Source organism: Amycolatopsis sp. PS_44_ISF1 (assembly GCF_032335455.1).
Taxonomy (GTDB): Bacteria; Actinomycetota; Actinomycetes; order Mycobacteriales; family Pseudonocardiaceae; genus Amycolatopsis.
This window is the reverse complement of the sequence record NZ_JANUXO010000002.1, coordinates 2,178,168-2,407,354: the sequence shown is the minus strand read 5'-3', so window position 1 is coordinate 2,407,354 and position 229,187 is coordinate 2,178,168. Positions and strand designations below refer to the sequence as shown.

Below are 229,187 nucleotides of genomic sequence, written 5' to 3'. Positions count from 1 at the left end.
CTCGTGGGTGGCGTCGCGCCCGAGCTGCTGGTGCAGGTCGCGCTTGATCCGGGCGAGCTTGTTGACCTGCTCGACCAGGTGGACCGGGAGCCGGATGGTGCGGCCCTGGTCGGCCATCCCCCGGGTGATGGCCTGGCGGATCCACCAGGTGGCGTAGGTGGAGAACTTGAACCCCTTGGAGTAGTCGAACTTCTCCACCGCTCGGATCAGGCCCAGGTTCCCCTCCTGGATCAGGTCCAGCAGCGGCATGCCCCGGCCGGTGTAGCGCTTGGCCAGGGAGACCACCAGGCGGAGGTTGGCCTCCAGCAGGTGGTTCTTGGCCACGTGGCCGTCGCGGACCAGGGCGTTGAGCTCGGTGCGGCGCCGGGGGGTGAGGTTCTCCCCGGTTTCGGCCATGTGCTGGGCGAACACCCCGGCCTCGATGCGCTTGGCCAGCTCGACCTCGTCGGACGCGCTGAGCAGGGCGGTCTTGCCGATGCCGTTGAGGTACACGCGCACCAGGTCGGCGGCCGGGCTCTGCGCGTCGAGGTCTTCTGCGGTGAGCGTCCCCACACCCGCCGGCGGCTCCTCGACGTAGGGTCGTGAAGGAATCCCGCGCTCGCGAATCCCGCGCGCCTCGCGTTCGAGAGTCTGGACTGACATTCTGCCTCCCCGGTCACGGGCTGAACGTGTCTTGCCGGTGTTGCCCCGCGGTGACGGGCCCTGTGGAAACCTGCGACCGCGGTCCCAGCCGGCTTGGCTGGTCATCGATCCCAACGCTCCGGGTACCCGAAACGTTCCCGGCTGGTACAGGGAAGACGGCGGGGGCGGGCGTGCGGTTGCTCCACCAAAACTGAGCTTTTCCTGAGAAGCACGCCGTGGCCGGGGAATCGTGAGGATCGTCGCTCGCGGGCACTCGGGTCCGCTCAGGCGCCGGGGCGGCGCGGCCCGTGTGGTCTAGACCTCTACGAGAAGGGTGAACGGGCCGTCGTTCACGCTCTCCACCGCCATCATCGCCCCGAACCGGCCGGTCGCCACTGTCGCCCCGCGCGCCCGCAGCTCGTCGATCACGGCCTCCACCAGCGGTTCGGCCACTTCGGGCCGCGCCGCCGCGGCCCACGACGGGCGGCGGCCTTTGCGGGTGTCGCCGTACAACGTGAACTGGGAGACGACGAGCAGCGGCGCGCCCGCGGTGGCGCACGACTGCTCGTCGCGCAGGATGCGCAGCTCGTGCAGCTTCCGGGCCATGACCGCGGCTTTCACCCGATCGTCGGAAGCGTGAATTCCCAGCAGCACCAACAGTCCTGGCTCTTCGATGGCGCCGGTCACACTTCCGTCCACCGTCACGCTCGCCCGGGTGACGCGGGCCGCGACCGCCTTCATGACGCAGGTCTCACTGACCGGTGGGCACGAGCATCCCGTGCCGCACCAGTTCGCGGACCACGGGCAGCGCCGCGGCGGCCAGCTCGCCGGCGTCGAGGCCCTGCGCCGCGGCCAGGAGCTCGATCAGGTCCTCCAGCGGCAGCGCGCCCTGACAGCCCGCCAGCAGCCGGGTGGCGAGCTCGTCGACCTCGTGCTGCCACCCGGGCCCGTCGGTCCGGTGCAGGCGCCGCACGGTGGTCTCCCAGCCTTCGGGCCCGGGGGAGTCGACGCGTTCCAGCAGCACCGTTTCCGGCACGCGGAAGGCCACGTCCATCAGCCCGTCGCCGTGGCCGCGGAGCCACTCCACGCGATCGAGCCAGTTCGCGGCCTCCGGGCCCAGCGGGTCGTCGTAGGCCTGGCGCAGGTCCTCGCAGACGACGGCCGGGGTCTTCCCGCCCGCGCGGCGCAGCGTGACGAACCCGAAGCCGATGCCCCGCACGTCGTTTTCGGTGAACCAGTCGAGCCAGACCGCGGCCTTGGCCCGGCCTTCCGGCGAGCGCGGGTCGATGCCCTCGTCACGCAGCCAGGTGCCCACGTACAGCGCGGGGTCGGCGACGTCGCGCTGCACGAACCAGGCGTCGGTCTCCGCGGGCAGCCAGCGGGCGACCCGGTCCGCCCAGTCCTCGCGGCCGGTGTGCAGCCAGGAGGCCAGCAGCTGGCCGACGCCGCCGTCGTTGAGCAGTCCCGGCAGCTGGCGCACCACGAGCGCGCTGGCGTCGTCGCCGGCCAGGCCGGAGTCGCGGTAGGTGTAGTCGACCCGCGGCGGCCCGACGACGAACGGCGGGTTGCACACGATCTGGTCGAACCGCCGCCGCGCCACCGGCGCGAACCATTCGCCGCGCAGCAGCTCCACGTCCAGCCGGTTGAGCCGGAACGTGCCCGCGGCCAGCGCGAGCGCTCGCGCGGAGACGTCGGTGGCGGTGACCCGCCGGGCGTGGCGGGTGGCGTGCAGGGCCTGGACGCCGTTGCCGGTGCCCACGTCGAGCAGGCTGCCCACCGGGCGGCGGCTGGTCGCGCGGACGAGGCTCAGCGAGGCGTGCCCGACGCCGAGCACGTGGTCCCCGGGCACGGTGTGGCCCAGCAGGTCGGCGTCGAGGTCCGAGACCACCCACCAGGAGCCCTCGTCGTCGCCGTGCGGGCGGATGTCCAGGGCGGCCCGGTACCCGCCGTCCTCGGCCTTCAGCACCCCGGCGGCCACCGCGGCTTCCACCGAAAGCGGGGCGAACGCCGTCTCGGCCGGCTGCTCGGGCTCGGTCAGCCCGAGCAGGAACAGCCGGATGAACGTGCCCAGCTCGCCGGCGTCGAGGCTGGCGCGGCGGGCGGGCTCGGGCTCGCCGCGGCCGAGCGCGGAGTGCGCCGCCCCGCCGAGCGCGGCCACCACGCCGTCGGTGTCGTAGGCGGCGCGGAGGAACGCCTCGCGCAGCCGGGCGCAGACGTCGTCGGACAGGTCGGGCTGAGACGGGTTCGTGCTCACGGTGGGTAAGCCTGCCACGATGGCCGTTGTGACCTACGAACGTGTCCTCGCTCCGCTCGACTCGGCGCTGCCCGGGCTGGAAGCGCTGTATCTGGACTTCCACCGCCATCCCGAGCTGGCCTACGCCGAGACGCGCACCGCGGCCGAGCTGGCGCGCCGGCTCACCGAAGACGGGTTCGAGGTGCACACCGGCATCGGCCGCACCGGCGTGGCCGGTGTGCTGCGCAACGGCGAAGGGCCCACCGTGCTGCTGCGCGCCGACATGGACGCGCTGCCGGTCGAGGAGCGGACCGGCCTGCCGTACGCGAGCACCGCCCGCGGCGTCGACGCCGAAGGCCGCGAAGTGCCGGTGATGCACGCGTGCGGTCACGACATGCACGTCACCTGGCTCTCCGGCGCCGCGAGCCTGCTCAGTGCCGCCCGAGAGCACTGGTCCGGCACGCTGGTGGCCGTGTTCCAGCCGGGCGAGGAGGCCGGGGCCGGGGCGCTGCGGATGCTCGGCGACGGGCTGTTCGACCTGGTGGGCGCGCCCGACTTCGTCTTCGGCCAGCACCTCGCGCCCGCCCCCGCGGGCTGGGTGCTGACCCGGCCGGGCGTGCTGATGGCGGCGTCGGACTCGCTGCGGGTCACCCTGCACGGCCGCGGCGGTCACGGCTCGCGCCCGGAGACCACCGTCGACCCGGCCGTGCTGGCCGCCTCGGTGGTGCTGAAGCTGCAGACGATCGTCTCCCGCGAGACCGCGGCCACCGAGCCCGCCGTGGTCACCGTCGGCTCGATGCACGTGGGCACCACGGACAACGTGATCGCCGACGACGCGGTGCTGGAGGTGAACACCCGGGCCTTCGACGAAGCGGGGCTCCTGCGGCTGCGCGCGGCGATCGGGCGGATCGCCCAGGGGGAGGCCGCCACCGCGGGCGCGCCGGAGCCGGCGGAGGTCGAATTGCTCCGCTCGTACCCGGTGACGGACAACGACGCAGCCCTCAACGGCGAGCTGGCCGAAGCGTTCCTCGCGCACTTCGGCCCCGAGGCCACCCTGCCGGCGCCGCTGGTCACCGGCAGTGAGGACTTCGGCGAGTTCGGCCGCGCGGCCGGCGCGCCCTCGGTGTTCTGGCTGGTCGGCGGGCACGACCCGGAGGAGGTGATCACCGCGATGACCGAAGGGCGCTTCGAACGCGACATCCCGTCGAACCACTCACCGCGGTTCGCGCCGGTGCTGCACCCGACCCTGCGGGCGGGGGTGGAGACGCTGGTGATCGCCGCGTTGTCCCGGATGGCCCACCCGGGTGTCCGATGAGCCGCGCGAGTGGCAGCATGGACGGCGGAGGTGGTGCTGTGAACGAGCCCGCCCACGGCCCGGATCCCCGTCCCGCCCCGGTGCTGATCACCGGGGCCGCCCCGTCCTACGACGACCAGCTCGCGGCGCGCAAGCGCAAGTACGTCGTGATGATGCTGTGCCGCATCCCCTGCCTGGTGCTGGCCGGGCTGACCTACCACACCTGGTGGCTGGCCATCACCTTCCTGGTCATCTCGGTGCCGCTGCCCTGGGTCGCGGTGCTGATCGCCAACGACCGCCCGCCGCGCAAGTCCGAGGACGCCAACCGCTACCAGCGGGAGGCCAAGCAGCTCGACCACCGCGAGCACCCGGTCATCGAGGGCTGAGCCCCGGACCGCCGCGGGTGCTCACGGCTGGGGCCCGACCCGGCCGACGGCGCGCGCGCCCAGCCTCGTGCCGGCCCGCAGGACCTCCACTGTGGACTTCCCGGCCAGCCAGGCGGTGAGCACCCCGGCGTCGAACGCGTCGCCCGCGCCGGTGGAGTCGACGCAGTCCGCCTCGACGGCGGGCACGGTGGTCACGCCCTGGGCGTCGACCCAGCTCGCGCCGTCCAGCCCGGCGGTGACGACCACGGCGCCGACCGGGCCGAGCAGCTCCTCGGCCGAGGCCGGGTCGGCCGAGCCGGTCAGCGCGACCAGCTCTTCGGTGTTCGGCATCAGCAGGTCGGTGCCGGCCACGTCGCGGAGGAACGCGGCGGCGTCGTGGATGTGCGCCGCCGCCTGCGGGTCGACCGAGGTGCTCAGCCCGGCCGCCTTCGCCGCCGCCAGCGCGGCCAGCCCGGCCGGGCGCGAAGACGGGTCCAGCAGCACGTAACCGGACAGGTGCAGGTGCCCCGCACCGGCCAGCGCCCCGGGCGTGACGTCGACGGGCTGGAAGCGCTTGTTCGCCCCGCGGTCGGCGAGCATGCTGCGCTGTCCGGTGCCGTCCACCAGCACCACCACGCAGCAGGTCGGCGCCACGGGGTCGACGGCGAACGCGCAGCGCACCCCGGCCGCCTCCAGCTCGGCGCGGATCAGCCGGCCGCCGGAGTCGTCGCCGATGCGCGCGACCAGGGTGGTGTCCACGCCGAGGGAACGCAGCCACAGCGCGGTGTTCGCGCCCGCGCCGCCACCGGTGAAGCGGATCTCGGCGCGCGCGTCCCCGCCGTGGGGGAGGGCCTCGTCGTGCCGGGCGACCACGTCCAGGCCGGCGTCGCCGACCACCACGATGCCGGTCATGCCAGCGCCACCGCGACCTCCGCGGCCAGCGCGGCGTTGGCGAGCACCAGCGCCTCGTTGGCGTCGATGCTCACGCCGCCGCTCGCGGTGTGGAAGTGCTCCAGCAGCACCGGGGTCACCGCCGCGCCGCGGACGTCGTTGTCCCGCAACAGCTCCATCCCCTCGGCGAGGAGCCGGTCGTGCCGGTCGCGGTCCATTTCGGACGGAGCCGGGACGGGGTTGGCCAGCAGCACGCCGGAAGGGGCGTACGCGCGGTGCGCGGCGATCACCGCGGCGGCCTGCTGCGCGTCGTCCACCCGCCAGCCGACCGGGTGCCCGGAGGAACGCAGGTAGAACGCCGGGAAGTCGTCGGTGCGGTAGCCCAGCACCGGCACCGAGTTCGTCTCCAGCACCTCCAGCGTCGCGGCGATGTCCAGCACCGACTTCACCCCGGAGCAGACGACCACGGTCGGCACCCGGGCCAGCACGCCGAGGTCGGCCGAGACGTCCCAGGTCCGCCCGGCGCCGAGGTGCACCCCGCCGAGCCCGCCGGTGGCGAACACGCCGATCCCGGCCGCGGCGGCCAGCGCCGATGTGGCCGCGACGGTGGTCGCCCCCGAGCGGCCGAGCCCGACGGCCGGTCCGAGGTCCCGCAGCGACAGCTTGTCCAGGCCGGCGCCGGGCGCGCAGACCCGCTCGAGCTCGGCGGGGGTCAGGCCGACGGCCGGGCGGCCGTCCAGCACGGCGATGGTCGCCGGCACGGCGCCGCCCGCGCGCACCACCTGCTCGAGCCGGTGGGCGACGTCGAGGTTGCGCCCGTGCGGCAGCCCGTGCGACAGGATCGTGCTCTCGAGCGCGACGACGGGGTGGCCGTCGCGCAGCGCCGAGGCGACCTCCGGGTGGAGGGACAGTTGCGTAGTCACGAACGGACATCCTCGGTGATCCGCGCCGGCGGGCCGGGCCCGGGGTCGGCGGGCGGTGATTCCGGCCGCCGGAGCGCTGAGGCATGATGGACGGGTGAGCACCGAGACGCTGACGAAGCCGGAGACCGACAGTTCCGAGTCGACCGACGACGACTCCCCGAAGATGTTCCACTACGTGCGCAAGAACAAGATCGCCGAGAGCGCGGTCATGGGCACGCACGTGGTGGCGCTCTGCGGCGAGGTCTTCCCGGTCACCAAGTCGCCGAAGCCGGGTTCCCCGGTCTGCCCGGCCTGCGAGGAGGTCTACAAGGGTCTCCGCCCGGGCCAGGACTAGCGGCTCCGGCTCCCCGGGGGCGGGCCCCGCGCGGGCCCGCCGTCCCGTCCTGCCCCCGGGCCGGTCCGGGTACGCGGGGGTAAGTTCGGGCGGACAAAAATGAAAATCTTTCACCCGGTAGCGGTGCGACCGGGGAGGAACTGGTAGACCGGCCCTCCGGCCAGTCCCCCTCCTCCCCGACGGAGTCCGCATGCGCAAAACCGGGATCGTTCTCGCCCTCGCCGCCCTGCTCGCCGCCGTGGTACCCGGGACGGCCGGCGCCGTCACCGGCTGGACCACGACCGGCTCCGACCGGGCCCGCCCGCTGGACGAGAGCCAGGGGCTGGCGACCGTCGTCCGCCCGTCCGGCACCACCATCCGCTACACCGGCATCGGCACGGTGCCGGCCGACCTCGCCGCGCAGGGCTGGAGCCACGTCGGCGACCCCGGTTCGGCGCAGGGCTGGTACGTCGAGCCCTACCAGCGCGACGACCGCGGCGCGAAGCTCTTCCGCGTGCAGGCCCCGGACGGCACCTGGGCCGACTACCGGCACGAACTGGAGCCGTGGGAGGCGAACAACAACTCGTTCGCCGCGGTCTCGCCCGACGCCCGCTGGCTGGTGGCCGGCGAGTACGGCACCATGGACCGGCTCCTGGTGCACCCGATGCCCGGCGTCGCGTTCACCGACCCGGGCCGCAACCTGCCCTACGCCTCCGCCGTCCGGCTCGACCACCAGGTCCGCGACGTGCAGGGCTGCGACTTCGTCACCGCCACCCGGCTGGTGTGCTCCTCCGACGACCCGGACGGCAGCCTGTTCGGCACGATCAAGCCGCTGCTGCAGGTCGACCTGGCCGGCCCGCTGTCCGGCGCCGACGTGACCGGGCACGTGACCTCACTGGGCCGGCTGCCGCTGGAGAGCGGCTGCAGCGGCGGCTTCGAGGTCGAGGGCATCGACTTCGACGAGCGGGACGGCACCCTGCGGGTCGTGGTGATGTCGCCGGGCGTGTGCGTCGCGATCGACAGCAAGACCTGGCGCTTCCACCAGTGACCGCTCGCGGGGGTTCGGGCCGGTTCCCGCCGGGCTGAACCCTCACGAGGTGCGCGTGTCGTCCTTTTCGGCCGCGGGCCCGGTTTCCGGCACGGAGTCGACGGCCTGGCCCGAGGGGGTGTCCGGCGTCCCGTCCTCCCGAGACCGGGACTCCCCGGCCTCGGCAGGGCGGGGCCGCCGCAGCGGGATCGTGCCGCGGTCCCAGAGCTTGTGGCCCTCCTCGGCCCGCAGCCGCTCGTTGGCCCGCTCCATCTCCAGCCGCCGCCAGCGCCGCCGCTGCCGCCGCGTCGCCCGGGCCGGCCACAGCTCCTGGATGGCGCTGTTGAAGTACGCGCCGCCGACCACCGCGAGCCCGATGAAGAACATCAGCAGCAGGAACGCGATCGGCGCGGCCAGCGCGCCGTAGGTGTAGCCGGTCTTGGTGATCCAGTTCAGGTAGATGCGCAGCCCGACGCTGGAGAGCAGGAAGATCACCATGGCCAGCACCGCGCCCGGCAGCCCGCGGTGCCAGGGCAGCCGCCGCGGCAGCGAAAGCTTGTACAGCGTGGTCAGCGCCAGCACGATCATCACGCCGAGCACCGGGAAGTACAGCGTGCCGACCCAGTCCGCCACGGTCGGCCGCCAGTCCACCGGGAAGAACTCCGGCAGCAGGTCCGGGCCGATCGCCAGCAGCGGCAGCCCGACCACCAGGACGACCAGCGCGCACAGGTAGAGCAGCAGCGCGAAGATCCGCTGCCAGACCTCGTTGCGCACGCCGTACTGGTCGTGGGCCACGGTGATCGCGTCGACGAACGAGGACATCGCCGACGAACCCGCCCACAGCGAGATGAGGAAGCCGACCGAGACGATCTCGCCCTTGCCCACGGTGAGGATGCTGTTCACCGTCGGCTCGATGATCTCCTGCACCGCGTTGGCGCTGAAGATGGTGTGGCAGAAGGTGATGATCCGGTCGTGCACGGCCGTGACCACGCCCTGGCCGAACCACTCGCCGATGAAGCCGAGGCTGCCCAGCAGCCCGAGCAGCAGCGGCGGCAGCGACAGCGTCTGCCAGAACGCGGCCTCGGCGGCTTCGGAGAAGATGTTGTTGTCCCACGCCTTGGCGAGGGTGCGCGTGAGCAGGCGCCACGGCCCCTTGCGCGCTGTCTTCGCTTCGGTCGCCGACCCGGCGTCCGGCTTCACCTCACCCATGGTGGGTCCCAGCATGGTCCATTCGCGCGAATTTGGCTCGTCACCGGTGGGGTCCCCGGGCGTGTCGGGTGACTTCGGCCGTGGCGTGCCGGGCGCGGAGGGAGGTGGAAGGTAGGCTCACGGGAGTGCCCTCACCGCAGTCGCCGGCGTCGAAGCCGGTACCACAGTGGGGGTTCTCGCATGTCTTCTCGCATGTCACAGCCGGTCCGAGCAGGGGGTGAGCCGAGTTTGTCCGAGACGACCCAGCGGGTCCTCGGGGCGCCGCCCGCCGAGGCGGACTCCACCGCCCGCCCGCTGCGGGCCTGGCAGCGCCGCGCGCTGACGAAGTACCTGACCAAGCGGCCGAAGGACTTCCTGGCGGTCGCGACGCCGGGCGCGGGCAAGACGGTCTTCGGCCTGCGGATCGCGGCCGAACTGCTGTCGGACCGCACCGTCGAGGCGGTCACCATCGTCACGCCCACCGAGCACCTGAAGCACCAGTGGGCGGCCGCCGCGGCGGCGGCGGGCATCGCCATCGACTCGAACTTCCGCAACACCACCGGCGTCACCTCGCCGGACTACCAGGGCGTCGCGATCACCTACGCGCAGATCGCCGCGCACCCCACGCTGCACCGGGTGCGCACGGAGAACCGCAAGACGCTGGTCATCCTCGACGAGATCCACCACGGCGGCGACGCGAAGTCGTGGGGCGACGCGGTGCGCGAGGCGTTCACGCCGGCGGTGCGCCGGCTGGCGCTGACCGGGACCCCGTTCCGGTCCGACGACTCGGCCATCCCGTTCGTCACCTACGAGCCCGACGAGGGCGGCTTCCAACGCAGCCGCGCCGACCACTCCTATGGCTACGCCGACGCGCTGGCCGACGGCGTGGTCCGGCCCGTGGTCTTCCTCGCCTACTCCGGCGAAGCCTCCTGGCGCACCAGCGCGGGGGAGGAGTTCACCGCGCGGCTGGGCGAGCCGCTCACCGCGGAGCAGAACGCGCGGGCCTGGCGCACGGCGCTCGACCCGTCGGGCGAGTGGATCCCCTCGGTGCTGCACGCGGCCGACACCCGGCTCTCGCAGCTGCGCGCCCAGGGCATCCCGGACGCGGGCGGCCTGGTCATCGCCACCGACCAGGAGTCGGCGCGGGCGTACGCGAAGATCCTGGAGCGGATGTCCGGCGAGCTGCCGACCGTGGTGCTCTCGGACGATCCCAAGGCCTCCGGGCGGATCAAGGAGTTCTCCGAGTCGAACGAGCGCTGGCTGGTGGCGGTCCGGATGGTGTCCGAGGGCGTCGACGTGCCGCGGCTGGCCGTCGGCGTGTACGCCACCAGCGCGTCGACCCCGCTGTTCTTCGCCCAGGCCATCGGCCGGTACGTGCGGGCCCGCAAGGCCGGCGAGACGGCCAGCGTCTTCCTGCCCAGCGTCCCGGTGCTGCTGGAACTGGCGAGCGAGCTGGAGGCCCAGCGCGACCACGTGCTCGGCAAGCCGCACCGCGAGCAGGAGGGCTGGGACGACGAGCTGCTCGCCCAGGCCAACCGGACCGAGGACGAGCCGGGCGAGGAGGAGAAGGCGTTCACCTCGCTGGGGGCTTCGGCCGAGCTCGATCAGGTGATCTACGACGGCAACTCGTTCGGGACCGCGGTGTTCTCCGGCTCCGACGAGGAGCAGGAGTACCTCGGCCTGCCCGGGCTGCTGGAGCCCGACCAGGTCCGCGCCCTGCTGCGCCGGCGGCAGGAGGAGCAGCTCTCCGACGAGAAGCGGCGCAAGCCCAAGGAGGCCGAGCCGGCGGCGGCCCCGGCGCGGCCGCAGTCGGTCGGTGAGCGGATCGGCACGCTGCGCAAAGAGCTGAACGCTCTGGTCGGCATGTACCACCACCGCACGAAGAAGCCGCACGGCGCGATCCACAACGAGCTGCGCCGGGTGTGCGGCGGCCCGCCCACGGCCATGGCGACCATGGAGCAGCTCGAAGAACGGATCGTCACGCTCCGCTCCTGGTAGCGGTAGCGGCTCGGAACCCGCTGGGCCCGGCTGTCACTCTGCGCGCCGAGGCGGCGCTGGGCCGTTCGAGTCGCCCGGGATTCCGGTCGTCACGCTCCGCTCCGGGTCGGTCCGCCACGGCCGGTCCCGCCGGATCGCGCTCATCACGCTCCGCTTCCGGTGGAACTGGTCCGCCCGGGTGGGCCAGGTCCGGTGGCCGCGCCGCGGCGATGACCCTCCGTCCTGGCGGGACGCCTGGCTCCGGGACGATGCCGTCCGGCCGCCCGGAACGGACCGGGTACGCACCCGGTGGTTTTTTCCATGATCACTGCGCGTGTCCCCGAGTAACGACCGGTGCCTCTTCCGGTGGTCACGCTGAGTGTGTGCCGACCATCACTCCGTCAGGCGATTTACTCTTTCCGGACGGTAACCGGGCCATGTTGCCGAACCGTGTCCAATTGGTGTCATTTAATCGATCCAGCTATCTTCCGCGAAGTCGCTCAGCGGCATATGTTGTCGGCCACAACATATGCGCGTCGGTGCGCCGGGACCTCCGGATCACCGCCCGCGAGCATGATCCGGAAGGAACGAGGATGCGCAGCAGAACCCTTACCCTCCTTGCCGCCACGGTGAGCACCGGCCTGGTGCTGACCGCCTGCGGGGCCAACTCCAACTCCGGGGGCTCTGGGGACAGCTCCTCGTCGGCCTCCGCCCCGGCGGGCGGCGGCGCCAACGGCAAGGTCGGCGTGATCCTCCCGGAGACCGCCACCTCCGCCCGGTGGGAGGCCTTCGACAAGCCGATGCTCCAGAGCGCGCTCCAGGCGCAGGGCTTCTCGGCCGACATCCAGAACGCCCAGGGCGACAACCAGAAGTTCTCCACCCTGGCCGACGGCTTCATCAGCCAGGGCGTCAAGGTCCTGATCATCGCCCCGTCCGACCCGGCGGTCGGCGCGGCCATCGAGGCCAAGGCGAAGACCGCGGGCATCCCGGTCATCGACTACGACCGCCCGAGCCTCGGCGGCTCGGCCGACTACTACGTCTCGTTCGACAACGAGAAGGTCGGCGAGATCCAGGCCCAGGGCCTGGTCGATGCGCTCAAGGGCAAGCAGGGCGCCAACATCGTGCAGATCGAGGGCGCGCCGACGGACAACAACGCCACCCTGTTCGGCGACGGCCACGACAAGATCCTCAAGCCGCTCTACGACTCGCACGCGTTGAACCTGGTGCGCAAGCAGGCCATCAACGACTGGGACGCGGCGCTCGGCGGCACCACCTTCGAGCAGATCTTCACCGGCGCCGGCGGCAAGGTCGACGGGGTCGTGGCGGCGAACGACGAGCTCGCCGGCGCGGTCATCACCGTGCTGAAGAAGAACGGCCTCAACGGCAAGGTCCCGGTCACCGGCCAGGACTCCACCGCGGCCGGCCTGCAGGCCATCCTGCGCGGCGACCAGACGCTGACCATCTTCAAGCCGATCAAGGAAGAGGCCGAGAACACCGCGAAGCTGGCCGCGGCGCTGGCCAAGGGCGACAAGGCCGGGGCCGACGCGATCGCCACGGGCAAGCTGCACGACCCGAAGAACAACCGTGACCTCAAGTCGGTGCTGCTCGACCCGCGCCTGATCACGGTGAACAACGTCAAGGACGTCGTCACCCAGGGCTACGTCAAGGCGTCGGACCTGTGCACCGGTGACCTCGCCGCCAAGTGCACCCAGTACGGCATCTCCTGAGCTGACTGAGTAGCACACCCCCTTACCGCCGGGCCGGGACGCGTACCCCGACGACGCGTCCCGGCCCGGTACCCACGCGAGAGATATGCGAATCCCATGAGCGAGCCCATTCTCGACATCAAAGGCCTGAACAAGAGCTTCGGCCCGGTCCACGTCCTGCACGACGTGGACTTCGCCGTGCGGGCGGGCGAGGTGACCGCGCTGGTCGGTGACAACGGCGCCGGCAAGTCGACGCTCGTCAAGTGCGTCGCCGGCATCCACCCCTACGACACGGGCACCGTGCTGTTCAACGGCGAGCCCGTGCACATCCGGGGCCCCAAGGACGCCGGCGAACTCGGCATCGAGGTCGTCTACCAGGACCTCGCGCTGGCCGACAACCTCGACATCGTGCAGAACATGTTCCTCGGCCGCGAGCGCGGCAGCCGCTGGCTGCTCGACGAGGCCAGCATGGAGAAGGCCGCGCGCGAGACGCTGGCCTCCCTCTCGGTGCGGACCGTGAAGTCCGTGCGCACCCCCGTGTCCTCGCTCTCCGGCGGCCAGCGCCAGACCGTCGCCATCGCGAAGTCGGTGCTGTGGAACAGCAAGGTCGTGATCCTGGACGAGCCGACCGCCGCGCTCGGCGTCGCGCAGACCCGGCAGGTGCTGGACCTGGTCCGCCGCCTGGCCGAGCAGGGCCTCGGAGTGGTGCTGATCAGCCACAACATGGCCGACGTGTTCGAGGTCGCCGACCGCATCGACGTGCTGTACCTGGGCCGCCTGGTGGCGGAGGTGCAGACCAAGGACGTCACCCACGGCCAGGTCGTCGAACTCATCACCGCGGGCCGTTCGGGCGACCTCGGCCTGGCCCGCCCCGAAGCCGCCGCGCTGTGAGCAACGAGAAAGAACCGGAAATGACTGAGACCCCTGCCAAGGCCGCGCAGCCGGACGCTTCGTCGAACGCGATCGCCGACTTCGGCATCGACACCACGTCGATGTCCACCGGCGAGGCGATCAAGGACTACTTCGCGCGGATGAAGGACGGCCAGCTCGGGTCGATCCCGGCCGTGCTCGGCGTGATCGTGCTGGCCATCCTGTTCAGCGCCCTCTCGGGCGACTTCTTCACCCTGCGCAACATCGCGAACCTGCTGGCGCAGGGCGCGGGCCAGACCATCATCGCGATGGGCATCGTGTTCGTGCTGCTGCTGGGCGAGATCGACCTCTCCGCCGGCACCGCGTCGGGCCTGTGCGCCGCGCTGATGGCGCTGCACTACGTCAAGAACGGCAACCTGCTGGGCTCCATGGGCACCGGGGTGTTCATCACCTTCCTGGTGGTGCTCGCGATCGCCGTGGCGCTGGCGCTGCTGCAGCGCATCTGGGCGGGCGCGGCGATCTCGCTGGTGGGCATCGTGGTGATCGCGATCGGCGTGCCGGTGAACCCGTGGCTGGAAATGCTGATCGCGGTCTGCGTCGGCACCGCCATCGGCTGCATCACCGGCTTCCTGGTGTCGAAGATCGGCATGCCGTCCTTCGTCGTGACGCTGGCGCTGTTCATCGTCTGGCAGGGCGTGATCCTGCAGTTCATCGGTGAAGGCGGCACGCTGCCGATCAGCACCGACGAGACGCTGAACGCGGTGGCGAACGGCAACCTCTCGGTCGTGGGCAGCTGGATCCTGTTCGTCCTCGCAGCCGGTGGTTACGCGCTCATCGCGCTCGGCCAGCACTTCTCCCGCCGCAAGCGCGGCCTGGTGGTCCAGCCGACGCCGATCGTGCTGTTCAAGGTCGGCGTGGTCGCGGTGCTCGCGGCGGTGGCGACCGCGCTGCTGTCGGTCAACCGCTCGTCGAGCAACCTCGTGGTGATCGAGGGGGTGCCGTACGTGGTCCCGATCGTGCTGGTGCTGCTGTTCGCGGGCACCTACGTGCTCAACCGCACCCGCTACGGCCGGCACATCTACGCGGTCGGCGGCAACAAGGAAGCCGCGCGCCGCGCCGGCATCAACGTGCCGAAGCTGCGCACCAGCGTGTTCGTGATCAGCTCGACCTTCGCCGCGATCGGCGCGATCGTGTACTCGTCGAAGATCGGCGCGGTCAACCCGCAGTCCGGTGGCCTCAACACGCTGCTGTTCGCGGTGGGCGCGGCGGTCATCGGCGGCACCTCGCTGTTCGGCGGCAAGGGCCGGATGATCGACGCGGTGATCGGTGGCGCGGTGCTGGCCATCGTGACCAACGGCCTCGGCCTGCTCCAGCAGTCCTCCGCCGTGGTCAACATCGTCACCGGCCTGGTGCTGATGCTGGCGGCTTCGGTGGACGCGCTCTCGCGGCGCCGAGCGGCTGCGTCGGCCCGCTGACCCGTGATGGGACGATCAGGCCGGTGAGCAACTCACCTGTCGCACGACCCGACGAGGTGCGCCGGCACAACCGCACGACGCTGCTCCGCCTGCTGCACGTCAGCGGACCGAGCACGCGGGCGGTGCTGGCCACCGAGCTGGGGCTCAACCGCAGCACGATCAAGACGCTCGTCGACGGCCTCGCGGAAGCGGGCGTCGTCGAGGAGCGGGTGCCGAGGCCGGGACGGGGGGCGGGCCGCCCCTCGCTCCTGGTCCTGCCCCAGCCGCACGCGGCGGTGGTGCTCGCGGTCGACCTCCAGGTCGAGCACGTGGCCATCGCCCTGGTCGGGCTGGGCGGGCAGATCCTCGGCCGCAACAGCTGGAACCTGCACGGCCGCACCCGCACCCCGGACGAGGTGATCACGCACGTGATCGAGTCGGCGGCGGTGCTGGCCGGCGACCTCGGCGTGGAGCCGGTGGCGGCCGGGGTGTCCGTGCCCGGGGTGGTGCGCCGCGCCGACGGTTACGTGCACGAGGCCCCCAACCTCCGCTGGACCGACGTCGCCCTCGGCGACCGGCTGACCGCCGTGCTGCGGATCCCGATCCTGGTCGGCAACGACGCGGAGCTGGGCGCGGTGGCCGAGCACCTGCGCGGCGCGGCCCGCGGCTCGTCCGACGCCGTGTACGTCTCCGCGGACGTGGGCGTGGGCGGCGGTGTGATCTCGCAGGGCTCGTCGCTGCGGGGCGGGGCGGGGTACGTCGGGGAGATCGGCCACATGGTCGTCCGCCCGGGCGGACGACCCTGCTACTGCGGCAGCAGCGGCTGCTGGGAGACCGAGATCGGCGAGGCCGCGCTGTGCCGGGCGCTGGGCCTGCCGGAGGTGAGCACCCGCGGGTCCATCCTGGTCGAGCTGCGGGAGCTGGCCCGCAAACCGGAAGAAGCGGCGTCACGGCTCGGGGAGTTCGCCGAGTGGCTGACCCTGGGCCTGGTCAACGTGGTCAACCTGCTGGGCCCGCAGCTGGTCGTGCTGGGCGACCTGCTCACGGTGCTGCCGGAGCCGGTGGTCCAGTCGGTGGCCGAGGAGGTCGGCCGGCGCAGCCTGGTCAGCCGCGCGGTGGGCGGCACCCGGATCCTCAGCTCGGCCCTCGGCGCGGACGGCAAGCTGCTGGGCGCGGCCGAGGTGGCGTTCGAAGTGGTCCTGGACACGTTCTGAGCCGCTCCGGTGGGCCGCTCCGGTCCGGGAGATCGCGGGCGAAGGACCCCGGAACGCCGGAAGCGGCAGGCACATCGGGTGCCTGCCGCTTCCGGTCGAGTTCCTTGGGGACCCCTACTTCTGGATCTCCGCGGCCAGCTCCTTGAGCTTGGCCTCGTGCTCACGGGCGTGGTGCCCGCAGAAGAGCAGTTCTCCTCCGGAGTTGAGCACCGCGCGTACTTGAGCCGCGGCCCCGCACCGGTCGCAACGGTCGAGGGCGGTCAATTCGGGGCGGGTGAGCGTGGGTGATGTCATGGGGGTCTCCCTCCGTCCCGGTACCGGTCACCCGGTACCTAGATCCAGCTACGCCCACTTCGGGACTGACGCCTTCGGCGGGATCGCCTCCGGCTCCGCGGTGTTCGTGCTTCCACTCTTGCAGACGTTCGGCGCCCCGCAAGTGTTCCCGCACCGGTGGGACCTGTGTCACGCCGAATTACCCCGGTTGTCGTAATGGTTTCCCGAGGAGTAGGACAGACCTACCGCGGAACCCCTGTTTTCCCAGCTCAGGATCGGTTCAGGGGTGGTCGCACGCCGTCTCATCGACCGGTCCGGCGCGGTCGCGGCACCGATCTTGTTCGTTCTCAGCGGAATCTTCAGGTGTGCCGGTGCAGCCATCGCGATCGGTCTTTTCGGGCACGCCACCCTTCGCCGTGAAGGTTCGCCTTCGGGTCGGGGTGCTCTCGACCGTGGTGCCGCTCGCGTTCGGCCGGCTCACGCGGCGACGCGTCGGCCGGGCCGGCTTCACCGTGCTGTTCGCCTTGGCGCCGGGGATACTGGCCCGGTCCCGGGAGGTGTGAATGACCAAGGCGGCGTCCGCAGTGGCCGATGAGCTGGCCGATGAGCTGGCCGCGGCCGGGGTGGCGGGGGTGCACCTGGCCTGGGCCGACAACAACGGGATCCCGCGCTCCCGCATCGTGCCGGTCGGCGGGCTCGCCGGCGCTGCGGTGAAGGGGGTCGGCGCGACTTCGCTGTTCGCGGTCTTCGACAGCCACGACGCCATCACCTACGGGCACGCGGGCCTCGCGACGCCGTCGGGCGACATCCGGCTGGTGCCGGTGCTGGAGCGGGTCCGGCGGCTGTCCGGGCAGCCCGCGCTGGCCTGGGCGCCGGCCCGGCAGCTCGCGGCCGACGGCTCGCCGTGGCCGTACTGCCAGCGCACGGTGCTCGAACGCGCCCTCGCCGAGGCCGGGCGTCGCGGGCTGGAGTTCCGGGCCGGCTACGAGCTGGAGTTCACCGTCGCGCCCGCCGACCGGCCCGGCTCGCCCGGGCACCCGGGCCCGGCCTACAGCCCGCACGCGCTGGTCGGCCTGGACGGGATCGTTTCCGCGCTACTGACCGGCTTCGCCGCGAACGGCCTGGAGATCGGCCAGCTGCACGCCGAGTACGGCGCGTCGCAGCTGGAGCTTTCCCTGGCCGCCACCGACCCGCTGTCCGCGGCCGACGACCAGCTGCTCGCCCGCCAGACCATCCACGCCGCCGCCCACGCCCACGGGCTGGCGGTGAGTTTCGCGCCGCTGGTGGGCCTCGGCGCGGCCGGCAACGGCTGGCACCTGCACACGTCGGTGTCACGCCAGGGCCGCAACCTGCTGTCCGGCGAGGGGCGGCCGAGCGGCGAAGGGGCCGCATACGTCGGCGGGCTGCTGAGGGACCTGCCGGCGCTCACCGCGGTCACGGCACCCAGCGTGCCCTCGACGCTGCGGCTGCGGCCGGGGTTCTTCGCCGGTGCGTACTCGTTCTGGGGAGTCGAGAACCGCGAAGCGCCACTTCGGTACGTACCGGGTTCGAAGCTGCTGGGGCCGGACCACGCGAACGTCGAGCTGAAGACGTCCGACGCCTCGGCGAACCCGTACCTGGCGCTGGCCGTGGTGCTCGCCGCCGGAATGGCCGGGATCGAGGACGGCGCGGAGCTGCCTGAGCCGATCGGGCAGGATCCGGGCGGCTGGACCGAGGAGGAGCGCGCGGCCCGGGGGGTGGCCCTGCTGCCCGCGAGCCCGCAGGAGCAGGACGCGGCGCTGCTCGCGTCGCCCCGGGTGTCGGGCGCGCTCGGCGAAGAGCTGCTCGGGGCGTTTCGCGCGGTGCGTGCGTCCGACGCGCAGTGGGCAGCGGAACGCAGTCTCGAAGAGATCGTCGACGCGCATCGGTGGCGGTACTGAGCGCGATGTCCTTTAGCCACACCGGCCTGTCCGGGGCGCCGGGACGAGCCGCCGCAGCGGGCCCGGCTCGATTACCTGGACACCGGTGTCCCTCCATTGTGGACGAATACCGTGACCGCCGGGGTCAGCCGGCTCGTTCGCCGTCCGGGGCCAGCCGGGAGTGCTTGCGGCCGTAGCTGAAGTAGATCACCAGCCCCAGGCCCAGCCAGACCGCGAACCGGATCCAGGTGAGCACGTCGAGGTTCAGCATCAGGTAGAAGCAGGCCACCGCCGCGACGATCGGCAGCACCGGGGAGAACGGCACGGTGAACGGCCGCTTCAGGTCCGGCCGGCGCTTGCGCAGCAGCGGTACGGCCACCGCGACGATGATCATCGCGGACAGGGCGCCGATGCTGACCATGTCGGCCAGCGCGGAGATCGGCACGAAGGCGGCCAGCCCGGCGATCAGCACGGCCCCGGCGATGGTCATCCGGTGCGGGGTGCCCCAGCGCGGGTGCGGCCGGCCGATCGCCGGGGGCAGCAGCCCGTCGCGGCCCATGGCGAAGCCGATCCGGCCGATGGTCACCAGCTCCACCATCATCACCGAGGTCAGCCCGGTCACGGCGCCGAGCGAGATCAGCGCGCCCACCCAGTGCTGGCCGACGCGGTCGAAGGCGTCCGCGAGCGGGGCGCCGGTGTCGATTTCGGTGAACGGGATCATCCCGGTCAGCACGATCGAGACGCCGATGTAGAGCACCGCGCACACGGCGAGCGCGCCGAGGATGCCGACCCGCAGGTCCTTGCGCGGGTTGATGGTCTCCTCGCCCAGGTTGGCCAGCGCTTCGAACCCGGTGTAGGCGAAGAACACCACGGCCGCGGCGGTGACCATGCCCGCCACTCCGTACATGCTCTGCTCCAGCCCCAGTGCGGCCTGGACCACCGGCTGGTGCAGCGAACCCGTGCCCTCGGCCGCGGGCTGCGCGGGCGGGATGAACGGGGTCAGGTTGGCGCGGTCGACGAAGAACGCGCCGACCGCCAGGATCAGCACGCACACCGCGACCTTGACCACCACCAGCAGGTTGGTCAGCCAGGCCGACTCCTTGATCCCCCGCACCGCGACCACGGTCAGCACGGCGATGATCAGCACGGCGCCGACGTTGACCTTCGCGTCCTCGCCGAACCAGGCCGGCGAGAGCCCGAGCAGGTTCGCCAGGTAGCCGGACCAGCCGCGGGAGACCACGGCCGCGCCGAGCGCGAATTCCAGCAGCAGGTCCCAGCCGATGATCCAGGCGAACACCTCCCCGAGCGTGGCGAAGGCGTAGGTGTAGGCGCTGCCCGCGGTCGGGACGCTGGAGGCCAGTTCGGCGTAGCACAGCGCCGCGAGCCCGGCGACCACCGCGCCGAGCACGAACGACAGCGTGACCGACGGCCCGGCGTGCGTCTTGGCCTCCACGCCCGCCAGGGTGAAGATGCCGGTGCCGATGATGATGCCGACGCCGAACCCGATCAGGTCGCGTCCCCGCAGCCGCCGCTTCAGCTCGCCCGAGTCCTGCCGCTTGAGGACCTCGTCGACGTCCAGAGTTCTGCGCACACCCATGGGGGCACGGTAGAAGCTCGGGGGCGCTCCCGCAGATCGGCCCGGCCGGCGGGAAAAACCGGCTTCACCGCCCGGCCGGGACCGCCCCCGCAACCGGTCCGAACGGCGGCGCATCGAGGATGCGCTGCGGCAGTGCGGAGGGCCACGCCGCGCACCGCGGCTGTGCGGAGCTGCGGATCGGTGCCTGCTGGTCCCCGGGCCGGGAGCACCCGCCCGTGGCTCACGCGCTTGCGGCCCGGCTGCGCCCGCGCGCACCTGGCAGGATGCCCCGGTGGACTTCCACCCGAAAGACCGGCCTGAGCACGCGTTCCAGCGATCGCTGACCGCGGATGAGGTCGAGCTGCTCTGCCACCGCGCCTTCGGGACGGGGACCGAGGTGCGGTCGGCCACGGAACTCGGGCTCGGCTCGTACAACACGGTCTACCGCGTGGAGCTGGACTCGGGCCCGGTCATCCTGCGCGTGGCGCCGGAACCCGCGCGGCAGACGCGGACCGAGCGGCAGTTCCTGCGCAACGAGTACTTCGCCGCGCCGTACTTCGCGCCCATCGCCCCCCTGCTGCCGCGCACGCTGGCCGCGGACTTCACCCACCAGGCGATCGGGCGGGATCACGTGTTCCAGGCCGTGCTCGCCGGACGGCCCGCTCCCGAGGTGCTGCCGACGCACGAGCGGTCCGCGCACGGGCGGTACTTCCGGCAGCTGGGCACGATCACCCGCGCGATCCACGATGTCCGGGGCCCCGGGTTCGGCGTCGTCTCGGGCCCGCACTTTGCGCGGTGGAGCGAAGCGCTCGTCGCGTACTTCGCGGACAACGCGGCCGACGTCGAAGACCTTGGCCTCGACGCGTCGGACCTTCGTGAGGTCGCCGAACACGCGCAACGCGACGCGGATGTGCTCGACGAGATCACCGAACCCCGCCTGCTGCACGGAGACCTGTGGCACATCAACGTGATGGTGGCCCCGGACCTCACCGTCACCGGGGTCTTCGACCACGACCGAAGCTGGTGGGGCGACCCCGCGGCGGACTGGACGATCCGCGTGGCGTCCGCGAAGCCCGGCACGGAGCGCGACGCCTTCTGGGACACCTACGGCCGGACGGCCGACTCCCCGCAATCCCGCCGGCGCGCCCTGTACTACCGCGCCCGCCACGTCGGCGCCGTCCGGCTGGAACGCCACCGCTTCGGCCAGGACGAACGGCTGGCGGAATCCTTCCTGGAACTGGCCGGGGTCCTGGCCGAGCTGCGGCGGCGCTGACGGCGGGCCCAGCTCGGCGGAGGCCCTACGAAGAGGGGTCCGACCCCCGCAGCGCCGCCCACCAGAAGCCGAACGCCGCCACGAGCACGGTGATCACCAGCCAGCCGCCGAAGCCGCTGCCGTCGACCAGGGCCCAGAAGACGCCGACCACCGGGGCGACCGCCAGCACCGGCAGGTCCGCGCGGAACTGCCGGGCCATCGACACCGGTCGCGCCGCCGCCGCTTCGCGTTCGGCATCGGGGGCGACCGGGTTGTCCGTGCGCCGGCCACGCGGTTCGGAAGAACGCACCGCGCCGGACGGGTACAGCAGCTCACCCACGCCGCCAGGCCCGTCAGCGCCGCTGATCCGGATCGCCACGTGCCGATCCCGCAACACGTCCCCGAGCACCTCGACCTTCGCCGGCGACGGCAGGCCGATCAGGCTGGGGGAGAAGTACACCGGGATCCACCGCGGCGTGGCCGTCTCGGTCTCGATCCACGAGCGGGCCAGCAGCCCGCGCTGCACCTTCACCCGCCGCACCGGCAGGCCCGCCCGGGCCTGGCCGCGAGCGGGCCGCAGGAACCGCGTCAGCAGCACGAAGACGTCGAAACCGAGCACCGCCACCGCCGCGACCACGGTCACCGTGGCGTAGGTGGACGCGCGGTCGGCCGTGACCAGGGGAGTCGCGCCGCGGGTGACCGCGTGGGTGGGGTGCGCGGGGTCGTAGACCACCGGGACCTGCGAGCCGGCCCGGGGGAGCGAACCGTCCAGGCCGATGCCGGCGGTCACGTCGGCGCCGCCGGGACCGGGGAAGCGCACGGTCACCGAGTCCTCGCCGGCGCGGACCACGGTGCCGGTGGTCTGCGTGCGCACGCCCCGCAGCTCGGCTTCGGCGTTCGAGAACTCCAGCAGCTGCAGCACGAACACCGCGGCGCACGCCAGCAGCGCCACCCCGCTGGTCAGCAGGAGGTGGCGCACCGGCCGCGTTCGGAGCAACTCTCGCACACCCATCACCTTAACCGTCTGAAAAGGACTGTCACGCAGAAGAGCGGCGCAGGCCACAGGGCCCGCGCCGCTCTCCCGGGAAGAGCTACCGCGCTACTTCACGAAACCCATCTTCGTGTAGTCGTACGGGGTGTTGGCGTAACCCGGCGAACCGAGGTTGGCCACGGTCTTGCGGGCGACGAACGCGCCGGGCGACTGGAAGATCGGGAGCTGGTGGCCCAGGGCCCAGATCTCCTTGTCGGCCGCGTTGATGTCGGCGGCCCGCTTGGTGTCGTCCAGCTCCTGGGCCGCGGTGTCGAGCAGCTGGTTCAGCTTGTCGTCACCGATGCGGCCGTAGTTCTGGCCGACGTTCTTCGGGTCCAGGTAGTAGATGGCCTTGCTGCCGCCGATCGGGAACGAGTTCGAGATCCAGCGGAAGTAGGTGATGTCGAAGTTGCCCACGTTCACGAAGTTCTTGAAGAACTCGGTGGTCGGCACGGCCTGGATGTCGAGGTTCACGCCGATCGCCTTCAGCTGCGACTGCAGGATCTGGCTGGTCTGCTGGCTGATCGGGGTGCCCGACGGGATGACCAGGCGGAGCTTGAGCTGCTTGCCGTCCTGGGCGCGGAAGTCACCGGACTGCTTCCAGCCGAGCTGGTCGAGCGCGGACTTGGCGGCGTCGGTGTTGAACTTGTTGTCGCCGGAGTTGTCCGCGTAGTACTGGGAGCCCTTGAGGAACAGGTGGTTGCCCAGCGGCGTGGTGTCCTTCTGCATCTGCCCCAGGATCGACTTGCTGATCCCGACGGTGTCGATGCCCTTGATGATCGCCAGCCGCAGGTCCTTGTCGGCCAGGATCGAGCCCTGCGCACCGTTGAAGGTGATGTGCGAGTAGTCCGGGTAGGTGGACTGGCGCACGACCGCGTTCGCGTCGGCCTGCGCCCGCTTGAACGTGTTGATGTCGTTGTTGATCGCGTAGTAGTCGATCTGGCCGTTGGCGAAGGCGTCCGGCTGCGCGGAGCGGTCCACGACCTTGTAGGTCACGGTGTCCAGCTTCGGCTTGTCGCCCCACCAGCTCGGGTCACGCTCGAGCACCACGGTCTTGGCCGTCTGGTCGATGGTCTTGACCTTGAACGGACCCGCGGTGATGGCCGGGGTGGCCGCCCAGCCCTTGTTGAAGGTGTTCGGGTCGGAGTTCAGCTCCTTGGGGTACAGCGGGCTGAACAGCGCCTTCCACTCGGCGAACTTCTTCGCGAAGGTGACCTTCACGTCGAGGTCGTCGGTGCCCTTCTCGACCTTGGCGATGTCCTCGTACCCGGTCGCGCCGGAGATCTGGTAGGCCGCGTCCTTGCCGGAGACCGCCTTGGCCTGCGCGGCGAAGTCCTCCCAGGAGAACTGCCGGCCGTTGCTCCACTTGGCCTGCGGGTTGATCTTGTACTCGATCACCTGCGGGTCGGTGCTGATCACCTCGGCCGAGGTCAGGTAGGCCTTGTTCAGCCCGACGCTGGCGTCGGCGTTCTGCGGGAACGGGTACGGGAAGATGGCGCCGAACATGCTCGCGCCGTCCAGGACCGTGCCGTCGATCTCGTTGTAGTTCCAGTTGTCCGGCAGCTGGTCGACCGCCCACTGGAGGTTGCCGCCGTCTTTGAGCTGGTCGACCGGCATCGCGTTGATGTCGGAGGTCTTCACCCCATTGCTGCCGGCGTCCTGGAGACCGCTGTTCCCGCCGCTGCTGCCACTGCCGCAGGCGGACAGGATCAGCGCCAGGGCGGCAACGGGTGCCACGAGCGCGGCCATACTCCGTCGCTTCATCATTACCTCTCTTTTCCCTGTGTTGCCAACGGATGTGTGGCTACACGACTTCGCGGGTCTGGGCGTAGTGGCAGGCGACGTCGTGGTCGGCGGCGTGGGACTCCCGCAGCGGCTCGACGTCGATGCACTTGCGTTGGTCCGGTTCGGGCAGGTGCGCGAACACGAAGCAGCGCGTGCGGAACCGGCAGCCGGACGGCGGGTTCGCCGGGCTGGGCAGGTCGCCGGTCAGGATGATCCGGCTCCGCTCGCGCTCCTTGACCGGGTCCGGGACCGGGATCGCGGACAGCAGGGCCTGGGTGTACGGGTGCTGCGGCGCGTCGAACACCGTCTGCACGTCGCCGATCTCGACGATCTTGCCGAGGTACATCACGGCCACCCGGTCGGCGATGTGCCGGACCACCGACAGGTCGTGCGCCACGAACAGGTAGGACAGGCCGAGCTTGGCCTTCAGCTCGTCGAGCAGGTTGATCACGCCCGCCTGGATCGACACGTCGAGCGCCGAAACCGGCTCGTCCAGCACGATCAGCTTGGGCTCCAGCGCGAGCGCCCGGGCGATGCCGATGCGCTGGCGCTGCCCGCCGGAGAACTCGGCCGGGTAGCGGTCGCGGTGCTCCGGGCGCAGCCCGACCAGCCCGAGCAGCTCGGGGATGCGCTGGTCGATGCGCTCCTTGTCGTACCCGTGCACGGCCATCGGCTCGGCGATGATGTCGCCGATCGGCAGTCGCGGGTCCAGCGCCGCCATCGGGTCCTGGAACACCACCTGCAGGTCGCGCCGGATGTTCTTGCGGTCCTTGCCGGCCAGCTTCGCGACGTCCTTGCCGAGCACCGCCACCGAACCGCCGGAAGGGGAGGCCAGCTCGAGGATCTCCATCAGCGTGGTCGACTTGCCGCAGCCGGACTCGCCGACCAGGCCCAGGGTCTCGCCCTCGACGATGTCGAAGCTCACCCCGTCGACCGCGCGGACGGTGCCGACCGTGCGCTTGAGGATCGTGCCCTTGCTGACCGGGTAGTGCTTGACCAGCTCCCGCACGTCGAGCACGGTCGTGCGCTCGGCCCGCGGCCGGGCCGCCACCGGGGGCGCCCCGATCACCTCGGCGCCGTAGACCTCGGCCGCGTCGGCTTCGGGCCGGGCCAGTTCTTCGGTGCGGATGCAGGCGGCCCGGTGCGTGGTGTCCACCGGCGCGTTCGGGTTGCCCGGCGTGATCGTGAACAGCTCCGGCTCGGCTTCGCGGCAGGCGTCGATGGCCAGCGGGCAGCGCGGCGCGAACGGGCAGCCGGACGGCAGGTCCACCAGCGACGGGGGCTGGCCCTCGATCGGCACCAGCGGCTGCTTCTCCCGCGCGTCCACCCGCGGGATCGAGCCGAGCAGGCCCAGGGTGTAGGGCATCCGCGGCTGGGCGTAGATCGTCTCCACCGGGCCCTGCTCGACCGCGCGCCCGGCGTACATCACCATCAGCCGGTCGGCGAACCCGGCGACCACGCCGAGGTCGTGGGTGATGATCACGATGCCCGCGCCGGTGACCTCCTGCGCGGTCTTGAGCACCTCCAGCACCTGGGCCTGCACCGTCACGTCGAGCGCGGTGGTCGGCTCGTCGGCGATGATCAGGTCCGGGTCGTTGGCGATGGCGATGGCGATCACCGCGCGCTGGCGCATCCCGCCGGAGAACTCGTGCGGGAACGCCTTCGCGCGCTGGGCCGCGTTCGGGATGCCGACCAGGTCGAGCAGCTCCACGGCCCGGTTGTTGGCCTGCTGCTTGCTGATCCGGCCCTTGCCGTGCACCAGCAGGGCCTCGGCGATCTGCGCGCCGACGGTGTACACCGGGGTCAGCGCCGAAAGCGGGTCCTGGAAGACCATGGAGATCTTCTCGCCGCGGATCTTCGACAGGTCGGTGTCGGACTGGCCGATCAGCTCCCGGTCCTGGAACCGGATCGACCCGGACACCCGGGCCTGCGGGGGCAGCAGGCCCATCACGGCCAGCGAGGACACCGACTTGCCGGAGCCGGACTCGCCGACGATGCCCAGCACCTCACCGGCGGCGACCTGGTAGGACAGTCCGCGCACGGCGGTCACGCGACCGGACTCGGACGGGAACGAGACCTCGAGGTTCGCCACCTCGAGCACCGTGCCGGTCGGCTTCTCGGTCTCCGCGCCCAGGGCGAGTGCGGCGCTCATGCGTTGGCTCCAGCGGTGGTCGACGAAGTGGGGGAGGAGGTCTTCGCGGCGTTCTCCTTGACGCGCTTGCGCTCCTTGCGCCGCGACCGGCTCGACGACGGGTCCAGTGCGTCCCGCAGCCCGTCGCCGGCGAAGTTCACCGCGAGCACGGTGACCACCAGGAAGCCGGCCGGGATGTAGAACAGCCAGGGGAAGGTGCGCACCGCGTCGGAGCCCGCCGAGATCAGCGTGCCGAGCGAGACGTCCGGCGACTGCACGCCGAAGCCGAAGAACGACAGGGAGGTCTCGGTGATGATCGCGACGCCGACGTTGATCGTGGCGTCGATGATCAGCAGCGAGGCCATGTTGGGCACGATGTGCTTGGCGATGATCCGCCAGGCCGGCTGGCCCATGAACTTCGCGGCCTTGACGAACTCGCGCTCGCGCAGGGTCAGCGTCATGCCGCGCACGATGCGGGCGGTGATCATCCACTGGAACAGCGCGATCAGGCCGACCAGGATCAGCCAGGTCTTGCCGCGGAAGGCGGGCGAGAGGATCGAGATGATCAGGAACGGCGGCAGGATCAGCAGCAGGTCGACGACCCACATGGAGATCCGGTCGGTCCAGCCGCCGAAGTAGCCCGCGGCCGCGCCGACGATCGAGGCGACGCCGGTGGAGAACAACGCGGCCAGCAGGCCGATGGTCAGCGACTTCTGCAGCCCGCGCAGGGTCTGGGCGAACATGTCGCCGCCGATCTGGTTGGTGCCGAACCAGTGGTTGCCGTCCGGCGGCATCAGCGTCGCGTAGCTGTCGAGCTGGTCGTAGGCCCAGGGCGAGTACCAGGTGTAGGTGAAGGCCAGGACGTAGAACAGCACGATCACCGCGAGCGCGACGACCGCGAGCTTGTTGCGCAGGAAGCGGCGCAGCACGAGCTTGCCGCGGCTGGAGGACTTGGCGTCGGACTCGGTGTTCGGGTCGGTCGCCAGCACGGACGAGTCGACCAGGTCGGCCTCGTTGACCGGAGCGCTCATCAGATCCTCACCCTCGGGTCGAGCACGGCGTAGAGCACATCGGACAGCCACCCGGCGAACAGCACGCAGATGGCGATGAACAGGGTCACGGTGGCCACGATGTTGGTGTCCTGCTTCTGGATCCCCGTGACCAGCCAGTCGCCCATGCCGTACCAGCCGAAGATCCGCTCGGTGAAGATGCCGCCGGTGACCAGCAGCCCGAAACCGAACGCGAACAGCGTCGCCATGGGGATCAGCGCGGTGCGCAGTCCGTGCTTGAACAGCGCGCGCCGCCGGGTCAGCCCCTTGGCCTGCGCGGTGCGGAGGAAGTCGGAGCCCAGCACGTCGAGCATCGCCGAGCGCTGGTACCGGCTGTAGTAGGCCACCTGCGTGAGCACGATGGTCAGGGTCGGCACGATCAGGTGCTGCAGCCGGTCGAGCAGCACGTCGCCGAAGCCGCCGGTGACGTTGCCGGTCTCGCCCTGCACGATGAAGAACTGGTAGCCGTCGAGCAGGTTGTCGTTGACCGACTGCGCGCCCGCCTTGAGGATCGCGGCGATGACGAACACCGGGGTGGAGAGCACCACGAACGAGAACGTGGTGGCGATGTAGTCGCTGATCTTGTACTGCCGGATCGCGCTGACCACGCCGACCAGCACGCCGACGATGATGCCGATCGTGATGCCCAGCAGGAACAGCCGGAGGCTCACCCCGACGCGGCGGAACAACTCGTCGGTGATCGCCTGGTCGGCGACGGTCCGGCCGAAGTTGCCCTGGAACACGCCGGTGAGCCAGGTGACGAACCGCTCGGGGATCGGCTGGTTCAGGTAGAGCTCGGCCGCCTTGGCGTCGATCGTCGCCTGGGGCGCGGGGGGATTGCGCAGCTTGAGCGCGTCGAGCGGGCTGAACGCCAGCGACGCGAGGGAGAAGGCCGCGAAGGTGGCGACCAGGCACAGCGCCACGTAGTTGACCAGGCGGCGGAGGAGGAAGCCGATCACGGAGTCCTCGATTCATCGGAGGCGGAGGATCGGCTCCGCGCCGTCGGCCATGCCGGTTTTCCGCCCCATTGAGTTTTCATCGAAACCACTAGCCCGGTGCTGCCTTCCGAATGCGGACGCTCGTTGTCGGCGCAGCATAAACCGAACCGGGTACTTCTTTCTCCGCTCCCAGGCAACCAAACAATCACGATTTTCGGCGACCGGGGTGTGAACATCCGACTTTCGGGCGTGGTGAGACCGGGTTTGCCGAGGTAATCAATAGGCGGGGTTCGTAGCGGTGGGTACCGTGCCGGATACCGGCGATGACGCCGGTGAAATGTTTCGGATTGGCCCGGGAATGTTTCCGGAACGAACCGGAACGATGAAACGGACATATGGGACACCTGAACGGGTGCGGAGCCGGCCCCGGAACCGTCCACAATGGCTGGTCACGACGAAGAACCCCGCCACCGCGAGCGGTGACGGGGTTCCCGGTGCCGGAAGGGCCGGCCCGGCTCAGTCCAGGTAGTCGCGCAGCACCTGCGACCGCGACGGGTGCCGCAGCTTCGACATCGTCTTCGACTCGATCTGGCGGATGCGCTCCCGCGTGACGCCGTAGACCTGGCCGATCTCGTCCAGCGTGCGCGGCTGGCCGTCGGTGAGGCCGAACCGCAGCCGCACCACCCCCGCCTCGCGCTCGGACAGCGTCTGCAGCACCGATTGGAGCTGGTCCTGCAACAGCGTGAACGACACCGCGTCGACCGCCACGACGGCTTCGGAGTCTTCGATGAAGTCACCGAGCTGCGAATCGCCCTCGTCGCCGATGGTCTGGTCCAGCGAGATCGGCTCCCGCGCGTACTGCTGGATCTCCAGGACCTTCTCCGGGGAGATGTCCATTTCCTTGGCGAGCTCTTCGGGCGTGGGCTCGCGGCCGAGGTCCTGCAGGAGTTCGCGCTGTATCCGGCCGAGCTTGTTGATGACCTCGACCATGTGCACCGGGATGCGGATGGTGCGGGCCTGGTCGGCCATCGCCCGGGTGATCGCCTGGCGGATCCACCAGGTGGCGTAGGTGGAGAACTTGTAACCCTTGGTGTAGTCGAACTTCTCCACCGCGCGGATCAGGCCGAGGTTGCCCTCCTGGATCAGGTCCAGGAACGCCATGCCCCGGCCGGTGTAGCGCTTGGCCAGCGAGACCACGAGCCGGAGGTTGGCCTCCAGGAGGTGGTTCTTGGCCCGCTCCCCGTCGCGCACGATCCACTTGAGGTCGCGGCGCATCTGGGTGACGAGCTTTTCGCCCTCCTCCTCGGCGTTGCGCACGCGCTCGGCGGCGTAGAGACCGGCCTCGATCCGCTTGGCCAGCTCCACCTCCTCCTCGGCGTTGAGCAGCGCGACCTTGCCGATCTGCTTGAGGTAGGCGCGGACGGAGTCGGCCGAGGCGGTGAGCTCGGCGTCCTTGCGCGCCTGGCGCAGCGCCTCGGACTCCTCCTCGTCCCAGACGAAGTCCGGGTTGTCGGAGGAGGACTTGGGGCCCTTTTCGGCGGCGGCGTTGCGGCGGCGCTGCGCCGGCGTCTCCGCCTCCTCCTCGTCGTCGTCCTCGTCGTCGGTGGCGGCCTCGTCGGTGACCGTCTCGTCGACCACGTCGACCTCGACCTCTTCGAGGTCCGACAGGTCCGGTGTCTCGAGTTCGGCTTCGTCGAGCTCGACCGGGCCGTCCGGGTCCCCGTCCTCGGGCTTGGCGCCCTTCTTGGCCGGCGCCTTCTTCGCCGGGGCCTTCTTCGCGGCGGTCTTGCGCGCCGCGGGCTTCGCCGCGCCGGTGGCTGCCTCGTCGGCCGGCTCGCCGGCTGCGGTCGCTGTCTTCGTCCCGCTTCGGGTTGCGGTTCTTGCGGCTGCCACTTACGCCCTTTCGCAGCGGTCGATCATGACGAGCCGAGGTGTCGCCACCTCGGCTGCCTCACATTCGGGGAACACGCCTCGGCCTGCGGTTTTACGCCCCGCAGCCGTGGGCCGTGTTCCATTGTAACGACGGCCGGGCAGTGCGTCGCGAAGCGATCACCCTCCGACCTCCCGGACGGTTCCCGTGCGTGACCCCCCGGTGACCCAGGGAAGCCGTGCGCCCGGTCCGCCGGTCAGTGCCCGAGGCCCTCCACGGCGGCGGCCGCGGCCCCCACGATGCCCGCGTTGTTCTGCAGCGAGGCCACCACGACGGGGGTGCGGAGGTCGAGCAGCGGCACCCACTTCTCCGCCTTCTTGCTGACCCCGCCGCCGACGATGAACAGGTCCGGCCAGATCAGGTTCTCCAGCACGCCCAGGTAGCGGTGCACCCGCTTGGCCCACTGCGGGTAGCTCAGCCCCTCGTTGTCCTTCACCGAGGCCGCCGCGCGCTTCTCCGCGTCGTGCCCGTCGACCTCGAGGTGGCCGAACTCGGTGTTCGGCACGAGCCGCCCGTCGTGGAACACGGCGCTGCCGATCCCGGTGCCGAAGGTGAGCAGCGCGGTCACGCCGGTGCGGGCCGCCGGGTCGCCGAAGCGGATCTCGGCCATGCCGGCCGCGTCCGCGTCGTTGAGCATGGCCACGTTTTCGACGTCGAGCCCGAGCCGCTTGGCGAACAGCGCGTCCGCGTCGATGCCGATCCACTTGTGGTCGATGTTCGCCGCGGTGTGCGCGATGCCCTTCTTGACCACGGCGGGCAGGGTCACGCCGACCGGGCCGTCCCAGCCGGCCGCGTGCACGATCTCCGCGACCACGTCGGCCACCGCGTCCGGGGTCGACGGCTGCGGCGTGTCGATCCGGTGCCGCTCGCCGACGAGCTCCCCCCGCTCCAAATCGACCAGCGCGCCCTTGATCCCGCTGCCGCCGATGTCGATTCCGAAACCTCGGGTCGCCGTCACTGACGTGGTCCCTTCTCGCACGATTCAGAAGTCTGCTGCGGAGACTTTAACCGGATGTGGTGACATGTCGGACGTGGGCGTTGACGAGACGGTGCTGAAAAGCGTGGCCGAGCAGGTCGCGGCCGAGGCCGCGGAGCTGGTGCGGGCGGCGTGGGCCGCGATGCGGGCCGGCGGCCGGGTGCGGGTGGACACGAAGTCGGCGGACACCGACGTGGTCACCGCGGTGGACCGGGAGTCGGAGGAACTGGTGCGCACGCGGCTCGCGCGGCTGCGGCCGGGGGAGCCGGTGCTCGGCGAGGAGGGCGGCGGCTCGGCGGCGGCCGGCGGGGTCACGTGGGTGGTCGACCCGATCGACGGCACGGTCAACTTCCTCTACGGGCTGCCCTCGTTCGCGGTCTCGGTGGCCGCGCAGGTCGACGGGGAGTCGGTCGCGGGCGCGGTCGTCGAGCCGGTCAGCGGGCGGCGCTGGACGGCGGCGCGCGGCCAGGGTGCGTGGCTGGACGGGCAACGGCTGTCGGCGTCCACGCCGGCGCGGTTGGACCTTTCGCTCGTCGCCACCGGCTTCGCCTACGACGCCGGACGCCGGGTGCGTCAGGGGCGCTTCGCGGCCGAACTGGTGAGCCGGGTGCGAGACCTGCGCCGCAACGGCGCGGCGTCGCTGGAGCTGTGCGCCGTGGGCGCGGGCTGGCTCGACGCGTACGTCGAGCACGGCCTGCACCGCTGGGATTGGGCCGCGGGCGCCCTGGTGGCTTCGGAGGCGGGCGCGACGGTGCTCCTGCCGGGTTCGGCCCCGGATCTCGGCGACGACGTCACGTACGCCGCTTCACCGGCCATCGCCGCACAACTGCGCGAGACGCTCGTCGAGTGCGGAGCGGCCTCAGTCTGAGACGGGAACGGGCGCTCTAGCAGGTGACGTCGCGGGCCCCGGCCAGCAGCGTCTGGTCGATCACCGGCGTGCCCGGCCCGGTCGACTGCTCGCTGCTGCCGCCGCCCTGGTGCGCCTGGGACCAGTCGGTGAGCTGCTTGAGCACCTGAAGGGCCTCGGCGCGCGGACGGACGTCGTCGAAGCGGGTGCCGGTGCTCAGGTCGACGCTGGCGTCCTTGCGGTTGTCGCGCACCAGTTCCGCGCACGGCATGACCAGGCTGACCGTGCGGGCCGCGGTCGCGCCGTTCTCGCCGAACCGGATCTGGCCGCGGCACTTCGCGTCGCCCCGGGGGTAGGCCGGGTCGTTGCCCGGGTCGCCGACGGCGGTGAAGCCGAGGCTGCGCAGCGTGGTGGTGGCGATGCCGCCCTGGCCGCGCGTGCTGCTGGCGTTGAGCACCTTGAGCTGCACCTTGTCCGGCGGCACGGGGGAGCGGTCGTCGAGCCCGTTGTGCGGCACGGTGGTGAAGGTGGTGCCCGGCGGGGGCGTGGCCGCGGGGGTGCAGAGCACCGCCTCGTCGACGTCGCTGCGGCCGACCACGGCGTTCACCCAGACGAAGACCGCGCCCAGCGCGAGCACCCCGATCACGATCAGCGCGGGCAGCGGCCGGTGCTTGCGATAGGGCCGCGGCGCACCACGCTCCCCCGAGCCGTTCCCCGACGCCACCTGCCCCGTCCCTTCCCGAACGCGGGAACCCCGTTCCGGCCCGCCGCGAAACCACCGGCGCCGCCGGTGCCCCGGGACGCCGCGCCCGGTCCGCGGCACCCCGATCGGCGTAACCGACGGCGCGCCCCACGGACCCCTTCGTAGCCGGAGAGCCTAGGCGTTGCGCACCACGGCCGGTGGTGCGGGTCACCGTCCCCGGATCCACGTCGCGGCCCGGATCGGCGCCGCCGGTCCCCGTCCGGCGATCGCACCACGCCGACCTCCGCCGGAGCAAGCGGACCCGGCCTCCGGGTGATCCTCGCGACCAGGGCGCAACCCGAACGGATGAGGGGCGTCTCACCTGCGGGTTCCCCCTGTCGGGTGACGAATTCCGGGCAACCCGTGACTCGGTGCGGAGCGGCTTGACCGGTGAGCTACCCTTCGCGGGCTCCGGCCGCAGGAAGAGCGCGGGAAAGCTGAGACCGCGGTCACTGCGGAGGCCGGGCACAAACAGGGGCGCTGGAACGTTGACCAGCGGCACGGCGGGTTCGAAGGACAACACCTGAGGGCTCGGGAGAACACGACAAGCTGATTCGCAGGGGTGAGGGACACATGGCTACCGACTACGACGCTCCGCGCCGCAGCGAAGCCGACGAGCTGGCCGAAGACTCGTTGGAGGAACTGAAGGCCCGGCGCAACGAGAACCAGTCCGGCGTCGTCGACGTCGACGAGGACGCGAACGCCGAGAACTTCGAGCTTCCCGGCGCGGACCTCTCCGGGCTCTCCGGTGAGGACATGACCGTGAAGGTGGTGCCGAAGCAGGCGGACGAGTTCACCTGCTCGGTCTGCTTCCTGGTGCACCACCGCAGCCGGCTGGCCGAGGAGAGCGGCGGACGGCTGATCTGCCGCGACTGCGCCTGATCCGCGAGGGGCCGGCGGTGCTCAAGCCCGGGCCAGGCGGGGCTTGAGCCGGACCGGCACCGGAGTTTCCGGGCAGCACGGTCGGTTTCCGGACAGTGCAGTTTCTCCGGGAAGCACAGTTTCTCCGGACAGCACAGTTCTTCCGGAGAGCACCAGTTTCCGGGGAGCACGGCGGGGTGCACGGGGTTTTCAGGGAACACCCGCAGGTGCGGCGGGCGGGGAAGCTCGGGCGCGAGCTGGGCCAAGGGGGCCGGTCTTCCGGGACCGGCCCCCTTCCGCGTGTCCGGGAAGCGCCCGGGAAAAGCTTCAGGCGCGGGCGCGCAGCAGTTCGGCCACGCGCTCCGGGCGCCGGGTGCTGAACAGCCAGTACGGCGTCGGGTCGTCCGGGTCGGTCAGCTCCACCCGCACGGCCGGGCCGACCCAGCCGCGGTGCAGCACGAATGCGGCGGGGTCGCCGTCGCGGCCCATCGCGGCGCGCTTGGCCGCGGTCTCCAGCACCTCGACCGGTCCGGCGAAGCGCAGGGGTAGGTGGGCGTCGCCCACCCACAGCTCCGGCTCCTCGCCCCCGGTCACCCGCACGCGCGAACGGCCCAGCGAGAGCAGCAGCGCGGCCATCACCGGCACGGCGACGGCCAGCGGGATCCACAGCGGGATCGACGGGTAGCCCAGGTGGATCTCCACGCCGAGCAGGATCGCGCCCAGCATCGGCAGGGGCCAGCCCCACCACGGCACGTACAGCCGTTCGGAGTGCTTGATGCCGCTCGTCACGGCGGTGTTCCCGGTGTCGCCCACCCGGCCAGGGTAGTCTCGCCGCCCGTGTCCAGCGTTCAGGTACTCCTTTCCCGGCTCGACCCCGGCGTCCCGCTGCCGGCCTACGCGCGGCCCGGTGACGCGGGGGCCGACCTCGTCAGCACTTCGGACCTCGTCCTCGGCCCCGGTGAGCGCGCGGTGGTCGGCACCGGCGTCGCGATCGCGCTCCCCCCGGGCTACGCGGGGTTCGTCCACCCGCGCTCCGGGCTCGCCGCGCGGGTCGGGCTGTCGGTGGTGAACACCCCCGGCACGATCGACTGCGGCTACCGCGGTGAGATCCGCGTCTGCCTCATCAACCATGATCTGCGGGAGGCGGTGGTGCTCGCCCGCGGCGACCGGATCGCGCAGCTGGTCGTCCAGCGGGTGGAGCGCGCCGAATTCGTCGAGGTGGCCGAGCTCGGGGAGACCGAGCGCGGGGCCGGTGGCTACGGATCGACCGGCGGACACGCCACACTGGTGCCAGGCGGTCCCGGCACGGAACCGGGCGCCGGGGAAGGAACGGAGAACTAGTGGGGATTTTCGGACGCAAGCGCGGGTCCGGGGCCGAGGGGCCGGCCGAGCCCGGCGCCGGCGAGGCCAATGCCGGTAAGAGCGGCGCCGGTGAGAGCGGTGTCGCCGGCGAACCGGAAGATCAGCTGTCGGACACGGCCGACGGCCCGTTCGACGTCGCCGACGCCGAGGACGACGGCATCCCCCGGATCGACCTCGGCTCGGTCAAGGTGCCGGTGCCGGACGGCTCGCAGGTGCAGGTCGAGATGGACCCCGACGCCGGGGGCGTGCGCGCGGTGCACGTCGTCACCGAGCAGGGCCAGGTCACGGTCAGCGCGTACGCCGCGCCGCGCACCGGCGGGCTGTGGCGCGAGGTCGGCGCCGAGCTGGCCGACCAGCTTCGCGCCGACGGGGCCAAGGTGAACCTCGGCCGGGGCGAGTGGGGCCTGGAGCTCTCCGCCATCGTCGGCGACGTCGCGCTGCGGTTCGTCGGCGTCGACGGCCCGCGCTGGATGCTGCGCGGGGTCATCGCGGGCCCGCAGTCGCAGTCGGCGCAGGCCCCGGAGGTGCTGCGGGCGATCGTCCGTCACACGATCGTGGATCGCGGCACCTCGCCGATGCCGGTCCGCACGCCGCTCACCATCACGCTGCCGGAGGCCGTGGCCCAGCACATCGCCCAGCAGCAGGGCTGAACTCGAGCCGCCCCCGGCCTCTGGCCCCCGGTCCGCGTCGCCCGCGGCCCGGGGGCCAGAGGGCTTACCGGGCCAGGAAGTCAGGGGTCGCGGACAGGCTCACGAGGCGGTCGTGGCGCGCAGGTAGGCGAGCACGGTCGCGCGGCCCAGCGACTCCCGGTCGGCGCCGAGCGCGGCGAGGCTCGTCTCCCCGACGGTCGCGCGGGGGAGGGCACCGGCCCACTCGCGGGCGACGTCCGCCGGGTGGATCGGGTCGTCGGCGCACATGCCGATCCCGGCCGGCCCGGACAGCCCGCGCAGTTCGGCCGGCGTCGGGGCCGGCCGGGTGGCCGCGGCGCGCAAGCCGTCCGCCAGCCCGTCGCCGTGACGCCGCCAGGACCGGCGGAGTTCCGCGGCGAGCCACGGCGGGCTGCCGGCCTCGGCCTGCGCCAGCGCCGCCGCCACCCCGGAAGCGGCCACGAAGTCCGCTGAGAGCTTCGCGGCCAGTGACGCGGGTGCCTGGCCCGGTTCGCCGTTCCAGGCCGGGAGCGCGGCCAGCAGGCCCCCGCAGCGGCCCGGGTGGGCCACGGCCCACTCCGCGGACAGGTGCGCGCCGAACGAGATGCCGCCCACCAGCAACGTGCCGTGCCGGTCGGCCAGCCGGTCCAGCTCGGCCAGGAAGCATTCGGCCGTCGCCGCTCCGGGTACCGGCGGCACGGCGATCAGCGGGATGCCCAGCGCGGCCAGCGGGCCGGCGAACACGGACCGGACGAACACCTCGTCGGAGCCGGTTCCGGGCAGCAGTACGGCGGGCGGGTGCCGGATAACGGACGTCACGTTGCGATCTTGGCGCAAACCGGTTCCCCTGGTGGGGACCGCAGCTACGCTGGACACGCACGGGCCGTTGTGAAACCGGGGCCCCGGAGCACAGGAGCACACCATGTCCGCCAAAGACGGCGGCTACTTCAGCCGGTTGGTTCGCAAGCTGACCACCGACGTCGAAGACCTCGACGCCGACGACCTGTCCGAGTCGTCCCGGGCGGGCGGGGCGCAGCGGGCGTGCGACTGCCGGTCCGGGGAAGAGGTCACCGTGCTCGGCCGGCTGCGCAGCGTGGAGCTGTGCCCCACCGACGAAGCCGCCACGCTGGAGGCGGAGCTGTTCGACGGAACGCAGGGCGTGACGCTAATCTGGCTGGGCCGACGCCGGATCGCCGGTATCGAGCCGGGGCGGACCATCAAGGTCCGTGGCCGGATGGCCGAGCGCGCGGGCCAGAAGGTGCTGTACAACCCGTACTACGAACTCCAGAGCCCGGTGAGTTGATCAGCTGTCGTGACTGAGTCCCCCGCCCCCCGCGATGACGAGCACGTGCCCGAAGGCGGGGACGAGGAGAAGCCGCAGCCGACCCTGCTGGAGCAGATGGGCGGGGTGTCCGGCCTGGTCTACTCCTCGCTGCCGGTGATCGTGTTCGTGCTGGTGAACTCGATCTTCGGGCTGACCGCGGCGATCTGGGGCTCGATCGGCAGCGCGGTGGCCATCACCGTGTTGCGGCTGGTCCGCAAGGAGCCGCTGCAGCCCGCGATCTCCGGGTTCTTCGGTGTGGCCATCGCCGCCTTCATCGCCTTCCGCACCGGCTCGGCCAAGGGGTTCTTCCTCTTCGGCATCTGGGCCAGCCTGATCTACTGCGCTGTCTTCGTGATCTCGATCGTGGTCCGCTGGCCGCTGGCCGGCCTGGTCTGGAACGCGCTCAACGGCACCGGCCAGGCCTGGCGCAAGGACAAGTACTCGCGCTACGGCTACGACATCGCCACCTTCGTCATGGCGCTGATCTTCGCCGCCCGGTTCGTGGTGCAGCGCTGGCTCTACCAGAGCGACTACACCGGCTGGCTGGCCTTCGCCAAGATCGCCATGGGCTACCCGCTCTACGCGCTCGGCCTGCTCGTGGTGGTCTGGGCGGTCCGCCGCTCGGACAAGCGCCTCAAGGCCCTCGCCGAGGCGGAGCCGAAACCGGAAACCGACGCCGAGGCCGAAGCCCGGTTGCGTGAGAAGTACGCGCAGACCCCGACCCCCGAGGCCTGAGTCTCCCTCCGGCCACGCCACGGCGCCCCCCGCGGAAGTTCGCGAGGGGCGCCGTGGTGCGATCGGGGGCGCGTCAGTAGCCGAGCGCCGAGCGGATCTCCGGCTCCACGTCGGAGGTGGCCACGAACAGCAGCTCGTCGCCCGGCTCCAGCGGATCCTCCGGCTGCGGGACGATCACCCGGTCGCCGCGCAGGATGGTCACCAGGGCGGCGTCGCGCGGCAGGTCCAGTTCGCTGACCGGCTTGCCGGCCAGCGGGGTCTCCTCCGGCAGGGTCAGCTCGACCAGGTTGGCCTGGCTCTGGCGGAAGGTCATCAGCCGCACCAGGTCGCCGACGCTGACCGCCTCCTCGACCATCGCCGCGAGCATCCGCGGGGTGGACACGGCGACGTCGACGCCCCAGGCCTCGGTGAACAGCCATTCGTTGGCCGGGTTGTTCACCCGGGCCACCACCCGCCGCACGGCGAACTCGGTCTTGGCCAGCAGCGAGACCACCAGGTTGGCCTTGTCGTCGCCGGTGGCGGCGATCACCACGTCGCACTGCTCGATCCCGGACTCCTCCAGGATCGACACCTCGCACGCGTCGCCGAGCACCCAGTCGGCCCGCTCGACCGTGCCCGGGTCGAACTGGTCGGCCTGGCGCTCGATCAGCATCACCTGGTGCCGCCCGTCGATCAGCTCCACGGCGATCGAGCGCCCCACCGCGCCCGCACCGGCGATCGCGACCCGCATCAGTTCTCCTCTTCCGGAGCGCGGGCGGCCACGCTCGACACTTCGCTGACGGTGCCCGAGCGCGCCGCGACCCAGACGACGTCGTCGGCCTGCACCATGGTCTTGCTGTCCGGCAGCACCCCGGTGCCGAACCGCATGATGAACGCGACCCGGGCGCCGGTCACCTCCTGCAGGCTCTGCACGCTGTGCCCGGCCCAGTCCTCGTGCAGCGGCAGCGGCAGCAGCGCGACGTTGCCGGTCGGGTCGCGCCACGCGGAGGCGACGCCGTCGGGCAGCAGGGTGCGCAGGAACCGGTCGGTCGTCCACGGCACGGTCGCGACCGTCGGGATGCCCAGGCGCTCGTACACGGCGGCCCGCTTGTGGTCGTAGATCCGCGCCACCACGTGCTCGACGCCGAAGTTCTCCCGCGCGACCCGCGCGGAGATGATGTTGGAGTTGTCCCCGCTGGACACCGCCGCGAACGCGCCGGCCCGCTCGATGCCGGCCTCGATCAGCACCTGCCGGTCGAACCCGACGCCGAGCACCTGCCGCCCGTGGAAGTCGCTGCCCAGCCGCCGGAACGACTGCTGGTTCTTGTCGATGACGGCCACTTCGTGGCCGAGACGCTCCAGCGCCGCGGCCAGGGACACGCCGACCCGGCCGCATCCCATGATCACCACGTGCACGCGCTGCCTCCTCAGGGGGGCGGGATGACCCGTCCGTAGCTACCCTCCATGACCAGCGCCGAACCTACCCTGTGGGGGGACGGTTACTCTCTCGTGGTGTCGAAGTTCCCGACCGTGGTGAAGAGGCTGGTCCTCGGGCGTCCGTTCCGCAGTGACCGGCTCGCCCACACGCTGCTGCCCAAGCGCATCGCGCTACCGATCTTCGCCTCCGACGCGCTCTCGAGCGTGGCCTACGCGCCGGAGGAGATCTTCCTGACCCTGAGCGTCGCCGGGCTGTCCGCCTACGCCTTCGCGCCGTGGATCGGCGTCGCTGTGGCGCTGGTCATGCTCGTGGTGGTCGCCTCCTACCGGCAGAACGTGCACGCCTATCCCAGCGGGGGTGGCGACTACGAGGTGGCCGGCACCAACCTGGGCGGCAAGTTCGGCCTGACCGTGGCCAGCGCGCTGCTGGTCGACTACATCCTCACCGTCGCGGTGTCCACCTCCTCCGGGGTCGCGAACATCGGCTCCGCCGTCCCGTGGGTGGCCCAGCACAAGGTGATCGCCTCGGTGGTGATCGTCGCCGTGCTGAGCGCGCTGAACCTGCGCGGGGTGCGCGAATCGGGCAAAGCGTTCGCCATCCCGACCTACGGCTTCATCGCCGGCATCATGATCATGGTGGTGTGGGGCCTGATCGAGGCCGCCACCGGCACGGACATGCGCGCGGAGAGCGCCGGGTTCCAGCTGCACTCCGAAGGCAGCTGGACCGGGTTCGCGTTCGTCTTCCTGATCCTGCGCTCGTTCTCCTCCGGCGCCGCGGCGCTGACCGGGGTCGAGGCGATCAGCAACGGCGTGCCCGCCTTCCGCAAGCCGAAGTCCAGGAACGCGGCCACCACGCTGCTGCTCATGGGCGTGCTCGCGGTGACCATGCTGGTCGGCATCATCACCCTGGCCATCATCACGAAGGTGAACTTCGCGGAGGACCCGGCCACGCAGCTGTCCGGGGCGGGCCCGGACTACCAGCAGAAGACGATCGTGGCGCAGATCGCGCAGGCGGTGTTCGCCGGCTTCCCGCCGGCGTTCTACTACATCTCCTTCTCCACCGGCATCATCCTGCTGCTGGCGGCCAACACGGCGTTCAACGGCTTCCCGGTGCTGGGCTCGATCCTGGCCCAGGACCGCTACCTGCCGCGGCAGCTGCACACCCGCGGCGACCGGCTGGCCTTCTCCAACGGCATCCTGTTCCTCGCGGCCTTCGCACTGATCCTGATCATCGCGTTCGACGCGGAGGTCACCCGGCTGATCCAGCTGTACATCGTCGGGGTGTTCGTCTCGTTCACGGTCAGCCAGGCGGGGATGATCCGGCACTGGAACCGGTTGCTGGCCAAGGAGACCGACCCCGCGGCGCGGCGGCGGATGCGGCGCTCGCAGACGGTGAACGCGGTCGGCCTGACCATGACCGGCGTGGTGCTGGTCATCGTGCTGATCACCAAGTTCCTGCTCGGCGCGTGGATCGCGATCGCCGCCATGGTGGCGATCTTCGTGCTGATGACGGCGATTCGGAAGCACTACGACCGGGTGGCCGAGGAGCTCAGGGAGATGGGCGAGGCGCCGACCGTGCTGCCCTCGCGCAACCACGCCATCGTGCTGGTCTCCAAGCTGCACCGGCCGACGCTGCGCGCGCTGGCCTACGCCAAGGCCATGCGCCCGGACGTGCTCGAAGCCGTGACGGTGAACGTCGACGACCTGGACACGCGCCGGCTCACCGCCGAGTGGGACGCGCACAAGTTCAAGGTGCCGCTGAAGGTCGTGGAATCGCCCTACCGCGAGATCACGAAGCCGGTGCTGGACTACGTCAAGCGCGTGCGCGGCGACAACCCGCGCCACGTGGTCACCGTGTTCATCCCCGAGTACGTGGTCGGGCACTGGTGGGAGCAGGTGCTGCACAACCAGAGCGCGCTGCGGCTCAAGGGCCGGCTGCTGTTCCAGTCCGGGGTGATCGTGGCCAGCGTGCCCTGGCAGCTGGAGTCCTCGGCCAAGGCGGCCGCCCGCGTCCGGCGGGCCCGCCCGGCGGCCGGCTACGTCCGGCGTGGCTTCAACCCGGCCGCGGCCCGGGCCGCGGCCAAGCCCGCCCCGGCCCCCGTGGACCCACCCAAGGAACCGGCCGAATGACGGGCAACTGGCTCGGCCGCACCCTCGAGCTCGAGATCGGGCCGGTCGCGCACGGCGGGCACTGCGTGTCCCGGGTGGACGGACGGGTGGTGTTCGTCCGGCACGGACTGCCGGGCGAACGGGTGCGCGCCGAGGTGACCGAGGACAAGGGCGGCGCGTTCTGCCGCGCCGACGCGGTGGAGGTGCTCACCGGCTCGGCGCACCGGGTCGAGCCGCCGTGCCCGCTCGCGGCGCCCGGCGGCTGCGGCGGCTGCGACTGGCAGCACGCGGATCCGGCCTACCAGCGCTCGCTGAAGGCCGCCGTGGTGGCCGAGCAGTTGCAGCGGCTGGCCGGGATCTCGCGTGAAGTGGTCGTCGAACCCCTCGACGGCGGACCGCTGGGCTGGCGCAGCCGGGTCCGGCTCATCGCGGGCCGGGACGGGCGCGCCGGGCTGCGCGCGCACCACAGCCACCGCGTCGTCCCGCTCGACGACTGCCCGATCGCGGTGCCGGGCTCGCTCGACGGGGTGCCGGCCAAGCGCTGGCGCCCGGGCAGCGAGATCGAGGTGACCGCGGACGGCGAGGGCCGCCGGCACGTCCGCGAAGTGTCCACTGTGCACGGACGCACCCAGTCCCGTCAGCTCTCCGGCGGACTCGCGGCCCAGCACGCCGCGGGCCGCGACTGGCAGCTCGACGCCCACGGCTTCTGGCAGGTGCACCCGGCCGCGGCAGCCACCTTCGCCCAGCTCGTGGGCGACTGGGCGGAGGCCCCGCGCGGCGGGGTGGCCTGGGACCTCTACGCCGGCGTCGGGCTGTTCGCCTCGGTGCTGGCCGAGCAGGTCGGCCCCGACGGCCGGGTGCTGGCCGTGGAGTCCGGCCGCCGCGCGGTCGCCGACGGCGAGCGGAACCTGGCCGACCTGCCCCAGGTGAGCTGGCGCACCGGCCGGGTCGAGCACGTGGTGGCGGACGCGCCGCGGCCGGTGGACGTGGTGGTGCTGGACCCGCCGCGCAAGGGGGCCGGCCGGGCGGTGGTGGACGCGATCGTGGCGGGCTCACCGGACCGGATCGTCTACGTGGCTTGCGATCCGGCGGCGCTGGCCCGTGATGTGGCGACGTTCGCCGGGCACGGGTATTCGCTCTCGGACCTGCGCGCGTTCGACGCGTTCCCGATGACGCACCACGTGGAGTGCGTGGCGCTGCTCCAGTAGCGGGGTGGGGTTCCCCCGGGTCGTGAACGGGCGGCGGATCGGGACGGGCGAGGCAGTACCACCGCGGTACCACCGCAGTGGTGCCGCCTCGCCCGTCCCGATCGGGCCTTACCCGCGTCGCGCCGGTGGTGAGCCCGGCTGTGCGGTCGCGCGAGGCGTCCCGGCGCTGCCCGTGGTGGGCCATTCGGCCGGGCAGTGGGTGCCGGGGGCCGGGGTGCGGAGGGTGATCAGGTAGGTGTCGATCGCCGCGCGCGCACACGAGCTGAGGCGGTAGTCGCCGTGGCCGGTGCCGTCGTAGGTGAGCAGGGTGGACGTCGGCAGCTGGGCGGCCACGGACCGGGCCCACTGGTAGGGGGTGGCCACATCGTGGACGCTGTTGGTCATCAGGATCGGCGGTGCCTGGGTGACGTGGAGCCGGTGCTGGGGGTTGCTCACCCGGCCGCCCCAGCCCAGGCACTCGGTGAGCTGGGTGTAGAGCGGGCTGAGGCGGGTGTGCGGGGCGACGGTCTCGGACAGTTCGCGGTAGGAGGTCAGGGCCGCGAGGCTGTCGACCTCGTCCCACTTCCAGTCACCGCACCAGATCGGCAGTTCGCTGCGCGTCCCCGGTTCCGTCGACCGGGCCAGGGTGGTTCCGGGGTTGCCGTCGGCGATCGACTTGAGCCAGTCCGCCATCACGGCCCACCTCGCCGGGTCGTAGAGGTAGAACAGGACGGTGTCGCGGAGCTGGGAGACCGAGATGGGATAGCTGCTTCCGGGGTAGTTCAGCTTCCCCGCGGCCGCCTTGGCGTAGAGACCGTCCCAGAGGGCCAGCCCATCGCGGTCGTGCAGCGAGCAGGCGGCCGTGCGGCCGCACCAGGCCGTGAAATCGGTGAAGGAGTCTTCGAAGGCCAGGTTCTGCGGGGCGAGGAAACCCATGGTGTCCACGCTGTGGTCCATCACGGAGTCCAGGGCCAGTGCGCGCAGGTGCGAGCCGAACAACTCGGCGTACTGCTCGCCGATCTGGGTGCCGTAGGACCGTCCGTAGTAGCTGATCTTGTCCTCGCCCAGCGCCTGCCGCAGCGCGTCGACGTCCCGCACCACGCTGGTCGTGTCCGCGTGGTCCGCCAGGGGGCCGCTGTACTGCCGGCAGCTGCGGCCCAGGCGGTCGTTGTGGTCGATCAGGCCGCGGTAGACCGGCCCGGTCTCCGGGTAGAAGTCGACCCAGTCGTTGAGCACGACGTCGTCGCAGGTCAGCGCGGCGCTGCGGGACACCCCGCGCGGGTCGAACCCGATGACGTCGAAGGCGTCGGTGAGGGACGGCGACAGGGCGTGGTCCTCGACGATGTCGGTCGCGAAGTCGACGCCCGAGCCGCCCGGCCCGCCGGGGTCGACCAGCAGCACGCCCTTGCGCTGCTCGGGTTTGGCCGCCTTCCCCCGGATGATGGCGATCGGGGTCGCCGGCCCGGCCGGCGCGCTCCAGTCGATCGGCATCGGCACGGTCGCGCAGTCCAGCGCCGGATGCCCTTCGCACGGCTGCCACTGGATCGGCGAAGCCGGGCGAGCCACCGCCGCGGCGGTCCCCGGGGTCGCCGCCACGGCCGGGGTGGCCGCGCCGGCGAGGACCAGTGCCGCGCCCACCACCACCGTTGTGCCGGTTGGTCGTCTCATGTCGTCCCTTCGGTCCGGACTGCCCTGTGCCCCCGATGACGCCCGGCTCCGGTGAGGGTTGCCCCGGTTGACCGTCGATCGGGTGAATTGGCCCATTGAGACCATTCCGCGAGTGACACACCGGACGGCCCTGTTTCAGCGGTTCCCCTCGACGAACGCGGTGAGCGCGGCGATGACGGCTTCGGGTTGTTCTTCCGGGATGTAGTGGCCCGAGTCCGGCACGACGATCCCGGTCACGTGCTGCGCCCACGGCCGCAGAGAGGCGGCCATGTCGGGGATCGAGCCGTGGTCGGCGGAGATGCCGAGCACCGGCAAGCTCAGCGGACGGCCGGTCAGGGCCGCGTGGTTCTCGCGGGCCGATTCGGCGGTGTGCCGGTAGTAGGCCAGGCCGGCGCGGAGCCCGCCCTCGGCGCCGAGCGCCGCGGCGTACCCGTTGATTTCGGCGTCGTCGAAAGTGCCGGGGGAGAAGGACTTCGTCTTCAGGAACCAGGAGACGTACTCGCTTTCGCGGCCCGTGAGCAGGGCTTCGGGCAGGTCGGGCACGAGGTGGAAGGCGAAGTGCCAGGTCTTCCACACCTGGCCGGGGTCGAGCGGGACCGACTCGGGCAGCGTGATGCCCGGGATGCCGGCGTCGAGCAGGGCGAGACCGCGCAGCCGGCTTTCGTGCCTGGCGGCCAGGGAGAAGGCGACCCACGCGCCGATGTCGTGGGCGGCGAGCCAGTACTCCGAGACCCCCAGCGCCGCCACCGCGGCCTGCACGCGCGCGGCGGCCGTGTGCGTGTCGTAGCCGGCGTCCGGGCGTTCGGAATGGCCCTGGCCCGGCAGGTCGATCGCCAGGACGCGGAACCGGCGGGCCAGGCCGGGCAGCACCTTCCGCCAGGCCCACCAGGTCTGCGGGAACCCGGCCAGCAGCACGACGGCCGGTCCGTCCGGCGTCCCGCCCGTCACGGCGTGCAGCCGGACCCCGGCCGCATCGGGCCAGTGGTGGGTGAAGCCGGGCAGGTCGGACAGCGGTAGTCCGGGGATCGGATGGGCCACGGGAGCCTCCCTTGTCTTGAACTGATCGTTCCAAGATAGACTGGACCGGAGGAGGCACGACGTGGCGGGTAGGAAGCAGTTCGACATCGAAGGGGCGCTCGACGCCGCGATGACCCAGTTCTGGCGGGCCGGGTACGCCGACAGCTCGGTCGACGACCTGTGCCGGGCCACCGGGCTCAACCGCAGCTCGCTCTACGCCACCTTCGGCGACAAGGATTCGCTCTTCCGGCGTTGCCTGGAGCGCTATGTCGAGCGCTACGGCGAAAGCTACGATGCCGCGCTGTCCTCGGCCGGGGGGCCGGTCGAGGCCGTACGGGCGTTCTTCGAAGTCACCCTGGGCCGCATCGCGGACCCGGCCCTGCCCGACGGCTGCCTGATGACCCAGTCCGCTCTCGCGGTGCCCGGGCTCAGCCCGGAGGCGGCCCGGCGCGTGCGGGAAGCGGTGGACGCGCAGCGGAACCGGCTGTTCACCGCGCTGAAAGCGAATGGGCTGCCCGGCGCGGTCGCCGAGCCCTTCGCCCTCCACATCGCCGCGGTGAACCAGTCGCTGGCCGTGATGAGCCGGGCCGGCGTCGGCGCCCGGCAGTTGCGCGCCGTGATCGAGGTGACCCTCGACGCGCTCGGCGGCAGGACTTGACGGGGGTGATCACCGGGCGGGAGGGTGACCCGGGTGAAAGCAGCCGGGCGCGATGACCGGTCGCGCGCCGCGCGGCTGGCGGCTTACCGCGGCGTCTCCACGGCGCTGGCCCTGTGCAGTGATCTCGAGCTGCGCGACCTCGTGGACGCGGCCGAGCCCGTGGGCGCCGGTATCGGCGGGTCCACGGCGCTGCTGGACGTCGGCGGGACCCGGGTCTTCGTCAAGCGGGTGCCGCTGACCGGGCTGGAACGGCGGCCGGAGCACGTCCGGTCCACGGCCAACCTCTTCGGGCTGCCGGACTTCGCGCATTTCGGGGTGGGCGCCCTCGGCAGTCCGGGCTTCGGGGCCTGGCGGGAGCTGGCCGGGCACACCATGACGACGAACTGGGTGCTCGCGGGGGACCACGAGGGCTTCCCGCTGACCTACCACTGGCGGGTCCTGCCGCACCCCGGGCAGCCGCTGCCCGAGGAGCTGGCCGACGTGGAGCGGGCCGTCGGCTACTGGGGCGGCGGGCCGGCGGTGCGCCGGCGGATCGAGGCGGTGCGGGACTGCACGGCGAGCATCGTGCTGTTCCTGGAGCACCTTCCGCAGAACTTGCACGACTGGCTGGGCGGGCAGGTCGAGGCGGGCGGCGAGACGGCCGACCGGGCCTGCGCCATGGTCGTGCGGGAGCTGCGGGACGGGACCGCGTTCATGAACGACCGCGGCCTCCTGCACTTCGACCTCCACTTCCAGAACATCCTGACCGACGGTGAGCGGCTGTTCTTCGCCGACTACGGCCTGGCCATCTCCTCGGGGTTCGACCTGTCCGCGCCGGAAGCCGGCTTCTTCGCCGGGCACCAGAGCTACGACCGCTGTTACTCCCTCACCCATCTGGTGATCTGGCTGGCCACCGCGCTCTACGGGTACCGGGGGCAGGAGCGGGGCGCGTTCCTGCGCGCCTGCGCCGGAGGCGAGCGGCCGAAGGGGATTCCACCGCTCGCCGCGGCAATCCTCACCGAGTACGCACCGCTCGCCGTGGTGATGACGGACTTCTACCGCGAGTTCCAGGTGGGGAGCCGGCAGGTCCCCTACCCGGCCGAAGCGCTCAGCCGGATCGCCGCGCCGGGCCGCTCCTGGTGAAGCGCCCGCGCGGCGCTGCCGGTCGTGGTCATCGCGCCGCCGCCGAAGGGGCGAGGAGCCCGCGGCCGGTGGCTCAGATCCGGTCCGCCTTGACCAGGTCGGCGCACTTCTCGCCGATGGCCATGGTCGTGATGCACGGGTTGACCGCGACCAGGAACGGCATCACCGAAGCGTCGGCGACCCGCAGCCCGTCCACGCCGCGCACGCGCAGCCGCTCGTCCAGCACGGCGGCCGGGTCCGACTCCGGGCCCATCTTCACCGTGCCAGCGGGGTGGTAGACGGTGTTGTGGGTCTTGCGCAGGTAGTCGGCGATCTCGTCGTCGGTGGTGACGTCGCGCCCGGGGGAGAGCTCCGTGCCCGCCCACTCGTCCATCGCCGGCTGGGCCGCGATCGAGCGGGCCAGCCGCACCCCGTGGGTCATCACGCGCAGGTCGTGTTCGTCGCTGAAGTACCGCGGGTCCACGCGGGGCTTGTCGCGGAAGTCGCGGGTGCGGAGCCGGACCGTGCCGGTCGAGCGGCTGCGGGTGACGTTCGGGGTGAGGCAGAAGCCGTTCTCCGTCGTCGGGTAGCCGTGGCGGAGGGTGTTGAGGTCGAACGGCACCGAGCCGTAGTGGAACATCAGGTCCGGCCGGTCCAGTCCCGCCTCGGTGGTGGTGAAGATGCCGATCTCCCACCACTGCGTGGATTCGGTGACCATCGGCTGCAGCGCGTCCCACTGGACCAGCCCTTCGGGGTGGTCCTGCAGGTTCTCCCCGACCCCCGGGGCGTCCACCAGCACGTCCACCCCGACCTCGCGCAGGTGGGCGGCGGGCCCGATGCCCGAGAGCATCAGCAGCTTCGGCGAGTCGATCGCGCCCGAGCTGAGGATCACCTCGCGCCGCGCGGTGACCTTCGCGCTGTGGACCAGGTCCGGCGCCTGCAGTTCCACGCCCACGCAGCGCCGTCCGGAGAACAGCAGCCGCTTGGCCCGCGCGCCGGTGCGGACTTCGAGATTGGGCCGCCGGCCCAGGATCGGGTGCAGGTAGGAGACCGACGCCGAGGAGCGGGTGCCGTCCTCGCGCGCGTTGATCTGGAACCAGTTCGCGCCGTGGGTGACGGTCTTCCCGGAGTTGAACTCGGTGGTGGGGATGCCTTCCTGCGCGCAGGCGGCCAGCAGCGCGGCTCCCGCGGGGTCGCGCGGCGGCACCGAGCGGATGGTCACCGGCCCGGAGCGGCCGTGGTGCTCGCCCGGACCGTCGTTGGTCTCGAGGCGCTGGTAGAGCGGGAAGACCTCGGCCGCCGACCAGCCGGGCAGGCCGAGTGCGGCCCATTCGTCGAGGTCCTCGGCCGGGGCCCAGAACGCGATGCACGAGTTGTGCGAGGAGCAGCCGCCGAGCACCCGGGCCCGGGCGTGGCGCAGGTAGGAGTTGCCCGACGGCTGCGGCTCCACCGGGTAGTCCCAGTCGTAGCCGGACTCCAGCAGCCCCATCCACCGGGTCAGCTCCAGGATGGCCGGGTCGTCCACATCGGACGGTCCCGCCTCCAGCAGGCAGACGGTCACGTCCGGGTCCTCCGAGAGCCGGGCCGCCACCACCGATCCCGCTGTGCCCCCGCCGACCACCACGTAGTCGAACTCATTCACCGGAAACCTCCTGATCGGATTGATCGGACTGGGCGGACTGGGACCGGGCGGGGACCGAGGCGTGGTCGGCCAGCACGCCGATCTTGTGGCGCTGGACGAACCAGTAGTAGGCGAACCCGCCGGCCGCGAACACGGCGACGAACAGCACCGAACTCCACCGCAGGTACCAGTGGAACGGCGGGGTGGCGTTGTAGATCTCGGTGCGCGGCCAGGCCAGGTTGACCGTCATGGCCAGGCCCCACAGCACCGCGAGCACGTTCACCGGCAGGCCCCAGCGGCCGAGGGAGAAGCGCCCGGCCGGCGCGTCCCGGCGCGGCCACCCGCCGCGCAGCCGCTGGACCAGCATCGGGACCGTGACCAGCAGGTAGGCCACGTAGATCAGGATGATGGCCAGGCTGGTCACCGCGGAGAAGATCTGCGAGGAGTCGATGTTCACCAGCAGCAGCGCGACCGCGATCACCCCGATCACGATCGCGGGCAGCACCGGCGTGCCGGTCTTCCGGTTGACCCGGGCCAGCCGCGAGCCGCCGGGCAGCGCGTTGTCCCGTGCCATGGCGAAGGCGATCCGGATCGCCGCGGTGTGCACCGCGAGCACGCACACGGTGATCGCGATGAAGACCACGAACAGGAAGATCCGCCCGATCGCCGGCCCGAGCGCGTCGGTCAGCACGTACTGCAGGCCGACCGTGCCGAGCTCCGGTGCGCGGAGGTCGCCCACCGCCATCAGCGCGAACAGGATGATCAGGCCGCCGAGCACGAACGAGGCCACCAGCGCCCGCATGATCGCCTTCGGCGCGTTGCGGTGCGGGTCCACCGACTCCTCGCCGAGCGAGGCCGCGGTGTCGAAGCCGTACATCACGTAGGACGAGGCGATGGCGGCGATCAGGAACGCACCGAGGTAGCCGCCCGCGTGGCCTTCGCCGGTGCCGTTGGTCTCGGTGACCACCCCCGGCCCGCGGACGAAGTGGAAGGCCAGGAAGACGACCAGCAGCACGGCGAAGAGCAGTTCGATGAACACGCCCGCGCTGTTGATCCGCGCCATCAGCTTCACCCCGAAGGCGTTCACCAGGGTGGTGAACACGATCAGCACCGTGGCCAGCAGCACGCCGTTGGCCGCGTCGCTGGTGCCCGAGCCGTCGCCGACGAACTGGAAGAACGAGGTGATCTGCGGCAGCGTCCGCTGGTAGGCCAGCGCGGTCGCGGAGATCGAGACGATCGAGGCGAGCAGCATCATCCAGCCCGCCAGCCAGGCCACGTGGGCGTTGCCGAGCTTCTTGGCCCAGTTGTAGACCGAGCCGGCGACCGGGTAGTGCGCGGCCAGTTCGGCGAAGCTCAGCGCGACCATCAGCTGGCCCGCGAAGACCATCGGCCACGACCACCAGTAGGCCGGCCCGCCCTCGGACAGGCCCAGGTAGGAGAGCTGGAACACCCCGGTCAGCACCGAGATGTAGCTGATCCCCGCGGCGAAGGTGTGGAAGCTGCCCAGCGTCCGCTTGAGCTGGTTGGTGTAGCCGAACTCGTTGAGCTCGCTGTCGCCGGTTTCGGCGCTCACGGCACTGGTCCTTTCGGTGGGTCTCGATCGGACTACCGGGGCCGGCGTCCTCAGCCGGAGAACCAGCGCTGCGGGCCGGGGCGCAGGTTCTGGTAGATGTGCTTGACCTCGGTGTACTCGGCCAGCCCGGCCGGGCCCAGCTCGCGGCCGAAGCCGGACTGCTTGTAGCCGCCCCACTCGGCCTGCGGCAGGTACGGGTGGTAGTCGTTGATCCACACCGTGCCGTGGCGCAGCCGGTTGGCCACCCGCTGGGCGCGCGCGGCGTCGGTGGTGAACACGCCGCCGGCCAGGCCGTAGTGGGTGTCGTTGGCGATCCGGACCGCGTCGTCCTCGTCGGTGAAGGTCTCGACGGTCAGCACCGGCCCGAAGGACTCCTCGACCACGGCGGTGCTGCCCTGGGCCACGTGGTCCAGGATGGTCGGCAGGTAGTAGAAGCCGTCCTGCAGCTCCGGCGCGTCCGGCCGCCGGCCCCCGGTGCGCAGCACGGCGCCCTCGGAGATCGCGGTGGCCACGTACTGCTCCACCTTCTCGCGGTGCGCGGCGGAGATCAGCGGGCCGGTCTCGGCGCGCTCGTCGAACGGGCCGCCCAGGCGGATCCGCTCGGCCCGGCGGACCAGCTCGTCGACGAAGCGGTCGTGCCACTCCTGCTGCACGATCAGCCGCGCGCCGGCCGAGCAGACCTGGCCGGAGTGCAGGAACACCGCGGTCAGCGCGTAGTCCACGGCGGTCTCGAAGTCCGCGTCGGCGAACACCACGTTCGGGTTCTTCCCGCCCAGCTCCAGCGCGACCTTCTTCACCGTGGCGGCGGCGGTGGCGGCGATCACCCGGCCGGTGGCCAGCCCGCCGGTGAAGGAGACCAGGTCGACGTCCGGGTGCTCGGACAGCGGCGCGCCCGCCTCCGGGCCCGCGCCGAGCACCAGGTTGGCCACGCCCGCGGGCAGCCCGGCCTCGCTGAGCAGCTTCATCAGCATGATCGAGGTGTGCGGGGTCAGCTCGCTGGGCTTGAGCACGAAGGTGTTGCCCGCGGCCAGGGCCGGCGCGACCTTCCAGCTGGTCTGCAGCAGCGGGTAGTTCCACGGCGTGATCAGCCCGCACACGCCGACCGGCTCGTGCACGATCCGGCTGAACGAGTCCGCGCTGCCGGTGTCGACCACGCGCCCGGCGCCGTTGGCCGCGAGCTTGCCGAAGTAGCGCAGGCAGGCGGCGATGTCGGCCAGGTCGTACCGGCTCTCCACCAGGCGCTTGCCGGTGTCGAGCGATTCGGCGCGGGCGAACGCCTCGGCGTCGCGGTCGAGCAGCGCGGCCGTGCGCAGCAGCAGGTCGCCGCGCTCGGCGGCGTCGGTGGCGGGCCAGGGACCGGTGTCGAAGGCCCGGCGGGCAGCGGCGATGGCCGCCTCGGTGTCCACGCGGCCGGCCTCGTCGACCGTCGCGACCAGGGATCCGTCCGCCGGGCACCGGATCTCGCGCCGGCCTCCCCCCTTCGCGTCCACCCATTCGCCACCGATGTACAAGTCCGCCATGAGGTCCTCTCGGGCTCGGTTCCGACGACCGGATTATCGCGGCCACGCGGGGTGACCGCGAGTCGGCCGGGGGCTCCGGGCCCGCCACACGACCGGGCGGTTGCGCCCGGGCCGGCCCTGTGATCCCGGACGCGGGCGGCCGGACCGTGGTGGCGGTCGTCCGTAGACTGGCCGGAACGCGGCGGAGCGAAGGGAATCAGGCGAGGTGGAACGGTGACGATGCTGGACTCGGTGCACGGACCGGGCGATCTGAAGCGGCTGGGAGTCGAGGACCTCGAAGAGCTGGCCGCCGAGATCAGGGACTTCCTGGTGGACAAGGTGCGGCGCTCCGGCGGCCACCTGGGCCCGAACCTCGGGGTCGTGGAGCTCACCCTGGCGCTGCACCGCGTGTTCGACTCGCCACGCGACGCGATCGTCTGGGACGTCGGTCACCAGGCCTACGTGCACAAGATCGTGACCGGGCGGCACGCGGAGTTCGACCGGCTGCGCCAGCTCGGCGGCCCGACCGGCTACCCGTCGCGGGCCGAGAGCGAGCACGACCTGGTGGAGAACAGCCACGCGTCCACCGCGCTGTCCTATGTGGACGGCCTGGCCAAGGCGTTCGAGCTGTCCGGCGGGCCGGTCCGCCACGCCGTCGCGGTGGTCGGCGACGGCGCGCTGACCGGCGGCATGTGCTGGGAGGCGCTCAACAACATCGCGGCCAACCGGGAGCGCCCGGTGGTGATCGTGATCAACGACAACGGCCGGTCCTACTCGCCGACCATCGGCGGGCTCGCCGACCACCTGGCCGCGCTGCGGCTGCAGCCGGGTTACGAGCGGCTGCTCGACGGCGGCCGCGAGATCCTGCGCCGCACCCCGGTGGTGGGCAAGCCGATCTACGCCGCGCTGCACGCCGCGAAGGCCGGGCTCAAGGACGCGCTGGCCCCGCAGGCGATGTTCTCCGACCTCGGCCTGAAGTACTTCGGCCCGGTGGACGGGCACGACCTGGTGGCGCTGGAGAAGGCGTTCCAGGGCGCCCGCGCGTTCGGCGGCTCGGTGATCGTGCACGTGGTGACCGAGAAGGGCCACGGCTACGCCCCCGCGGTGAACCACCAGGCCGACCAGATGCACCAGACCGACCCGATCGACCCGGAGACCGGCCTGCCGCCGGCCAAGGGCCCGAGCTGGACCGGGGTGTTCGGCGAGGAGCTGGCCGAGATCGGCGCCGAGCGCGAGGACGTGGTCGCGATCACCGCGGCGATGCTGCGCTCGACCGGGCTGGAGAAGTTCGCCGAGCGGTTCCCGGACCGCTGGTTCGACGTCGGCATCGCCGAGCAGCACGCGGTCACCTCGGCCGCCGGACTGGCCATGGGCGGCTACCACCCGGTGGTGGCGGTCTACTCCACCTTCCTCAACCGCGCGTTCGACCAGGTGCTGATGGACGTGGCGCTGCACCGCCAGCCGGTGACGCTGGTGCTGGACCGGGCCGGCATCACCGGCCCGGACGGGCCGAGCCACCACGGCATGTGGGACCTCTCGCTGCTGGGCCTGGTGCCCGGCATGCGCGTGGCCGCCCCGCGCGATCCCGGCACCCTGCGCGAAGAACTGCGCGAGGCGGTGTCCATTCAGGACGGTCCGACCGCGCTGCGGTTCTCGAAGGGCACGGTGGGCCCGGACGTGCCCGCGCTGGAGCGGATCGGCCCGGTCGACGTGCTGCGCCGGCCGAGCGAGGCCAACACCCCGGATGTGCTGCTGGTCGCCGTGGGCGCGTTCGCCGAGCTGGGCCTGCAGGTCGCGGACCGGCTGGCCGACCAGGGCATCGGCGTGACCGTGGCCGATCCGCGCTGGGTGCTGCCGGTGCCGGCGGAGCTGGTGGCGCTGGCCGAGCAGCACCGGCTCGTGGTGACGGTGGAGGACAGTGGCCGTCACGGCGGGTTCGGCTCGGCGCTGGCCGCCCTCCTGCGTGACGCCGAATGCGACGTGCCGCTGCGGGACCTGGCCGTGCCCCAGGACTTCCACCAGCACGGCTCGCGCGCCCAGGTGCTCGAACGGGTCGGCCTGACCGCCCAGGACGTGGCCCGCCGGATCACCGAGTGGGCCGCCGGGCGGCTGGGCTCCGGGGTGGCCGCGACGGCGGGAGAACGACCGCGGGCCTGAGCTTCGCGGGTTGGGCGAAAAGGCGGTGGCGGGTCCGTTCCGGGTCCGCCACCGCCTTTTCCCGGCCCGGTCATCGTCCCGGCCGATGACAGTGATCCGGCCGGGACGGTTTCCGTTCCCCGGTGGCCGCGCAGAATCGGCAGGAGAAGGTTTCCGACGGTCGAAAGGTGATGCGGATGGCACAGATCAGCAGGCGGAACGCACTGGGGGCCGGGGCCGGGATCGCCGCGGCCACCGCGCTCGGGGCCGCGGCCCCGGCGGCCGCGGACGCCGAGCCGGCGCCTTCCCCCGCTTCGCCGGGGGAAGGCCGGCACCCGCACCTGTTCTCCCTGGCGAAGTCCGCCCCGGCCACCTACCACGGCGGCACCCTGCGCGGGGCCACCGAGCACACCTTCCCGGTCCTGTCCGGCCAGCAGGGCTCGGTCTACCTGATCCACCTGGACCCGGGCGGTGTGCGGGAGCCGCACTGGCACCCGACCGCGTGGGAGCTGAACTACGTCCTCTCCGGGCGGGCGGAGTGGAGCATCCTCGGCACGCACCCGGACGGCAGCTACCACAACGACGTGTTCACCGCGGAGCAGGGCGAGCTGGTGTTCGCGCCGCAGGGGTTCTTCCACTACTTCGCCAACCCCAGCGACACCGAGGGCCTCGACGTGCTGGCCCTGTTCAACACCAGCGCCGCCGAGCCGAACGACGACATCGGCATCGTCGGCACGCTGAACTCCCTGCCGCGGGAGATCCTGGCCGCGTCGTTCGGGATCCCGGTGTCGGCCTTCGACCGCGTGCCCCGGGACCTCAAGCCGGTGGTGATCACCCGGCGCCCCTAGGCCGTGTTTCCCAGGTTAGTGGGCCGGGCCACAGTTCGTGTCTGCGCGGGCACGGTGAGTGGTATCCCGGAGGAGTGATCGACCCGGTGCTGCTGCGCACTTTCCTCTCGGTGTCGGAGGCGGGCGGCTTCAGCGAGGCCGCCCGCCGCCTCGGCCTGGGTCAGTCGACGGTGAGCCAGCAGGTCCGGCGGCTGGAGGACCTGGTCGGCTGCGTGCTGTTCGAGCGCGACACGCACAGCGTGCGGCTGACCGGGGACGGCGAGACGATGACCGGCTTCGCCCGCGGCATCCTCGACCAGCAGGACCGCGCGTTGCGGTACTTCGCCCGGCCCGGACTGCGCGGCCGGGTCCGCTTCGGCGTCTGCGAAGACTTCCTGGTGGGCCAGGCCGCGGACGTGCTGGGCCGGTTCCGCGGCGCGCACCCGGACGTCGACCTCGAACTGTCGGTGGAGCTGAGCGAGGTGCTGCACGCCCGGCTGGCCGAAGGGGACCTGGACCTGGTGCTGGCCAAGCGCGACACCGGCCGGGGCGTCCGGCGGGACCCGTTGGTCTGGGTGGGCGCGCCGGGCCTGGAGCCGGCGCCGGGCGAGCCGCTGCCGCTGGTGCTCTACCCGGAGCCCAGCGTCACCCGGGCCCGGGCACTGTCCACCCTGCGCCGCCACGGGATCCAGTGGCGGATCGGCTGCGTCAGCGAACGGCTCAGCGGCCTGCGGGTCGCGGTGCAGGCGGGCCTCGGGGTGGGTCTGTTCGCGGCCTCGGTCGTGCCCGAGGGGCTGGTGCCGGTCGAGGGCCTGCCGGACCCGGGCGCGGTCACCTTCGTGCTGAGCCACCGGGGATCGGCCCGGCGGGAGTCGGCCACCGCGCTGGCCGAGGCGATCCTGTCGGCTCGGTGGAGCCTCGCGGGGCGCACGCCGCCCGAGGCTCCGGGAGCACCTTCGCCACTGCCGGATCCATCACTGCCGCGAGACACGGCGTCACGGGCGAAATGAGCCGTGCACGCGGAAGCTCGGCCCGCAGGACACCACGGCGGGCGCGAAGGGCAATCCCGGCCCGGCGCGGGTTGAGCCGGTGACGAACATCGGTGCGGTCAGCGGGTGCCGCACCGGTCGGCTCCAGCGATCCTCCGGGCCGGGTTTCAGTACCTTCGGCGAAGTTCAGGACGTGGGTCGCGGCCGCTCCGGGTGGGTCGGGGCGAACATCTTCAGCACGGCCGGCAGCACGACCACCGACGGGCCCGGGGTGCGCAGGGCCGCGGCCAGATCGGCGCCGACGGAGGCCAAGGAGGACCGCCGGGCGGGCACGCCGAACGACTCGGCCAGCGCGACGAAGTCCGGTCGCGGCAGCTCGGTGGCGGTGGTCCGGCCGAAGGCGCCGGTCAGGTACTCGCGCAGGATGCCGTAGCCGCCGTCGTCGACCACCAGCCAGGTCACGTCGAGGCGGTGCTGCACGGCGGTGGCCAGCTCGGCCAGCCCGTACATCGCGCCGCCGTCGCCGGAGACGCCGAGCGCCGGCACCCCGGAGGCCGCGGCGCCCAGGGCGCCCGGCAGTCCGTAGCCGAGGCCGCCCGCGCTGTGGGCGGTGTGGATCGGCGCGCCGTCCGCGTCCCACGCCGACCACGCCCAGTACGCGGCGATGGTCATGTCCCAGAACGTCTGCGTGCCCGGGGGCAGGGCCGCGCGGATGTCGGCCACCAGCTTGCGCTCGGCCACCAGCGGCTGACCGTCCAATCGCGACTCGACCCGGGCCAGCAGCGCCCCGGCCGCGGCCTCGGCCCGGCCGTCGGAACGCCGCATCGGCACCTGCTCCAGCAGCGCGGCCAGGGTGAGCCGGACGTCGGCGTGCAGGCCCAGCGCCGGGTAGTTCGACTCCAGCTTGCCCAGGTCGGCCTCGACCTGGATCAGCCGCCCGCGCGGGGCGAACCCGCGGTAGTTGCTGGACAGCTCGCCGAGCCCGGAGCCCAGCACCAGCAGCACGTCGGCGGCGGCCAGGAATTCCGTGGTGTGCCAGTCCTCCAGCCAGGACCGGCCGGAGAGCTCGTGGCCGGAGGGGAAGACGCCGTTGCCGCCGAAAGTCGACACCACCGGCGCCCGCAACGCCTCCGCCAGCGCCTTCAGCTCGGCGTGCGCGCCGGAACGCAGCGCGCCGCCGCCGGCCAGGATCACCGGGTTCTCCGCCGCCGCCAGCAGGCGCGCGGCTTCGTCGACCAGCTCCGGCACCGGCGGCAGCGGTACCGGCGCGGCGGTCACGGAAGTCAGCGGCGGCAGCGAAACCGGCGCCAGCAGCACGTCCTGCGGGATCTCCACCCACACCGGCCCGTACGGCACGGTGGCCGCCGAGGTCCAGGCCTCGCGCAGCGCGGTCGGGAGCTGGCTCGCCGCGCGGACCACGTGCACGGACTTCACCACGTCACGGAAGCTGGCCTGCTGGTCGGGCAGCTCGTGCAGGTAGCCGTGCCGCCCGCCGCCGAGCCCGGCGACCGGGACCTGGCTGGAGATCCCCAGCACCGGCACCGAGGCCGCGCGCGACTCCTGCAGCGAGGCCAGGGTGAGCAGCGCGCCGGGGCCGGTGGAGACGATCAGCGGCGTCACCGGGACCGGCCCCCCGGGCTCGGCCGCGAGCCGCGCGCGGGCGTGCCCGTCCGCGGCGAAGGCTAGGTTGTTCTCCACCCGCGAGCTGACCACCCGCAGGTCGCCGGCGCGGCGCAGCGCTTCGAACAGGCCCAGCGCGTGCTGCCCGGGCAGGCCGAACACCGTGTCGGCGCCGAGCGCGCGCAGCGTCTCGACGACGAGGTCGCCGCCGATGCGGGTCACGCGTCCCGCCCCAGGGCCAGCAGGCTGACCAGGTCGTAGGCCACGTGCGAGGCGGCGACGGCGGTGATCTCGGCGTGGTCGTAGGCCGGGGCCAGCTCGACCACGTCGGCGCCGACCAGGTTCGATCCGCGCAGCCCGCGCAGGATCTCCAGCAGCTCACGGCTGGTCAGGCCACCCGCTTCGGGCGTTCCGGTGCCGGGCGCGTGCGCGGGGTCGAGCACGTCGATGTCCACCGAGACGTAGAGCGGGCGGTCGCCGATCCGCTGGCGCAGCGCGTCGACCGTCTCGTCGACACCACGGCGCAACACGTCGCCGGAGGTGACGATGCCGAAGCCGAGCCGCCGGTCGTCTTCGAGGTCTCGCTTGCCGTACAGCGGACCGCGCGTGCCGACGTGCGAAAGCGCGCTCGTGTCGAGGATGCCCTCCTCGACGGCGCGGCGGAACGGCGTGCCGTGGGTGTAGGGCTCGCCGAAGTAGGTGTCCCAGGTGTCGAGGTGCGCGTCGAAGTGAAGCAGCGCAACGGGTCCGTGCTTCTTCGCGGCCGCGCGCAGCAGCGGCAGGGCGATGGTGTGGTCACCGCCGACCGTCACCAGCCGAGTGCTTCCCGCCGTCAGCGCTTCGGCTTCCTGCTGAAGCTTCTCGATGGCTTCGCCGATGTTGAACGGGTTCACCGCGATGTCCCCGGCGTCCACCACCTGCTTCTCGGCGAAGGGGGAGACGTCGAGCGCCGGGTGGTACGGCCGGAGCAGCCGGCTCGCTTCGCGCACGGCCGAAGGGCCGAAGCGGGCGCCGGGCCGGTACGAGACCCCGGAGTCGAACGGCACGCCGACCACGGCGACGTCGGCGCGCTCCACCTCATCGATCCGCGGCAGCCGCGCGAAGGTGGCGAATCCGGCGAAGCGGGGGATCCGCGACGAGTCGAGCGGTCCGATCGGGGGCTGGTCGGTCTGGTCGGGCACGGTGGTCACTCCTGGTTCTGCGGTTTCCTGGTACTAGGGCAGGGGTTCAGGTTTCGACGGCCGCGGGGGTGCCCACGGCCGCTTCCTCCTCCTCGGTGGCCGCGGAGCCGTTCAGGCGCTGCGTCCAGACCGAGAGGATGCTCTGGGGGGTGCGGGGCGTGGCCAGGCTGACCAGGACGTACACCGCGGCGCCGGCGCCGAGACCCCAGTAGATCGGGCTGGTGGCGGCGACCCCGTCGATGATCATGAACGCGATCACGGACACCGTCCCGGCGACCATCGACGCGTACGCGCCCTGACGGGTGCCGCGCCGCCAGAACAGCGCGCCGAGGATCGCCACCAGCAGGCCGCCGACGAGGATGTCGTAGGCGATGGTGAGCGCGTTCACCACGTCGTCCACCACCATCGCGATGCCGATGGCGAGGAGGCCGAGGACCAGCGTGGTGATCCGGTTGCGCAGCACCTCGCCCGCCTTGAGCCCGGTCCTGCGCAGCAGGTCCGACGTCGTGGTGGTGGCGCAGGCGATCAGCGCGCCGCTGGAGGTGGACATCAGGGCGGACAGCGCGGCGGCCAGCACCAGCCCGCGGACGCCGGTGGGCAGCAGCCGTTCGGCGATGGTGGCGAACGCGTCCTGCGCGCTGCCGAGATCGGGGTACAGCACCTTCGCCGCGGTGCCGATGAGCGCGCCGGCGACGCCGTAGACCAGGCAGTAGACGCCCGAGGCGATGCCGCCGCCGGTGGCCACCTCCGGCGTGCGCGCGGTGAACACGCGCTGCCAGATGTCCTGGCCGATGAGCAGGCCGAAGGTGTAGATCAGGAAGTAGGTGAAGATCGTCTGCCCGCCGATGGCGGTGAACTCGAAGTAGCTCGCGTCGAGCTTGGCCGCCATGCCCTCGAAGCCGCCCGCGGAGGTGATCGCGATCGGCAGCAGCACGAACAGGATGCCGACGGTCTTGATCACGAACTGCGCGATGTCGGTCAGCGTGATCGACCACATGCCGCCCAGCACCGAGTAGAGCACCACGATGGAACCGCCGACGGCGATGCCCGCCCAGCCCGGGATCGAGAACAGCACCTTGAAGATCGAGGCGAAGGCCAGCGTCGAGGTGACCGTGAGCATCAGCGTGTAGCCCCACATCACCACCCCGGACACGGCGCTGGTGCGGCCGCCGTAGCGCAGGTCGAGCATCTCGCCGACGGTGTACACCCGCAGCCGCACCAGCCGCCGGGCGAACACCGCGTGCAGCACCAGGATGCCGGCGCCGATGGCGAGCACCAGCCAGGCGCCCGAGACGCCGTAGGTGAACCCCAGCTTCACCCCGCCGACCGTGGACGCGCCGCCGAGCACCACGGCCGACATGGTGCCGGAGTACATGAACCAGCCCAGCCGCCGTCCCGCGACCAGGTAGTCGGACTTGGTCCTGGCCAGCCGCAGGCCGATCCAGCCGACGCCGATCATGCCCGCGATGTACAGCGCGATCACCGCGTAGTCGCCGCCCACGGTGCGCCTCCTCGTCCTCGGCCGGTGTTCCGGTCACCGTAGGTTCGGTGATCACCCCGGCGGCATGGGACGATCGGTCCAGAAACTCCCGAAGGCCAGGACGAAATGACTCAGAACCTCGATCCGCCCTCCGCCGAGGTGAACATCCCGTTACGGGCCGTGGCCGGCCACCCGGAGCTGGCGCTGGACGTCGTGCACGAGACGCTGCGGCCGGGCGCGCTCGACGCACCGGTGCGGTGGGCGCACGTCAGCGAGCTGGACGACCCCGCGCCGTACCTGCTCGGCGCGGAACTGGTGCTCACCGCCGGGGTGAACCTGCCGCGCGGGCCGGCCCGAGCCGAGCGGTACGTCCGCGGGCTGCGCGAAGCGGGCGTGACGGCGCTGGGCTTCGGCCTCACCCCCACGGTGCACGAAACGCTGCCGGAGCCGTTGCGCGCCGCGTGCGCGCGTCACGGGCTGCCGCTGCTGGTGGTTCCGCCGCGGACGCCGTTCCTCGCGATCAGCCGGGCCGTGGCCGTCGCGCTGGCCGAAGCGGGCCGGCGCGAGCAGCGCCGGGTGGCGGCGGCACGGGAGGCGCTGACCCGCGCGGCGGGCGGCGGTCTCGGCGAGCTGGTGGCGGCGCTGGGGGAACGGCTTCAGGGCTGGGTGGCACTGGTCGGCCCGTCGGACGCGTTGGTCGCCGGGTACCGGGCGCCCCAGCCGTTGCCGTCGGAGGCCCGTGAGCTGCTCGAAACGGTGCGCGCGGGCAGCGGCATCCGCAGCGCGACCACGGAGCTGCCGGACGGCACGTACGTCGTCGCGCAGCCGGTGTACCCGCAAGCCACCGCCGCGAACCTGCTGGTGCTGGGCCGGCGGCGGCGGTCCGCCGGCGGCGACCGCGCGGTCCTCGCCGTCGGCGCCGCGCTGCTCGGGCTGGTCGGCCGCGCGGGGACGGACACCGCGGAGCTGGGCGCGGCCGCCACCGGGCTGCTGCTCGGCCAGGACGGCTCGGAGGTGCTGGTGAAGCTGCTGGGCGGCGCGGAATGCCGGCTCGTCGCCGGGGTGGCCTACCGGCGCGGCCCGGACGAGACGGCGCGGCGCCACGACTGGCTGCGCGCCCGGCTCGACACCCCGCTCGTGCAGGTGCGGCCCGGGCCGCGGTTCCTCGCCATCGCGGGCGCCGAGCCGGCCGACCTGGGCGGGCTGCGCGAGCACGGCTGGCTCGCCGTGGCGGGCTCGCCCGTCGCCGGGGCCTCGCTGCTGCCCGGCGCCGTCGCGGAGGCCGAGCTGCTGCTCGCCCGCGCGCGGGCGCTGGAACGCCCCGTGGTGGCGGACGCCCCGGACTTCGACGCGCTCGTCGCCCCTGGGGCCGGCGAAGCGTACGCCACGCGTCTGCTGGCCCCGCTGCGCGAACTGGACCGCGCACCGGACCGCCACCTGGTCCCGACCCTGCGCGCCTGGCTCGCCCACCACGGCGGCTGGGACCGCACCGCGGCCGAGCTCGGGGTGCACCGCAACAGCGTCCGGCACCGGATCGGGCAGGCCGAGCGGGCCCTGGGCGTCGACCTGGCCGACCCGGAGACGCGCATGCGGCTGTGGTTCGCGCTGCGCTGGGGCTGAGCGGGGCGGCCACGCCGGGGGCCGGGTGTCCATTCCGGTCTCTCAGGCGCTCTCAGGAAACTGTGGGATTGTGGTGTCGTGCGTGTTCTGGTAGTCGAAGACGAAGAGCCCTTGGCCGACGCGATCGCCCGCGGGCTGCGTCGTGAGGGCATGGCGGTGGACGTCGCGCTGACCGGCGACGACGGGCACGAGAAGTCGTCCGTCACGCGGTACGACGTGATCCTGCTCGACCGGGACCTGCCCGGGATGTCCGGCGACGAGCTGTGCCGGGAGATCGTCGCGTCCGGCGAGCTGACCCGGGTGCTGATGCTGACCGCGAGCAGCTCCGTCTCCGACCGGGTGGACGGGCTGTCCCTCGGCGCCGACGACTACCTCGCCAAGCCCTTCGCCTTCCCCGAGCTGGTGGCTCGGGTGCGCGCGCTCGGCCGGCGCGCGACCCCGGCGGCGCCGCCGCTGCTGACCGCGGCCGACGTCGAGCTGGACCCGGCCAAGCGCACCGTGCGCCGGGCCGGGGGCCCGGTCGAGCTGACCCGCAAGGAGTTCGGCGTGCTCGAGGTGCTGCTGTCCGCGGCGGGCTCGGTGGTCAGCAGCGAGGAACTGCTGGAGCGGGTGTGGGACGAGAACGCCGACCCGTTCACCACGACCGTGCGGGTCACCGTGATGACCCTGCGGAAGAAGCTGGGCGAGCCGGGCGTGATCGAGACCGTGGTCGGCTCGGGGTACCGGGTGCCGGATCCGGCGGCCGGCGCCGAGTGAACCTGCCCGGGACACGCAGCCTGCGGGCCCGGGTCACGATCCTGGCCACCGTGCTGGTGGCCGCGGCCGGGCTGCTGCTGCTCTGGCTGGCCTGGTCGCTGGTCGGCGACGCGGTGTCCGCCGTGCCGCACCTGCCGCCCGGCACGATCGTGCGGGTGGACGGGGTCGACGTCGACGCCTCCACCCTCGCCGAGCACCTGCGCGGCCACGCGGTGAACCGGGTGCTCGTGTTCGGCTCGCTGTCCTTCTGCTTCGTGGTGGCCGCGGCCGCGATCCTGGCCTGGACCTTCACCTCCCGCGTGCTGCTGCCGCTGCGCGAGATCACCGGCACCGCCCGGCGGCTGTCTGTGGAGTCGATGGGGGAGCGGATCGGCGGGATCCGCTCGCGCGACGAGCTGGCCGAGCTGGCCCGCACCTTCGACGACATGCTCGACCGGCTGCAGGCGGCGTTCGACGCGCAGCGGCACTTCGTCGCGAACGCCAGCCACGAGCTGCGCACCCCGCTGTCGGTGATCCGCACCGAGCTGGACGTGACCCTGTCCGACGAGCAGGCCGACGAGGCCGAGCTGCGCCGCATGGGCGGGGTGGTCCGCGACGCCACCGACCGGGCCGGGCAGCTGGTGAACTCGCTGCTGCTGCTGGCCCGCACCGACGGCGCCGGGCTCGTGGTGCGCGAGCAGGTCGACCTCGCCGTGCTGGTCGAGCGGGCCTGGGCCGCGGTGCGCGCCGAGGCCGCGGCCCGCGCCCTGCGCGCGGACTTCCGGGTGGCCGGCGCCCCGGCCTACGGCGATCCCGCGCTGCTGGAGCGGATCGCGGGCAACCTGGTGGAGAACGCCGTGCGCCACAACGTCGACGGCGGCTGGCTCGAAGTCCACACCCAGCCCGGTCCGCAGTGGTCGCTGCTGCGGGTGCGCTCCTCGGGCGGGCTGCTGGACCCGGGGGCGGTGCCGGAGCTGTTCGAGCCGTTCCGCCGCGCCGGCGTCGCCCGAACGGCCCGCACCGGTGCGGGCCTCGGCCTCTCCATCGTCCGCGCGGCGGTCCAGGCCCACGGCGGCACGGTCACCGCCGAACCGGTGGTGGGCGGCGGGCTGACGGTGGCGGTGCACCTGCCGGCCGGCCCGGGCGTAGCGCAGATGTAGCACAATCTCGCCAAAGCGCTACCATGGTCCCATGAGCACCCCGGAAGCCGTCATCGGCCAGCGCGAGCTCCGCAACGACAACGCGGAGATCATGCGCCGGGTCGAGGCGGGCGAAAGCTTCACCGTGACCCGCAACGGGAAACCGGTCGCCGACCTGGTGCCGCACCTCGGCCCGGTGGACCGCGGCCGGACCCTGCGCGAGGTCCAGGTGAGCTTCGGGCGGCTGTCCCCGATGGACAGTGCCGAATGGCGCCGCGAGCGCGAGGCGGCCGACGGGGTCTTCGGCGAGGACGACCCGCTGGTCACCGAGGGCGGGCGGTGAGCCCCGTGCCCCGGGTGCTGCTCGACACCTGCGCGGTGATCGACCTCGAACGGCTCGACCTGGGCCCGTACGCCGAGGCCCGTCCGGCCGTGAGCGCGGTGACGGTGGCGGAGCTGGGTTACGGGCTGGACGTCGACGACCCGATCGGCCGCCGGGACCGGACCGAGCGGTTCTACGCCGTGCTCGACCACTTCGAGGTGCTGCCCTTCGACACCGCCGCGGCCAAGGTGTACGGCACCATGGCGGCCCTGGTCCGCCGCGGCGGGCGCAACCCCCGCCCCCGCCGGATGGACCTGCAGATCGCCGCGACCGCGGCCGTGCACCGGCTGCCCCTGCTGACCCGCAACGGCAAGGACTTCACCGGCCTGGAGCGGCTGCTGCAGGTGGTCGACCTCTGAGCCGGACCGCCGCTCGGACCGCGAACAAGCCCCGGCCCGGCCGTCTCCGGAAAGCCGGGGCGGGCGCCGGTGCACGACGCGCCGCCCCGGCGGGGGTTCAGGCCGTGGGCACCGACGCGACGCCCGGCGCGAGGAACGGCTTGCCGTTCACCCGCTCCGAAACGCCCGAGCGGTCCAGGCACGGCGTGATGCCGCCGTTCCAGAACGGCCAGCCCGCGCCCAGGATCAGGCACAGGTCGATGTCCTGGGCTTCGGCGACCACACCCTCGTCCAGCATGATGCGGATCTCCTCGGCGATCGCCGCCAGCGCGCGCTCGCGCACCTGCTCGGCGGTGGACGGCGAGTCACCGCGCGTCCACAGCCGCTCCACCTCGGGGTCGATCGACTGCTTCCCGGCCGCGTCCCAGGTCCAGACGCCCTTCTTCCCCGCCTGCACGAACTTGGCCAGGTTCTCGCTCACGGTGAAGCGGTCCGGGTACGAGCCGTGCAGCGTCTCGCCCACGTGCAGGGCGATCGCCGGGCCGACCAGCTGCATCAGCGTCAGCGGGGACATCGGCAGGCCGAGCGGCTCCAAAGCGGAGTCGGCGACCTCGAACGGCGTGCCCTCGTCGACCGCGACCAGCACCTCACCGAGGAACCGCAGCAGCAGCCGGTTGACCACGAACGCGGTGGCGTCCTTGACCAGCACGCTCGACTTCTTGAGCTGCTTGCCGACCGAGAACGCGGTGGCCAGCGCCGCGTCGTCGGTCTTCTCGCCGCGCACGATCTCCAGCAGCGGCAGCACGGCCACCGGATTGAAGAAGTGGAAGCCGACCACGCGCTCGGGGTGCTGCAACCGGGAAGCCATCGCGCTGATCGACAGCGAGGAGGTGTTCGTCGCCAGGATCGCCTCGGGCGAGACGTGCCGCTCCAGCTCGGCGAACACCTGCTGCTTCACGCCCAGCTCCTCGAACACCGCCTCGATCACGAAGTCGGCGTCGGCGAACGCGGCCTGGTCGAGCGAGCCGGAGACGAGCGCCTTGAGCCGGTTCGCCCCGTCCGGGGACAGGCGCTTCTTGGCCAGCAGCTTGTCGATCTCCTCGTGGACGTAGCCCACGCCCTTGTCCACGCGCGCCTGGTCGACGTCGGTGAGCACGACCGGCACCTTGAGGCGGCGCACGAACAGCAGTGCGAGCTGGCTGGCCATCAGGCCGGCGCCGACGATGCCGACCTTGTTCACCTTGCGCGCCAAGGACTTGTCCGGGGCGCCGGCCGGCCGCTTCGCGCGCTTGTTGACCAGGTTGAACGAGTACAGCCCGGCCCGCAGCTCGTCGGACATCAGCAGCTCGGCCAGCCCGTCGGTCTCGGCGGCGTACCCGCGGTCGAGATCGCCGGCGCGGGCCAGCTCCAGCAGCTCCACGGCCTTGGTGGCGCCGGGCGAGGCGCCGTGCGTGCGACCGTCCACGATGGACTTCGCCCGCGCGATCGCGCTGTCCCACTCCGCGCCGCGGTCGATCTCCCGCCGCGCCGGGGTGAGCTCGCCGTTGACCACCTTCGCCAGCCACAGCAGCGACTGTTCGAGGTAGTCGGCCGAGCCGAGCACCACGTCGGTGAGGCCGAGCTCGGCCGCCTTCGAGACGTTCAGCATCTTGTTCTGCGCCAGCGCGTTCTCGATGATCACGGTGACGGCGGCGTCCGGCCCGATCAGGTTCGGCAGCAGTTGCGTGCCGCCCCAGCCCGGGAACAGGCCGAGGAAGACCTCCGGGAACGCGATCGCGGCGGTGTTCTCCGACAGCGTCCGGTAGTGGCACGACAGGGCGAGCTCGAGCCCGCCGCCCATCACCGCGCCGTTGATGAAGCCGAAGGTCGGGATCTTCGATTCGGTCAGCCGGCGGAACACGTCGTGCCCGGTCTGCGCGATCCGGCGCGCCAGGTCCGGGTCCGCCACGGCCTCGATCCCGGACAGGTCGGCGCCGACGGCGAAGATGAACGGCTTGCCGGTGACCGCGATCGCGGCCGGCTCGGCCTCGAAGGCCCGGTCCAGCGCGGCGTTCAGCGACACCAGTCCCTGCGGGCCGAAGGTGCTCGGCCGGGTGTGGTCGTGCCCGTTGTCCAGGGTGATCAGCGCGACCGCCCCGGCCAGCCCCGGCACCTTCACCAGGTTGGTGACGGCGGTGGTGACCACCTCGTCCGGGAACGCGGCCTTCGCCTCGTCTGCGGTGAAAGTCATGGCTTCGTCCCCTCGAACGCCGGGTTTTCCCAGATCACGGTGCCGCCCATGCCGATGCCGATGCACATCGTCGTCATGCCGTAGCGGACGTCGGGGCGCTCGGCGAACTGGCGCGCGAGCTGCGTCATCAGCCGGACGCCGGAGGAGGCCAGCGGGTGGCCGCAGGCGATCGCGCCGCCCCACCGGTTGACCCGCGGGTCCTCGTCGTCGAGGCCGAAGTGGTCGAGGAACGCGAGCACCTGCACCGCGAACGCCTCGTTGATCTCGAACAGGCCGATGTCGTCGATCGACAGGCCGGTGCGCGCGAACAGCTTCTCGGTCGCTGGCACCGGGCCGATGCCCATGACCTCCGGCTCCACCCCGGCGAAGGCGTAGCCGACCAGCCGCATCGCGACCGGCAGGCCCAGCTCGCGGGCGGTCTCCTCGTCGGCGAGGATCGCGGCGGTGGCCCCGTCGTTCAGCCCCGCGGCGTTGCCCGCGGTCACCCGGCCGTGCGGCCGGAACGGCGTCTTCAGCTTGGCCAGCTGCTCGACGGTCGTGCCCGGGCGCGGCGGCTCGTCCTCGGTCGCGAGTCCCCAGCCCGCGATGCTTCCCGCCGCGGGCGAACCGGCCGCCGGGGCACGGGTGGCGACCGGCACCAGCTCCGGGCCGATCTTGCCGGTCTTGACGGCCTCGGCGTAGCGCTCCTGGCTGCGCGCGGCGTAGGCGTCGGTGCGCTCCTTGGTGATCCCGGGGAACCGGTCGTGCAGGTTCTCCGCGGTCTGGCCCATGACCAGCGCGGTCGGGTCGACCAGCTTGTCGGCGATGATGCGCGGGTTCGGGTCCACGCCCTCGCCCATCGGGTGCCGGCCCATGTGCTCGACCCCGCCGGCGATGGCGATGTCGTAGGCGCCGAAGCCGATCCCGCCCGCGGCGGTGGTGACGGCCGTCATCGCGCCCGCGCACATGCGGTCGATGGCGTAGCCCGGCACCGATTTCGGCAGCCCGGCCAGCAGCGCGGCCGCGCGCCCGATGGTCAGGCCCTGGTCGCCGATCTGCGTGGTCGCGGCGATGGCGACCTCGTCCACCCGCTCCGGCGGCAGCTCCGGGTGCCGCCGCAGCAGCTCCCGGATGGCGTTGACGACGAGGTCGTCCGCGCGGGTCCCGGCGTACATGCCTTTGTCGCCCGCCTTGCCGAAGGGGGTCCGTACCCCTTCGACGAACACGACGTTCCGTACCCCTCGCGCGTTCGGCGCAAGCGGCGGCGTACCTGGTGCGGCCACGAATGCTCCTGAAGTAGACAGAAATGCTGACCGCAGGGTAGCCCTTGTTACCCGCCGGTAACCAGGGGAGTGGCCCGGTCGAGTGGGCGACGGCACACGGGTGGGGCCGAACCCGGACCCGGCCGCGGTCGCCGAGCCGTCAGCCGCATGGGGCGCACCGCGCGCACGCCGTGGAAGCAGCCGGGCAACGGCGCGAGGCCCGGCCGGGCAGGCCCGGGAGAACCGGCCGCCACCGGGCCCGCCCATCGCGTGGGCCCTACCGCGCTGAGCCCAGGTGGTCGCGGGCCGGATCGTCCGCACCGGGCTTTCCGCGGGAGCGGCTCGCCCGGCCGCCGCTAGACCTTGGCCTCGCGCAGCCGCCGCAGGGTCCGGACGCCGAGCTGGAACGACTGCGCGCCCAGCCGCAACGGGCCGAGGGCGGCGCGCAGGGGAGCGTAGACGGCCTCCTCGTACTGCCCGGTGCCCGCGAGGAACCCGGAGACCGAGGTCTCGACCGCGGCCAGCCGGTCCAGGTCCCCGGCGAGCTGCGCGTACTCGGCGCGCGCCGACTCGGCCTGCTCCAGATCGCCTCGCACGGCCAGGTCCCGCAGGTAGGCGCGCACGGCCGCCTCCACCTCGGCGGCGGCCAGCTCGAAATCGGTGCCGATCCGGCGCGCGGTGACCGCCAGCGGCCCGATCCGCTGGGCCTCGGCCGCCCGGTCCGCCCGGCTCTGCCCACCCGCCCGCCCGTCCGTGACCAGTGCGGTGATCGTGCCCAGGACCGTGTCGAACTCCCGGGCCCGGCTCGCGACCAGCCCGCCCAGCTCGCCCATCCGCCGCTCGAAGTCGCCTCCGCCGGGCTCCGGCGCGCCGGGCCAGGTGAGCCGCCTTTCCGCGTTCTCGACCGCCTGGATCAGCTTGCCCGCGACGATCTTGACCGTGTCCCGGAACCGCGCGCTCCCCGCCCCCGCGACCACGGCGTCCTGGATGTCGACGTACTGCAGCTTCTCGATGACCCGGATGCACGCGTCGTCGCTGTCCTCGGTCAGGAAGTCGTGCCCGGCGATGATCAGCGGGAGGATCAGGTCGGTCAGGCCGAGCTCCTTCGCCCGGGCGTAGAAGGCGAGCAGCTCGTCTCGGCAGGCCGGGCTCTCCAGGAAGTAGTGCATGGTCACGACGGGGATGAAGACCGTCGCCGCGTCGAGGCCCTCTTCGATGCCGCGCCGCCAGTCCTGACCCCAGGTGATGGTTTCGCGGTCGACGAACAGGTCGACCTTGCGGCCGTGGCCCGCCGCGCAGTATTGCTGCAGCTTCTGCCGGAGCGGGGTGATGAAACCGTCGAAGAGGCTGTCGTCCTCGTGCGTGAAGCTCAGGAAACACCGGACCGCGGGCCGGTCGGACACGAACTCGGTCACGCGCACCTCCACTGGCTGGTCCCGCCACGGTAAGCCGCGGCCGGCGAGCCGGAACAGCCGTGACGGGAAGCTGACCGGGAACTGTCGAGTCCTGGAGTCCGCGCGTTGGCCGGTCGCGAGACCGGTCTCCCGAAAAACCTGCTAGGAGGCGACCGCCTGCAGCGCCTTGGCCAGCGCGGCCGTCGTGAGCTCGACCTGCCAAGGACGCGCACCGCCCGCGCGCAGGGTTTCGGCGACCGCGTCCTCCGACACCGTGGCCGGTGGCCGCCAGCAGGTGCGGCGGACCAGGTCGGGCAGCATCAGGTTCTCCACCGGCAGCCGCCGCTCCTCGGCGATGGCCGCGAGGGCGGCGCGGGCCGCGGACAGGCGGGCCGCCGCGTCCGGGTCCTTGTCGGCCCAGCGGTTGACCGGCGGCGGGCCGTCGTTGGGCTGGGCCGCCGCCGGCAGTTCGCCGGCCGGGAGCGCCTTCGCCGCCTGCAGGTGGCGCAGCCAGCTCGCGGTGTACTTGCGCTGCACCCGGCCGCTGAACACCGGCAGGGTCTGCAGTTCCTCGACGGTCTTCGGATCGGCCGTCACGGCGTTGATGATCGCGCTGTCCGGCAGCACCCGGCTCGGCGCGCGGTCGCGCTTGCGGGCCAGCTCGTCCCGGGCCTGCCACAGCTCGCGCACGGCGGCGAGGCCGCGCGGGCTGCGGATCTTGTGCACCCCGGAGGTCCGGCGCCACGGCTCGGCGCGCGGCGCGGGTGCAGGGGCGGTGCGGACGGCCTCGAACTCCTGCCGCGCCCACTCCAGCTTGCCCTGCTCCGCCAGCTCCCCTTCGAGCCGTTCGCGCAGCTCGTTCAGCAGCTCGACGTCCAGGGCGGCGTAGTTGAGCCAGTCGACCGGCAGCGGCCGCTTCGACCAGTCCGCGGCGCTGTGGCCCTTCTCCAGGGTGTACCCGAGCAGCAGCTCGACCAGCGTGCCGAGCGCGACCCGCTCGTAGCCCGCCAGCCGTCCGGCCAGCTCGGTGTCGAACAGGGATCGGGGGTGCAGGTCCAGCTCGGCCAGGCACGGCAGGTCCTGGGACGCGGCGTGCAGCACCCACTCGGTGTCGTTGAGGACCTCGCGCAGCGGCGCCAGCTCGCCTTCGAGCGCGATCGGGTCGACCAGCACCGTGCCGGAGCCGGCCCGGCGGAGCTGGACGAGGTAGGCCTTGGGCCAGTAGCGGTAGCCGGAGGCCCGTTCGGTGTCCACGGCCACGGCGCCGGTCCCGGCGGCGAGCCGCGCGCACGCTTCGGCCAGGGCGGCCGCATCGGTCACCACGGGTGGGGTGCCTTCCGCGGGCTCACGTAGCAGTACAGGTGATCCGGCGGCCTCGGTGGGGTGGTCTCCGGTCCGGGCGCCGTCCGCCTGTGCACTGCTTTCCATGGGTGAGGACCCTACGGGACGGGCGTACCGCGCCTGGTCCGCCCGTCCCGCAGGGACTTCGTTCGCCTTCGTCAGCGGATCACACCGGCTCGCATGGCCAGCGCGACCATCTGGGCCCGGTCACCCGTGCCGAGCTTGCGCCCGATCCGGGAGAGGTGCGACTTGACGGTGAGAGCGGAGAGCGAAAGCTCCTCCCCGATCTCCTTGTTGGACTGCCCGTCGGCGACGAGCTGCAGGACCTCGACCTCGCGGGCGGACAGCTCGCGCGGGGTGTTGTCGGTGCCCGCGACCCGCGTGCCGGTCGCCAGGACCGGGGCCACGCTCGGATCGGCGTACACGCCGCCTTCCAGGACCCTGCGCACGCCGTCGGTCACCACGACCGGTGAAGCGGACTTGAGCAGGTATGCCTGGGCACCGGCCTGGAACGCCGACCTGACCGCGTACGGGTCGTCGGACGATGCGAGCACCACCACACGAGGCCAGCCGTGGCTACGGAGTTCCGTAACCAGCTCGATGCCGCTGCCGTCCGGCAGTCCGAGATCGAGGATCGCCAGGTCGCACGGCCCGGTGGCCTGCGCTCGCGCCCTCGCCTCGGCCACCGTGGCGGCCTCGTGGACGGTACCCGCACCCATCTGTGCGAGTCTTGCTGCGATTGCCTCCCTCAACAGCGGGTGGTCATCGACCACCAGCACGGAAAAAAGCTCTTCCCGCGGATGCGGAACCATGCTCGCCGGCAAAGCACCGGCTGGCGTGGATCGAACGGCCTGAGATAAGCCGACGGTAGCCACGTCACTACCTCCCTGGAGTCGGTCGTGCCCCCCGACCGGCACCGGGACTTTCGGCCGTTCAGCCGCGCCAGCTTTAGACCGAAAGTGGTGTCGTCGAAGGCACTGTAGCCGCCCTGCGGCCGTTGCGGGGGGATCGAATGGGTATCTATCTGAAACCGCTCGTCACTCAGGGAATTCGTTGTAACACGATCGGGCTAGTACCGAGCTGCTCGCTAACGCATCGGCCCACCGGGGCGATGCAACAGAGTTACCGGAGCCGAAACGGTCGTGCAGATGGGCCGTGCAGCTGCGGATGCTTCCGCCCGGATGCTCCGGAGCCGGTCGGCCAAGGCCCGGAAAGCGGCCCCGGCCGGGGCAAGATCATCTTTATTCACGTTTGCCCGGGCGGTCCCGCCGCTGCGCTCGGTGACCGCCGCGGCCCTCGGCGCCGCCCCGGCCGGCGGCACTGCGACCGTGACCAGGGGATGACGCCGGGTGATCAAGGGGTCTTCACCAAAGTGAACGTCCGCCCGTGCTAGCCCGTGCGGCCCCAGGTGGAGGGACGTGAAACGGCCTCAGGATCGCGGGCGGTGCGCTCCCGGTCCGCAGTTGTCCAGGCCACGCGGAGGCCGGTCAGGGCCTGCTCAGGGCGCGGAAGGCTGGTTCGCGGTCGTCCCGACCGGGTGAAATCCCGGAATCAGGAGCTCTGACGCTGCTCGAACAGCGTCACGCCGACCGGCGGCAGGCCCACGACGCTCGCCATGACCTGGCAGAACGCGTACCCGTGGGATTGCAGCGCCGCGTCGGTGGGCGTCCAGGAAGCCCGCAGCTCCAGGTCATCGGTGCGAGCCGGTTCGGCGATGTCGCCGAAGCGGGCCGAGGAGGTCTCGGTGACCGTGCCCCCCAGCGCGGTCCAGCTCGCGCCGGACGCCTCGAGCGCGTCGGTCAGCCACGACCAGCCGACGCCCGGCAGGAACGGGTCGGTGGCCAGCTCGTTGTCCAGCTCCGCCCGCACGTACACGACCACGCGCAGCACCCCGTCCCAGCCCTCCTGGCCGTCCGGGTCGTGCAGCAGGACCAGCCGCCCGGACGCGAGCACGTCGGCCGGACCGGACACCTCGCAGCTCACCGCGTACGACCACGGCGCCAGCCGCTGGGGCGCGCGCATGGTCTCCAGCTGCACCTCCGGACGGGGCCGGACGGACTGCAGCGCCGCGACGGCTTCGCGGAAGAGCTCGGGCACTGGCGTCATCGCGGTCACAGAACGACTGTAGGGCGGCCAAGCCCGGTTGCGGACGCAGGCGCGCCGAGGGACCCCCGACCGGCCGAACCCCCGCGATGACGACGTTGTCGACCCGTTCCCGCCGATCTTGGGCGGCCTGGTGCTGGTGGGCGCCTCAGGGGCTATTCACTCCGGTTGTAGTGGTCTGGGAGAGCGCACTACAACCGGAGTAAAGGGGCGTGGGGTCCCGGCCGCGAAGGGGGCATCGGTCCGGGGCGGGCTGGGCCACGAGGGGCACCCCACCTCCCACCGCCGGCCACCACCCGGCACCGCCCCGCCCCGGCCGGGTGGGAGGCGGGTGGGACGATGGAACCCGTGCCCCAGCTTCCTCCCTCGCCTGCCCCGACCCGTCGTGACCTCGGGGAGTCGCCGTTCCTGGCGGCGGCCCGCGGGCAGCGGCCGGACCGCACCCCCGTCTGGTTCATGCGCCAGGCCGGACGTTCGCTGCCGGAGTACCGCAAGCTGCGCGAAGGCGTGGCGATGCTCGACGCGTGCTTCGATCCCGAGATGTTGGCCGAGATCACGCTGCAGCCGGTCCGGCGGCACGGCGTGGACGCGGCCATCCTGTTCAGCGACATCGTGGTGCCGCTGAAGGCGGCGGGCGTGGACATCGACATCGTGCCGGGCACCGGGCCCGTGGTGGCCGCGCCGGTGCGCGACACCGCCGCCGTGCGGGCGCTGCCGCTGCTGGAGCCGGAGCAGGTGGCGCGGGTGGCCGAGGGGATCGGGCTGCTGGTGGAGCGGCTGGGACCGACGCCGCTGATCGGCTTCGCGGGAGCGCCGTTCACGCTGGCCAGCTACCTCATCGAAGGCGGGCCGAGCCGCAACCACGAGCACACCAAGGCGCTCATGCACTCCGAGCCCGCGCTGTGGCACGAGCTGGCGGGCCACCTCGCCGACATCGCGCTGACCTTCCTGCGCGCGCAACTCGACGCGGGTGCCGACGCGATGCAGTTGTTCGACTCGTGGGCGGGGGCGCTGTCCGAGCGCGACTACCGCGAGTTCGTCCTGCCGCATTCGGCGAAGGTGCTCTCCGGCGTCGCGGACTACGGCGTGCCCCGGTTCCACTTCGGTGTGGGCACCGGTGAGCTGCTGGTCGCGATGCGCGAGGCCGGCGCGGACGTGATGGGCGTCGACTGGCGGATCCCGCTGGACGAGGCCGTGCGGCGGCTCGGCGGCTCGGCCGTGGTCCAGGGCAACCTCGACCCGGCGCTGCTGCACGCGTCGTGGCCGGTGCTGGAGGCCGAGGTCCGCCGCATCGTCGAAGAGGGCCGTGCGGCCCGCGGACACGTGTTCAACCTGGGCCACGGCGTGCTGCCCGGCGTCGAGCCCGAGGTGCTGACCCGGGTGGTCGAGCTGGTGCACTCGCTGTGACCCGCCGGGTCGCCGTCGTCGGCGGCGGCATCTCCGGGCTGGCCGCGGCCCACCGGCTGCGCGTGCTGCTCGGCGACGAGGTCGCGATCACCGTCTTCGAAAGCACGTCCGCGATCGGCGGCAAGCTGCGCACGGCCGAAGTCGGCGGTGTCCCTTACGACGTCGGCGCCGAGGCGTTCCTGGTGCGGCGGCCGGAGGTGACGTCGCTGGTGGCCGAGGCCGGCCTCGGCGAGCGTCTGGTGCACCCCACGAAGGCGCGCGCGAAGATCCACGCCGGCGGCACGGTCCTGGGCCTGCCGCCGGGCACGGTGATGGGCGTGCCCGCGTCGGCCGATTCGGTCGCCGGGGTGCTGTCCGAGCCCGGCCGCCGCGCCGTGGAGGAGGAACGCTCGCTGGGACCGGTGGACCTGGCCGGCGACGACGTTGCGCTCGGCCCGCTGCTGCGCCGCCGGTTCGGCGACGAGCTGGTGGACCGGCTGGTCGACCCGCTGCTCGGCGGGGTCTACGCGGGGGGCGCCGACGGCCTCGGCCTGCGCGCGACCATGCCCGGCCTGGCCGAAGCCGTCGCCGCGGGCGCGGGCTCGCTCACCGAGGCGGCGGCTTCGCTGCTGCCCGGGACGCCGGGCCGTCCCGCGCCGGTGTTCGGCACGCTGGCCGGCGGTCTGTCCGGGCTGCTCGAACGGCTGCTGGAACTGTCCGGCGCGACCTTGCGAACGTCCGCGACCGTGCGCGCGCTGACCCGGACCGCCACGGGCTGGCGGCTCGACTTCGGGGCAGCCGCACCGGCGCACGCGCCCGCGGACACCCCGCTGGAGGTCGACGCGGTGCTGCTCGCCGTGCCCGCGCCGGCCGCGCGTCGGCTGCTCGCCGACGTCGCCCCAGCCGCGTCGACCGCGTTCGGCGAGGTGGAGCTGGCGTCCATGGCCGTGGTCGCGCTGGCGCTGCCGCCGGGTACGGAACTGCCGGACGCGTCGGGGATCCTGATCGGTGCGGGGGAGCGAGACGCTTCGGGCGTGCCGTACGCGGCGAAAGCGTTCACCTTCTCTTCCAACAAGTGGGCGCACTACAGCGGCGCGGGCCCGGTCCTGGTCCGCGGTTCCGTCGGCCGTTTCGGCGAGCCCGGCGCGCTGAACGGCGACGACGCCGGCCTGGTCCGGGTGGTCCGCGACGACCTCGCTCGGCTGACCGGCGTGACCGCCGAACCGGTCGACACCCTCGTCACGCGCTGGGGTGGCGGGCTGCCGCAGTACGGCGTGGGGCACCTCGGGCGGGTCGAGCGGATCGAGCGCGCGGTCGCCGGGGTGACGGGTCTCGCTGTGGCGGGCGCCACCCTGCACGGCGTGGGGCTGCCCGCCTGCGTCGCCACCGCCGACGCCGCCGCGCGGCGGATCGCGGACCAGCTACGGGACTGAGTTGTCCACAGGCCGGGCGCTCGCGGGCGGGTTGTCCACAGTCCGGCGGAGGCGCTTGGCGCCCGGGCATCGCGCAGTGCCAGGATGGAGGCATGGCGCGGCTGAACTACAACGAGCTCAACGACAGCATCCGTTACACCACCTGGTCGGTCTTCCGGGTCGAGCCGGGGCGGCTGGGCGAGGACCGCGGCGCGGCGGGCCGCGAGACCACCGAGTACCTCGAGGGGCTCGAGGCCAAGGGCGTGGTGGTGCGCGGGGTCTACGACCTGGCCGCGCTGCGGGCCGACGCCGACTACCTGATCTGGTGGCACGCCGAGGAGATCGAGCAGGTGCAGGCGGCGTACGCGGGCTTCCGCCGCACGCCGCTGGGGCGCGCCTCGACCCCGGTGTGGAGCCAGACCGCGCTGCACCGGCCCGCGGAGTTCAACAAGAGCCACGTCCCGGCGTTCCTCGCGGGCGAGCCGGCCCGCAAGTACGTCTGCGTGTACCCGTTCGTCCGCTCCTACGAGTGGTACCTGCTGCCCGACGAAGAGCGCCGCAAGATGCTCGCCGACCACGGCAAGGAGGCGCGGGACTACCCGGACGTGCGGGCCAACACCGTGGCCTCCTTCGCGCTCGGCGACTACGAGTGGATCCTGGCCTTCGAGGCCGACGAGCTGCACCGCATCGTCGACCTGATGCGCCACCTGCGCGGGACCGAGGCGCGGCTGCACGTGCGCGAGGAGATCCCGTTCTACACCGGCACCCGCGTGCCGCCGGCCGAGCTCGTCGCGGCCCTGCCGTAACCGCCGCCGTGGAAGACGTGCTGGCCGGGGTCTGGCAGACGCTCACCGGCGATGCACTGCCGGCCGCCGGCGTCGGCGGTGACGAAAACGTGTTGCCCGGCCCGTTCCGGGTGGCGGCGGCGGCCACGTCGTCGGTCGCGGCCGCCACGCTCGCGGCGGCGGAAATGCTGAAGCTGCGCGGTATCGAGCCCGGCGTGGTCGGGGTGGACGCGCGGCACGCCGCGGCCGCGTTCCGGAGCGAGCGGCACCTGCGGGTGGACGGCGAGCCCGCTCCGGATCCGTGGGGTCCGCTGTCCGGTGACTACCGGGCCGGCGACGGCTGGGTGAAGCTGCACTGCAACTACCGGCGGCACGAGGCCGCGGTCTGCTGGGCCCTGGGCGTGCCGGCGAGCCGCGAGTCCGTGGCGAAGACGGTGGCGGCCAAGACCGCGGCCGAGGTGGAGTCCGCCGTGGTGGCCGCGGGTGGCGCGGCGGCGTTGATGCGCTCGCGCGAGGACTGGCTCGCCCACCCGCAGGGCGAGGCCGTCGCGGACCTCCCGGTGGCGGAGCTGCGGCGGATCGGTGACGCGCCGAAGCGGCTGCTGTACGACTCGGACCGGCCGCTGGGCGGGGTCCGGGTGCTGGAGCTGACGCACGTGCTGGCCGGCCCCGTCGCGGGCCGGGTGCTGGCCGCGCACGGCGCGAACGTGGTGCACGTCGGTGCGGCGCACCTGCCGCGCATCCCGGTGCTGACGATGGACACGGGGCAGGGCAAGCGTTCCTCGTTCGTCGCGCTGGACACCGAGGGCGGCCGGGCGCGGTTGAAGAAGCTCGTCTCGCGGGCCGATGTGCTGGTGCAGTCGTTCCGGCCGGGCGCGCTCGCGCGGATCGGTTTCGGCCCGGAACAGCTGGCCGAGCTGCGCCCCGGGCTGGTCATCGCCGACCTGTCGGCCTACGGCTGGCAGGGCCCGTGGGCGCGGCGGCGGGGTTTCGACAGCCTGGTGCAGCTCTCGTCCGGCATCGCGGAGGAGGGCGCCCGCGTCGCCGGCGCCGACGGCCCGGTTCCGCTGCCCGCACAGGCCCTGGACCACGCCACGGGCTGGCTCGCCGCCGCGGCGGTCATGACGGCCCTTCGCCGCACCGTGACCGAGGGCGGCACCTGGCAGGCCCGGCTGTCATTGGCAGGCACGGGGCGCTGGCTGGACTCGCTGGGGCGCAAGGAAAGCGTGACGTCCGAAGTGGACTTCTCCGACCTGCTGGAGGACGTGGACAGCGACTTCGGCCGAATGACCCGGGTGAAGATGGCGGGGGTGCTCCCGGGCGCGCCGCCGCACTGGGACCACGCCTCGCACCGGCCGGGGGCCGATACCGCGATGTGGCACCTGCCGTAGGAATTCCGGGCGGGCGGGCGGGCCGTGCCATGGTCATTCGGCCGAACTGGCCCGGCTGGGTTCGTGCGGGTGACCGCGTGGGTGGTTGGCACGGCGGGGTTAGCCGATGTGACCGCGTGGATGGCTAGCACGGCGGGGTTAGCCGATGTGACCGCGTGGGTGGCTGGCGCAGCGGCGTTCGCCGGGGTGACTGCGTGGGTGGTTGGCTTGGTGGGGTTAGCCGGGGTGACCGCGTGGGTGGTTGGCGCGGCGGGGCTCGCCGGGGTGACCGAGCGAGAGGTTGGTGTGGCGGGATTTGCCGGTTGGCCAGTCCGGTGGTCCGGCGGGTTGGCCGGGGCGGCAGGGCTCGCCGGGTGGTCGAGGGGGCGGCTCGGCCAGTTGCGGGACCGGGCGGGCGGCTCGGGTCCCGGTCAGGGTTTCCAGCGCCGGAGCCGGCGGGGTTTTGGCAGTTCGCCGCGGGCGATGAGCCAGGTGGAGAAGGCGTCGGCGTACTCGCGGGCGCGCACGGTCACGGCCTTCGGGTGCTCGGCTGCGTAGGCGCCGAACAGCGGGCGGAACCGTTCGCCCAGGGTTTCGGGCAGGTCGGGCCGCAGATGGGCGACGAGCTTGCGCCGCTTGGTCAGCAGCACGTCGGCCTCGATCCGCAGCCGGACCGAGTCGAAGCCGGGCGGGGTGGGCGCGTCGGTGAGCAGCGCCTCGAGCAAGGCCGCCTGACGCGCCGCGAGATCCTCGCGGCTCACAGTTCCTCCTGGCGGGTGGCGGGGTTTTCGCCGCTCACAGTGCCACCCGGCCGGTGGCGAGGTGGCTGCCGGCCGTGGCGTGATCCGGTGGGCGGTGTGCCGGTTCCGCGGGCCGGAGCCGCGGCCAGTGGGTTCACGGCTGCACCGTGGCACGGAGGGTGGCCAGTTCGGCGATCAGTTCGGTGTCGGTGGGGTAGTCGTCGTCGCGTTCCAGGAGGACGCCGGGCGGGTCGGTGCGGCGGCACAGTTCGGCGAGCAGGTCGAGCACCGGCGGGAGCACCGGGTGGGCGTGGGTGTCGTGGTAGACGCCGTCGCGCTCGATGCCGCCGGCCATGTGCACGTAAGCCAGGCGCTCCCAGGGGATCCCGTCGAGGAAGGCGGCCGGGTCGGTGCCGACGTTGCGGGCGCTGGCGTACAGGTTCGCGACGTCGATGATCAGCAGGCAGCCGGTGCGCTCGGTCAGTTCCGTGAGGAACTGCTCCTCGGTCAGCTCGTTCTCCGGCCACTCCAGCAGCGCGGCGATGTTCTCCACCGCGAACGGTACCTCCACTATGGACTGGGCCAGCCGCACGTTCGCCACCAGCACGTCCAGCGCCTCGCGCGTGCGTGGTACCGGCATCAGGTGCCCGGAGTCGAGGCCGCCGGCGCGGACGAAGCACACGTGGTCGCTTACCAGCGGCGCGTCGAGCGCCCGGGCCAATTCGGCTAAGTGCTCGACCCGCCCGGTCTCCAGCGGCTCCGCCCCGCCCAACGACAGCGAGACGGCGTGCGGCAGGACCGGTTTCCCCCGCTCCCGCAGGGCCAAAAGGCTTTCGGGCAGGTGCGGGGCGTGCAGGTTTTCCGCCACCACCTCGACCCAGTCGACCCCGGGCATCCGCGCGATCGACCGGTCCAGCTCCGCCCGCCACCCGATGCCGATACCGAGCCGGGAACCACCGCCGCCCGGTGCTGTCGCCGGTCTGGTTCGCGCTACCGCGCCGGGGTCCTCGACCGCGCCGGCCGGGGTCGCCGGTTCGGGGCGGTCCGTGAGGCTCGGCTCAGCCACCACAGCCTCCGCCGCCGCAGGAAGAGCCGCTGCTGCAGGAGGAACCGCTGCTGCAGGAAGAGCTACTGCTGCACGACGAAGAGCCACCGGACGAGCCGCCCCCGCCGCCGGACCAGCCGCCGGACCAGCCGGGGGAGGACAGGGCTGTGCTCAGTTCCTCGTCCGGGTACATGGCGAGCCCGCCGAGGGCGACGGCGGCCGCGGCGCCGGCGAAGAGGGCGGTGCCGTGGGCGGCCGGGGCGAATTCCTCCGGGCGCTCGGCCGCGCGCAGGTCGGCTCGGGCCCGGTCGACCAGGGCTTGGCCGGCCGGAGTCGGGCGGCGGCGGCGCTTGCAGCCGCGGGCCGCGCGGGCCAGGAGGGTGAGCACGAGCGCGAGGATCAGCAGCAGGATGAGCCCGCCCACCGGACGGTCGAGGGCTATCCCGTTCACCAGCCGCACCACGCCGATCACCAGGAGCAGCCCATACGCCAGGAACACCGCCTTCCGGACTTTCATGGCCCCGTCCTCGGGCAGGAGCAGTCCACGGCGGTCCAGGTCCGCCTCGATCGCCTTCACCGCCGGGGCGTCCAGCACCCGCATCCGCAGCTCAGTGGTGGTCATGCTCCGGTTGGCGGTCTTCGCGGCGGCGTGGACCGCGCGCTCCAGCGGCTCTTGCGGGCGCTCGCCCGCCGCGCTCAGCTGGCGGTAGCTGTTCACCCGAAGCAGACCGCGTTCGACCAGCGCCGCGATCGCCGCGTCGATCGCGCGGGGGACACCGCCGGCGAGGTAGGCCAGCGGGTAGACACCGGGCATCGAACCGTCGTGTGTGGACGTCGATGGGTGGGTCCGCGCGCGGACGAGGGCCGGCAGGAACAGCTGCAGGACCACCAGCACCGCCAGCGTCAGTCCGTACAGCAGCAGGAACTGCGGTCCCGAAATACCCCACGGCTCGTTCATGGTGCGCCCCCCTCGTGCTCCGGGTCGGTGGACCCTACCCGTCCGTTTCGCCCGTTCGGGCCGGTAGAACTGACGGCGCCGAGACCCTTCCGGTTCCGTCGATCGCCGCCGCCGCAACGGTCAGGAGCACGCCGTCGGCTTGTCCGGACCCGGTCGCGGAACCGCCCTCCCCGGCGCGTGCCGTTGTGCAGCAGACACGCTTCGGGGAGGGCGGTGGTTGCCCGGTCCGGCCTCGAATCTAGGCCGGGGGTGCGGGGACGAGCTTCATGGAGATCGAGTTGATGCAATAGCGCTGGTCGGTCGGCGTTTCGTAGCCTTCGCCTTCGAAGACGTGGCCGAGGTGGCTGTGGCAGGAGGCGCAGAGCACCTCGATGCGGCGCATGCCCATGGCCCGGTCCTCGCGCAGCAGCACGGCGTCGGAGTCGGCCGGGTCGTAGAACGACGGCCAGCCGCAGTGGCTCTCGAACTTCGTGTCGCTGCGGAAGATCTCGGCGCCACAGGCCCGGCACTCGTAGACGCCAGTGGTCTTGGTGTCGGTGTATTCGCCGACGAACGGCTGCTCGGTACCGGCCTGGCGGAGCACCGCGTACTCCTCGGGACTCAGCTCCGCACGCCACTCCTGCTCGGACTTCACCACGCGGGGCGTGGTGCCGACGACGGGTTTCATACCTTTCACCCGTCCCACGTTACCCCCGCAGGAAGGTGATCGCGTGGGCCACGATGTCCCATGCGGTGACGATCACGCCGAACACGATGAGCACCACGATCAACGCGGACACCCAGTAGCGCAGGCCGCCGAGGCGGTTGCTGGAATCGGCGAAGTCGCCCACCTGGTCCAGGCAGGCCTCGACGGTGAACGTGGGCCCGGTGTGCTCCATCCGGTCCAGGTGGGCCGCGAACGCGCGGGCCTCGGGATCGTGCGGGTCGAGCCCGACGAGGTCCTCGTGGAAACGGGGATTCCAGCCCGGTGGCACAGCAGCGCTCTCGGCCATGCCCCCACGGTAGGCCATCCGGCCTGATCAGCACACTCCCGAAGCGGCGAGGGTCACTGACCCGGCGAGCTGCCCGGCCGGGGGTCGCTGCTGAGCAGCAGGGTGCCGTCCTGGGCCGCGAGGACCCGGACGATCTGCTGCATGTTCGTACCGTCGACGGTCAGGCTGATCTGGATGTCGACCGAGCCGTCCGGGTTGTTCGCCCGCTTGTAGGCCGAGGCGCCCTTGTACGACTCGGGCTTGTGCTGGCCCCAGTACGCGGTGAAGGCACCGACGTCGCCGTAGTTCGCCTGGACGCCCGGAGTCAGCATGGCCCACGCCGCGGCCGGATTGCTGCCGGCCGCGGAGTAGAACTCCACCACCCGGCCGCCGGCGGGCTGCCACGCGACGTTGCCGTTGGAGCCCGTCGGTGGAGCCGCGGAGCTCGACGGCGCGGCCTTCGAGCTGGACGCGGGCGCGGAGGTCGAAGCGGGCGGCGGCTGGACCGCCGTGGCGGGGCCCTGGTCGCCGCCGCTGCCGTTGTTCAGCACCAGGAACAGGACCACCGCGACGACGACCACGGCGGCCGCGCCACCGGCCAGGAGGGCGGCCTTGCGCTTGCCGTCGGCGGGCTTGCCGTCCGAGGAGCCGGGGGCGGCCGCGGTGGTGGCGGGGGTGCGGGGCGGTACGGGGGACCGGACCGGCGCCGGCCGCGCCGGGGCCGGCTGGACGGCGGTGACCGGGCGCGGCGGAGGCTGGTTCTGCGGCGGGGCGGCCGGCGAGCGCATCGGCGTGAAGGCGGCCGTCGGCGTGCGCGGCGGGTTCGACGGTGCCTTCTGCGCCGGGATCGGCGCGGGCGCGGCGGCCTGGGCTTCCGCGCGCTGCCACGGCGGTCGCGCGCCGAGGCGATCGCCCTGGTTGCCGGACAGCAGCATCGGGGTCATCGGCGGGGTGGGCTCACCCGCGGTCAGCGCGGCCAGGCGCTCCCGGGCCTCGGCCATGCTCGGGCGCTCGGCGGGCTCGCTGCGCAGCAGGCTCATCAGCAGCGCGGTGGCCGGCCCGGCCTGGGTCGGCGGGTTGATCTGGCCGTTCGCGGCCGCGTAGAGCAGGGCGAGCTGGTTGGTGGTGTTGCCGTAGGGCGTCTGGCCCTCGATCGCCTGGTACAGGGTGGCGCCCAGGGCGAAGACGTCGGAGCTGGGCACCGGATCGGCGCCACGGGCCAGCTCGGGGGCGAGGTAGGCCGGGGTGCCGCCGATCAGCCCGGTCTGGGTGAGGGTCATGTCCCCCGCGGCGCGGGAGATGCCGAAGTCGGTGATCTTCGCGGTGCCGGTCTCGTCGATCAGGATGTTGCCCGGTTTGACGTCGCGGTGCACGATCCCGGCGCGGTGCGCGGCGACCAGCGCCGCGGCGACCTGCTCGCCGATCCGCGCGACCTGGCCCACCGGCAGGGTGCCCTGCTCGGCCAGCACGGCCGAGAGGCTCGGGCCGTCGAGGTACTCCATCACCAGGCACGGGTCGCCGCTGTGCTCGGCGATGTCGAACACCACGATGGCGTTCGGGTGCTGCAGGCGGGCGGCGTTCTTGGCCTCGCGCATGGCCCGCTGGCGCATGTTGTCGCGCTCGGCCTCGGACACACCGGGCTGCGGCAGGATCTGCTTGATCGCCACCGACCGTTCCAGGCGCACGTCGACGGCGCGCCACACCACTCCCATGGCACCGCTACCAATGTGCTCGACGAGGCGGTAGTGCCCCGCGATCAGCTGACCGGTGTCGATGGCGACCGCTCCTGACGAAATCCCGGTGATCGTGGTCCTGCGCAGCGCGGATGGCCCTCGCGCACCCGAACGAGTGTAGCGGTCGGGCGGGCGGGGCCGTCGTCAGCCAGCCGGTGCCGGCGCCGCCGCCTCCTCGGCCCCGGGCGCCGGCGTGCGCCGGTTCACCACCCTGACCAGGCCGATCACCCCGGCCAGGGCGAAGACGCCGTAACAGGCCAGCAACGCGGGCGGCGTGTCGCCGGTCAGCGCGTCGCCGAGGATCACCACCGCGACCGTGCCCGGGACGCTACCCAGAGCGGTTCCCACCAGGTACGGGACCAGCCGGACGGACGAGACGCCGCACAGGTAGCTCAGCGGCGCGAACGGCACCACGGGGATCAGCCGCAACGACGTGATGGCCAGCGTCCCACCTCCGGAGAGCCGCTCGTCGACCCGGCGGACCGGCGCGCGGTGCAGGTGCCGGGTGACCAGGTCGCGGCCCAGCAGCCGGGCCAGCCCGAACGACAGCGCGGCGGCGATCGTGGTCGCCACCAGGCCGATGGCGATCCCGGCCACCGTGCCGACCAGCAGCCCGGCGGCGAGGTTGAACACCGTGCGCGGGATCGGCACGACGGTCAGCAGGGAGTAGGCCAGCAGCAGGAGCAGCGGCGTGGCCGGGCCGGTCGCCGCGGCCCAGCGCCGGAGATCGGCCGGGCCCGGGATCGGCAGCACCACTGCGGCCGCCGCGAAGAGGGCGAGCACGGTGAGCGCGAGGATCAGCTTGGTTCGGCCGGACACCCCCTCCACGGTAGGGCACCGGCTGGCCGCACCGTGGGGGAGGCGGGCGGCCGGGGTCCGGGGTGGGGACGCGGCCGGGTCCGGTGCCGGTGGGGTGACGGTCCGGCGGGGTACCGGGCTTGGCGTGGGTGCGGGCCTGGCCGGGGTACCGGGCGTGGCGGGGGTACTGGGCTTGGCGGGGGTATTGGGCCCGGTGGACTCGGGCTCGGCGGTGGTGACCCGGCGGGGGTACCGGGCCGGGTGCAACCGGCGCCGGAAAGCCGGTCGGGCGCCGCCGGGGCGGCTACGGTGGGCGCATGCCCAAGAACGGCGATCCGGTCGAGTACCAGGTGGGACCGCGCTCCGTGCGAGTGTCGAGCCCGGACAAGGTCTACTTCCCCGAGCGCGGCATCACCAAGCGGCAGGTGGTGGAGTACTACCTCGCTGTGGCCGAGCCGTTGCTGCGGGCGATCGGGGAGCGGCCCACCACGCTGAAGCGGTACGTCGACGGCGTCGAGGGCGAGTGGTTCTACGCCAAGCGGGTCCCGAAGGGGGCGCCCGCCTGGCTGGAGACGGCGCGGATCGCGTTCCCGTCCGGGCGCACGGCCGACGAGATCTGCCCGACCGAAGCCGCGGTGTTCGCCTGGGCGGCCAACCTCGGCACGTTCGACTTCCACCCCTGGCCGGTGCGGCGCTCCGATGTGGACCACCCGGACGAACTGCGGGTGGACGTCGACCCGCCGGACTCCGCGGGGTTCGACGACGCCGTGGCCGTGGCCGAGATCGTGCGCGAGGTGCTGGCGGACGCCGGGCTCACCGGTTACCCGAAGACCTCCGGCGGGCGCGGGGTGCACGTGCTCGTGCGGATCCGGCCGGAGTGGGACTTCATCGCGGTGCGCCACGCCGTGATCGCGCTGGCCCGCGAGGTCGAGCGGCGGGCGCCGGAGCGGGCGACCGTCTCGTGGTGGAAGGAGGAGCGCGGCGGCCGCGTCTTCCTCGACTACAACCAGGCGGCGCGCGACCGCACGGTCGCCTCCACCTGGTCGGTGCGCGGCACGCCGCGCGCCACCGTCTCGACCCCGCTGACCTGGGCGATGCTGGAGGAGGCCCAGCCGGACGACTTCGACGTGCTCACCGTCCCCGGCTTCTACGCCGAGCACGGCGACCTGCACGCGCCGATGGACGAAACGGCGTTCGGCCTGGAAACGCTGCTGGAGTGGTACGAGCGCGACGACCGCGACCTCGGCGGTGCGGAACTGCCCTACCCGCCCGACTACCCGAAGATGCCCGGCGAACCCAAGCGGGTGCAGCCGAGCAAGGCCCGGTCTGTCCCGGAATGACCCCCGTGGTCACTCCCGGTGATGTGAAGGTGGGGAATCCCACCTTCACGGCTGCATAACGTTCCCGCTGGTCAACGCCCGGCACGGGTACTGTTCGGCGAGCTCCGGGGCGGCCGGGGCCGGTTCGGGCGTGACGCGGTGGAGTGCCCTGGGGGCGGGCTGGAGGAGGGAGGCCTTTCGTGGACGACCTGATCGCGTTCCTCGCCGCTCGGGTGGGGCAGCGCCAGGCGATGATCATGCAGTCGGTGCGGAAGGCCAAGGACGGCGAGACGCTCAACCGCGGCGAGGCGAAGGCCTCGGTCGAACAGCGCGTGCGGTCGCTGGGCGACCTCGAGATCGACGTGGTCAACCAGATGGTCAACGAGGTCGAGTCGACCCGGCGGATCATGCTCGCCCACCGCACCACGGTGTCGGAGAAGGTGCCCGGCTTCCCGCTCTACGGCAGTGAGTACTGGTGCGAGACCTGTCACGTGCCCGCCGACGAGGCCGGTTCGAACTGGTGCCTCACGCTCCGGTTGCTGGCGCTGCCGTACTCCGACCACCCGGACTACAGCGAGCGCTGGCGGCCCTGACCGGGGAATCCGGGGGCGCGGGCCGGTGTTGGATCCGGGGTGACGCCCCGGATCTCCGTCCTCGACCGTTCGCCCGTCCGCCGTGGGCGGGGCACCGGAGCCGCGCTGCGTGACACGGTGGCCTTCGCCGGGGAGATCGAGGCGCTGGGCTACCACCGGTTCTGGGTTTCGGAGCACCACGGCGTGCCCGGGGTCGCGGGCTCGGCGCCGGCGGTGCTGGCCGCGGCGGTCGCCTCGGCCACCGGGCGGATCCGCGTGGGCACCGGGGGCGTGATGCTGCCCAACCACCGGCCGTTGGTCGTGGCGGAGCAGTTCGGCGTGCTCGATGCCCTGTTCCCCGGGCGGATCGACCTCGGGCTCGGCCGATCGGTCGGGTTCACCGGCGGCGTCCGCCGCGCGCTCGGGCAGGGCAAGGAGGCGGCCGGGGACTTCGGCGGCCAGGTGCGCGAGCTGCTCGCCTTCTTCCGCGGCGAAGCGGAGTACCCCGGGGTGCACGCGATCCCGGCCGAGGGCCGCCGGGTGCCCGCCTTCCTGCTGGCCACCGGCTCCGGCGCCGGGCTCGCCGCGGAACTGGGGCTGCCGCTGGTCATCGCGCCGGTGCGGGGCGAGCGCGCGCTGCTCGACGCCGTCGCCCGCTACCGCGGCGAATTCCGGTCCTCGGACCAGCTCACGGAACCGTATGTCGTCGTGTCGACCGCGGTCGCGGTCGCCGATTCCGCCGCGGCCGCGCGCCGGCTGCTCGTGCCGGAGGCCTGGGCCACGGTGTACTCGCGCGGCCACGGCGTCTTCCCCCCGCTCTCGCCGCCGGATGAGATCCTGGCGCTGCCGATGACCGACCGCGAACGCATCCGGCTCGACCAGGTTCTCGACGGTCAGATCGGCGGCACCCCGGAGGAGGTGGCCGACCGGCTGGGCGCGCTCGTGGCGGCGGTCGGCGCCGACGAGGTCCTGGTGAGCACCAGCACCTACGACCAGTCCGCGCGGGTGGAGTCGTTCGCGGCGTTGGCGGAATTGGCCGGCCTCAGGGCGCCGGCGGTGTGAAGTGCTTGGGCGGTAAGGCTTTTCCGGCGATCTCTTCGGCGATCTCGGCGGGTTCGCGGCCTTCGGTGTCGACGATCGTGGCGTCGCGGCGGAGCCAGGGCAGGGCCTCGGCGTAGGCGTCGAGGTGGTCGAGGCGCCACTGCCGGGCGTCCGGGGTCCGCTGGTCGGTCTCGATGCGGCGGCGCAGTTCCGCCGGGCCGGCGTGCAGGACGAAGTGGGCGACGGGCAGGCCGCGGGCGGCGAGGCCGTCGAAGATCTCCCGCGCGTAGGCCGCCACGAGGATGGTCTGCGGGATGACCAGCGGTCCGCCGGTGTGCTCGTGGATGCGGGCGGCGGTCTCCACGACCAGCGGGCGCCACAGCCGGAGGTGCTGGAAGTCGTCGATCGGCTCGGGGAACGGGACCCGCAGCAGGTAGCCGACGTACTCGGGGTCGAAGACCCGGGCGCCCAGCCGCCCGGCCAGCTCGGCCGAGGTGGTGGTCTTGCCCGCGCCGAACGGGCCGTTCAGCCAGACGATCATCCGAGCACCACCGGGGTGAAGCCGCCCCAGGCGGCCGGGACCGGGGCGCGGCCGGTGGCGGACCGCAGGGCCTCGTGGTCGTCCGGTCCGGCCGGCAGGGCCTGCCCGGTGAGCACTTCCACCAGTGCGCGGGTGGCCGCGACGGTCTCCGGCGGGGGTCCGTCCACCCCGGGCAGGTGCCGGACCAGGTCGAGGTGGTGCAGCGTGGCTTCGACCACGCAGACCGCCAGGAAGTCGGCGACCGTGAACACCTCGTCGCGGGTTTCCACCCGGGCGGCCGGGTCCGCGGCGGCCGCGGCGCGACCGGCGGCGGCGGCGGCGAGGTCGTCGAAGTGGTGGGCCAGCCCGCCCGGGGTGGCGTAGGCGGCCGCGCTCCGGCGGACGAACGCCGACTCCGCCTCGACCCCGGTCGGCGGCCCGGCCGGCCGCCAGTAGGTCACCGCGTCCCGGCTCGGCGCGGCGCCGGTGGTCGTGGCGAGGGTGATCAGCACGTCTTGCGCGTCGATGACCAGGTGGAACACCAGATCCTGGACGAGCCAGCCGGTGCAGCCCGAGGGCGCGGCCCACTGGCCGCCTTCCAGCGCGCGGACGGCTTCCTGCAGGGCGCTCCAGGCGCGGGGGAACAGATCCACCGCGGCACCGTAGCGAGCCCGCGCCGGTGCGGCCACCGGGTTTCCGGCCGCCGCGACCGTTCCGGCGACCTGCCTCGGCAGCGAGTGACCGCTGGTCCGGCCACTCGGGCTTCGCCGCCGGACCGCCGCGCGGCGGCTATCCGGTCTCCCGCAGCCGCAGCTGGAGTTCGGTCAGCAGCCGCTGGGCCGGATCGCCCAGGTCGAGACCCGAGACCTCGGTGGCGCGGCGCACGCGGTAGCGCACGGTGTTCGGGTGGATGCTCAGCTCCCGGGCCGCGGCGCGGGCGTCGCCGAAGGCGTCCAGGTAGGCCAGCACGGCGGGGACCAGGATGCCGCCGTGCTCGGCGTCGTGCGCGAGCAGTCCGTCCAGCCGCGGATCGCGGAGGCGGGGCCGGCCGGCCAGGTAGGCCAGCACCTCCGAGAGCAGCACGTCGGCGCGGACGTCGGCCAGGGCGGCGACCGGGTCCGGCCAGCGGCCGCGGGTCATCGTGGCCAGCACGCGGTCCGCGTCGCCTCGGGAGGCCGCCGCGTCGGACAGCCGGGGGACCACCCCGCCCAGCGCCGCGCGGACCGGCACGTCGAGGTGGCGCCGCGCCGTCGCGACGATCTCGCGGGCCAGCGCCAGCACGGCCGCCTCCGGGTGCTCGGGCAGGTCCGGCAGCAGCGCGTAGACGCGCCCGCCGAGCACGCTGACCAGCGCGGTCCGCCGGAACGCGGCGGTGTGCACAGCGATCAGGTGCACCAATTCGGCGCGGCGCAACTGCCGGTCGGACGCCACCGCGCCCGGCGAGGACAGCGCGAACGCCAGCACCTGCGCCGGGCGGGCCGGGTCGGCGCCGATCTCGCCGGCCACCGACTCCGCGTCGACGCGGCCCTCGAGCAGCCCGGCCAGCAGGTCTTCCCGCAGGCGCAGCTCGGGGCTGGGCTGCGTCCGCGCGCGGATCAGCTGCGGGGCCAGCGAACGGCTCGCGCCGAGCAGCGCTACCTCGGCCTGCTCGGTCAGCGGCTTCGCGCCCTCCTGCACCCAGATCGTGCCGAGCGGCTGCGAACCGGCGTGGATGCCGGCCGCGATGCGCCGCCGGATGCCCAGCTCGGGCCGCTCGTCGATGCGCACGATGCCCTCACCCGCGCGCAACCGCTGGTAGACCCCCCATTCGCGCAGCATCGCCAGGTACCGCTCGGGGCCTTCGCGGCCGAGGATGGACAGCCGGCGCAGTTCGTCGACCTCGTCGGAGGAGCGGGAGTAGGCCAGCACGCGGCTGGCCGTGTCCTCGATGCTGACCAGCCCGCCGGTGAGCGTCGCGACGGTCTGGGCCAGCGCGAACAGGTCGCCCAGCACCTCGCCGGTCTGCGCCTCGCCGCCCGCGCGGGCCGCGTCCACCACGCCGCGGGCCAGCGCTTCCACCTGTTCCCAGCGGGCTTCGGCGCCGACGGTGAGCAGGGCGACGCCCGCGTCCGCCGCGATCTCCGCGCCGCTCTCGCCCTTCACCGCCACCGCGGCCGCCCCGCCGCGCCCGGCCGCCCGGATCGCCGCGACCGCCGCCCGGCCGCGCGCGCCGATCACCAGCACCAGGTCGCCGGGGTGGGCCTCGGGCGGGTCCTCCGGATCGAGGATCACCACGTCCGTCACCGGCACGGCCAGCCCGCGCGGGGCCACGAGCACCCGGACGAGTGGTTCGCCGAGCGTGGCCAGCACGTGCCGCAGCGAGGTCCCGGCCACGGGCTCGGGCATCCCCGGCGTCATCGGCCCTCTTTTAGTCGATCGGACAACCCCACACCGGTGATTCTAGCCTTCCGGACAAACCCGCCGGTCGTTTCCGGCATTAGCGTTCGGGGCAACTGAACCCGCAGGTGCCGAGAACAAGGGAGCCGCCGTGGACGCCGTAACCCAGACCCCAGCCCCGGAGAACGAGACGGTGCTGACCTACGCGCCGGGCAGCGCCGAGCGCGCCGAACTCGAAGGCGCGCTGAAGAAGCTGGGCCAGGCCGGGCCCGTCGACCTGACCGTGACCGTCGGCGGCGAGCAGCGCGCCGGCGGCGGCGAGAAGATCGACGTCGTGCAGCCGCACAACCACGGCCACGTGCTGGGCACCATCCACAGCGCGACCCGGCAGGACGCCACCGACGCCATCGCCGCCGCGGGCCGGGCCGCCCCGGAGTGGCGCGCGCTGTCGTTCGACGATCGCGCCGCGATCCTGCTGCGTGCCGCCGACCTGCTGACCGGCCCGTGGCGCGCCACGCTGAACGCGGCCACCATGCTCGGCCAGTCGAAGACCGCCACCCAGGCCGAGATCGACTCCGCCTGCGAGCTGGCCGACTTCTGGCGCTTCAACGTCGAGTTCGGCCGCCGCATCCTGGCCGAGCAGCCGATCAGCTCGCCGGGCGTGTGGAACCGCATGGAGCACCGCCCGCTCGAAGGCTTCGTCTACGCGATCACGCCGTTCAACTTCACCGCGATCGCCGGCAACCTGCCCACCGCGCCCGCGCTGATGGGCAACACGGTGCTGTGGAAGCCGTCGCCGACGCAGAGCTTCGCCGCGCACCTGACCATGCGGCTGCTCGAAGAGGCCGGGATGCCGCCGGGCGTGATCAACCTGCTGCCGGGTGACGGCAAGGACGTCTCCGAGGTGGCCCTGACCCACCGCGACCTCGCGGGCATCCACTTCACCGGTTCCACCCCCACCTTCCAGCACCTGTGGGCCACGGTCGGCGGCAACATCTCTGGCTACCGCGGCTACCCGCGCCTGGTCGGCGAGACCGGGGGCAAGGACTTCGTGCTGGCGCACCCGTCGGCCGACCTCGACGTGCTGCGGACCGCGCTGGTCCGCGGCGCTTTCGAATACCAGGGCCAGAAGTGCTCCGCCGCCTCGCGCGCCTACATCCCGCGCAGCCTCTGGGAGCAGCTGAAGGACAGCCTGGTCGCCGAGACCGAGGCGCTGTCCTACGGCGACGTCACCGACCTGAGCCACTTCGGTGGCGCGGTGATCGACCGGCGCGCGTTCGACAAGCACGCCTCGCTGTTCGAGCGCGTGAAGGGTGACGCCGAGGTCGAAATCCTCACCGGCGGTACCGCGGACGACAGCGTGGGCTACTTCGTGCAGCCGACGGTCCTGGTCTCGACCAACCCGAAGCACGAGATCTTCAGCACCGAGTACTTCGGCCCGATCCTGTCGGTGTACGTCTACGACGACCAGGAGAGCTCGGCGTTCGACTCCGTCCTGCGGCTGATCGACGAGACCGCGGCCTACGCGCTGACCGGCGCCGTGATCGCGAACGACCGCACGGCCGTGGCGAAGGCCTCGGAAGCGCTGCGGTTCGCCGCCGGCAACTTCTACGTCAACGACAAGCCGACCGGCGCCGTCGTGGGCCAGCAGCCCTTCGGCGGGGCCCGGGCCTCGGGCACCAACGACAAGGCCGGGTCGATCTTCAACCTGCTCCGCTGGACGAGCCCGCGCTCGGTCAAGGAGACCTTCGTGCCGCCGACCGTCGTGCGTCACCCGCACCAGGGCTGAGGGGGAAGCCGTCATGCTGCGTGCCCCGCTGCTCGCCGCCGCCCGGTCCCGCCGGATACGCGCGCTGATCGAAGCCGTGCCCGCCACCCGCGCGGTGGTCGGCCGGTTCGTGTCCGGGTCCGCGACCGCCGACGCCGTGCGCGTCGCCCGGGAGCTGGCCGCCGACGGCCGGTCGATCACCATCGACCACCTCGGCGAGGACACCACCGACGCCGCCCAGGCGGCCACCACCGTCCGGGCCTACGAAGACCTGCTCTCGGCGCTGGCCGAGCAGGGCCTCGCCCAGGGCGCGGACGTCTCGGTGAAGCTCTCGGCCGTCGGGCAGTTCCTGCCCGCCGACGGCGAGGGCGTCGCGCTGGAGAACGCGCGGAAGATCTGCGCCGCGGCCCAGGCCGTCGGCGCGACCGTGACGCTCGACATGGAGGACCACACCACCACCGACTCGACCCTCGGCATCCTGCGGGAGCTGCGCGGCGAGTACCCGTGGGTCGGCGCGGTGCTGCAGGCCTACCTCAGGCGCACCGAGCAGGACTGCCGCGAGCTGTCCGGCCCGGGTTCGCGGGTGCGGCTGTGCAAGGGCGCCTACGCCGAACCGGAGTCGGCGGCGTTCCAGGACAAGGCCGAGGTCGACCAGTCGTACGTGCGCTGCCTGCGCGTGCTGATGGCCGGCCAGGGCTACCCGATGGTGGCCTCGCACGACCCGCGGATGATCGCCATCGCGGCGAAGCTGGCGGCCGAGGCCGGGCGCACGGCGGCCGACCACGAGTTCCAGATGCTCTACGGCATCCGGCCGCAGGAGCAGAAGCGGATCGCCGCCGAAGGCTCCATCATGCGGGTCTACGTGCCGTGCGGCGACGAGTGGTACGGCTACTTCATGCGCCGGCTGGCCGAGCGGCCGGCGAACCTGGCGTTCTTCCTGCGCGGGCTGGCCACTCGGTCCTGAAGGTCCGCCCCCGGACGGAAAAGCCCTCCTCGCCGAAACGGTGAGGAGGGCTTCTTCGCGGGCCGGGTCAGGACTGCTGGGCCTGCTGCTCGGCCGCGGCCTTCTTGACCTGGTCCATGTCGACCCCGCGGGCCTGCTTGATCAGGTCCTCCAGCGCGGCGGCGGGCAGCGCGCCGGGCTGGGAGTAGATCAGCGTCTTGTCGCGGATCACCGCGAGGGTCGGGATCGACCGGATGTCGAACGCGGCGGCGAGCTGCTGCTCGGCCTCGGTGTCGACCTTGGTGAACACGATGTCCGCGTGCTGCTCCGAGGCCTTCTCGTAGACGGGCGCGAACTGCCGGCACGGGCCGCACCAGCTCGCCCAGAAGTCGATCAGGACGAACTCGTGGTCGGACACGGTCTGGTCGAAGTTGGCGGTGGTCAGCTCGACTGTGCTCATACCGTCCCCAACGGGTGAGCGCGGGCGGGAATTCCCCGGGGGGCGGTAGCGTCTTGTCGTCTTGGACCATCTCGGACCATCTCGGAGGAACTATGGCTGACGGCGGGATCATGGGGCGGATCGACGAGCTGATCTCCGAGGAGCACGAGTTGCGGGCCCGGTCGGTGGGGGCGGGGCTGTCCGGGGAGGACCGGGAGCGGCTGGCGGGGGTGGAGCAGGAGCTGGACCAGTGCTGGGACCTGCTGCGGCAGCGGCGGGCGAAGGTGGAGTTCGACGAGGATCCGGCGGGGGCGAAGGTGCGGTCGGTGGGCGAGGTCGAGGGGTACCGGCAGTAACGGGCCCATCCGAAGACGCGTTCCGGCTCTGGATCGGGTCACGGCCGGGTGTGGGTGGTGTTGCCGGGTCGCGCCGGGTTCTAGGCGGGGCAGAGGGTGCCGTCGGCCGGCACCTTGCCGTCGATCAGGAAGGCCTGCGCGGCCGCGGTGACGCAGGGGTTCAGGCCCACCGCGCCGTGGGCCGGGCCCGGCCAGGTGACGGTGACGGCACTGGGCATCTGGCCGGCGGCGCGGGTGGTGCCCTGGCCGGGGGTCACCGGGTCGGTGGTGATGGCGGCGACCAGGATGGGCGGGGCCCCGGGGGCCCCGGGCGGGGGAAGGGGTTCGCGGCGCACGGGCCAGGCCCCGCACCAAGCGAGTTCCTGGGCGGCCAGGGCGCCGAACTGGGGGTACTTCGCGCGCAGGGTCCCGGCCGTCCGGTCGATCTGGTCGGCGGGCAGGCGGGTGGCCGCGTCGTTGCAGCGGGTGGCGATGGTGCCGCCGATGCGGGACGGGGTGCCCTGCTGGTCGATCAGCATGGGGGCGGCGAAGGACTCCAGGGCGGTGACGTCGCCGGAGCGGGCGGCGGTGATCGCGTCGGCCAGGGCGGGCCAGCGGGAACGGTCGGCCAGGGCCAGGTAGACGCCGTACATCGCGATGCCGGGGGTCAGGGCGGTGCCGTCGGCGGTGGCCACGGGGGTGGCGCGGAGCCGGTTCAGCACCGCGGTCAGGGCGGTTTTCGGGTCGCCCATCCCGCAGCCCCGGGCGGTGCAGTCGGCGCCGAAGGCGTCCAGGGTGTCCTGCGCCCCGGCGGCCACCGCGTCCAGGACCGCGGCGCGGTCGGCGCCGGGATCGGGCAGGCCGTCCAGGACCAGGCGGCCGACCTGGGCGGGGAAGCGGACCGCGTACTCGGACAGCACCTTCGAACCGTCGCCGCGGCCCAGCGCGCTCAGCTTGTCCAGGCCGAGCTGACGGCGGAGCTGGTCCAGGTCGCCGGCGGTGCGCCAGCTGTCCAGGGCGGTTTCGGCGGTGTCGAGGTCGATCGCGCACTGCTGGCCGGCCCGGCGGGCGGCGTCGAGGACGGCGCCCAGCCCGCCCTGGGCCGGGTCGGCGCCCAGGAGGGCGTCCCGGGCTTCGGGGGGTACGCACTGCACCCCGCCGGACAGGCCGGTGCCCCGGCGGTCCACGCCGATCAGGGTGAACTTCCGCAGGAACGCGGCGGGCAGCTGCGCGGCCAGGCGCGCGGCGAAGACCGAGCCGGGGTCGCCGCCCACGTCGTTGACCACCACCAGCGGGATCGGACCGGTGCCCGCCTTCAGCACCAGGATCCGGGCGAGCAGGTGCTGGGTGTCGTCGGGCGCGTCGAGGGGCGCGGTCATCCGCGCGCAGCTGAAGCGCAGTGACGCGGGCACGCCCGGCTGGCCCATCCGGTCGCGGGTGTCCTGGTCGCAGTCGCTCCAGCGCAGCGAAGGCGACTGCGGCGCCGAGAGCGGGGGCAGCGGCACCGCGGCCGCGCTCGGCGGTGCGGGCGTCGCGGCCTTGCCGTCGTTCTCCACCACGGCCGGGCGCACCGAAGGGCCGGTGGTGCAGCCCGCGAGGGTCAGCGCCCCCAGCGCCACGACCGCCAGCCGGGTGCGCAGACGGGGACGGCGGGCGGAACGGCGGCGCACAGGCTTGGTCCTCACGTCTACTCGGGCGAACTCCCGGTCGAGCTTGGCACGCCGGGTGTGGGGCGGAAGTTAGCGGGGGCGAGAGCGGACGAGCGGTTCAGCGGGTTCGCACCACTTCGCCCCGGAACACCGCGGACAGGTCGTAGCGCGCGGGCTCGTCCAGCTGGGCGTAGCCGCACGAAGACGGCTCGCGGTCCGGACGCCAGCGGGCGAACTGCGCGGTGTGGCGGAACCGTGCGGGAGCGCCGCCTTCGGTGTGCTCGTAGGCGACCTCGACCACCCGCTCCAGCCGCAGCGGCACCCACGGCTGCTCCTTCGCCCGCCAGCGCGTCGGGCCGCCGGGGACGCGCTGGCCCTCGCGCACGGCGTCGCCGAGCCACGGGTGGTCCTCGCCGCCGGTGACCAGGGGCGCGAGTTCGGCCGCCAGTTCGCGGCGGCGCGCGGCCGGGAACGAGCCGACCACGCCGACGTGGTGCAGCAGCCCTTCGCCGTCGTAGAGCCCGAGCAGGAACGATCCGACCGCCTCGCCCGGCGCCCCGTCGACGTGCCAGCGCAGCCCGGCCAGCACGCAGTCGGCGGTGCGGGAGTGCTTGTACTTGAACAGGATCCGCTTACCCGGGGTGTACGGCTCGTCCAGCGGCTTCCCGATCACCCCGTCCAGACCGGCCCCCTCGAACAGCTCGAACCAATGCCGTGCGGTGTCCGGGTCGGTGGTCGCCGGGGTCAGGTGGAAGCCATCCGCGGCCAGCCGCTCCAGCCGTGCCCGGCGGGCCGAGGTCGGTTCGTCCACGAAGGACTCCTCGCCCAGCGCCAGCAGGTCGAAGGCGACGAACTCGGCGGCCGACTCCTCGGCCAGCAGCCGCACCCGGCTCTCGGCCGGGTGGATGCGCTCGGTGAGCGCGTCGAAGTCGAGCCGGCCGTCGCGGGCGACCACCAGCTCGCCGTCGAGCACCACCCGCTCGGGCAGGGTCTCCCGCAGCCGCCCGAGCACCTCGGGGAAGTACCGGTTGAGCGGCTTCTCCGCCCGCGACTGCAGGGTCAGCTCGTCACCGTCGCGGAAGACCAGGCAGCGGAAACCGTCCCACTTGGGCTCGAACAGCAGCCCTCCCGAGTCCGGGATCGCCTTCGCGGGCTTCGCGAGCATGGGCTTGATCGGTGCCTGCACGGGGAGGGCCATGCGGGCATTCTGCGCACAGAACCCGCTCAGCGCACGCGCGCCGGGCCCGTCGTGTCGAGTTCGAGCCGCACGGCGGTGGGCAGCACGTCGAGCCCGAGCGACTCCCGGGCCCGCGTGAGCACGTAGGTGTCGAAGTCCGACCAGACGCGGCGGACGTCACTGCCCTCGCGCAGCCACAGCGTCACCCGGAGGGCGGGCTCGGCCGTGGTGCCGATGGAGCGGGCGCGCGCCCGCACGACCCCGATGATCTCCTCGGCGTCGGCCTGCACAGCCTGGGTGATCGCGCCCGAGGTGACGGTCAGCTCCGCGCCGGGCGTCCGGTCGAGCCGCAGGTCGGGGCGGGGCTCCGGGCGCAGCGAGCGCAAGAGCCACCACAGGCCCAGCACCAGCAGCACCACCCCGAGCACCAGTGCGCCGATCCGCGCGGAACGGGCGTGGTCGCCGAGCCAGCCGACGGCCATCGGGTCCAGCAGCGGGCGGTGCCCGCGGAACCGGCCGAGCCAGCCCTGGCCGACCACGAGCGCGACGGCCCCGGCCAGGACCGCGAGCAGCCCGGCCACCAGGGTCAGCGCGCGCTCCCCGCCGTACGAGCGGCCCAGGGCGCGGTGGGCGGGGGAACGGCTCATCGGGGTACCTCGGTCAGCACGGGTCGGCGGTGGTCAGGGGTGGCCGGTGGGGGTGGAGGCTCATCGGCGGTCCTTCGGCGAGTCGACGACCACGGTCACCTTCGGCCGGTGCGCCAGCGGGACCCCGTCCAGCACGGTGCCGACGGTTTCGAGCAGGCGCGGCCGGAGCTGGGCCTCGTCCTCCAGCCGGCTGGAGGCGCGCACGCGGATCCGGCGCGCACCGGCCGTCACACTGGCGCCGCTGACGTTGTCCTGCGCGCGCACGGCCAGCCCGACCATCCGCGCCAGCGAGCGCGGCGAGGTGCTCACCGAGACCCCCTCGGCCGGGTCGGTCATCCGCACCGCGCGGCGGCCCGCGCCGAGCGACAAGGCCACCAGCACCAGCCCGGCGACGAGCACGACGGCGGCGGCGACGCGCACGGGCGTCGCGGTCCAGTCGAGCCCGGCCAGGTGCTCGCGCCAGCGCGGCCACGGCACCAGCAGCGGCGCGCTCCGCGGCTTCCACCAGTGCCAGCCGACTTCCAGCGCGAGCAGCGCCCCGCCGGCGGCGACGGCCAGGGCGAGCAGCGTGGACAGCAGCCGGACGACGACCCGCATCAGCGCACCCGCGGGCGCGCGTCGGGCAGCAGCGCGGAGACCGTCACGGCGACCGAGCGCACGCGGTAGGCGGTGATCCGCTCGACCTCCTCGGTCACCTTCGACCGCACGTCGCCGGTCACCGCCCGCACCGGGCCGGGGTAGCGCAGGGCCAGGTCCAGCGCGAGGTCGACGTCGTTGTCCTGGCCGCCGACCCGCACCCGGGCGCCGGTGCGCCCGGCGCGCACCGTGCCGGGCACCTGGTCGGCGGCGTGCTGCGCGATCTTGCGCACCACGGCGTGGGCGATGCTGAGCGTGCCGCGTTCCCCGGGTTCGGCGAGCCCGGCCCGGGGCCGATCGACCCCGGCCACGGGTGCGGTCACCGGTCCCGGCCCTTGCCGCCGAACAGCTCGCGCAGGTCCAGCTCACCGTCGAGGACGCGCCCGACGACCAGCCCGATCACGCCGACCGCGAGGGTCACCAGGAAGGCGGTGAAGCCCTGGGTGGCGGCGAGGCCGAGGATGAGCCCGGCGAGCAGACCGGTCTGCGTTGCGGTCAACGTTTCCTCCTGGGGTGCGAAGACTTCTGAGTGTCCACTGTGGCCGGACGGGAGCGCTACCCGACCCGGGCCGGGCCCGGCCCGCCGGCTGGTTCGCCGGGCAGGTGGACGTCGTTGACCGCGATGTTGACCTCGATCACCTCGAGCGCGGTGATCGCCTCGACGGCCGAGATCACCGTGTGGCGCACCGCGCGGGCCACGTCGGTGATGCTCACGCCGTACCCGACCACCAGGTCGAGGTCGATCGCGGCCTGCTTCTCGCCGACCTCCACCGAGACCCCGGAGGTGGAGGTGGTGCCGGCGCCCGGGATCCGTTCGCGCAGCGCCCCGAACGCGCGGGAGGAGCCGCTGCCCAGCTCGTGCACCCCGGCCACCTCCCGCGCCGCGCGCGAGGCGACCTTCTGCACCACGAGCGAGGAGATGGTGGTGCGGCCCGGCGTGCCGGGCTCGTTCAGGGGGGCCGGGGCGGCCGGGCCGGGAACTGCGGATCGGTTCGGGCTCGGCTGCACCATGGAGTTCTCCCTCTTGCTGTTCGGCTCCGAGCGCGGCGCGCCCGGCTACGGGAGCTTTCCCACTCCCACGACGTCCCAACCGGCCGGATCCGCACGGCTCGTCATCCCGATGGGGGAACGAGCCCGGCGGGGTGCCGGACCCCACCTCCTCGGAGCGATCCCCCGGCGGCGGTATCAGTCGCGGCGCCGCCGGTAGCGCAGCAGCGTGAAGCCGTCCTCGACGAGGATCGACGCGAGATCCAGCCTCCGCGGCGGCGAGACGGCCGGGCCCGCCGCGATCCGGCCGGAGCCGCCCCCGGTGAGCAGCGGCGAGACGGTCAGGCACAGCTGGTCCACCAGGTCCGCGGCGGCGAGCGCGGCGAACAGCGCGGGCCCGCCTTCGCAGTCGACGCGGCTTAGCCCGTGCTCGGCCAGCACCGCCAGCGCGCGCGCCAGATCCACGTCCTCGTCACCGGCCGCGATCACGGTGGCCCCGGCCTCGGTGAGCTCGGCGGTGTCGGCCTTCGTGGTGGTGACCACGATCGGGGCCACGGCCGTGTCGGTGAACAGGCGGCTGCCCGGGTCGAGCGCGGCCGAACGCGTGACGACGGCGATCGGCGGCACCGGGGCCAGGCCGAGGCGCGCGCGGCGGGCGGCCCGGGCGGGGTTCGACCGGGCGCCGCGGTAGTCCTCGGCGCGCGCGGTGCCGGCGCCGACCAGGACCACGTCGGCGAGGTCGCGCGCGAGCAGGAACACCCGCCGGTCGGCCGGGTGCGAAAGGCCGCGGGACAGCTCGTCCACGGCCGCGGCCCCGTCGGCGGACGCGACGAAGTTGACCTGGACGAACGGTTCCGCGAGCGGCTCGGGATAGCCGTAGACCCGCTCCAGCTCGTCGTCGGACACCGGGGGGCCTTCCCCGCCCGGTGATGGTGGCCACACGTTCTGCACGGCGCCCATCCCAGCACGGGCCTCCGACCGCCCCCACCGGGGGATACCCGCTCCGGCCGCCCCGCACGGGCGGGTCAGGCGGTGGCTAGGCTCTGCGACCATGCCCGCGACTGCCCTGACCGACCGGTTTCCCGAGCTCGGGGCCGACGAACTGGTCGATTCCCTGGTTCCGCCGCCGCGGTTCGCCCGCGCCCGGTTCGGCACCTACGTGCCCAACCCCGAGGAGCCGAGCCAGGCCGCCGCGGTCGAGGCCTGCGCGGCGTTCGCGCGGGGGATCGGCGAGCGGCCCGCGCGCAAGTCGAAGTGGCGTTCGCTGTTCGGCGGCGCCGCGGCGGAACCGGCCGGGAAGCGGGGGCTCTACCTCGACGGCGGCTTCGGCGTCGGCAAGACCCACCTGCTCGCCTCGGCCTGGCACGAGGCGCCCTCGCCCAAGGCGTACGGCACCTTCGTGGAGCTGACCCACCTGGTCGGCGCGCTGGGCTTCGCCGAGGCGGTGCGGCGCCTTTCGGAGCACCGGCTGCTGGCGATCGACGAGTTCGAGCTGGACGACCCGGGGGACACCACGCTGGTCAGCCGGCTGCTGCAGGAGCTGATGGACGCGGGGGTGCACATCGCCGCCACGTCGAACACCCTGCCGGACAAGCTGGGCGAGGGCCGGTTCGCCGCCGAGGACTTCCTGCGCGAGATCCAGGCGCTGTCCCGGCGGTTCGGCGTGGTGCGGGTGGACGGTCCCGACTACCGCCACCGCGGCCTGCCCGACGCGCCGCCGCCGGTGAGCGACGAGGAGCTGGCCGCCTCCGCCGCCACCCACGAAGGGTCCACTTCGGACGATTTCGACGCGCTGGTGGAGCACCTGGCCCAGCTGCACCCCTCGCGGTACGGGAAGCTGCTCGACGGCGTCCGGCGGGTGCACCTGCGGCAGGTGAAGCCGGCGCCGGACCAGAACGTGGGCCTGCGCCTGGTCGCCTTCGCCGACCGGCTGTACGACCGCGCGATCCCGGTCGTGGTTTCGGGGGTGGCGCTGCCGGAGCTGTTCACCGGGGAGATGGTGAACGGCGGCTACCGCAAGAAGTACCTGCGCGCGGTCAGCCGGCTGACCGCGCTGGCGCGCGACGCGGTGTGACGGCGCGCAGGCCGGTGACCACGGCGGTGCCGAAGAAGGTGCCGCCGGCCACGTCGGTGAGGTAGTGGTAGCCGAGGCCGGTCAGGCCGGCCGTGGCGCAGGCCAGCAGCACCACGCCGAACGCGGCGGCCGCGGTCTTGCGGCGGGCCAGCAGGACCAGCACCACGAGCACGGCGACCAGGCTGACCGTGTGCCCGCTCGGGTAGACCAGGGTGGCGTCCTTCTCGCGGTCGAACAACGGCTTGAGCACCCAGGTGGTGAGCGCGACCGCGATCGCCGGGCTGAGCACGGCCAGCAGCGCGTCGGCCGGGCGGCGCCGGTACAGGCAGGTGCCGGCGATCACCGCGATGGCGGGCAGGAGCACGTACGGCTCGGTCGGCAGCACCAGCGCGCTCAGCAGGCCGTGGCCGAGACCGGCCGTGGGCACGACGTCCAGGGGCCCGGGGGAGCGCCCGCCCGCGTAGACGAGGCCGAGCGCGAGCGTGGCCAGCGCGCAGGCGAGGGCGACGGCGGCGAGGATCCGGCGGGTCACGGGTCCTCCTTCCGGTTCGCCCGTTCGTCGCAGCAGCGTACGCGGATGGCGGGTGGCCGCCGCGGACCCGGTTCGGCCACCATGCTGGGGACGAAGGGAGACGCATGAGGGTCACCGTGGTCGGGGGCGGGATCGCCGGGCTGTGCTGCGCGCACCGGCTCGCCGAGGCCGGCCACCGCGTCACCGTGCGGACGGCGGGCAAGCCGGGGGAGTCGACCTCGGCGGTCGCGGGCGGCCTGATCTACCCGCCGATGGAGACCGGCGACGGGCGGGTGGCGCGCTGGACGGCCGTGGGGTTGGAGGTGTACCGGAATTCGCCCGCGGCGCCCGGAATCCGGTTCCGGCCCGGCTCGATCACCTTCGCCGAGGACCGCCCCGGCCCGCCGTGGCTGTCGGCCATGACCGACGTGACCCGCGAGGGCGGGCGGCTCGGCTTCACCACGGCGCTGGTGGACATGCCGGTGTACCTCGGGTGGCTCGCGGAGCAGGTGGCCGCGCTGGGCGTGCGCACGGAGTACGCGGGGGTGGCGTCGCTGGCTTCGCTGGCGGAGGGGGACGCGGACGTGGTGGTCAACGCCGCCGGGCTCGCCGGTGGAACCCTGGCCGGCGACGACGCGCTGGTGCCGGTCCGCGGCCAGGTCGTGCACCTCGCCGACCCGGGCCTGACCTCGTGGACGGTCGCGGAAGAGGACGACGAGCTGACGTACGTCTTCCCCCACGGCCGCCACGTGGTCTGCGGCGGCACCGAAGAAATCGGCCGCGGCGACCTCGACCCGGACCCGGCCGCGGCGTCGGCGATCGTGCGCCGGTGCCGGGCCCTGGTCCCGGAGCTGGCGGAGGCGCCGGTGCTGGGGACCCGGGTGGGGCTCCGGCCGGGGCGGCCGTCGGTCCGGCTGGAGCGAGTGGGGAACGTGGTGCACGACTACGGGCACGGGGGCGCCGGGGTGACCCTGGCCTGGGGGTGCGCCGAGGACGTGGTCGGGCTGCTGTAGCCCGGCCCGGCCGGGGCGATCCTTCGCCGGTTCGCGCCGGGGTCGGAACGGCCGGAACCCGGACGGGACCAGCCGGGCCGGGCCGGTCCCGTCCGCGCCGGGCCGTCGAACGGCGCCGGGTCTGTCGAATGGTGCTGGCCCATCGAATGGTGCTGGCCCATCGAACTGTGCTGGCCCATCGAACTGTGCCGGGCCCATCGAACCGTGCTGGCCCGTCGAACGGCGCCGAGCCACCGGACGCGCCGAGTCATCGAACTGTGCCAGGCCCATCGAGCGGCGCCGGGCCACCGGACGCGCCGAGTCATCGAACTGTGCCAGGCCCATCGAGCGGCGCCGGGCCACCGGACGCGGTGGGCCCATCGAACGGTGCCGGGCCCACCGCGCCCAGGGTCAGTTCGCGCCGCGGACCACCTGGGCGATCGCGTCGATGCCGCGGTCCAGCTCCTCGCGCGTGATCACCAGCGGCGGCGCCACGCGCAGGGTGTTCTCGTGGGTTTCCTTGCACAGCACGCCGAGGCCGGCCAGCGCCTCGGACGCCGCCCGGCCGGACGGGCCGCCGGGGGCGATGTCGATGCCCGCCCACAGGCCGCGGCCGCGGACCTCGGCCAGGCCGTCGCCGAGCAGGCCGGTCAGCCGCTCGTGCAGGTGGGCGCCCAGCTCGGTGGAGCGCTGCTGGAACTCGCCGGTGTTCAGCAGCCGCACCACGGCCCGCCCGACCGCGCAGGCCACCGGGTTGCCGCCGAAGGTCGAACCGTGCTCACCGGGCCGCAGGACCCCGAGCACGGCCCGGCTGCCGACCACGGCCGACACCGGGAGGATGCCGCCGCCGAGCGCCTTGCCCAGGGTGTACACGTCGGCGCGCACGCCCTCGTGGTCGAGGGCCAGCACGGTGCCGGTGCGGGCGAGCCCGGACTGGATCTCGTCGGCGACCAGCAGCACGCCGTGCTCGTCGCAGGCGCCGCGGACCTCGGCGAAGTAGCCGGCCGGCGGCACGACCACCCCGGCCTCGCCCTGCACCGGTTCGAGCAGCACGGCCGCGGTGCGCGGGGTGATCGCGGCGCGCAGGGCTTCGGCGTCGCCGTAGGGCACCGTCACGAAGCCCGGGGTGAACGGGCCGAAGCCGGTGCGCGCGGTTTCGTCGGTGGAGAACGACACGATCGTGGTGGTGCGGCCGTGGAAGTTGGACCCGGCCACGATGACCTCGGCCGTGCCGTCCGGCACGCCCTTCACCTGGTGGGCCCACTTGCGGGCGAGCTTCACCGCGGACTCCACGGCCTCGGCCCCGGAGTTCATCGTCAGCACCATCTCGGTGCCGGTCAGCTCGGCCAGCTCGCGGCAGAACAGGCCGAACTGGTCGTGGTGGAACGCGCGCGAGGTCAGCGTGAGCCGGCCCAGCTGCTCGACCGCGGCGGCGATCAGCGCCGGGTGGCGGTGGCCGAAGTTCAGCGCCGAGTAGCCGGCGAGGAAGTCCAGGTAGGAACGGCCGGCCACGTCGGTCACGGTGGCGCCCTCGGCTTCGGCCAGCACCACCGGCAGCGGATGGTAGTTGTGCGTGCTCCACCGCTGGTCGAGCGCGATGAAGTCGTCGGCGGAGGCTGGGCCGGCGGTCTCCCGCCCGGCGAACGTCGTCATGGTTTCAGGCTAGGCGCTGCCGGTGGCTAGTTCAGCCGGTAAACGTTGCTTTCACCCGCCGTTCGTTGCGCAGTCCGGCCGGGTCGCCGGCGAATCGCTGCGTGCCGGGCCGGTTCACCCGGCCGGGTGCGGTCACCGGGGCGGCCGCCGCGACCTGAGGTTATCGTCGCCGGATGGCGAAGAAGGAGAGCGGGAGCCGGGTCCGGGACGCGCTGCGGGCCGGGCCGCGGCTGCCGGACCCGGGGGCCACGCCGGTCGGGCCGGTCAAGAAGGCGAAGGGCGAGGAGAAGCTCGCCGGCGCCGGACGGCGGCTCTCGGCCCTGCAGGAGGCGTTGTACGCGGAGGGCGCGGACGGCCACGGCCGCAGTGTACTGCTGGTGCTGCAGGGCATGGACACCTCCGGCAAGGGCGGCACCGTCGGCCACGTGCTGGGCCTGGTGAACCCGATGGGCGTGGAGTACACCGCGTTCAAGAAGCCCACCCCGGCCGAGCGGCGGCACGACTTCCTCTGGCGTGTGCGCCGCCGGCTGCCCGGCCCGGGCCTGATCGGCGTGTTCGACCGCTCGCACTACGAGGACATCCTGGTGCCCCGCGTGTCCGGCCTCCTTACGGCGGAGGAGCGGCGGCGGCGCTACGCGCAGATCAACGCCTTCGAGCGCGAGCTGGCCGAGGGCGGCACCACCGTGGTCAAGGTCTTCCTGCACATCTCGCCCGAGGAGCAGCTCGAACGGCTCGAGGCCCGGCTGCGGCGGCCGGAGAAGCGGTGGAAGTTCGACCCCTCCGACCTCGAGGCCCGCCGCCACTGGAGCGCCTACCAGCAGGCCTACGCCGACGTGCTGGCCGAGACCTCGCCGGAGGGCGCGCCCTGGTACGTCGTGCCCGCCGACCGGAAGTGGTACCGCAACTGGGCCGTGGCCGAGCTGCTGATCGAGACCCTGGCCGAGCTGGCCCCGAGGTTCCCGGAGCCGGCCTACGACCTGGAAGAGGTGGAAGCGGAGCTGGCCGCGCTGAAGGGTGTTGGCGTGGCGGGCTGATCGTCTGAAAGAGTGCCGGACGTGACCGACTCTGCTCTCGACGATCTCCCGTTCCTCCGCCGCCAGGCCCGCACCCAGCGCTTCACCCTCGGCGCGCCCAAGCTGTTCACCGTCTCCCCGGACGGTTCGCGCGTGGTGTTCCTGCGCAGCGAGTCCGGTACCGACCCGCGGCACAGCCTGTGGGCGCTCGACCTGGCCTCCGGAGAGGAGGCGAAGCTGGTCGACGCCGCCGAGCTGCTGCCCGGCGACGAGGACCTGCCGCCCGAGGAGCGGGCGCGCCGCGAGCGCTCGCGCCAGACCGGCAGCGGGGTGCTCGCCTACGGGGTCGACGACGCGTTCACCGTGCTCACCTTCACCCTGTCCGGCCGGCTCTACACCCTCGACCTGGCCACCGGCGCGATCGAGGTGCTGGTGGAGGGCTCGGTGATCGACCCGCGGCCGAACCCGGCGGGCACCCACGTGGCCTACGTCCGCGACCGGCGGCTGCGGGTGATCGAGCTGGCCACCGGCACCGACCGGGCGCTGGTCGCCGACGACGCCGAGGACGGCGAAGACGTCACCTGGGGCCTGGCCGAGTTCATCGCCGGGGAAGAGATGGACCGCCACCGCGGCTACTGGTGGGCGCCGGACGGGCAGAGCCTGATCGCCGAGCGCGCGGACCGCGGCCCGGTGCCGCGCTGGAGCATCGGCGACCCGTCGAACCCGCAGAACCCGGCGAACGTCGTCGCCTACCCTTCGGCCGGCTCGCCCAACGCAGAGGTTTCGCTCGCGCTGCTCGGCCTCGACGGCAGCCGCGTGGACCTCGACCGGGGCGATTGGGAGTACCTGGTCACGGTGCACTGGTCGGCGGGCGGCCCGCCGCTGCTCGCGGTGCAGCCCCGCACCCAGCGCTCGCTCTCGGTGCTGGCGGTCGACGTTGCGGACGGCTCCACCGCCGTCCGGCACACCGAGACCGACGAGCACTGGGTCGAGATCGTCCAGGGCGTGCCGGCCTGGACCACCGACGGCCGCCTGGTCACCGAGAGCGCGGCCGACGGCGACCACCGGCTGGTGGTGGCCGGTCAGCCGGTCACCCCGCCGGGCCTGCAGCTGCGCGAGGTGCTGCACGTCGGCGCCGAGGTGCTGTTCACCGCGTCGGAGGACCCGACCCAGGTGCACGTGTACCGCACCGAGGGCGGCGCCGTCCGTCGTCTGTCCACTGAGGATGGTGTGCACGGCGGGGCGGGCCGCGCGGGGCTGACCGTGCTCAGCTCGTGGGGCCTCGGGCACAGCGGACCGGTGGTGCGCGTGCTGCGCGACGGCGAGCCGGTCGCCTCGATCGATTCGTCCACTGTGGACCCGGAGATCGTGCCGAACCTGCAGTGGCTGACGCTGGGCGAGCGCGGGCTGCGCGCCGCGCTGCTGCTGCCGCGCGGCTACGAGGCCGGCGAAGGCAAGCTGCCGGTGCTGCTGGACCCCTACGGCGGCCCGCACGCGCAACGGGTTCTGCAGAGCCGCAACGCCTTCCTCACCCCGCAGTGGCTGGCGGACCAGGGTTTCGCGGTGCTGGTGGTCGACGGCCGCGGTTCCCCGGGCCGGGGCGCGGCCTGGGAGAAGGCCATCGCCGGCCGGCTGGCCGAGGTCACGCTGGCCGACCAGGTGGACGGACTGCACGCGGCCGCGGCCGAGCACCCGGAGCTCGACCTCGAGCGCGTCGCGATCCGCGGCTGGTCCTACGGCGGCTACCTGTCGGCGCTGGCGGTGCTGCGCCGCCCGGACGTGTTCCACGCCGCCGTCGCGGGCGCGCCGGTGACCGACTGGTCGTTGTACGACACGCACTACACCGAGCGGTACCTGGGCACCCCGCAGGACGCGCCCGAGGCGTACGAGAGCAATTCCCTGATCGCCGGGGCCGGGGAGCTTTCGCGCGCGCTGATGCTCGTGCACGGCCTCGCCGACGACAACGTGTTCCCCGCGCACTCGCTGCGGCTGTCCTCGGCGCTGCTGGCCGGGGGACGCCCGCACGTGTTCCTGCCGCTGGCCGGGGCCACCCACATGACCCCGCAGGCCGAGGAGGTCGCGGAGAACATGATGCGCGTGCAGGTGGACTGGCTGCTGCGTGAGCTTTCCGCCCGGGTGCGGGTGTCCCGCGAAGACGAGGAGGGGGCGTGAACCCATCATCGCGTCAGCTCGTTCGCGGCCCCGGCCGGGTGCGGGTGTCCCGCAAAGACGAGGAGGGGGCGTGAACCCATCATCGCGTCAGCTCGTTCGCGGCCCCGGCCGGGTGCGGGTGTCCCGCAAAGACACAGACAAGGAGAACCGATGAGCCGCTGGGGCCTGACCATCCCGCTCACCGGGGTGCCGCTGACCGGGCACCGCGAGATCGTCGAGCAGTTGCCCGACCTCGGCTACACCGACGCCTGGACGGCCGAGACCGCGGGCCCGGACGCGTTCACCCCGCTGGTGCTGGCTTCGCAGTGGGCCCCGCGGCTGCGCCTGGGCACGGCGATCGTGCCGGTGTACACCCGTGGACCGGGGCTGCTGGCGATGAGCGCGTCGACGCTGGCGGAGCTGGCGCCGGGCCGGTTCGTGCTCGGCATCGGGGCGTCCTCGCCGGTGATCGTGGAGGGCTGGAACGCCGCGGAGTTCGCCGAGCCGTTCGCGCGCTCGCGCGACACGCTGCGGTTCCTGCGCTCGGCGCTGGCCGGGGAGAAGGTGACCGAAAGCTACGAGACGTTCTCGGTGACCAAGTTCCGGCTGGAGCGCGCCGCGGACCCGGCACCGTCGATCATGCTGGCGGCGCTGCGGCCCGGGATGCTGAAGCTGGCCGCCCGGGAGGCGGACGGGGCGATCACCAACTGGCTGGCCGCCTCCGACGTGCCCCAGGTGCGGGGCGTGGTGGGGCCGGAGGTGGAGCTGGCGGCCCGGATCTTCGTCTGCCCGACCGAAGACGCCGAGGCGGCCCGCGGGCTGGGACGGATGCTGATCTCCTCCTACCTCACGGTGCCCGCGTACGCCGCGTTCCACGAGTGGCTGGGCCGCGGTGCGGCGCTGGCGCCGATGCACGCGGCCTGGGCCGCGGGCGACCGGCGCCGGGCCAACGAGGTGATCCCCGATTCCGTGGTGGACGAGCTGATCGTGCACGGCAGCGTGGAATCGTGCCGGGAGCAGGTTCAGGCCTATGTGGACGGTGGGCTGACCACCCCGGTGATCGCGCTGCTGCCCACCGGGGGCGACCCGTTCGAGCAGGTTCGGGGGCTGGCGCCGAAGCGGTGAACCGGCGGGGGGCGGGGCCGGTCGTCACGCCCCCGGTGGACCATCCGGGCAAGCCTGGCCCCGGGTGGTGGACGGCCCCGGTCTTTCTTGCTACTACTCGCAAGAGAGCAATGACCGGCGGGCCGGGATGTCCGGCGTCGCCCCGTCCGGCCCCACCACCAGCCAGGGAGTCCCGAGCATGACCACCGAGGCCCGCCCGTACCCGTTCCCCGAGACCGCCCAGCTGGAGCTGGCCCCGGAGTACGGCCGGTACCGCCGGGCCGCGGGCCTCGGCCGGCTGGAAATGCCCTACGGCGGCGTGGCCTGGCTGGCCACCCGGCTGGCCGACGTCAAGCTGGTGCTGTCCGACCCGCGCTTCAGCCGCGCGGCCGCGGTGGGCGCGGACGCGCCGCGCACGATGCCGATGATGGAGACCACCCCCAGCATCCTGAACCTGGACCCGCCCGAGCACACCCGGGTGCGCCGGGTGGTGGCGCGGGCGTTCACCGTGCGCCGGGTCGAGCTGCTGCGGCCCCGGATCCAGCAGGTGGTGGACGGTCTGCTGGACCGGATGATCGACCGGGGGCCGGAGGCCGACCTGGTCACCGACTTCTCGCTGCCGCTGGCCGTCACCGCGATCAGCGAACTGCTGGGCGTGCCGGAGGACCAGCGCTCGGAGTTCCACGAGTGGTCGCACCGGGCCACGGCCATCAAAGACGTGTCGATCGAGGACATCATGGCGGCCCAGCAGTCGCTGGCCGCCTTCTTCTCCGAGCTGGCCGCGAAGCGCCGCGAGCAGCCGACCGAAGACCTGATCGGCCTCCTGGTCTCGGCGCGCGACGTCGAAGAGCGGCTTTCCGACGAGGAACTGGTGCAGCTGGGCATCGCCCTGCTCGCGGCCGGGCACGAGACCACCGCCAACCAGCTCTCGGGCTACGTGTTCACCCTGCTGACCCAGCCCGGGCTGTGGCAGCGGCTGCTCGCCGATCCCGGGCTGGTGCCCAGGGCGGTGGAGGAGCTGGCGCGGATCACGCCGCTGGGCGTGGTCACCTTCGGCCGGATCGCCCGCGAGGACCTGGAGGTCGGCGGCACCCTGGTTCGCGCGGGCGAGTCCGTGGTCTGCCAGATCGCCGCGGCCAACCGGGACGAGTCGGTGTTCGAGGGCGCCGAGGCGGTCGACTTCGACCGCGAGGCCAACCCGCACATCTCGTTCGGGCACGGCCTGCACCACTGCCTGGGCGCGCCGCTGGCCCGGGTGGAGTTGCAGACCGGGCTGGCCTCGGTGCTGCGCCGGCTGCCGGGACTGCGCCTGGCCACCCCGGCCGCCCAGGTGCCGTTCAAGGCGAACCACCTGCTGCGCGGACCGCGGTCCCTGCCGGTCACCTGGTAGCCGCGCCGCCCCGGTGAGCGCCGGTCCGGGGTCTCCCGAAATGGCGGACGCGATCCGCGTCCGGGGCCACCATGCTGGGAAGGGATGCCTACCCGTTCGCCCTCTGCCGGAGGGTGTCCGTAGTGTTGCCGAGGGTAGGCAACCCTAAGAAAGGCGGCTCCATGGGTGTCGAGTCGGCAGCAGGTCTCAGCGGCGGGCGCGGCGGCGCGGAACGGCTCGGCGAGCTGATCCCGGTGGCGCTGCGGGGGATGGCGAACGGGATCGCCGAGCGGGGCGGCCCGGTGCCGGCCGGGGGACCCGCCGCGGTGGCGGCGGCGCTGGCCGCGGCCGGCGGCGGCACCGGGGTGCTGCCCCGCACCGGGGTGGGGGCGCGGCGGGCCCTGGAGGAGTTCGGCGCGCTGCTGGCCGCCGGTTCGGCCGATCCCGCCGACCCCGCCTGCGCCGCGCACCTGCACTGCCCGCCCCTGGCCGTCTCGGTGGCGGCGGACGTGGTGGCCGGGGCGCTCAACCCGTCGATGGACTCGTGGGACCAGGCCCCGGTCGCCAGCGAGCTGGAACGGGAGTTCACCACCGGGATCGCCCGGCTCTGCTACCCGGCCGTGCCGGGGGCCGACGCGGTGGTCACCTCCGGGGGCACGGAGTCGAACCTGCTGGGGCTGCTGCTGGCCCGTGAAGCGGGCGGTGGCACCGTGCGGCCGGTGTGCGGGGAGAACTCCCACCACAGCGTCGCGCGCGCCGCGTGGCTGCTGGGCCTGCCCGCGCCGGTCGTCGTGGCCTGCGCGGACGACCGGATGGTGCCCGCAGCGCTGGCCGAGGCCCTGGTGCCGCTGGGCGCGGCCGCGGTGGTCGTGGCGACCGCGGGCACCACCAACACCGGGCGGATCGACCCGCTGCCGGAGATCGCCCGGATCTGCCGCCGCGCCGGGGCCCGGCTGCACGTGGACGCCGCGTACGGCGGGATGGCCCTGTGCAGCGAGGCCCTGCGCCCGCGCGTGGCCGGGCTGGAGCTGGCCGACTCCGTGGCCCTGGACATGCACAAGTTCGGCTGGCAGCCGGTCGCGGCCGGGCTGCTGGCCGCGCGCGCGGGCGCCGACCTGTCCGCGCTCACCGTCCGCGCCGAGTACCTCAACGCCGCCGACGACACCGAGGCCGGACTGCCCGACCTGCTCGGCCGGTCGATCCGGACCTCGCGCCGCCCGGACGCGTTCCGCATGGCCGTGACCGTCCGCGCGCTCGGCACCGAGGGCCTCGGCGCGCTCGTGGAACGCTGCTGCGCCACCGCCGGCGGGGTGCACCGGCTGGTGGCCGCCCACCCGGGCCTGCGCTCGTGGGGGGCGCCGGAACTGTCCACTGTGGTCTTCCGCCCGCGCGCGGCCGACGGTCTGCCCGAGCCGCTCGGCGACGAGCTGGTGGCCCGCGTCCGCCGTGAACTGCTGGAGGCGGGCACCGCGGTGATCGGCCGCGGGCTGCTGCCGACCGGCCCGGACGGGGCGCCGCGGCTGTGGCTCAAGCTCACGCTGCTGCACCCGCACACCGGCCCCGAGGACTACCGCGCGCTGCTGGACCTGGTGGCGGCCACCGCCACCGGCTGCGCGAGCACGGCCGGGTCCACCGGGTCCACCGGGTCCGCCGGTGCCGCCGGTGCCGCTGTGGCCGCCCGGCAGAGCCCGGTCGCCTCGTGAGGCGCTTCGACCTCGCCGGAGTGGGGATCGGGCCGTTCAACCTGGCGCTGGCGGCGCTGGCCGATCCGCTGGAGCTGGACCTCGTGCTGTTCGACGCGCGTCCGGAGTTCCGCTGGCATCCCGGGCTGCTGGTCGAGGGCGCGACCCTGCAGGTGCCGTTCCTGGCCGACCTGGTCTCGCTGGTCGACCCGACCAGCCGGCACTCGTTCCTCAACTACCTGCGCGAACGCGGACGGCTGCTGCCGTTCTACTTCGCCGAGCGGTTCCACCTGCCGCGCGCGGAGTACGACGACTACGGCCGCTGGGCCGCGGCCCGGCTGCCCTCGTGCCGGTTCGGCCACGAAGTCACCGGCGTGCGCTGGGTGGCGGCGCAGGAGGCGTTCGAGCTGACGGTCTCCGGCGCGGAGCCCGTGCTGGCGGCATCGGTGGTGCTCGGGGTGGGCAGCACGCCGAACGTCCCGCTGCCGTTGCGCGCGCTGGTCGCGGCGCCGGAGGTGCCGGCCCTGCACTCCGCGGACTACCTGGCCCACCGCGCGGCCCTGCTGGCGGCGGAGACGGTGACCGTGGTCGGCTCCGGGCAGTCCGGCGCCGAGGTGTTCCTGGACCTGCTCCGCTCGCGCTCCACTGTGGACGGTGTCCGGTGGCTCGCGCGCACGCCCGCGTTCGCGCCCATGGAGTACTCGAAGCTGGGTCTGGAGCAGTTCACCCCGGACTACACGGCGTACTTCCACGGCCTGCCCGAGCCGGTGCGGGACCGGCTGCTGCCCACGCAATGGCAGCTCTACAAGGGGATCGACGCCGAAACCAGCGCCGCCATCCACGACGAGCTCTACCGCCGGAGCATCGGCGGGCGGTGGCCCGGGGCCGTGCTCACCCCCGGTGTCGAGGTCGTTTCGGCGAGCGCCGGGCCGGGCGGGATCGAGCTGGGCCTGCGTCACGAGCAGCAGTCGCGCAGCGCCACGCATCGCACCGGCGCCGTCGTCTGCGCCACCGGGTACGCGGAGACCCCGACCGGGCCGCTGCTGGCCGGACTGGGCGACGCCGTCGAGCGCGACGATCACGGCCGGCTCGTCGTCGGCGCGGACTACCGGCTGGCCCTCGGCGGCGGCGTCACCGGAGCGGTGTTCGCGCAGAACGCCGAGCGGCACACCCACGGCCCGGGCGCGCCGGACCTCGGGCTCGGGGCCTGGCGTGCCGCCACGATCCTCAACGCGGTGTGCGGCGAAGCGGTCTACGAGCTGCCCGGGCGCACCGCGTTCACCACGTTCGGCCTCGAGACCACGGAGGACCTGTGACCCTGACCGAAGCCGCCGCCTGGCGGGCCGCGGGCTCGCTCGTCACGCACAAGATGCTCGGCGAGCTGTCGTACGAGGCGATGCTCGGGCCCGAACCCGGCGCGGACGCCGGCGGCGGGCACCGGACCTGGCGGCTGGAACTGCCTGGGGAGGTCTGGTACCGCTTCGAGGCCCGGCGCGGCGCGTTCGAATCGTGGACGGTCCGGCCGGGCAGCGCGGTCCGCTCCGCGGCCGGGGTCGAGGCGCCGGCCGACGACCCGCGCGCGCTGGTCGTCGGCGCGCGGGCCACGCTGGGGCTGACCGGGCTGCGGCTGGCCGACGTCCTGGCCGAGCTGACCTCGACGGTGGCCAACGAGGCCGCCCGCCTGCGCCGCGCGCCCACCGCGGCCGAACTGTCCACGATGGACTACAACCGGGCCGACGGGCACCTCACCGGGCACCCGCGGCTGGTGCTGAACAAGGGCCGGGTCGGCTTCTCCGCCGCCGACCGCGCGCGGTACGCGCCCGAGTCCGGGGCCGAGGTCCGGCTGCGCTGGTTCGCCGTGCACCGCGACCTGGCCGAATTCCGCTGCGTCGCCGGGCTGACCGCTTCCGGTCTGCTGGCGGCCGAGCTGGACGAGGCCGAGCGGGCGGCGTTCACCGCCCGGGTCGCGGAGGCCGGCGAGCCGGGCGACTACCTGTGGGTGCCCGTGCACCCCTGGCAGGCCGACGAAATCCTCGGCACGCTCTACGCCGCGGAGCTGGCGGCCGGACGGCTGGTGGACCTCGGCGACGGCGCGGACGCCTACCGTCCACACCAGACGGTCCGGACGCTGGCCAACGCCACCCGGCCCGACCGCCATGACGTGAAGACGGCGGTCTCGGTGCGCAACACCCTGGTGTACCGCGGCCTGAACTCGGCGGCCACGCTGGCCGGTCCGTCGGTGACCGAATGGCTGCGCCGGATCGACGCGGCCGACCCGCTGCTGTCGGAGTCCTACCGGTTCGAGCTGCTCGGCGAGGTGGCCAGCGTCTCGGTGCGCCACCCGCTCTTCGGCGCGCTGGAGGAGCTGCCCTACCGCTTCCACGAGACGCTCGGGGCCCTGTGGCGCGAGCCGCTGGTGGCCCGCCTCGCCGAAGGGGAGCGGGCGATCTCGTTCGCCGCGCTGCCCTACCGCGACGTCGAGGGCACGGCCGTGCTCACCCACCTGATCGAACGCGCGGGCCGCGGCGCGGAGTCCTGGTGCGCGCGGCTGTTCGACCGGCTGCTCACGCCGCTGCTGCACTGGCTGCTGCGCTACGGGGTCGGGTTCTGCCCGCACGGCCAGAACCTGATCCTGGTGGCCGACGACCGCGGCTGGCCGCTGCGGGTGGCGATCAAGGACTTCGCCCAGGGCGTGGACCTGCTCGACGAGGAGCTGCCCGGCTACGGCGACCTTCCGGTGGAGGCCAACGCCGACATGCTGCGCTGGCCCGCGCACCTGCTCGCGCAGTCGCTGTTCAGCTCGGTGTTCTCCGGGCAGCTGCGGTTCTGGGCGGAGATCCTGCTCGACGACCTCGGCTTGGCGCGCGGGGTGTTCTGGGGCCTGGTGCGCACGGTCGTCGGCCGCTACCGCGAGGAGAACCCGGACGTGGCCGCGCGGTTCGACGCCTGCCGGCTGCTCGCGCCGGAGGTGGAGCGGGTGACGCTGAACCGCGAGCACCTGGCCGGGCAGGGCTTCGACAAGGTGGAGCGCGACGACGAGTTCGACGTCCGGTGGGGCCGGGTGCCGAACCCGCTGCACGCGCCGGACCCGGACGGCGCCTGGTGACGCCGTTCGCCCGGCCGGTCGGTCCGCGTTCGCCGGCCGGGCGGGCCTCGGCCGCCGCGGCCGCGGGCGGGGTGCTGCGGCGGCTGCTCGAGGACGACGGCACCCGACTGCTCCTGCTGGTGCCCGACCCGCACGCGCGGTTCGCCGCGGCGGAGGTGAGCGGGCCGTTCGCGGCCGAAGTGCTCGAAACCGGTTACGGGGTGTGCAGTTACGTGTTCGCCTGGAACCCCGAACGGGAGCCGCTGCCCGAGGGCGGCCCGCTTTCGGCGTACCTGGGCGGGTTCGGGGATCTGCGGGTGCGCCCGGACCCGGCCACGGCGCTGCCGCTCGGCGACCGGACCTGGGCGGTGGTCTGCGACGCGGAGTGGCCTTCGGGCGAACCGGCGGGGCTGGCGCCGCGATCGGTGCTGCGGGCCCAGCTGGCGGCGCTCGACGAGCACGGGCTGGCGCCTTCGGCGGGGCTGGAGCACGAAGTCGTCTTCCGGGACGCCGGCGGCGAGCCGCTGACCCCGCACGGCGTCGACTACGCGCTGGGCGGCACGGAGCGGCTCGCGCCGCTGCTCGCCTCGCTGCGGGAGGCCGCGGCGGGCCTGGGCGTGGAGTCCGCGCGGGCCGAATGCCACCCGGGCCAGTACGAGATCGTGCTGCGGCACCGGGACCCGCTGGCCGCGTGCGACGACGCCCTGCTGCTGCAACTGCTCACGCGCCGCGTCGCCGCCCAGCACGACGCGCGCGCCGACTACCTGGCCGCACCGGAGCCGGGACAGGGCAACTCCGGCCACGTCCACCTGTCACTGTCCACAAAGGACGGACCGGCCGGCTTCCCCGGTCCGCTCGGCGCTTTCCTGGCCGGGGTGCTGCGAGACGCGCGGGCGTTGACGGCCGTGTGGGCGCCGACGTGGAACAGCTACACGCGGCTGCGCACGGCGTCGTTCTCCCCGCGGGTGCTGCGCTGGGGCCCGGACGACCGCACCGCCGCGGTCCGGCTGTGCGGGCCGCCGGGCGCACCGCGGCTGGAGTTCCGCTTCGCGGGCGCGGACGCCCAGCCGCACCTCGTGCTGGCGGCCCTGCTGGCGGCCGGCCTCGCGGGGGTGCAGGAGAAGCTGAGCCCACCGGAGGCGGGGGCCGAGGTGGGTTCGCTCGCGCCCACGCCGTGGGAGGCGCTGGCGGCGCTGGAAGAAGGACGCGCGGCCGAGTTGCTCGGGGAGGACGTCGTGGCGCAGCAGGCGGCGTTGCTGCGTGAGGAGATCACGGCGGGCCTGGACGGGGTGACGGATTTCCACCGGCGCCGGGGCGCGTTGCGATCCTGAGGTTGGGGCTTGCGCGGCGGGAAGGGAGTGCGCAGGCTTCTGCGGGTGAGCGAACACGAGTACGACCTCATCGTCATCGGCTCGGGGCCCGGCGGGCAGAAGGCGGCCATCGCCGCGGCGAAGCTGGGGAAGAAGGTGGCGGTCGTCGACCGGCACGACATGGTCGGCGGGGTGTGCGTCAACACCGGCACCATCCCGTCCAAGACCCTGCGCGAAGCGGTGCTCTACCTGACCGGGATGAACCAGCGGGAGCTCTACGGGGCGAGCTACCGGGTCAAGCAGGACATCACCATCGCCGACCTGCTGGCCCGCACCCAGCACGTGGTCGGGCGCGAGGTGCAGGTGGTGCGGGCCCAGCTGCAGCGCAACCACATCGACCTGGTCCCGGGCACCGGCTCGTTCGCCGACCCGCACACCGTGCTGGTCGAGGGCCGGCACCCGGGCGACCGCCGGACCATCTCCGGCGACTACGTGGTGATCGCCACCGGCACCCGCCCGGCCCGGCCCGCGCACGTGGACTTCGACGCCGCGCGGGTGCTCGACTCCGACGAGATCCTGCGGCTGGAGCAGATCCCGTCCTCGCTGGTCGTGGTCGGCGCCGGGGTGATCGGGATCGAATACGCGTCGATGTTCGCCGCGCTGGGCTCGCGCGTGACCGTGGTGGAGCAGCGGGAGCAGATGCTCGGCTTCTGCGATCCGGAGATCGTCGAATCGCTGAAGTTCCAGCTTCGCGACCTCGGCGTCACCTTCCGCTTCGGGGAGAAGGTGGCGGACGTGGCGGTGTCGGCCGACGCCACCGTCACCACGCTGGCGAGCGGCAAGCGCATCCCGGCCGACGGCGTCATGTACTCGGCCGGGCGCCAGGGCGTGACCGGCGGGCTGGCGCTGGAGAAGGCGGGACTGGCGGCCGACGAGCGCGGCCGGCTGACCGTGGACGAGCACTACCGGACCGAGGTCGAGCACGTCTACGCGGTCGGCGATGTGATCGGTTTCCCGGCGCTCGCGGCAACTTCGATGGATCAGGGCCGGCTCGCCGCGTACCACGCGTTCGGCGAGCACGCGAACGGGCTGGGCGCCCTGCAGCCGATCGGGATCTACACCATTCCGGAGATCTCCTACGTCGGCGCCACCGAGGCGCAGCTCACCTCGTCCTCGGTGCCGTACGAGGTCGGCATCTCACGCTACCGCGAGCTGGCGCGCGGGCAGATCACCGGCGACAGCTACGGGATGCTCAAGCTGCTGGTGTCCACCACCGACCGGAAACTGCTGGGCGTGCACGTGTTCGGCACCGGCGCCACCGACCTCGTGCACATCGGCCAGGCGGTGATGGGCTGCGGCGGCACCGTCGACTACCTGGTCGACGCCGTGTTCAACTACCCCACCCTGTCCGAGGCGTACAAGGTCGCCGCGCTGGACGCGACCAACAAGATCCGGGCGCTGGAGCGGTTCCCGGTCTGAGCGGCCGCGCCCGGGCGAACGGCGCGTTCGAACATGTGTTTGACAGGTCTATAGAACATGTGTTCGACTTGACCGGTGCGATGGGAACGACAGCGAGCAGGAGAGGGTGAGCCGGTACTGCCGGGCCTGGACGGCCTGGTGCGGTCGGTGCGATCACCGGAGTTCGACGGCATCACCTTCCACGAGGTGCGCGCCCGGTCGGTGCTGAACCGGGTGCCGGGCAGCTCCCCGGTGCCGTTCCGCTGGACGGTGAACCCGTACCGGGGCTGCTCGCACGCGTGCACCTACTGCCTGGAAGGCACCACCCCGGTGCTGCTGGCCGACGGGCGGGCCAAGCCGATCGCCGACCTGGTGGTGGGCGAAGCGGTCTTCGGCACCCGCGGCCACGGCGTCGCGCGGCGGCTGGTGCCCACGGAGGTGCTGGCGCACTGGACCACGGTGCGCCAGGCCTACCGCGTCACCCTCGACGACGGCACCGCGCTGGTCGCCGGGCCGGACCACCGGTTCCTCAGCGCCCGCGGGTGGAAGTACGTCACCGGCAGCCGGCTCGGCACCGCGCAGCGGCCGCACCTGGAGCCGGGCACGGAGCTGGTCGGCGGCGGGCGGTTCGCGCGCACCCCGGACGACACGCTCGGCTACCGCGCCGGCTACCTGTGCGGGATGCTGCGCTCCGGCGGGTTCGCGGTGGAGCCGGACGCGGCCGAGCGCGCCCTGGGCTACCTGCCGGACTTCGGCGCCTCGGCCGGGTTCATGCGGATCCCGCCGAAACCGGACGCGCACTGGTCGCGCGGGTTCCTGGCCGGGCTGTTCGACCTGGCCGGCTCCTACCGCCGCGGGGTGCTGTCGATCGCGCACGACGAGACGGACGTGGTCGACACGCTGTTCGCGGCGCTGGAACGGTTCTCTTTCGACCACGAGACGGTCGGGCACCGCGACCACCCGGGCCGTCGCGTGGCCCGGCTCTCCGGCGGCGCGGCCGAGGTGCTGCGGTTCCTGCACCTGACCGATCCGGCGGTGACGTGGAAGCGCTCTCTGGACGGGACCACCATCGGCTCCGTGCGGCGCACCGTGACCGCGGTGGAATCGATGGGCCTGGAGCTGCCGCTGTACGACATCACCACCGGCACCGGCGACTTCGTGGCCGACGGCATGGTGTCCCACAACTGCTTCGCCCGCCACACCCACACCTACCTGGAGTTCGACGCGGGCCGCGACTTCGACAGCCAGGTGGTGGTGAAGGTCAACGCGCCGGAAGTGCTGACAGCGCAACTGAAGCACCCGGGCTGGCGGCACGAGCCGGTGGCCATGGGCACGAACACCGACCCGTACCAGCGCGCGGAGGGCCGCTACCGGCTGATGCCCGGCATCATCCGCGCGCTCGCGGACTCGGGCACCCCGCTGTCGATCCTGACCAAGGGCACGGTGCTGACCCGCGACCTGCCCCTGCTGGAATCGGTGGCGAAGGACGTCCCGGCGCACGTGGCGGTCTCGATCGCGCTGCTGGACCGGGAGCTTCAGCACCGGCTGGAACCGGGCACGCCGAGCCCGCAGGCCCGGCTGGACCTGGTCCGCCGGATCCGCGCGGCGGGTCTGCCGTGCGCGGTGCTGGTCGCGCCGGTGCTGCCGGGCCGGGATGGGGCGGGGCAGCGACGGTGGGTCCGGTGGCTGCGGTGACCCAGCGCTGGGCATGACGCGGTGCGGCCGGGCGGTGCGTGACGCGCTTGGGTGTGAGGTGGCCGGGCGGTGCGGGGCTGGGTGGTGTGTGGCGTGGCTGGGTGTGAGGTGGCCGGGCGTGACGTGGCCGGGCGGTGCTTGGCTGAGCGCTGTGTGGCGTGGCTGGGGGTGGCATGGCCGGGCGGGTGTATGGCGTGGCTGGGGGGTGACGTGGCCGGGCGGGTGTATGGCGTGGCTGGGGGGTGACGTGGCCGGGCGGTGGGTGGCGTAGCTGGAGGTGGCACGGCCGACCGGTGCATGGCGTGGTCGGGTGTGGTTGGGGTGGCGGGGCCGGGCGTTGCGTGATGCGTTGGGGGGGTGGTGTGCCCGGGAGTGCGTGACGTGGCCGGGAGTGCGTGGCCGGGCGTGGGGGCGTGACGTGGCCGGGCGTCGGGCGTAGGGGTGTGGCCTGGCCGTGACGCGACGTGCCCGGCGTGATCCGGCGTGGACGGGGATGGCTCGGCCCGGTGTGGCGGGTGGGGGCGTGCCGTCGGTCCGGCGTAGGGGGCGAGGGGGGTGGCCCGGCCCGGTGGAAGCGGGCGGCGAAACCGGTCCCGGCCCGGCCGGAGAAGCCTGGTAGCAAGGCCGCCGGGGGCGTTCGTTAGCCTCTGTGTTCGGCGAAAACCGCCGTGAACCCGTGGGCGAAGGAGAGCAGTCGCAGTGCTCCGCACTCATCAAGCCGGCACCTTGCGTGCCGGGCAGGCCGGTCAGCACGTCACCCTCACCGGCTGGGTGGCCCGGCGGCGCGATCACGGCGGAGTCATCTTCATCGACCTCCGCGACGCCAGCGGCGTCGCCCAGGTCGTGTTCCGCGAAGGGGAGATGGCCGAGCGCGCGCACGCGCTGCGCTCGGAGTTCTGCGTGAAGATCGTCGGCGAGGTGTCCCGGCGGCCCGAGGGCAACGCCAACGCCGAGATCCCCACCGGCGAGATCGAGGTGCTCGCCACCGAGCTCGAGGTGCTGTCCGAGGCCGCGCCGCTGCCGTTCCCGATCGACGACCGGGTGGACGTCGGCGAGGAGATCCGGCTCCGGCACCGGTACCTCGACCTGCGCCGCAGCGGGCCGGCCGCGGCGATGCGGCTGCGCAGCGAGGTCAGCCGCGCCGCGCGCGAGGTGCTGCACGCGCAGGACTTCGTCGAGGTCGAGACGCCGACGATGACCCGCTCGACCCCCGAGGGCGCGCGCGACTTCCTGGTGCCCGCGCGGCTCAAGCCCGGCTCCTGGTACGCGTTGCCGCAGTCGCCGCAGCTGTTCAAGCAGCTGCTCATGGTCGGCGGGCTGGAGCGGTACTACCAGATCGCCCGCTGCTACCGCGACGAGGACTTCCGCGCCGACCGCCAGCCCGAGTTCACCCAGCTCGACATCGAGATGAGCTTCGTCGAGCAGGACGACGTGATCGCGCTCGGCGAGGACATCGTCACCGCGCTGTGGAAGCTGATCGGGCACGAGATCCCGCGGCCCATCCCGCGCATCACCTACCACGAGGCCATGGCCAGGTACGGCTCGGACAAGCCGGACCTGCGCTTCGACCTCGAGATCACCGACATGACGGAGTTCTTCTCCGACACCCCGTTCCGCGTGTTCCAGTCGCCGTACGTCGGCTCGGTCGTGATGGCCGGTGGCGCCGACCAGCCGCGCCGCCAGCTCGACGCGTGGCAGGAGTGGGCGAAGCAGCGTGGGGCGCGCGGCCTCGCGTACATCCTGGTCAACACCGACGGCACGCTCGGCGGGCCGGTCGCGAAGAACCTGTCCGAGACCGAGCGCGAGAACGTCGCGGCCGCGGCCGGCGCGAAGCCCGGCGACTGCATCTTCTTCGCCGCCGGCAAGGCCAGTTCCACGCAGCCGCTGCTCGGCGCCGCGCGCGACGAGATCGGCAAGCGCCTCGGCCTGATCGACGAGGACGCCTGGTCGTTCGTCTGGGTCGTGGACGCGCCGCTGTTCGCCCCGGTCGAGGACATCGGCGACGACGTGGCCGTCGGCTCCGGCAAGTGGACCGCGGTGCACCACGCGTTCACCTCGCCGACCCCGGAGTGGATCGAGAAGTTCGAGTCCGACCCGGGCAGCGCGCTCGCCTACGCCTACGACATCGTCTGCAACGGCAACGAAATCGGCGGTGGCTCGATCCGTATCCACCGCGGTGACGTGCAGAAGCGCGTGTTCAACCTGATGGGCCTGTCCGACGAGGAGGCGCAGGAGAAGTTCGGCTTCCTGCTCGACGCCTTCGCGTTCGGCCCGCCCCCGCACGGCGGCATCGCCTTCGGCTGGGACCGCATCGTCATGCTGCTGGCCAAGGCCGATTCCCTGCGCGAGGTGATCGCCTTCCCGAAGACCGGCGGCGGCTACGACCCGCTCACGGCCGCCCCCGCGCCGATCACCGCGCAGCAGCGCAAGGAGGCCGGCATCGACGCGAAGCCCACTCCGCCCGCGCCGCCGGCCTAGTGCTGCACCTGCGGGCGGTGTGCCCGCCGGAGCGGACCGGCGAGGCCCTCGCGTTCCTGCGGGGCCACGCCGGCACCGCGCACCTGGTGCTGCACCGCGGGGTCGCCGTCCAGCCCGAGGGCGACCTGATCGAAGCGGACATCGCCCGGGAGGCCGCGGACGAGATCGTCGACGCCCTGTGCGCGCTCGATCTCGACCGGGCCGGCGGAATCACGCTCGAAGCACTGGACACGGCGTTGTCCGACGCGGCCGACGCCGCCGAGGAGGCCGCGCCCGGTGAGGGCGCGGATGCGGTGGTGTGGCAGGAATTGCTGGGCCGCACGGGCGAGGAAGCGCGCTGGAACCTGACCTTCCAGGCGTTCCTGGTGATCGCCTGCTTGCTCGCGGCGGTCGGGGTGGTCACGGATTCGGCGGTGACGATCGTCGGTGCGATGGTGGTGGGGCCGGAATTCGGGCCGCTGGCCGCGATCGCGGTCGGGCTGGTGCTGCGCCGGCGTGATCTGGCCGCACGGGCCGGGGTGGCGCTGCTGGCCGGGTTTCCGATCGCGATGGCCGTCACGCTCGGCGGGGTGCTGCTGGGTTCGGCCACCGGGGTCTTCGACCCGTCGGCGATCGTGGGCAACCACGCGGTCGACTTCGTCTACCAGGTGGGCGTCGCGTCGTTCGTCGTCGCGCTGCTCGCCGGCGCGGCGGGCATGCTGGCGATGACCTCGGCCAAGTCGGCCGCGCTGGTGGGGGTGTTCATCTCGGTGACCACGGTGCCGGCGGCGGGGTACGCGATGGTCGCCGCGGTGGCCGGGCGCTGGGACCGGACCGGCTATTCGCTGCTGCAGCTGGTGGTCAACCTGGCCGGGATCGTGCTCGCCGCGGCGGCGGTGCTGGCGGTGCGGCGACGGCGGCGTTCTTCCGCGCTGTCGCGGCCGCTTTCGTCCGGGTGATGGGGCAAACGGGTCACGAAGCGGTTCGGTCCCGGTTCGGGGTTTTCCCCGGCTTCGCGCTGGGTAAGCGAAAACGGTGAACCAGCACACGATCGTCCCCGCCCTGCCGGTGCCCGCGGTGCTCCGGATCGGTTCAGGTGGCTGGCGCACCGGCGCGGGGCCAGGCCGGTCACTGCCCTTGCACTGATCCTCCGCCGTTCGGGCAACGCCAGGGCGTTGCGTCCCGTCGATTTCCTTCCCGAGTATTCCCGTTCGCGTTCCGCTGCCCGAATCGAGGTGGTCGGGGCCGCTCAGTCACGAGTAGGGTCGGTGCCAATGACAGTCGACACCTCCTCCGCCGACGATTCCACCGTCGGCGCGGGAGCCGATTCCGTCGCCGCGGCGATCGCGGCGGGGGAAAGCGTCTTGTCGCGCCGCTTCGGCAGCGCGATCACGTTGGTGTCGCCGGAAAACCTCGAGGGCAGCGGGCCCGCGACGGTGTTGCGGGCGCGAGTCGTCTCCTCCTCCTTCGCGCTGCCTCGCACCCTGGTGATCAAGCACTACCCGCAACCGCCGGAGCCCGGTTACGCCGACCCGTTCGCCCAGGAGGCGGTGAGCTACCAGCTCTTCACCGCCCTCGCGCCGGACGAGCGGATGTGCCCCGAACTGCTCGCGCACGACGGGCGCGGGCGGGTGCTGGTGATCGAGGACCTCGGCCGGGCCCCGACCCTGCAGGACAAGCTCTTCGCGCGCGATTCCCGGGCGGCGGAGCGGGCGTTGCTGTCCTGGGCCCGTTCGCTCGGCCGCCTGCACGCGAGCACGGCGAGCCGGGAGGCCGACTTCAACGCGCTCCTGCGCCGGCTCGGCGGACCGGCGCGCAACGAGGACGAAGACCTCGCCGAAACCCTCGACGAGGTGCCGCCCCTGCTCGAAGACGTGCTCGGCGTCACCGTGCCGGAGCCGGTCCGGGCGCGGGTGGCGGAGTCGGTGGCGCTGGCCCGCTCGGCGGCGTTCCGCGCGTTCAGCCCTTCGGAGCTGAGCCCGGAGAACAACCTGGTCACCGGCTCGGGCGTGCGCTTCCTGGACTTCGAACGGGGCCGCGTGCGCACGGCGCTGGTCGACGCCGCCTACCTGCGCCTGCCGTTCGCCTCCTGCGACGACGCGCTGGCCCTGCCCGCGGGCATGAGCGAGGCGATGATCGCGGTCTGGCGCGCCGAGGTGGTCGGGGTCTGGCCGTCCTTCGCCGACGACGACGAGCTGGCGGCCCAGCTGACCATCAGTGAGCTGCTGCTGGTCTGGCTGGTCACCAGCGACACGCTCCCGGGCCTCGACCTGACCCGCCACGCGACCCCGGTCAGCCGGGAGGCCGCGCTGGTGACCTGGTGGCGCGAGCTGGCCAAGCACGCCGGTTACGCCCGGTTGACCGACATCGCCGAGCACGCCACCCGCGTGGCCGCCGCGCTCGGCGCCCGGCTGGGACCGCACGCCGACCTGGCGTTCTACCCGGCCTTCCGCTGAGTCCGCGCGCCCCCGGGGCGGCTCGGGCCCGGGGACCACGCCGGGCCGCGCCGGCCGTTTCACGCCGGATCCCGGCTCCCGAGGCCGGTCCCGCGTGGCCGGATCGTCCTCGCCCGCGGGCCGTGCCAAGAGTTCCCCGCGCCGTCCATACCGCGTTACCTCACCATCACCGAGGGTGGGTTTCGGTGCCGGATGGTCGTTCGCGTGACCGTGATCAGTGTCCAAGTCACCCCGGCCCCGCAGCCCACCCGCCCGCCGGAGCCCGCCGCGCCGCCACGGATCGCGCGGCGGCTGGCCGTGCTCGGGGACTCCACCGCGGTCGGCCTCGGCGATCCGCTGCCGCAGCGCGGCGGCTGGCGCGGGGTCGGGCCGCTCGTCGCCGCGGCGCTGGGGGTGGGCGAGGAGGGCTACCTCAACCCCTCGTTCACCGGCGCGCGGATGCACTGCGTGCTGTCCCGGCAGCTCCCGCCCGTGCTGGCGCACCGCCCGGACGTCGCGCTGATCGTGGTGGGCATGAACGACACGCTGCGCCCCGACTTCGACGCCGCGAAGATCGCCGCCGACCTCACCGGGATCATCCGGGCCCTGGCCGCGACCGGCACCACGGTCGTGCCCGTGCGGTTCCACGACCACGGCCGGGTCTTCCGCCTGCCGCCGTCGCTGAAGCGGGCGCTGAGCGCCCGCGTCGCCGAGCTGAACGCCGCCATCGACTCCGTGGTGGCCGCCGAGGACGTGTTCTGCCTCGACCTCGACACGATACCCGGCGCCTACGACCTCACCGCCTGGAGCGTCGACCGCCTGCATCCCTCGGAGCTCGGCCACCGGATGCTCGCGCTCGGCTTCACCGTGCTGCTGGCCGAGGCCGGGTTCGCCGTGCCGGAGCCGGTCAGCCTGAACTGCTCGGGCGGCGTGGAGCCCAGCGCCGCGGGGCACTTCGGCTGGCTGGTGGTCAAGGGCGTGCCGTGGCTGTGGCGCCGCGGCCGCGAGTTCCTGCCCTACGCCGCGGCGATCATGTGGCGCTCGTTCCGCGGGCCCGCGGGCTGAACACCCGCAGCGCTTCGGCGTCCGAGGCCGGGTTTCGCACGAAGTAGTCCGCGAATTCCTCGATGTCCTCGTACCCCGATTCCGCGACGAGCCGCCGGCACGCCTGCTCGGCGTCGTAGGGGGTCCGGCGCAGTTCGACGCCCGGGCCGAGCCGCGCCCAGTGCGCACCCGCTGTCCCGTAAGGTATTCCGACGCTGCCCGGGTTGACGATCAGCCGCCGGTCGGCGAGCCGGGTGAACGGCATGTGCGTGTGCCCGCACACCACGGTCGGTGCGGTGACGCCGTCGAGCACCTCGGCCCAGCGCGGCAGCGGACTGTCCACAAGCACCACTTCCTCGTCGTCGCGCGGGGTCGCGTGGCAGAACAGCACCTCGCCGAGCCCTTCGACCTCCAGGGTCACGGTCAGCGGTAGCCCGGCCAGCATCGCGAGCTGGCCGGCGCGCAACTGGGCGGCGGCCCACGGCGCGATCGGATCGGGCCCGGCCGCCGGGCCGCCGCCGGCCAGCGTGACCAGCTCGCGGTCGGCGTTGCCCCGCACCCAGACCGCGCGGTCGCCGAGGGCGCTGAGCCGGTCGAGGGTGGCCGAGGGCAGGGGGCCCGCCGCGTGGTCGCCGCACAGCACCACCGCCTCGGCCGTCCGCACGTCCGGCTCCGCCAGCACCGCTTCGAGCGCCGGCAGCACCCCGTGGATGTCCGAAAGCACCGCGACCGAGGAGAACATCGGCCCAGTCTGCCCGCCGCCGTGCCGCCGGCGAAGGAAGTTCGCCGACGGCGCAAGGATTTCAGACCCGCAGCACCTTGACCCCGGTCAGGCTGGAACGGGCCGGGCGCCGTGGCGGATTCTCCGGGGTAGACGACCGCACGGTAGGTCTCGTGGACCGCGCGGAGACCGCCACCGCTTCCAGCGCGGCGAGGTCCGGCTCGAAGGCGCCCGCGACGGTCCGGGCCGCAGGTGGAAGCCGAGGGTCGCGACGCTGAGCGCGTACGGCAGGTCCAGCCCGTCGGCCCGCAGCAGCCCGTGACGGACGAACAGCTCGAACGTCCCGGTGGTCGCCGTCAGCCTGGCCACGCACCTCTCGGAGCAGTTCGTCCTTCGTGCCCCAGTACCGGCAGACGGTGCCCTTGCCGATGACGGCCCGGCGCGCCACATCGTCACCTTGCTCGTGGCCCAGCGCACGAGCGGTCCGGAGGCGGCGTCGGGGATCCGGTCGGCGCGGTTGCGGTTCGGGTGTCCCGGCCTGGTGGGGGTCGGTTACCGTGATGCGGGTGGCACAGGACGAACTCTTCACGGTGAACCCCGATGTGGGCCCGCCCCCCGAGCCCACCGGGTCCAACCGGGTGGAGCCCCACGCCGACCCGGCCAGCTCGCCGCTGGCGGTGCGGATGCGGCCGCGCACTCTCGACGAAGTCGTCGGCCAGCAGCACCTGCTGCGCGAGGGCGCGCCGCTGCGGCGGCTGGTCGAGGGGGCCGCGCCGGCGTCCGTGCTGCTCTACGGCCCGCCCGGCACGGGCAAGACCACGCTGGCCAACCTGGTCTCGATCGCCACCGGCCGCCGGTTCGTCGCGATGTCCGCGCTCTCGGCGGGGGTCAAGGAGGTGCGCGGCGTGATCGAGGAGGCCCGCCGGCGCCGCAGCTACAACGCCGAGAACACCGTGCTGTTCATCGACGAGGTGCACCGGTTCTCCAAGACCCAGCAGGACGCGCTGCTCGGCGCGGTCGAGGACCGCACGGTGCTGCTGGTGGCGGCCACCACGGAGAACCCGTCGTTCTCGGTGGTCTCGCCGTTGCTTTCGCGCTCACTGGTGCTGCAACTGCGCCCGCTGACCGACGAGGACATCGTGCGGCTGCTGGAGCGCGCGCTGACCGACGAACGCGGACTGGGTGGCGCGCTGACGCTGGCCGGCGAGGCGCGCGAGCACCTGGTCCGGCTCGCGGGCGGAGACGCTCGGCGGGCGCTGACCGCGCTGGAGGCGGCGGCTGACGCCGCGGGCGCCACCGAGCACAAGACCATCGACCTGGCCATCGTCGAGTCCACTGTGGACAAGGCCGCGGTCCGCTACGACCGCGACGGCGACCAGCACTACGACGTGATCAGCGCGTTCATCAAGTCGATCCGCGGCTCCGACGTCGACGCCGCGCTGCACTACCTGGCCCGGATGATCGAAGCGGGGGAGGACCCGCGGTTCCTCGCGCGCCGCCTGGTGGTGCACGCGAGCGAGGACATCGGGATGGCCGACCCGACCGCGCTGCAGGCGGCCGTGGCCGCCTCGCACGCCGTGCAGTTCATCGGCATGCCGGAGGGGCGGCTCGCGCTCGCCCAGGCCACCATCCACCTGGCCACCGCGCCGAAGTCCAACGCCGTGGTCACCGCGATCGACGCGGCGCTGGCCGACGTGCGCGGGGGCGAGGCCGGCACCGTGCCGCCGCACCTGCGCGACGGGCACTACGCGGGGGCGAAGAAGCTCGGCAACGCGCAGGGCTACCGCTACCCGCACGGGGTTCCCGACGGCGTGCTGGCCCAGCAGTACCCACCGGACGAGCTGGTCGGGCGCGACTACTACGAGCCGACCCAGCGCGGCGGCGAGCGGACGCTGGCCGAGCGCGTGCCGCGGCTGCGCCGCACCATCCGCGGGGAGCGCCCGTGATTCCCGCCGGTTGAAACTCCCGTGAGCGCCGCCGCGTTCTCCCGTAGAACGGTGGGGACGAAAACGTCCGGCCGCCCGGTCGTCCCCGGCGGCCGAGGGGCCGGGGCGAGGGGGAGCGATGACGCTGCTGACGGTGTGGCCGGACGACCAGCCCGGGCACGTGCTGCTGCGGACCGAGGACCCGGGCGCGATCACGGCCGAACTCCGGCGCCACGGCGTGGGCTTCGCCCGCTGACCCCTGGCCGGGCTGTCCCCCGAAGCGGGTGAGGCCGAGGTCCTGGCCGCCTACCGCGACCGCGTCGACGGGCTCACCGCCGCCGTCGGCTACCACTCGGCGGACGTGGTCCGCGGCACCGCTGCGGCCGCCGGGCGGGGGCCCACACCCCCGGCCGCGGTCGAGCACCGCTCGCCCGCGGACGAGGACCGGTTCTTCGTCCGCGGTTCCGCGGCCTGGTACGTGCACGCGGGCCGCCGGGTGCACGCCGTGCTGTGCGAGCCGGGCGACCTCCTGCGCGTCCCGGCCCACACCGGCCACTGGCACGACGGGGGCGAGCACCCCGGCCACGTCACCATCCGCGTCCGCCACCCCGCGGCGGCCACCGCGGCGCCGGCCACCGCGGCTCCGGCCGGTCCCCGGCGGCACCCGGCCGGGTTCCCCGGTTACGACGCCCTGGTCGCCGGCCGGTCCACGGCCTGGCCCGCGCTCACCCCATGACCGGCCGCCGTCAGAGCCGCACAAGCCGCACAGTCCCCACCGGTCCCGCGAAGGACGCTCTGCGCGGCCCGCCGGGCGAGGGCACGATGGCGGCATGACCACCATCGCTTTCCTGGGCACCGGCATCATGGGCCGGCCGATGGCCGCCAACCTCGCCCGGGCCGGGCACGAAGTGCGGGCCTGGAACCGCACCCGGGCCAAGGCCGAACCGCTCGCCGCCGAGGGCGCCACCGTCTTCGGTTCGGCGCGTGAGGCGGTCGACGGCGCCGAAATCGTGGTCACCATGCTCGCGGACGGCCCGACGGTCGCCGAGGTCATCGCCGGCGCCGGGCTCGCGCCCGGCACCCTCTGGCTCCAGACCAGCACCGTGGGCATCGAGTGGGCCGGCCGGCTCGCCGGGGCGGCGGAACGGGCCGGGGTGGCGTTCGTCGACTGCCCGGTGATGGGGACCAGGCTCCCGGCCGAGCGGGCCGAGCTGCAGGTGCTCGCGGCCGGTCCGGCGGAGGTGCGCGAGCGCGCCGCGCCGGTGTTCGACGCCATCGGTGTGCGCACCCGCTGGCTCGGCCCCGAACCGGGCACCGCCACCCGGCTCAAGCTCGTGATGAACGGCTGGGTGCTGGCCCTGACCAACGCCACCGCCGAGAGCCTGGCGCTGGCCGGCGCCCTGGGCGTCGACCCGGAATCGTTCTTCGACGTGATGACCGGCACCACCTTCGACGTCGGCTACGCGCGGATGAAGGGCCCGCTCATGCTCTCCGGCGACTACCCCGCGTCCTTCCCGGCAGCGCTGGCCGCCAAGGACGCGCGCCTGGTGGTCGAGGCGGCCGGGGACGAGGTCGACCTCGCGGGCGCGAAGGCCGCGCTGGCCCACCTCGAAGCCGTCGTCGAGGCCGGTCACGGCGAGGAGGACATGGCCGTGCTCTACCGCGCCGTCGCGAAGGGCAGGGCCGCCGGATGACCGTTGCCGGCCCCGGGCCGGGAGCCGCCTGGCTGCGCTGAGTGACCAATGGGCGGGGCGACACCGCCGAACGGCTGGACAGGCGGTAGCCTCACGGGCACCGAAGAATTGGCACCGAAGACCACGCAACCCCGAGGAGGGCCCGTGTCGGCAGGGCAGATCGCCGCGCTGATCGCCGCAGGAGCATTCGTTGTACTGGTCTTGCTGCTGGCGATCCCGCTGCTCAAGCTCGGCCGCACGCTGGACGAGGCGACCATCGCCATCCGGAAGGCCCACGAGAGCAGCGACCCGATCCTGCTGGGTGCGAACGAGACCATCACGCACGTGAACACCCAGCTCGAGCGCGTGGACGGGATCACCGCGAGCGCGCAGGCCGTCACCGGCAACGTCTCCGCGCTGTCGTCGGTGTTCACCGCGACCCTCGGCGGCCCGCTGGTCAAGATGGCCGCCCTGTCCTACGGGCTGAGCAAGGCGGTCCGCGCGCGGCGCCGCAAGCAGGAAGCGAAGGCCGCCGCCCCGGCTCGCCGGAGGAAGAAGTGAAGCGCCTGTTCTGGCTCGGCGTCGGGGTCGTGACCGGCGTCGCGTTGTCCCGCAAGGCCACCGAGACGGCTCGCCAGGCCAGCCCGGCCGGGCTGGCGTCGAACCTGGGCGAGGCCGTGCGCGAGCTGGCCGGCGCCGTGGGCTCGTTCGGCGCCGAGGTGCGCGCCGGGATGAGCGAGCGGGAGCAGGAGCTGCACGACATGGTCGAGGAACGGACCGGATTCGCCGCGCCGCCCGGTGCCGGGGGACGGCACGCCGCCGCCCAGCGCCCCGCCCCGCGAGCTCGCCGGGCGGAGGGCTGACCTCGTCGCGTTCCGCGCGAGGAGCGGCGCCCTCCGCCGTTGCCGCCGCCCCGCCCACCCGGCGCGGTGCGCCCTGTCCGCCACCGCGCCCCAGTACAAGGACTGACCCGTGGACACACACGAAATCACCGATCGCTTCCTGCGCCACTTCGAGGCCAAGGGCCACACCCGCGTGCCCAGCGCGCCGCTGATCCTGGACGACCCGAACCTGCTGTTCGTCAACGCGGGCATGGTGCAGTTCAAGCCCTACTTCCTCGGTGAGGCCCCGCCGCCGTACCCGCGCGCGACCAGCGTGCAGAAGTGCGTGCGCACGCCGGACATCGACGAGGTCGGCAAGACCACGCGGCACAACACGTTCTTCCAGATGGCCGGCAACTTCTCCTTCGGCGACTACTTCAAGGAAGGCGCCATCGCCAACGCCTGGGAGCTGATCACCGGCGCCCAGGACGAGGGCGGCTTCGGCCTCGACCCGGACCGGATCTGGGCGACCGTCTACGAGGGCGACGCCGAGGCGGCGGGACTGTGGCGCAGGCTGACCGGGCTGCCGGGCGAGCGCATCCAGGTCCGCGACGGCAAGGACAACTACTGGGACATGGGCGTGCCCGGCCCCGGCGGGCCGTGCTCGGAGATCTACTACGACCGCGGCCCGGCCTACGGCCGCGAGGGCGGCCCGGTGGCCGACGAGGACCGCTACATCGAGATCTGGAACCTCGTGTTCATGCAGGACGTCCGCGGCGAGCAGAGCCCGAAGCTGGGGCACCGGCCGATCGGCGAGCTGCCGAAGAAGAACATCGACACCGGCATGGGCGTCGAGCGGGTGGCGACGATCCTGCAGAACGTCGAGAACGTCTACGAGACCGACCTGGTGCGCCCGGTGATCGGCCGGGCCGAGGAGTTCTCCGGCCGCCGCTACGGCGCGAACCACGCCGACGACGTCCGCTTCCGCGTGATCGCCGACCACGCCCGCACCGGCGTCATGCTGATCGGCGACGGCGTCACCCCCGGCAACGACGGCCGCGGCTACGTGCTGCGCCGGCTGCTGCGCCGCATCGTCCGCTCCACCCGCCTGCTCGGCGTGCAGGAGCCGGTGCTGCCGGCGTTCGCCGAGGTCGTGCGCGACACCATGGGCCCGACCTACGCCGAGCTGGTCAGCGGCTTCGACCGGATCTCCGAGGTCGTGCGGGTCGAGGAGGAAGCGTTCCTGGCCACCTTGACCAGCGGTTCGCGGATCTTCGACCTGGCCGCGGCCGAGACCAAGCGCGGCGGCGGCGACGTGCTGGCCGGCGACCAGGCGTTCCAGCTGCACGACACCTACGGCTTCCCGATCGACCTGACCCTGGAGATGGCGGCCGAGCAGGGCCTCAGCGTCGACGAGCAGGGTTTCCGCACGCTGATGGACGAGCAGCGCACGCGGGCGAAGGCCGACGCGGCGGCGCGCAAGAGCGGCCACGGCGACCTCTCGGAGTACCGCAAGGTGCTGGAGCAGCACGGGGAGACCGAGTTCCTCGGCTACCGCGAGCTGCAGGCGTCCGCGAAGGTCGTCGGCCTGCTCGAAGACGGCCTGCCGGTGCGCAGCGTGGCCGAGGGCCGCCGGGCCGAGCTGGTGCTCGACCGCACGCCGTTCTACGCCGAGAGCGGTGGCCAGGTCGCCGACACCGGCGTGCTGATCGGCGACGGCGTCGAGCTGAAGGTGCTCGACGTGCAGAAGATCGTGCCGGGCCTGTTCGTGCACCGCGTGGAGGTCGTCGCGGGCGAGATCGGCCTGGGCACCGAGGTGACCGGCTCCGTGGACGGGCACCGCCGGCTCTCGATCGAGCGCTCGCACTCCGCGACGCACCTGGTGCACGCGGCCGTGCGCGGCGCGTACGGCAAGCGCGCGGCGCAGGCCGGTTCGCTGAACTCGCCGGGCCGGATGCGCTTCGACTTCACCACGCCCGGCGCGGTGTCGGCCGACATCCTCACCGAGGTCGAGGAGGAGGTCAACGAGTACCTCCAGACCGACGTCGAGGTGCGCAACTACGTCACCACCAAGGACAAGGCGCTGGAGCTGGGCGCGGTCGCGCTGTTCGGCGAGAAGTACGGCAACGACGTGCGCGTGGTCGACATGGGCGACTACTCGCGTGAGCTCTGCGGTGGCACGCACGTGGACCGGATCGGCCAGCTCGGGCTGGTCAAGCTGGTGTCGGACGCTTCGATCGGCTCCGGGGTGCACCGCGTCGAGGCGCTCGTGGGCCCGGACGCGCTGAAGTACGTCCGCAAGGAGCAGTTGCTCGTTTCGCAGCTGGCGAACACCTTCAAGGTGCCCTCGGACCAACTCCCCGCGCGCATCGAGGACGTGCTGACCCGGCTGAAGAACGCGGAGAAGGAGATCGAGCAGCTGCGCACGCAGCAGGTGCTCGGCTCGGCCGGCGCGCTGGCCGGCCGGGCGCAGGACGCCGGCGGCGTCTCGGTGGTAGCCGAGGTCGTGCCCGACGTGGACGGCAACGGTCTGCGGGCGCTGGCCGCCGACCTCCGCGGCCGGTTCGGTGAGCGGCCCGGGGTGGTCGCGTTGTTCGCGCCGTCCGGGGACAAGATCGCGTTCGTCGTGGCCACCACGGCGGCGGCGCGGGAGCGGGGCATCGCGGCGGGCAAGCTCGTCCCGTCGTTCGCCGGGGCGATCGGGGGCCGCGGCGGCGGCAAGCCCGACATGGCCCAGGGCGGCGGCAGCAACCCGGCCGGGGCGCAGCAGGCCGTGACGGCCCTGCGCGCGGCGGTCGCCGAAGTTGCCCAGTAGACCCCAGCGGGGCCCGGACCGGCCGGATGCCTCCGGTCCGGTCCGGGGCCGGCGGCTCGGGGTCGATGTCGGCTCGGTCCGGGTCGGGGTGGCCCTGAGCGATCCCGCGCCCGTCCTCGCGAGTCCGCTCGTTACCCTCTCCCGTGATGCGAAGGACGACAGCGATCTGGACCGGCTTGCCGAACTCGTCACCGAACACGAGGTGGTCGAGGTGATCGTCGGGCTGCCCAGGACCCTGGCGAACCGGCAGGGCCCGGCCGCCCTGATCGCCGTGGAGTACGCGGACAAGCTCGCGGCGCGGCTCGGCGAGGTGCCGGTGCGCCTCGGCGACGAGCGGTTGACGACCGTGACCGCGTCCCGGATGCTCTCCCAGCGGGGGGTCAAGGGACGCAAGCAGCGGGCGGTGGTCGACCAGGCCGCCGCCGTCGAGATCCTGCAGGCCTGGCTCGACGCCGCCGCCGCGCAGCGCGCCCGGAAAGGCGAGTCATGACCGAGCCCCGCGGTCCCGAGGACGAGCGCGGCCGTCGCCGGCTGCGCGGTCCCGAGACCGATCCGCCGTCGGAGGACGCCCCGCGCCGGGAACGCCGCACGCCGCCGCGCCCGTCCGGCTCCCACGAGCTGCCGCCGGCCCGCCCGCGCCGCATCCCGCCCGCCGACCCGCACGACGCCGCCCGGCCGCCTCGCCGACGCCGTGAGGAGGCCGACGAGCCGCGCCCGCAGCCGTCGCAGCCCCCGCCGGGCCGCCGCCGCCGCCGCGATGAAGCCGAACGGCCGGCTTCGGACGCACCGGCCTCGGGCCGTCGCCGCCGCGAAGATGAGCGGCCCTCGGCGGACGGGCCCGCGCCGATGGCGCGCCGTCGCCGGGCCGGTGACGATGATCAGCCCGCACCGGACGCGCTGGACGCGCCGGTCCGCCGTCGCCGTGAGGACGCCGCGAACCAGTCCGCACCGGGCCGCCGTCGCCGTGAGGACGCGGCCGACGCGCCCGCACCGGCCCGCCGCCGTCGCGCGGACGTCGAGCTGCCCCCGGACGGCCCGCCACCCGGCCGCCGTCGCCGAGAAGACCTGCCCCAGCCCTCGGGCGACCCTCGCGAATCCGAGCGAGGCCGTACCGGGCCGTCTCCGGCCGACCCGCGGGGAACCGAGGACGCGCGGCCCCGGCGCCGCCGGGCCGATCCCGGTGACCCGTCGATGCCGCGGGACCCGCGTTTCGCCGGTCCGGTGGACGGCTCCATGCCGCCCGACCCGCGGTTCGCCGCGCCGCCGCGTCGTCGCCGTCCCGAGCCGCGGCCGGTGGAGAACCCGACCGACGTCATCCCCGCCGTGCCCGACGAAGAGCCCGAGCGCGGTGCGCGGATCGACGGCCTCTTCGGTGACGACGAGTACGACGGCGAATACGACGAGTACAGCGACTACGAAGAGTACGAAGAAGACGAAGAGGCGTACGAGGAATCCGCCGAAGAACGCCGCGGCAAGAAGGCCAAGCCGGCCCGGATCGCCGGAAAACCGCGCAAGGGCAAGAAGCGCAAGCGGGCCCTCGGCTGGGTCGCGGCGCTGGCCGTGCTCGTGATCCTCGCCGGCGGTGCCTACTTCGGCTACCAGAAGGTCTTCGGCTACCCCGACTACGACGGCTCCGGCGAGGGCAGCACCGTCGTCCAGGTCGAAGACGGCGACACCACGTCCGCGATCGGCGCGAAGCTGACCGACGCCGGGGTGGTCGCGAGTTCCAAGGCGTTCGTCAAGGCCGGCGCGGACAACGCCGCGCTCAACCGCATCCAGCACGGCTACTACGTGCTCAAGCAGCACATGTCGGGGGAGAGCGCGGTCGAGCTGATCACCGCGCCGACCTCGCAGGTGGGGCGGCTGGAGATCCGCCCGTACACCCAGTTCGACGACATCAAGCAGCCCGGCGGCAAGGTCACGCCCGGGGTGTTCAGCCTGATGTCGAAGGCCTCCTGCGCGGACCTCGACGGCAAGAGCACCTGCATCCCGGTCGACGAGTTGCGCAAGACCGTCGCGGACGGCGACCTCAAGGCGTTCGGCGTGCCGGACTGGGCGGTGGAGCCCGCGGGCAAGGCGCTGAGCAAGGACAAGCGCCTGGAGGGGCTGATGGCGGCGGGCGTCTACGACGTCAAGCCCGGCTGGACCGCGACCGAGCTGATCACCTACCTGGTGCACCAGTCGGCCGACGCACTGCAGGCCGCGGGCCTGTCCGACCAGAGCACCGGGCCGGGCCGGACTCCGTACCAGACGTTGATCATCGCTTCGCTGGTCGAACGCGAGGCGGTGAAGGCCGACTTCGGCAAGATCTCCCGGGTCATCTACAACCGGCTCGACCAGAACATGCCGCTGCAGTTCGACTCCACCATCAACTACACGCTCGACCAGCCCACCCTCAAGACCCGGAAAGAGGACCGGGCCAAGGCCGGGCCCTACAACACCTACGCCATGACCGGGCTCACCGCCACCCCGATCGCGGTGCCGAGCACGGACGCGATCAAGGCGGCGCTCAAGCCGCCGCCCGGCGACTGGCTGTACTTCGTCAAGTGCGAGACCAGCGGCTTGTCCTGCTTCGCCACGACCTATCCCGACCACCAGAAGAACGTCGCCGAGGCCGAGGCGAGGGGCGTTGGCTGACCTCGGCCCGCGCCGGGCCGCGGTCCTCGGCCGCCCGGTGGCGCACTCGCTGTCCCCGGTGTTGCACGAGGCCGCGTTCCGGGCCCTGGGCCTGACCGGCTGGACCTACGAGCGGGTCGAGACCGGGGCCGAGGAGCTGCCCGCCCTGGTGGACGGTCTCGGTCCGGAGTGGGCCGGTCTCTCGGTGACCATGCCGGGCAAGCGGGCCGCGCTGGAGCACGCCACGGAGATCACCGAGCGGGCGGCCGCGGTCGGCGCGGCGAACACGCTGGTGCGCCTGCCCGGGGGATGGCTCGCGGACTGCACGGACGTCGACGGTGTCACCGGCGCGCTGCGGGCCGGCGGCGGGTACGCGCCTTCGCCCGGTGACCGGGCCGTGGTGCTCGGCGCCGGGGGCACGGCGGCGGCCGCGGTGGTGGGGCTCGCGGCGCTGGGCCTCACGGCGGTCAGCCTGGTCGTCCGCGATCCGGCGCGAGCGGGCGAGACCCTCGGTGCGGCCGAGCGCGCGGGCCTCGACGTGGACGTGCGACGCTGGTCCGAAGTGGACTTCACCGCGCTGGCCGCGCGCACGGCGGTGCTGGTGAGCACCGTGCCACCGGAAGCGGTGCGGCCGCACGTGGCCGAGCTGGCCGCGGTGGCGTGCGTGCTCGACGTGATCTACCACCCGTGGCCGACGCCGCTGGCCGAAGCCGTGGCCGAGCGGGGCGGGCGCCTGGCCACTGGTCTGGACATGCTGCTGCACCAGGCTTTCGGCCAGTCCGAGCACTTCACCGGACGTCCCGCGCCCCGGGCCGAGATGCGCGACGCCCTGCGCGCGGCCACCGGCGGCCTGGTGCCGCTGCGGCTGGCTTGATATTCTGCCGGGCTGCCTTCCGCACACCTGAGGGGATGGACCTGTGCCCGGAACCAGCCAGCCGGCCCAGACCGACGAACAGCTCGAGGCCGCCTTCATCGGCGAGGCACCGCTGCTCGACAGCACGGTGACGCTCGTGGAGTACGACCCGCAGTGGCCGCAGCTCTACCAGCGTGAGGCCGGGCGCATCCGCGGCGCGCTCGGGGACGTGGTGGTGCTGCTCGAACACGTGGGCTCCACCTCCGTGCCCGGGCTCCCGGCCAAACCGGTGGTCGACATCCTGCTGGAGGTGCCGGACTCCGCCGACGAAGGCGCGTACGTGCCGGCGCTGGAGGCGGCCGGCTACCGCCTGGTGATCCGCGAGCCGGACTGGGAGCAGCACCGCCTCTTCAAGGGCCCGGACACCGACATCAACCTGCACGTCCACTCGCCGGGCAACGGGCAGACCGAGCGCTACCTGCTCTTCCGCGACTGGCTGCGCACCCACCCCGCCGAGCTGGCGCTGTACCTGGCCAAGAAGCGCGAACTGGCCGCCCGGACCTGGCGTTACATGCAGCACTACGCCGACGCCAAGGGCGAGGTGATCGAAGAGATCGTCGGACGCGCCCGGGCCGCGCAAGGCCCTCCCGCGGCGCGGCCCTCGGAACCCGCTCACCGGGAGCACGCCCCCGGAGCCCGGCAGTACGACGGATTCAGCGCAGCGTATGCGAAACACACCGGATCCAGTGCGGCGAACGCGTACTACGACCGCCCGGCCATCGCCGGGCTGGCCGGTGCCCTCGCGGGGCAGCGGGTGCTCGACGTCGGCTGCGCGGCCGGCCACCTCAGCGCCCTGCTCGCCGGCCGCGGCGCCGACGTCCTCGGACTGGACATCAGCGAGAGCCTGATTTCCCTCGCCCGCAAGGAGTTCGGCGCGGTCGCGCGCTTCGAGCAGGCCGACGTGACCGAGCCACTGTCCTTTGCGGACGGTTCGTTCGACCTGATCACCGCATCGCTGGTGCTGCACTACCTCGAGGACTGGGGACCGGTGCTCGCGCAGTTCCGGCGGGTGCTGCGCCCGGGCGGGGCGCTGGTGTTCTCCGTGCACCACCCGGGTGAGGACTGGCACTGGTTCGACCGCGGGAACTACTTCGAGCGGGAGCTGCTGGAGGACGAGTGGGAGCTGGACGGGCACCGGCAGCCGGTCCGGTTCTACCGCCGCCCGCTGAGCTGGACGTTCGGCGCGGTGCGCGACGCGGGCTTCACCGTCGACCGGCTCGAGGAGCCGATGCCGGTGGCCGGGGTGGACGCGGCCGACCCGAGGATGGCCGGGCTGCTGCGGACCCGGCCCCGGTTCCTGTACTTTCGCTGCCTGGCCGGGTGAGCGCGGCTACGGTGGCGGCCATGAAGATCGCGATTCTCGACGACTACCAGAACGTGGCCCTGACCTTCGGCGACTGGAACTCGCTGGCGGCGGAGATCGAGGTGTTCACCGAGGCGTTCAGCGGACCGGAGGAAGTGGTGCGGCGGCTGGCCGGCTTCGACGCGGTCGTGGCGATGCGCGAGCGGACGCGGTTCCCGGCCGAGGTGTTCGACCGGCTGCCGCGGCTCAAGCTGCTGGTCAGCACCGGTCCCCGCAACGCCGCGATCGACCTGGAAGCGGCCGCGCGCCACGGGGTGGTGGTTTCGGCGACCGGGTACCTCGGCCCACCGGCCGCGGAGCTGACCTGGGCCCTCATCCTGGCCGCGGCCCGGAACCTGCCCGCGGAGTTCCGCTCGGTGCGCGAAGGCGGCTGGCAGGTCGGCGTCGGCACGATGCTGCACGGCAAGACCCTCGGTGTGCTGGGCCTGGGCCGGCTCGGCGCCGAAACCGCGAGGATCGGCCGGGCGTTCGGGATGGAGCCGATCGCCTGGAGCCCGAACCTCACCGCCGGGAAAGCGGCCGAGCACGGGGCCACCGCGGTCACGAAGGACGAGCTGTTCGCCCGCTCGGACGTGCTCTCCATCCACCTGGTCCTCTCCGACCGCAGCCGGGGCCTGGTCGGCGCGCGCGAGCTCGCCCTGATGAAGCCGGACTCGATCCTGGTGAACACCTCCCGCGGCCCGATCGTCGAGGAGGCCGACCTGGTGGACGCCCTGCGCCGCAAGGTGATCGGCTGCGCGGCCCTCGACGTCCACGACATCGAGCCCCTGCCGTCCGACCACCCGCTGCGTACCCTGGACAACGCGGTCCTCACCCCGCACATCGGCTACGTCAGCCGTGAAACCTACGAGATCTTCTACCGCGACGCGGTCGAGGACATCGCGGCGTTCCAGGCCGGTTCGCCGGTGCGAGTGCTCAGCTGAGCCGTGCGTGATCGCCGGTTCAGGGGAACGGCACGGTTTCAGGGGAACGGCACGGTGTCCGGGGCGCAGGTCGCCCCGTCGGCCGGCGGCAACAGGTCGGTGAAGTACCGCACCACCGCGGCCGAGGCGCACGCGCTCGGCCCGTTCAGCGAGGTGTGCCCGGAGCCGTCGACCACGAGCACCTTGCCGTCGCCCAGTTCGGCGGCGGTCGCGTGCGCGTCGGACAGGGGGGTGGCCGGGTCGTAGCGGTTGTTGAGCACCAGAACCGGGTGCGCGCGGGGACGGTTCCACGGGCCGGTGTAGCGGTCCTCGTCCCGCACGGGCCAGTCGACGCACTGGGCCAGGGAAAACACCGGCGCCAGGCCGAAATACGGCTGGCGCTGCTCCTGCGCGGCGGCCAGCGGCGGGTAGTCCGCGGTCCGGCGCGGCAGCTCGCTGTCCAGGCATTGCACGGCGAGGAACCCGGTGCTGTGGACCGGCACGTACGGGTCGAGCACCGGCGTCCGGGCCACCGGCGCCGAGGGCACGAGCGCGGCGAGCGTCTGCCCGAGCCGTTTCCACCGGCCCGTCTGGTACAGCGCGCTCTGGATGGTTTCCATCAGCGACGCCGTGGTCACGCCGCCGACCGGCCCGTGGCTCAGCCGCGCGAAGACCGCGGCGAACTTCGCCTTCGGGTCGCCGCCGGCGAAGGCGCACTTCGGCGCTCCGGCGGCGGTGCAGGCGGCGAAGAACTGTTCCAGCTCCTCCTGCTGCGCGGCGGCGACGTCGGCGCGCACGTCCACCGGCTCGTGCTCCTGACCGGGCCGGCCGGTGGAGTTGGCGACGAGGTCCAGCGTGCCGTCGAGGGTCATCGCGCGCAGCCGGCCGGGGAACAGGTTCGCGTACGTGCCGCCCAGGTAGGTGCCGTAGGAGTAGCCGTAGTAGTTCAGCTCCCGGTCGCCGACGGCCTGGCGCAACAGGTCCAGGTCCCGGGCGACGTTCGCCGTCGACAGGTGCGCCAGCTCCGCGCCGGTGCCGGCCGCGCAGGCCCTTCCCGGCGCCGCGCCGGCCGACCAGAACGCGGCGCTCTGCTCGGGCCGCAGCGGTGAGCCGCCCGGGCGGACGTCCTCGGCGCCGGGGCAGTGGATCGGCGCGCTGCCACCGATCCCGCGCGGGTCGAAGCTCACCAGGTCGAACCGCGCGCGCAGCTCGGGCGGGTAGCGGGAGCCGAACCGGGTCAGCTCGCCGACGCCGTCGGCGCCGGGGCCGCCGTAGTTGAAGAACAGCGAGCCGATCCGGTGCGCGGGATCGGTGGCGGGCAGCTCGACCACCGACAAGGTGAGCTGCGGGCCGTGCGGATCGCGGTAGCTGAGCGGTACCGCGGCGGCGGCGCACCGGAACCCGCCATGGCACGGCGCCCAGCCCAGGACGGGTACTGCGGCGCCGTTGGTGCCCAGGGCCGGTGGCGGCTCGGCGGGGGGAGCGGGCGCCGTCGGGCCGGCCGGGGGAGTGACCGCCGGGGGAGTGGGGGAGGGGACACTGCACGCGCTCGCGCTCGCCGCGAGGAGCAGGGCGACCGCGGCGAGGGCTCGCTTCACGCGGCCAGTTCGGCCAGCACGGCGTCGGTCAGGCGCGGCCACACCTCGGCCGCCCACGGGCCGAACGAGCGGTCGGCCAGGGCGACGCAGGCGTGCCGCGCGTCCGGGTCCACCCACAGGAACGTGCCGGACTGGCCGAAGTGGCCGAACGTGCGGGGCGAGCTGGCCGACCCCGTCCAATGGGGACTCTTGTGGTCGCGCAGCTCGAAGCCGAGGCCCCAGTCGTTGGGCTTCTGGTGGCCGAAGCCGGGCAGCACGCCGCTCAGCCCGGGGAAGGCGACCTCGGTGGCCGCGGCCAGCGTCTGCGGCGCGAGCAGCTTCGGGGCCTGCAGCTCGGCGGCGAACCGGGCCAGGTCGTCCACAGTGGACGAGGCGCCGGAGGCGGGTGAACCTTCGAGCTTCGTCGCGGCCAGGCCGAGCGGCTCCAGCAGCGCCTCGGCCAGGTAGTCGCCGAACGCGATGCCCGAGTGCCGGGCGAGCGCGCCGGCCAGCTCCTCGAACCCGGCGTTGGAGTACAGCCGCCGCGTGCCGGGCGCGGCCATCGCCTTGTGCGCGTCGAAGGCCAGTCCGGAGGTGTGCGCGAGCAGGTGGCGCACCGTCGACCCCTCCGGTCCGGCCGGGGTGTCCAGTTCGAGCACGCCCTCCTCCAGCGCGATGTGCGCGGTGTAGGCGGTGAGCAGCTTGGTCACCGAAGCCAGCCGGAACACCTTCGCGGTGTCGCCGTGGCCGGCCACGACCTCGCCGTCCGCAGCCACCACCGCGGCCGCCGCGTTGTCCACCGGCCACTCGTCGATCAGGCGCAGGCTCTCCATGTCCGCCAGCCTAGCCAAGCGCGGTGGGTCCGAGCCCCCTGGTCCCGCGCGGTCCGGCGGTGGCTCCGGGAGGGCCCGCGGCCACCGCGATCCGGGGCCTGGCCCGCTCTGGCGGCCAGCCGTCCCCGGCGCCACCGGGAAACGGTGGAGGGGCCACCCGCCGTGGCGGATGGCCCCTCCGTCAACCCCGTGGTGGTGCCTACTGAGCGTCGAGGTCGGTGGCGACGAGCTGCGCGACCGCGTCCACCGCGGCCTCGGCCCCCTCGCCCTCGGCGCTGATGACCACCTCGTCGCCGTAGCCGGCGGCCAGCGTCATCAGGTTGAGCACACTGCCGGCGGCCACCGGGTCGCCGCCGGCCTTGGCGATGCTCACCGCGACGGGCTGCGCCGCGGCCGCCTTGGCGACCAGCGCGGCCGGCCTCGCGTGCAGGCCCACCTTGCTGGCCACGGTGACTCGTTTCTCCGGCATGTCCGTACCTCTCCTAGCTGCAGGTGCTGCTGACGATCCTACTTGGCGGCCGTGCGCTCGAGGTCGGCCTCGACCGAGTCGTCCTCGCGGCCCGGCGTGCGCAGGTTCCACTTCGTGATGACGAACCGGAACACCACGTAGTAGATGACGGCGAAGACCAGGCCGATCGGGATCAGCAGCCACGCCTTGTGGGCGGTGTCCAGCGACGAGTTCAGGGCGAAGTCGATCGCGCCGCCGGAGAACGAGAAGCCGAGCCGGATGCCCAGCGCGTTGCAGACCGCGAGCGAGATGCCGGTCATCAGCGAGTGGAACAGGTAGAGCGGCCAGGCGACGAACATGAAGGCGAACTCGATCGGCTCGGTCACGCCCGTGATGAACGAGGTCAGCGCGGCCGAGATCATGATGCCGCCGACGAGCTTCTTCTGCGACGGCTTCGCGGTCTGCCAGATCGCCAGCGCCGCGGCGGGCAGGGCGAACATGAAGATCGGGAAGAAGCCGGTCTGGAAGATACCCGAGCCCTGGACGTGGTTGTTCAGGAAGTTCGGGATGTCGCCGCCGTTGAAGATGAACCACACCGGCACGTTCAGCAGCTGGTGCAGGCCGATCGGGATCAGCAGGCGGTTGAGCACGCCGTAGATGCCGCCACCGATGACCGGTGAGCCGACGACCGCGCGGCCGACCGAATTGATGCCCTCATCGACGTACTTGAACAGCAGGCCGAAGATGACACCGAGGATGATCATCGCCAGCGCGGTGATGATCGGCACGAACCGGCGGCCGCCGAAGAAGGCCAGCCAGGCCGGCAGCTTGATGCGGTGGTAGCGCTGCCACAGCAGCGCCGCCACGATGCCGCTGACGACACCGGTCAGCACGCTGTAGGGCCAGTGGATCGGGGCGCCGTCCCAGCCGGGCTTGTAGCCCTGCTGGCTGCTGATCGGCGCGATGGCCTGGATCACCTTGTTGAACACGACCCAGCCGACGGCCGCGGCTACGGCGGTCGAACCGTCGCCCTTGCGGGCGAAGCCGACCGCGATGCCGATCGCGAACAGCAGGGGCAGCCAGTCGAACAGGCCGCCGCCCGCCGCGCCGATCACGGCCGCGACCTTGTCCCAGCCCAGGCCGTCCTTGCCGAACACGTCGTCCTGGCCGAGCCGGTTCAGCAGACCGGCCGCGGGCAGGGTGGCGATCGGCAGCATGAGGCTGCGGCCGAAGCGCTGAAGGCCGGCGAGACCGCCGCCTCCGCCCTTCTTGCCCTTCGCCCCCTCCGCGGTGGTGGCGCTCATCGGATACCTCCATAGTGGGGTTCTTGACCGGAATCCGGGGTGTTCCGGTCCAACTGCATGGTCACCTGGTAGTGGTCCCCCCGGTACCAGGAAGTCATGTCCTCCACGGGTTCTCCGTTGGCGCTGGAGACCCGGCGGAAGACCAGGAGCGGACTGCCGGTGCGCATGCCGAGCAGGCGCGCCGTTTCGCGGTCCGCGGACTCGGCCCACACCGTCTGGTACGCCTGGTCCGGGCGGAGGTCGAAGGCCTCGCCGAGCTGGGCGTACAGCGAACGGGACAGGTCGAGGTCGAGCAGGCCCGGGGTCCGGCCCGCGTGGTACCAGCCGCGTTCCACGGCCAGCGGCACCCCGTCGGCGTGCCGCAGCCGCACGAGGCGGTGGGCGGGCACGCCCTCGGCCAGGCCGAGTGCGTGGGCCGAGGTCACCGGCGGGATCTCCACGCCGGTGGAGACGACTTCGGTGGCCGGGGTGAGCCCGCGCCGCCGCATGTCGTCGGTGAACGACATCAGGTAGAGCTGCAGCTCCATACGCCGCGCCGCGGTGAAGGTGCCCTTGCCGCGCACCCGGGCCAGCAGGCCCTCCTCGACGAGCTTCCCGATCGCGGAGCGGACGGTGAGCCGCGAAACCCCGTAGCGCTGGGCGAGCTCCCGCTCCGAGGGGATCGGCGACCCCGGCGGCAGCTCCCGCTCGACCGAGCGGCGCAGGATCTCCCGCAGCTGGGCGTGCTTGGGCGTGGGCCCGTTCACCACCTGCTCGACCCGATCGGGTGGCGGGACGTGCGCGGCCGCGCTCATCGGTGTCGCCCTCCCTCGTTTCGTCGCACCGGGAACCGGTGCTCGCGTCCGGGCCGGAAGATTGGTACGTTCCGGTCTAGACCAATGACCTGATGGGGCAGGATGCTCCGGCGGGCGAGCGGGTGTCAACCACCGTTATGGGTTCGTGGCCGATCGTGGCGTGCACGGCGGCGAACGGCGTAGTAAAGCTGGAATCCCAGCCTGCTCACGTGGGAAAGCAACAGGAAACGAGGAGGCCGCGATGGCGGACGAAAGGCCCGAGAAGATTCTCGCGGCGCTCGGCGGATCGGACAACGTCGTCGAGATCGAGGGCTGCATCACGCGGCTCCGGTGCGAGCTGGAGGACATGAGCCTGATCGACGAGCCGGCGCTGAAGGCCGCGGGGGCGATGGGCGTGGTGCGCATGGGCTCGGGGGTGCAGGTGATCGTCGGTCCCGAGGCCGACACGATCGCCAGCGACATCGAGGACCTGATGTGAGCCTGCCGATCCTGAGCCCGGTCGCCGGGAAGGTGGTCGCGATCACCGACGTGCCGGACCCGGTGTTCGCCGAGGCCATGGTCGGCCCCGGTATCGCCGTGGTGCCGAGCGGCGGCCGGTCCGACGCCGTCGCCCCGGTCGACGGCACCGTCGTGACGCTGCACCCGCACGCGTACGTGGTGGCCACCGAGGACGGCCGGGCCGTGCTGGTCCACCTGGGCATCGACACGGTGAAGGAGAAGGGCGAGGGCTTCACCCTCCACGTGGTCAAGGGCGAGGCGGTGCGCGCCGGCCAGCCGGTGGTGGGCTGGGACCCCGAGGCCGTCGCGGCCGCGGGCTACTCGCCGATCGTGCCGGTGGTCGGCCTGGACGCCCCGGCCGAGGTGCTCGCGGACCTGGAGCCCGGCCGCGAGGTCGCGGCGGGCGAGCAGTTGTTCACCTGGAGCGACTGAACAGTCGTGAAAAACGGCAGGGCCCCTTGTGGACGGTGTTCGTCGGCAAGGGGCCCGTCCGTGCGGTCAGGCGGTGGTCACCTGCCCGTTCTCGACCTTGACGGTGATCTTCGGCAGCGGCGCGTTCGCGGGCCCCTTCTTGACCGCGCCGGTGAGCGCGTCGAAGACCGAGCCGTGGCACGGGCAGTTCAGCTCCCCGTCCTCGGGCGCGTTCACGGTGCAGCCCTGGTGCGTGCAGACGGCGCTGAAGCAGGCGACCGTCCCGGCGGCGGGCTGGGCGACGATCACGTCCTGCCCGTCCGGGGTCTTGGCGGACTTCGCCTGGCCCACGGGCACGTCGGCCAGCGCGATCACCTTCCCGCCCGGCTTCGGGGGCTGGGCGCTGCCCCCGGACCCGCCACCGCAGGCGGCGAGCGCCAGGGTGCCGGCGGCGGCTCCGGCGACGGCGGCGCCGGTGGTGAGGACGGAACGGCGTGAGTGGAGTTCGGCAGTCATACCCCTGGCAACGAAGCCCGCGCCGGTCCGGTTCACCGTTCCCCGGAGGCGCACCGCTCTGAACCGGATCGGGCCGAGGTCCGTGTACCGGTTCGAAGGCGTCGTCGGCGTGGAGGTTCGGTCGTGGACAAGTGGTGGCGCGGGCTGGCCGCGGCGGGCCTGGCGGGTTCGGCCCTGGTGCACTTCCTCCTGTACTGGGACAGCGGCTACGCGGACATCGACGTGGTCGGCCCGCTGTTCCTGCTCAACGGCGTGGCCGGAGTGGTGATCGCCCTCGCCGTGCTGTTCTGGCAGCACTGGCTGCTCGCCCTGGCGGCCTTCGGCTTCGGCGCCGCGACGCTGGTGTCGTACTTCCTGGCCACCACGGTCGGCTTTTTCGGCGTGCACGATCGGTTCACCAGCCAGTTCGAGTACTGGGGAGTGGTCACGGAGGTCCTGTGCGTGGTCTCCGGGCTCATCCTGCTGGTCCGCGACCTGCGGTCCCGCCGGGCGGTGACCGTGTCCCGGTGAGCCTCCGCGGCCGGTCGGCGGTGGACCGCTGCCGGACCGGATTGCCGCTGGTCCGGCGCTATCGCTCTGGTGCCGCCCTGCCGGGTCGGGCAGGACCCGCCGCGCCACGGTCTCGGGCCTGACCTGGTTTGCGCTCGGTCTCACGACCGGCCACCCGGTCGAGTGAAAAGCCGCCCGGCGTGTCGCGAGAGGACCGTTCGCGACCGCGTTCGCTTGCCCGCGGCGGCCGTCCCCTGCCAGCGTGGACGGCATGGATTGGGCACTGTTCTCGCTGGTCGTCGTGACCGGCGCCCTCGCCGCAACCGGCGCGGGCCTCCTCGTCCGCGGCGCCGGCGCGCCGATCCCGCTCGGCCTCGCGGCGCTCGTCGCCGGGGCCGCCGCGGCGATCGTCGCTTGGCGGTGGCAGGCGGACAGCCAGCCGGGCTGGTGGCTATCGGTCACCTGGCTGGTCACGGTGCTCGCGGTCCCGCTCGCCCTGGCCGACCTCCGCCACCGCCGGCTGCCGGACGTGCTCACCCTGCCCGCCTACCCCCTCTTCGCCGCCGCGCTCGCCGGCGGCGGCAGCCCGGAAACCCTGGCCGCCGCCCTGACCGGCACCGTGCTCTTCGGCGGCGCGCACCTGCTGGTCCACTACCTCGCGCCCGGCCACCTCGGCGCGGGGGACGTGAAACTGACCGGCAGCCTGGGTGCCGTCCTGGGCGTGGTCGGAGGGCCCGCGCTCCTCTTCGCCGCCGTGGCCGCCAGCGTGCTGAGCGCCGCCCTCACCGCCGCCTCTCGCCTGCCCGTCGTCGGTCTCCGGCTACGCGGAACCCCCCACCCCGCCGACGGCTCAACCCGCCGGCCCGCCCGGGCCCCGGTCGTCGAAAGCCCGGAAACCCCGGCCGCCGGAACCAGATCGGCCGCCGAGCCCCCGCGCATCGGGAACGTTTCCGCCACCTCGACTCCGATGGCCGCCCAGTCCGAAGCCGCACCTTCGCGTGTCGCCGAGCCCCCGCATGGCGCCGAGACCGCCCCCGCACCGGTCACGAACCCACCGCCACCTCGCCCCGAACGCGAACCGCCCCCGCCCTGCTCCTGGCCGCGGATCCCCCACGGCCCGGCGTTGCTGCTGACCACCTGGGTGTGTGCCGTGGCCGGCGGGCCGGGATCGGGGGTGGCGATGAGCTGAGGGGTTCTCGCCCGGCCGAGGTGGGTCCGTGACAGGATTGTCTGGTGTTGCGCTGGATCACCGCAGGTGAATCACACGGACCCGCTCTCGCCGCTGTGCTCGAAGGGCTGCCCGCCGGAGTGGCGGTGACGACCGGGGACCTCACCGCGCAGCTCGCGCGGCGGCGGCTCGGGTTCGGCCGCAGCCCGCGGATGGGCTTCGAGACCGACCACGTGCAGTTCCTCGGCGGCGTCCGCCACGGGCTGTCGCAGGGCGGCCCCATCGCGGTGCAGATCGAGAACGCCGAGTGGCCCAAGTGGGAGCAGGTCATGGCGGCCGACCCGGTGGACCCCGAGGTGCTGGCCGGCCTGGCGCGCAACGAGCCGCTCACCCGGCCCCGCCCCGGGCACGCCGACCTTCCCGGCATGCAGAAGTACGGCTTCGACGAGGCCCGCCCCGTGCTGGAGCGCGCGAGTGCCCGGGAGACCGCTTCGCGTACGGCGCTGGGCACGGTGGCGCGGAACTTCCTGCGCCAGCTGCTCGGGGCCGAGGTGCTGAGCCACGTCGTCTCGATCGGCGGGGCCGAAGCGCCCGAGGGGCCGCTGCCGCAGCCGGGCGACCTCGACGCGGTGGACGAGAGCCCGGTGCGGGCGTTCTCGGCCGAAGGCACCGAAGCCATGGTCGCCGAGGTGGACGCCGTCCGCAAAGCCGGCGACACCGTCGGCGGGGTGATCGAGGTGATCGCCTACGGGCTGCCGCCGGGCCTCGGCTCGCACGTGCACTGGGACCGCAGGCTCGACGCGCGCCTGGCCGGCGCGCTGATGGGCGTGCAGGCGATGAAGGGCGTCGAGGTCGGCGACGGCTTCACCACCGCCCGCCGCTGGGGCAGCCAGGCGCACGACGAGATCGATCGCGGCTCCGGCCCGGTCGGCGTCACCCGCCGGTCCAACCGCGCGGGCGGGCTGGAGGGCGGCATCACCAACGGTGAGCCGCTGCGGGTGCGCGTGGCGATGAAGCCGATCTCCACCGTGCCGAAGGCACTGTCCACTGTGGATGTCCGGACCGGTGGGCCCGCCGTGGCCATCCACCAGCGCTCCGACGTGTGCGCCGTGCCCCGCGCGGGCGTGGTGCTGGAGTCGGTGGTCGCGCTGGTGCTGGCCGACGCGGCGCTGGAGAAGTTCGGCGGCGACTCGCTGGCCGAGAGCAAGCACAACGTCGAGGGCTACCTGAAGGCGCTCGAGGAGCGCTGGTGAGCCCCCGCGCGGTGGTCGTCGGACCGCCCGGATCGGGCAAGAGCACGGTCGGCCCGCTGCTCGCCGAAGCGCTCGGCGTGGTGTTCCGCGACACCGACGACGACATCGTCGCGCGCGCCGGACGGTCCATTTCGGACATCTTCGCCGAGGACGGCGAGCCGGCGTTCCGGGCGCTCGAAGCCGAAGCCGTGGCCACCGCGCTGACGGAGCACGAGGGCGTGCTCTCCCTCGGCGGCGGCGCCCCGCTCACGCCGTCGACCCGCGCGCTGCTGGCCGGGCACACCGTGGTGTTCCTGAACGTCGGCCTGGCCGCGGGCGTCCGGCGCGCCGGTCTGTCCACGGCGCGGCCGCTGCTGGCCGGCGTGAACCCGCGCGCCACCTTCAAAATCCTGCTCGACTCGCGGCTGCCGGTCTACCGGCAGGTCGCCACGGTCGAGATCGACACCGACACGCGGACGCCCGCCGAGGTGGTGGCGGCCACGACCGCCGCGCTGGCCGGCGTCCGCGAGCCCCAGGAGTAGTGAGGAAAACCGTGCCCGACAACCCGGCCGAACCGGTCCGGATCCACGTCGCCACCGCGAACCCGTACGACGTCGTGGTGGGCCGCGGCCTGCTCGGCGAGCTCACCACGCAGCTCGCCGGCGCATCCAAGATCGCGCTGATCCACCCGCCGACGCTCACCACCACCGCCGAGGCCGTCCGCGAGGAGCTGGCCGCCGGGGGCCTCGACGCGCATCGGGTCGAGATCCCGGACGCCGAGGACGGCAAGGCCTTCGGCGTCGCGAGCTTCTGCTGGGAGGTGCTGGGCCGCATCGGTCTCGACCGCCGCGGCGTGGTCGTCGGGCTGGGCGGCGGCGCGGTCACCGACCTCGCCGGCTTCGTCGCGGCGACCTGGATGCGCGGCGTGCGCCTGGTCAACGTGCCGACCACGCTGCTGGGCATGGTCGACGCGGCGGTCGGCGGCAAGACCGGCATCAACACCGAAGCGGGCAAGAACCTGGTGGGCGCGTTCCACGAGCCGTCCGCCGTGTTCGCCGACCTCGCGACGCTGGAGACGCTGCCGCCGAACGAGCTGGTCGCGGGCATGGCCGAGGTGGTCAAGGCCGGGTTCATCGCCGACCCGCGGATCCTCGAGCTGATCGAGCGGGACCCGGCGGCGGCGCTCGACCCCACCGGGGACGTGCTGGCCGAGCTGGTCCGCCGCTCGATCCAGGTGAAGGCCGACGTCGTCGCCGCCGACCTGCGCGAGACCGACCTGCGCGAAATCCTCAACTACGGCCACACCCTCGGCCACGCCATCGAGCGCCGCGAGCGCTACCGCTGGCGCCACGGCGCGGCGGTGAGCGTGGGCCTCGTGTTCGCCGCGGAGCTCGCGCGCCTCACCGGGCGGCTGGACGACGCCACCGCGGCGCGCCACGCTTCCGTGCTGAAGCTGCTCGGCCTGCCGATCACCTACGACGCCGACGCGCTGCCCCAGCTCGTCGAAAGCATGAAGGGCGACAAGAAGACCCGTTCCGGGGTGCTCCGGTTCGTGGTCCTCGACGGGCTGGCGAAGCCCGGCCGCCTGGAGGGCCCGGACCCGGCGGTGCTGGCGGCCGCGTACTCGGCGATCGTGAACGACACGCCGAAGGCCGGCGGGAGCGTGTTGCTGTGAAGGCGTTCGTGTTCAACGGCCCCAACCTCGGCCGCCTGGGCCGGCGCGAGCCGTCGGTCTACGGCTCGGCCACGCACGAGGACCTCGTGGCGCTGTGCGTGAAGACCGGGGCCGAGCTGGGCTGGGAGGTCGAGGTCCGGCAGACCGACCACGAGGGTGAGCTCGTGGGCTGGCTGCACGAGGCCGCCGACGGCGCCACCCCGGTGGTCCTCAACGCCGGCGCCTGGACGCACTACTCGATCGCGGTCCGCGACGCCGCCGCGCAGCTCGCCGCGCCGCTGATCGAGCTGCACATTTCCAACGTCCACCGACGCGAAGAGTTCCGGCACCACAGCGTCCTCTCGGACATCGCGACGGGCGTGATCGCGGGGCTCGGGGTGGACGGGTACGCGCTCGCGCTGCGCTGGATCGCTGCCAACGCTTCGTGAACCGCCTGCGCTGAAGCTGCTTCGCCCGGGAGGGTTGCTTCGCCGGTGAAGCTGCGTCGGGCGCTTCGCAGGGCGGGGCCCGCCGCCTCCTTAAACGGCTGGAACCACCCCACCTCCCTGCACGAGACTCGCCCGCATGAACAACAAACCACCCGAACTCGCCACCCACCGGCTCCGGCTTCGTGCGCTGACCGCGGCTGATTCCGCAGCGGTCCGGGCTGTCTTCGCCGCGCCGGAGATGAACCGGTTCTTCCGGGACGATCTGTCCGACCCCGGCCGGGCCCGGGCGATGATCGCGCGCCGGCTCGCCTTCGACGGGCCCGTGGGGCAGGGCCACTGGGTCATCGAGCTGGCCGGGGCGGTCGCCGGGGTCGTGCACCTGCGGCCTTCGGACGAGCTGCCCGGGGGAGTGGTCGAGCTCGGGTACTCCGTGGCCGTCGAGCACGCGGGCCAGGGGATCGCGAGCGAAGCGGCCCGCGCGGTCGTCGGACACGGGCTCGGGACCCTCGGGCTGCCCGCGGTCTGGGCGCTGGTGCACGAGGACAACGCCGCCAGCCTGGCCGTGGCGGGGCGGCTGGGATTCCTGAACGTCGGCGGCGGCGTGCACTACGGCGCCCCCCACCGCGTGCTCGTCGCGCTGCCTACGCCGCATGGGCCGGACCTCTCACGGACCGAACGGGTTTGAGGCCGTACGTCGGCCCGAGAGGGAGCCGCGCCGTCGGATGGATTCCGCCCACCGACGAGAGGGCCTACCTGGAGAACAACGTCGGCCATGAAGAAAAGCGAAACGCGTTCGACGGTTTGCCCCGGAGTCGACTCACCTGACTGGGGGAAATCTCGCTACACTCTGCCACCGTGCACCCGTACCGTCGCCGGGTTCGACTACCCGTTCGTGTCCTTCTCGCCCTGGCGTTGGCCGGGCTGGTGGTCACGGGGTGCAGCGACGGCTACGCGCAGTCCCAAGCCGAAGGGCCCGCTCCCGGCGGCATCATGGGCGGCAAGCCCGCCGTACCGCCCAAGCCCCCGCGGGCGGCCAACGTCGCGCTGGCCCTTGCCGGGACCCGGCAGAGCTCCGGAGTCGTCGCCGCGGGTGGTGAGGACGCGGTCTACAACTACGGCCCCACGGTGATGGTCGACGGCGGCAAGGCGCACATGTGGTGGTGCAGCCAGTACGGCAGCGCCGCTCCGCCGGGCGACGACATCCTCTACGCCGAGGCGCCCACCCCGGACGGCCCGTTCACCGGTCCGGGCGGCGGCGCCCCCGCCGCGGTGCTTTCCGGCTCTCCGGGCAACTTCGACGGGGTGCACACCTGCGACCCGTCCGTGCTGCGCGTCGGGACCACCTACCTCCTGTATTACACGGGCGCGGCGGGCGATCACGCGCTCGGCAACGCGATCGGGCTCGCCACCAGCGCCGACGGCGTCCACTGGACCCGGGCCGCGGGCGGCAAGCCGATCCTCGGGCCCTCGCACGACGTGCACCGCGACAACGTCTACGGGGCCGGCCAGCCGTCCGTGGTGTTCCTCGACGGCTGGTACTACCTGCTCTTCACCGACACCACCGGCCGCGCCGCGGGCTGGAACGGGGCCGGGCAGTTCGTCGTCCGCTCACCCGATCCGGCGTTCGGCCGGGGAGTGGAAGCGCTGGGGGACAAGGGTTTCGTGCCGGTCCCGTCGACCGGCGCGGCCCGTGAGCGCTCGGTGGTGGACGGGTTCAGCGCCGATCTGGAGTGGGTCGGCGCGCTCGATGCGTTCGCCGTCGCCCACGAGACCGCGGCCGGCACCACGCTGACGTTCTGGGACCGCGGCTTCACCCTGCAGCCGTATGCGCCGGTCGTGCTCCCCGGGCCCTGGAAGGAGGGGCCCGGACTGGTCCGGCGCCCCGACGGGCACGCCCCGACCTCGCTCATCGACCCCTGCGGCACGGTCTCGTTCGACGTCGTCCGCGCCACGGTGATCGGCGCCGCCGCGGCCCCGACCGGGCTGGCGCACTTCGGCGCCGATCTGCGCGGCACCGGCGCCTGCGCGGACGCCGACCGCGTCGCCACCACCTTCGACGGAGTCGCGATGCCGTCGCCGGAACGGACGATGGACCTGTTCCGCCGCGGGCAGCGCATCCGGATCGACCGCCGCTCGGTGGCCGCGACGCTGGCGGGCGAGGTGCTGGATGAGCCGCTGCCGCCGGTCGAGGGCCTCCCGGTGACGGGCCGGCTGCGCGCCGGCGCCACCGTGGTGCACGCCGAGGGGCGCGGCTACGGCGTGCTGCTGGGCCCGGACGCGCGCTGGGGCCTGCCCGACAGCGGTTCGGTGAAGCTCAACGGCTCCGAGGTGACGGAGGTCGCCCCGCGACAGTGGGACGCCTACGCGGCCGGTCTCCCGCTGGGCGGCTGACCGGCGGACCGTCCAGCTCCCCGGAGCGCCGCCCGGTGGCCGGGTCCGTGGCCCCGGCATCGAGGTCACTGGAGTGGCCGAGGTCGCTGGGGCGGTTGGGGTCACCGGCGCGGCCGGGACCGCTGGCGCGGCTGGGGTCACTGGAGCGGCCGGGATCACCGGAGCGGCTGAGGTCGCTGGGGCGGCTGGGGTCACCGGAGTGGCCGGGATCGCTGGCGCGGCTGGGGTCACTGGCGCGGCTGGGGTCACTGGAGTGGCCGGGATCGGTGGAGCGGCCGAGGTCGCCTTCTGGGCCGGGACGCGGACGGCGGGCGGGAGAGGGAGAGGGCTTGCGGCGCCCGGTCCGCCACTTCGAGACGGCTGGGGCCGGCTCGGAGGCCGAGCCGGAGTGAGCTTCGGTGGCCGGACCGGAGGCTGATCCGGCGCCCGGTTCGGAGCCCGAGCCGGAGTGGGACTCGTAGGCCGAATCGAAGCCCGGTTCGGAGGCCGAGCCGAAGCCCGGTTCGGTGGCAGAACCGAGACCCGGTTCGGAGGCCGAACCAAGGCCCGGTTCGTAGGCTGAATCGAAGCCCGTTGGGGTGGCCGGGCCGGGGCGGGGCTCGGTGGCCGGTCCCGGGCGAGAGTCCGGCGCCGCGGCTCGGTGGCCGGGTCGCGGAGCGCGGCCGGAGCGCGACCGGGAAGCCGAGCCGGGGCCCGGGAGGGTGGCCACCGCCTCGGCGGGCAAGACCGAACCGTCCGGTTCGTCCGGAAGATCCGGCTCGTCCGCGTTCCGCCGGTGCCGGGACTCGTCCGGCTCCGGGGCCTCGTCTTCGCCGCCGGGCGCGCCGCGGGGCCGGCGGATCCGGCCGCCGACCAGCAGGCCCAGCCCGGCCGGGACCAGGACCAGCAGGGCGGAGAAGGCCGCGCCGCCGGTCAGCGCGGACTTCAGCTCCGCCACCCCGGTCTGGTCGACGAAGATCGCGCGCCCGATGACGTACAGCACGCCGCCCGCCAGACCCGTGACCAGCGCCGCGATGAACCACGCGCGGCCGCGGCCGGGCCGGTCGCGCCAGCCGTCGACCGCGCTCCACAGGGCGGCGGCGCCGACCAGGACGGCGAGGGTCAGCGACGTGACCAGGGCCTGGTCGGTCGGGTGGAACACGGACCACTTGGCGAGCAGGGTCATCGCCGCGGCGTGCACCACGGCCAGGACCAGCCCGCGCGTCAACCAGGCACCCAGCATGGACGGAGTGTAGGTGCTCGCCGGTGAACGCCGTGTGGTCCGCCCGGGCCGGTGCCCGCCCGGGCGCGGAGAGTCATCCCACTCAAGGCGGATCAGCCGCCGGGCCCGGCTGGCTAAGCTGGCCGGGTGCCTGAAATCCACGCTCACCGGCGCGATGCGCTGCGGTCCCTGCTCGCCGAGTCCGGGGTCGACGCGCTGCTGGTCACCGACCTGCTCAACATCCGCTACCTGACCGGGTTCACCGGCTCGAACGCCGCGCTGCTCGTGCACGCGAGCGGGGACGGGAACACGGTGTTCTGCACCGACGGCCGTTACACCACGCAGTCGGCGGCCGAGGTCCCGGACCTGCGGCGGGTGCTGGAGCGCGCGAGCGCCCGCGCGCTGGCCACCCACGCCGCGCACGAACCCGCCCGGCACCGGCGGACCGGCTTCGAGAGCCAGTACGTCAGCGTCGAGGAGCACGAGGTGCTGAAGGTCCGGTTCGACCGGGTGGACCTGATCCGCACCCCCGGTCTGGTCGAGCGGCTGCGCCAGGTCAAGGACGAGGCCGAGATCGGGGCCCTGCGCGCGGCCTGCGCGGCGGCGGACCGGGCGCTGGCCGACCTGGTAGCGGCCGGCGGCCTGCGTCCCGGCCGGACCGAGGTGGAGGTGGCCCGCGACCTGGAGCACCGCATGCTGGAGCACGGCTCCGACGGGCCTTCGTTCGAGTCGATCGTGGCCGCCGGGCCGAACTCCGCCATCCCGCACCACCGGCCCACCGGCGCCGAGCTGCGCCGGGGCGACTTCGTGAAGCTCGACTTCGGCGCCACCGCCGGGGGCTACCACTCCGACATGACCCGCACCTTCGTGCTCGGCGAGCCCGCGGACTGGCAGCGCGAGCTCTACGAACTGGTCCACCGCGCCCAGGCGGCCGGCACCGAGGCGGTCCGGCCGGGCGCCGAGGTGTCCGAAGTGGACGCCGCCGCCCGGTCGGTGATCGCCGACGCGGGCTTCGGGGAGCAATTCCCGCACGGTCTCGGGCACGGCGTCGGACTCGAGGTGCACGAGGCGCCCGGCTTCGCTACCACGGGCGTCGGTACACTGTCCGCCGGTATGGCGGTCACCGTCGAGCCCGGCGTCTACCTCGCGGGCCGCGGTGGCGTGCGCATCGAGGACACGCTCGTCGTGCGGGACACCGGGCCCGAACTCCTCACCCTGAGCACCAAGGACCTCGTGGCCGTCTGAGACCGGCGGCCGCGGACTAGCGATCGACACAGGAGACCGAAAGCTCGTGGCCACCACCAACGACCTGAAGAACGGGCTCGTCCTCAACCTCGAGGGCCAGCTGTGGACCGTCACCGCGTTCCAGCACGTCAAGCCGGGCAAGGGCGGCGCGTTCGTGCGCACCACCCTCAAGCACGTGCTGACGGGGAAGGTCGTCGACAAGACCTTCAACGCGGGCACGAAGGTCGACACGGCCACCGTGGACCGCCGGAACATGACCTACCTGTATAAGGACGGCCAGGACTTCGTGTTCATGGACGCCGACACCTACGACCAGATCACCGTGCCCGCCGAGACCGTGGCCGGCAACGCCGACTACATGCTGGAGAACACCGAGGTCCAGGTCGCGGTGCACAACGACGTGCCGCTGTACGTGGAGCTGCCGACCTCGGTGGAGATCCTGATCCAGCACACCGACCCGGGCCTGCAGGGCGACCGCTCGACCGGCGGCACCAAGCCGGCCACGCTGGAGACCGGCGCCGAGATCCAGGTCCCGCTGTTCCTCTCCACCGGCGAGAAGATCAAGGTCGACACCCGCGACGGCCGCTACCTCGGCCGAGTCTCCAGCTGATGCCGGAGAAACTGCCGCCGCATCCCGATCGCGGCGGGTCGATCAGCCGCCGGCAGGCGCGGCGCCGGGCGGTCGAGATGCTGTACGAGGCCGCCCAGCGCCGCGCCGACGCGGTCACCCTGCTGGCCGACCGGGTCGGCGCGGTGGAGGTCGACCCGGTGGGGGACTACACGATCACGGTCGTGGAGGGCGTCACCACGCGGCGGGAGCAGATCGACGAGCTGCTGTCCGAGCACTCGCAGGGCTGGACCCTGGACCGGATGCCGCCGGTCGACCTCGCGGTGCTGCGCGTGGGCGTCTACGAAATGCTGTGGTCGGCCGACGTGCCCGACGCGGTCGCCATCGACGAGGCGGTCGGGCTGGCCAAGGAGCTCTCCACCGACGATTCGCCCCGGTTCGTCAACGGGGTGCTGGGCCGCATCGGCACCATCGCCGACCGGCTCCGCGCGGTCCTCTAGCCGCTCGCGGCCGGATACCCCGGGTAGAGCGGCGCTAGCCCGATCGGGTCACGGCGCGAGCCGGTCCCCGGCGCCGGGGACCGGACCGCGGACCGGCGTTGATCACCGTCCGCAGCCACGGCCGGTGCCCGAGGCGGGGTGAGCGTTTCCGGTGCCGGGCAACCGGAACCCCGGAAACGCTCACCGCGTCGGGCAGCGGCCGGACATCAGTCTTCTTTGGACGGACGGGCCTCGGGCGGCAGGACCCCCCAGTCGATCAGCTGCTCGGTGAGCTCGCCCGGGGTCATGTCGTAGATGATGGCCAGCGACCGCAGGTCCTCGGTGCGGATGGAGAGCACCTTGCCGTTGTAGTCGCCGCGCTGGCTCTGGATCGTCGCCGCGTACCGGGCGAGCGGGCCGACCTTCTCCGCGGGCAGCTGCTGGAGCCGTTCCAGGTTGATCACGATCTTGGTGGCGGGCTCGGCGCCCGAGGGCACGCGGCCCTCCGGCAGCAGCTCGACCACCGGCACGCCGTAGAAGTCGGCCAGCTCGGCCAGCTTCTGGACGGTGACGGCCCGATCGCCACGCTCGTACGAGCCGACGACGACGGCCTTCCAGCGGCCACCCGACTTCTGCTCGACCCCGTGCAGGGACAGGCCCTGCTGCTGGCGGATCCCGCGGAGCTTGGCCCCGAGCGCCTTGGCGTAATCGCCCATCTGGTGGATCTCCGTTTCCTCACCCCCACGCCGGTCGGATCACCGGTGCGGGGACTCCTCGAGTCGAATACTCAGAGTAATGGTTACGCATAGTTGTCACCAGGTCAAGCAGAAGCTCTTCCGCCCCTGGTCGGGGCCGTGGCCGCACCACCCGGAAGGCTGATTGACCTCCCCTGCTACTGTCGGTGCGATTTCCTCGCACAAGCCGGAGATCGACGTCCTTTAAGGACCCGTCCAGAGAGGCGGGGAAGGGGGTCCGCCTTGTCGTCACGTCCGCGTGGCGCGGCGGTGCCGGCCGGGGAGCGCGAGCTCCTTTCCGCCGGCGATGTCGCGCGCACCATTGCCCGGATGGCCCACCAGGTCATCGAGAAGACCGCCGGTCCGCCGGAAGACGCCGCACCCCCGGTGCTGCTCGGCATCCCGACCCGCGGCACCCCGCTGGCCCTGCGGCTGGCCGGGAAGATCGGCGAGTTCGCCGGGGTCGCGCCCCCCACGGGTGCCCTCGACGTCACCCTCTACCGCGACGACCTTCGCCGCCGCCCGCCGCGCGCGCTGGAGCAGACGCAGCTTCCCGCCTCCGGCATCGACGACCGGCTGGTGATCCTGGTCGACGACGTGCTGTTCTCCGGGCGCACCATCCGCGCGGCGCTCGATGCCCTGCGCGACCAGGGCCGTCCCCGCGCCGTCCAGCTCGCGGTGCTCGTCGACCGCGGCCACCGGGAGCTGCCGATCCGCGCCGACTACGTCGGGAAGAACGTGCCCACCGCGCGGGCCGAGGGCGTTTCCGTGCTGCTGACCGAAACCGACGGCCGGGACGCGGTCCTGCTGCGCGCCCCGGAAGGAGAGACCCGGTGAAGCACCTGCTCGCCACGGACGGGCTGGACGCCGACACCGCCACAGCCGTCCTCGACACCGCCGACGAGCTGAAGCACACGCTGCTCGGCCGCGAGGTCAAGAAGCTGCCGACGCTGCGCGGCCGCACGGTGATCACCCTGTTCTACGAGAATTCCACCCGCACCCGGGTCTCGTTCGAGATCGCGGGCAAGTGGATGAGCGCCGACGTGATCAACGTCTCGGCGGCCAGCTCCTCGGTCAACAAGGGGGAGTCGCTGCGGGACACCGCGCTCACCCTGGCCGCCGCGGGCGCCGACTGCGTGATCGTCCGCCACCCGGCCTCCGGCGCGGCCCACCGGCTGTCGGGCTGGCTGGCCGAAGCCGGCACCGCGGTGGTGAACGCGGGCGACGGCACGCACGAGCACCCGACGCAGGCGCTGCTCGACGCGGCCACCCTGCGGGAGCGGCTCGGCTCCCTGGCCGGGCGCCGCGTGGCGATCGTCGGCGACGTGCTGCACAGCCGCGTCGCGCGGTCGAACCTCCACCTGCTCGCCACCCTCGGCGCGGAGGTGGTGCTGGTGGCGCCGCCGACGCTGCTGCCGGTCGGTGTCGAAGCGCTGCCGGTCACGGTCTCCCACGACCTGGACGCGGAGCTGCCCGCGGTCGACGCGGTGATGATGCTGCGCGTGCAGGCCGAGCGGATGACCGGCGGGTTCTTCCCCTCCGCGCGGGAGTACTCGATCTCCTACGGCCTGTCCGAGCGGCGCCTGGGGCTGCTGCCGGAGCACGCCGTGGTGCTGCACCCCGGCCCGATGCTGCGCGGGATGGAGATCGCCTCGGCGGTCGCCGACTCCCCGGCCTCGGCCATCACCGAACAGGTCCGCAACGGCGTGCACGTGCGCATGGCGGTCCTCTACCACCTGCTGGCCAGCGAAGGAGCCGCCGCGTGACCACCGACGCACCTGCCTCCGAGGAGGCGGCACCGACCACAGTCCTCGTGGTCCAGGGCGCCCGTCCGTACGGGGAGGGCGAGCCGGTCGACGTGCTCATCGAAGACGGGGTGATCACCGCGGTCGGCGCGGTGGCGGTGCCCGACGGCGCCGAGGTGCTCGAAGCCGCGGGCCAGGTGCTGCTGCCCGGCTTCGTCGACCTGCACACGCACCTGCGCGAACCCGGCCGCGAGGACACCGAGACCGTCGAGACCGGTTCGGCCGCCGCGGCGCTGGGCGGCTACACGGCCGTGTTCGCGATGGCCAACACCGACCCGGTGGCCGACAACTCGCTGGTCGTCGACCACGTGTGGCGGCGCGGGCAGGAGACCGGGCTGGTCGACGTGCACCCGGTCGGCGCGGTCACGGTCGGGCTGAAGGGCGAGAAGCTGGCCGAACTCGGCACCATGGCCAAGGCCGCCGCGCGGGTGCGGGTGTTCTCCGACGACGGCGTCTGCGTCGCCGACCCGCTGCTGATGCGCCGCGCGCTGGAGTACTCGACCGCGCTCGACGCGGTGATCGCGCAGCACGCCGAAGAGCCCCGGCTGACCGTCGGCGCGCAGGCGCACGAGGGCGAGCAGGCGTCGCGGCTGGGCTACGCGGGCTGGCCGGCCTCGGCCGAGGAGTCGATCGTGGCGCGCGACTGCCTGCTGGCGCGGCACGCCGGCGCCCGGCTGCACGTCTGCCACGTTTCCACCGCGGGCACCGTGGACGTGCTGCGGTGGGCCAAGGAGCGCGGCACGTCGGTCTCGGCCGAGGTGACGCCGCACCACCTGCTGCTCACCGACGAGCGGCTGGCCACCCACGACCCGGTGAACAAGGTGAACCCGCCGCTGCGCACCGGGGGCGATGTCGAGCAGCTGCGCGCCGCGCTGGCCGAGGGCGTGATCGACTGCGTCGCCACCGACCACGCCCCGCACGCCGTGCAGGACAAGGACACCGAGTGGAGCGCCGCGCGGCCGGGGATGCTCGGCCTGCAGACCGCGCTCTCGGTGGTGGTCGAGACGATGGTGAAGACCGGGCTGCTCGACTGGCGCGGGGTGGCCCGCGTGCTCAGCGAGCGGCCCGCCGCGATCGGCAGCCTGCCCGACCACGGCCGGCCGGTCGAGCCGGGCGAGCCCGCCAACCTGACCCTGGTCGACCCGGACGCCGAGTGGACCGTGCGCGGCGCCGAGCTGGCCAGCATCTCCGTCAACACCCCGTACGAGGGAATGCGCCTGCCCGGCGTGGTGACGGCGACCGTGCTGCGCGGGCGGATCACCGCGCGCGAAGGGAAGATCTGCTGATGGACCGGGTCCTTCTCACCCTGGGGATCGTCGTCTTCTTCCTCCTCTGCCTGTGGGGCATGTGGCTGGGCTGGCGGCGCAAGTCCCGCGCGCAGAGCGTGCTGGTGCCGCCGTTCCCGCAGCTCCCGCCGGACCCGGGCGAGGTCCGGCTGGAGTCGACCGGGCTCTACGTCAGCACGACCACCGCGGGCCACTGGCAGGACCGCGTGGTCACCCGCGGCGCCGGTCTGCGCAGTGGCGCGGTCTGGCGGCTGCACCCGGGCGGCATCGCCGTGGAGCGCGGCGGGGCGCCGGACTTCTGGATCCCGCGCGAGGCGGTCACCGGGGTCCGCCGCGACTCGCGGATCGCCGGGAAGGTGATGGGCACCGACGCGCTGCTGGTCATCACCTGGCGGGCCGGGGAGACCGAACTGGACACCGGTTTCCGCGGCGACCAGCTCGACGACTATCCACTGTGGATCGCTCAACTTTCCGATCACGACATCAAGGGAGGTGCCCAGTGAGCACCGCGAACAGCAGCCGCGGCCCGGCCGCCCTGGTTCTGGAGGACGGCCGGGTCTTCCGCGGCGCCGCCTACGGCGCGCGCGGCCGGACGTGGGGGGAGGCGGTGTTCTGCACCGGTATGACCGGTTACCAGGAGACCTTGACCGACCCGTCCTACCACCGCCAGATCGTGGTGCAGACCGCGCCGCAGATCGGCAACACCGGCTGGAACGACGAGGACGACGAGTCGGCCCGGATCTGGGTCTCCGGCTACGTGGTGCGCGATCCGGCGCGGACGCCGTCGAACTGGCGCTCGAAGCGCTCGCTGGACGCGGAGCTGGAGCGGCAGGGGGTCGTCGGCATCGCCGAGGTGGACACCCGCACGCTGACCCGGCACCTGCGCGAGCAGGGCGCGATGCGCGCGGGGGTGTTCTCCGGCGACGCGCTCGGCTCGGACGAGCAGATGGTGGCCGAGGTCCTGGGCAGCCCGCCGATGAAGGGCGCCGACCTGGCCGGTGAGGTCTCCACGGACCGGCCCTACGTGGTCGAGGCGGCGGGCGAGCGGCGGTTCCGCGTCGCCGCGCTGGACCTGGGCATCAAGGCGAACACCCCGCGGCTGATGGCCGCGCGCGGGCTGGAGGTGCACGTGCTGCCCTCGGCCGCCTCGATCGAACAGCTGCTGGCCACCGAGCCGGACGGGGTGTTCCTGTCCAACGGGCCGGGCGACCCGGCGACCACCGAGCACGCCACCGCGCTGACCCGGGCGGTGCTGGAGCGGGAGATCCCGCTGTTCGGCATCTGCTTCGGCAACCAGATCCTCGGCCGCGCGCTGGGGCTGGGCACGTACAAGATGCGCTACGGCCACCGCGGGATCAACATCCCGGTGATCGACGTGGCCACCCGGCGGGTCGCGATCACGGCGCAGAACCACGGCTTCGCCCTGGAGGGCGAGCCGGGCCAGCGCTTCGACACCCCGTACGGCGCCGCGCAGATCAGCCACTACTGCCCGAACGATGACACGGTCGAGGGTGTGCGCGCCTTCGACGTGCCGGCGTTCTCGGTGCAGTACCACCCCGAGGCCGCGGCCGGTCCGCACGACGCGGCGCCCCTGTTCGACGAGTTCGTGGGCTTGATGGAGTCCCGCGCGGGCACGACCCAGGAGAAGAAGGCCTGATGCCGAAGAGGACAGACATCCAGCACGTGCTGGTGATCGGCTCCGGGCCGATCGTGATCGGGCAGGCCGCCGAGTTCGACTACTCGGGCACGCAGGCCTGCCGGGTGCTGCGCAGCGAGGGGCTGCGCGTGTCGCTGGTGAACTCGAACCCGGCGACCATCATGACCGACCCCGAGTTCGCCGACGCCACCTACATCGAGCCGGTGACGCCGGACTTCGTCGAGAAGGTCATCGCCCAGGAGCAGGCGCTGGGGCGCCCGGTGGACACGCTGCTGGCCACCCTCGGCGGGCAGACGGCGCTCAACTGCGCGGTCGCGCTGCACGAGCGCGGGGTGCTGGAGAAGTACGGCGTGGAGCTGATCGGCGCGGACATCGACGCCATCCAGCGCGGCGAGGACCGGCAGAAGTTCAAGGACATCGTGCGCTCGATCGGCGCCGACGTGCCGCGCTCGCGCGTGTGCAACTCGATGGCCGACGTGCGCGCCACGGTGGCCGAGCTGGGCCTGCCGGTGGTCATCCGGCCGTCGTTCACCATGGGCGGCCTGGGTTCCGGGCTGGCCTACACGCCCGGGGAGCTGGAGCGGCTGGCGTCGGCCGGCCTGGACGAGTCGCCGGTGACCGAGGTGCTGATCGAGGAGAGCGTGCTCGGCTGGAAGGAGTACGAGCTGGAGCTGATGCGCGACAAGCACGACAACGTCGTGGTCGTCTGCTCGATCGAGAACGTCGACGCGATGGGCGTGCACACCGGCGACTCGGTCACGGTCGCGCCCACGATGACCCTGACCGACCGCGAGTACCAGGTGATGCGCGACGTCGGCATCGCCGTGCTGCGCGAGGTCGGGGTGGACACCGGCGGCTGCAACATCCAGTTCGCGATCAACCCCGAGGACGGCCGCATGGTCGTGATCGAGATGAACCCGCGCGTCTCCCGCTCGAGCGCGCTGGCCTCGAAGGCGACCGGTTTCCCGATCGCCAAGATCGCCGCGAAGCTCGCCATCGGCTACACGCTCGACGAGATCCGCAACGACATCACCGGCGAGACCCCGGCCGCGTTCGAGCCGGTGCTGGACTACGTCGTGGTGAAGATCCCGCGGTTCGCCTTCGAGAAGTTCCCGGGTGCGGACCCGACGCTGACCACGACGATGAAGAGCGTCGGCGAAGCGATGTCGTTCGGCCGCAGCTTCCCCGAGGCGCTCGGCAAGGCGATGCGCTCGATCGAGACCAAGGCGGCCGGCTTCTGGACCCGGCCCGACCCCGCCGACGTCACCCTGGAGTCCACTTTGGACGCCCTGCGGGTGCCGCACGAGGGCCGGCTGTACGAGGTGGAGCGGGCGCTGCGGCTGGGCGCCACCGTCGCGCAGGTGCACGAGGCCAGCGGCATCGACCCGTGGTTCGTCGACCAGATCGCGCTGATCGGCGAGGTCGGCGCCGAGGTGCGGGACGCGCCGGTGCTCGACGGCGGACTGCTGCGCCGCGCCAAGCGCACCGGCCTGTCCGACCGGCAGATCGCCGCGCTGCGCCCGGAACTGGCCGGCGAGGACGGGGTGCGCGCGCTGCGCCACCGGCTCGGCGTGCGGCCGGTGTTCAAGACCGTGGACACCTGCGCGGCCGAGTTCGCCGCGAACACCCCGTACCACTATTCGGCCTACGAGACCGATCCCGCGGCGCAGTCGGAGGTCGCGGCCCAGCCGGACAAGCCGAAGGTGCTCATCCTCGGCTCGGGACCGAACCGGATCGGGCAGGGCATCGAGTTCGACTACTCGTGCGTGCACGCGGCGATCGCGCTGCGCGAGGCCGGGTTCGAGGCCGTGATGGTCAACTGCAACCCGGAAACCGTCTCCACCGACTACGACACCTCCGACCGGCTGTACTTCGAGCCCCTGTCGTTCGAGGACGTGCTCGAGGTGGTGCACGCCGAGCAGCAGTCCGGCACCGTGGCGGGCGTGATCGTCCAGCTCGGCGGCCAGACCCCGCTCGGGCTGGCGCAGCGGCTCGCGGACGCCGGGGTGCCGGTGGTCGGGACCCCGCCCGAGGCGATCAACCTGGCCGAGGACCGCGGCGCGTTCGGCGAGGTGCTCACCGAGGCCGGGCTGCCCGCCCCGCGCTACGGCACCGCCACCTCGTTCGAGGGCGCCAAGCGCGTCGCCGACGAGATCGGCTACCCGGTGCTGGTGCGGCCCTCCTACGTGCTCGGCGGGCGCGGCATGGAGATCGTCTACGACGAGGAGTCGCTGGCCCGCTACATCCGCCGCGCCACCGAGGTCACCCCGGAGCACCCGGTGCTGGTGGACCGCTTCCTCGACGACGCCATCGAAATCGACGTCGACGCGCTGTTCGACGGCGAACAGCTGTACCTGGGCGGGGTGATGGAGCACATCGAGGAGGCCGGCATCCACTCCGGCGACTCCTCGTGCGCGCTGCCGCCGATCACCCTCGGCGCCACCGACCTGCAGGAGGTGCGCCGCTCCACGGAGCTGATCGCGCGCGGGGTCGGGGTGCGCGGGCTGCTCAACGTCCAGTACGCGCTCAAGGACGACGTGCTCTACGTGCTGGAGGCCAATCCGCGGGCCTCGCGCACGGTCCCGTTCGTCTCCAAGGCCACCGCGGTGCCGCTGGCGAAGGCGGCGGCACTGGTGATGACCGGCTCGACCATCGCGCAGCTGCGCGCCTCGGGCGTGCTGCCGGCCGAAGGCGACGGCGGCCGGATGCCGGCCGACTCGCCGGTCGCGGTCAAGGAGGCCGTGCTGCCCTTCCACCGGTTCCGCACGCCCGAGGGCCACGGGGTCGACTCGCTGCTCGGACCGGAGATGAAGTCCACCGGCGAGGTGATGGGCGTGGACGTGTCCTTCGGGAAGGCGTTCGCGAAATCCCAGAGCGGCGCCTACGGTTCGCTGCCGACCTCCGGGCGCGTGTTCGTCTCGGTGGCCAACCGGGACAAGCGCTCGCTGGTCTTCCCGGTGAAGCGGCTGGCCGACCTCGGGTTCGAGATCCTGGCCACCTCCGGCACGGCGGAAGTGCTGCGGCGCAACGGAGTCGGCTGCACCGTGGTGCGCAAGCACACCGAGACCACCGCGGCGGTCCCGTCCGGGGACCCGGGGAACGAGGAGCCGAACATCGTCGAGGTGATCCTGGCCGGCGGGGTCGACATGGTCATCAACACCCCCTACGGCAACAGCGGTCCGCGCATCGACGGCTACGAGATCCGCACCGCGGCGGTCTCGCGCGACATCCCGTGCATCACCACCGTGCAGGGCGCCGCGGCGGCCGTGCACGGCATCGAAGCCCTCATCCGCGGGGACATCGGGGTGCGGAGCCTGCAGAGCCTCCAGGCCGCGCTGAAGGCCACGCAGTGACCGCAGGGAGCACCGGGACCGGATCGGGCCGGTTCGGCGCGCGGCTGGCCGAGGCGGTGGCCGCGCGGGGCCCGCTGTGCGCCGGGATCGACCCGCACCCGGGCCTGATCGAAGCCTGGGGCCTGCCGGCCGGCCTGGGCGGGCTGGAGCGGTTCGCGCTGGGCGCGGCCGAGGTGCTGGCGGCCGAGACGGCGATCGTGAAGCCGCAATCGGCGTTCTTCGAGGCGTTCGGCCCGCCCGGGGTGGCGGTGCTGGAGCGCGTCGTGCGGGCCGCGCACGAAGCCGGGGCGCTGGTGCTGCTGGACGTCAAGCGCGGTGACATCGGCTCGACCATGGCGGCCTACACGGCCGCTTACGTGGCCGGGGAAGCCGCGTTCACCGCCGACGCCATCACGGTCTCGCCGTATCTCGGCTTCGGCGCGCTGGAGCCCGCGGTGACCGCCGCGCGCGAGGCGGGCAACGGGTTGTTCGTGCTCGCCCGCACTTCGAACCCGGAGGCGCACGCGCTGCAGAACGCGAAGCTCCCGGACGGCCGCACGGTGGCCCAGAGCGTCGTCGACGCCGCGGCGGAGCACAACGAGGGGGCGGAGCCCTACGGCGATGTCGGCGTCGTCGTCGGCGCCACCGTCGCCGCGGGCGAACTGGACCTGTCCCGGTTGAACGGACCCGTGCTGGCGCCCGGTTTCGGGGCCCAGGGCGCGACCGCGGGGGACTTGCGGGCACTGTTCGGGCCCGGACGTCCCGGATTGCTGCCCGCCTCCTCCCGTGACCTGCTGCGCCACGGCCCGGATGCCGCCGCGCTGCGCCGAGCGGTAGGCCAAGTGGCGGACCGGCTGGCCGGGGGCAGGGAAAACGGCCAATAGCAGGCCCCGGAATCGCCCTCCACCAGCCACCCCCGCATTGTGGCGCCTGCTCCAGGGTGGGTACCGTCGCGTCACCCACCCAGATTTGAGAACTACCGGAGGAAAACGTGGCACTTCCCCAGCTGACAGAGGAACAGCGTGCTGCGGCGCTGGAGAAGGCCGCCGCCGCCCGCCGCATCCGGGCTGAGCTGAAGGAGCGGCTGAAGCGGGGCGGTACCACTCTGGTCGACGTGCTGAAGCAGGCCGAGGAGAACGAGGTCCTCGGCAAGATGAAGGTTTCGGCCCTGCTCGAGGCGCTCCCCGGCGTCGGCAAGGTCCGGGCCCAGCAGACGATGGAACGACTGGAGATCGCACCCAGCCGCAGGCTCCGCGGGCTCGGCGACCGGCAGCGCAAGGCGCTGCTGGCCGAGTTCAGCGGAGAGTGAGCGGCGTCGGTCAGGACTCCCCGGTGCTCCGGGGCGCCGGCCGCGATGGTGAGCCGGTGGCGGGGGAGACCTCCCGTCACCGGCTCACCGTCGTCTCGGGGCCTTCCGGGGTCGGGAAGTCGAGCGTGGTGGGGGAGCTGCGCCAGCTCGAGCCGGATCTCTACTTCAGCGTCTCGGTCACCACCCGCGAGCCGCGCCCCGGCGAGGTCGACGGCCGCCACTACCACTTCGTCGGCCAGGACGAGTTCGACGAGCTGGTCGCCCGGGGGGCGCTGCTGGAGTGGGCGGAGTTCGCGGGCAACCGCTACGGCACCCCGCGGGAGCCGGTGGAGCGGGCGCTGGCCGAGGGCCGGCCCGCGGTGCTGGAGATCGAGCTGCAGGGCGCGCGCCAGGTCCGGGCGGCGATGCCGGAGGCCCGGCTGGTGATGCTGATGCCGCCCTCCTGGGAGGAGCTGGTCGGCAGGCTGACCGGGCGCGGCACCGAGTCCGAGGCCGCGGTGGCGGCCCGGCTGGCCCAGGCGGAGCGGGAGCTGGCCGCGGCGGGCGAGTTCGACGAGCGCGTGGTCAACGCCGAGGTGCGGGCCGCCGCCGAGCGGTTGCTAGACTTGATAACCGGCGGTGGCATCCCTGCCGCCGGTCTGATCGACGATACGGAGCACCCCGAGTGACTGTGCAACAGGCGACGCTGGAAGAGCTCGAAGGCATCACCAACCCGCCGATCGACGACCTGCTCGAAAAGGTCTCCTCGAAGTACGCCCTGGTGATCTACTCGGCCAAGCGGGCCCGCCAGATCAACGACTACTACGCCCAGCTGGGCGAGGGCCTGCTGGAGTACGTCGGCCCGCTGGTCGAGCCGGGCCCCCGCGAGAAGCCGCTGTCGATCGCCCTGCGGGAGATCCACGGCGGGCTGCTCGAGCACACCGAGGGTGAGTGACGCCCGGCCCAGGGTCGTCCTGGGCGTGGGCGGCGGGATCGCCGCCTACAAGGCCTGCGAGGTCCTGCGGGGCCTCACCGAGTCCGGGCACGACGTGCGCGTGGTGCCCACCGAAGCCGCGCTGAACTTCGTCGGCGCGGCCACCTTCGAGGCCCTCTCGGGCCACCCGGTGCACACCGGGGTGTTCACCGAGGTCCCCGAGGTGCAGCACGTGCGGGTCGGCCAGGAGGCCGACCTGGTGCTGGTGGTCCCGGCCACGGCGAACCTGCTGGCCAAGGCCGCGCACGGGATCGCCGACGACCTGCTGACCGCCACCCTGCTCACCGCCCGGTGCCCGGTCGCGTTCTTCCCGGCCATGCACACCGAGATGTGGGAGCACCCGGCCACCCGCGACAACGTGGCGCTGCTGCGCTCGCGCGGGACGGTGGTGACCGAGCCCGCGGCCGGGCGGCTGACCGGCGCCGACACCGGCAAGGGCCGGCTGGCCGACCCGGCCGAGATCGTGGACCTGGCCCGGCTGCTGCTCGACGAGCCCCGCGCGCTGCCCCGCGACCTCGAGGGCCGGCGCGTGGTGATCTCCGCCGGCGGCACCCGTGAGCCGCTGGACCCGGTGCGCTACCTGGGCAACCGCTCCTCGGGCAAGCAGGGCTTCGCCCTCGCCCGGGTCGCCGCCCAGCGCGGCGCCGAGGTGACCCTGGTCGCCGCGCACACCGCCGAACTGCCGGTCCCCGCGGGCGTCCGGCTGGAGCGGGTGTCGAGCGCGGAGGAACTGCGCCAGTCCGTGCACGCCGCGGCCGCCGGCGCCGATGTGGTGGTGATGGCCGCCGCGGTCGCCGACTTCCGGCCCTCGGCGCGGGTCGGCAGCAAGATCAAGAAGTCCGACGACCGGCCCGATCCGGTGCTCACCCTGGACCGCACCGCGGACGTCCTGGCCGAGCTGGTCCAGGCTCGCCGCGAGGGCCAGGTGGTGGTGGGCTTCGCCGCCGAGACCGGCGACGAGGACGGCAGCGTGCTCGACCACGCCCGGGCCAAGCTGCGCCGCAAGGGCGCCGATCTGCTGGTGGTCAACGCGGTCGGCGACGGCAAAGCGTTCGGCACCGAGGACAACGCGGGCTGGCTGCTGGCCGCCGACGGCACCGAGCAGGAGATCCCGTTCGGCGCGAAGGCGCGGCTGGCGGCCACATTGTGGGACGCGGTAACGGCTTTGCTCGAGCGTCGACTCCAGCACTAGCTCTTCTGGGTAATGTAAGGCCCATAAGGGGTGCCTAAGTCCTGGGCTGGGGCACCGAGCGGAACGAGGGAAGTGACGGGTTCGTGACTGCGTCCACCAAAAGGCTGTTCACGTCGGAATCGGTGACCGAGGGCCATCCCGACAAGATCTGTGACGCCATCAGCGACTCGATCCTCGATGGCCTGCTGAGCAAGGACCCGCGCAGCCGGGTCGCCGTCGAGACCCTCATCACCACCGGCCAGGTGCACGTGGCGGGCGAGGTGACCACCGAGGCGTACGCGGACATCCCGACCATCGTGCGCGACGTCATCCTGCGCATCGGCTACGACTCCTCGGCCAAGGGCTTCGACGGCAACTCCTGCGGCGTGAACGTGGCGATCGGCTCGCAGTCGCCGGACATCGCCCAGGGCGTGGACACCGCGTACGAGGCGCGCGTGGAGCCGGCGTCGATCGAGGACGAGATCAACCGCCAGGGCGCGGGCGACCAGGGCCTGATGTTCGGCTACGCCTGCTCGGACACCCCCGAGCTGATGCCGCTGCCGATCGCGCTGGCGCACCGGCTCTCCCGCCGGCTCACCGCGGTCCGCAACGACGGTGTGCTGCCGTACCTGCGCCCGGACGGCAAGACCCAGGTGACCATCGAGTACGACGGTGAGAAGCCGGTGCGCCTCGACACCGTCGTCGTGTCCACCCAGCACGCGGACGGCATCGACCTGGAGCAGATGCTCGGCGTCGACGTGAAGCAGCACGTGGTCGAGCCGGAGCTGGCCGAGCTCGGCCTGGACACCACCGGGGTCCGGCTGCTGGTGAACCCGACCGGCCGGTTCGTCATCGGCGGCCCGATGGGCGACGCGGGGCTGACCGGGCGCAAGATCATCGTCGACACCTACGGCGGCATGGCCCGCCACGGCGGCGGCGCGTTCTCCGGCAAGGACCCGTCGAAGGTGGACCGCTCGGCCGCCTACGCGATGCGCTGGGTGGCCAAGAACGTGGTCGCCGCGGGTCTCGCGAGCCGCGTGGAGGTCCAGGTGGCCTACGCGATCGGCAAGGCCGCACCGGTCGGCCTGTTCGTGGAGTCCTTCGGCACCGAGAAGGTGGACCCGGCGAAGATCCAGTCCGCCATCACCGAGGTGTTCGACCTGCGCCCGGCCGCGATCATCCGCGATCTGGACCTGCTGCGCCCGATCTACGCGCCGACCGCGGCCTACGGCCACTTCGGCCGGCCGGACCTCGACCTGCCGTGGGAGAGCACCTCGCGCGCCGAGGCGCTGCGCTCGGCGGCCGGGGCCTGACGGCCCTGAAGCCTCTGAAGCCTCTGAAGCGAAAGCCCCCGTCCGGGAAGTCCGGGCGGGGGCTTTCGCGTCGGTGGGGTCTGGTAGAGATCACGGGGTGAGCAGCTCCGAACCGGCCCCGCTGTGGGAACTCCCGGAGCCTTCGCGCACCGAGCCGGGGCCGAAGGCCGCGCCGGCGCGCGCGCCGAAGTCCGCGGGCCGGCCCGGGGCGCGGAAACCCGGGCCGCGCAAGGGACAGCAGCAGCCGGCGCCCGAGCTCCCGGTGGCGAAGGTCGTGGTCGACATCCCGCTGGCGCACCTGGACCGCACCTTCGACTACCAGGTGCCGGAAAAGCTGCACGAGGCCGCGGTGCCCGGCTGCCGCGTGCGGGTGCGGTTCGCGGGGCAGCTCGTGGACGGCTTCCTGGTCGAGCGCACCGACACCACCGAGTACGAGCGGAAGCTGGCGTTCCTGGAGCGGGTCACCTCCAGCGAGGCCGTGCTGCCCCCTTCGCTGCTCACCGTCTGCCGGGCGGTGGCGGACCGCTACGGCGGCACGCTTTCCGACGTGCTGCGGCTGGCCCTGCCGCCGCGGCACGCGAAGGTGGAGGGCGAGCCGCCCGCCGAGCCGGCCCCGGCCCCGCCGTCCCCCGACGTTTCGGCGTGGGCGCGGTACCAGCGGGGTCCGGCCTTCCTGGAGGCGACGGCGGAGGGCAAGCCCGCGAACGCCGTCTGGCAGGCGCTGCCGGGGGAGGACTGGCCGCGCCGGCTCGCCGAGGCCGCCGCCGCGGCCGCCGCGCAGGGGCGGGGCGCGCTGCTCGTGGTGCCCGACCACCGGGACCTGGACCGGGTGCACGCGGCGTGCGCCGGGCTGGTGGGCGAGTCGGCCGTGGTCGCGCTGATCGCGGGGCTGGGGCCGGCGGAGCGGTACCGGCGGTGGCTCGCGGTGCTGCGCGGCGCGGTGCGCGTGGTGGTCGGCACCCGCGCGGCGATGTTCGCGCCGGTGGCCGAACCGGGCCTGTTCGTGGTCTGGGACGACGGCGACGATCTTCACCTCGACCCGCACGCGCCGTACCCGCACGTGCGTGACGTGGTGATGGACCGGGCCCACGCGGCGAAGGCGTCGCTGCTCGTGGGCGGTTTCGCGCGGACGGCGGAGGCGCAGCTGCTCGTCGAGTCCGGCTGGGCCCAGCCGGTGCTGGCCGACCGGGCCGAGCTGCGCGCGGCGGCCCCGCGCGTGACCCCGGTCGGGGAGGACTTCGACGTGGCCCGGGACGAGGCGGCCCGCGTCGCCCGGCTGCCCGCGGTGGCGTTCGAGGCGGCCCGGCAGGCGTTCGCCGCGGGGCTCCCGACGCTGGTGCAGGTGCCGCGGCGCGGGTACGTGCCGGGGCTGGCCTGCGGCCACTGCCGGACGGCCGCGCACTGCCGCCGTTGCGCGGGCCCGCTGGCGCTGCCCGGCGGTTCGGCCGACGGCGCGCCGAAGCCGCCCGCCTGCCGCTGGTGCGGGGTGCCGGAGACGGCGTTCCGGTGCGTGGCTTGTGGTTCGGGGCGGCTGCGCGCGGTGATCGTCGGGGCCAAGCGCACCGCGGAGGAGCTGGGCCGGGCCTTCCCGGGGGTGCCGGTGCGGACCTCGGGGGCCACGGAGGTGCTGGCTAGCGTGCCGGGCCGCCCGGCCCTGGTGGTCTGCACGCCGGGGGCCGAGCCGGTGGCCGAGGGCGGTTACGGCGCGGCGCTGCTGCTGGACGGCTGGGCGCTGCTGGGCCGGCAGGACCTGCGGGCTTCGGAGGAGACGTTGCGGCGCTGGATGGCCGCGGGCTCGCTGGTGCGCCCGGCCGCGTCGGGCGGGCGCATCGTGGTCGGCGCGGAGGCGGGGCTGCCGGTGGTGCAGGCGCTGGTGCGCTGGGACCCGGCCTGGCACGCGGCGCAGGAGCTGTCCGAGCGCCGCGAGCTGGGGTTCCCGCCCGCCGTGCGGATGGCGAGCGTCGAAGGCACTCCGGACGCCGTGGCGGGCGTCCTCGACGACCTCCCGCTGCCCGGCACCGGCGAGGTACTGGGCCCGGTCCCCCTGGGCGACTTCGACGAGGAGGGCAACGCCGCCCGCGAACGCGCCCTGGTCCGGGTCGCCCGCCCGGACGGCAAGACCCTCGCCGCCGCCGTCCACGCCGCCGCCGCCCGCCGCGACGCGCGCAAGGCGACGGAGCCGGTGCGGATCCAGCTCGATCCGCTGGACTTGATCTAGGGCGGTGGTTGCGCCGATCGGGTAGCGCTCGCGGCCCGGCGCGAGGGCGGACGGGGTGGAGCCGGGCGCGTCACGGCCGCCTCGCCCCGGTGCTGCCGGTCTCGCGCGATTCGCTGATCGGCCCAGGAAAGCATCGCCGGTGGCTCGCCACGGTGACCGGGCCGCAGCCCGGTTGCGCCGTTCGTGGGGCGCGGCTCCTGCGTCTGCGGGCTTCGCGCCTGCGCCGTGGGCCCATAAAGTGGGAACGGGGGGTGAGGACCCGGTTCCCGCGACCGGGGCCGCCCCCGAAACCGGCGGCGGCACCGGCCGGTCCGGTGAGAAGGGGTGCCAGGCCATGCACTCGGCTTTGGTCCGGCCGGCCGGGCCGGCGGATCTCGGGGTCCTCGCCGCGGCGCTGGGCGAACCCCGCTACTTCGAGGACCGCCTCACCCGGCAGGCCGCGGGACTCGGCGTCCTGCTCACCGCCTGGCGCGGTCCGCAGCCGGCCGGCGTGCTCTACCTCTGGCTGGAGGACGCCGAGGAGGCGCCGATCCGGTGGCACCTGCCGCGCGTTCCGCTGCTGACCCACCTGGAGGTGCGGGAGGGGCTACGGAACCAGGGCATCGGCCGGGCACTGGTCGAGGCGGCCGAGCAGCGCCTCGTCGGCGACGGTCACGAGCGGGGCGCTCTCGCCGTCCGCACCGACAACCAGCGAGCGGCGCGGCTCTACCGCCGGCTCGGCTACCGGGACTGGGGCCGCGGCACCGTCGTCTGCCACTCCTTCGACGGCGTGCCCGAGGCCGAGCCCGTACCCGAGCTGTGCTTCGTCCTGGTCAAGCGGCTGGTCCCGGCCGGTGTCCACCAGCCGTCCGGACGGGCGGGCCGCGACCACCCCTGAGCCGCGCGCCGCGGCGATCCCGAGCGCGCGCAGCACCCGGTCGAGGTCCGGGCGCCCGGCGGTCCCGGCTCGCAGCTTCGCCAGGTGCGCGCGCCAGAGCTCGCGGTCGGCCCGCCACGCGGCCAGGTAGGCGACGCAGAACTGCGGGGTGATGCGGTGGCTGCGGCCCAGCGAGGCCCGCAGCGCCACGACCATCCGGGCGCGCAGCGCCGCGTCCAGCGCGGGGGCGGCCTCGACCTGCCGGATCGTCCGCCGGATGAAGTCCTTGCGGCCGGCCAGGAAGTCCCGCCAGTGGCCTTCCGTGGCCGCGGTCAGGTCCCGGCCGTGGTCGAGCAGGCTGTAGAGCCCTTCCGCCAGGGTGTCGCCCAGCTCTTCGGAGTAGGCGCGCTCGGCGTTGCGGTACGGGTCGTAGTCCGACTGGAACGCGGTGCCCGTGAGCGCGGTGCGCCGGAGCCGGTCCTCGGCCAGCAGGAAGAACCAGTCCTCGTTGTAGATGTCCGGGAAGAACGAGCCGAACGAGGGGCGCGAAATGGCCAGCGCGCCGCCGCCGACGAAGGTGTCCTGCCGGCCGCCGGAGTCGCGGAAAGCGTGGCACACCACGGAGTTGTCCGGCATGCCGACGTTGGCCAGCCCGGCCGCGGCGTGCGTGTCGAGCAGCCCGGCCGCCGCGCGCAGGTCGCCCGGTGCAGGCAGGGCGATGTCGTCGTCGAGGAACAGCACCTTGTCCCAGCCGGCCAGGTCCGCGACCAGCAGCCCCAGGTTGCGCTTGAAGCTGGTGTCGGTGCGGCGCTCGAACCGGTTCTCGCGCAGCAGTTCGCTGGAACGGAACGCCGGCACCAGGTCGCGCCGCCGGACGTCGATGTCGATCGCGCGCACCCGCACGCCCGCCCGGTCCGCCTCGCGCGCGGCCGAGGCCGCGCGCGCGTGCACGCTGCACAGCAGCAGCAGGGTGGCGCCGGTCTCGCGCGCCGCCTTGATCGCGTGCCGCAGGTAGGGGGCGGAGCGGCCGTTGGGCACGATGATGGCGTCGAGCCGGCCTGCGGGCGCGGACTGCGCCGGCACGACGTGCAGCAGGCGCTGGTGCGTCGGGTGCTGAGCGGCCACCGGCAGGAGCGCGGTCATGCGGTGCTCGTTTCCGGCCACTCGTGCAGCCGGTTCGCCGCCAGGGTCCAGTCGGGGGTCAGACCCGGGCTGTTGAAGACCGGGACCCGGCTGATCAGGCTGAAGGACTCCGCCCCGCCGAACCGCGTGTTCAGCCAGCCCTGGTTCCGGTCCCAGAACAGGCGGTCGGTCAGCGCGCGGACCACTCCGTAGGTCCCGCGGCCGAACGTCCCGTTGCACACCGTGACCGTGCGCTTGCGGTTGAACGGGTTGGCCCCGTGGTAGAGGTGCGCGACGTCGGACAGCAGGTGGCCGTCGTCGTCGAGGCGCGCGGAGAAGAAGCCGGTGCTCCCGTCCGGGTGGGTGACCTCGAAGCCGCCGAGCGGGCCGGAGTCGCCGTCGCGCTCGACCTGCCGCACGGGCAGGTTCACCCAGTCCAGGAGCTGCCGGGTCTGCACGTTCCAGTCGACGCCGCCGAGCAGGATCAGGTGGGAGTTGTACTCGTCGCGCTTGAGCCGGTTGCGTTCGTCCGTGGTCCGGAAGGTGACCCGGTTGGTGGGGTTGCACGCGCGGATGTGGCCGTACAGCTCGATCAGGGAGTCGAGGTCGGCGTAGGTGTAGAGCTCGACGTAGTCCGCGCTCTCCGGGTTCGCGTAGGGGTGGTCGAGCAGGTAGGGCGGCAGCCTGGCGCAGACGATGATCACGTCCTGGCCTTCGGGGAACTGCCACAGGTGGTCCGGCGGTGGGACGAGGCCGGGCTTCGGGGCGGCAGCATCGGTTTCCTCGACACCGTCGCGAAGGTGCCGCAGCTCTTTCAGGAGCTTTTCCCGGGCTTGCCGCTCGGCTTCGTTCAGCTCGGCGAGGGGCAGGACCCGGCACCGGTCGCCTTCGGTGGAGCGGATCGTGGCGAAGAACGTCGCGTAGCTTTCGAGCCGCCGCGGCGGCGGCAGGGTCGGCTTGGCCGCGTTCTCCCAGGAAGAGAGCAGCCCGGTGCTCAGCCCGAACGCGTCGGCCAGCTGCTTCTGGGTGATCTGCACTTCCGGCCAGGCCTCCTTCCGCAGCGAGCGGAGGCGTTCGGCCAGCGGGGGGCTGCCTTCGGTCACGACTTCAGACCCTTCAGTGAATTTCAGCTCCAGGGTGAATGCGCGGGATTCTACCGCACGAGTCCGGGAATCGCCCGGGTGGCGGCAGTGGGGGTATCGGATGGTGGTCAAGGGGTGTTACCGGGCGATGGAAGGGGCCGATCTGCTGGTTCAGCGTCGGTAATGGGGCACGCTCCGGCATTGTTCAGTTCAGGTTCAGGCTCTATAGTTATAGATATGAAATTTCATTAAATTTCAGTATCGGAAAGTCAGGAGCCGGCCATGAGCACTTCAGTGTCAGCGCCAGTGGTGGACCTGCCCAGGCACCGGGCGATCGTGGTGGTCGACATCGAGGGCTCGACCATGCGCACCAACCCGGCCCGCGCCCGGCTGCGGTCGGGGCTGCGGGTCCTGCTCGACGAGGCGTTCCTCGGGTGCGGGATCGAGGAGTCCTACCGCGACCCGTACGTCGACCGCGGAGACGGGGCGCTCTGCCTGGTCCGGCCGGTCGACGAGGTGCCGAAGGCGATGCTGATCGCCCGGTTCGTCCCGGTGCTGGCCGCGGCGCTCCGGCAGTCCGCCGAGCTGGTGCCGGAGGCGGCGTTCCGGCTGCGCGTCGCCGTGCACGCCGGCGAGGTGCACTACGATGAGCACGGGCCCTACGGCGAGGACGTCGACGTCGCCTGCCGCCTGCTCGACGCGCCGGAAGTCAAGCGCCGCCTGAAGAACTCCGATGAGCCGCTCGCTCTCGTGGTGTCCGAGGAGATCCACCGGGCCGTGGTCCGGCACGGCTACGCCGGAATCGACCGGGGCGCGTTCACCCAGGTCTTGCACGTGTGGGTGGGCGGGCAGCGGCTGCGGGGCTGGATCCGGGCCGACGGCGCGGACCTGCCCGGCGCCGGGCTCTCGGCTTAGCCCCGGCCGCGGGGAAGCCGGAGGACCCGACCTCGACCAGGAAGGCCGGTCATGGACGCGCACGGGTTCTGGACCGCGCTCCCGGCCGACGGCCGGGCCAAGATCGCCGGTCTGGGCACGCGCCGCACCTACCGCCGCGGCGAAATCCTGTGCCGGGAAGGCGATCCGGGCGGGATCGTGCTGGTCCTGGTCCGCGGCCACGCCCGGATCATCACCGTGACCCCCGACGGCCGTGAGGTGCTGATCGCGGTGCGGGGGAGCGGGGACGTGGTCGGCGAGCTGGCCGCGATCGACGGCGGCCCCCGGTCCGCGACGGTGGAAGCGCTGGAGGCGGTCGAGGCGCTGGAACTGGCCGGCGGCCGGTTCACCGCCCTGTGCCGCCGGGAACCGGACATCGCCTGGGCCCTGCTGCTCGTGCTGAGCGAGCGGCTGCGCGCGGTCGGGAAGCAGTGGCTCGACCTCGGCGGCGGGGCGATCGCCCGCCGGGTGGCCGCGCAGCTGATGCAGCTCGCGGTGCAGCACGGAGTACGCCGCGGTGCGGATATCGAAGTGGCGGTGCCCGGCACTCAAGCAGAACTGGCGATGACAGCGGCGATTTCGCGGGAATCCTGGGCCCGGGTCACCCGGGAGCTGCGCACCCGGGGCGTGATCAGCACCGGCCGCGGCCGGCTGACGATCCACCGGATGGACGAGCTGCGGCGGTTGGCGCGCTGAGCCTCCGGCCGGCCGGACCGGGCGGGTGGTGGGCGTGGGCCGGCCGCCTTTCGGCGCCGGCGCCGGAAACCGATCCGCCGAACGTGTCTGCTGACACAGATTCCGGGACGCACCAGGGGTTTGCTGAAGCTCTACCACTGAGGGAGGCACCCATGGAACCGTTTCTTCCGCTACCGCAACCGATCCGCTGGCGTCGCGGGGTCTACGCGGCCGCGCTGGTCGTCCCGTTCACCGTGGCGCAGGTGTGGGCGCTGCTGGTGCTGCTGAGCGTCGCGCCGCTCGACGGGCTCGTCGGGCAGGCGTTCCTGGTGTCGCTGCTGGGCTCGCTCGCCGCGGTGGTGGCGGGCTGGCGGTGGACCTGGCTGCTCACCTCCGAGCGCCGCCGTCAGCGTGACCGCTACGCCGCCCGCGTCTTCGACCGCGACCGGTCCGCCCGGCCGCTGACCCGGGTGTGACCCCCGCGGCCGCAGGCGATCCGGCGATCGAGTGATGCCCGGCCGGGAGATCTCGGCCGGGCATCACGCGTGCGCCCGGGGCGGCTCGGGCCTCCTGCCTCCGATGTCGGCAAAGAACGGTCAAGGACGGTGGGCCAGTGCGGTCAGGACGATTTCCCGCGCCGCATCGATCGTGGCCGCGAGGGAGGCCGGGTCACGGCCGAGGCGTTCGGCGCCCGCGCGCATGACGCCGGAGAGCAGCTCCACCTGGAGCCGCACGTCGCCGGAGTCGTGGAACTCCCCGCGCGCGACGCCGTCCCGGACCACGTTCTCCACTTCGAGCACGATCGCGCGGAACGGCCGGTCCGGCCGTTCGGCGTCGCCCGGCGCGGAGCCCGGCCGGAACATCAGCTGCAGCGTCCGGTCGGTGAACGCCCGGAGGACGGTCTCGACGATCTCCCGCATCCGGTGCGCGGCCGGCTCTTGCGCGCGGGCGGCGATCGCGGCCACCCGTGCGACCGTGGGGCGTCCGGCCTGCTCGGTCAGCGCGAGGATCAGGCCGCTCTTGTCGCGGGCGTAGTTGTACAGGGTGTTGCGCGCGAGCCCGGCGCGGGCGGCGATGTGGCCCATGGTGATCGAGTCGTAGTCCCGCTCGAGCAGGAGCTGCCGCATCGCCTCGGCGAGGCCGGCCCAGACCAGCTCGGTGTGCTCCTCGATGTTGGCTCCACGAATCCGGGGCATCGGCCCATCCTCTCCGATCGCGCGGCCGGGCGGGTTCCCGCCTGCCCGGTCACCCGAGCTGGGCGCCCGCCATCGCGACGCGCGCCAGCTCGGGGTGCTCCTGGTGCGACGCGGTGAGCTTCACCCGGGTGAACCGCCAGCCCTCCGGTGTGCGAACCGCTTCGTTGTCGTAGAACCCGACGACCAGCCACCGGTCCGGTCCACCGCCGGCGAGGGGCCCCGGCACCCAGTGCTCGGCCCGCACGTGCGCGTGCACCCGCGCCCGGTCGCCGTCGAGGTCGACGACGTGCCCGGTGATGGCGTGGTGGGTCGCCACGAAACCCGCGAAGGACCCGCGGAGCCCTTCGAGGTAGTCGCCGAGCGGAACGGTCATCGGCGGGGTCCCGGCGACGGACTCGAAGTCGATGGTCAGCGGGTCGGTGAACACGAGCCCGGGCGACCCGGTGAAGCCGGCGAGGTTCGTGAAATCGGAGAGATCGGCGTACCGCCCGAACAACTCGACGAGATCGGCATGATCGGTGGACCGGGACATGGGCGGACCTCTTTCTTTGCGACACTCTGTCGTAAACGATACGACGATGTGTCGCAAAGAACAAGGTGGCCGGGACCGGCTCGTGGGGATCCGTCGGTCGCGGGGCTCGCCGGACCGGGGCCCGCGAGCGCGTCCGGCTGGTGCGGGCCGCGGGGACAGGGCTGGGCCGCCCGCGGCGCCGGGTCGCCGGACTTCCGCGCGGCAGCGGCTGTCCGGCGTCCCGGGGGCCGGGCGGTCAGCCGGCCAGCTGGCGTTTCACCTCGGCGGCCACGCGAGCGCCCTCGGCCCGTCCGGCGACCTTCGGGCGGATCAGCTTCATCACCGCGCCCATCGCGGACGGGCCGGTCGCGCCGGACTCCCCGACGGCGGCGGCCACCACCGCGGCCAGCTCCTCCTCCGTGAGCTGGGCCGGGAGGTAGCCGGTCAGCAACTCGGCCTCGGCGCGCTCCCGGGCGGCGGACTCGGCGCGGCCGCCCTTCTCGAAGGCTTCCGCGGCGTCCCGGCGCTTCTTCACCTCGCGGGTGATGATCTTGAGCACTTCCTCGTCCGACAGCTCGCGGGCGGTCTTCCCGGCCGTCTCCTCGTACCCGATCGCCGACAGGGTGAGCCGGAGCGTGGCCGAGCGCAGCCGGTCGCGGGCCTTGATGGCGGTGGTCAGATCGTCGTGCAGGGTCGCCTTGAGCGTGGTCATGCCCTGATCCTGGCACCACCCGGCCCGGTTCGCGTCCGGGTTTCCCGGCCCGCGCCGGATCCGGGGGCGCCGGTCCCCCCAGCCCGGGCCCGGTGCCGTTCCCGCCGTCGCCGGGCCCGCGCCGAGCCGGGCGGGAGGGGGCCTTCTAGACTCGACCCCGATGTTCCACCAGTGTGAATCCCCCCTTTCCCCGGCGGAGGTGCCGTGATGCGGCTCGTCTTCGCCGGCACGCCCGATCCCGCCGTGCCCTCCCTGCGCGCCCTGCTCGAATCCGGGCGGCACGAGGTGGTCGCCGTGGTCACGCGGCCCGACGCCCAGGCCGGGCGCGGGCGGCGCGTCGTGCGCTCGCCCGTCGGGGCGCTCGCCGACGAGCACGGCATCGAGGTGCTGACGCCCGCGCGCGCCGGTGACCCCGCGTTCCTCGCGCGCCTGGCCGAGCTGGCGCCCGACGCCTGCCCCGTCGTCGCGTACGGGGCGCTGCTGCCGCAGTCCGCGCTCGACATCCCGGTGCACGGCTGGGTCAACCTGCACTTCTCGCTCCTGCCCGCCTGGCGCGGCGCCGCGCCGGTGCAGTCCGCGATCCGCGCGGGTGACGAGATCACCGGCGCGTCCACCTTCCGGATCGTCAAGGAGCTGGACGCCGGGCCGGTGTTCGGCGTCGTCACCGAGAAGATCGGGCCCGCCGACACCGCGGGCGCGCTGCTCGGGCGGCTCGCCGAGTCCGGCGCGCACCTGCTGCTGTCCACCATGGACGGCATCGAGGACGGTTCGCTGCGCGCGGTCGAGCAGGCGGGGGAAGGGCTCAGCTACGCGCCCAAGGTGACCGTGGACGACGCCCGCGTCTCCTTCGCCGACCCGGCCGCGGCCGTCGACCGGCAGATCCGCGCGGTGACCCCGGAGCCGGGCGCGTGGGCGGAGTTCCGCGGCGAGCGCTTCAAGCTCGGACCGGTCACGGTCGTCGACGAGCCCGGCCCGCGGCCGGGCGAGATCGTGGTGGAGCGCCGGCGGGTGCTGGTCGGCACGGCGACGAAACCGTTGCGGCTGGGCGAGGTCCAGGCACCGGGCAAGAAACGGATGGCGGCCACCGACTGGGCGCGCGGCACACGGATCGACGAGGGAGAGCGCCTGCGGTGAACGAGCGAGGCGAACGGCGGCCGTCACGGCCGCAGCGGGACCGTCCGGCCCCGCGCAAGGAAGGCCCGCGGCGCCCGCCGGAGATCGACCCGGCCCGGCAGGCCGCGTTCGACGTGCTGCGCGCGGTGCGGGAGAAGGACGCGTACGCGAACCTCGTGCTCCCGCAGCTGTTGCGTGAGCGCCGGATCACCGGTCGCGACGCCGCGCTGGCCACGGAGCTGACGTACGGCGCTTCGCGGGCGCAGGGACTGCTCGACGCGGTGATCGGCGCCTGCGCGGAGCGCCCGGTGGAGAAGACCGACCCGGTGGTGCTCGACGCGCTCCGGCTCGGCGTCTACCAGCTGCTGCGCACCCGGATCCCGCAGCACGCCGCGGTCGGGTCCACTGTGGACCTGGTCCGGGCCGAAGCCGGTTCCTGGGCCACCGGGTTCGCGAACGCGATCCTGCGCGGGGTGTCCGAAAAGGACGAAACGGCCTGGCTCGACCAGCTGGCCCCGGACGAGGCCGCCGACCCGATCGGCGCCTACGCGCTGCGCACCGCGCACCCCCGCTGGGTCGCGCGGTCCTTCGCCGAAGCGCTGGGGGACAAGGGCGAGGGGCTCAAGGCGGCGCTGGCGGCCGACGACGCCCGGCCCGAGGTGCACCTGGTCGCCCGGCCCGGCGAGATCAGCGCCGACGAGCTGGCCGCGGTCACCGGCGGCGACGTCGCGCCGTATTCGCCCTACGGCGTGCGGCTGCCCGCGGGCGCCGGCGACCCGGCCGGCGCCGAGCCGGTGCGCGAGCGCCTCGCCGCGGTGCAGGACGAGGGCAGCCAGCTGTGCGCGATCGCCGCGACGAAGGCGCCGCTGGAGGGCTCCGACGAACGCTGGCTCGACCTGTGCGCCGGACCCGGTGGCAAGGCGGCCCTGCTGGGCGCGCTGGCCAAGATCGGCGGCGCGCGCGTGGACGCGGTCGAGAAGGCGCCGCACCGCGCGCGCCTGGTCGAGAACGCCACCGTGGGCCTGCCGGTGACCGTGCACGTCGCCGACGGCCGTGACTCCGGGCTCGAACCGGGTTACGACCGGGTCCTCGTCGACGCCCCGTGCAGCGGCCTCGGCGCGCTGCGGCGACGGCCCGAGGCGCGCTGGCGGCGCAAGCCCTCCGACGTCGCGGACCTGACCCGGCTGCAGGGCGAACTGCTCACCGCGGCCCTGGACCTGGTCCGCCCGGGCGGGGTGGTGACCTACGTCGTGTGCTCGCCGCACCTGGCCGAGACCGAGGGCGTGGTCGGCGAGACCGCGCGGCGGGCCAAGGCGGAGGTGCTCGACGCGCGCGAGTTCTTCCCCGGCGTGCCGCAGCTCGGCGACGGTCCGTACGTGCAGCTGTGGCCGCACCGCCACGGCACCGACGCGATGTTCTGCGCCACGCTGCGCAAGCAGTGAGGGACCTGGGGCTGGTCGCGAGCTCGTGCGGTGGGCTGGACACCCGGTTCACCGCCGAGCTGGCGAAGCCCGCGGCCGCGCGCGGCTGGCGGCTCGCGGTCACCCTCACCCCGGTCGCGCACCGCTGGCTGGAGGCCACCGGCGGTCCCGGCGAGCTGGCCGCGGCGACCGAACTGCCGGTCCGCAGCGCCGGCCGGCTCCCGGGCGAACCGCGGCCGCACCCGGACCCCACGGTGTTCCTGTTCGCTCCGGCCTCGGCGAACTCGGTGGCCAAGCTCGCCCTCGGCCTCGCCGACAACCAGGCGCTCACCCTGCTCGGTGACGTGCTGGGCGCGCCCGGCGTGACGATCGTGCTGGCCTACCAGATCCAGGACACCCGGGTGCACCACCCGGCCTGGCGCGGCCACCTGGACGCCCTCGCGGGTGCCGGGGTCCGGCTGCACCGGCTCGACCCCCGGCGCCCGTGGTCCGAGGTGCTGGACCTGCTGCCGCCCGCCGGCTGAACCGGCCCGCCGCCCCGCCCGGAACGGAACGGGGCCGGGAAGGACTTCCAGCCACGGACGGCGCCGTTCCAGCGCGCCCGCAAGGACGGCTTCGGTGCGCGATGCCGTGGCCGGGCTGGCCCGGGCCGCCGTTCTCCCGGGCGCAGGCGGCGCGGGAGCTTCGCCGGGTACCTCGGTCAGGCCCCCGTGGGCGAGGAATGCCGGTCGGCCAGGTCGTCACCGCCGGTGAGCAGCGGCGGCCCGGCGCCTCCTACACTCGGGTCGTGGCCGACCGACCCCTCATCGCACCCAGCATCCTGTCCGCCGACTTCGCCCGGCTGGGCGAGGAGATCGCCGCGGTCGCGCACGCGGGGGAGACCCGCGCCGACTGGGTGCACGTGGACGTGATGGACGCGCACTTCGTGCCCAACCTGACCCTCGGCCTGCCGGTGGTGCAGTCGCTGCTGAAGTCGACCGACGTGCCGGTGGACTGCCACCTGATGATCGAGGACCCGGACCGCTGGGCGATCGGGTACGCCGAGGCCGGGGCCCACAACGTCACCGTGCACGTCGAGGCGGCCGGGGACCCGGTGATGCTGGCGAAGAACCTGCGCGCGGCCGGGGCCAGGGCCGGGCTGTCGGTCAAGCCGGGCACGCCGCTGGAGCCCCACCTGGAGACCCTGAAGCACTACGACACGCTGCTGGTGATGTCCGTGGAGCCGGGCTTCGGCGGGCAGTCGTTCATGCCGCAGGTGCTGGACAAGGTCCGCACCGCGCGGCGCCTGGTCGACACCGGGCACCTCAAGCTGATGGTGGAGATCGACGGCGGGATCAACGCCGACACCATCGAGCAGGCGGCCGAGGCGGGGGTCGACTGCTTCGTCGCCGGCTCCGCGGTCTACGGCGCGCAGGACCCCGGCCGGGCGGTCGCCGCGCTGCGGGAGCAGGCCGCCCGCCACCGGGCCGTCTGAGGCCACCCGCGCGCGCGGGTGATTGGATGGGCGCACCCGGGTTCCGCGGGGCGGGTTCTTCACAGGGGAGGCAGTAGCGGTGTTCACCGGCATAGTCGAGGAAGTCGGCGAGGTCACGGCGGTCGAGCAGCGGACGGACGCGGCCCGGCTGACGGTGCGCGGCCCGCTGGTCACCTCGGACGCGAGCCACGGTGACTCGATCGCCGTGAGCGGCGTCTGCCTGACCGTGGTCACGGTCTCCGGCGGCGAGTTCACCGTGGATGTGGTGAACGAGACACTCCAGCGTTCCAGCCTCGCGAAGGTCGCCGTGGGCGACGCGGTGAACCTCGAGCGCGCCACCCCGGCGGGCGGACGGCTCGGCGGGCACATCATGCAGGGCCACGTCGACGGGACCGGTGTCCTCCTCTCCCGCGACGAGCACGGCGTGACCACGTTCGCCCTGCCCACGGGCCTGGCGCGCTACGTGGTGGAGAAGGGCTCGATCGCCGTCGACGGGGTTTCGCTGACCGTCGCGGCGATCACCGAGGACACCTTCTCGGTCGCCCTGATCCCGACCACGCTGGCGGTGACCACCCTCGGCCGGCGCGAGGCCGGCGACCCGGTGAACCTGGAGGTGGACGTGGTGGCGAAGTACGTGGAGAAGCTGGCCGTCCCGCATCTGGCCGGCCGGGCGCACAATGACCACGTCAGCGGGGACGGCACGAAGGAGCAGTCGTGAGCGAGACGAGGGCGGCCGAGCCGCGTGCGGGGCGGACGCCCTGCGGCGCGGGCGCGGTGTTCGACGGCGACGCGATCGAGGCGGCGATCGCCGACATCGCGGCCGGGCGCGCGGTGGTCGTGGTGGACGACGAGGACCGCGAGAACGAGGGCGACCTCATCTTCGCCGCGGAGAAGGCGACCCCGGAGCTGCTGGCGTTCATGGTGCGCTACACCTCCGGCTACGTCTGCGTGCCGCTGACCGAGCCCGAGGCCGACCGGCTGGACCTGCCGCCGATGTTCCACACGAACCAGGACGCCCGCGGCACCGCCTACAGCGTGACCGTGGACGCGGCCGAGGGCATCAGCACCGGTATCTCGGCCGTGGACCGGGCGCGCACCATCCGGCTGCTGGCCGACCCGGACTCGAAGGCCTCGGACTTCCGGCGGCCCGGCCACGTGGTCCCGCTGCGGGCCAAGGAGGGCGGCGTGCTGCGCCGTCCCGGCCACACCGAGGCGGCGATCGACCTGGCCCGCCTGGCCGGGCTGCACCCGGCCGGGGTGCTCTGCGAGATCGTGTCGCAGAAGGACGAGGGCGAGATGGCGCGGCGGGACGAGCTGGAGGTCTTCGCCGCCGACCACGGCCTCACCATCATCAGCATCGCCGACCTGATCGCCTACCGGCGCCGCACCGAGAAGCAGGTGGAGCGCGTCGCCGAGGCGCGGATCCCGCTGGCCGCGGGCACCTTCCGGGCGGTCGGCTACGACAGCCTGCTCGACGGGATCGAGCACGTCGCGTTCGTCTACGGCGAGATCGGCGACGGGGCGGACATCCTGGTGCGGGTGCACTCGGAGTGCCTGACCGGCGACGTGTTCGGCTCGCTGCGCTGCGACTGCGGGCCCCAGCTGGAGGCCGCGCTGGAAGCGGGGGCCGCCGAGGGCCGCGGGGTGGTGCTCTACATCCGCGGGCACGAGGGCCGCGGCATCGGCCTGCTGCACAAGCTGCAGGCCTACCAGCTGCAGGACGACGGCGCCGACACCGTGGACGCGAACCTGGCCCTGGGGGTGCCCGCCGACGCCCGCGACTACGGCACCGGCGCGCAGATCCTGTGCGACCTGGGTGTCCGTTCGATGCGGCTGCTCACGAACAACCCGGCCAAGCGGGTCGGGCTGGAGGGCTACGGCCTGCGCGTGACCGGCCGGGTGGCGCTGCCGATCTCGCCCAACCCGGAGAACCTGCGGTACCTGCGCACCAAGCGCGACCGCATGGGGCACGACCTGGCGCAGCTGGAGCACTACGAGCAGGTGGCGGCCGCCGAGCCGGGCGGAGAAGGGGAAGGCACCCGATGAGCGGTGGCGGACGGCCGGAGGCCGAGCTGGACCTGAGCGACTGCAAGTCGCTGCGGCTGGGCATCGTGGCCACGCGCTGGAACGCGGCGATCACCGACGTGCTCCTGGAGCGCGCGCTGGTCGCGGCCAGGGAAGCCGACCTCGAAGAGGAGCCGACCGTGGTGCGGGTGGCGGGTGCCGTGGAGCTGCCGGTGGCGGCCCAGGCCCTGGCCCGCAACCACGACGCGGTCGTCGCGCTGGGGGTGGTGATCCGCGGCGGCACCCCGCACTTCGACTACGTCTGCGACGCGGTGACCGCCGGTCTGACCCGGGTGGCGCTGGACGAAAGCACCCCGGTGGGCAACGGGGTGCTGACCTGCGACACCGAAGAGCAGGCCCAGGCCCGGTCCGGAAAGCCGGGCTCGGCGGAGGACAAGGGGTACGAGGCCGCCGTCGCGGCCCTCGACACCGCCCACGTGCTGCGCGGCCTCCGCCAGCCGTGGACCGAACGGGGATTCGTGTGAGCGCGACCGTGACCGAACCGGCGACCCTGGTGATCCGCCCCCGGCGGACGGTGATCATGTGCAGCGTGCTGGCGGTGCTGCTGCTGGCCGCGTTCGTCGTGGTCGCGGTCCTGCTCCGGAATTCGCACACCGGAGTGGTCTTCGAACCGGCCGACCAGGCCGCGATGATCGGCATCGGCATCCTGCTGTCCCTGGGCACGATGCTGCTGGCGCTGCCCCGCGTGCGCGCGGACGCCCGGGGCGTCGAGGTCCGCAACGTGATCGCGACCCGGCGGTTCGCCTGGACGGACGTGCTGTCGGTCAGCTTCCCCGACGGGGCCTCCTGGGCGCGGTTCGAGCTGCCCGAGGACGAGTACTTCTCGGTGATGGCGGTCCAGGCGGTGGACCGGGACCGGGCGGTGCTGGCGGTGCGGGCCCTGCGCCGGCTGCACCGGGCGGCCCACGAGGCGGCCTGACCGGCCCGCGTTCCGCGAGCACCTCCCGGCCCGGTCCACCGGCCATTGTGGAATGGATGCTGGGAATGGGCGCTGGGGAATGGGCGCTGGGAAGATCAGCGCTGTGGGGATCAGCGCTGGGGGAGTCAGTTCGACGGCAGCGAAAGATCCACCACGACCGGCGCGTGGTCCGAAGCGCCCTTGCCCTTCCGGGCTTCACGGTCCACATAGGAATCCGTCACCGCGCCGGTGAACGCGGAATTGCCGTACGCCAGGTCGATCCGCATCCCCCGGTTGTTCGGGAAGTTCCCGGACCGGTAGTCCCAGTAGCTGAACGGGTGGTCGTACTTCAGCGCCCGCGGGAACACGTCCGACAGCCCGGCCTCGCGCAGCCGCCCCAGAGCCGTCCGCTCGGGCTCCGTGACGTGCGTCGATCCGGCGAAAGCCGTGATGTCCCAGACATCCTCGTCCGCGGGGGCCACGTTGAAGTCACCCAGCACGGCGAACGGCGCCTCCGTCAGCTCCGCCAGCACCGTCTGCCGCAGAGCCTCCAGCCACTCCAGCTTGTAGGCGTAGTGCGGGTTGTCCGGCTCGCGCCCGTTGGGCACGTACACCGACCAGACCCGCACGCCCCCGCAGTCCGCGCCGATCGCGCGGGCCTCGGTGGCGTCGTCGAACCGCGGCTGCCCGGTCAGCCCCCGGGTCACCGAGGACAGGCCCACCCGCGAAAGGATCGCGACACCGTTCCACCGGCCCAGTCCGTACGCGGCGGTCTCGTAGCCCAGCGAACGCACCGCCTCGGCCGGGAAGGCCTCCGTCGTGCCCTTCAGCTCCTGCAGGCACAGCACGTCCGGGCCGGAGTGCTCCAGCCAGTCGAGCACCCGGGGCAGCCTCGGGGCGATCGAGTTGACGTTCCAGGTGGCGATGCGCATGGCGCCAGGATAGGGGTGCGCGGCCGGTGCCTACCCACCGTGGCCGCGCACCCCGGCCGGTCAGACCCCGGCCGTGCTGCGGATCCACGAGCGGCTGGACGCGACGCTCGCGTAGTTGTTGGTGCCGCGGGTGTTGGTGCCGCTCTGGTTCTGCACCGTGGAGGCGACGCCGACCTGCGCGCCGTTCGACATCTCGGGGCCGCCCGAGTCGCCCTTCCAGGCCGAGCCGTTGACGCCGACGGTCTGGATCGCGCGGCCGCCGTAGGCGTCCGTGGAGCGGCCGGTGACCTGGACGTTCGCCACCTTGAGCTGGGACGCGGGCGGGCCGGTCGGGGTGGTGCGGCCCCAGCCGTAGAGCTGGTTGGTGGTGCCGTTGGCCGGGTCGGCGCCGCCCAGGGTGACCGGGCCGGCGTTGGTGGACTGCGCGAGGTGCAGCAGCGCGATGTCACCGTTGGGCGACTGCTTCTCCTGGTCGACGGCGATCTTCGTGCCACCGTAGAGGGTGTTGGTGCCGACGCGCACGAACATGCCCCTGCCGTCTTCGTCGAGGCAGTGCACGGCGGTCATCACCCAGCGCGGCGCGACGACCGTGCCGGAGCAGTTGAAGCCCTGGAAGTCGCGGCCGGGGGTGTTGACGTAGACCTGCGCGCCCCAGCTGACGGTGGGCGCGGTGCCGCCGCCGACGATGTTCGTCTGCGCGTCGGCGACGGCGCCGCCCGCGAGGGTCAGGGCGACGGCGGCGGCGGTGACGGCGCCGGCGATACGGATTCTGCTCAAGGCGGATCCTTTCGGGGACCGGTGGGGACCGGGGAGACGCCGAGTGCTCTCGGCCGAACGGAAAGTAACCGCGGGGTGAGCCGGGCCGGAACCGACGAACGTCGGATCTGTCCGGAGTAACCGACTTCCGTCGGGTGGCCGGCCCCGGTACCACCAGGGCTTCCCGGCCCGCGGTGCCGGGTGCGGGGGAAAAGGCCGCCGCGGACACGCGCACTCCGGCCCCGGGCGGCCCGGGTCCCCGGTCGGGCGGGGGCTGCACCGGACCCGCCGGCGCCCTGCCACAAGACCACCCGCGTCCCCACCGCCACCCTCTACGGAGGCATTGCGCGCCCCTGCGTAGATTCGAACCGTGGCTGACCCGACCACCTACCGTCCCTCGCCGGGGAGCATCCCGGACGCGCCCGGCGTGTACAAGTTCCGCGACGCCGCGAAGCGGGTCATCTACGTCGGCAAGGCCAAGAGCCTGCGCAGCCGGCTGAACTCGTACTTCGCCGACCTCTCCGGCCTGCACCCGCGCACCCGGCAGATGGTGACCACCGCCGCGGGCGTCGAGTGGACCGTGGTCAGCACCGAGGTCGAGGCCCTCCAGCTCGAGTACAACTGGATCAAGGAGTTCGACCCGCGGTTCAACGTCCGCTACCGCGACGACAAGAGCTACCCGATGCTCGCGGTGACGATGGGCGAGGAGTACCCGCGGCTGCACGTCTACCGCGGAGTGCGGCGCAAGGGCGTCCGCTACTTCGGCCCGTACGCGCACGCGTGGGCCATCCGCGAGACGCTCGACCTGCTGCTGCGCGTGTTCCCGGCGCGCACCTGCACGGCCGGGGTGTTCCGCCGCCACGGCCAGATCGGCCGGCCCTGCCTGCTCGGCTACATCGACAAGTGCTCGGCGCCCTGCGTCGGGCGCGTTTCGGCGGACGAGCACCGCGAGGTCGTCGGCGACTTCTGCGATTTCCTGGCCGGCCGCACCGACGCGATGGTCCGGCGGCTGGAGCGGGAGATGGCCGCCGCCTCCGAGGAGCTGGAGTTCGAGCGCGCGGCGCGGCTGCGCGACAACCTCGGGGCGCTGCGCCGGGCCATGGAGAAGCAGGCCGTGGTGCTCGGCGACGGCACGGACGCCGATGTGGTCGCCTTCGCCCACGACGAGCTGGAGGCCGCCGTCCAGGTCTTCCACGTCCGCGGCGGCCGGGTGCGCGGGCAGCGCGGCTGGGTGATCGACAAGGCCGAGGAGATGGACGTCCCGGCGCTGGTCGACCACTTCATCACGCAGTTCTACGGCGAGGAGTCCGAGCGCGCGGAGCGCGACGACGTGGAGGCCGGGCCGGTGGTGCCGCGCGAGGTGCTGGTGCCGGAGCTGCCCGCGGACGCCGAAGTGCTCGGGGAGTTCCTGTCCGGCCTGCGCGGCTCACGGGTGAGCCTGCGCGTCGCCCAGCGCGGGGACAAGAAGGCACTGGCCGAAACCGTGGCGCGCAACGCCGCCGAGGCGTTCACCCAGCACAAGCTGCGCCGGGCCGGCGACCTCACCGCCCGGTCGGCGGCGTTGCAGGAGCTGCAGGACTACCTGGCGCTCGACAGCGCGCCGCTGCGGATCGAGTGCATCGACATCAGCCACATCCAGGGCAGTGACGTGGTCGCGTCGCTGGTGGTGTTCGAGGACGGGCTCGCGCGCAAGTCCGAGTACCGCCGGTTCGCGCTGCGGGAGGCGGCCGACGAGGGGGACGTGGCCTCGATCGCCGAGGTGGTCCGCCGCCGGTTCCACCGCTACCTCAAGGAGAGCGCGGAGGAGGCGGCGGAGCGCGACAGCGCCGTGGGTGAGGGCGCCGTGGACGAGGGGACCGAGGGCGAGGGAGCCGAGCCGCCGCGCCCGGGCATCGACCCGGAGACCGGCCGCCCGCGCAAGTTCGCCTACCCGCCGAACCTGCTGGTGGTCGACGGCGCGGGCCCGCAGGCCACCGCGGCGGCCGAGGTGCTCTCGGAGCTGGGCATCACCGACATCGCCGTGGTCGGGCTGGCCAAGCGGCTGGAGGAGGTCTGGCTGCCGGGCGACCCCGATCCGGTGATCCTGCCCCGCACCTCCGACGCGCTGTACCTGCTGCAGCGGCTGCGGGACGAGGCGCACCGGTTCGCCATCCGCTACCACCGCGAGAAGCGGGGCAAGCGCATGCAGGCGTCCGAATTGGACAGTGTGCCCGGGCTCGGGCAGGCTCGGCGCACCGCGCTGATCAAGCACTTCGGCTCGGTGAAGAAGCTCAAGCAGGCCAGGGTCGAAGAGATCGAGGCGGTGCCCGGCTTCGGCAGGCGCACTGCGGAGGCCGTGGTGGCGGCGCTGGCCGGGGAGACCGGTGCCACCGTCCCGGGAGGGGAACAAGGGCCGTGATCGGAGAAGGAACCATCGTGAGTGCGCATGAGGACAACCGGGGAACCGGGATGGAGGTCGCCGTCGTCAGCGGCCTGTCCGGGGCGGGGCGCTCCACCGCGGCGAAGTGCCTGGAGGACCTGGGCTGGTTCGTGGTCGACAACCTGCCGCCGGAGCTGATCGCCACCATGGTCGAGCTGGGCGCGCAGGCGCGCGGCGCGATCACCAAGGTGGCCGTGGTGATGGACGTGCGCTCGCGCGCGTTCACCGACGACCTCGCCTCGGTGATCAAGGACCTCGACGCGCGGGGCTACAAACCGCGCGTGCTGTTCCTGGAGGCCACCGACGCGGTGCTGGTGCGCCGGTTCGAGGCGGTCCGCCGCGGCCACCCGATGCAGGCCGACGGCCGGCTCGCCGACGGGATCACCGCCGAGCGCCGGCTGCTGTCGCCGCTGCGCGAGGAGGCCGACCTGGTCCTCGACACCTCCGCGCTGTCGGTGCACGACCTGCGCGCGAAGATCGAGGACGCGTTCGGCTCCGAGGCGGGCACGCAGACCCGGGTCACCGTGCTCTCCTTCGGCTACAAGTACGGTCTCCCGATGGACTCCGACCTGGTGATGGACGTGCGGTTCCTGCCGAACCCGTTCTGGATCCCGGAGCTGCGCGAGCACACCGGGCTCGACGGCGAGGTCCGCAACTACGTGCTGTCGCAGGAGGGCGCCGAGGAGTTCCTCGACCGCTACCACCAGCTGCTGCGGCTGATCGGCGCGGGCTACAAGCGCGAGGGCAAGCGGTACCTGACGCTGGCGGTGGGCTGCACCGGCGGCAAGCACCGCAGCGTGGCCCTCTCCGAAGAGCTGGCCCAGCGACTGTCCAATGAGGACGGAATGGCCGTGAAGGTGGTGCACCGCGACCTTGGCCGCGAGTGAGGTGCGCGCGGTCGCGCTCGGCGGGGGCCACGGCCTGCACGCGACGCTGACCGCGTTGCGGCGGGTCACCCGCCAGGTCACCGCCGTGGTGACCGTCGCCGACGACGGCGGCTCGTCCGGCCGCCTGCGCCGGGAACTCGGCCTGCTGCCGCCCGGTGACCTGCGGCAGGCGTTCGCGGCGTTCGCGGCCGAGGACGGCGGCACGCTGTGGGCCGAGGTGTTCCAGCACCGCTTCGGCGGCGACGGCGCGCTGGCCGGCCACGCGGTGGGCAACCTGCTGCTGGCCGGGCTGTTCGAGGTGCTCGGCGACCCGGTGGCGGCGCTCGACGAGGCGTGCCGGCTGATCGGGGTCTCCGGGCGCGTGCTGCCGATGTCGCCGGAGCCGCTGGAGATCGAAGCGGAGGTCAGCGGGCTCGACAGCGAGGACCCCGGTGCGCTGCGCCGGATCCGCGGCCAGGTCGCGGTCGCGAGCACCCCGGGGCAGGTGCACCGGATCAGCCTGCACCCGCTCGGGCGCGTGCCGCGGCCGCCGGAGGGCTGCGCGGAGGCGATCGACGCGGTGCTGGGCGCCGACGTCGTGTTCCTCGGCCCCGGCTCGTGGTTCACCAGCGTGCTGCCGCACGTGCTGGTGCCGGACCTGCACGACGCGCTCGTGCGGACCACGGCGACGAAGGTCGTGGTGCTGAACCTTGTCCCCCAGCCGGGGGAAACTGCGGGCTTCTCCCCGGAGCGCCACCTCGACGTGCTCTTCGAGCACGCGCCCCGGCTGCGGGTCGACGCCGTGATCGCGGACCGCGATTCGGTGCCGGACCCGGCAAGTCTGCGCCGGGCGGCCCGGCGGCTGGGCGGCCGGGCCCACCTGGGGGCGGTGGCTGACCCGGTCGTGGCGGGGCGGCATGATCCTGATGCGCTCGCCCGGTGCATGAGAGAGGCTCTCGGTCTCGGAGGGGAGCACCGTGGGTGACGGCGGGCGCGGACGGAAGGCAGGAGGGGCAGTACATGGCGATGACCGCCGCGGTCAAGGACGAACTGAGCCGGCTCGAGATCACCAAGATGGGGCCGCGCCGGGCGGAGGTCGCGTCCCTGCTCCGCTTCGCCGGGGGGCTGCACATCGTGGCCGGCCGGGTGGTCGTCGAGGCGGAGCTGGACACGGGGTCGGTCGCGCGCCGGCTGCGCCGCGAGATCCACGAGCTCTACGGGCACCATTCGGACGTGCACGTGATCACCGCGAGCGGCGGGCTGCGCAAGGGGACGCGCTACGTCGTGCGGGTGGTCAAGGACGGTGAAGGACTGGCCCGCCAGACCGGGCTGATCGACCAGCGCGGGCGCCCGGTGCGCGGGCTGCCCGCCGCGGTCGTCTCCGGCGGGGTGGCCGACGCCGAAGCGGCGTGGCGTGGCGCGTTCCTGGCCCACGGCTCGCTGACCGAGCCGGGCCGCTCCTCCTCGCTGGAGGTGACCTGCCCCGGTCCGGAGGCGGCGCTGGCGCTGGTCGGCGCGGCCCGGCGGATGGGCATCCAGGCGAAGTCGCGCGAGGTGCGCGGCGCGGACCGCGTGGTGGTCCGCGACGGCGACGCGATCGGCGCGCTGCTGACCCGCCTCGGCGCGCACACGAGCGTGCTGCAGTGGGAAGAGCGCCGGATGCGCCGCGAGGTGCGCGCCACGGCGAACCGGCTGGCCAACTTCGACGACGCGAACCTGCGCCGCTCGGCCCGCGCGGCCGTCGCGGCGGCCGCCCGCGTGGAGCGCGCGCTGGAGATCCTCGGCGACACCGCCCCGGACCACCTGCTGGCGGCGGGCAAGCTGCGCCTGTCGAACCGGCAGGCGTCGCTGGAGGAGCTGGGCCAGCTGTCCGACCCGCAGATGACCAAGGACGCCGTGGCCGGCCGGATCCGCCGCCTGCTGGCGATGGCCGACAAGCGGGCCAAGGACCTGAGCATCCCGGACACGGAATCGGCGGTCACCCCCGAAATGCTCGAGGACGAAGAGGCCTGATCACCGCCCGCCCGCCCGGCTCGGCGTGCTGCGCCCGCCCCCGGTGCAGCTTCCGCCGGAGGCCGGCCCGCGTGATCCGCTCGTCCGCCGCCCGGGGACGGCGGGGTGCCGGTGTTAACACCGCGGACGAAGGCGGGGCGAACTCGTAACACCGCGGTAGCGCCCCGGAGCGGTGGGCGAAACGTGCCACCCGGACCGTGGACGCAGGAGATCAGCCGCGAGGAAGGGGAAGGGCATGCGCACGAGTGGCACGGGGGAGCGCGCTTCGCTGCAGGTCTCGGCCGAGGTCGGCACCTGGCTGAACCGGCGTAGCGGCCGGGCGGGCGACTGGACGGCCGCGCAGCTGGTCACGGCGAAGCGCGGCACCAGCGTCTCCGTGGTCATCCCCGCGCGCGACGAGGAGGCGACGGTCGGCGCGATCGTCACCGCCATCCGCGAAGAGCTGGTGGAGCGGCACGCGCTGGTGGACGAGATCCTCGTGGTGGACAGCCGCTCCACGGACGCCACGGCCGAGGTCGCCGCGGCGGCCGGCGCGGACGTCGTGGCGCAGGACTCGGTGCTGCCCGAGCTGGGCGGCCTGGCCGGCAAGGGCGAGGCGTTGTGGAAGGGCGTCGCCGCGACCGGCGGCGACCTGGTCGTCTTCGTGGACGGTGACCTGTACGACTTCACCACCGGCTACGTCACCGGGCTGCTCGGCCCGCTGCTGACCGACCCGGCGGTCGGCTACGTCAAGGGCTTCTACCACCGCCCGCTCACCGGCGCGGCGGGCAGCGAAGCCGACGGCGGCGGCCGGGTCACCGAACTCGTCGCCCGCCCGCTGCTGAACATGTTCTGGCCGGAGCTCTCGGGCTTCGTGCAGCCGCTGGCGGGGGAGTACGCGGGCCGCCGCGAGCTGCTGGAGAGCATCCCGTTCGTGGCGAACTACGGCGTGGAGATCGGTCACCTGATCGACCTGCTGGAGGCCCGCGGCCTGGACGCGCTGGCCCAGGTCGACCTCGGCCACCGGGCGCACCGGCACCAGGGCACCCCCGCGCTGGGCCGGATGGCGGGGCAGATCATGCTGACCCTGTTCGACCGGCTGGAGCGCTACGGCCGCCTGGTCACGGCCGTGCCGCCGGCCACGCTGCTGGCCCAGTTCCAGCGCGGCACCGCCCTCGACGGGGTCGACCGCGAACTGGTCCTGACCGAGCTGACCTGCGAGCAGCGTCCGCCGCTGGCGAGCTTGCCGGTGGGGCTGCGGCCGGAGAACCTGTTGCAGGACACGGCTTAGCCGGTTTTCGCCGCTGCGGTCACCCGGGAGCGCGGAGCCGTCCGCCACCGGGGGGCGGGAGCCGGGCGGGATCGAGGTGGGGCGCGATCGGGACCACCGGCGCCGCTCCGGTCGTCCCGATCGCGGTCGGGGGGTGCAGTCAGGAACGGGGCAGCGGGTGGCATTCGGCGGGGATGCCCGGGGACGGCGCGCCGGCGGGTGGTGTGCGCCTGGGGTGACCGGCGCCGCTCCGATCACCCCAGGCGCAGTCCGTGGTCCCGGCGGGTCGCTGATGTCCTGCGCACCGGCCGGGCGCCTGCGCTTCCCCGGCCGTCGCACCGCCGCTCGCACTGCCCCAGGTCAGGCGGATCACCACGGAAACCTCCTCCGGCACCGGGAAAGCAGCGGGGCGAGCGGGACTCCGAACGGGTTCGGCCGTGCTAGTTAGGAAACTTTCTTATCTATGGGGGAGATCACATCATTCCCGCCCGGGTGGTGTCAACACCGGACCGAACGGTCACATCCCGTCATCGCGGACCGGCCGGGCCGAGCCGTGGCCGCCGGTCTCGAGGGCCGGGCTCCGCCGGGGAACCCGGCCATTGAGACCGGCCGCCACCCTCACCCGGCGATGTCGGCCCGCGCGATCACCTTCGTGATCCGGGCCCGCACCAGGGACTCCTCCGGCACCGCGTTGCGCCGCCCGTACTCCTCGGCCCGCTCGGCCCCCATGTACCGCTCACCCAGCCGGGTGGCCCACTCCAGCATCTCGGCCGGGTCGTGGGTCAGCCGGGCCTGGGCGGTGAACTGGACGTAGGAGTACGGCGGCCGCTGGTCGTCCACGGCCAGGCAGATCCGCCCGTCGCGGGCGATGGCCTTGCCCTTGAGCGTGTCGGTGCCGGTGGTGAACACGATCTCGTCCCCCGCAGGGGTTTCGTCCAGCAAGAACCACACCGGGGTGACGATCGGGGCGCCGTTCGCGCGGACCAGCCCCAGCATCCCGGTCCGGGTGCCCGCACCGGCGAAGTCCCACCACTGTTGCCTGGTCATCTCGCGCATGGGAGGGACGTTAGCCCGTCACCCGTGCGGGCGCAGGAGGAGGCCGACTAGCCTGGCCTGCTGTGCGAGACGACGAGAGGGGCGCCGCGGGCCTGGCCGACGAAGGGCTGACCCGCCGGTTGAAGGCGCTCGCCTGCACCGCGCCGCTGCACGACCTCGACGCGCGCAAGGCGAAGCTGGACTGGGCCGACGCCACGGTCTACCAGATGGCCGAGATCGCCCTGCACACGATCGACCAGGTCACCATCGCGATGGACTTCGACACCGGGGCCGGCCACGACGAGGTGATCGACCGGCTGCTGCGGTTCATCTCGCTGCAGGCGCCGTCGCGGACGCCGGACGAGCACGTGCGGGTGGCGAAGTGGGTCCTGGACAACCTGATCAACGTGGGCACCACCGACCGCGGCTTCCGGCGGGTCTACGGCTCGATGGGCCCGGGTGGCTACCAGCGCCGCCAGTTCGACTTCAAACTGCTGGTCGAGCTGGCCGCCCCCGACGGCGAGGTCTACCTGCGGGCCACCGACGAGGCGATCAACGTGCTGGTCGGCGCGCTGGACACCGACGTCGAGTCCGCGCAGGTCGCGGCCGAGGTCAAACTGGAGAACCTGATCAACCGCGGCCGGCTGGCCGACGCCAAGCTGGCCGCGGAGCAGGCGCGCTACCGCACCGTGCAGTACGGCGAGACGCTGCGGGCGAAGCTCGACGCCACCCGCCGTGACGTGCGGGCGGTCGACTGGGAGCGCGAGGTGCCGGAGCTGATCGACTCCGCGCTCGGGCACATCGAGTCCCGCTTCCGGGCGGAGAACGCGATCCTCAAGAACATCACCACCGCCCGCGACGAGTCCGAGGACCTCGACCACAAGCGCCGCGCGGCCGAGCTGGTCGACATCGTCGCGGACTGCATCCGGCGGCACACCCGGCTCCAGTCGCGGCTGGCCGACGCGGGCGCGGTGTTCCGCGCCGAGCAGGACCGCCAGCAGTTCTCCGGGCCCCCGCAGCGCGCGGCCATCGACCTGTTCGGCCAGCTCCTGGTGCCGACGCTGGGCCTGCCGCTGGCCGACGCCGTCGCGCCCGTGGAGCACTTCTTCCACGCCGTCGCCGGGATCGCCCCGCCGGTGGTGCCCTCGCTGTCCTCGCTCGTCTCGCTGCTGCTGCGGCCGGTGCCGGAGCGCGATCAGCTGGTGGGTGAGGTGCCCGAGCCGGAGCTGATGCCCGCCGAGGTCACCGACCGCTTCGGCGACGACGTCTGGCGCCTGGCCGACGACCTGCTCGACCTGCCGGAGGTGCCGCGGCGGCTGTCCGGGTTGCTGGAGGACGCGCGCCGGACGAAGCAGCCGGGGCTGCCCGCGCTGGTCGCGCTGCGCGCCCTGCACGCCTACAGTCCCGAGGTCGGCGCCGCGCGCCGCCAGGGGGAACGCCAGGTGCTGCTCGCCGTCGACGACGGCACCCGGCTCGACGACCCGGACTTCGGCGGCGCCGATCTGCTGCTGTCCACCGCCGGGGTCGAGCGCGCCGGAGAGACCGAAGAGACCGGGGAGGTCGCCTGAGATGGCCGTGACCCACACGAGCGTCGACGCCGAGGCCGCGGCCCGGCTGGTGGCCTTCGGCATGCGGCCGAAGCAGCTTCCGGCCCGCGACGTCGTGTACGGCGAGCTGGTCCGCCGGTACGCCGAGGACAACGCGTTCAAGGCGCTCACGCACGCCGTCGCGTCCGGGCTGGGGCTGATGGTGCTGGAGGTCAACCAGCAGGCGGGCGCGGTGCTGGCGGCCACCGACGAGTCCCTCTTCGAGATCAAGATGGACGCCTACGCCCGGCAGAGCAAGATCCGCGAGCGCCGCGAGACCGAGAAGGTGCTGCACGGGCTGATCCACCTGGCCACCGCGGCGCTGGGCTACCCGCGTCCGGACGACCTGGCCAACGACACCTACATCGGCCGCGTGAGCGTGGAGCTGGTGGACGCGATGGTCCGCGAGGCCGCGCGCACCCTCGACGAGCGCGCGCAGGAGGCCGAGGCCAACAACGACCCGCTGGCCGACGCGCCCGAGCTGGAGCAGGCCTGGCGCGCCTACGCCCGCCGGCCCGCCGCCGCGGCCACCAAGGACGGCCGGATGGCCGCCGACACCACCCGCGGCATGGTCGCGCGCGCCCTGCGGTTCCTCGCCGACCAGGGCTTCCTGGTGCCGGTGAGCGACGAGCAGGGCGGCACCTACCGGACCACCGGCCGGTATCAGATCCAGGTCCGCGAGCTGGCCGCCGACGCGGCGTTCGACGACCTGCTGGCGCTCGAGGTCATCGCGGTCGCGGGCGCCGGGGGCACGCTGCGCCCGGCCGCGACGGACACGCTGCAGTAAGAGGAGGACTTCGATGTACGAGCTTTCGCGGGTCCGCCTGCACTCGGTGGGCCCCGCGGGCGCCCGCTACCAGGACGTGGTGCTGGACTTCAGCGGCGTCGGCGCCACCATCACCGCGCCCCGGCAGGACGCGCTGTTCAGCGCCGGGATCCACGCCGGGGGCCCGGTGCGCCGCCCCTCGCCCGCCAGCGTGCTGTTCCTGGAGAACGGCGGCGGCAAGTCGGTGCTGATCAAGCTCATCTTCTCGGTGATGCTGCCGGGCCGCCGCCAGGTGGTCGGCACCACGAGCACCAAGGTGCTGGAGAAGTTCGTGGCGGCCAAGGACGTCTCGCACGTGGCGCTGGAGTGGCTGCACGTGGAGACCGGCCAGCGGGTGATCACCGGCAAGGTCTCGGAGTGGCGCGGGCACGTGACCTCGGCGGACTCGGAGAACCTGGTCGACTCCTGGTACTGCTTCCGCCCGACGCCCGCGCTGGGCCTGGATTCGCTGCCGCTGACCGAGGACGCACGGCTGCTGACCATGTCCGGCTTCCACGACCGGATCACCGCCTCGGCCCTGGCCGAGCCGGAGCTGGAGCTGTCCTGGACGCGCCGGCACCACGAGTGGACCGGCCGGCTCGACCACCTCGGCCTGGACACCGAGCTGTTCCGCTACCAGCGCGCGATGAACGCCGGCGAGGGCGAGGCGGCGGACGCGTTCCAGTTCTCCACCGACGAGGCCTTCGTCGAGTTCCTGCTGCGCGCGGTGCTTTCGGAGGAGGAGCCGAAGGACCTGGCGCAGGTGGTGTCGGCCTACTCGCACAATCTGGCCCAGCGCGGCGACCTGCTGGCCGAGCGGGACTTCGTCGCCGGCGCGCTCGAACTACTCGGCCCGCTGGCCGAGGAGGAGGGCGTCGCGGCCGCGTCCCGCCGGATCGCCGCCGCCGCGCGAGCCGACCTGCAGGAGCTGGCCGGGCGGATCCACGCGCGCAACGAGCTGGAGAACGCCCGGCTCGACGGACTGGACGACCACGTCGAGGAGGTCAAGACGGCGGAGAAGCTCGCCGAGGGCGACCACCGCCGGCTGGCTGCGGGCGTCACCGAGCTGCGCCGCCTGGTCGCGGTGCTGCGCCTCGACCAGGCCCAGGCCGAGCGCCGGCGCGTGGACGCCGAGCTGGCCGAGGCCAGGACCGAGGCCGAGGCCTGGCGCGAAACCGCCACCGTGCTCAACCAGCTCAACGCCGGCCGCAAGGCCCGGGACCTGCGCGAGCTGGTCGGCAATCGCGAGGAGAAGGCCAAGCCCGCGCTCGCCGCCCGCAACGCCGCCGCGGCGGCGCTCGGCCGGGGCCTGCTCGCGCTGGCCCGGGACGCGCAGCGGCAGGCCGACCGGGCCGAGGCCCACGCGGACGCGTTGCGCGCGGAGGCCGAGAAGGCGCAGACCGAACGGGACGAGGCGGCCAACCTGGCCGCCGGGCGCCGGGCCGAGGCCCGCGGGCTCTCGGCCCGGATCGCCGAGCTGCGCGAGGAGATCGCCACCAGTGTCCGAAGTGGACTGCTGGGGGCGGGCGCCGACGTCGCCGAGGCCGCCCGCGCGGCGCGGACCGCGACCGAGAGCACCGCCGCCGACTTCGCCCGGCGTGAGCAGGAGCTCGACCGCACCGGGGAAGAGCTCCAGGCCGCGCAGCGGGCGGTGAACGAGGCGCACCAGCTCTCCGGGTCCGCCCAGGACCGCCAGGTGCGCACGACCGAAGACCTCGACCGCGCGCACCGCCGCACCGACGCGCTCGCCGCCGAGCCCCGGCTGGTGGAGCTGCTCGGCGCCGACGACGTGCACCTGGAAAGCGATCTTCCCGTTCTGCTGCAACGGCTTCGTGAAGCGAGCGCGGCCGTGGAGCGGGAGCAGACGGAGCTGCGGATGGCGGAGTCGGCGGACGAGCGCGCGTTGTCCGCGCTCGGCTCGGGCGGCCTGCTGCCGCCGCCGCCCGACGTGCAGGCCGCCCTCGACGCGCTGGAGCAGGCCGGGATCACGGCGTGGTCGGGCTGGCGCTATCTGTCCAAACTGGACCCGGTCCGCCGGGGCGAGGTGCTGGAACGGCTGCCGCAGCTGGTCTCGGGGGTGCTGCTGAACGACGTCGCCCAGGTGCCGCGGGCGCGCGAGGTGCTGGCGGACAGCCGGCTGCTGCCGAGCGCGGTGATCGCGGTGGGCACCACGGAGGCGTTCCAGTCCGCGGACGGGCCGGACTTTTCCGCCGAATCCGGTATTGAATCCGGTGCCGGATCCGGTGTCGAGTTCATTGTGCTGCCGAACCCGGCGATGTACGACGAGGAAGCGGCCGACACCGAGCGTGAGGCGGTGGCGCAGCGCAACACCGAGCGGCAGCGGCGCCTGGAGCGGCTGGCCGGGTCGCTGGCCGCGGACGGCGCGCTGACCTGGAAGCTCACCACCTGGCGGGAGGACTATCCGCCGGGTGCGATCGCGACGCTGGCCGAGCTGGCCCAGACCGCGCGCACGGCCCGGGAAACCGCGCAGGCCGCGCTCACTCGGGCCGAGGCGGAATTGGCGCGGCTGAGCGAGAAAGCAGGCTCGCTGCGGGAGCGCGTGCCCGCGTTGCGCGTGGCGCTGGCCGAGTCCGAGGACAAGGCACGACGGCTCGCGGAGCTGTCGACGCGGGCGTCGCGCGTGACCGAATGGACCGAAGAAGTCGAGCGAGCGGGCGAAATCGCGGAGCGGGCGGAGGTCAGTGCGTCCGACGCGGCGGCGAAGGCCGCGAGGCTGCGCGAGCAGGCGGGGGAGGAGCAGCGTACGGCCGATGGGCACCGTCGCACCGTGACCACCGCGCGCGCCGAGCTGGCCGAGGTACCGGGCGCGGGCGAGCTGAGCGAGGACGCCGAAGCTCCCACCGAGCCGGTCGACGCGCTGAGGCGGACCTTCGCGTCGGCGTCGGAGGCTTACGCGAAGGTGGAGGTCGGCAGCGACCTGCGAGCCGAGCTGGAGCAGGCCGAATCGGCCGAGGCCGCGGCGGGCTCCGCACTGGAGTCGCTGGACGAGGCCGTGCGCCGGCGTTCCGCGGAGCTGCTGGAGACGCCGGACGGCTCGGACGCCTCGGCCCGGGCGGCGGCGCTGGCCCGGGCCCGGCGCGTGGTCGACTCGGTGGAGGAGTCGCGCACCGAGGCGATCGGGCTGGTCTCGACCCGGCGGGCGGAGCTGGACGTGCTGCCGTTGTCGAACGGCGCGTCCCCGGCCGACCGCCCGCGCGACATCGAGCACGGGCTGGAGCTGATCGACGCCGCTTCGCTGCAGGTCTCGGCGGCGGCCCGCAAATGGGAGGAGCTGCAGGAGCGCCGGGCGGCGGCGGAGTCGACGCTGGACTCGGCGAAGGCGTCCGCTTCCGGCTTCGCGCTGCTCACGGATTCTCTCGCGCACCTGCGGCCGGAAGACGCCGTGGAAGCCTACGACGGCGACGTCGACGCAGCGCGGGTCAAGCACACGCAGCTCAACACCGTGCTGGGCGAAGCGCAGGAAGCCGCCGACGCGGGGGACCGGCGCGTCCGCGAGGCGGCCGATCAGATGGCCCAGTACGCCACGGAAAAGCGGTTCGAGAAGCTGAGCACCCCGGTGCGCCAGCAGGTGATCTCGGTAAAGCGCGACCAGTTGCCGGTGCACGCGGCCGAGTGGGCCGAGGCCCTGCGGCCGCGGCTGCGCACCCTGACCGACGACCTCGCCCAGATCGACCGGCACCGCGGCGGCATCGTCACCCGCCTCCACGGCATGGTCGACGGCGCGTTGCGGACACTGCGCTCGGCCCAGCGCGTCTCGCGGCTGCCGGACGGGCTCGGCGACTGGTCGGGCCAGGAGTTCCTGCGCATCCGGTTCACCGAGCTGGAGGAGAACGCGCTGGCGGAGAAGCTCGGCGAGGTCGTCGACGAGGCCGCGGTGGGCAAGACCGCCGGCGGCCGCGACGTCAAGCGCGACGGGCTTTCCCTGGTGCTGCGCGGGGTCCAGGTGGCGGCGCCCAAGGGCTTCCGCGTCGACATGCTCAAGCCGGATTCGGTGCTGCGCACCGAGCGCCAGCGCGTTTCGGAGATCCGCGACGTGTTCTCCGGCGGCCAGCAGCTGACCGCGGCGATCATCCTGTACTGCACGCTGGCGGCCCTGCGCGCGAACAACCGCGGCCAGGCGCGCAACCGGCACTCGGGCGTGCTGTTCCTGGACAACCCGATCGGCCGCGCGTCGGCGGGCTACCTGCTGGAGCTGCAGCGCGCGGTCGCGGAGGCGCTGGGCGTGCAGCTGATCTACACGACCGGCCTGTTCGACGCCGGCGCGCTCGCGGAGTTCCCGCTGATCGTCCGGCTGCGCAACGACGCGGACCTGCGCGCGGGCCGCAAGTACCTCTCGGTCGACGCCACCATCCGCACCTCCCTCGACGAACTCGGCGAACCCGACGGCGTCGCCCGCCTCTCGGCGACGCGGATGTTCAGCCGGGGAACGGCCGACACCCCGGACACCGTGGATCCCGCGCCGGAGCCGGAGCAGCCGGTCTGACCGGGGTGGCACCGGGTAGCACCGGGTGCCACGTGGGGGTAGAAAGTGCTGCCATGAGCCTCTACCACGAGATCACTCAGCGGGATCTGCGGAACCGGTCCGGCGAGATCATGGACGCGGTCGAACACGGCAGCACCTTCGTGCTCACCCGCAGCGGGACGCCGATCGGAGAGCTGATTCCGCTGCGCCGGCGCCAGGCGGTCCCCCGCGCGCAGTTCGCACGGGGGTCCGAGCACGCTCCCGCCATCGATCCGGAGCGGTTCCGGGCCGACGTGGACGCGGCTGTCGACGACGAGGTGTCCGACCCGTATGGGCAGGTGAAGGGCACGGGCTGATCGACACGGACATCCTGATCCTGCGGGATTGGATCGACCACAGCCGCCTGCCGGACGTGCTGTCGATCAGCGCGATCACCCTCGCCGAGCTTTCCGCCAGGCCCCAGCCCACTGCCGACCCGGAGGAAAGGGCGCGACGGGTGGCCGTCCTGCAACTGGTCGAGGCCGAGTTCGATCCGCTGCCGTTCACCGCTGAGGCGGCGAGGGCGTGCGGCCGGGTGGCGGCCGCTGTTCTGGCTGCGGGGCGGACCCCGCGCCGGCGCTTCGCCGGCCTGCTGATCGCCAGCACCGCGATCGCGTGGCGGCTTCCCCGGTACACCACGAATCCCCAGGACTTCGCCGGTCTGGACTCGGTGCTCCAGGTGGTCGCCGTGGATCGGCCGGGCTGAGCGGGACGCCGAGTCGGCCGGTTCTGTCGTACCCCGCTGGTAAGAATTCTCCTCGTGAAGATCACCCCCGATCAGCGCCGGGCCCGGCTCGGCGTGCGGCACCACCTCGCGGTTCCCGCGGCTTCGGCCGAGCGGGCGGCCGAAGGCGTCGTCGCGCTGCACGCGACCGACCCGGCATCGGTCTACCTGGCCGCGTGGGCGCGGATGGCCGCCGGTGCCGATGTCGTGGCCGAGGTCGGGCGGGCGCTGTACGAAGACCGCACGCTGCTGCGGATCCTCGGCATGCGCCGCACGGTCTTCGTCACCGGGGTGGCGCCGGCCGCCCTCGTGCAGGCGGGCTGTTCGGCCGGGATCGCGGTCAAGCAACGGAAACTGCTCGAACAGCACCTCGCCGGCCAAGGACACCCGGAGAACGTGCCCGAGCCCGGGCCGTGGCTGGCCGAGGTCGAGCGGAGCGTCGAAGCCGCGCTGCGTGCCCGGGGCACCGCCACCGCGCAGCAGCTGGCCGAAGACGAGCCGCGGCTGCGCCAGCAACTGCACCTGGCCCAGGGCAAGCCGTACGCGGCGATCGGCGCCATCACCAGCCGGGTGCTCTTCCAGCTCGCCGCCGACGGGCGGATCGTGCGCGGCCGGCCGCGCGGCAGCTGGCTGAGCACCCAGTACCAGTGGGCCCCGCTCGACGGCTGGCTGCCCGGCGGGCTGGCCCCCTGGCCGGCCGAGGCGGCCCGGGCGGAGCTGGCCCGCCGCTGGCTGTTCGCGTTCGGGCCCGCGCCGGTGGCCGACCTGCGCTGGTGGACCGGGTGGACGGCCGCCCAGACCAAGCAGGCGCTCACCGCCGTGCGCCCGGTCGAGGTCGATCTCGGCGGTGCGCCCGGGGTGGTGCTGGCCGACGACCTCGAGCCCGTCGCCGAACCGGCGCCGTGGGTCGCGCTGCTGCCCGCGCTCGACCCCACGGCGATGGGCTGGGCGGCCCGCGACTGGTACCTCGGCGGGCACCGGGCCGCCCTGTTCGACCGCAGCGGGAACATCGGCCCGACCGTGTGGAGCGACGGGCGCGTGGTCGGGGCGTGGGCCCAGCGCGCTTCGGGCGAGGTCGTCACCCGGCTGTTCGAGGACGTCGGCGCGGATCGCGCGGCGGCCGTCGAGCGGGAGGCCGCCCGGCTCACCGGGTGGCTGGGGCCGGTGCGCGTGATCCCGCGGTTCCGGACCCCGGCCGAACGTGACCTGAGTGGGTGAGCCGGGGCACCAAGACCGATCCAGCGCGTGGTCCGCCCGCCGCCCGGTGACAGATCACGGTTTTCTGTCGCAAGCGCGTGAGCTGGCTTCTTAATCGATTCTTGACGCGTCCGCGCAGTGGTGGAAGTCTCGTTGGGGCAGTCCGGGCCGCGCCCGCCCGCACGCTAGGGTGGCGCCGAAGTCCGGAAGCCTTCCGGGGCCCGCCCCGGGATCCGGTCCGCCGCGGCGGACCGGGGGGACCAGCCGAACCGAAGATCTTTTCCTGAGCTGTTCAGAGCTATTTCAGAAGGAGTGGCAGCAGTGACCGTTCGCGTAGGTGTCAACGGCTTCGGCCGGATCGGCCGCAACTTCTTCCGCGCCGTGAAGGCGAGCGGTCACGACATCGAGGTCGTCGCGTTCAACGACCTCGGCGACGTCGACACGATGGCGCACCTGCTGAAGTACGACTCGATCCTGGGCCGGTTCCCGGGCGAGGTCGGCGTCAGCGACGACGGCATCGTGGTGGACGGCAAGACGATCAAGGCCCTCGCCGAGCGCGACCCGGCCAACCTGCCCTGGGGCGAGCTGGGCGTGGACGTCGTCGTCGAGTCGACCGGCTTCTTCACCAAGGCCGACGCGGCCAAGGCGCACCTGGCCGGCGGGGCCAAGAAGGTCATCATCTCCGCGCCCGCCACGGGCGAGGACCTGACCGTGGTGCTGGGCGTCAACGACGAGAAGTACGACGGCTCGCAGAACATCATCTCGAACGCCTCGTGCACCACCAACTGCCTGGGCCCGCTGGCCAAGGTCCTCAACGACGCCTTCGGCATCGAGCAGGGCCTGATGACCACGATCCACGCGTACACGCAGGACCAGAACCTGCAGGACGGGCCGCACAAGGACCTGCGCCGCGCCCGCGCCGCCGCGCTGAACGTGGTGCCCGCCTCGACCGGCGCGGCCAAGGCGATCGGCCTGGTGCTGCCGGACCTGCTGGGCAAGCTGGACGGGTACGCGCTGCGCGTGCCGGTGCCGACCGGTTCGGCCACCGACCTCACGGTCACGCTGAAGAAGGCCGCCACCGTGGACGAGGTCAACGCCGCCTACCGGGCCGCCGCGGACGGGCCGCTCAAGGGCTACCTGCGCTACAGCACCGACCCGATCGTGTCCTCGGACATCGTCACCGACCCGGCCTCGTGCATCTACGACTCGCCGCTGACCAAGGTGATCGGCAACCAGGTCAAGGTCGTCGGCTGGTACGACAACGAGTGGGGCTACTCCAACCGCCTCGCGGACCTGATCAAGCTCGTCGGCTCGAAGCTGTCCTGAGCGCGATGACGGTCAAGACTCTCGAAGACCTGCTGGGCGAAGGCGTTCAGGGCCGGTACGTGCTCGTGCGGTCCGACCTGAACGTCCCGCTCGAAGGGTCGCGGATCACCGACGACGGCCGCGTCCGCGCGGCCCTGCCGACGTTGAAGAAGCTCGCCGGCGCGGGCGCCAAGGTGCTCGTCACGGCGCACCTCGGCCGTCCGAAGGGCGAGCCGGACCCGAAGTACACGCTCGCGCCGGTCGCGAAGCGGCTGGGTGAGCTGCTCGGCACCGAGGTCCCGCTGGCCGGCGACCTGGTCGGCGACGCGGCCAAGGCACTGGCCGGCGGCCTCGCCGACGGCCAGGTCGCCCTGCTGGAGAACGTGCGCTTCGACGCCCGCGAGACCAGCAAGGACGCCGTCGACCGCTCCGAGCTGGCCGCCGAGCTGGCCGCGCTGGTCCCGGGCGGGGCCTTCGTGTCCGACGGGTTCGGCGTGGTGCACCGCAAGCAGGCCTCGGTCTACGAGGTCGCCGCGGTGCTGCCGGCGTACGCGGGCGGGCTCGTGCTCGCCGAGCTCGAGGTGCTGAAGAAGCTCACCGACGACGTCGCGCGGCCGTACGTGGTCGTGCTCGGCGGCGCCAAGGTGTCGGACAAGCTGGGCGTGATCGCGAACCTGCTGACCAAGGTCGACCGCCTGCTCGTGGGCGGCGGCATGGCGTACACCTTCCTCAAGGCCCAGGGCCACGAGGTGGGCCATTCGCTGCTGCAGGCCGACCAGCTCGACCAGGTCAAGGGCTTCCTGGCCGAGGCCGAGAAGCGCAACGTCGAGCTGGTGCTGCCGGTCGACGTGCTCGCGGCCACCGGCTTCGCGGCCGACGCCGCGCACGAGGTCGTCCCGGCCACCGGCATCCCGGCCGACCGCGAGGGCCTGGACATCGGCCCGGCCAGCCGTGAGCTGTTCGCGAGCAAGCTCGCCGACGCGGCCACGGTGTTCTGGAACGGCCCGATGGGCGTGTTCGAGTTCGAGGCGTTCGCCGGCGGCACCCGGGCCGTCGCCGAGGCGCTCGTGGCCAGCGAGGCGTTCACCGTGGTCGGCGGCGGCGACTCGGCCGCCGCGGTGCGGCAGCTGGGCCTGCCCGAGGACGGCTTCTCGCACATCTCCACCGGTGGCGGTGCCTCCCTGGAGTACCTGGAGGGCAAGGAGCTGCCCGGGGTGGCCGCGCTGGAGGTGAAGCACTGATGGCGCGCAAGCCGTTCATCGCCGGCAACTGGAAGATGAACCTGAACCACCTCGAGGCGATCGCGCTGGTCCAGAAGATCGCCTTCGCGCTGCCGGAGAAGTACTACGCCAAGGTCGACGTGACGGTGCTGCCGCCGTTCACCGACATCCGCAGCGTGCAGACCCTCACCGACGGCGACAAGCTGCCGCTGACCTACGGCGCGCAGGACGTCTCGCCGCACGACTCCGGCGCCTACACCGGTGACGTGTCCGCCCCGATGCTGGCGAAGCTGGGCTGCAGCTACGTCACCGTCGGGCACTCGGAGCGGCGCGCGATCCACGGCGAGAGCGACGAGCTGGTCAACCAGAAGGTCAAGGCCGCGCTCAAGCACGGCATCACGCCGATCCTGTGCGTGGGCGAGGAGCTCGAGGTCCGCGATCGCGGCGAGCACCTGGAGCACACCACCGCCCAGCTGGTCGAGGGGCTCAAGGGGCTCAAGCCCGAGCAGGTGCAGACCGTGGTCGTCGCGTACGAGCCGGTGTGGGCCATCGGCACCGGAAAGGTGGCCACCCCGGCCGACGCCGAGGAGTGCTGCAGGGCCCTTCGGGCCAAGGTGGGCGAGAAGTACGGCGCCGAGGTGGCTTCGGCCGTTCGGGTGCTTTACGGCGGTTCGGTGAAGTCCGGCAACGTCGGTGAGCTGGTGTCCTGCGAGAACATCGACGGTGCTCTGGTGGGTGGCGCGAGCCTCGACGGGGACGAGTTCACCAAACTCTGCGCCCTGGCCGCCGGTGGGCCGCTGCCCTGATCGGGGCCACTACCGGGTAGCCTGTGTATCCGGTCCGTCACACAGCAGTGGACGAGTCCAGGGGTACGGTGGGGATCCGCGCGAGCGGGCCCGGCCGTGCCCCTGCATTCTCCGAGAACTACAGAGGATGACATGAAGCTGTTCCTCCAGATTCTGTTGATCGCCACCAGCGTGCTGCTGGTGGTGGCCGTGCTGCTGCACCGCGGCCGGGGCGGCGGCCTCTCGTCGCTCTTCGGCGGTGGCATGCAGTCCAGCCTGGCCGGGTCCAGCGTGGCCGAGAAGAACCTCGACCGGATCACCCTGCTGCTGGGCGCCATCTGGGTGATCAGCATCATCGGCCTCGGCCTGCTGCTGAAGGTCTGACGGACCGGTAGCCCGCGCAGAAGTGTGTGCACCGGCGTGCCTATTGGGAGGCGCGCCGCCGATTCGTAGGTGTGAGGATTCATGGTTGGCGGTAACGCGATTCGCGGCACCCGGGTGGGTGCCGGTCCTTCGGGCGAATCGGAGCGAGGTGAATCGGCCCCACGTCGTCGCGTGTCCTACTGGTGCGCGAACGGCCACGAGGCCCGTCCGTCCTTCGCGATGGAGGCCGAGATCCCCGACGAGTGGGACTGCCCGCGCTGCGGCCTCCCCGGTGGGCAGAACGAGAAGAGCCCGCCCGCCGCACCCCGTACCGAGCCGTACAAGACGCACCTGGCCTACGTGAAGGAACGCCGCAGCGACGCGGACGGCGAAGCCATCCTGGCCGAGGCCCTCGAGCGCCTCCGCCAGCGCCGCGAACTGATCTAGGGCGCCAGGTTCCACCGAGCCACCGACCGGGTCTCCCGACCCGGCCGGTGGCTTTTCCGTGCCCAGGGGCAGCGGGACGCGGCGGGCGCCGGCGTTCGGCTCCCGCGAATCCGAACCCCTTCCGTAAATGCCGGAGGGACACCGCCGAAGCCGGATCGCGGCTCGGTGCGGTGTCCCTCCGGGCGGGGGACCGGGGTGGCGTCAGCGTTCCAGGGGGTACCTGGCCCGGACGCGGAACCCGCCGTCTTCGGTGTCGGCCGTCTCGAAGCTGCCGCCCAGGAGGCGGGCGCGCTCGGCCAAGCCGGTGAGGCCGTGGCCGCCGGAGGGGAGGCACTCGCCGGCTCGGTTGGCGCGCTCGTTGCGGACCTCGATGTTCAACGTCCCGCTGCCGCCCTGGATGCGGATGGTCGCGGTGGCGCCGGGGGCGTGCTTGTGCACGTTGGTGAGGCATTCCTGCACCGTGCGGTAGGCCGCGGCGGAGACCTGGTTCGGCACGGTGTCCGGGAGGCGCTCGACGGTCAGGTGCACCGGGACGTCGGCGGTGCGGATCAGGTGGTCCAGCTCGCCGATGCCGGGGCGGGGGCCGTCGTCCTCGGCGCCCGAGCGCAGGACGCTGACCAGGGAGCGCAGCTCCTCCAGGGTGCGGGTGGAGAGCTGGCGGATGACCTGCGCGGTCTCCACCGTGCGGGCCTCGTCGCTGGCCTGGGCCTGCAGCGCGCCGGCCTGCATGGCGATCAGGGTGATCTGGTGCGAGACGACGTCGTGCATCTCCCGGGCCAGCCGGGCGCGCTCCTCGGCGCGGACGGCGTCGGCGTGGAAGCGGCGCTCGCGGTCGCGGCTGCGGGCCAGCTCGACCAGCTTGGCCGAGATCACCGTGCGGGCCCCGATCAGCAGGGCGATCGCGATGGGCATCCCGGCCACCAGCACGCCGTAGATCCCGTCGAGGATGTGCTCACGCCAGCTGAGCTGCACGAAGTCGTCCAGCGGCCACTGCACGAACCGGCAGGTGAACACCAGCCCGGCGCCCACCCAGGTCTGCCAGCCGAACTGCCGCCGCGTGGCCAGCATGCCGAGCGTGATCATCGAAGCCAGCTGGGCCCACCCGGCGAGGAAGCCTGGCACGGCGGCGAGCACGGCCAGGAACGGGAATCGCCGGCGGAACACCACGGCCAGGCAGGCCGCGCCCGAGAGGTAGACCGAGTACGGCTGGGCCTTGGGCGGGATGACCAGCCAGACGTCGAGCACGGCCAGCAGCACGGCGGCCGCTTCGACCCCCACCAGCGCGACCGTCGGGCGGCGCAGGGCGGCGAACACGCCGGTCAGGCTGGCTTGCCTGACCCGGTCGGCAGCGCCCGCCCCGGGGCTGCCCATCGAGATGCCTGGAATCGAGAGTCCCTCTGTGCTCATCGCGGCGACCCCATTCGTCTTGTGGACTTGGTAATGAGATGCGCGAGGTACCCGATCGGGACGCGTGGCTACGAACAAATGTGCGGATGCTAACGAAGAGGCGTGTGACGACGGTAAGTTTCACCCCATCACTGGGCCGGGGGCTGCGGATCTCCGTCACTACGACGTTCGGGGAAGCATGCGTCCTGGATGTCACCTCGTGTTGATCACACCACTCTAGGTTCACCTTACGGGCGATCCCACATAGTGGTGAGCCGCTCTTCGGTGGACTGACCCTTACGCCGTTCGGCGCGCCGGGCCCCACGACCGGCGGTTCACTCTTCCGCGCAAGCTCGCGATCCGGGCCGGAGCGCGGCTCCGCCCGCCGCCGCAAGACCCCAGACCCGGCGCCCCAGCACCCCCGGACACGGCGAAGGCCACCCCGGGGGAATCCGGGGTGGCCTTCGACTGCTGGAGTGAAGCTAGCCCGTCGGTGTCTGGTAGACCTTCGTCAGCTTCCCGGCCGCGGCGCGGTCCAGGAGCCAGAGGGTCCGGTGGTAGCCGCGGGCGCCGGAGACCGGGACCTCGACCTCGTCGGCACCGGACAGCGCCAGTGAGACGGCTTCGGCCTTGCCCTCGCCCGCCGTCATCAGCCAGACCTCGCGGGAGCGGCGGATGGCGGTCAGGGTGAGCGAGACACGGGTGGGCGGCGGCTTCGGGCAGTTGCGCACCGCGACCACCGAACGCGCGGTCTCGTGGACGGCCAGCGAGTCCGGGAACACCGAAGCGGTGTGCCCCTCTTCGCCGAGGCCCAGCATCATGATGTCGAACGCGGGGACGCCGCTGCCGTCGTCCGTGCCGTCGGTGGCGGCGTTGGCGGCCAGCACTTTCGCGTACGCGGCGGCGGCCGCGTCGACGTCGTCGCCGAACTCGCCGCCCGAGGGCGCCATCGCGTACACCCGCTTCGGGTCGAGCGGCACGTGGTCGAGCAGGGCCTCGCGGGCCTGCTTCTCGTTCCGCTCGTCCGAGTCCGCGGGCACGAACCGCTCGTCGCCCCAGTACAGGTCGAGGCGCGACCAGTCGATGGCGTCGCGGGCGCTGGAGCGCCGCAGCTCTTCGAGCACCGCGATGCCGGTGCCGCCGCCGGTGAGCCCGACCGAGGCGCAGCCCTTGGCCGCCTGGATGTCCACGATCCGCGTGACCAGCCGGGCCGCCGCGGCGGCGGCCAGCAGCCCGGAGTCCGGGTAGACGACGACTTCGGTCCGGCTCATGAGCCGCTCTTTTCCGCCGCTTTGGCCTTGGCCGGGGCCTTCTTGGCCGGTGTCTTGGCTGCCGCTGCCGTCTTGGCTGCCGCCGTCTTGGTTGCGGGGGCCTTGGCCGGCGCCGTCTTCTCCGCCGCCGGGGCCGCGGCCCGGGCCGCCGCGGTGCCGGTGACGATCTTGTGCAGGCCGTGCAGCGACGCCTCGTAGACCTCGTCCGGGTCGAGCCGCCGCAGCTCCTCGATCAGGCAGTCCTCGTTGGTGCGCCGCTGCAGCGAGATCCGCCGCGTGGGCTGGCCCGGCTGGGTCAGCGTGCCGACCCGGCCGTCCGGGCGCGCCAGCTCCACCGAGCCCGAGCGCCGCTCCAGCGTCACCGAGATGATGCCCTGGGCGCTGGAGCTCTTGATCCGCTTCACCGGCACCTTGAGGTACTCGGCCAGCCAGCCCGCCAGCAGCTCAGTGGACGGCGAGTCGGCCTCGCCGGTCACGGTCGCGCCGGTGACCTTCTCGTACGGCGGCAAGTCCAGCGCGGACACGAGCTGGGCGCGCCAGCGCGTCAGCCGGGTCCAGGCCAGGTCGGTGTCACCCTCCACATAGGACTTGGCCCGCGTGGTCAGCGCCCGGATCGGGCTCTTCTCCGCGGCCGAGTCGGTGATGCGCCGCTGCGCGAGGTCGCCCAGCGGGTCCTCGGCCGGCGACTTCGGGCCCGCGCCCGGCCACCAGGTGACGATCGGCGCGTCCGGCAGCAGCAGCGGCACCACCGCGCTCTGGCCCTGGGCGGCCAGCGGCCCGTAGAGCCGCAGCACGATGACCTCGCTCGCGCCGGCGTCGCCGCCCACGCGGATCTGGCCGTCGATGCGGGGCGCGGCGGTGCGCGCGCCCTTGGCGACCACGATCACCCGTGACGGGTGCTCCCGGCTCGCGTCGTTGGCCGCCTCGATGGCCTCTTCGAGCTTGGCGTCGTCGTCGGCGACGATCACCAGGGTCAGCACCCGGCCCAGCGCGACCTGGCCGCCCTGCTCGCGGATCTCCACCAGCTTCTTGTTGAGCGCCGAAGTGGTGGTGGATGGCAGGTCGATGATCACGGACGCCTCCAGTTCCGGCCGGTACGCTCCAGCATCTCGTCCGCCGACTTCGGTCCCCAGGTCCCCGGCGGGTACGACTCGGGCGAGCCCTGCTCGGCCCAGTGGTCCAGGATCGGGTCCAGGATCTCCCAGGACAGCTCCACCTCTTCGTTCACCGGGAACAGCGAGGGCTCACCCAGCAGCACGTCGAGGATCAGCCGCTCGTAGGCCTCGGGGGAGGACTCGGTGAAGGCGTGCCCGTAGCCGAAGTCCATGGTGACGTCGCGGACCTCCATCGTGGTCCCCGGCACCTTCGAACCGAACCGCAAGGTGATGCCCTCGTCCGGCTGCACGCGGATGACCAGCGCGTTCTGCCCCAGCTCCTCGGTCGAGGTCGAGTCGAACGGCAGGTGCGGGGCGCGCTTGTAGACCACCGCGATCTCGGTGACCCGGCGGCCGAGCCGCTTGCCGGTGCGCAGGTAGAACGGCACCCCGGCCCAGCGGCGGTTCTGCACCTCCAGCGTCACCGCGGCGTAGGTCTCGGTCTTCGAGTCCTTCGCGAACCCGGCCTCCTGCAGCAGGCCCGGCACTTTGGTGCCGCCCTGCCAGCCGCCGGCGTACTGCCCGCGCGCCGTGGTCTCGTCGAACGGCTCCAGCGGCTTGGTCGCCGCCAGCACCTTCGCCTTCTCCGCGCGCAGCGCCTTCGGCTCGAACGACAGCGGCTCGTCCATCGCGGTGAAGGCGAGCAGTTGCAGCAGGTGGTTCTGGATGACGTCGCGGGCGGCGCCGATCCCGTCGTAGTACCCCGCGCGGCCGCCGAGGCCGATGTCCTCGGCCATGGTGATCTGCACGTGGTCGATGTAGTTGGCGTTCCAGATCGGCTCGAACAGCTGGTTCGCGAAGCGCAGCGCCAGGATGTTCTGCACCGTCTCCTTGCCGAGGTAGTGGTCGATGCGGAACACCGACTCCTCGGGGAAGACGTCGTTCACGATCGCGTTGAGCTCCTGGGCGCTCTTGAGGTCGTGGCCGAACGGCTTCTCGATGACCACCCGGCGCCAGGTCGAGGCGTCGGCGTCGGCCAGGCCCGAGCGGGCCAGCTGCTTGGTCACCACCGGGAACGCGCCCGGCGGGATCGAGAGGTAGAACGCCGTGTTGCCGCCGGTGCCGCGCTCGAGGTCGAGGTCCTTCACGGTCTTGGCCAGGCGGTCGAAGGCGTCGTCGTCGTCGAAGGTGCCCTGCACGAACCGGATGCCCTCGGCCAGCCGGTTCCAGACCGACTCCTTGAACGGCGTCCGCGCGTGCTCCTTCACCGAGTCGTGCACCAGCTCACCGAAGTCCTGGTGTTCCCAGTCGCGGCGCGCGAACCCGATCAGCGAGAAGCCGGCGGGCAGCAGGCCGCGGTGGGCCAGGTCGTAGATGGCGGGCATCAGCTTCTTGCGCGCCAGGTCGCCGGTGACCCCGAAGATCACCAGGCTGGACGGGCCGGCGATGCGCGGGAGGCGTTTGTCCCGCGGATCGCGCAGCGGGTTCTTCCAGCCGGCGGAAGCGGTCATGCCCCGACCTCCTGGATGGCCTGGACGGCGCGGACCAGCTCGGCCAGCCCGGCCGCGCGGTCGGTCAGGTGCAGCCGCAGCACCGGGCGGCCGTGCTCGGCGAGCACCTGGCCGTCGCCCAGCGCCTGCGCGTGCTGCAACTGGCCGAGGGTGTAGGGCCGCTCCGGCACCTCGATGTCCTCGGCGATCACGCCGGTGATCTGGAGGAAGTTGCCGTTCTGGTGGCCGCCCTTGTGGTACTGGCCGGTGGAGTGCAGGAACCGCGGGCCCCAGCCGAAGGTGGTCTGCAACCCGGTGCCCTTGGCGATCTCGCCGCGCAGCAGGGCCGTCGACGCGTCGTCGAGGCGGTCGAGGTAGGCCTGCACCGCGAGGTAGCCCTTCTCCGGGGCCGAAGCGAAGAACGCGCGCAGCACGTCCTTCAGCTTCCCTTCGGTGGCAACGCCTTCACTGCCGAAGATCTCCACGGCACCGTCCACGTTGGACGCTTTTTCACCGCGCTGAGCCTTGTGGGGCTCAGCCCCAGCACCCGACCGGGGGGCAAGCCCCCCTGGACCCCCCGAAGCGAGTCGGTCGGGGTCGTCCAGCAACGCGCGCGTGGCCTTCTTCGCGGCCTCGACGTCGGGCTGGTCGAACGGGTTGATCCCGAGCAGCCGCCCGGCCAGCGCGGTCGCGAACTCCCAGAGCAGGAACTGCGCGCCGAGCGGGCCGGTGACGGAGATCTTCGCCGCGCCCTGCGGCGAGCCGACGGCGACCGGGGTGGCGTCGGACTTCGCGTCGGCGAAGCCGGGGGCCTGCGGGCCTTCCACGGCGACCGGCAGCAGGCCGGTGCCGAGCTTGCCGGTGGACTCCGCGATGAGCTGTTCGGCCCAGTCGGGGAAGCCGGTCAACGGGCTCGGGCTGCCGGAATCCGTGGCGGCCAGTACGACCTTCTCGGCGCCGTCCTCGTGGGCGGCGGCCCAGGCGGCGGCCAGCTTGACCGCCGGGTTGTCGGCCGAGTCGGACCCGAGGACCCCGGCCACCGCGGCGGCCTGGTCGAGCAGCCGGGCTATGTCCGCGCCGGCCAGGCCCGCGGGCACCAAGCCGAACGCGGTCAGCGCCGAGTAGCGGCCGCCGACGTGCGGGTCGGCCAGGAAGGTCTTGCGGTAGCCCTCCTGGCCGGACAGCTCCGCCAGCGGCGAGCCCGGGTCGGTGACGACCACGATCCGCCGGCCGGCGTCGATGCCCGCGTCGGCGAACGCCCGGGCGAAGATCCGCCGGTGGCTGTCGGTCTCCATGGTGCCGCCGGACTTGGACGACACCACCAGCACCGTGCGCTGGAGGTCGCCCGCCAGCGCGTCGGCCACCTGGCCCGGGTCGGTCGTGTCCAGCACGGTCAGCGCGACCTCGGACGTGCCGGCGATGACCTCCGGCGCGAGCGAGGAGCCGCCCATGCCGGCGAGCACCACGCGGTCGACGCCCTCGGTGCGCAGTTCGGTGCGCAGCGCCTCGATCTCGCCGATCAGCGGCCGGGACGACTTGTGCAGCGAAGTCCAGGACAGCCGGATCGACGCCTCGGACTCGGCGTCCGGGCCCCACAGCGTGGCGTCGTTCGCGGCGAGCTTCGAGGCCGCCTGATCGGCGACCAGCCGCTCGAGCAGGGGCGCCGCCTTGCCTGCCAGTTCGGCGTCGACGATCTCGACGCCGGTTTCATCCCCTGTCATGGTTCCGGTTCAGCCCTTCGCGGTTTCGGAGTCGGCGAGCTGTCCTTTTACGCTTTCGATCAATTCCTGCCAGGACTTGTCGAACTTCTCCACGCCCTCGTTCTCCAGGGTGAGGAACACGTCGGTGATGTCGATGCCCACCCCGCTGAGCCGGTCGAACACGGACTGCGCCTCGGCGCCCCGGCCGGAGACCTGGTCGCCGGTGATCTCGGCGTGGTCGGCGGTGGCGTCCATGGTCTTCTCCGGCATGGTGTTCACCGTGTCGGCGACCACCAGCTGGTCCACGTAGCGGGTGTCGGAGTAGGCCGGGTCCTTGACGCCGGTGGAGGCCCACAGCGGACGCTGCGCGTGCGCGCCCTCGGCGGCCAGCGCCTTCCAGCGGTCGGTGTCCAGCAGCTTCTCGAAGGCCGCGTAGGCGAGCCGGGCGTTGGCGATGGCCGCCTCGCCGAGCAGCGCCTTGGCCTCGTCGGTGCCGATCGCGTTCAGCCGCTTGTCGACCTCACTGTCCACCCGGGACACGAAGAACGAGGCCACCGAGTGGATGCCCTTGAGGTCGTGGCCGTTGGCCTTGGCCTGCTCCAGTCCGGCGAAGAAGGCCTTGATCACGTGCTCGTAGCGCTCCACCGAGAAGATCAGGGTGACGTTGACGCTGATGCCCTCGGCCAGCACCGCGGTGATGGCCGGCAGGCCCTCTTCGGTGGCCGGGATCTTGATCAGCACGTTCGGCCGGTCGACCGTCTTCCACAGGTCCTTGGCCTCGGCCACGGTCTTCGCGGTGTCCTTGGCCAGGCGCGGGTCCACCTCGATGGACACGCGGCCGTCGACCCCGCCGGTGGCGGTGTAGACGTCGCGGAACAGGTCCGCGGCGTTGCGCACGTCGGTGGTGGTGAGCTCGCGCACGGCCCCGTCGAGGTCCGCGCCGCGCTCGGACAGCTCCCTCACCTGAGCGTTGTAGGCATCGCCCTTCGACAGCGCGTTCGCGAAGATCGTCGGGTTGGTGGTGACGCCGACGACGTGCTTGTCGCGGATGAGCCCGGCCAGGTTGCCGGAGTCCAGCCGCTCGCGCGAGAGGTCGTCCAGCCAGATCGAGACCCCGGCCTCGGACAGCTGCGCGAGCCGATCAGTGGTGCTCATGGTGATCCCTTCAGTTCTTGGTGTTGGCGATCGAGCGGCGGGCGGCGTCGGTGACGGCCTCGGCCGTGAAGCCGAACTCGCGGAACAGGGTGGGCGCGTCGGCCGACGCACCGAAGTGCTCGATCGAAACGTTCACCCCGGCGTCACCGGTGAAGCGGTGCCAGGACTGGGCGATGCCCGCCTCGACGGACACGCGCGCCTTCACCGACGGCGGGATGACGGAGTCGCGGTAGGACTGGTCCTGCGCGTCGAACCACTCGACGCACGGCATCGAGACGACCCGGGCCGCGACCCCTTCGGCTTCGAGGGTCTTCTTCGCCTCGACCGCGAGCTGGACCTCGGAGCCGGTGGCGATCAGGACCACGTCCGGGGTGGCGGTGCCCTCGTCTCCGGCGCCGGCCAGCACGTAGCCGCCCTTGGCCACGCCCTCGGCGCTGGTGCCCTCCAGCACCGGCACGTTCTGGCGGGTGAGCGCGAGGCCCGACGGGTGGTGGACGTCCTCCAGGACGGCCTTCCACGCGTACGCGGTCTCGTTCGCGTCCGCCGGGCGGACGACGTTGAGGCCCGGGATGGCGCGCAGCGCGGAGAGCTGCTCGATCGGCTGGTGCGTGGGGCCGTCCTCGCCCAGGCCGATGGAGTCGTGCGTCCACACGTAGGTGACCGGCGCCTTCATCAGCGCGGCCAGCCGCACCGGCGGGCGCATGTAGTCGGAGAAGATCAGGAACGTGGCGCCGTAGGGGCGGGTCCCGCCGTGCAGCGCGATGCCGTTGAGGATCGAGCCCATGGCGTGCTCGCGGATGCCGAAGTGCAGCGTCCGGCCGTACGGGCTGGTCTTCCACATGTCCGTGGAAGCCTTCTCCGGGCCGAACGAGTCGGCGCCCTTCATCGTGGTGTTGTTGCTCTCCGCCAGGTCGGCGGAGCCGCCCCACAGCTCGGGCAGCGGCTCGGCCAGCGCGTTGAGCACCTCGCCGGAGGCCTTGCGGGTGGCGATGCCCTTGGCGTCGGGCTCCCACTTCGGCAGGTTGTCGGCGAAGCCCTCGGGCAGCGTGCGGTCGGCCATGCGGTCGGCCAGCTCCTTGCGCTCCGGGTTGGCCGCGCCCCAGGCCTCGAACTTCTCCTGCCACTCGGCGTGGGCGGCCCGGCCGCGCTCGAGCGCCTGGCGGGTGTGGCCGATCACCTCGTCCTCGACCTGGAAGCTCTTCTCCGGGTCGAAGCCGAGGACCTCCTTGACCGCGGCGACCTCCTCGGCGCCCAGCGCGGCGCCGTGGGCCTTGCCGGTGCCCATCTTCTTCGGGGCCGGGTAGCCGATCACGGTGCGCACCGCGATGAACGACGGGCGGCCGGTCTCGGCCTTCGCGTTCTTGATCGCCTCTTCGAGCGCGACGACGTCCTCACCGCCCTCGACGAACTGGGTGTGCCAGCCGTAGGCCTCGTACCGGGCGACGGTGTCCTCGGACAGGGCGATGTTGGTGTCGTCCTCGATGGAGATCTTGTTGTCGTCCCAGAAGACGATCAGGTTGCCCAGCTCCTGGCGCCCGGCGATGGACGAGGCCTCGGCGGTGACGCCCTCTTCGATGTCGCCGTCCGAGGCGATCGCGTAGACGTGGTGGTCGAAGATGCTCTCGCCGGGGGCGGCGTCCGGGTCCAGCAGGCCGCGCTCGCGGCGGGCGGCCATCGCCATGCCCACGGCGTTCGCCAGGCCCTGCCCGAGCGGGCCGGTGGTGGTCTCGACCCCGTCGGTGTGGCGGTACTCCGGGTGGCCCGGGGTCTTCGAGCCCCACTTGCGCAGCTGCTTGAGGTCCTCGAGCTCGAGGCCGTAGCCGGCGAGGTACAGCTGGATGTAGAGGGTCAGGCTGCTGTGCCCGGCCGAGAGGACGAAGCGGTCGCGACCGGGCCAGTTCTGGTCGGCCGGGTCGTGGCGCAGGGTCCGCTGGAAGAGCGTGTAGGCCAGCGGGGCCAGGCTCATCGCGGTGCCGGGGTGGCCACTGCCGCAGTTCTCGACGGCGTCCGCGGCCAGCACCCGGACGGTGTCGACGGCCCGGGTGTCGGCGTCGGTCCAGCCGGCGGGCAGATTACGCCGGAGCAAAGGGTTGTTCTCGCTGGTAGAAGCGGTTTCGGACACTGAACTCGAACTCCCCGTCGTGAGGTGGTGGCTAGCTTTCCTTCGTGGTGTAGCCGGTGCGCACTGCCGGTAATCTCAATCGATCCCGAAGGGACGATATTCCTGCTGGCCGCCGCGCGCAGGCACACCACACGGCCCTTCGCGGCCAGCCTAGTGCTTGGGGTCCTCCCGGGCAGTCGCAACGGACCGGCGGGTGACCTCCGTCCCGGTACCGGCCCGGCGCTGGTCACCGACCGTGCGAAGTGGACACCGCCGGGCCGTGTCCCGTTCGTCCGCGTCGGTCCGGCGGGGTCGCGCCGGCGGGGGTGCGGGGCCGGGCCGCGAGCCGGGAGAAGCGCGGCGTGACGCAGCAGACAGGCCCCGGCGTGTCCAGGACCCGCGAGCACCGGCCGGATTCCCCGCGGCTAACATCGAGCGCGGGCCTGGTCCGGGAGATCCACCAGCGTCATCCCGGTCTTCCCGGCCGCCGCCCGGCCCCGAACTGCTACCAGGGAGTGAAATGTCGTTGGTGAACGCTGCGCACGGACGCAGTGAAGACACCAGCGCCGTACACCCGGCCGGTGAACCACCGCGCGGTGCCCGGCGAAGCGTCCGCCAGGTGGTCGGCGCCTACGCCGCGCTGGCCAAGCCCCGGGTGATCGAGCTGTTGCTCGTCACCACGATCCCGGCGATGTTCCTGGCCGGTCGCGAGATCCCGTCGCCGTGGCTGGTGCTGGCCACGCTGCTGGGCGGCACCATGGCCGCGGGCAGCGCGAACGCGCTCAACTGCGTGATCGACGCCGACATCGACAAGGTGATGAACCGGACCAAGCGGCGCCCGCTGGTCAAGGACTCGGTGCCGCGGCGCAACGCGCTGGTCTTCGGGCTGGTGCTCGGGGTCGCGTCGGCCGTCGTCCTGTACTGCACGGTGAACCTGCTCTCGGCCGTCCTGGCGATCGCGACCATCCTGTTCTACATCTTCGTCTACACCCTCGGCCTGAAGCGGCGGACCTCGCAGAACGTCGTGTGGGGCGGGGCGGCCGGCTGCATGCCGGTGGTGATCGGCTGGGCCGCGGTCGCCGGCACCGTGCAGTGGCCGGCCTTCGTGATGTTCGGCGTGATCTTCTTCTGGACCCCGCCGCACACCTGGGCGCTGGGCATGAAGTACCGCGAAGACTACGAGCGCGCGGGCGTGCCGATGCTGCCGGTGGTGGCCAGCCCGCAGCACGTGGCCCGCCAGATCGTCATCTACTCCTGGGTGATGGTGGCCTGGACCCTGCTGCTGCTGCCGGTGACCAGCTGGCTGTACGCCGGCTTCGCGGTGCTGGCCGGCTGCTGGTTCCTGTTCTACGCCCACAGCCTCCAGGCCGCGGTCCGCCGCGGCGAGGAGACCAGGCCGATGGCGTTGTTCCACCGCTCCAACACCTACCTGATGATCGTGTTCGTCGCGCTGGCGCTGGATTCGGCCATCGGGCTGCCGACCCTCGGGCTGCCGTTCTAGACTGTCCCCGCGCATCCGCGGTGCCGTCGGGGTCACTCTGGCCTCGGCGGCATTCTTGTGCGCGAACCGGGAATTCCCGGCCGGGCCGGGTGCGTTGGTCCCCGGCGGGCCCCTTCCGCCCCCGACGTTGAAAGCAGGCTGCTCTTGTCCGTGTCCCGGGACGGGGAACCAGACGCCACCCCGGTGGACGGCACGCCGGAGCACGCCGCCGAGCTGGCGCGCGAGCAGGCGTACGTGACCACTTTGTACGCGAAGCTCGACGCCGAGCGGGCCGAGGCCCAGCGGCGGCTCGACGTCACGCTGAAGCAGGCCGGCGGCACCCCGCAGGCCCGCACCGAGCGGGACGTCGCCACCACGCTCTACACCGATCGCCTGGCCCAGCTCGGCTCGGTCGAGCAGGGGCTGTGCTTCGGCCGCCTCGACTTCCGGCCCGGGCACGCCGAGGACACCGCCTACATCGGCCGCCTCGGGCTGTTCGACGAGGACGACGAGTACCGCCCGCTGCTGCTCGACTGGCGGGCCCCGGTCGCGCGGCCGTTCTACCTGGCCACCGCCGCCTCGCCGGACGGCGTGCGCCGGCGCCGCCACCTGCGGTCGCTGACGCGCCGGGTGACCGGCTTCGACGACGAGGTGCTCGACCTCTCCGCCGCCGACCAGGGCCAGGACCTCGGACTGGCCGGCGAGGCCGCGCTGCTGGCCGCGCTGGAGCGGCGCCGCACGGGCGAGATGAGCGACATCGTCGCCACCATCCAGGCCGAGCAGGACCGGATCATCCGGGCGCCGCTGGGCGGGGTGCTGGTGGTGCAGGGCGGGCCCGGCACCGGCAAGACCGCGGTGGCGCTGCACCGGGCCGCGTACCTGCTCTACACCCACCGCCAGCAGCTCACCACCCGCGGCGTGCTGGTGGTCGGGCCGAACAGCACGTTCCTGCGCTACATCGGCCAGGTGCTGCCCTCGCTGGGCGAGACCGGTGTACTGCTGGCCACCGTCGGGCAGCTGTACCCGGGCCTGGACGCCGACGGCACCGAGTCCCGCGAGGCCGCCGAGGTCAAGGGCCGGCCGGTGCTGGCCGAGGTGCTGGCCAACGCCGTGCGCGACCGCCAGCGCGTGCCCGAGCCGGTGCTGGAGATCGAGTACGAGCACGACGTGCTGAAGCTGGACCGCAAGACCTGCGCCGAGGCCCGCACCCGCGCCCGCCGCTCACGCCGCCCGCACAACCTCGCGCGGCGCCTGTTCGTCTCCGACGTGCTCGACGCGCTGACCCGCCAGGCCGTCCGCAAGCTGGGGGAGGACCTGCTCGACGCGCAGGACGTCCAGGACGTCCGCGCCGAGCTGGCCGCGGACCGGTCCGTGGCCGCCGCGGTGAACTCGCTGTGGCCGAAACTGACCCCGGAAGGTGTGCTCGACGACCTGTTCGCCGAACGCGAACGCCTCCGCTCGGCCGCCGGCGAGCTGCTGTCCGAGGCCGACCGCGCGCACCTGGAAAGCGGCCGCGAGGCGCACTGGACCCCGGCCGACGTGCCCCTGCTGGACGAGCTGGCCGAGCTGCTGGGCGAGGACGACAGCGAGGAGCGCGCCGAGCGCCGCCGCCGGGACCGCGTGGAGCGCGCGTACGCCGAGGGCGTGCTGGACATCCTGGAGCAGGACGACGAGATCGTCGACGAGGAGCTGCTGCGGGTGTCCGACGTGCTGGACGCGGAGCTGTTCGCCGAGCGGCAGCAGGCGCGCAGCGAGCTGACCGCCGCCCAGCGCGCCGCGCAGGACCGGACCTGGACCTTCGGGCACGTGATCGTGGACGAGGCGCAGGAGCTCTCGGCGATGGACTGGCGGCTGCTCATGCGCCGCTCGCCGAACCGGTCGATGACCCTGGTCGGCGACGTCGCCCAGACCGGGGCCGCGGGCGGCGCGCGGACCTGGGACGAGGTGCTCTCGCCCTACGTCGCCGACCGCTGGAAGCTGGAGCAGCTGACGGTCAACTACCGCACCCCGGCCGAGATCATGGCGGTGGCGGCGCGGGTGCTGGCCGAGCTGGACGCGGACCTGGAGGCGCCGGCCTCGGTGCGCGAGACCGGGTTCCGGCCCTGGTGCGCGCCGTGTGCGGACCTGGCCGCCGGACTGCCGGGCTTCGTCGCGGCCGAGCTGTCCGCTGTGGACGGTGGGACGGTGGCGGTGCTGGTGCCGGCGTCGCGCCTGGCCGCCGTGACCGGGCTGCTGGACCCCGGCGACGAGCGGGTCAGCGTGCTCACCGTGGAGCGCGCGAAGGGCCTGGAGTTCGACTCCGTGCTGCTGGTCGCCCCGGACGAGATCGCCGGCGCTTCGCCTCGCGGCCTGAACGACCTGTACGTGGCCCTGACGCGCGCGACCCGGCGACTCGGCGTGGTCCGGACCGGTGACGCCGTTCCGGCCCTCGGCGACCTTGACTAGGGTGTGCGGTCATGCAGAAGATCGGGAAGATCGCCGCCGTGGCCGCAGCCACCGCGGCCGCGGCCCTCAGCCTCACCGCGTGCGGCGGGGACAGTGACACCGCGGCCGGGCCGGGCAGCCCCGCGCCGCAGAACTCCGCCGCGCCCGCCAGCGCGCCGAGTGCGGGCCGCGAGTGCACCGCGGACGACATCAAGACCACCGGGAGCTTCGGCCAGGCGCCGACCATCACCATCCCGGACACCTGCGCCCCGCCGAAGAAGCTGATCACCAAGGACCTGTCCGAGGGCACCGGCGGCGGGGCCAAGGCGGGCCAGAAGGTCACCATGAACTACACCCTGGTGACCTGGTCGGACAAGCAGAAGCTGGACAGCTCGTTCGACCGCGGCCAGACCTTCCCGCTGACCCTCGGCGCCGGCGAGGTCATCCCCGGCTGGGACCAGGGCCTGGTCGGGATCAAGCAGGGCGGGCGCCGCCTGCTGGTCATCCCGCCCGACCTCGGTTACGGGCAGGGCGGCAACGGCATCAAGCCCAACGAGACCCTGGTCTTCGTCACCGACGCCGTGACCGTGCCCACCGACAAGGGCTGACCGCCGGACGGGCCGGCCCGGCGGGGGCGGCCCGCCCGCGTCACGGGAGCAGGATCAGCTTCCCGGTCGTCCTCCGCCCCTGCAGGTCCTCGTGCGCCCGGCGGGCGTCGGCCAGCGGGTACCGGCCGCCGATCCGGATGTCCAGGGAGCCGTCGGCGACCGACTGGAACAGCTCGCCCGCGCGCCAGTCCAGCTCCTCGCGGGTGCGCACGTAGTGGCCCGAGCTCGGGCGGGTCAGGAAGAGCGAGCCGCCCGAGTTCAGGCGTTGCGGGTCGATCGGGGGGACCGGGCCGCTGGCCGCGCCGAACAGGGCGAGGGTGCCGCGGACCTTCAGGCTGGCCAGGCTGCCGTCGACGGTGTCCCGGCCGACGCCGTCGTAGACCACGGCGACGCCTTCGCCGCCGGTCAGCTCACGCGTGGCCTCGGCGAAGTCCTCCCGGTCGTAGCGGATCACGTGGTCCGCGCCGGCGCCGCGGGCGAGTCCGGCCTTCTCCTCGGTGGACACGGTGCCGATCACCCGGGCGCCCCGGGCCTTCGCCAGTTGCACCAGCAGCAGGCCGACGCCGCCCGCGGCCGCGTGGACCAGCACGTCGTCGCCCGCCTTCACCTCGTAGGTCGAGCGCACCAGGTAGTGGGCCGTGATGCCCTGCAGCATCAGCGCCGCCGCGACCTCGTCGGAAACGGCCTCGGGCACCTTCACCGCGACCGCCACCGGCACCCGCTTGCGGGCGGCGTAGCTGCCGAGCGAGCCTTGCCAGGCGACGCGGTCTCCGGGGGCGAAGCCGGTGACGCCCTCGCCGACCTCGGCCACCGTGCCCGAGCCTTCGAGGCCGAGCACGAACGGGAGGTCGAGCGGGTAGATGCCCTCGCGCTGGTAGGTGTCGATGTAGTTGACCCCGGCCGCGGCGACCTCCACCAGCAGCTCGCCGGCCTCCAGGGCGCCGGTCTCGACGTCGGCGACCTGCAGTACCTCGGGTCCGCCGGTCCGGCTGACCTGCACAGCGGTGGACATGGTGCCTCCTGGGCTCGGTGAGTGGTCTCGGTGATCTTCCCCCCGGTCCAACTATGGCCGAGGCCACGGTTGTCCCGCGTCCCCGGGGGTGAGCGGTTAAGCTCGCCGACGTGGCTGAGGAGACCGAAGAAACGCCTTCCGCACCGACGTCCCGCCAGGTGGCCGCCGCCCGTGACTTCGTGGCCCGGCACGGCAAGCCCTCGCGCGCCGTGGTGGAGAACATCGGCCGGGCCGGCGCCCGCGTGGTGCTGGTGGGCGCCGACGGTGCCCTGGGCGACGTGCTGGTCGCCGACTCCGGCGCGGGTGCCGCGCTGGTCGAGGCGGTCGCCGACCTGGAAGCGGCGGAATGGGACAGCGCGACGGTGAAGCTGGTCAAGATCGGGCCCGCGCACCGGCGCCGGATGGCCGGCCCGAGGGCCGGCCGGTGAGCCGGACCGCGATCTTCGCTTCCTGTTCCCGGCTGCCCGAGGGGGACGGCGACGAGCGGTCGGTCCTGGCCGCCCTCGACGATCTGGGCTTCACCGTGCGCTGGGCGCCGTGGGACGACCGGGAAGCCGGCTTCGCCGAGGCCGAGCTGGTCGTGCTGCGCGCGACCTGGGACTACACCGAGCGGCGCGCGGAGTTCCTCGACTGGTGCGAATCCGTGCCGGCCCTGTGCAACCCCGCCGTGGTGGCGCGCTGGAACACCGACAAGTCCTACCTGGTCGAGCTGCTGCAGGCGGGTCTGCCCGTGGTGCCGACCACGCTGGTCGAGCCGGGGGCGCAGGTGGACTGGCCGCGCACCCCGTTCGTGGTGAAGCCTTCGGTGGCCGCGGGCTCCCGCGGCGCCGCCCGCTTCGACGCGGGCCCCGGCGGCAGCGAGGACGCCGAGGCGCACCTGCGTGGCCTGCACGCCGACGGCCGGACCGCCCTCGTGCAGCCGTACCAGTCCAGTGTGGACACCCAGGGCGAGATCGCGCTGGCCTACTTCGGCGGGATCTACTCGCACGCCTTCACCAAGGCGGCGATGCTCAAGTCCGATGTGGACCCGAGCGGGCTGTACCTGGTGGAACGCCTGGGCGCGGCCGTGCCGGCCCCGGAGGTCCGCGCGCTGGCCGAGGACGCGCTCGACACCGCCTGCTCCCTGCTGGGCATCCTGCGCGCGGAACTGCTCTACGCCCGGGTCGACGTGGTCCGCGGCGAGGACGGCCGCCCGCTGCTGATGGAGCTGGAGCTGACCGAGCCGTCGCTGGGCTTCCGGCACGCCGACGCGGGCGCGCCGCTGCGGTTCGCTTCGGCGGTGCGCCAGCAGCTGGCCTGAGGTTTCAGGCCGGGCGGACCCGCTTCGCCGCCAGCCGCTCGGCCCGGGGCCACCGGACGTCGGTGGCCCAGCCGAGCCGTTCGAACAGCCAGATCACCCGGGCGGAGACGTCGACCTGGCCGCGCAGCACGCCGTGGCGGGCGCAGGTCGGGTCGGCGTGGTGGGAGTTGTGCCAGGACTCGCCCATGGACAGCAGCGCGAGCGGCCAGAAGTTGGCCGCCCGGTCGCGGCCGGCGAACGGGCGCCGGCCGATCAGGTGGCAGACCGAGTTCACCGACCAGGTCACGTGGTGCAGGAAGGCGATGCGCACCAGACCGGCCCAGAAGAAGCCGGTCACCCCGCCCCACCACGACCAGCTGAAGAGCCCGCCGAGCGCGGCGGGCAGCAGCAGGCTGAGCGTGATCCACAGCCAGAAGAAGCGGTTCACCACCCGCAGGTCCCGATCGCCGAGCAGATCGGGCGCGAACCGCTCGGCGTTGGTCACCTCGCGCCGGAACATCCAGCCCATGTGCGCGTGCCAGAACCCGCGCAGCAGCGCCGAGGGCGAGGTGCCGAACAGCCACGGCGAGTGCGGATCGCCCTCGCGGTCGGCGAACGCGTGGTGCCGGCGGTGGCTGGCCACCCAGAAGATCACCGAGCCCTGCACGGCCATGCCGCCCGCCACGGCCAGCGCGATCCGCAGCGCCCGCGGCGCCTTGAACGCGCCGTGCGTGAAGTACCGGTGGTAGCCGACGGTCACACCGAGCGTGCCGAAGGTGTAGAAGACCACCGCCAGCACCACGTCGGCCCAGGTCAGCCCCCAGCCCCACAGCAGCGGCACGGCGGCGACCAGCGCGGCGAACGGCACCAGCAGGAAGGTCTTCAGCACGATCATCTCGGCGGGACCCCGCCGTCCGGAGATCAGGGGCTTCACGGGGGACGGGGCGGACGTCATGGCGCGGCACCTCGCGGGTCGGCTGGCGGTAGGGCCGGAGCCTAGGCGAGCCGGCTGTCCGCCGGGCCAAAGGCGCGTTACGCCCGCATGGCCTTCGTGACGCGGATTCAGCCCGCCGCGGCCAGCTCGCGCTCGGCCGGCGGAGCGGGTTGTAGCGAAAGCGCCGGGCCGCGGTCACGGGTGCCGGTCCACAGCGTCGCCGTGACGACGATGACCAGGGCCGAGCCGAGCACGTGGAAGGAGACCATGGCCTCGGGCACGCCGAGGGCGTACTGCGCGACGCCCAGCACGCCCTGGGCCAGCGCGACCGCCCACACCCAGGCGTATCGCTGCCACACGTTCTTCGGCGCGCCCACCCGCATGAGCTGGAGGCCGAACACGGCCAGCACCACCAGGTAGGCGACCAGCAGGCCGCTGTGGGCCCGGGCCAGCGACTCGATCGGCGCGTCGAGCCGGTGGGTGTTCGCGTCGCCGCCGTGCGGTCCCGCTCCGGTGACCGTGGTGCCGGCCACCAGCACGGCCCACATCAGCACGGTCAGCACCACCAGGATCTTGCGCCCGGAGGGGGGCACGAGCGGCCGCGCCGGTTCGTCGCCCTCGGTGAACGCCTTGAGCAGCAGCACCGCGAGCCAGACCAGGGGGGTGGAGGCGAGGAAGTGGATCGCGACCGTCCACCACTCCAGCTTGGCCAGCACCGTGATCCCGCCGAGGACCGCCTGCAGCACCACGCCGCCGGGCATGGTCCAGGCCAGCCGCACCAGCCGGCGGCGCTGCGGGTGGTCGAGCCGGATCCGCCACGCGGTGATCACCGCGAGTGCCGCGACCACGATCACCGCACCGGTGAGCATCCGGTTGGAGAACTCGATCCACTGGTTCACCGCGTGGATCCCGGGGTGGTCCACCGGGACCAGGCTGCCGGGCACGCACTGCGGCCAGGTCGGGCAGCCCAGCCCCGAGCCCGTCACCCGCACCACGGAGCCGGTGACCCCGATCCCGCCCATCGCCACCACGGACGCGATGCCGACGGCCCGCTGGACCGCGGCGGAGGGGTAGGGCAGGCGGGCGATCAGACTGGGGAACAGCACGGGGGAATCGTACTCGCGCGTTTCCCCGCGCTTTCGCCCTGGACGGGCGAAGACGCCGGCCGCCCCCGCGTCCGGCCGGTCAGGTCAGCTTGGTGGTGCGGGTCGCCAGCCCCCCGGCCGCGACGGCCCACACCAGGAGCACAACCGGTGGTCCCACGGCGAAGTGGCCGTCCACCAGCGCCGCGCGCAGGCCCTCGGCGAGGGCGCCCGAGGGCAGCAGCGAGACGACCACGCCCACGCCCGGGGGCAGGGCCGAGGGGGCGAGCAGGATGCCGCCCGCGAGCAGCAGCACGAACCAGACGATGTTGGCCAGCGCCAGCACGGCCTCCGCGCGCAGGGCGCCGCCGAGCAGTACGCCGAGGGCGCCGAAGGCCAGGGTGCCGGCCAGCAGCAGCACGACCGCCGAGACCAGGCCCGCCGGCGAAGGCGACCAGCCCAGCAGCGCGGCAACCGCGCCGATCACCACGGCCTGCAGCACGACCACCACCAGCGCGGCCACGACCCGGCCGGCCACCAGCAGCCACCGGGGCAGCGCGGTGGCCGAAAGCCGTTTGAGCACGCCGTACCGCCGGTCGAAGCCGAGCGCGATGGCCTGGCCGGTGAAGGCCGAGGACATCACCGCCAGGGCCAGGATCCGCGGGGTGATCCAGTCCACTTTGGACGCCGAGCCGAGCTGGCTCGCGGGCAGCACGTCCAGCAGGCTCAGCCCGATCAGCAGGGCCAGCGGGATGATCAGGGTCAGCAGGAGCTGTTCGCCGTGGCGCAGCGTCAGCCCGGCCTCGACCCGCGCGTGCGTGCGCAGCATCCGGCCGAGCGAGCCGCGGCCGGGGGCCGGGGTGAAGGTCCCCGCGGGGAACGGAGTGCTCATGCGCCGGCCTCCCACAGGCACGCCGGGCACGCCGGGCACAGCAGGCACAGCAGGCACAGTGCCGCCGCGGTGCCGATGGATCCGCTGGTCGGCCCGGTCATGCCCGCAGCTCCCGTCCGGTCAGTTCGAGGAAGACCTCTTCCAGCGTCCGCCGCCCGACCTGCAACTGCTCGGGCAGCACCCCCTGTTGCGCACACCACGCCGTGACGGTGGACACCACCTGCGGGTCGACCGCGCCCTCGACCAGGTAGGCCCCCGGCGCGGTCTCGTTCACCCGGTAGCCCTCGGGCAGGGCGGCGGCCAGCAGCGCGGTGTCCAGCCTGGTGCGGGCGCGGAACCGCAACTGCGCGGCTTCGCCCGATTCCAGCGTCAGCGCGTGCGGCGTGCCTTCGACCACGACCTTGCCGTGGTCCACGATCACCACCTGGTCGGCCAGCGCCTCGGCCTCTTCCATCAGGTGGGTGGTGAGCAGCACGCTCACCCCGTCGGCGCGCAGCGCGGCCAGCAGTTCCCAGACCAGCCGGCGCGCCTGCGGGTCCATGCCCGCCGTCGGCTCGTCGAGGAAGACCAGCTCGGGCCGGCCGATCAGCGCGCAGGCCAGGGAGAGCCGCTGCTGCTGCCCGCCGGAGAGGCGCTTGAACGGGGTCCGCCGCACCGAGGCCAGTCCGAGCACGTCGAGCAGCCACGCCGGGTCCAGCGGGTGCGCCGCGCACGAGGCGACGAGCGAGAGCATCTCGTCCGCGCGGACGCCGGGGTAGGCGCCGCCGCCCTGGGGCATGATGCCGACCCGCGGGCGCAGGGCCGCGCGGTCCTTGCCCGGATCGAGACCGAGAACACGCACCCTTCCCGCGTCCGGCCGGCGGAAACCTTCGCAGAGCTCGACCGTGGTGGTCTTGCCGGCGCCGTTCGGGCCGAGCAGGGCCAGCAGGCAGCCGCGCTCCATCCGCAGGTCGAGACCGTCGACGGCGGTGGTTGAGCCGTAGCTTTTCACCAAGCCGGTGAGCTCGACGGCGGGGTTGTTCACAACGCCTCACGATACGACGTCGGCCACGGCCTTCGGTTCCGGGGACGTCCTGGACAGCAGGAGCGGCGAGACCCGGTACACCACGGCGAGTCCGCCGAGGGTCACCAGCGCCGCCGCGCCGTAGGCCCACGGCAGGATGTAGGCGTGCCCGTCGAACGCGCTCCCGGTGGGGGGCAGCAGGAACGGCAGCCCGGCGCTGATCACCGTCGCGGCGGTGCGGAACCGTGAGGTGCCGGCCGCCGCGGCCAGCGGGATCACCGCCCACAGCACGTACCAGGGCTGGAGGCTGATCTGCAGCATCATCGCCGCGCCCAGGCCCACGCCGAGGCCGATGATCGGCCGGTAGCGCCACTTGAAGCTGGCCCAGAGGAACTTGACGGTGACCGCCGCGGTGACCAGGTAGCCGAGCACGCCGACGATCGGCACCAGCGCGTTGGTGTGGTTGCCCAGGCCGAGCGCGATGCCGAGCACCCCGGCCAGGTTCGCCAGCTCGGCGGTGGGGGAGATCCAGGAGCGCACCAGCCCCGGCGTGGCCAGGGTGGTGCCGACCCAGCCGAAGCCCAGTCCCGTGCCGTAGCAGACCGCGACCAGCACCACGCCGAACAGCAGCGCCATCGGCGCGCCCGCCCACACCAGGTCCTTCAGCCGCCCGTGCCAGCGGCGCGCCACCATTACCGCGAAGAACGGCAGGGCCAGCAGCGCCGGCACCTTGATCGAGGCGCCGAGGGTGATGATCGTGACGCCGAGCGCGATGAACAGCAGCTCCCCGCGGGCCAGCGGCGGCGGGCTGTCGCCCTTGACCCGCACCGGCAGCCGGCGGATGCCGACCTCCAGCCCGGCCACCATCAGCCCGATGGCCAGCGAATCGTTGTGGGCGCCGGCGACGAAGTGGAAGATCAGCAGCGGGTTCGCCGCGCCGAGCCACAGCGCGGTGACCGGCTGCACGCCGAACCGCCGGGCCAGCCGCGGCACCGCCCACACGATCAGCACCACGCCCACCAGCGCCAGCGCGCGCTGCAGCAGCACGCCGACCACGATGTCGTTGCCGCCGACCGGCGCGAGCCAGCCGCCCAGGCGCAGCAGCAGCGGGCCGTACGGCGCCGGGGTGTCGCGCCACATGTTCGACACCCCCGCGGTGAGCGGGTCGGCGATGCCGAGCGCCGGCGCCGGGCCCAGCTGGTACGGGTCCATGCCGCGGTGCACGATCTCGCTCTGCGCCAGGTAGCTGTAGACGTCGCGGGAGAACAGCGGCGGGATGGCCAGCAGCGGCGCCACCCACATGGCGATGGTGCGGGCGAGCTGGCCCTGGGTGGCCAGCCGCGCGCTGGCCGGGCGGGCGAAGCGGCCGAGCATCAGCCAGCTGAGCACCAGGATGCCCATGCCGGAGAAGGCGATGGCCAGCGAGACCGAGGGGATCCGGGTGAACAGCCGCAGCACCGGGAGGTTCTGCACCGGGTTGATCACCGGGGCGG

209 protein-coding genes and 1 pseudogene (2 of these 210 cut by a window edge) are annotated in these 229,187 nt (G+C 73.1%); 126 read left to right on the top strand and 84 right to left on the bottom strand.

Annotated elements, in window-relative coordinates; translation table 11 throughout:
• The 3 genes from NYF13_RS24930 to NYF13_RS24920 all read right to left on the bottom strand — a co-directional run.
• A protein-coding gene (locus tag NYF13_RS24930; protein WP_315660074.1) for a sigma-70 family RNA polymerase sigma factor crosses the window boundary here: on the bottom strand, positions 1-642 show its 5' portion. Its footprint begins 396 nt before the window's first position; only the first 642 of its 1,038 coding nucleotides appear in the window; the start codon lies at positions 640-642; its stop codon lies beyond the left edge, outside the window.
• A 294-nt stretch (positions 643-936) separates the two neighbouring features.
• A complete protein-coding gene (gene dtd, locus NYF13_RS24925; protein ID WP_315660073.1) occupies positions 937-1,362 on the bottom strand; it encodes a D-aminoacyl-tRNA deacylase in 426 nt (141 codons plus the stop codon).
• 10 nt (positions 1,363-1,372) lie between these two features.
• Positions 1,373-2,875, bottom strand: coding sequence for a methyltransferase (locus NYF13_RS24920; RefSeq protein WP_315660072.1), 1,503 nt, complete (start codon positions 2,873-2,875; stop codon positions 1,373-1,375).
• A 28-nt stretch (positions 2,876-2,903) separates the two neighbouring features.
• Here NYF13_RS24920 and NYF13_RS24915 point away from each other — a divergent pair, with 28 nt between their 5' ends.
• Positions 2,904-4,169: an amidohydrolase gene (locus tag NYF13_RS24915; protein WP_315660071.1), complete on the top strand. Its 1,266-nt coding sequence runs from the start codon at positions 2,904-2,906 to the stop codon at positions 4,167-4,169.
• Positions 4,170-4,186: 17 nt separating this feature from the next.
• A complete protein-coding gene (locus NYF13_RS24910; protein ID WP_315660416.1) occupies positions 4,187-4,534 on the top strand; it encodes a DUF3099 domain-containing protein in 348 nt (115 codons plus the stop codon).
• Between the two features lie 21 nt (positions 4,535-4,555).
• On the opposite strand, the gene NYF13_RS24905 is transcribed toward NYF13_RS24910, so the two are convergent.
• Complete coding sequence (locus NYF13_RS24905; RefSeq protein WP_315660069.1) at positions 4,556-5,425, bottom strand: sugar kinase; 870 nt, start codon at positions 5,423-5,425, stop codon at positions 4,556-4,558.
• The gene (locus NYF13_RS24900) at positions 5,422-6,327 is read right to left on the bottom strand and encodes a pseudouridine-5'-phosphate glycosidase (protein ID WP_315660067.1); all 906 of its coding nucleotides are present in this window, start codon (positions 6,325-6,327) and stop codon (positions 5,422-5,424) included. The genes NYF13_RS24905 and NYF13_RS24900 overlap by 4 nt, the downstream gene beginning before the upstream one ends.
• Positions 6,328-6,421: 94 nt before the next feature.
• Here NYF13_RS24900 and NYF13_RS24895 point away from each other — a divergent pair, with 94 nt between their 5' ends.
• Together NYF13_RS24895 and NYF13_RS24890 are read left to right on the top strand one after the other, a co-directional pair.
• Positions 6,422-6,661 carry a DUF3039 domain-containing protein gene (locus tag NYF13_RS24895; RefSeq protein ID WP_315660066.1) on the top strand — a complete coding sequence of 80 codons (240 nt, stop codon included), beginning with the start codon at positions 6,422-6,424 and terminating at the stop codon, positions 6,659-6,661.
• Positions 6,662-6,851: 190 nt separating this feature from the next.
• On the top strand, positions 6,852-7,688 hold the full coding sequence (locus NYF13_RS24890) for a hypothetical protein (protein ID WP_315660064.1): 837 nt from the start codon (positions 6,852-6,854) through the stop codon (positions 7,686-7,688).
• A 42-nt stretch (positions 7,689-7,730) separates the two neighbouring features.
• On the opposite strand, the gene NYF13_RS24885 is transcribed toward NYF13_RS24890, so the two are convergent.
• Positions 7,731-8,876 carry a YihY/virulence factor BrkB family protein gene (locus NYF13_RS24885; protein ID WP_315660062.1) on the bottom strand — a complete coding sequence of 382 codons (1,146 nt, stop codon included), beginning with the start codon at positions 8,874-8,876 and terminating at the stop codon, positions 7,731-7,733.
• A gap of 192 nt (positions 8,877-9,068) precedes the next feature.
• Here NYF13_RS24885 and NYF13_RS24880 point away from each other — a divergent pair, with 192 nt between their 5' ends.
• From NYF13_RS24880 to NYF13_RS24860, 5 genes are all read left to right on the top strand, one after another.
• A complete protein-coding gene (locus tag NYF13_RS24880) occupies positions 9,069-10,853 on the top strand; it encodes a DEAD/DEAH box helicase (protein ID WP_396287638.1) in 1,785 nt (594 codons plus the stop codon).
• Positions 10,854-11,425: 572 nt separating this feature from the next.
• Positions 11,426-12,559 (top strand): substrate-binding domain-containing protein, encoded by a 1,134-nt coding sequence (locus NYF13_RS24875; protein ID WP_315660059.1) that lies wholly within the window; start codon positions 11,426-11,428, stop codon positions 12,557-12,559.
• Between the two features lie 96 nt (positions 12,560-12,655).
• Positions 12,656-13,429 (top strand): ATP-binding cassette domain-containing protein, encoded by a 774-nt coding sequence (locus NYF13_RS24870; protein WP_315660058.1) that lies wholly within the window; start codon positions 12,656-12,658, stop codon positions 13,427-13,429.
• A 20-nt stretch (positions 13,430-13,449) separates the two neighbouring features.
• On the top strand, positions 13,450-14,883 hold the full coding sequence (locus NYF13_RS24865) for an ABC transporter permease subunit (protein WP_315660056.1): 1,434 nt from the start codon (positions 13,450-13,452) through the stop codon (positions 14,881-14,883).
• 56 nt (positions 14,884-14,939) lie between these two features.
• Positions 14,940-16,076: an ROK family protein gene (locus tag NYF13_RS24860; protein WP_396287708.1), complete on the top strand. Its 1,137-nt coding sequence runs from the start codon at positions 14,940-14,942 to the stop codon at positions 16,074-16,076.
• A gap of 114 nt (positions 16,077-16,190) precedes the next feature.
• Here the strand turns inward: NYF13_RS24860 and NYF13_RS24855 are convergent, their stop codons facing one another.
• Positions 16,191-16,370 (bottom strand): hypothetical protein, encoded by a 180-nt coding sequence (locus NYF13_RS24855; RefSeq protein WP_315660054.1) that lies wholly within the window; start codon positions 16,368-16,370, stop codon positions 16,191-16,193.
• Between the two features lie 395 nt (positions 16,371-16,765).
• On the opposite strand from NYF13_RS24855, the gene NYF13_RS24850 reads away from it, so the two are divergent.
• Both NYF13_RS24850 and NYF13_RS24845 read left to right on the top strand, forming a co-directional pair.
• Entirely contained in the window at positions 16,766-16,912 is a 147-nt protein-coding gene (locus tag NYF13_RS24850) for a hypothetical protein (protein ID WP_315660053.1), read from the top strand.
• Positions 16,913-18,268: a glutamine synthetase family protein gene (locus NYF13_RS24845; protein ID WP_315660052.1), complete on the top strand. Its 1,356-nt coding sequence runs from the start codon at positions 16,913-16,915 to the stop codon at positions 18,266-18,268. It begins immediately after the preceding gene.
• Between the two features lie 124 nt (positions 18,269-18,392).
• On the opposite strand, the gene NYF13_RS24840 is transcribed toward NYF13_RS24845, so the two are convergent.
• A complete protein-coding gene (locus NYF13_RS24840) occupies positions 18,393-19,844 on the bottom strand; it encodes an amino acid permease (RefSeq protein ID WP_315660051.1) in 1,452 nt (483 codons plus the stop codon).
• A gap of 271 nt (positions 19,845-20,115) precedes the next feature.
• Here NYF13_RS24840 and NYF13_RS24835 point away from each other — a divergent pair, with 271 nt between their 5' ends.
• On the top strand, positions 20,116-21,096 hold the full coding sequence (locus tag NYF13_RS24835) for an aminoglycoside phosphotransferase family protein (protein ID WP_315660049.1): 981 nt from the start codon (positions 20,116-20,118) through the stop codon (positions 21,094-21,096).
• A gap of 25 nt (positions 21,097-21,121) precedes the next feature.
• Here NYF13_RS24835 and NYF13_RS24830 read toward each other — a convergent pair whose 3' ends face one another.
• From NYF13_RS24830 to ppgK, 7 genes are all read right to left on the bottom strand, one after another.
• Positions 21,122-22,081: a hypothetical protein gene (locus NYF13_RS24830; RefSeq protein ID WP_315660047.1), complete on the bottom strand. Its 960-nt coding sequence runs from the start codon at positions 22,079-22,081 to the stop codon at positions 21,122-21,124.
• Between the two features lie 93 nt (positions 22,082-22,174).
• Positions 22,175-23,869, bottom strand: a complete 1,695-nt coding sequence (locus NYF13_RS24825) for an ABC transporter family substrate-binding protein (RefSeq protein WP_315660046.1) — start codon at positions 23,867-23,869, stop codon at positions 22,175-22,177.
• Between the two features lie 40 nt (positions 23,870-23,909).
• Positions 23,910-26,042, bottom strand: a complete 2,133-nt coding sequence (locus tag NYF13_RS24820; RefSeq protein ID WP_315660045.1) for an ABC transporter ATP-binding protein — start codon at positions 26,040-26,042, stop codon at positions 23,910-23,912.
• A complete protein-coding gene (locus NYF13_RS24815; protein WP_315660044.1) occupies positions 26,039-27,052 on the bottom strand; it encodes an ABC transporter permease in 1,014 nt (337 codons plus the stop codon). The genes NYF13_RS24820 and NYF13_RS24815 overlap by 4 nt, the downstream gene beginning before the upstream one ends.
• Positions 27,052-28,029 carry an ABC transporter permease gene (locus NYF13_RS24810; protein WP_315660043.1) on the bottom strand — a complete coding sequence of 326 codons (978 nt, stop codon included), beginning with the start codon at positions 28,027-28,029 and terminating at the stop codon, positions 27,052-27,054. Before NYF13_RS24810 ends, NYF13_RS24815 begins: the two co-directional genes overlap by 1 nt.
• Before the next feature lie 495 nt (positions 28,030-28,524).
• Entirely contained in the window at positions 28,525-29,901 is a 1,377-nt protein-coding gene (locus tag NYF13_RS24805; protein ID WP_315660042.1) for an RNA polymerase sigma factor, read from the bottom strand.
• A 233-nt stretch (positions 29,902-30,134) separates the two neighbouring features.
• On the bottom strand, positions 30,135-30,896 hold the full coding sequence (ppgK, locus tag NYF13_RS24800; protein ID WP_315660041.1) for a polyphosphate--glucose phosphotransferase: 762 nt from the start codon (positions 30,894-30,896) through the stop codon (positions 30,135-30,137).
• A gap of 64 nt (positions 30,897-30,960) precedes the next feature.
• On the opposite strand from ppgK, the gene NYF13_RS24795 reads away from it, so the two are divergent.
• Complete coding sequence (locus NYF13_RS24795; RefSeq protein WP_315660040.1) at positions 30,961-31,782, top strand: inositol monophosphatase family protein; 822 nt, start codon at positions 30,961-30,963, stop codon at positions 31,780-31,782.
• Positions 31,783-31,798: 16 nt separating this feature from the next.
• On the opposite strand, the gene cei is transcribed toward NYF13_RS24795, so the two are convergent.
• Positions 31,799-32,485, bottom strand: coding sequence for an envelope integrity protein Cei (cei, locus tag NYF13_RS24790; RefSeq protein ID WP_315660039.1), 687 nt, complete (start codon positions 32,483-32,485; stop codon positions 31,799-31,801).
• 591 nt (positions 32,486-33,076) lie between these two features.
• Here cei and NYF13_RS24785 point away from each other — a divergent pair.
• On the top strand, positions 33,077-33,385 hold the full coding sequence (locus NYF13_RS24785) for a DUF4193 domain-containing protein (protein WP_091617885.1): 309 nt from the start codon (positions 33,077-33,079) through the stop codon (positions 33,383-33,385).
• Between the two features lie 306 nt (positions 33,386-33,691).
• On the opposite strand, the gene NYF13_RS24780 is transcribed toward NYF13_RS24785, so the two are convergent.
• Positions 33,692-34,177 (bottom strand): DUF3093 domain-containing protein, encoded by a 486-nt coding sequence (locus NYF13_RS24780; protein ID WP_315660038.1) that lies wholly within the window; start codon positions 34,175-34,177, stop codon positions 33,692-33,694.
• A gap of 24 nt (positions 34,178-34,201) precedes the next feature.
• Between NYF13_RS24780 and dut the strand changes: the two genes are divergently transcribed.
• Positions 34,202-34,705: a dUTP diphosphatase gene (gene dut / locus NYF13_RS24775; protein WP_315660037.1), complete on the top strand. Its 504-nt coding sequence runs from the start codon at positions 34,202-34,204 to the stop codon at positions 34,703-34,705.
• Entirely contained in the window at positions 34,705-35,376 is a 672-nt protein-coding gene (locus NYF13_RS24770; protein WP_315660036.1) for a DUF3710 domain-containing protein, read from the top strand. Before dut ends, NYF13_RS24770 begins: the two co-directional genes overlap by 1 nt.
• A gap of 99 nt (positions 35,377-35,475) precedes the next feature.
• Here NYF13_RS24770 and NYF13_RS24765 read toward each other — a convergent pair whose 3' ends face one another.
• Positions 35,476-36,192, bottom strand: coding sequence for an alpha/beta hydrolase (locus NYF13_RS24765; protein ID WP_315660035.1), 717 nt, complete (start codon positions 36,190-36,192; stop codon positions 35,476-35,478).
• A 103-nt stretch (positions 36,193-36,295) separates the two neighbouring features.
• Between NYF13_RS24765 and NYF13_RS24760 the strand changes: the two genes are divergently transcribed.
• Both NYF13_RS24760 and NYF13_RS24755 read left to right on the top strand, forming a co-directional pair.
• On the top strand, positions 36,296-36,676 hold the full coding sequence (locus NYF13_RS24760) for an OB-fold nucleic acid binding domain-containing protein (protein WP_315660034.1): 381 nt from the start codon (positions 36,296-36,298) through the stop codon (positions 36,674-36,676).
• A 9-nt stretch (positions 36,677-36,685) separates the two neighbouring features.
• Entirely contained in the window at positions 36,686-37,432 is a 747-nt protein-coding gene (locus NYF13_RS24755; protein ID WP_396287635.1) for a DUF3159 domain-containing protein, read from the top strand.
• A 73-nt stretch (positions 37,433-37,505) separates the two neighbouring features.
• On the opposite strand, the gene NYF13_RS24750 is transcribed toward NYF13_RS24755, so the two are convergent.
• Positions 37,506-38,162, bottom strand: a complete 657-nt coding sequence (locus tag NYF13_RS24750; RefSeq protein ID WP_315660032.1) for a TrkA family potassium uptake protein — start codon at positions 38,160-38,162, stop codon at positions 37,506-37,508.
• Positions 38,162-38,842 (bottom strand): potassium channel family protein, encoded by a 681-nt coding sequence (locus NYF13_RS24745; RefSeq protein WP_396287707.1) that lies wholly within the window; start codon positions 38,840-38,842, stop codon positions 38,162-38,164. The genes NYF13_RS24750 and NYF13_RS24745 overlap by 1 nt, the downstream gene beginning before the upstream one ends.
• 81 nt (positions 38,843-38,923) lie before the next feature.
• On the opposite strand from NYF13_RS24745, the gene NYF13_RS24740 reads away from it, so the two are divergent.
• Together NYF13_RS24740 and NYF13_RS24735 are read left to right on the top strand one after the other, a co-directional pair.
• A complete protein-coding gene (locus tag NYF13_RS24740) occupies positions 38,924-40,978 on the top strand; it encodes an APC family permease (RefSeq protein WP_315660030.1) in 2,055 nt (684 codons plus the stop codon).
• On the top strand, positions 40,975-42,165 hold the full coding sequence (locus tag NYF13_RS24735; protein WP_315660029.1) for a class I SAM-dependent RNA methyltransferase: 1,191 nt from the start codon (positions 40,975-40,977) through the stop codon (positions 42,163-42,165). Before NYF13_RS24740 ends, NYF13_RS24735 begins: the two co-directional genes overlap by 4 nt.
• A gap of 108 nt (positions 42,166-42,273) precedes the next feature.
• Here NYF13_RS24735 and NYF13_RS24730 read toward each other — a convergent pair whose 3' ends face one another.
• Positions 42,274-43,812: an alpha/beta hydrolase gene (locus NYF13_RS24730; protein WP_315660028.1), complete on the bottom strand. Its 1,539-nt coding sequence runs from the start codon at positions 43,810-43,812 to the stop codon at positions 42,274-42,276.
• 135 nt (positions 43,813-43,947) lie between these two features.
• Positions 43,948-44,850: an alpha/beta hydrolase gene (locus NYF13_RS24725; RefSeq protein ID WP_315660027.1), complete on the bottom strand. Its 903-nt coding sequence runs from the start codon at positions 44,848-44,850 to the stop codon at positions 43,948-43,950.
• A gap of 61 nt (positions 44,851-44,911) precedes the next feature.
• On the opposite strand from NYF13_RS24725, the gene NYF13_RS24720 reads away from it, so the two are divergent.
• A complete protein-coding gene (locus NYF13_RS24720) occupies positions 44,912-45,487 on the top strand; it encodes a TetR/AcrR family transcriptional regulator (protein WP_315660026.1) in 576 nt (191 codons plus the stop codon).
• 33 nt (positions 45,488-45,520) lie between these two features.
• Positions 45,521-46,609, top strand: a complete 1,089-nt coding sequence (locus NYF13_RS24715) for a hypothetical protein (RefSeq protein ID WP_315660025.1) — start codon at positions 45,521-45,523, stop codon at positions 46,607-46,609.
• 73 nt (positions 46,610-46,682) lie between these two features.
• Here the strand turns inward: NYF13_RS24715 and NYF13_RS24710 are convergent, their stop codons facing one another.
• From NYF13_RS24710 to NYF13_RS24700, 3 genes are read right to left on the bottom strand one after another with little or no spacing between them, the layout of a single operon-like run.
• Complete coding sequence (locus tag NYF13_RS24710) at positions 46,683-48,230, bottom strand: GMC family oxidoreductase N-terminal domain-containing protein (RefSeq protein ID WP_315660024.1); 1,548 nt, start codon at positions 48,228-48,230, stop codon at positions 46,683-46,685.
• Positions 48,223-49,782, bottom strand: a complete 1,560-nt coding sequence (locus tag NYF13_RS24705; RefSeq protein ID WP_315660023.1) for an amino acid permease — start codon at positions 49,780-49,782, stop codon at positions 48,223-48,225. The genes NYF13_RS24710 and NYF13_RS24705 overlap by 8 nt, the downstream gene beginning before the upstream one ends.
• 50 nt (positions 49,783-49,832) lie before the next feature.
• Positions 49,833-51,302: an aldehyde dehydrogenase family protein gene (locus tag NYF13_RS24700; protein ID WP_315660022.1), complete on the bottom strand. Its 1,470-nt coding sequence runs from the start codon at positions 51,300-51,302 to the stop codon at positions 49,833-49,835.
• 213 nt (positions 51,303-51,515) lie between these two features.
• Between NYF13_RS24700 and dxs the strand changes: the two genes are divergently transcribed.
• The 3 genes from dxs to NYF13_RS24685 all read left to right on the top strand — a co-directional run bounded on the left by dxs (position 51,516) and on the right by NYF13_RS24685 (position 55,254).
• The gene (dxs, locus tag NYF13_RS24695) at positions 51,516-53,438 is read left to right on the top strand and encodes a 1-deoxy-D-xylulose-5-phosphate synthase (RefSeq protein ID WP_315660021.1); all 1,923 of its coding nucleotides are present in this window, start codon (positions 51,516-51,518) and stop codon (positions 53,436-53,438) included.
• A gap of 176 nt (positions 53,439-53,614) precedes the next feature.
• A complete protein-coding gene (locus tag NYF13_RS24690) occupies positions 53,615-54,265 on the top strand; it encodes a cupin domain-containing protein (RefSeq protein ID WP_315660020.1) in 651 nt (216 codons plus the stop codon).
• A gap of 74 nt (positions 54,266-54,339) precedes the next feature.
• Positions 54,340-55,254 carry a LysR substrate-binding domain-containing protein gene (locus NYF13_RS24685; protein WP_315660019.1) on the top strand — a complete coding sequence of 305 codons (915 nt, stop codon included), beginning with the start codon at positions 54,340-54,342 and terminating at the stop codon, positions 55,252-55,254.
• 165 nt (positions 55,255-55,419) lie between these two features.
• On the opposite strand, the gene NYF13_RS24680 is transcribed toward NYF13_RS24685, so the two are convergent.
• From NYF13_RS24680 to NYF13_RS24670, 3 genes are read right to left on the bottom strand one after another with little or no spacing between them, the layout of a single operon-like run.
• On the bottom strand, positions 55,420-57,075 hold the full coding sequence (locus NYF13_RS24680) for a thiamine pyrophosphate-binding protein (RefSeq protein ID WP_315660018.1): 1,656 nt from the start codon (positions 57,073-57,075) through the stop codon (positions 55,420-55,422).
• Positions 57,072-58,034 carry an agmatinase gene (speB, locus tag NYF13_RS24675; protein WP_315660017.1) on the bottom strand — a complete coding sequence of 321 codons (963 nt, stop codon included), beginning with the start codon at positions 58,032-58,034 and terminating at the stop codon, positions 57,072-57,074. The genes NYF13_RS24680 and speB overlap by 4 nt, the downstream gene beginning before the upstream one ends.
• Positions 58,035-58,080: 46 nt before the next feature.
• Complete coding sequence (locus NYF13_RS24670) at positions 58,081-59,535, bottom strand: sodium:solute symporter (protein ID WP_315660015.1); 1,455 nt, start codon at positions 59,533-59,535, stop codon at positions 58,081-58,083.
• A gap of 105 nt (positions 59,536-59,640) precedes the next feature.
• Between NYF13_RS24670 and NYF13_RS24665 the strand changes: the two genes are divergently transcribed.
• From NYF13_RS24665 to NYF13_RS24645, 5 genes are all read left to right on the top strand, one after another.
• Positions 59,641-61,134: a PucR family transcriptional regulator gene (locus NYF13_RS24665; RefSeq protein WP_315660014.1), complete on the top strand. Its 1,494-nt coding sequence runs from the start codon at positions 59,641-59,643 to the stop codon at positions 61,132-61,134.
• A 78-nt stretch (positions 61,135-61,212) separates the two neighbouring features.
• Entirely contained in the window at positions 61,213-61,890 is a 678-nt protein-coding gene (locus NYF13_RS24660) for a response regulator transcription factor (RefSeq protein ID WP_315660013.1), read from the top strand.
• Positions 61,887-63,029, top strand: coding sequence for a HAMP domain-containing sensor histidine kinase (locus tag NYF13_RS24655; RefSeq protein WP_315660012.1), 1,143 nt, complete (start codon positions 61,887-61,889; stop codon positions 63,027-63,029). The genes NYF13_RS24660 and NYF13_RS24655 overlap by 4 nt, the downstream gene beginning before the upstream one ends.
• 31 nt (positions 63,030-63,060) lie before the next feature.
• The gene (locus tag NYF13_RS24650; RefSeq protein ID WP_315660011.1) at positions 63,061-63,351 is read left to right on the top strand and encodes a type II toxin-antitoxin system prevent-host-death family antitoxin; all 291 of its coding nucleotides are present in this window, start codon (positions 63,061-63,063) and stop codon (positions 63,349-63,351) included.
• Positions 63,348-63,749 carry a PIN domain-containing protein gene (locus NYF13_RS24645; protein ID WP_315660010.1) on the top strand — a complete coding sequence of 134 codons (402 nt, stop codon included), beginning with the start codon at positions 63,348-63,350 and terminating at the stop codon, positions 63,747-63,749. The genes NYF13_RS24650 and NYF13_RS24645 overlap by 4 nt, the downstream gene beginning before the upstream one ends.
• Positions 63,750-63,846: 97 nt before the next feature.
• On the opposite strand, the gene NYF13_RS24640 is transcribed toward NYF13_RS24645, so the two are convergent.
• The 6 genes from NYF13_RS24640 to NYF13_RS24615 form a co-directional block, all read right to left on the bottom strand.
• Positions 63,847-65,958, bottom strand: coding sequence for a 3-hydroxyacyl-CoA dehydrogenase NAD-binding domain-containing protein (locus NYF13_RS24640; RefSeq protein ID WP_315660009.1), 2,112 nt, complete (start codon positions 65,956-65,958; stop codon positions 63,847-63,849).
• On the bottom strand, positions 65,955-67,220 hold the full coding sequence (locus NYF13_RS24635; RefSeq protein WP_315660008.1) for a thiolase family protein: 1,266 nt from the start codon (positions 67,218-67,220) through the stop codon (positions 65,955-65,957). The genes NYF13_RS24640 and NYF13_RS24635 overlap by 4 nt, the downstream gene beginning before the upstream one ends.
• Positions 67,221-67,555: 335 nt before the next feature.
• Entirely contained in the window at positions 67,556-68,614 is a 1,059-nt protein-coding gene (locus NYF13_RS24630; RefSeq protein ID WP_315660007.1) for a toll/interleukin-1 receptor domain-containing protein, read from the bottom strand.
• A 141-nt stretch (positions 68,615-68,755) separates the two neighbouring features.
• Entirely contained in the window at positions 68,756-70,021 is a 1,266-nt protein-coding gene (locus NYF13_RS24625) for a ribonuclease D (protein ID WP_315660006.1), read from the bottom strand.
• 71 nt (positions 70,022-70,092) lie between these two features.
• Positions 70,093-70,809, bottom strand: a complete 717-nt coding sequence (locus NYF13_RS24620) for a response regulator transcription factor (RefSeq protein ID WP_033291604.1) — start codon at positions 70,807-70,809, stop codon at positions 70,093-70,095.
• Positions 70,810-71,485: 676 nt separating this feature from the next.
• Positions 71,486-72,049: a DUF3000 domain-containing protein gene (locus NYF13_RS24615; RefSeq protein WP_315660005.1), complete on the bottom strand. Its 564-nt coding sequence runs from the start codon at positions 72,047-72,049 to the stop codon at positions 71,486-71,488.
• Between the two features lie 336 nt (positions 72,050-72,385).
• Between NYF13_RS24615 and hemE the strand changes: the two genes are divergently transcribed.
• The 4 genes from hemE (at position 72,386) to NYF13_RS24595 (ending at position 77,011) form a co-directional block, all read left to right on the top strand.
• On the top strand, positions 72,386-73,444 hold the full coding sequence (gene hemE / locus NYF13_RS24610; protein WP_396287634.1) for a uroporphyrinogen decarboxylase: 1,059 nt from the start codon (positions 72,386-72,388) through the stop codon (positions 73,442-73,444).
• Positions 73,441-74,856, top strand: coding sequence for a protoporphyrinogen oxidase (gene hemG / locus NYF13_RS24605; RefSeq protein WP_315660003.1), 1,416 nt, complete (start codon positions 73,441-73,443; stop codon positions 74,854-74,856). Before hemE ends, hemG begins: the two co-directional genes overlap by 4 nt.
• Positions 74,857-74,948: 92 nt before the next feature.
• Positions 74,949-75,641, top strand: coding sequence for a hydrogen peroxide-dependent heme synthase (gene hemQ, locus NYF13_RS24600; RefSeq protein ID WP_315660001.1), 693 nt, complete (start codon positions 74,949-74,951; stop codon positions 75,639-75,641).
• A gap of 8 nt (positions 75,642-75,649) precedes the next feature.
• The gene (locus NYF13_RS24595; RefSeq protein WP_315659999.1) at positions 75,650-77,011 is read left to right on the top strand and encodes a CoA transferase; all 1,362 of its coding nucleotides are present in this window, start codon (positions 75,650-75,652) and stop codon (positions 77,009-77,011) included.
• A gap of 410 nt (positions 77,012-77,421) precedes the next feature.
• Here the strand turns inward: NYF13_RS24595 and NYF13_RS24590 are convergent, their stop codons facing one another.
• From NYF13_RS24590 to NYF13_RS24560, 7 genes are all read right to left on the bottom strand, one after another.
• A complete protein-coding gene (locus tag NYF13_RS24590) occupies positions 77,422-77,751 on the bottom strand; it encodes a hypothetical protein (protein ID WP_315659998.1) in 330 nt (109 codons plus the stop codon).
• A gap of 133 nt (positions 77,752-77,884) precedes the next feature.
• A complete protein-coding gene (locus tag NYF13_RS24585; RefSeq protein WP_315660414.1) occupies positions 77,885-78,670 on the bottom strand; it encodes a DUF692 domain-containing protein in 786 nt (261 codons plus the stop codon).
• Between the two features lie 118 nt (positions 78,671-78,788).
• Complete coding sequence (locus NYF13_RS24580) at positions 78,789-79,733, bottom strand: TIGR04222 domain-containing membrane protein (RefSeq protein ID WP_315659997.1); 945 nt, start codon at positions 79,731-79,733, stop codon at positions 78,789-78,791.
• Positions 79,734-79,971: 238 nt separating this feature from the next.
• Positions 79,972-80,400: a peptide-methionine (R)-S-oxide reductase MsrB gene (msrB, locus tag NYF13_RS24575; RefSeq protein ID WP_315659996.1), complete on the bottom strand. Its 429-nt coding sequence runs from the start codon at positions 80,398-80,400 to the stop codon at positions 79,972-79,974.
• A gap of 19 nt (positions 80,401-80,419) precedes the next feature.
• Positions 80,420-80,743 carry a hypothetical protein gene (locus NYF13_RS24570; RefSeq protein ID WP_396287633.1) on the bottom strand — a complete coding sequence of 108 codons (324 nt, stop codon included), beginning with the start codon at positions 80,741-80,743 and terminating at the stop codon, positions 80,420-80,422.
• 35 nt (positions 80,744-80,778) lie between these two features.
• The gene (locus NYF13_RS24565) at positions 80,779-82,464 is read right to left on the bottom strand and encodes a serine/threonine-protein kinase (RefSeq protein WP_315660413.1); all 1,686 of its coding nucleotides are present in this window, start codon (positions 82,462-82,464) and stop codon (positions 80,779-80,781) included.
• Between the two features lie 117 nt (positions 82,465-82,581).
• Complete coding sequence (locus tag NYF13_RS24560; protein ID WP_315659992.1) at positions 82,582-83,256, bottom strand: TVP38/TMEM64 family protein; 675 nt, start codon at positions 83,254-83,256, stop codon at positions 82,582-82,584.
• A gap of 296 nt (positions 83,257-83,552) precedes the next feature.
• On the opposite strand from NYF13_RS24560, the gene ligD reads away from it, so the two are divergent.
• The 3 genes from ligD to NYF13_RS24545 all read left to right on the top strand — a co-directional run bounded on the left by ligD (position 83,553) and on the right by NYF13_RS24545 (position 86,188).
• Complete coding sequence (gene ligD, locus NYF13_RS24555; RefSeq protein WP_315659991.1) at positions 83,553-84,575, top strand: non-homologous end-joining DNA ligase; 1,023 nt, start codon at positions 83,553-83,555, stop codon at positions 84,573-84,575.
• A gap of 179 nt (positions 84,576-84,754) precedes the next feature.
• Positions 84,755-85,147 carry a DUF6221 family protein gene (locus tag NYF13_RS24550; protein ID WP_315659990.1) on the top strand — a complete coding sequence of 131 codons (393 nt, stop codon included), beginning with the start codon at positions 84,755-84,757 and terminating at the stop codon, positions 85,145-85,147.
• Positions 85,148-85,186: 39 nt separating this feature from the next.
• Positions 85,187-86,188 (top strand): MsnO8 family LLM class oxidoreductase, encoded by a 1,002-nt coding sequence (locus NYF13_RS24545; protein WP_315659989.1) that lies wholly within the window; start codon positions 85,187-85,189, stop codon positions 86,186-86,188.
• On the opposite strand, the gene NYF13_RS24540 is transcribed toward NYF13_RS24545, so the two are convergent.
• The 3 genes from NYF13_RS24540 to NYF13_RS24530 all read right to left on the bottom strand — a co-directional run bounded on the left by NYF13_RS24540 (position 86,169) and on the right by NYF13_RS24530 (position 89,084).
• Positions 86,169-86,708 carry an AAA family ATPase gene (locus NYF13_RS24540; RefSeq protein ID WP_315659988.1) on the bottom strand — a complete coding sequence of 180 codons (540 nt, stop codon included), beginning with the start codon at positions 86,706-86,708 and terminating at the stop codon, positions 86,169-86,171. The genes NYF13_RS24545 and NYF13_RS24540 overlap by 20 nt on opposite strands.
• On the bottom strand, positions 86,705-87,340 hold the full coding sequence (locus NYF13_RS24535; RefSeq protein WP_315659987.1) for a maleylpyruvate isomerase N-terminal domain-containing protein: 636 nt from the start codon (positions 87,338-87,340) through the stop codon (positions 86,705-86,707). The genes NYF13_RS24540 and NYF13_RS24535 overlap by 4 nt, the downstream gene beginning before the upstream one ends.
• 136 nt (positions 87,341-87,476) lie before the next feature.
• Positions 87,477-89,084, bottom strand: a complete 1,608-nt coding sequence (locus tag NYF13_RS24530) for a helix-turn-helix domain-containing protein (protein ID WP_315659985.1) — start codon at positions 89,082-89,084, stop codon at positions 87,477-87,479.
• A 130-nt stretch (positions 89,085-89,214) separates the two neighbouring features.
• On the opposite strand from NYF13_RS24530, the gene pruA reads away from it, so the two are divergent.
• Together pruA and NYF13_RS24520 are read left to right on the top strand one after the other, a co-directional pair.
• Positions 89,215-90,852, top strand: coding sequence for an L-glutamate gamma-semialdehyde dehydrogenase (gene pruA / locus NYF13_RS24525; RefSeq protein ID WP_315659984.1), 1,638 nt, complete (start codon positions 89,215-89,217; stop codon positions 90,850-90,852).
• Positions 90,853-90,865: 13 nt separating this feature from the next.
• Positions 90,866-91,795 carry a proline dehydrogenase family protein gene (locus NYF13_RS24520; RefSeq protein WP_315659982.1) on the top strand — a complete coding sequence of 310 codons (930 nt, stop codon included), beginning with the start codon at positions 90,866-90,868 and terminating at the stop codon, positions 91,793-91,795.
• Between the two features lie 67 nt (positions 91,796-91,862).
• Here NYF13_RS24520 and trxA read toward each other — a convergent pair whose 3' ends face one another.
• Positions 91,863-92,234, bottom strand: a complete 372-nt coding sequence (gene trxA, locus NYF13_RS24515; RefSeq protein ID WP_315659979.1) for a thioredoxin — start codon at positions 92,232-92,234, stop codon at positions 91,863-91,865.
• A gap of 92 nt (positions 92,235-92,326) precedes the next feature.
• Here trxA and NYF13_RS24510 point away from each other — a divergent pair, with 92 nt between their 5' ends.
• Entirely contained in the window at positions 92,327-92,569 is a 243-nt protein-coding gene (locus NYF13_RS24510) for a DUF2630 family protein (protein WP_315659978.1), read from the top strand.
• 80 nt (positions 92,570-92,649) lie between these two features.
• On the opposite strand, the gene NYF13_RS24505 is transcribed toward NYF13_RS24510, so the two are convergent.
• The 8 genes from NYF13_RS24505 to NYF13_RS24470 form a co-directional block, all read right to left on the bottom strand.
• Positions 92,650-94,218 (bottom strand): alpha/beta hydrolase, encoded by a 1,569-nt coding sequence (locus NYF13_RS24505; protein WP_396287632.1) that lies wholly within the window; start codon positions 94,216-94,218, stop codon positions 92,650-92,652.
• A gap of 97 nt (positions 94,219-94,315) precedes the next feature.
• The gene (locus NYF13_RS24500; RefSeq protein ID WP_315659977.1) at positions 94,316-95,395 is read right to left on the bottom strand and encodes an ATP-dependent DNA ligase; all 1,080 of its coding nucleotides are present in this window, start codon (positions 95,393-95,395) and stop codon (positions 94,316-94,318) included.
• A gap of 26 nt (positions 95,396-95,421) precedes the next feature.
• On the bottom strand, positions 95,422-96,021 hold the full coding sequence (locus NYF13_RS24495; RefSeq protein ID WP_315659976.1) for an alkaline shock response membrane anchor protein AmaP: 600 nt from the start codon (positions 96,019-96,021) through the stop codon (positions 95,422-95,424).
• Between the two features lie 60 nt (positions 96,022-96,081).
• Positions 96,082-96,618, bottom strand: coding sequence for a DUF6286 domain-containing protein (locus NYF13_RS24490; protein ID WP_315659975.1), 537 nt, complete (start codon positions 96,616-96,618; stop codon positions 96,082-96,084).
• Positions 96,618-96,980: an Asp23/Gls24 family envelope stress response protein gene (locus tag NYF13_RS24485; protein ID WP_315659974.1), complete on the bottom strand. Its 363-nt coding sequence runs from the start codon at positions 96,978-96,980 to the stop codon at positions 96,618-96,620. Before NYF13_RS24485 ends, NYF13_RS24490 begins: the two co-directional genes overlap by 1 nt.
• Complete coding sequence (locus NYF13_RS24480; RefSeq protein WP_315659973.1) at positions 96,977-97,156, bottom strand: hypothetical protein; 180 nt, start codon at positions 97,154-97,156, stop codon at positions 96,977-96,979. The genes NYF13_RS24485 and NYF13_RS24480 overlap by 4 nt, the downstream gene beginning before the upstream one ends.
• Positions 97,157-97,212: 56 nt before the next feature.
• Entirely contained in the window at positions 97,213-97,668 is a 456-nt protein-coding gene (locus tag NYF13_RS24475) for an Asp23/Gls24 family envelope stress response protein (protein ID WP_315659971.1), read from the bottom strand.
• A 174-nt stretch (positions 97,669-97,842) separates the two neighbouring features.
• Entirely contained in the window at positions 97,843-98,595 is a 753-nt protein-coding gene (locus tag NYF13_RS24470; protein ID WP_396287631.1) for a pyrimidine reductase family protein, read from the bottom strand.
• Between the two features lie 100 nt (positions 98,596-98,695).
• Here NYF13_RS24470 and zapE point away from each other — a divergent pair, with 100 nt between their 5' ends.
• A complete protein-coding gene (gene zapE / locus NYF13_RS24465; RefSeq protein WP_315659968.1) occupies positions 98,696-99,718 on the top strand; it encodes a cell division protein ZapE in 1,023 nt (340 codons plus the stop codon).
• Here the strand turns inward: zapE and NYF13_RS24460 are convergent.
• Positions 99,681-100,250: a phosphatase PAP2 family protein gene (locus NYF13_RS24460; protein ID WP_315659967.1), complete on the bottom strand. Its 570-nt coding sequence runs from the start codon at positions 100,248-100,250 to the stop codon at positions 99,681-99,683. The genes zapE and NYF13_RS24460 overlap by 38 nt on opposite strands.
• A 104-nt stretch (positions 100,251-100,354) precedes the next feature.
• On the opposite strand from NYF13_RS24460, the gene NYF13_RS24455 reads away from it, so the two are divergent.
• Positions 100,355-101,242, top strand: a complete 888-nt coding sequence (locus tag NYF13_RS24455) for an FAD-dependent oxidoreductase (RefSeq protein ID WP_315659965.1) — start codon at positions 100,355-100,357, stop codon at positions 101,240-101,242.
• Positions 101,243-101,632: 390 nt separating this feature from the next.
• On the opposite strand, the gene rocD is transcribed toward NYF13_RS24455, so the two are convergent.
• Entirely contained in the window at positions 101,633-102,874 is a 1,242-nt protein-coding gene (rocD, locus tag NYF13_RS24450) for an ornithine--oxo-acid transaminase (RefSeq protein ID WP_315659963.1), read from the bottom strand.
• A 173-nt stretch (positions 102,875-103,047) separates the two neighbouring features.
• Here rocD and NYF13_RS24445 point away from each other — a divergent pair, with 173 nt between their 5' ends.
• From NYF13_RS24445 to NYF13_RS24380, 14 genes are all read left to right on the top strand, one after another.
• Complete coding sequence (locus NYF13_RS24445) at positions 103,048-103,908, top strand: PPK2 family polyphosphate kinase (protein ID WP_315659961.1); 861 nt, start codon at positions 103,048-103,050, stop codon at positions 103,906-103,908.
• A gap of 21 nt (positions 103,909-103,929) precedes the next feature.
• On the top strand, positions 103,930-106,059 hold the full coding sequence (locus tag NYF13_RS24440) for a prolyl oligopeptidase family serine peptidase (RefSeq protein ID WP_315659959.1): 2,130 nt from the start codon (positions 103,930-103,932) through the stop codon (positions 106,057-106,059).
• A 150-nt stretch (positions 106,060-106,209) separates the two neighbouring features.
• Positions 106,210-107,163, top strand: a complete 954-nt coding sequence (locus NYF13_RS24435) for an LLM class F420-dependent oxidoreductase (RefSeq protein WP_315659958.1) — start codon at positions 106,210-106,212, stop codon at positions 107,161-107,163.
• 178 nt (positions 107,164-107,341) lie between these two features.
• Positions 107,342-108,532, top strand: a complete 1,191-nt coding sequence (locus tag NYF13_RS24430; RefSeq protein ID WP_315659956.1) for a cytochrome P450 — start codon at positions 107,342-107,344, stop codon at positions 108,530-108,532.
• A gap of 161 nt (positions 108,533-108,693) precedes the next feature.
• Positions 108,694-110,214 carry an aminotransferase class V-fold PLP-dependent enzyme gene (locus NYF13_RS24425; protein ID WP_315659955.1) on the top strand — a complete coding sequence of 507 codons (1,521 nt, stop codon included), beginning with the start codon at positions 108,694-108,696 and terminating at the stop codon, positions 110,212-110,214.
• Positions 110,211-111,509: a SidA/IucD/PvdA family monooxygenase gene (locus NYF13_RS24420; protein WP_315659954.1), complete on the top strand. Its 1,299-nt coding sequence runs from the start codon at positions 110,211-110,213 to the stop codon at positions 111,507-111,509. Before NYF13_RS24425 ends, NYF13_RS24420 begins: the two co-directional genes overlap by 4 nt.
• On the top strand, positions 111,506-113,299 hold the full coding sequence (locus tag NYF13_RS24415; protein WP_315659953.1) for an IucA/IucC family protein: 1,794 nt from the start codon (positions 111,506-111,508) through the stop codon (positions 113,297-113,299). Before NYF13_RS24420 ends, NYF13_RS24415 begins: the two co-directional genes overlap by 4 nt.
• On the top strand, positions 113,296-114,609 hold the full coding sequence (locus tag NYF13_RS24410; protein ID WP_315659951.1) for a glutamine synthetase: 1,314 nt from the start codon (positions 113,296-113,298) through the stop codon (positions 114,607-114,609). The genes NYF13_RS24415 and NYF13_RS24410 overlap by 4 nt, the downstream gene beginning before the upstream one ends.
• 45 nt (positions 114,610-114,654) lie before the next feature.
• The gene (gene sthA / locus NYF13_RS24405; protein WP_315659949.1) at positions 114,655-116,067 is read left to right on the top strand and encodes a Si-specific NAD(P)(+) transhydrogenase; all 1,413 of its coding nucleotides are present in this window, start codon (positions 114,655-114,657) and stop codon (positions 116,065-116,067) included.
• A 75-nt stretch (positions 116,068-116,142) separates the two neighbouring features.
• Positions 116,143-117,741, top strand: a complete 1,599-nt coding sequence (locus tag NYF13_RS24400; protein ID WP_315659948.1) for a radical SAM protein — start codon at positions 116,143-116,145, stop codon at positions 117,739-117,741.
• 699 nt (positions 117,742-118,440) lie between these two features.
• Positions 118,441-120,219 carry an aspartate--tRNA ligase gene (gene aspS / locus NYF13_RS24395; RefSeq protein WP_315659946.1) on the top strand — a complete coding sequence of 593 codons (1,779 nt, stop codon included), beginning with the start codon at positions 118,441-118,443 and terminating at the stop codon, positions 120,217-120,219.
• Positions 120,219-121,157, top strand: a complete 939-nt coding sequence (locus tag NYF13_RS24390) for a DUF389 domain-containing protein (protein WP_315659944.1) — start codon at positions 120,219-120,221, stop codon at positions 121,155-121,157. The genes aspS and NYF13_RS24390 overlap by 1 nt, the downstream gene beginning before the upstream one ends.
• Positions 121,158-121,472: 315 nt before the next feature.
• Entirely contained in the window at positions 121,473-122,654 is a 1,182-nt protein-coding gene (locus tag NYF13_RS24385; RefSeq protein WP_315659942.1) for a phosphotransferase, read from the top strand.
• A 192-nt stretch (positions 122,655-122,846) separates the two neighbouring features.
• Positions 122,847-123,698 (top strand): SGNH/GDSL hydrolase family protein, encoded by an 852-nt coding sequence (locus tag NYF13_RS24380; protein ID WP_315659941.1) that lies wholly within the window; start codon positions 122,847-122,849, stop codon positions 123,696-123,698.
• On the opposite strand, the gene NYF13_RS24375 is transcribed toward NYF13_RS24380, so the two are convergent.
• Positions 123,664-124,419: a metallophosphoesterase family protein gene (locus NYF13_RS24375; protein ID WP_315659939.1), complete on the bottom strand. Its 756-nt coding sequence runs from the start codon at positions 124,417-124,419 to the stop codon at positions 123,664-123,666. The genes NYF13_RS24380 and NYF13_RS24375 overlap by 35 nt on opposite strands.
• A gap of 545 nt (positions 124,420-124,964) precedes the next feature.
• Between NYF13_RS24375 and NYF13_RS24370 the strand changes: the two genes are divergently transcribed.
• The 11 genes from NYF13_RS24370 (at position 124,965) to NYF13_RS24320 (ending at position 137,447) form a co-directional block, all read left to right on the top strand.
• Positions 124,965-126,344 carry a replication-associated recombination protein A gene (locus NYF13_RS24370; RefSeq protein WP_315659937.1) on the top strand — a complete coding sequence of 460 codons (1,380 nt, stop codon included), beginning with the start codon at positions 124,965-124,967 and terminating at the stop codon, positions 126,342-126,344.
• A 340-nt stretch (positions 126,345-126,684) separates the two neighbouring features.
• Positions 126,685-127,059, top strand: a complete 375-nt coding sequence (locus tag NYF13_RS24365; RefSeq protein ID WP_315659936.1) for a hypothetical protein — start codon at positions 126,685-126,687, stop codon at positions 127,057-127,059.
• 94 nt (positions 127,060-127,153) lie between these two features.
• A complete protein-coding gene (locus NYF13_RS24360; protein WP_315659935.1) occupies positions 127,154-128,017 on the top strand; it encodes an NAD(P)-dependent oxidoreductase in 864 nt (287 codons plus the stop codon).
• A 144-nt stretch (positions 128,018-128,161) separates the two neighbouring features.
• Positions 128,162-128,557, top strand: a complete 396-nt coding sequence (locus NYF13_RS24355) for a DUF948 domain-containing protein (protein WP_315659934.1) — start codon at positions 128,162-128,164, stop codon at positions 128,555-128,557.
• Entirely contained in the window at positions 128,554-128,859 is a 306-nt protein-coding gene (locus NYF13_RS24350) for a hypothetical protein (RefSeq protein ID WP_315659933.1), read from the top strand. The genes NYF13_RS24355 and NYF13_RS24350 overlap by 4 nt, the downstream gene beginning before the upstream one ends.
• Before the next feature lie 109 nt (positions 128,860-128,968).
• Positions 128,969-131,632 (top strand): alanine--tRNA ligase, encoded by a 2,664-nt coding sequence (gene alaS, locus NYF13_RS24345; RefSeq protein WP_315659932.1) that lies wholly within the window; start codon positions 128,969-128,971, stop codon positions 131,630-131,632.
• Positions 131,622-132,122 (top strand): Holliday junction resolvase RuvX, encoded by a 501-nt coding sequence (gene ruvX / locus NYF13_RS24340; RefSeq protein WP_315659930.1) that lies wholly within the window; start codon positions 131,622-131,624, stop codon positions 132,120-132,122. The genes alaS and ruvX overlap by 11 nt, the downstream gene beginning before the upstream one ends.
• The gene (gene mltG, locus NYF13_RS24335; RefSeq protein WP_315659929.1) at positions 132,119-134,269 is read left to right on the top strand and encodes an endolytic transglycosylase MltG; all 2,151 of its coding nucleotides are present in this window, start codon (positions 132,119-132,121) and stop codon (positions 134,267-134,269) included. Before ruvX ends, mltG begins: the two co-directional genes overlap by 4 nt.
• On the top strand, positions 134,262-135,122 hold the full coding sequence (locus NYF13_RS24330; RefSeq protein ID WP_315659928.1) for a shikimate dehydrogenase: 861 nt from the start codon (positions 134,262-134,264) through the stop codon (positions 135,120-135,122). The genes mltG and NYF13_RS24330 overlap by 8 nt, the downstream gene beginning before the upstream one ends.
• Before the next feature lie 43 nt (positions 135,123-135,165).
• Positions 135,166-136,485, top strand: a complete 1,320-nt coding sequence (locus NYF13_RS24325) for a GrpB family protein (RefSeq protein ID WP_315659926.1) — start codon at positions 135,166-135,168, stop codon at positions 136,483-136,485.
• A 20-nt stretch (positions 136,486-136,505) separates the two neighbouring features.
• Entirely contained in the window at positions 136,506-137,447 is a 942-nt protein-coding gene (locus tag NYF13_RS24320) for a D-2-hydroxyacid dehydrogenase family protein (RefSeq protein ID WP_315659925.1), read from the top strand.
• A 38-nt stretch (positions 137,448-137,485) separates the two neighbouring features.
• Here the strand turns inward: NYF13_RS24320 and NYF13_RS24315 are convergent, their stop codons facing one another.
• The 5 genes from NYF13_RS24315 to NYF13_RS24295 form a co-directional block, all read right to left on the bottom strand.
• Positions 137,486-139,024 carry an alpha/beta hydrolase gene (locus NYF13_RS24315; protein WP_315659923.1) on the bottom strand — a complete coding sequence of 513 codons (1,539 nt, stop codon included), beginning with the start codon at positions 139,022-139,024 and terminating at the stop codon, positions 137,486-137,488.
• Positions 139,021-139,836 (bottom strand): serine hydrolase domain-containing protein, encoded by an 816-nt coding sequence (locus NYF13_RS24310; RefSeq protein WP_315659921.1) that lies wholly within the window; start codon positions 139,834-139,836, stop codon positions 139,021-139,023. The genes NYF13_RS24315 and NYF13_RS24310 overlap by 4 nt, the downstream gene beginning before the upstream one ends.
• Before the next feature lie 199 nt (positions 139,837-140,035).
• Positions 140,036-140,305: an HPr family phosphocarrier protein gene (locus tag NYF13_RS24305; RefSeq protein WP_315659919.1), complete on the bottom strand. Its 270-nt coding sequence runs from the start codon at positions 140,303-140,305 to the stop codon at positions 140,036-140,038.
• A 38-nt stretch (positions 140,306-140,343) separates the two neighbouring features.
• Positions 140,344-141,588, bottom strand: a complete 1,245-nt coding sequence (locus NYF13_RS24300) for a PTS transporter subunit EIIC (RefSeq protein ID WP_315659917.1) — start codon at positions 141,586-141,588, stop codon at positions 140,344-140,346.
• Positions 141,585-142,382 (bottom strand): GntR family transcriptional regulator, encoded by a 798-nt coding sequence (locus NYF13_RS24295; protein WP_315659915.1) that lies wholly within the window; start codon positions 142,380-142,382, stop codon positions 141,585-141,587. Before NYF13_RS24295 ends, NYF13_RS24300 begins: the two co-directional genes overlap by 4 nt.
• 193 nt (positions 142,383-142,575) lie before the next feature.
• On the opposite strand from NYF13_RS24295, the gene NYF13_RS24290 reads away from it, so the two are divergent.
• Both NYF13_RS24290 and NYF13_RS24285 read left to right on the top strand, forming a co-directional pair.
• Entirely contained in the window at positions 142,576-142,860 is a 285-nt protein-coding gene (locus NYF13_RS24290; protein ID WP_315660411.1) for a PTS glucose/sucrose transporter subunit IIB, read from the top strand.
• A complete protein-coding gene (locus NYF13_RS24285; protein WP_315659913.1) occupies positions 142,857-143,312 on the top strand; it encodes a PTS glucose transporter subunit IIA in 456 nt (151 codons plus the stop codon). Before NYF13_RS24290 ends, NYF13_RS24285 begins: the two co-directional genes overlap by 4 nt.
• A gap of 66 nt (positions 143,313-143,378) precedes the next feature.
• Here NYF13_RS24285 and NYF13_RS24280 read toward each other — a convergent pair whose 3' ends face one another.
• Entirely contained in the window at positions 143,379-143,807 is a 429-nt protein-coding gene (locus tag NYF13_RS24280) for a Rieske (2Fe-2S) protein (RefSeq protein ID WP_315659912.1), read from the bottom strand.
• Positions 143,808-143,930: 123 nt separating this feature from the next.
• On the opposite strand from NYF13_RS24280, the gene NYF13_RS24275 reads away from it, so the two are divergent.
• The 8 genes from NYF13_RS24275 to NYF13_RS24240 all read left to right on the top strand — a co-directional run bounded on the left by NYF13_RS24275 (position 143,931) and on the right by NYF13_RS24240 (position 151,190).
• A complete protein-coding gene (locus tag NYF13_RS24275) occupies positions 143,931-144,317 on the top strand; it encodes a hypothetical protein (protein WP_315659911.1) in 387 nt (128 codons plus the stop codon).
• A gap of 250 nt (positions 144,318-144,567) precedes the next feature.
• Positions 144,568-145,485, top strand: a complete 918-nt coding sequence (locus NYF13_RS24270; protein WP_315659909.1) for an A24 family peptidase — start codon at positions 144,568-144,570, stop codon at positions 145,483-145,485.
• A gap of 44 nt (positions 145,486-145,529) precedes the next feature.
• A complete protein-coding gene (gene aroC / locus NYF13_RS24265; RefSeq protein ID WP_315659908.1) occupies positions 145,530-146,717 on the top strand; it encodes a chorismate synthase in 1,188 nt (395 codons plus the stop codon).
• Complete coding sequence (locus NYF13_RS24260; RefSeq protein WP_315659906.1) at positions 146,714-147,238, top strand: shikimate kinase; 525 nt, start codon at positions 146,714-146,716, stop codon at positions 147,236-147,238. The genes aroC and NYF13_RS24260 overlap by 4 nt, the downstream gene beginning before the upstream one ends.
• An 11-nt stretch (positions 147,239-147,249) precedes the next feature.
• Positions 147,250-148,371, top strand: coding sequence for a 3-dehydroquinate synthase (aroB, locus tag NYF13_RS24255; protein WP_315659905.1), 1,122 nt, complete (start codon positions 147,250-147,252; stop codon positions 148,369-148,371).
• Positions 148,368-148,799 carry a type II 3-dehydroquinate dehydratase gene (gene aroQ, locus NYF13_RS24250; RefSeq protein ID WP_315659904.1) on the top strand — a complete coding sequence of 144 codons (432 nt, stop codon included), beginning with the start codon at positions 148,368-148,370 and terminating at the stop codon, positions 148,797-148,799. Before aroB ends, aroQ begins: the two co-directional genes overlap by 4 nt.
• 136 nt (positions 148,800-148,935) lie before the next feature.
• Positions 148,936-149,484, top strand: a complete 549-nt coding sequence (locus NYF13_RS24245) for a GNAT family N-acetyltransferase (protein WP_315659903.1) — start codon at positions 148,936-148,938, stop codon at positions 149,482-149,484.
• A gap of 170 nt (positions 149,485-149,654) precedes the next feature.
• The gene (locus NYF13_RS24240) at positions 149,655-151,190 is read left to right on the top strand and encodes a beta-xylosidase (protein WP_315659902.1); all 1,536 of its coding nucleotides are present in this window, start codon (positions 149,655-149,657) and stop codon (positions 151,188-151,190) included.
• A 799-nt stretch (positions 151,191-151,989) separates the two neighbouring features.
• Here NYF13_RS24240 and NYF13_RS24235 read toward each other — a convergent pair.
• Positions 151,990-152,379, bottom strand: a pseudogene (locus tag NYF13_RS24235) (B-4DMT family transporter); the annotation flags it as partial.
• 159 nt (positions 152,380-152,538) lie between these two features.
• Between NYF13_RS24235 and NYF13_RS24230 the strand changes: the two are divergent.
• Genes NYF13_RS24230 through nusB form a run of 3 tightly spaced genes read left to right on the top strand, consistent with a single transcriptional unit; the run spans position 152,539 to position 154,704 of the window.
• Positions 152,539-153,636: a Xaa-Pro peptidase family protein gene (locus NYF13_RS24230; protein ID WP_315659901.1), complete on the top strand. Its 1,098-nt coding sequence runs from the start codon at positions 152,539-152,541 to the stop codon at positions 153,634-153,636.
• A gap of 46 nt (positions 153,637-153,682) precedes the next feature.
• Positions 153,683-154,246: an elongation factor P gene (gene efp / locus NYF13_RS24225; protein WP_315659900.1), complete on the top strand. Its 564-nt coding sequence runs from the start codon at positions 153,683-153,685 to the stop codon at positions 154,244-154,246.
• A complete protein-coding gene (nusB, locus tag NYF13_RS24220) occupies positions 154,246-154,704 on the top strand; it encodes a transcription antitermination factor NusB (protein ID WP_315659899.1) in 459 nt (152 codons plus the stop codon). The genes efp and nusB overlap by 1 nt, the downstream gene beginning before the upstream one ends.
• Positions 154,705-154,910: 206 nt before the next feature.
• Here nusB and NYF13_RS24215 read toward each other — a convergent pair whose 3' ends face one another.
• Complete coding sequence (locus NYF13_RS24215; protein WP_003096372.1) at positions 154,911-155,399, bottom strand: transcriptional regulator; 489 nt, start codon at positions 155,397-155,399, stop codon at positions 154,911-154,913.
• A gap of 261 nt (positions 155,400-155,660) precedes the next feature.
• Between NYF13_RS24215 and pyrR the strand changes: the two genes are divergently transcribed.
• The 14 genes from pyrR (at position 155,661) to NYF13_RS24145 (ending at position 171,358) form a co-directional block, all read left to right on the top strand.
• Complete coding sequence (gene pyrR, locus NYF13_RS24210; RefSeq protein ID WP_315659892.1) at positions 155,661-156,254, top strand: bifunctional pyr operon transcriptional regulator/uracil phosphoribosyltransferase PyrR; 594 nt, start codon at positions 155,661-155,663, stop codon at positions 156,252-156,254.
• Positions 156,251-157,183, top strand: coding sequence for an aspartate carbamoyltransferase catalytic subunit (locus tag NYF13_RS24205; protein WP_315659891.1), 933 nt, complete (start codon positions 156,251-156,253; stop codon positions 157,181-157,183). Before pyrR ends, NYF13_RS24205 begins: the two co-directional genes overlap by 4 nt.
• Positions 157,180-158,508 (top strand): dihydroorotase, encoded by a 1,329-nt coding sequence (locus NYF13_RS24200; RefSeq protein WP_315659890.1) that lies wholly within the window; start codon positions 157,180-157,182, stop codon positions 158,506-158,508. Before NYF13_RS24205 ends, NYF13_RS24200 begins: the two co-directional genes overlap by 4 nt.
• Positions 158,508-159,011, top strand: a complete 504-nt coding sequence (locus tag NYF13_RS24195) for a transporter (RefSeq protein WP_315659889.1) — start codon at positions 158,508-158,510, stop codon at positions 159,009-159,011. Before NYF13_RS24200 ends, NYF13_RS24195 begins: the two co-directional genes overlap by 1 nt.
• Entirely contained in the window at positions 159,008-160,165 is a 1,158-nt protein-coding gene (carA, locus tag NYF13_RS24190; RefSeq protein ID WP_315659888.1) for a glutamine-hydrolyzing carbamoyl-phosphate synthase small subunit, read from the top strand. Before NYF13_RS24195 ends, carA begins: the two co-directional genes overlap by 4 nt.
• On the top strand, positions 160,165-163,518 hold the full coding sequence (gene carB / locus NYF13_RS24185) for a carbamoyl-phosphate synthase large subunit (RefSeq protein ID WP_315659886.1): 3,354 nt from the start codon (positions 160,165-160,167) through the stop codon (positions 163,516-163,518). Before carA ends, carB begins: the two co-directional genes overlap by 1 nt.
• A complete protein-coding gene (gene pyrF / locus NYF13_RS24180) occupies positions 163,515-164,381 on the top strand; it encodes an orotidine-5'-phosphate decarboxylase (protein ID WP_315659884.1) in 867 nt (288 codons plus the stop codon). Before carB ends, pyrF begins: the two co-directional genes overlap by 4 nt.
• Before the next feature lie 107 nt (positions 164,382-164,488).
• On the top strand, positions 164,489-164,806 hold the full coding sequence (gene mihF / locus NYF13_RS24175) for an integration host factor, actinobacterial type (protein WP_003096398.1): 318 nt from the start codon (positions 164,489-164,491) through the stop codon (positions 164,804-164,806).
• Positions 164,803-165,474, top strand: a complete 672-nt coding sequence (gene gmk / locus NYF13_RS24170) for a guanylate kinase (RefSeq protein WP_315659867.1) — start codon at positions 164,803-164,805, stop codon at positions 165,472-165,474. Before mihF ends, gmk begins: the two co-directional genes overlap by 4 nt.
• Positions 165,471-165,740, top strand: a complete 270-nt coding sequence (gene rpoZ / locus NYF13_RS24165) for a DNA-directed RNA polymerase subunit omega (protein WP_020658117.1) — start codon at positions 165,471-165,473, stop codon at positions 165,738-165,740. Before gmk ends, rpoZ begins: the two co-directional genes overlap by 4 nt.
• On the top strand, positions 165,733-166,971 hold the full coding sequence (coaBC, locus tag NYF13_RS24160; RefSeq protein ID WP_315659864.1) for a bifunctional phosphopantothenoylcysteine decarboxylase/phosphopantothenate--cysteine ligase CoaBC: 1,239 nt from the start codon (positions 165,733-165,735) through the stop codon (positions 166,969-166,971). The genes rpoZ and coaBC overlap by 8 nt, the downstream gene beginning before the upstream one ends.
• An 83-nt stretch (positions 166,972-167,054) precedes the next feature.
• Complete coding sequence (gene metK, locus NYF13_RS24155; RefSeq protein ID WP_315659863.1) at positions 167,055-168,263, top strand: methionine adenosyltransferase; 1,209 nt, start codon at positions 167,055-167,057, stop codon at positions 168,261-168,263.
• Between the two features lie 97 nt (positions 168,264-168,360).
• The gene (locus NYF13_RS24150; RefSeq protein WP_315659861.1) at positions 168,361-170,481 is read left to right on the top strand and encodes a primosomal protein N'; all 2,121 of its coding nucleotides are present in this window, start codon (positions 168,361-168,363) and stop codon (positions 170,479-170,481) included.
• A 334-nt stretch (positions 170,482-170,815) separates the two neighbouring features.
• On the top strand, positions 170,816-171,358 hold the full coding sequence (locus NYF13_RS24145) for a GNAT family N-acetyltransferase (RefSeq protein ID WP_315660410.1): 543 nt from the start codon (positions 170,816-170,818) through the stop codon (positions 171,356-171,358).
• Positions 171,359-172,476: 1,118 nt separating this feature from the next.
• Here NYF13_RS24145 and NYF13_RS24140 read toward each other — a convergent pair.
• On the bottom strand, positions 172,477-173,562 hold the full coding sequence (locus NYF13_RS24140; protein WP_315659859.1) for a helix-turn-helix transcriptional regulator: 1,086 nt from the start codon (positions 173,560-173,562) through the stop codon (positions 172,477-172,479).
• A gap of 261 nt (positions 173,563-173,823) precedes the next feature.
• On the opposite strand from NYF13_RS24140, the gene NYF13_RS24135 reads away from it, so the two are divergent.
• The 3 genes from NYF13_RS24135 (at position 173,824) to NYF13_RS24125 (ending at position 175,625) form a co-directional block, all read left to right on the top strand.
• Positions 173,824-174,456 (top strand): hypothetical protein, encoded by a 633-nt coding sequence (locus tag NYF13_RS24135; protein WP_315659858.1) that lies wholly within the window; start codon positions 173,824-173,826, stop codon positions 174,454-174,456.
• A gap of 51 nt (positions 174,457-174,507) precedes the next feature.
• Positions 174,508-175,170 carry a Crp/Fnr family transcriptional regulator gene (locus tag NYF13_RS24130; protein WP_315659857.1) on the top strand — a complete coding sequence of 221 codons (663 nt, stop codon included), beginning with the start codon at positions 174,508-174,510 and terminating at the stop codon, positions 175,168-175,170.
• Positions 175,171-175,322: 152 nt separating this feature from the next.
• Positions 175,323-175,625, top strand: coding sequence for a hypothetical protein (locus tag NYF13_RS24125; protein WP_315659855.1), 303 nt, complete (start codon positions 175,323-175,325; stop codon positions 175,623-175,625).
• A gap of 120 nt (positions 175,626-175,745) precedes the next feature.
• On the opposite strand, the gene NYF13_RS24120 is transcribed toward NYF13_RS24125, so the two are convergent.
• The 3 genes from NYF13_RS24120 to NYF13_RS24110 form a co-directional block, all read right to left on the bottom strand.
• Positions 175,746-176,345, bottom strand: a complete 600-nt coding sequence (locus tag NYF13_RS24120; protein WP_315659853.1) for a TetR/AcrR family transcriptional regulator — start codon at positions 176,343-176,345, stop codon at positions 175,746-175,748.
• Between the two features lie 49 nt (positions 176,346-176,394).
• A complete protein-coding gene (locus NYF13_RS24115; protein WP_315659851.1) occupies positions 176,395-176,877 on the bottom strand; it encodes a nuclear transport factor 2 family protein in 483 nt (160 codons plus the stop codon).
• 235 nt (positions 176,878-177,112) lie between these two features.
• Positions 177,113-177,568, bottom strand: coding sequence for a GatB/YqeY domain-containing protein (locus NYF13_RS24110; RefSeq protein WP_315659849.1), 456 nt, complete (start codon positions 177,566-177,568; stop codon positions 177,113-177,115).
• Positions 177,569-177,775: 207 nt separating this feature from the next.
• Between NYF13_RS24110 and fmt the strand changes: the two genes are divergently transcribed.
• From fmt to NYF13_RS24070, 8 genes are all read left to right on the top strand, one after another.
• Positions 177,776-178,702 carry a methionyl-tRNA formyltransferase gene (fmt, locus tag NYF13_RS24105; protein ID WP_315659847.1) on the top strand — a complete coding sequence of 309 codons (927 nt, stop codon included), beginning with the start codon at positions 177,776-177,778 and terminating at the stop codon, positions 178,700-178,702.
• Positions 178,699-180,123: a transcription antitermination factor NusB gene (locus tag NYF13_RS24100; protein WP_315659845.1), complete on the top strand. Its 1,425-nt coding sequence runs from the start codon at positions 178,699-178,701 to the stop codon at positions 180,121-180,123. Before fmt ends, NYF13_RS24100 begins: the two co-directional genes overlap by 4 nt.
• Positions 180,120-180,626, top strand: a complete 507-nt coding sequence (locus NYF13_RS24095; RefSeq protein WP_315659843.1) for a flavoprotein — start codon at positions 180,120-180,122, stop codon at positions 180,624-180,626. Before NYF13_RS24100 ends, NYF13_RS24095 begins: the two co-directional genes overlap by 4 nt.
• Positions 180,627-180,889: 263 nt before the next feature.
• On the top strand, positions 180,890-181,576 hold the full coding sequence (gene rpe, locus NYF13_RS24090) for a ribulose-phosphate 3-epimerase (protein ID WP_315659842.1): 687 nt from the start codon (positions 180,890-180,892) through the stop codon (positions 181,574-181,576).
• A gap of 79 nt (positions 181,577-181,655) precedes the next feature.
• Entirely contained in the window at positions 181,656-182,294 is a 639-nt protein-coding gene (locus NYF13_RS24085) for a riboflavin synthase (protein ID WP_315659841.1), read from the top strand.
• Positions 182,295-182,350: 56 nt separating this feature from the next.
• Positions 182,351-183,622 carry a bifunctional 3,4-dihydroxy-2-butanone-4-phosphate synthase/GTP cyclohydrolase II gene (locus tag NYF13_RS24080; protein WP_315660409.1) on the top strand — a complete coding sequence of 424 codons (1,272 nt, stop codon included), beginning with the start codon at positions 182,351-182,353 and terminating at the stop codon, positions 183,620-183,622.
• Positions 183,619-184,125 carry a 6,7-dimethyl-8-ribityllumazine synthase gene (ribH, locus tag NYF13_RS24075; RefSeq protein ID WP_315659839.1) on the top strand — a complete coding sequence of 169 codons (507 nt, stop codon included), beginning with the start codon at positions 183,619-183,621 and terminating at the stop codon, positions 184,123-184,125. Before NYF13_RS24080 ends, ribH begins: the two co-directional genes overlap by 4 nt.
• Positions 184,116-184,580, top strand: coding sequence for a PH domain-containing protein (locus NYF13_RS24070; RefSeq protein WP_396287706.1), 465 nt, complete (start codon positions 184,116-184,118; stop codon positions 184,578-184,580). Before ribH ends, NYF13_RS24070 begins: the two co-directional genes overlap by 10 nt.
• 125 nt (positions 184,581-184,705) lie before the next feature.
• On the opposite strand, the gene NYF13_RS24065 is transcribed toward NYF13_RS24070, so the two are convergent.
• Together NYF13_RS24065 and NYF13_RS24060 are read right to left on the bottom strand one after the other, a co-directional pair.
• Complete coding sequence (locus NYF13_RS24065) at positions 184,706-185,491, bottom strand: exodeoxyribonuclease III (protein ID WP_315659838.1); 786 nt, start codon at positions 185,489-185,491, stop codon at positions 184,706-184,708.
• A 60-nt stretch (positions 185,492-185,551) separates the two neighbouring features.
• Positions 185,552-186,268, bottom strand: a complete 717-nt coding sequence (locus NYF13_RS24060; protein WP_315659837.1) for a trypsin-like serine protease — start codon at positions 186,266-186,268, stop codon at positions 185,552-185,554.
• Positions 186,269-186,617: 349 nt separating this feature from the next.
• Between NYF13_RS24060 and uvrC the strand changes: the two genes are divergently transcribed.
• The 5 genes from uvrC to NYF13_RS24035 all read left to right on the top strand — a co-directional run bounded on the left by uvrC (position 186,618) and on the right by NYF13_RS24035 (position 192,815).
• Complete coding sequence (gene uvrC, locus NYF13_RS24055; protein WP_315659835.1) at positions 186,618-188,645, top strand: excinuclease ABC subunit UvrC; 2,028 nt, start codon at positions 186,618-186,620, stop codon at positions 188,643-188,645.
• A 50-nt stretch (positions 188,646-188,695) separates the two neighbouring features.
• A complete protein-coding gene (rapZ, locus tag NYF13_RS24050; protein ID WP_315660407.1) occupies positions 188,696-189,553 on the top strand; it encodes an RNase adapter RapZ in 858 nt (285 codons plus the stop codon).
• 1 nt (position 189,554) lies between these two features.
• Positions 189,555-190,517: a uridine diphosphate-N-acetylglucosamine-binding protein YvcK gene (yvcK, locus tag NYF13_RS24045; RefSeq protein ID WP_315660406.1), complete on the top strand. Its 963-nt coding sequence runs from the start codon at positions 189,555-189,557 to the stop codon at positions 190,515-190,517.
• A gap of 35 nt (positions 190,518-190,552) precedes the next feature.
• On the top strand, positions 190,553-191,545 hold the full coding sequence (gene whiA / locus NYF13_RS24040) for a DNA-binding protein WhiA (RefSeq protein ID WP_315660405.1): 993 nt from the start codon (positions 190,553-190,555) through the stop codon (positions 191,543-191,545).
• A gap of 235 nt (positions 191,546-191,780) precedes the next feature.
• The gene (locus NYF13_RS24035) at positions 191,781-192,815 is read left to right on the top strand and encodes a glucosyl-3-phosphoglycerate synthase (RefSeq protein WP_315659834.1); all 1,035 of its coding nucleotides are present in this window, start codon (positions 191,781-191,783) and stop codon (positions 192,813-192,815) included.
• 597 nt (positions 192,816-193,412) lie between these two features.
• Here NYF13_RS24035 and NYF13_RS24030 read toward each other — a convergent pair.
• The gene (locus tag NYF13_RS24030) at positions 193,413-193,850 is read right to left on the bottom strand and encodes a PPOX class F420-dependent oxidoreductase (RefSeq protein WP_315659832.1); all 438 of its coding nucleotides are present in this window, start codon (positions 193,848-193,850) and stop codon (positions 193,413-193,415) included.
• Between the two features lie 62 nt (positions 193,851-193,912).
• Between NYF13_RS24030 and NYF13_RS24025 the strand changes: the two genes are divergently transcribed.
• The 11 genes from NYF13_RS24025 to NYF13_RS23975 all read left to right on the top strand — a co-directional run bounded on the left by NYF13_RS24025 (position 193,913) and on the right by NYF13_RS23975 (position 206,783).
• Positions 193,913-195,397, top strand: coding sequence for a hypothetical protein (locus NYF13_RS24025; protein WP_315659831.1), 1,485 nt, complete (start codon positions 193,913-193,915; stop codon positions 195,395-195,397).
• Between the two features lies 1 nt (position 195,398).
• Complete coding sequence (locus NYF13_RS24020) at positions 195,399-196,202, top strand: hypothetical protein (RefSeq protein ID WP_315659830.1); 804 nt, start codon at positions 195,399-195,401, stop codon at positions 196,200-196,202.
• Between the two features lie 13 nt (positions 196,203-196,215).
• Complete coding sequence (locus tag NYF13_RS24015; protein WP_315659829.1) at positions 196,216-200,724, top strand: hypothetical protein; 4,509 nt, start codon at positions 196,216-196,218, stop codon at positions 200,722-200,724.
• 53 nt (positions 200,725-200,777) lie between these two features.
• Positions 200,778-201,059: a type II toxin-antitoxin system prevent-host-death family antitoxin gene (locus tag NYF13_RS24010; protein WP_315659828.1), complete on the top strand. Its 282-nt coding sequence runs from the start codon at positions 200,778-200,780 to the stop codon at positions 201,057-201,059.
• Between the two features lie 56 nt (positions 201,060-201,115).
• The gene (locus NYF13_RS24005; RefSeq protein ID WP_315659827.1) at positions 201,116-201,448 is read left to right on the top strand and encodes a VapC toxin family PIN domain ribonuclease; all 333 of its coding nucleotides are present in this window, start codon (positions 201,116-201,118) and stop codon (positions 201,446-201,448) included.
• Between the two features lie 54 nt (positions 201,449-201,502).
• Complete coding sequence (locus NYF13_RS24000) at positions 201,503-202,684, top strand: winged helix DNA-binding domain-containing protein (RefSeq protein WP_315659826.1); 1,182 nt, start codon at positions 201,503-201,505, stop codon at positions 202,682-202,684.
• Between the two features lie 300 nt (positions 202,685-202,984).
• Positions 202,985-203,989 (top strand): type I glyceraldehyde-3-phosphate dehydrogenase, encoded by a 1,005-nt coding sequence (gene gap / locus NYF13_RS23995; RefSeq protein WP_315659825.1) that lies wholly within the window; start codon positions 202,985-202,987, stop codon positions 203,987-203,989.
• Between the two features lie 5 nt (positions 203,990-203,994).
• Positions 203,995-205,209 (top strand): phosphoglycerate kinase, encoded by a 1,215-nt coding sequence (locus NYF13_RS23990; protein WP_315659824.1) that lies wholly within the window; start codon positions 203,995-203,997, stop codon positions 205,207-205,209.
• On the top strand, positions 205,209-205,994 hold the full coding sequence (gene tpiA / locus NYF13_RS23985; RefSeq protein ID WP_315659822.1) for a triose-phosphate isomerase: 786 nt from the start codon (positions 205,209-205,211) through the stop codon (positions 205,992-205,994). Before NYF13_RS23990 ends, tpiA begins: the two co-directional genes overlap by 1 nt.
• 132 nt (positions 205,995-206,126) lie before the next feature.
• Positions 206,127-206,357, top strand: coding sequence for a preprotein translocase subunit SecG (gene secG / locus NYF13_RS23980; RefSeq protein WP_091618852.1), 231 nt, complete (start codon positions 206,127-206,129; stop codon positions 206,355-206,357).
• 81 nt (positions 206,358-206,438) lie between these two features.
• Positions 206,439-206,783 (top strand): RNA polymerase-binding protein RbpA, encoded by a 345-nt coding sequence (locus NYF13_RS23975; protein WP_091618855.1) that lies wholly within the window; start codon positions 206,439-206,441, stop codon positions 206,781-206,783.
• Between the two features lie 201 nt (positions 206,784-206,984).
• Here NYF13_RS23975 and NYF13_RS23970 read toward each other — a convergent pair whose 3' ends face one another.
• From NYF13_RS23970 to tkt, 7 genes are all read right to left on the bottom strand, one after another.
• Complete coding sequence (locus NYF13_RS23970; protein ID WP_315659821.1) at positions 206,985-208,190, bottom strand: histidine kinase; 1,206 nt, start codon at positions 208,188-208,190, stop codon at positions 206,985-206,987.
• Positions 208,191-208,651: 461 nt separating this feature from the next.
• Positions 208,652-209,440: a 6-phosphogluconolactonase gene (gene pgl / locus NYF13_RS23965; protein ID WP_315659820.1), complete on the bottom strand. Its 789-nt coding sequence runs from the start codon at positions 209,438-209,440 to the stop codon at positions 208,652-208,654.
• Positions 209,437-210,513 carry a glucose-6-phosphate dehydrogenase assembly protein OpcA gene (gene opcA, locus NYF13_RS23960; RefSeq protein WP_315659818.1) on the bottom strand — a complete coding sequence of 359 codons (1,077 nt, stop codon included), beginning with the start codon at positions 210,511-210,513 and terminating at the stop codon, positions 209,437-209,439. The genes pgl and opcA overlap by 4 nt, the downstream gene beginning before the upstream one ends.
• Complete coding sequence (zwf, locus tag NYF13_RS23955) at positions 210,510-212,045, bottom strand: glucose-6-phosphate dehydrogenase (RefSeq protein ID WP_315659817.1); 1,536 nt, start codon at positions 212,043-212,045, stop codon at positions 210,510-210,512. The genes opcA and zwf overlap by 4 nt, the downstream gene beginning before the upstream one ends.
• Complete coding sequence (locus tag NYF13_RS23950; RefSeq protein WP_315659816.1) at positions 212,042-213,745, bottom strand: glucose-6-phosphate isomerase; 1,704 nt, start codon at positions 213,743-213,745, stop codon at positions 212,042-212,044. The genes zwf and NYF13_RS23950 overlap by 4 nt, the downstream gene beginning before the upstream one ends.
• A 9-nt stretch (positions 213,746-213,754) precedes the next feature.
• Positions 213,755-214,879, bottom strand: a complete 1,125-nt coding sequence (tal, locus tag NYF13_RS23945; protein WP_315659814.1) for a transaldolase — start codon at positions 214,877-214,879, stop codon at positions 213,755-213,757.
• Positions 214,880-214,889: 10 nt separating this feature from the next.
• The gene (tkt, locus tag NYF13_RS23940; protein WP_315659812.1) at positions 214,890-217,001 is read right to left on the bottom strand and encodes a transketolase; all 2,112 of its coding nucleotides are present in this window, start codon (positions 216,999-217,001) and stop codon (positions 214,890-214,892) included.
• A gap of 499 nt (positions 217,002-217,500) precedes the next feature.
• Between tkt and NYF13_RS23935 the strand changes: the two genes are divergently transcribed.
• The 3 genes from NYF13_RS23935 to NYF13_RS23925 all read left to right on the top strand — a co-directional run bounded on the left by NYF13_RS23935 (position 217,501) and on the right by NYF13_RS23925 (position 221,492).
• Positions 217,501-218,481 (top strand): heme o synthase, encoded by a 981-nt coding sequence (locus NYF13_RS23935; protein WP_315659810.1) that lies wholly within the window; start codon positions 217,501-217,503, stop codon positions 218,479-218,481.
• Positions 218,482-218,619: 138 nt separating this feature from the next.
• Positions 218,620-220,905 (top strand): HelD family protein, encoded by a 2,286-nt coding sequence (locus NYF13_RS23930; RefSeq protein WP_396287705.1) that lies wholly within the window; start codon positions 218,620-218,622, stop codon positions 220,903-220,905.
• Between the two features lie 11 nt (positions 220,906-220,916).
• Complete coding sequence (locus NYF13_RS23925; protein WP_315659809.1) at positions 220,917-221,492, top strand: FKBP-type peptidyl-prolyl cis-trans isomerase; 576 nt, start codon at positions 220,917-220,919, stop codon at positions 221,490-221,492.
• 40 nt (positions 221,493-221,532) lie between these two features.
• Here the strand turns inward: NYF13_RS23925 and NYF13_RS23920 are convergent, their stop codons facing one another.
• Entirely contained in the window at positions 221,533-222,504 is a 972-nt protein-coding gene (locus NYF13_RS23920; protein WP_315659808.1) for a quinone oxidoreductase, read from the bottom strand.
• Between the two features lie 110 nt (positions 222,505-222,614).
• Between NYF13_RS23920 and NYF13_RS23915 the strand changes: the two genes are divergently transcribed.
• Together NYF13_RS23915 and NYF13_RS23910 are read left to right on the top strand one after the other, a co-directional pair.
• Positions 222,615-222,932, top strand: coding sequence for a hypothetical protein (locus NYF13_RS23915; RefSeq protein WP_315659807.1), 318 nt, complete (start codon positions 222,615-222,617; stop codon positions 222,930-222,932).
• A complete protein-coding gene (locus NYF13_RS23910) occupies positions 222,929-223,804 on the top strand; it encodes a hypothetical protein (protein WP_315659805.1) in 876 nt (291 codons plus the stop codon). Before NYF13_RS23915 ends, NYF13_RS23910 begins: the two co-directional genes overlap by 4 nt.
• Positions 223,805-223,808: 4 nt before the next feature.
• Here NYF13_RS23910 and NYF13_RS23905 read toward each other — a convergent pair whose 3' ends face one another.
• From NYF13_RS23905 to mptB, 5 genes are all read right to left on the bottom strand, one after another.
• Positions 223,809-224,738 carry an acyl-CoA desaturase gene (locus NYF13_RS23905; RefSeq protein WP_315659804.1) on the bottom strand — a complete coding sequence of 310 codons (930 nt, stop codon included), beginning with the start codon at positions 224,736-224,738 and terminating at the stop codon, positions 223,809-223,811.
• 107 nt (positions 224,739-224,845) lie between these two features.
• Complete coding sequence (locus NYF13_RS23900) at positions 224,846-225,823, bottom strand: COX15/CtaA family protein (protein WP_315659802.1); 978 nt, start codon at positions 225,821-225,823, stop codon at positions 224,846-224,848.
• Positions 225,824-225,902: 79 nt separating this feature from the next.
• The gene (locus tag NYF13_RS23895) at positions 225,903-226,691 is read right to left on the bottom strand and encodes an ABC transporter permease (RefSeq protein WP_315659800.1); all 789 of its coding nucleotides are present in this window, start codon (positions 226,689-226,691) and stop codon (positions 225,903-225,905) included.
• Positions 226,692-226,788: 97 nt separating this feature from the next.
• Positions 226,789-227,715 carry an ABC transporter ATP-binding protein gene (locus NYF13_RS23890; protein ID WP_315659799.1) on the bottom strand — a complete coding sequence of 309 codons (927 nt, stop codon included), beginning with the start codon at positions 227,713-227,715 and terminating at the stop codon, positions 226,789-226,791.
• A 6-nt stretch (positions 227,716-227,721) separates the two neighbouring features.
• Positions 227,722-229,187 carry the 3' portion of a polyprenol phosphomannose-dependent alpha 1,6 mannosyltransferase MptB gene (gene mptB / locus NYF13_RS23885; RefSeq protein WP_315660403.1) on the bottom strand. 136 nt of this gene lie beyond the right edge of the window, so the window shows 1,466 of its 1,602 coding nt (coding positions 137-1,602); its start codon lies beyond the right edge, outside the window; the stop codon is at positions 227,722-227,724.

Excerpts from the sequence above, each read along its gene's own strand:
- NYF13_RS23970 (WP_315659821.1), bottom strand. The coding sequence starts at position 208,190 with ATGAGCACAGAGGGACTCTCGATTCCAGGCATCTCGATGGGCAGCCCC.
- NYF13_RS24475 (WP_315659971.1), bottom strand. The coding sequence starts at position 97,668 with ATGGTGCAGCCGAGCCCGAACCGATCCGCAGTTCCCGGCCCGGCCGCC.
- NYF13_RS24520 (WP_315659982.1), top strand. The coding sequence starts at position 90,866 with ATGCTGCGTGCCCCGCTGCTCGCCGCCGCCCGGTCCCGCCGGATACGC.
- NYF13_RS24425 (WP_315659955.1), top strand. The coding sequence starts at position 108,694 with ATGGGTGTCGAGTCGGCAGCAGGTCTCAGCGGCGGGCGCGGCGGCGCG.
- hemQ (WP_315660001.1), top strand. The coding sequence starts at position 74,949 with ATGGCGCGGCTGAACTACAACGAGCTCAACGACAGCATCCGTTACACC.
- NYF13_RS24845 (WP_315660052.1), top strand. The coding sequence starts at position 16,913 with ATGACCAAGGCGGCGTCCGCAGTGGCCGATGAGCTGGCCGATGAGCTG.
- NYF13_RS23905 (WP_315659804.1), bottom strand. The coding sequence starts at position 224,738 with ATGACGTCCGCCCCGTCCCCCGTGAAGCCCCTGATCTCCGGACGGCGG.
- NYF13_RS24730 (WP_315660028.1), bottom strand. The coding sequence starts at position 43,812 with ATGAGACGACCAACCGGCACAACGGTGGTGGTGGGCGCGGCACTGGTC.
- NYF13_RS24110 (WP_315659849.1), bottom strand. The coding sequence starts at position 177,568 with ATGACCACGCTCAAGGCGACCCTGCACGACGATCTGACCACCGCCATC.
- NYF13_RS24245 (WP_315659903.1), top strand. The coding sequence starts at position 148,936 with ATGAACAACAAACCACCCGAACTCGCCACCCACCGGCTCCGGCTTCGT.
- NYF13_RS24215 (WP_003096372.1), bottom strand. The coding sequence starts at position 155,399 with ATGGGCGATTACGCCAAGGCGCTCGGGGCCAAGCTCCGCGGGATCCGC.
- NYF13_RS24145 (WP_315660410.1), top strand. The coding sequence starts at position 170,816 with ATGCACTCGGCTTTGGTCCGGCCGGCCGGGCCGGCGGATCTCGGGGTC.
- NYF13_RS24760 (WP_315660034.1), top strand. The coding sequence starts at position 36,296 with ATGTCCGCCAAAGACGGCGGCTACTTCAGCCGGTTGGTTCGCAAGCTG.
- NYF13_RS23950 (WP_315659816.1), bottom strand. The coding sequence starts at position 213,745 with ATGACAGGGGATGAAACCGGCGTCGAGATCGTCGACGCCGAACTGGCA.
- NYF13_RS24435 (WP_315659958.1), top strand. The coding sequence starts at position 106,210 with ATGAGCCGCTGGGGCCTGACCATCCCGCTCACCGGGGTGCCGCTGACC.
- NYF13_RS23990 (WP_315659824.1), top strand. The coding sequence starts at position 203,995 with ATGACGGTCAAGACTCTCGAAGACCTGCTGGGCGAAGGCGTTCAGGGC.
- tal (WP_315659814.1), bottom strand. The coding sequence starts at position 214,879 with ATGAGCACCACTGATCGGCTCGCGCAGCTGTCCGAGGCCGGGGTCTCG.
- NYF13_RS24065 (WP_315659838.1), bottom strand. The coding sequence starts at position 185,491 with ATGCGCATCGCCACCTGGAACGTCAACTCGATCGCCCCGAGGCTGCCC.
- NYF13_RS24360 (WP_315659935.1), top strand. The coding sequence starts at position 127,154 with ATGACCACCATCGCTTTCCTGGGCACCGGCATCATGGGCCGGCCGATG.
- secG (WP_091618852.1), top strand. The coding sequence starts at position 206,127 with ATGAAGCTGTTCCTCCAGATTCTGTTGATCGCCACCAGCGTGCTGCTG.
- NYF13_RS24115 (WP_315659851.1), bottom strand. The coding sequence starts at position 176,877 with ATGTCCCGGTCCACCGATCATGCCGATCTCGTCGAGTTGTTCGGGCGG.
- NYF13_RS24495 (WP_315659976.1), bottom strand. The coding sequence starts at position 96,021 with ATGAGCCGTTCCCCCGCCCACCGCGCCCTGGGCCGCTCGTACGGCGGG.
- fmt (WP_315659847.1), top strand. The coding sequence starts at position 177,776 with ATGCGGCTCGTCTTCGCCGGCACGCCCGATCCCGCCGTGCCCTCCCTG.
- NYF13_RS24385 (WP_315659942.1), top strand. The coding sequence starts at position 121,473 with ATGACAGTCGACACCTCCTCCGCCGACGATTCCACCGTCGGCGCGGGA.
- NYF13_RS24905 (WP_315660069.1), bottom strand. The coding sequence starts at position 5,425 with ATGACCGGCATCGTGGTGGTCGGCGACGCCGGCCTGGACGTGGTCGCC.
- NYF13_RS24380 (WP_315659941.1), top strand. The coding sequence starts at position 122,847 with ATGGTCGTTCGCGTGACCGTGATCAGTGTCCAAGTCACCCCGGCCCCG.
- NYF13_RS24580 (WP_315659997.1), bottom strand. The coding sequence starts at position 79,733 with ATGAACGAGCCGTGGGGTATTTCGGGACCGCAGTTCCTGCTGCTGTAC.
- NYF13_RS24785 (WP_091617885.1), top strand. The coding sequence starts at position 33,077 with ATGGCTACCGACTACGACGCTCCGCGCCGCAGCGAAGCCGACGAGCTG.
- NYF13_RS24280 (WP_315659912.1), bottom strand. The coding sequence starts at position 143,807 with ATGACTGCCGAACTCCACTCACGCCGTTCCGTCCTCACCACCGGCGCC.
- NYF13_RS24510 (WP_315659978.1), top strand. The coding sequence starts at position 92,327 with ATGGCTGACGGCGGGATCATGGGGCGGATCGACGAGCTGATCTCCGAG.
- NYF13_RS24540 (WP_315659988.1), bottom strand. The coding sequence starts at position 86,708 with ATGATCGTCTGGCTGAACGGCCCGTTCGGCGCGGGCAAGACCACCACC.
- NYF13_RS24135 (WP_315659858.1), top strand. The coding sequence starts at position 173,824 with ATGAGCACTTCAGTGTCAGCGCCAGTGGTGGACCTGCCCAGGCACCGG.
- NYF13_RS24735 (WP_315660029.1), top strand. The coding sequence starts at position 40,975 with ATGACGGGCAACTGGCTCGGCCGCACCCTCGAGCTCGAGATCGGGCCG.
- NYF13_RS24650 (WP_315660011.1), top strand. The coding sequence starts at position 63,061 with ATGAGCACCCCGGAAGCCGTCATCGGCCAGCGCGAGCTCCGCAACGAC.
- ribH (WP_315659839.1), top strand. The coding sequence starts at position 183,619 with ATGAGCGGTGGCGGACGGCCGGAGGCCGAGCTGGACCTGAGCGACTGC.
- NYF13_RS24500 (WP_315659977.1), bottom strand. The coding sequence starts at position 95,395 with ATGGCCCTCCCCGTGCAGGCACCGATCAAGCCCATGCTCGCGAAGCCC.
- NYF13_RS24320 (WP_315659925.1), top strand. The coding sequence starts at position 136,506 with ATGAAGATCGCGATTCTCGACGACTACCAGAACGTGGCCCTGACCTTC.
- zwf (WP_315659817.1), bottom strand. The coding sequence starts at position 212,045 with ATGACCGCTTCCGCCGGCTGGAAGAACCCGCTGCGCGATCCGCGGGAC.
- NYF13_RS24375 (WP_315659939.1), bottom strand. The coding sequence starts at position 124,419 with ATGTTCTCCTCGGTCGCGGTGCTTTCGGACATCCACGGGGTGCTGCCG.
- pgl (WP_315659820.1), bottom strand. The coding sequence starts at position 209,440 with ATGAGCCGGACCGAAGTCGTCGTCTACCCGGACTCCGGGCTGCTGGCC.
- nusB (WP_315659899.1), top strand. The coding sequence starts at position 154,246 with ATGCCGGAGAAACTGCCGCCGCATCCCGATCGCGGCGGGTCGATCAGC.
- NYF13_RS24125 (WP_315659855.1), top strand. The coding sequence starts at position 175,323 with ATGGAACCGTTTCTTCCGCTACCGCAACCGATCCGCTGGCGTCGCGGG.
- NYF13_RS24875 (WP_315660059.1), top strand. The coding sequence starts at position 11,426 with ATGCGCAGCAGAACCCTTACCCTCCTTGCCGCCACGGTGAGCACCGGC.
- whiA (WP_315660405.1), top strand. The coding sequence starts at position 190,553 with ATGGCGATGACCGCCGCGGTCAAGGACGAACTGAGCCGGCTCGAGATC.
- trxA (WP_315659979.1), bottom strand. The coding sequence starts at position 92,234 with ATGAGCACAGTCGAGCTGACCACCGCCAACTTCGACCAGACCGTGTCC.
- NYF13_RS24015 (WP_315659829.1), top strand. The coding sequence starts at position 196,216 with ATGTACGAGCTTTCGCGGGTCCGCCTGCACTCGGTGGGCCCCGCGGGC.
- tpiA (WP_315659822.1), top strand. The coding sequence starts at position 205,209 with ATGGCGCGCAAGCCGTTCATCGCCGGCAACTGGAAGATGAACCTGAAC.
- NYF13_RS23925 (WP_315659809.1), top strand. The coding sequence starts at position 220,917 with ATGCAGAAGATCGGGAAGATCGCCGCCGTGGCCGCAGCCACCGCGGCC.
- NYF13_RS24310 (WP_315659921.1), bottom strand. The coding sequence starts at position 139,836 with ATGGAGAGCCTGCGCCTGATCGACGAGTGGCCGGTGGACAACGCGGCG.
- NYF13_RS24030 (WP_315659832.1), bottom strand. The coding sequence starts at position 193,850 with ATGCGCGAGATGACCAGGCAACAGTGGTGGGACTTCGCCGGTGCGGGC.
- NYF13_RS24815 (WP_315660044.1), bottom strand. The coding sequence starts at position 27,052 with ATGAGCGCTCCGGTCAACGAGGCCGACCTGGTCGACTCGTCCGTGCTG.
- NYF13_RS24700 (WP_315660022.1), bottom strand. The coding sequence starts at position 51,302 with ATGGCGGACTTGTACATCGGTGGCGAATGGGTGGACGCGAAGGGGGGA.
- NYF13_RS24035 (WP_315659834.1), top strand. The coding sequence starts at position 191,781 with ATGCGCACGAGTGGCACGGGGGAGCGCGCTTCGCTGCAGGTCTCGGCC.
- NYF13_RS24300 (WP_315659917.1), bottom strand. The coding sequence starts at position 141,588 with ATGAGCGCCACCACCGCGGAGGGGGCGAAGGGCAAGAAGGGCGGAGGC.
- NYF13_RS24130 (WP_315659857.1), top strand. The coding sequence starts at position 174,508 with ATGGACGCGCACGGGTTCTGGACCGCGCTCCCGGCCGACGGCCGGGCC.
- NYF13_RS24750 (WP_315660032.1), bottom strand. The coding sequence starts at position 38,162 with ATGCGGGTCGCGATCGCCGGTGCGGGCGCGGTGGGGCGCTCGATCGCC.
- NYF13_RS24910 (WP_315660416.1), top strand. The coding sequence starts at position 4,187 with ATGGACGGCGGAGGTGGTGCTGTGAACGAGCCCGCCCACGGCCCGGAT.
- mltG (WP_315659929.1), top strand. The coding sequence starts at position 132,119 with ATGACCGAGCCCCGCGGTCCCGAGGACGAGCGCGGCCGTCGCCGGCTG.
- NYF13_RS24530 (WP_315659985.1), bottom strand. The coding sequence starts at position 89,084 with ATGACGCCGGGGATGCCCGAGCCCGTGGCCGGGACCTCGCTGCGGCAC.
- NYF13_RS24640 (WP_315660009.1), bottom strand. The coding sequence starts at position 65,958 with ATGACTTTCACCGCAGACGAGGCGAAGGCCGCGTTCCCGGACGAGGTG.
- NYF13_RS24490 (WP_315659975.1), bottom strand. The coding sequence starts at position 96,618 with ATGCGGGTCGTCGTCCGGCTGCTGTCCACGCTGCTCGCCCTGGCCGTC.
- NYF13_RS24870 (WP_315660058.1), top strand. The coding sequence starts at position 12,656 with ATGAGCGAGCCCATTCTCGACATCAAAGGCCTGAACAAGAGCTTCGGC.
- NYF13_RS24665 (WP_315660014.1), top strand. The coding sequence starts at position 59,641 with ATGACTCAGAACCTCGATCCGCCCTCCGCCGAGGTGAACATCCCGTTA.
- msrB (WP_315659996.1), bottom strand. The coding sequence starts at position 80,400 with ATGAAACCCGTCGTCGGCACCACGCCCCGCGTGGTGAAGTCCGAGCAG.
- NYF13_RS24570 (WP_396287633.1), bottom strand. The coding sequence starts at position 80,743 with ATGGCCTACCGTGGGGGCATGGCCGAGAGCGCTGCTGTGCCACCGGGC.
- NYF13_RS23920 (WP_315659808.1), bottom strand. The coding sequence starts at position 222,504 with ATGTCCACCGCTGTGCAGGTCAGCCGGACCGGCGGACCCGAGGTACTG.
- NYF13_RS24825 (WP_315660046.1), bottom strand. The coding sequence starts at position 23,869 with ATGAAGCGACGGAGTATGGCCGCGCTCGTGGCACCCGTTGCCGCCCTG.
- NYF13_RS24690 (WP_315660020.1), top strand. The coding sequence starts at position 53,615 with ATGGCACAGATCAGCAGGCGGAACGCACTGGGGGCCGGGGCCGGGATC.
- rapZ (WP_315660407.1), top strand. The coding sequence starts at position 188,696 with ATGGAGGTCGCCGTCGTCAGCGGCCTGTCCGGGGCGGGGCGCTCCACC.
- ligD (WP_315659991.1), top strand. The coding sequence starts at position 83,553 with ATGCCCAAGAACGGCGATCCGGTCGAGTACCAGGTGGGACCGCGCTCC.
- NYF13_RS24855 (WP_315660054.1), bottom strand. The coding sequence starts at position 16,370 with ATGACATCACCCACGCTCACCCGCCCCGAATTGACCGCCCTCGACCGT.
- NYF13_RS24120 (WP_315659853.1), bottom strand. The coding sequence starts at position 176,345 with ATGCCCCGGATTCGTGGAGCCAACATCGAGGAGCACACCGAGCTGGTC.
- NYF13_RS23895 (WP_315659800.1), bottom strand. The coding sequence starts at position 226,691 with ATGAGCACTCCGTTCCCCGCGGGGACCTTCACCCCGGCCCCCGGCCGC.
- NYF13_RS24010 (WP_315659828.1), top strand. The coding sequence starts at position 200,778 with ATGAGCCTCTACCACGAGATCACTCAGCGGGATCTGCGGAACCGGTCC.
- NYF13_RS24295 (WP_315659915.1), bottom strand. The coding sequence starts at position 142,382 with ATGAGCGCGGCCGCGCACGTCCCGCCACCCGATCGGGTCGAGCAGGTG.
- NYF13_RS24880 (WP_396287638.1), top strand. The coding sequence starts at position 9,069 with ATGTCACAGCCGGTCCGAGCAGGGGGTGAGCCGAGTTTGTCCGAGACG.
- dtd (WP_315660073.1), bottom strand. The coding sequence starts at position 1,362 with ATGAAGGCGGTCGCGGCCCGCGTCACCCGGGCGAGCGTGACGGTGGAC.
- NYF13_RS24865 (WP_315660056.1), top strand. The coding sequence starts at position 13,450 with ATGACTGAGACCCCTGCCAAGGCCGCGCAGCCGGACGCTTCGTCGAAC.
- NYF13_RS24885 (WP_315660062.1), bottom strand. The coding sequence starts at position 8,876 with ATGGGTGAGGTGAAGCCGGACGCCGGGTCGGCGACCGAAGCGAAGACA.
- NYF13_RS24020 (WP_315659830.1), top strand. The coding sequence starts at position 195,399 with ATGGCCGTGACCCACACGAGCGTCGACGCCGAGGCCGCGGCCCGGCTG.
- NYF13_RS23975 (WP_091618855.1), top strand. The coding sequence starts at position 206,439 with ATGGTTGGCGGTAACGCGATTCGCGGCACCCGGGTGGGTGCCGGTCCT.
- carB (WP_315659886.1), top strand. The coding sequence starts at position 160,165 with ATGCCGAAGAGGACAGACATCCAGCACGTGCTGGTGATCGGCTCCGGG.
- NYF13_RS24455 (WP_315659965.1), top strand. The coding sequence starts at position 100,355 with ATGAGGGTCACCGTGGTCGGGGGCGGGATCGCCGGGCTGTGCTGCGCG.
- NYF13_RS24795 (WP_315660040.1), top strand. The coding sequence starts at position 30,961 with ATGTCGGACGTGGGCGTTGACGAGACGGTGCTGAAAAGCGTGGCCGAG.
- NYF13_RS24430 (WP_315659956.1), top strand. The coding sequence starts at position 107,342 with ATGACCACCGAGGCCCGCCCGTACCCGTTCCCCGAGACCGCCCAGCTG.
- NYF13_RS24270 (WP_315659909.1), top strand. The coding sequence starts at position 144,568 with ATGGATTGGGCACTGTTCTCGCTGGTCGTCGTGACCGGCGCCCTCGCC.
- rocD (WP_315659963.1), bottom strand. The coding sequence starts at position 102,874 with ATGACGACGTTCGCCGGGCGGGAGACCGCCGGCCCAGCCTCCGCCGAC.
- NYF13_RS24890 (WP_315660064.1), top strand. The coding sequence starts at position 6,852 with ATGCGCAAAACCGGGATCGTTCTCGCCCTCGCCGCCCTGCTCGCCGCC.
- NYF13_RS24195 (WP_315659889.1), top strand. The coding sequence starts at position 158,508 with ATGGACCGGGTCCTTCTCACCCTGGGGATCGTCGTCTTCTTCCTCCTC.
- NYF13_RS24305 (WP_315659919.1), bottom strand. The coding sequence starts at position 140,305 with ATGCCGGAGAAACGAGTCACCGTGGCCAGCAAGGTGGGCCTGCACGCG.
- NYF13_RS23935 (WP_315659810.1), top strand. The coding sequence starts at position 217,501 with ATGTCGTTGGTGAACGCTGCGCACGGACGCAGTGAAGACACCAGCGCC.
- NYF13_RS24445 (WP_315659961.1), top strand. The coding sequence starts at position 103,048 with ATGGCGAAGAAGGAGAGCGGGAGCCGGGTCCGGGACGCGCTGCGGGCC.
- NYF13_RS24820 (WP_315660045.1), bottom strand. The coding sequence starts at position 26,042 with ATGAGCGCCGCACTCGCCCTGGGCGCGGAGACCGAGAAGCCGACCGGC.
- NYF13_RS24840 (WP_315660051.1), bottom strand. The coding sequence starts at position 19,844 with ATGGGTGTGCGCAGAACTCTGGACGTCGACGAGGTCCTCAAGCGGCAG.
- NYF13_RS24625 (WP_315660006.1), bottom strand. The coding sequence starts at position 70,021 with ATGGAAAGCAGTGCACAGGCGGACGGCGCCCGGACCGGAGACCACCCC.
- zapE (WP_315659968.1), top strand. The coding sequence starts at position 98,696 with ATGCCCGCGACTGCCCTGACCGACCGGTTTCCCGAGCTCGGGGCCGAC.